The sequence below is a fragment of the Thalassotalea euphylliae genome (assembly GCF_003390375.1).
GTDB lineage: Bacteria > Pseudomonadota > Gammaproteobacteria > Enterobacterales > Alteromonadaceae > Thalassotalea_F > Thalassotalea_F euphylliae_A.
On sequence record NZ_QUOT01000001.1, the window covers coordinates 1,441,786 to 1,672,471 of the forward strand.

Sequence of the window (230,686 nt, forward strand, 5' to 3'; positions counted from 1 at the left end):
CGACTAGTCCTTCTGCTTCTAATTGCAACAAAGCTTCGCGCACAGGAATACGGCTAACATTTAGTTCTTCTGCAAGCGCTGCTTGGCGCAAGGGCTGGCCAGCGGTAATTTCACCACTTAGAATTTTTTCTCGAATGGTCTCTACTACAAGTTGCGTCCTTGTCTTGTATACGATTGCCATGTTGAATTTCCTTTCTTATTTATTGTTATTAGTGTGGAAAATAGTGTGAAGTCGTTAATGAGCACGGTGCGATTATGTATCAGTAAACACTTGTACCAGTCATTAATAATGATAATTTGAACAACCTTGAAGCTGACATAGCAGAAATTTAGGCCATAGACTCTTTAAAAACGGCCTTTTCAACGAACTCAACTGGCACTTTAACCTTGAAACAACACCCAGAGTCTACATCTGGGCAAGTTATTGTGCCGCCCAGTTTAGAGTGCACTAAGTTAAACACAATATTTAAGCCTAGCCCCGAACCACCTTGACCGCGCTTAGTAGTAACGAATGGGTCAAAAATAGTTTTCTTTAATTCAGCATCAATACCGTGACCATTGTCTTGATATAGCATGGTGAGATAACCGTTGTTCTCAGAGAATTTAATCGAAATTTCACCCTCGTCACGCCCTTCAAAACCATGAATGTGAGAGTTCATTAAAAAGTTCGTCAGAATTTGGTTCCACGCACTCGGGAAGGTCACAAATTCAAAGTCTTTATCTAAGTCGATATGAATGTTGTACTTCTTGCGCTTAAACATGGTTTTCACTGTGTTCACCACATCATTAACATGTTGCGCTAAATTAATTTTGTGCTCTGGATCTGTATGTTGCTCAACCGCCACCGACTTAAAGCCACGGATCAGTTCAACAGACTTATTCAAACTACGCTCAATAATCTGCTGGTATTCCGTTAAAAGATCTAACGTGTCTGACAATTGCGACTTGGTCAGCTCCTGATCATCAACTGCCTTTTTCAATGCGTCGACTTTTTCTTTCAATGCTGTAATTGAAGTCACACAGATACCGAGCGGTGTATTCACCTCATGCGCTACACCTGCGACCAGTTGACCAAGTGATGCCATTTTTTCTGACTGCACTAATTGGTCTTTGGCCAAGGTTAAATCATCGAGTGACTGCTGAAGCTGGGCGTTACTCTCTTGCAGCTTAGCAGTGCGGTCAAACACCTTAACTTCCAATTCACCATTTAAACTAAGCAAAGCATTTTCTGCTTCTTCAAGTTTAACAATATCTTGTTTGATGCGCAGACGCATGGTGTTGATTGCATCGACTAGAATGTCGAGTTCATCTTTATTTTTGCGGCGACCATCCAGCGTCAAGCTTACGTCTAAATTGTCGGTGGCAAGCTGCTGTGCATAATCAGTTATACGGTAGATATGCCGTGTGACTAACCAATGTGCAACGAGCATAATAACGAAGGTAACAATAAAAATTTTAATGGTTTCAGTGGCGATAATAACACCCGCTTTTTGCCATAAGCGCTGATATATATCTTCATAATTGGCATACACTTCCAAAACACCAATTTCATTCTCACCGTAATTTATTTGGTAGTTGCGATATAACTCTTTAACTATTGTGTCTTCATTCCCTACTTCATAACTACTGCCTAGATCAGTTATCACTTTCACGTAAGAAATATCAGGTAGGTCAGCAATACCTTTGATTTGCTGCTCCATCAACGACTTATTAAAGTCCCACAAACTGGTCGCCATGGATGGGATGTAGCTGGTTTCAATATTATTGAAGCGCTGTTCGAGTCGCTCTAGGGAATCGTTGTAATCGGAGTAAAGCTGAATGGTGGTAGAGACTAGCGACAAAATTACACTGCACAGTAGAATATAGCCGAGTACGCGTCGACTTAATCTATTGTCATAGTAAAACATGTCACTCATTGGCATTCCATACGCTCGAAAAAGGACTCGCAGCTTGCACGTATTTTATTCAATGGCACGGCAAAGCATACAGATTAAACACCTTTTATAGCGAGTTTGAAAAACTTGTCAATAAAATCCCGACTTTTGCTCGATTAATTAACAATTTAGCAACAACTACATAATGAGCTGTGTAACTATTGCCCAGCCTGTTTACATATCGCAACAGGTAAACCAGATTCGAGCTTTGAATCGTGGTAAAAGTTGAACGTTAATGCTGAATAGATGGCCGATTTCCGCCAGTGCTATTTTGTTTTTTTGATACACTGAACGAAACACAAGTTGCAAACTAAATCACTATGCTTTGCTTGGACAATGTTTCTTCACCTGACAACAGCTTAAGCTGCGAATCTGAACTCAACCCTGATGTTTGTCAGCGGGCTAGATTAAGCAAAGATGCCCGATTTGATGGTAAATTTTATACCGCAGTGCTCACTACTGGCATTTTCTGTCGTCCCATTTGCCCTGCACGCGCACCCAAAGAGGAAAATGTTCGTTATTTTCACACCGCAGCACAAGCGCAAAACGCTGGCTACATGCCGTGTAAGCGCTGTTTGCCAGAATTAGCACCTGCGCAAAAGCTCGCCCCAGCAATTCAGAAGCTAGCAGATGCTATTGAAGAAGGATTATCTCTGAGCGAGCTGGCAACACGTTTTACTATTTCAGAGCGCCAAGCAAGGCGCTTATTTTCACAGCATTTTGGTTTGCCACCGAGTAAGTATGCCCAGCATCAAAAGCTACTAAAGGCCCGACAACTGCTCACGGGCACTAACTTACCGATTGCTGATGTCTGCTTTGCTGCTGGCTTTACCAGTATTCGACGATTCAACGAGGCGGTAAAAGCCACTTATCAAGAAACGCCTCAACAAGTGCGTAATCGGCTAAGTAAAAAGCTACAAGGAAACGAGATTTCCGTACTGCTCAGTTACCGCCCTCCTTTTGATTGGCTGGCCATGCTTGAATTTTTCAGGCTTCGTCAACTGCCTGGTGTCGAGGTTGTTGGCGAGCATACCTATCAGCGAAGTGTTTTACTCGGCGAAGTAGCTGGCTGGATAAGCGTAACAGATGTTGCTGATAAGCATGCGTTAAAACTAAACGTCGCGCTTGATGATCTATCCGTGCTCGATCAAGTTATTGCGAAAGTGCGAAAGTTATTTGATTTAGACGCAGATATGGATGTTATCCACCAACACCTAGCTTGTGATCAGCTGTTGGCAAAACAAATTGAGCAAAACCTAGGGATTCGCCTGCCTGGCTGCTGGGACATTTTCGAGTTCTCTATTCGCGCAATTCTCGGTCAACAAATTTCCGTTAAAGCAGCTACTACCTATGCGGGTCGTATTGCTGAAAAATACGGGCAACCACTATCGATAAACCACCCCGAGTTGAATAAGTGCTTCCCATCGGTTAATGATCTTAAAACGGCTGACTTCGGCCAACTTGGATTAACGCAATCTCGCATTGACACACTTATTCGCTGGGTTAAGTTTTATCAACAAAACCAAGCATTATTTACCGATTACCAATCGCTTGATGAGCTGACCAAAACACTGGTGGAGCTCAAAGGTATTGGTCCATGGACAGTAAACTACCTTGCAATGCGCGGTTTAAGTGATCCTAATGCTTTCCCTGCCAGTGACCTTGGAGTCATCAAGGCACTCACAGTTGAAGATAATAAGCCCAACGTAAAGCAGATAATGGCACGCGCTGAGCAATGGCAACCATGGCGAGCATACGCCACGTTATACCTTTGGCTATCGCTCAAAGCGTAACAATCTGTATAACTAAAAAACATAACTAACAAAATGATTAAAACCAATTACTAAAGCAGTTACTAACGCAAGAACAACTAAAATCAGGATTAGCACTATGTACCACAATATTTATCACTCACCGCTAGGTGAGATTGCAATCACCGCCAATGATGACGGCATCACTGCACTCGCCTTTCAGCAAGGTGCTGCGCCGATACAGTTCGCCGAAAACTCAACACAAAGCGATAAACACTTTAGCGAAGTTACGCAACAGTTAACCGAGTACTTTGCAGGGCAAAGAACACAATTTAATTTAACACTCGCCCCACAAGGCACACCGTTTCAACAAACGGTATGGCAAGCACTAACAGAAATTCCTTTTGGCCAAACCGTCAGTTACGGCTGGTTAGCAAAGAGCATTAATAATGAAAAAGCGGTGCGAGCAGTTGGCACAGCAAATGGTGCAAACCCAATTGCGTTGATTATTCCTTGTCATCGCGTGATTGGTGCTAACAAAAAACTAACGGGTTACGCTGGTGGTTTAGCATTAAAGGCGAAACTGTTAATGCATGAACAAGCTGATTTTAAACCTTAGCCTTTAAACTCCGGCCTTTGAACCCTAGCCTTTAAAATAGGGCTCCAAAACCAAGCTCAAAGCATAAAACTGCTAGGCATTTTGCCTAAACTGGTTATTATTTAGCAATCCATAATGATAACAATAACGTAGCTACCTAAATGAAATCTCCCAATACTTCGCCTATCTATTCGCCGCTTGAGCTTAGCAGCGGCATTCAAGTAAAAAATCGTTTGGTAAAAGCCGCGATGGAAGAGAACATGGCGACTGATAATCAACTGCCGAGCACTGAATTAATGCGCCTATATAGTACTTGGGCACAAGGTGGCGTTGGTATGATTATTACGGGTAATGTCATGGTTGATCACCTTGCCATGACTGGACCTGGTGGCGTAGCGTTGGAAGCAGAAACCGACTTAACAGCCTTTCGCACTTGGGCACAAGCGGCAAAACACGGCGATACAAAAGTGGTTATGCAGATAAATCACCCGGGTAGACAAGTCTTCAAAAATCTAGGCGGTAAAGCGATTTCACCATCAGACATCGCAATGGACATGGGTAAGCACAGTCATATGTTCCCCAAACCAACACCAATGAGCGAAGATGATATTCAAGACGTTATCAACCGCTTTGCAATTACCGCCCAGCGTGCGCAACAAGCAGGCTTTGACGGTGTTGAAATTCACGCGGCTCATGGTTACTTGCTCAGCCAATTCTTATCACCATTAACCAACAAGCGAAACGATCGTTGGGGCGGCAGCATTGAAAATCGTGCCCGTATTTTGGTTGAAACCGTTAAACTCATCAAAGCCAATGTAGATGAGCATTTTATTGTGTCGGTAAAACTCAACTCAGCCGATTTCCAACGAGGCGGTTTTGATATTGATGATGCTGAGCAAGTGCTTGAAATGTTGGCTCCCTACAATCTGGACTTTATCGAAGTATCAGGTGGAAGCTATGAAGCTCCTGCAATGCAGGGTCGCAGTGCAGATGAAAGAACACTTGCACGCGAGGCTTACTTCTTGTCATTTGCGAGCCAACTAGCAGCCAAGGCTTCAATGCCGATTATGGTGACAGGTGGCGTTAAACGCCTTGCCATTGCAGAACAAGCACTGGCTGAAAATATTCAGCTAATTGGTATGGCAACCGCATTGGCAATGACGCCACAACTGCCAAATAAGTGGCAAAAGCAACCGGATTACGTCAGCCCATTACCCGTGGTTAACTGGAATGATAAAACCCTAAGCGGCGCAGCCACGATGGCGATTGTTAAACAACAACTTAAACGTTTAGGTCAAGGTAAGAAACCGAACCTATATCCTTCGGCACTGTGCTGCCTTGTTAAAGATCAGCTCAATAAAGCCAAGCTAACCAAACGTTATCGCAAGCAATATCAACAAGAGTTGTCTTAAGGCTCTAGCTGGCCACGCCTTATGTTTTTCGCAATTTACTGCTAGTATGCGCGCTATATTATTTGCAGTGATTGACACAGAGTAGTTGCAGTGGAAATTTTAGCATTAGCCGCAGCCTTATTGCTTATCTGGATGGCTTGGCAACTTTACCGAGCCAAACGCTTTAATCGCTTTAAACGCGAGATCATGACATCGCTAAAGCCAAAAGTATTAGCGCACCTAGAACAAAGGCTAATTGAAGAGCGCAGCGAACTCACGCCCAATAATCAAGCCCATATCGACGCCAGCCAATTTTATTGGGGACAATACCCTAGCCGGGTATTACAAGCAGCGCTTCACTGGCAAATTATTGATGACGATTGGTTGGTGCAAACCGGCAACAAGCGCTACAGTCAGCATCTATTTTTCGTTGAGCAAGACAAGCTCGCAGAGTTTACCGAGCGACTGACCAGTGAAGTAATAGAAGTTAATGAAGAGGAAGAAGCCCGTTAACTCTTGAGGCTTTAGTCAAAATAAACAACTCATAAAAAAAGCAGAGCTAAATTTATAGCTCTGCTTTTTGTTTTAAGTGGTTTGGTATTATTACAGTTTCTTAAATTGAATATCCCAAACGCCATGGCCTAAACGCTGACCACGGTTTTCAAACTTAGTCAGCGGGCGATTATCTGGACGAGGCACATAGTCATTAGTTGCAGACAAGTTTTCATAGCCTGGCGCACTTTGCATATCTTCTAACATACACTCTGCATAGTTTTCCCAGTCAGTTGCCATATGGAAAACGCCACCAACTTTTAGCTTTTGACGAATAGTTTCAACAAACTCAGGTTTTACAATGCGGCGCTTATGGTGCTTTTTCTTGTGCCACGGATCAGGGAAAAACAACTGTACTGTTGTTAGGCTGTTGTCCGGAATACAGTCAGCTAAAATTTCAATCGCGTCGTGCTCGTATACTTTTAGGTTATTGGCTTCTTGTTCTACAGCCAGTCCAACACAGGCACCAACACCTGGGCGATGAACCTCAACACCAATGTAATTTAGTTCTGGTGCGTTCTTAGCCATTTCAACCAATGACTTGCCCATACCAAAGCCAATTTCCAACACGACTGGGTTGTCGTTGCCAAAGACTTGGGCGTAATCGAGCATACCGTCTTGATGATCTAAGCCCATGTCTTGCCAGTGGTTATCCAACGCGTGCGCCTGACCTTTAGTTAAGCGTCCTTCACGTTTAACAAAGCTACGTACCGTACGAATGTACTTACCTTCCTGCTTTGCTTGTTCAATGGTTTTGTGGGTTCTCTCTGTCATCGAAAATCATCTTAACGGTTAAAATGGCGGCGTATTATCTTATGTTAGCAGCTTAAACTCAAGAAAGAGTCGCGAGAAGCCAGAATGTAATACCTACGAGCCTCTACACTAGGGCGTGGGGGTGTGTTGATTTTTCAGAGGGATTTGAAAGGTCAGTAACGCTTGCCAATCGCCATTGACCTTCAAGAACTTAGGCTCAACACTCACAAGCTGACCACCCGCCTTTTCAGCAACACGTATACTCGCTGCATTTTGTTCTAAACACGCAATATTCAAATAGCGAACTTTATGTTTGGCGAGTATATGAGTCATGTAACGGATAACTTGGCTAATAATGCCTCTGCCTTGGCTGTCGCTGCTTAACCAATAGCCCACTTCTGCCAATTGTTTGTCAGCATCGATAAATTTAATCCCAAAAACACCACAGATTTGCTGATTATCAAGAATTTTCAGCCAAGTAGCTGATGGTAGGCCGCTATTCACACGCTCAAGAATATAGCATTCGGTTGATGCAACATCGGTTACATCACTTACCCAATAGAGGTATTTGGTTAGGTTTTCGCGATTTTTCTGGATAAGGTTAAATAGCGGCGAAGCGTCTTCAGCAATTAACGGTAGCAGCGCCAGTTGTTCGGTTATTTGATGAGGAGAAAGTAAAGTTTGTGTCAAATTTAATCTTCCTTGTGCTTTTTACCTTATGCCTTATCTAGTGCCTTTTCCTAGCTCTTTTTCCGGTGGCTTAAACAAAAAGCTTAAACCCATTGTTAGCGTGGTTTGGTGGAGTTATCCCCACCAAACATCGTAAAGCGCAGATACCGAAACAGCTACTGCACCTTTATCTTTTAACCAGCTTTCAACCGCTTGGCGATCTTCTTCAGTACACTTGCCAATATCCATTGTGCAAATTAAACCATGCCACAAAGTATCACCTTCTCCGCCAAAACCTAAACCACGAGGCTCAATCACCTGAACGATAAAGTCATCGACAAATGTATCAACCTGCTCTTCGCTGGCATCTGCAGCTAATTGCCATGCGACATCAAATCCTAGCTCTTGGAATTCATCAACACGTAATTTTTTTCTTAATCGGCGGCTGCGATTTTTTGCTTCAGCTTTCATTTCTGTATGTCCATTAAAGTAAGTGCAAATAAAATTTCTGGCATGAGCATAGAGTGAATAGGTATCATCCGACAAGGTTTAGTACCAACTTTTTACTGATCTTTTCTATGCTTTGCTTTGTAAGCCTTTGTTAACCTTTTTTATCAGCTTTTTTCCAGTGTCAGTTTTCGCTACACTGTCGCCGCTATGACAGATCAAATCACTATATCCGCCCAGTCAGCCAAAGCATTTGGTAACGACATTCTTACTTGGTATCACAAAGAAGGTAGAAAGCATCTACCTTGGCAGCAGAATAAAACGCCGTATCGCGTTTGGATTTCCGAGATCATGCTGCAACAAACCCAAGTCACCACTGTTATCCCTTATTACGAACGGTTTATGGCGAGCTTTCCAGATGTGAAAGCACTAGCGCAAGCTGATGAAGACAATGTGCTGCATCACTGGACGGGGCTTGGCTACTACGCGCGTGCGCGAAATTTGCACAAAGCGGCCAAGCAAATTGTCGCTGAACACGGCGGCGAGTTTCCAACCGAGATTGAACAGGTGATCGCCCTACCCGGTATAGGTCGCTCAACTGCGGGGGCAATACTAAGCTTGTCGCTTGGTCAGCATCACCCAATTTTAGACGGCAACGTGAAACGTGTATTAGCCCGCTGCTATTTAGTAGAAGGCCACAACGCACAAGCCAAGTACGAAAAAGCCCTGTGGCCTATTGCCGAAAAGCTCACGCCAGCTGATGGCGTGCAGTTTTTTAATCAAGCTATGATGGATATGGGCGCTACCATTTGTACACGCAGCAAACCTAAATGTGACATTTGCCCGATCGAACAAGTTTGCCTAGCCAATGCCACTGGCGAGCAAGCGAACTTTCCGCAAAAAAAACCAAAGAAAGAAACACCAGTAAAACAATGCGTTATGATTATTCCCAAAGTCGGCGAGCAAGTGCTACTGGAAAAAAGACCACCGTCAGGCATATGGGGCGGCCTCTGGTGCTTTTTAGAAACCGACTGCCAAAGCCAAATTCCAGCAACGCTCGATAAACTTGGCTTAACGAGCATTAAAACAACAAAGCTGACTGAGTTTAGGCACACCTTTAGTCACTTTCATTTAGATATAACGCCCGTACTCGTCGACTGTAAACACGAACAAAGCAACACCGTAAACGAGCCAAGTACACACACTTGGCTAACTATTTCGCAAGAAACAGCACTTGGTTTTGCTGCTTCAACCGTAAAAATATTGGGTGAAATTAAAGACCTAGAGGCGATTTAACATTAGCTAACGCTAATAGATAGCTGAAATATAAATGTATTTTTGCACTAAGCATTTTTGCGCTAAGCACTTTTATCCAAAATGACCACTACATTTCATTGATGGAGCCGTAATGGAAGCACTATCTCAACAACTCGATTTCATTTTAGAGTTAGATAAATTAAAAGCGGTTTATCGCCGCGCCCTGATCAAAACCGATAACAACCGCTTTGAAAACAGTGCTGAGCACAGTTGGCATATCGCCCTAACGGCACACGTATTTGCACCCTATGCTGAAGATAAAGTAGACATATCACGCGTAACACTGATGTTGCTATTACACGATATTGTAGAAATTGATGCTGGCGATACCTTTGCCTTTGATGAAAAAGCAATACTCGCCGAGCAATCGGATAAAGAAATTGCCGCTGCCAATCGTATTTTTGGCTTATTGCCTGACACGCAAAAAGAATACTTTACTGCGCTGTGGCATGAGTTTGAGCAAGCTGAAACACCTGACGCTAGTTTTGCTAAAGCAATGGATCGTATTTTACCGCTTATTCAGAACATGAAGAATGATGGTGGCAGTTGGGCACAGAACACGGTTTACAAACAACAAGTTATCAATCGCAATAAGCATTTAGCAACTTCAGTCCCTAAACTTTGGACTTATGTTCTAGAGCAGATAGATATCGCCACTGCCAACGGCTGGTTGCTCGAAGAGTGATTGAATTAAAGCATCCTTGAACTAATGCACCCTTGATCTAAATAATCACGACAATGAATTGTTGGACCATTTTCTAGCTGGCTACTTATACGTATAATCAGAACCAATTTTTTAAGACGAGAACAATCATGAGCAGAACAGTATTTTGCCAAAAACTACAAAAAGAAGCCGAAGGTTTAGACTTTCAACTATACCCTGGTGAAATTGGTAAGCGTATTTTCGACAACATCAGCAAAGAAGCTTGGGGTAACTGGCAGAAAAAACAAACCATGCTAATCAACGAGAAAAAGATGAACATGATGAACCCTGATGATCGCGCTTTTCTAGAACAAGCTATGGTGGGTTACTTATTCGAAGGCAAAGAACCTGAAATTGAAGGTTACGTACCGGTCAACAAGTCTTAGTCACTAACTAAAGAATGTTAACCAAGTAATGGACAGTTTTTTTAGTATCGACTGGCGCGTATTTTTTACAATATTCGCTTCCGTGTTTATTGCAGAGTTGGGTGATAAAACCCAGCTCGCCACTATGTTGTTTGCAGCAGATAAAGAAATCAGTAAATGGATGGTTTTTGCCGCCGCGTCAGCCGCCTTAATTGTGGCTTCCGCCGTTGGCGTAATCGCAGGCACTTTTTTATCTGCTTATATAAGTGAAAAAGTATTAGCTTACATTGCAGGTGTTGGCTTTATAACTATCGGAATTTGGACTATTTACAGCGCTTAATTCCGATATTTGTACACTAAATAGCGACAACGTGTAAAAAACCAGCAAACAAATAATTATTTAAAAAAAGTAGTTGACCTGAATTAGTAAAAGAAGTTTAATAGCGCCCATCTTCAAGGCACGGCCAAAAAGACGATAGTTAGATAACTTAATCGGTAGAGTTACTTACTAAACTTTATTACCGAAGCCCAGATAGCTCAGTCGGTAGAGCAGGGGATTGAAAATCCCCGTGTCGGTGGTTCGATTCCGCCTCTGGGCACCATATTTTGAAATAGCGAATTTTTATGAACATAGGTTTCGATATTTCGGTGCCAAGATAAACTCTTGTTTATCGCACACAGTTTTGTGTGCCGACTTAGCTCAGTTGGTAGAGCAACTGACTTGTAATCAGTAGGTCGCCAGTTCGACTCCGGCAGTCGGCACCATTCTTTCTAGCTAATGTATTGCATTTGCTACGTCTAAGTAAATTAGACATTATTCGGATAACTTTTCGAATATATTGCCCAGATAGCTCAGTCGGTAGAGCAGGGGATTGAAAATCCCCGTGTCGGTGGTTCGATTCCGCCTCTGGGCACCACTCTTTTAAATAGTGGATATTTATTAATGTAAATATTGATTATTCGGTGCCAAGGTAAACTCTTGTTTATCGCACACAGTTTCGTGTGCCGACTTAGCTCAGTTGGTAGAGCAACTGACTTGTAATCAGTAGGTCGCCAGTTCGACTCCGGCAGTCGGCACCATTTATCAGATAAGCCCAGCACTAGCTGGGCTTTTTTGATTCTGCATCTTATCTCAATAGTTAATCAATCGAACAACTCCCCCTAGAATATTAATAAAGATAGCGCGACTAAAAAGTTGATAGAAGCACTTAAAGGCACTGCCAACAACTCAACTTTAAAAAGGTCTACTTAACATGACAGCTAGCTTTTGAAATATAAAATTGGCATATAGAATTGATATAGAGAGTTAGTATTCAATACGAACTTCTGGATTAGTTACTCATAGTGAACTTTCTCACCAAAATACCGCCTGACAATCCACATCGGGCTCAACCAGTGCTTGACTAAAAAACAGCCAAAGCGTTAACATTATATCAACTTATCTTTTGGAGTTTACGCCATCATGAACAACTAAGTCTGTTATCCATATTTCATTTTATTTTTGGACTTACAGGGTTGGTCGGCGTAGCTTACTTACCAATACTCGCGGCACGCATTACTTCTAGGCTCATTCAGCCTAAACATACAAATCAGCAAAGCTAATACAAAAAAGTTTGCACTTAGTTTTAGTGCTAAGTTTCAGAGCTAATTTTTTGCGCTTAACTTTTTGCACATAGTTTGTGCGTTTAGTTTTCAAGTAATTTACCGCTGTGACTATCTGCATAAGTTTTTTTCATAAATCGCTATGCAATAAAAGCTGTTCGCTAAACCGTCGGCCCTATTGATTTCAACTGATATCATTTAGGAGGCAGGTTATGCCCACATTACAGGCTTACAATATCTCGTATCAATTTGATAACGGCGATACTCTTTTTGAAAATTTATCTTGCTCGTTAACCCAGCGACGAGTTGGTTTGGTTGGTAGAAATGGCGTTGGCAAATCACTATTCGCATCAATCATCAGCGGTGAGCAATTGCCATCAACAGGCACAGTAACTCCGCCAAATTCATATGCGGTTTACCGGCAACAAGCTAGCGAGTTACTTGGCAGTGAACTCTCGATTGCCCAGTACTTTGGAGTTAGCGAAATACTCACCGCTATTAAAAACATTGAATCAGGCGATTGTGATGGTAGGTGGTTTGAAATAGCTGGCGAGCAATGGCATTTACCCGCCCTACTTCACGAACAACTTGCAACTTTGGGCTTACCAAAAGACCTTAATTTTCCCTGTGCAAAACTTAGTGGTGGTCAGCTAGCGCGCTTGCAACTATGGCAGTTATTTAAAAGCGATGTGCAATTACTGATACTTGATGAACCTTCAAATCACCTTGATGAAGGCGCGAAGCAATGGCTGATAAATGCCATTGAAAACTTCACTGGCACCATTTTACTGATCAGCCACGATCGCTCGCTGCTGCGTGAAATGAATGAAATTTGGGAGCTTTCAAGCACAGGGTTAAGTGGTTATGGCGGCAACTATGATTTTTATGCAAAGCAAAAGCAAACTGAACAGCTAGCCATAGAAAGACAGTTAGCACAGCTAAACAAGGTACAGCAAAAGCTAGCGAGACAAGCGCAATTAAACCGTGAAAAAGCAGAGCAGCGAGCAGCCCAAGGAAACCGCCTGCGAAAAGGTGGCAGCCAATCAAAAATACTGCTCGACTTCAAAAAGGGTAAGGCAAGTGCAAGTAACGCTAGTCGCAATAAAAGCGCACAAGCTCGACAACAGCAATTACAATCCCAAACGCAGGAGCTATGCCAAAAGCACGAAAACATCAGCACACAAAAGCTCTATATTGCAACGCAGCAAAGTAGCTCGCACAAAGCTATTTCAGTGCTTAATGGCGTATTGCCCTTTGGCAAAAAACGCCCTATTTCATTGCAGGCTTTTGCCAACAACAAGCTTCACCTTAAAGGCAATAACGGCTCAGGTAAGTCGACATTATTAAAAGGTATTTTAGGAGAAATAGTGCTAAGCCAAGGAGAGCTATTGGTAAATACGCCAGTGTGCTATCTAGACCAACACTTTGGCGTTATCCAAGAGGATGAATCTATGCTAGCGAATATGATGACACTGTGCGAAGGTATGACAGAAACCTATGCTAGAACCTTACTTGCTGGCCTTGGCTTTCGTCGTGATGCGGTCTATCGCATTGGTAAACAACTTAGCGGCGGTGAAAAAATGAAGCTTGCAGTGCTAGTGATTAGCCATCAAGCCCATCAGCCATTTTTACTGCTCGATGAGCCAGATAACCATCTCGATTTAGCGTCAAAGCAGTTGTTAGCAAAAGCCCTTCTCGAATACCGTGGCGGCTTTATCTTGATCAGTCACGACCTTGATTTTGCACAAGAATCTGGGGTTAACTGTGAATATCAATTGTGAACTCCATTTGTAAGCTTTGCAGCGTGAGGCTGACTGTGCTTTTAACAACAAAGTGCCTTCCATCTCAAAATACTTTTCGGCAATAAGAAAAATACTAACTCTCAATATTGCCAAAATAATGTTTTAGTGCTGCCAGTGCCGCTTGCATTTTATAGGTATATTTTTTATCACGAGTAAGAGCGTAAACACTGTGTTTTTCGATTTGCCAATCAGGTAGTAACGGCACAAGCTCGCCGTTATCAAGCAAATGCTGAATTTCTAAGGTAGGCAATTGAGCAATACCTAGCCCTTCCTGTACATGGCTGATAAGCGCATTAAGATCATTAAACACATAACGTAAGGCTGGTTTAAAGCTCGCTGGAGCCGATTTAGCATGGTGTAAAACCACCTGGTTTAACACCCCTTTCGCTTCTATTTCGCCTAGTCCTAACCAAGTGTGATCGCCCAGCTCTCGCGGGGTGACTGGATTACCGTGCTGTTGCAGGTATTTAGGGCTAGCGCAAATAACTTTAGTCGCTTTACCAAGTTGGTGATAAATATAGCTAGAGTCTTTCGCCTCTCCGCAATCAATCACAATATCAATACGTTCATCAATCAGATCAACCGTTTCGTCGCTGGCGATCAACGATAGCTTTAACTCCTTGTGCTCTTTAAACAAGGGAGCGAGTGCTCGTGCTGCGGGTTTGGCCGCCAAGCCTACGGGTAAGGCGATGCGAAGCTCACCACTAATCGCGCTTCGACTCTGATGAATCACTTCTTCTGCCTGCTCTGCTGCGGCAAGCATTTTCTTGCTTTGTAGGTAAAACTTTTCACCAGCTTCTGACACATTGATACGGCGAGTAGAGCGATACAGCAAAGTTACGTCTAGCTCACTTTCTAGCTGATTGATAAATTGGCTTACCGCCGGAGGACTAATACCCAGCTTAGCTGCTGCTTCACGCATCGAGCCAGCTTCCACTACATGGCAAAAAACACCCATCAATTTCAGACGATTAAGTAATTGAGAATTCATATCATTTGTAATTACAATTAAGCTTAGCTTAACAATGATATAAGGAATCACCGTCTATTTAAAGCTTAAGCTTACTTCTATAATGCCCGCGATTTTTCCTACCTCGCATCACAAAAGCTTTTTAGCTAAGTGAAATAAGCCAAGCAGAAGCTATTTAGCTTCTTTTTTGTAATCAACTAACCAAATGGTTAAATGATTATTCAAAACTTAATTTGGTAGATACGAATCATTAGCACCTACATTTTTACAAGCAATTGTGTTTTGTTAAAAAGCACCCTGCCGTTTGTAAGTGAGAGGAAGGTACTAGCGCAAAGTCTCCTTCAAATGTTTGTTTAAGCCGCCTTAATAAGTGCTCGCAACACGTTAAGTAGATGTGAAAAACACTAAAAATATTAAAAACAAGATTGAACTCTTTATTAGAAATTCAGTTGAACTCTCTATTCAAGACATGGGAAAACACATGAACCGTTTTAAGTTATCGCCGTTAGTAATCGCGATGATGGCATTAGGCACAAACGCCAATGCCGAAGCACCAGCCGAAAAAAACATTGAGCGCATTAGCGTATATGGTCAGCACAATGAGCTTATCCTAAACTCTGGTACCGCGACTAAGTCAGATATGGATTTAATCGAAATTCCAGCGGCCATTGTGGTGGTAAGCAAAGAGCTTATCGACCAGCAAGGCGCAACTGGCCTGCAAGAGATACTAAACAATATCAGTGGTTTAAACCAAGCTGGTAACAACTATGGTATTGGTGATAACTTAGTGATTCGCGGTTTAGGTGTTAGCTACACTTACGACGGCATGTACGCAGGTGGTGGTTTAGGCAATAGCTACAACCCTACTCGCTCAATGACAAACGTAGAAAGTATCGAGGTATTAAAAGGCCCTGCAACTGGGCTTTACGGTATTGGCGCTGCCGGCGGTATAATCAACCTAGTTGAGAAAAAGCCACAGCGTGAAGCCACATACCACCTGCGCGCTAGTGCTGGCAGCTGGGACAGCCAACAAGTAATGTTTGACGCAACTGGCCCAGTGACTGATCAATTAGCCTACCGTTTAGTCGGTAACTACGAAAAAAGTGACGGCTACCGCGGCTTAAGCGATGAGCGCACCGAACTGTATTCAACTTTCTTATTAGACAACATCGACAATCACGCACTAACGTTATCAGCCGCGTATATTGATGACAGCGTACAAATTGATTCAATTGGCCATCCAGTTAGAATTTTAAACCACGACAGCATCAATGGTAGTCCAAACGATTGGACGGCATTAGTTAACGACAGCGATGCCGATGGCGACGGTGTACTTGGTATTCAGTTAACTGACGCTCAGCGCCAACAATTGGCTGATTCAATTGTCGCAACCGACGGTTTCCAGCCTTTCGATTTAGGCAACGGTGCGTTAATTTCGCCATTATCGTCACCAAACAAAGGTGAAGAGCTGCGCGTTAAATTAAAGTCTGAGTGGCAAATTAACGACGAAACTCGTTTAATCCAACAACTACAATATCGTGATTACGAGTCACAATTTGTTCGTCAAACCGGTGCATTTAACTATGTTTACTGGAATCGCAATGGTGAAATCAATGCCAACCCACGTGCTCCGCTGGTGATTGACGATGTGCTTTACCCATATGCTGCGCGCCGCCAAGAGTACCGCCGCCAGTACTCAGACGAGCAATCACTACAATACTTCGCTGACTTACAAATCAAGTGGCAGTGGTTAGGCATGGACGGTGAGCACTTAATCAGTGCTAACTATGAAGACCGCGATATGAGCGTGAAATCATGGTCAATTTACGATGCTGATGGCACTTCTGCCGAAAACGCTGTGCCTTACATTTTAGATATCAGAAACCCTAACTGGCCGACAGACTCGTTTGATGACTACGCGCCATCTTTACGCTCAAACTACGACAAGAACGTAAAAGCTGCGGGCATTAGCATTCAGGAAGTTATCTACTTTACTGACAGCCTAACGGGTCGCTTTGGTGGTGCTTACACCAAACTTGAGCAAACTTACCAACACAAAGGTACAGATCGTTCACCACTGGCAACCGAGGAAGCAGACACAGACGATAAAGGTTTCACTTACAACTTAGGCTTGAACTACCGTATTACACCTGAAATTGCAGTATTTGCTAACGCATCAAAAGGTCGCACGGCGTACAGTATTTTAGGCAGTATTTCGAGCTCTGAAACCGATAACCGCCCTGATTCTGAGTCTGAATCAATTGACTTAGGTGTGCGTTTTACTGCGCTTAACGAAGAGTTAATCGGCTCTGTAGTTTGGTTCGACACGCGTCGTACTAACTTGCGTTACAACAACCCGTTGTTTAACGACAATCCAAACGATGCAGAATTTAACATTGACGTGCCACAGTACTTCTATAACGACGAAGACAAAACCCGTGGTGTTGAGTTCGACTTAAACTTAGCGATCAGCGAAACCTTCTCAATGAATGCTAACGCGACATATCAAGATGCTGAGTTAATTCGCAACAGTAACCGTGGTACAAGTACCCCAGTATCTGGTCCAGTAAAAGGTATTCCTGAAAAGTTTGCCAGTGTTTGGGCTAACTACCGCGATCATTTATTCGGTTTACCGGGCGAGTTAAACGCCAGCCTTGGCTTAACCTATGAAGACGAGCGCAGTGTTAATTCAACTGGCTTTGGCTTGCCAGTATCGGCACTAAGTAGCTACAGCGTTTGGGATGCCGCATTCGGTTACGAACACAAAAACTGGCAAGTAAAAGTTAACCTAAACAACATTTTCGACAAAACCTACTACTCGAAGGCAATGTTCTTAGGTGGTCTGCCAGGTGAAGGTCGCAACGCGAAAGTCACCTTCGACTACAACTTCTAACAGTCGTTTTAGTAGACGTTTATACAAACCATAAAGCCAGTGCTCGCCACTGGCTTTTTTCAGTTTTTTATTATGCCAAATACTCTAACTATTACACTTCGCTTAGTTGCCGCCACACTTGGCGCATACGCATTGGCTGTTGCCAGCAGTTTGGCGATGGTGCCCTTATTTATCAAGCTGCTTGGCAGTTTAGTCACCGATGCCGTTTATGCTGCGACTATGTGGTCATATGTGGTGTTTTTCGCCGTGTTTATTTGCGCTTTTTCGGTGGGCTCACTCAACCGTTTATATTCAGGTTTACTGGTTAGCGGTGTGCTGTGTTTAGCAATTCATTTTGCTTTTGTAAGTCCGGCTACTGATTCAACCCCAAACGCCAAACTAACAAACTCAGTACTTCAAGTGATCAAAACCAAAGCAGGTAAATAAGATGAAAACGACCTTTCGAAAATCAATGATTTGGCTGCACACATACGTTGGCCTGCTAGCTGGTTGGCTACTATTTGTTATCTTCCTCACAGGCACGCTTAGCTATTACAATCATGAAATTACCCACTGGCTGACCAATGGCAAACACTCGCCACATTCACAACAAGTATTACTCGACAATGCCTTAAGTAAACTTCACGCAGAGGCACCCAATACTAAACGATGGCAAATCAGCCTACCGGACGAACGCGGCAGTGGCTATCGCGTATCCTATCGCGAGGTTAATGCCGAGCCGAATGGCAAAAGAGCCAAACGCGTTTCACGCGACATTGACCCTGTTACGTTGGAGTTTGCCGATCGCCAACAAATTCATGGCGGTAACTTTTTTCGCACCTTCCATTACACACTATCGCTCAGGCAATGGGGCGGCCGCTACGTAACAGGTGCTGCCGCAATGGCGATGCTTATTGCACTCTTTACTGGGATTTATACGCATAGACGATTTTTTAAAGACTTTTTCACCATTCGTCGCAACGAGCCGAAAAAATTCACTATCGACTTACACGCAATTCTTGGTGTAGTCACCATTCCGTTTTGCTTTGTTATTTGCGCCAGCGTGATGCTGATATATATCAGCATGTATCAACCGTTTGCCATAGGCCAATACTTCGATAGCTATCGCGCGCTTGACAAGCAGGTTTCTACTAGCCACAAGCCGCTACAGCCAGCCAAACAAATTGCGGATAAGCCAATTGAACTAGAGGCTTATCAATCACAACTGAATGAACTACTCGGCCAGCACTGGGAAACACAGCACACGCTTGAGGGTTTAACTATCAATAACCCAATGGATAACAACGCCCAGCTTGTCTTTGCAAAAGCAAAACATGAGCTGTTATCGAACAAAGCCGAAACTTTCGCATTGACACGCAGTGGTGAGCTACTGCCAGAGATTGAAGCTGAGCGAACACCGCGTATGGTAAGACGCATTTTTTACGGTTTACACGAAGCACACTTTGCGTCGCCTGCACTTAGAGCGACTTTATTTGTCTTGGGGATGATGGCAACTGTGCTCATTGCCACAGGCATGGTGATTTGGCTGCAAAAACGCCAAGCCAAGCAAGGAAAGCAAGCTAATCAAGCCAAAGCAGGTCATACATTCGTAGAAAAAACGAATAACGGTATGTTTTATGGCTTATCGCTTGCTGTTGGCATGTATTTTTTATGCAGTAAATTAATACTTGCTGCTAACTTCACAGCTACTTTTAACTCGCTAGACAGTTTTTCAGGAATTGATATCAACGCTTTTTTTATCACTTGGCTAGTTGCGGTTTTGCTGTCTTGGCTACAGGGCATTAAGCAAGGTAAAAAATGCTTACTGATGCTGAATTTCATTATCTTCTCAATCCTATTGGCGATTGAGTTGGGCTCTTCGAACCTTGTAAATGTCTTTTCAGAGAATGAGGAAACCGTCGTTGCCTATTCCTTTGACACAGCCAAAGCCACCATTAACTTTTGGCTGTTGCTGACTTGTGGTTACTTTTTTACGGCACTAAAAAAGACACTAACCACAGACAAGCTAGCCAAGCCATCAGTTCCATCATCTAAAACACTTACACCATTAACAGAGGCAAGGAGATAAAGCATGGCTAATATTTTAAGTGTTATCGCCCTACTCTTCGCCATTGTTTGCCTATCGTTAGCGATGCAAAAGCATTACAAAGCATGCTTTGACGGGCGCTTAAATGAAAATAAAGAAAGGCGACTTAAAATGAGTGGGTGGTTGTTAATGGTAATTTCAATAGCACTGGTAGAGCCGAAAGGTATTAACTATGTGGTTTGGACTTGCCAACTAGCACTGGTTATTTTTTTACAAGCTTGGCTGCTGAGTGCCATCGCTGAGCGAAAAACTGGTCTGAAACAAGCAAGAAAAGCGAGATAAGGAAAAGTAAGCTTTTGCAACAAACCATTATTAACAAAAATATAAAACAGATTGCATTATGTAACCAATAATAAATTTTAAATAAACATTCTAGTATAGAAACACAGCTTGATTGGCGATAAGTCAACCAAGCTATGCGTTACAAAAGAACCCACTAACTAGAGAATTTATTATGAAATATCAAGGTTTTCAGACATTCACTACAGATCAACAAGATGGCATTTTAACCGTTACCTTTAATTTTGGAACCGTCAATGTGCAAGGGCAAGAAATGCTGGCAGATCTTAACAGCCTAGCCATGCGATTTGAGCTCGACCGCGACACCAAAGTGGTTGTTTTCCAATCCACCAACCCTGAAATTTGGGTTTGTCACTACGATACTGAGCTACTCAAGGATATGTCAGAAGAAGCAGTATCACGAGAAGATGCCCAGCTACTTGACCTGCAATCGGTTTGTGAGCGCATTAGCAAAGTACCACAGGCAACAATTGCCAAGCTTGAAGGCTTCGCCCGTGGTGGCGGTCATGAACTGGCACTGGCACTAGATATGCGTTTTGCCGCACGCGGTAAATTCAAAATTATGCAAATGGAAGTGGGCATGGGCATTTTGCCTTGTGGCGGTGGAGCTTCACGTATGGCACGTCAAGCAGGATTAGGTCGCGCATTAGAAATTATCCTTAGCGCTCGCGATTTTGACGCTGATGAAGCAGAAGCTTACGGCACCATTAACAAAGCCCTAGAGCCAGATGAAATTGGCCCATATGTCGATAAATTAGCGCAGCGCATTGCTAAATTCCCAGCTGAATCCATTAATGCGTGTAAGCAGATGGTGTATGAATCAATCGATAAGCCTATTGATGAGGCGCTTAAAGCGGAAGCTTACTGGCTTTACCAAGCCATCAGTAAAACTCCTGCAATTAAGCGTTTTACCATTGCCGACGAGCAAGGCTTGGAGCATGAGATGGAAAACCAGCGCAATTGGGAAGAGTTAGTGATGAAGGTGCAAGATATTAACTAACAAATATTACTCTGAGTAGTCGCTAAATAGTACTGAGAGTACATGCCAAGTAGTGCAGTGTTATCCCCCTGCACTATTTGGTTAATTGCATTATTTCATTAGTCTAGATTTAAATAACTTAGGCAACTAAAACACACCGTTTTCATTGCGAATATTGCCGCCACTGATTAACGAATAAAATCGCATAAAACCATCCAGCGCTTGAATTGAGTCCCAATGCTCCACAATTCGACCATTCTCTAAACGCCAGGTATCAATAATATTCATGCCTTTTTGATCGTTACCGCGATGTTCTTTTTTCAACGTGGCATGCGAGTGAAATATCACATAGTCACCGTCAACATAGATGTGTTTCACGTCATAGCTATAGTCTGGGTAGTCTTCAACAAATTCTTGTAAAAAGCTTACCAAACCGGTGACTTTATCTGGCAAGTTACGATTGTGCTGTGTATAAGCGCTGTCGTTATAGCGCTGTAAAACATAATCAAAATTGTGATTGTTCATTAAGTTTTGCACAAAATCAGTGATCACTTCCGCATTCTCAAGTTCTTGCGCTGTCCAATTGGCTTTTTGCAAAGATGCCAAGTCAATAATAGGTTGCTTAGCGGCATTAGCCGTTGCCACACTAGTTAATACAACAAATGCTAATAATGTTATTACTTTCCACATAAGTTTTTCCTCATTAGATATTTAAGCTCAATAGTTACTTATGTATACCAACATAAACAAAAGAAACTTAAGAAACAAGAACGCACAAAAGCATGCCCTAGTTACCTTTTAGTGCCTATAGGCATTGAATCAACTGAGGAAAAACATATAAATTTTAAGGCTGAACATTCGAACAACCATACACTAAGAGCTTGATTAATAAGAGGTATGTTAACTAATAAGCGCGATGGATACAGTTTAAAGGAATTGAGTTGTAACGAAAAAGGCAGATAGTCGCCTATCTGCCTTCTTTAGCATTGAGCGTAGTAAACGTATTAAGCCTAGAAGCTCCACTCATAACTTAGCGCCACATTTTCAGAGCCTGGGTTGATATCGCCAAAGCCCGCATTAGAAATATGGCCAAACTCAAATTTAACCGCTTGCTCTGCATTAACGTGATAGCGAGCTATAAAACGGCTGTAAAATTCAATATTGTCGCCAAGCGCTTCAGTATGTTTTAAATACCCAGCAGAAAAGCCAAACCCCGCGGTAACATTGGGCATCACTTGCCAATAACGATTAGCACCAACCGCATAATATTGGTTGCCATCAACATCCGACATAAACATAAATGTTGGTTTTACGTTATATATCGTAGGAAGCGTATGGTAGTCATACTGAACAAAGAACGCTTCCGTTGTAGTAGAGTCGAATATTCCCCAGTTAGACACACCGATACTTGCTGTTTGACCTGTCACAGTATCAGCCATACTGATTGAGCTTGTTAAGCCCAGCGCAACGAACGATGCTGGCACGAGGAAACTTTTAAAGATTTTCATACTTTCACCCCATTGGTTAAAACTGTCTACTGCTCAAATTATCGGCAAGGATAATGCTTCAACCGCTCCATTACCGTTATCAAATGTTAACTATTGGTTATTTATTTTGCCGGCAGCGACAATCGCAATAAAAACCATTAGCGTGCCGCGCCAGCTATATGCGATTCAAACAGCTGGCAACAGCGATTAACCAGCAACTAAAAAGGCGCAAACGAATCCTTAGCTGTTTTTGGCATGGTCCAGCGCTCCTCTGCTGACAAAGCCTCAGCTGGCATAATATTTCTAGGAATTTGCATACGGTCGCCATACAACCAAAACACTAGATTCGAACGCTGACCAGATTTGATCGGCTGCGCCGCATGGGCAACACTGCCGCGATGAATCAAGGCTGTACCCGGCGCAAACGATAGGCGTTTAATGGCACCGGTTTGACGATCATAAAAATCTACCTCAGAGCCCGTAAACTCTTCACCCGGCAAGTTCATATTGATATTTAACGTAGCCGCCGACGCATCAGTATGAAGGCGCAATGAAGTATCAACGCCAGCTTGGTACTGAATCGAAAAGCCGAAGGTTTGCGTATCGTAACCCGTAATATCGGGGAACAACATCCGAGCGATTGGTCGCATATAGCTATTCATCAGCTCCTGATAAAATGCCTGAAAACTGGGAGCAGCTAGATAACCTTCTGAACGTTCATCCAACATAGCGCCAAAACGATTAAGGGCGATACCGTAAGGTGGCCTTAATGGAATACCCGCATCGGCCACTTGGGTAAAATAATCGCGTAATTCGGCTAAGCGCTCAGGATTAAAAAACTGCGTTTGATAAACACCCGGCGCCACTTCTTGCCATAAGTTTTTCACCTCAGATTCAGTAACTGGAGTTTGCCAAGCTTGATTAACCGCTGCGCGCAGCTTGTTATCGAACAAGTCGTCAGTTAATACAGGTAAGGTGCTTTGCTCAGTCTGCTGCCACTCTTGCCATGCGCTGGTAAACAATTCGCGATTATCATCCCAAAATGCTTGTACAGTAGGCGCCCGCGCTAACATGGCATCACGCGAAGGCAATGCTAATGCCCTCGCCTTCGCTAAGCTCGGCGTAGATAAGCTCGATGTAGATAAATTTGTAGAAACTGCTGTGTTATTCATTACTGCCTCCAAATCGATTACCTAAAAGCAAATGCTATTAAGCACTTTCTGTTAGGTAATTGCTGCAACGGCTTTAACATGAGAGAGCCGCAAAAAAATAAGTGAAAAATTGATGGCGGGAAATTTATTACATTAAGATAAATGAATAAACAACCAATAAAATAATACAGTATTTCTTTATTGTTAATAATAAAGATATACGCTATGGAATGAGGCCTTGCTTCACAGCGCTGTTTTGAGATGCCTAGAGCTAGTTAGAGCGACAGAGATAAGCCGACTACTGCTACTGATTGTTCTCACTTTGTCACTAGTGTTATGGTTTAATGCCTATACCTAAACAAACACTGCGGCTAAACACAGTTTTGCTAAGCAAGCTCTAGCTAAACAAAACGCATGCTTGAAACGCATGATTGCAGTCAGCAAGACAGCAGTAGTAATACCAGAAATAGTATCAAGGAGATCACCCAATGCGTTTATGGACGTACAAGCGCGCTTTTCAATACGAAAACAATAATTATGAAGTCAAATTTAGCTTCACTTTCACCACTTACACCTCTCAACTATTTTGCAATAACACCATAATTGACCAAGTTACTGGCACTTTTGTTGAAGGCTTGCCAGTGATCAAACACAAAGTTGAGCCGCCCACTATTCAAGGTGTTGATGGAAGCAGTGAATTAATTAACAGCAGTTTAAAAACAGCGTTCACAGTATCTGTGGGTTATATCAGCCTTTGGAAGGTTGGTATTGAAGTTAACAATAGCATTGATAATGAAGACGGAAACAAACTGATCTACGCCAGCCATCCCGGCAAAGACATCCACTACGGGGTAAAGATGGTCGGCAAACTTAATAGCGCTCATGTTTCACCACAAACGCAAGCAAAAATGGAAGTGCAACGCCAAAAATGGCAACAAAACAAACATTCAATATTTGCCGATATCGGCCTTGGTTTGGCGTTTTTTGTCGTTGCTAAAATCACGGGGGATTTAACGATTGCCGCCTTGACAGGGGTAACCTTAGGGCTAGCACTGGTAGTACTCCAACGTTTTGTAAAAGTAGATCTGCTCGGTGGTTTTGCCGTTTTTGGCACTGTTATGCTGATGATCTCAGGTATTTTTTCGCTGGTGTTTCAAAGTGAATATCTAGTGCAACTCAAAGGTACATTTATGGGGCTAATAAGTGCTTCAGTACTGTTAATTGATGGCTTATTCAGAAAAGGTAGCTACTTTGGCGCACGCTTTGAGCGCTACCTTAACGCTCCTATTGCGCATCAATTTTTTGTCATTGGTCTGGCGGTGATAGGTGTCATAATGGCGGGGGTAAACTACCTAGTCGCCAACTACATGAGTGAAGATTTTTGGCTTAACTACGACACTTTTCTAGAAATGCCTTTGTATTTTGTATTGTTTTTTACCTTAGTTTGGCGGGCAGGTATGACAAATCGAACGGTAAATTAAGCTCAGCAAAAGGAGCTAAGCTCATTAAAGAGAGCTAAGCTCCTTAACTATTCAGTTATTTGACCTTTCAGCTATGTTTCCCAGCTATTTCTCCCAGTATGGCACCTCACCATAGTACTCAATAAAGTAATCGATAAAGGCACGTACTTTTGGTGCCAGTAAACGTGAGCTTGGATAAACCGCCCAAATCGCGGTATCGGTTGTTAATGGGTAGTCTTTTAGCACTTGCACTAGCTCACCTTTAGCTAGCGCTTTATAGGCACACCAAATTGAGGTTATGGTTAATCCTGCACCATCAATACAAGCATCGCGAATCGACTCACCATTATCAATGCGAATAGCTCCCTTAACTTTAATTTTTTCAATGCCATTGGGGGTTTGAAAATCCCAGTGGTCAATACCAATTAGGTTAATACACTCGTGATTGAGCAAGTCGGCAGGCGTGCTAGGTTCGCCATACTTTTCAATATAGTCAGGTGATGCACAAATGATGCGCCTGTCAGCGGCGAGCTTTCTGGCAACTAAGGTTGAATCATTTAAAGCGGCATTGCGAATGGCAATATCAAAGCCCCCTTCCACCATATCAACTATGCTATCACTTTGCCTAAGATCCACTTTCAGCTCAGGATGCGCTGTTACAAACTCTTTTAACGCCGGCACGATATGCATTCGCCCAAACGATGATGGCGCGGTAACACGAATCGTGCCTTGCGGAGTAAAGCTGCCAGCACCAACCGATGCCTTAGCACTATCAACCGCGTTAAGCACTTCTTCCGCATGGGGTAAAAACTCGCGCCCTTCCTCAGTTAACGAGACTTTGCGGGTCGTTCGGTGAATTAACTTCACCCCAAGTGACTCTTCCAACTTGTTAATATGCATACTGGCCACAGGAGGCGACAGGTTTAGTTCGCTACCGGCTTTACTAATATTGTGTAATGCAGCGACACGGACAAAGAGTCTAAGGTGGTCGTTGTTCATAATGAATCACTCGCTATCAACACCAATTATTAAATAAATCTTAAAACAGATTGCATAGCAGAGTCTATTATCAAGCTTTAATTCTGTAAATATACTTTCCTCACTTAATCGAAACAGCCATTTCACGGCTGACAATGTTCACAACAGAAGCACTGACTAGAGGCAATACAAGATGACAACGCAAATGAAGGCAATGATAATTAACGAATTTGGCGGTAGTGATGTATTTACAGCGACAGAGCTCGCTAAACCTGAGGCAACCGCCGGCCACGTTGTAGTAAAGGTTAAAGCAACCAGCGTTAATACCGTTGATACTATGATTCGCCAAATGGGTGAAGATTTAGCGCCATTGTCGCCGACACTACCCGGTGTATTAGGGATGGATTTTGCTGGTGTTATCGACTCTGTGGGTGAAGGAGTTATAGGCTTTGCTGTCGGTGATGAAGTGTATGGTTGTGCTGGCGGTCTAGCCGACTTACAAGGTGCATTAGCTGAGTTTATGCTAGCTGACGCTAAGCTTATCGCTCACAAACCAAAATCACTTTCAATGCGCGAAGCTGCGGCAATTCCACTAGTTGGTATTACCGCTTATGAAGGCTTAGTTCGCGCTGGTGTTAGCCAAGGTCAAAAAGTATTAGTGCATGGCGGCGCAGGTGGTGTTGGTCATATTGCCGTACAGCTTGCTAACTATTTCGGTGGCGATGTCTATGCAACGGGTGGTGAACAATCGCAACAAGCACTGATTGAAGAGCTAGGCGCAACCGCGATCAACTATAAAACTGAAAGCGTTGCAGACTATGTTAGCAAATACACCAACGGCGCTGGCTTTGATCCCGTGTTCGATTCAGTCGGTGCAGGCAATCTGATTAACTCGTTTGAAGCAGCGGCATTAAATGCCAATGTTGCCACTACCGTTTCTATGGTTGAGTTAGACCTTACCTTAGCCCATTTTAAAGGCTTATCACTGCATGTAGTCTTTATGTTAATTCCGATGCTACACAACCACAAACGCGAAGAGCACGGTGAGATTTTAGCGAAATTGGCTGAAATTGCTGATGCAGGCAAGCTAACACCAATTGTAGATAAAGAAGAATTTACCCTTGAACAAGTCGGTAAAGCCCACGATCGCTTAGCCAGTGGTCAAGCAATTGGTAAAGTGGTTGTTTCTGTCTAGCGTCCTAGTCAAACGTAAATAAACCAAAGCACAAAGAGAGCCGATTAGTGGCTCTCTTTCTCCCTTTTTTTAACTCAATATTTGAATCGGTATTACACCTTTTATGTACTAAGGTGCCCATGATTTTGTTTCGCATATCACAACCCTCTCCTCAATTTAACGCCTTGCTGCAACAAACATTGCCTATGCTAGTGGGCTTGCTTGCGATTATGGGTAATCAATTAATTGATAATGCATTTATTGGTCAACTAGGTGAGCAGCCGTTAGCGGTGGTTGGTTATTCATTGCCTGTTTATCAACTCATTATTGGCATACAGGTAGGGATAGGTGTTGCAACAACCGCTTGTGCGTCTGCGGCATTAGGCGCAGGTAAAACAAACTATGCGCGCCAGTTAGGAGCTATTGTTTTGGGGCTAGGCAGTGTATTGGTCACCATCGTATGTACCCTACTTTGGTACTATCAAGAAACAATTGCCAGCATACTTGGTGCTGATAATTCACTTTATCCATTACTACGCAGCTACTGGTTACCTTGGTTATTCAGCTGCTGGCTTGGCGCGTTATTGCATTTAGGCTACTGCATTTGCCGCTCTTTTGGCCAAGCACTGATTCCCGGAAAGGTGATGGTGCTAAGTAGCATTATCAACTTAATACTCGACCCTGTACTTATCTTCTATTTTGATTTGAATTTAGCAGGCGCAGCTTGGGCAACTTGTATCGCGTTTGGCATCGGCCTTATCGTAATTTTCAGAAGTATAATTGCCAGCTATTTCTTAATGTTGCCGGTAAATACTCAAGTAGTTCGAAAAGGTGTAAAAGCCATCACGCAAACAACACTGCCTGCCATGCTAAGCCAATTTTTACCGCCGCTATCAGCAATATTTGTCACTATGATTATTGCTGGCTATGGTAATTCAGCTATCGGCGCTTGGGGGTTAGCGAATCGCTTAGAATATATTCTGATTATTCTGGTTTTAGCGCTAACCATGGCATTGCCGCAAATGGTTGGTCGATTAAAAGGTGAAAAGAACTATCGCGATATCCAATCACTGGTAAAAAACGCACTGCTCTTTGTTGTATCTTTGCAATGTGTATTTGCGGTGGTGATTTGGCTAAGCGCAGATCTATTTGTGCAACTACTCACCCATGAGCAAGGGGTACAAGCTGTTGTTGAACAATACCTAATGATGGTGCCAATTAGCTACGGTTCGCTCGGTGTTTGCATGATCAGCATTTCAGTGTGCAATGCCATTGGACTGCCGCGAACTGGCTTAGTTATTTCCATTGTTCGTTTGTTTATTTGCTACCTGCCATTAGTGTGGCTGGGCGTTGAGCTTTATGGGTTAACTGGCGTCTTTATCGGCGCTTGCTTAGGTAACCTTATCTGCGGCCTTATGGCGTGGCAAGTATTGAGCAAGTACCTGAATAAATTTAACACTAATCTAGAACTAACTTTGCCAGCGGAGCAATCAGCTAAACCAATAGCACAAGCAAACACGCAAAGCTGATAGCCATACTTTTAAGAATATTGCTAACAATACTGTTTATAATATAAGGTCTACAACACTTAATACTACGTCACTTACTACAAGCACAAATGAGCTAGCTAAACTGTGCTAGCTAAAGATAGCAATAAGTGACGTATTTGAGCCTTCAAAATAAACTGGCTTAACAATAGCCGTCGCTTTTAACGAGAATTAGTTGCTGTTACCTCCATCACCATTACTATCACCGCTATTGCCATCACCGTCGGTACTATTTTCACTGCCCTCTTTCTTCTCGCATTTGGTGACTTTAATTGACTCGCTTTCACCATCAGCTTTAGTTTTCTTGTATTCAACGTCTTTGTTGCCCTTATTTAAGCCTGTTTCCACCACTTTCTTAGCTATTTTATCGGCAGCTGACTCCTTGCCCTCATCTTTACTTTGCGTCACATTTTTCGCTGCCGCATTAAAGGATTTAAGCACTTCTTTAATCTGCTCAGTCGCATCGGCATCGTTTAAATAGCCTTCTTTATGCAGCTTTTTGATCTGATCTATTTGTTTTGCTCCATCGCGTTTTTGATTCGCCATCACTGACAAGCTGGCAAAGTCTTTCGAAATAGAAGCCATATCGGTTGCCTGTTTTGCAGTTGTATTGAGTGCGCCTAGCGCATTTTTCTGGGTGCCTTCAAGGCCAGTAATATCGCTAAACACATCCCCTTGGCCGAGCAGTTTATAGGCATCAGCTAAACTGGAGGGCGCAGGTGCCGCGGCAGCCGTTTGAATATTGATCAGATTTTCCGGCAAGTCTTTCGCTTGCAAGTTACCCGGCTCAGCGCGGCGGCTACCGGTATCAAGCGCACCAATTTCAGGTGCATCACCACAGCATGGCACTTCGTCAAAGCGCCAATGACGGCTTTCATCGATAGTTTCACAGCTATTGCATTGCCCCATCACTGATTCGGCATAAACGCCTTTGGTTGGCACACTAATGCGGTATGGGTCGATAGGTGTGGTGGGTTGATAATAAGCCAGTAAATCTTGCACACCGCGAAATACTGGATCGAGTCGTTCACCGGGGATAACTTTCAGCACTAAGTTGTTGCCGACAATGCCCATCACTTTATTTTCCACCACGCTTGCGACACTACGACCACTGCTATTTGGCGCGAGGTAACCATCAAGTAAGCCAAACAGGCGACTGGCATCGATATTACTCCAAATCACTTTATGCGCTAGTTCCATATGTTCATTTAAAAATTGCACTAAGGCACTGGCGGCGTCTTGATCTTCTTTGCGCGGATTAGATAATTCGCGATTATTAAGTGGCGTATAAAGCTGCGCGGCATCTGAGGTTGGCCCCATATTAAGCAGTTCAGCAATATAAGGCGGCACAAATGGCCCAAGCGGCCCTTGGTTACACAAAATATCATTATTAATGCGGTTACTACGGGTGATGTAATCCCGCATATATTTGGTTTGATACCCTAAATGCATAGTGCGCAGAATGATTTTAGATGTTGATTTAACTGACGTACTGGCGGCCACCACCAAATGCTGAATTTGCCGACGAGTTACAGTGCCGGTACCAGCGCTGGCAAAGCCGATGCGCAATGGTACGCCTTTGCGATACGTCGACAGTAAGGTTAAATCTACATTGAGTAATTGCAGAGTGCCCACCTCGCTCACCGCATAAACCGACAGGGTATCAACAAACTGACGGACAATATCTGGCACGTATTGCTCTTCAAAAATCGCATCTTTTTCTTGATCGGTCAGTGGAACTGGGCGCTCCAAACTGATGGTCATTTTCTTATTAAACCAAGGAAAGTCGATGGTTAGATCGTACTCTTCCATTTTTTGCGCGGTATCGATGGCAGGGGTAAACGGCCGTGCTAGCTCAAACGACATGGTCATATAGCCGGAAAACGCTTGAATGACTTCGTCGGCATGGCTGCCTGCTGGCAAGTCGGCATTCACATAGTTAGTTTCAATGCGCTCGATGGCATCAAAACCTTTTAACAGTTTTCTACCATACATAAAGCGCTGCAAGGTGTGTCGCCAGCGTAGCACTTTTTGATGGTCAAAATGGCTCATGGGCATAGGCACGAATAGACATTCCTGTACATCCACCAAGTTCTGCTCAACCGCATAGTGTTTTAGTACTTCGAAATACTCTACGGTCATGGCATGGCAATGATTATTGTTTTTCACAACCTCAGTTTGCGCCCGCACATCTTCTTGCTGGCCAACTGTTTGGACGACAGTATTACGCTGACTTCTCAAGCTTGACGCCGATTGTGAGGTGCTATCTTGCAAGCGATTTAGCGCGCTAGAGGCTAAATTTCGCGATGATGACTGCGAGGCACTTGAACTGGAATTTGCGCCAGAATGGGCAACGCCACCAGCAACACCAAAAACAATGCCTTTAAAAAAGCCGCCAATACCACCGCCAATGCCACCAGAGCTAGACTTAGTGCGGTTAGACGATGAAGCCTGCATATTTTCATTGAGGTTAGCGCTCATAATTTCAGTAATATCACGGTCGCGCTCAATATTGGCGGTTAAGCTTTCGGTGGCAACAGTCGATTCATCGCGTCGCGCTTGCTCTGTTCTGTCCCAATCTAAAATAGAAATGCGTTTTTCCTGACATGGCGCCAGTGGCAAGCTATAAAGTAAATCCCCTAATGAATAGCCATCTGCTTTCCATTGCTGTTTAAAGTGCAGAATATGTCCATGGGCGATGGTGGTGTTTTCATAAATGGTGGGGGTTTCATCCCAGTCAATGCTGGTTTCTACGGTCAATTCCTGACGCCCTGGGTGATTGCGAATATAGGCGCGCTCTAACGCCAATACATAGCGCTGGCTGGTTTGTATTTCACGCATCAAATGCGTCAGCGTGGATTTAATCTCTTCGTAATTTTCATAAAAGTAGCGATCAATTAGCTCCATGCCAAAGCTAACGCCAGAATTATAGAAATAGTAGTACTCATCAAGTAAGCGGACAAAGCCTGCGATACTGTCGACAAACACTTGGTAATATTCTTTAATCTCAAGAATTTCTGGCAGCGATAAAATGCGAGTATTTGCCAATAAGTTTCGAATTTCTTGATACTTTTGCATTAGGCAAATAATGCCCATGGTTTCCCGTACTGGCTTTATCGGGCAAGGTTCAAACGGCAGGTTTTGATTACTGAGGTTATTTGCTAATTCAACCGCCATTCGGCGCAAGTTTGCTAACAAAATTTCTTTACTGTCTGAATCTGTGGCTTGCTTTTCAACCAGTACAATTACTTTGTCTAACTGGGCGGCAACTTGTTTGATTTGCTTGCTATCCACTTGATTGCCATTGGCAAGCGCTTCAATATCCACCAACACTTTATGCAGGTGCCTCATGGTGTCGCCATCCAGCCTGACTTGCTGTACATTTTTCACAAGCTCTGCCAGTAGGGCATTTATTTTGTCACTTTCAATCGCGTTGTGGGCAGCTAACTTTTCACAGAAGGATTGCTCTTCCTGCACGCCGTTTTTACCGCAATAAGCGGCCGCTAATTTCATTTCCAGCTCTTTGAGTTTTTGCTTACGTTTGTTCTGGGCAATGATCAGCTGAATAATATCTTGATAGTCAAAGCGCATATCTGGCGCGGTAATATCTAAACTGTTTAACACCAGCGGAGCGCGTTGGCCGATATCCAAATTAAGTACATAATTGCGGCGCGTGTAGGCTGGAATTTTCGATACCCGCTGGGCCATTTGGTTGGCAATTTCTACTTTAGCGCCGTTGCCCTTGCTGTCGCCTTCAATCTTTACTCCACCGTTATCATTAATTGGCTGAGCAGGTTTAGCCGCACCGCTATCTTCTTGCACGGCAAAGTTAAGTAATGACATTGAACTAAACGAAGATTTAAGCTTTGCAACGACACCAAAGGCAAGATCTGAATGAAGTTCTAACTGCTTTCTGACCTTATCGGTTTCACTAGCGGTAATGGTCAAACCGCGAATTTCTGGCTCTGTGGTTCGCACCGTTTGGTAAAAACTAAATTCTTCCAGTGTACGATTAGGCACTGTAAAGTCGATACACTTGCCACCCACATCTTGTGAAAATGCGCTGGAATTAACAAGATCGGCATTATCCGGCTGACTTTCTACTTCCGTATCACAGCCGCAGCCTTTTTCATCGTCTAAAGTGGAAAGATCGGTAACTAAAATAACATTGGCAGGGATGCGATTATCATCAAGTGGGATAACTATCGGCTCTTGTTCCATACCAGCAATCACCCCGTAGGCACTACTTGCTACTTGATTGGCAACAGAGCAATAAAAATAGCCGCTTTTATCGGTTTTCGCGGCGGCGATAGCGGTGAAAGACTCCAAACTAAACTCGGTTTCACTGCCTTGCGAGGTAAAAATCAGCACTTGCAAACCAACATTTTTGCCAGCGCCCGAAACATCAACCACCCTCCCTTTGACTTTGATAACTTGTTCGGTAACAGGGCTAATATCGCCCACCGAAACGAGTTTAGGGTTCACTTTAATTTCAAATGGCTGGCTGTTGTCGGCGGAAGTCATATTGATATTAGCGGCATTTAAGCTGCCATGGCTCACATAGAGCTTGGCGAGCAGCTCGCCGTTAGGGGCGTAAACTTCAAGGGTGACGGCTTCATCAACCACGAGGTTTGCCGGTGGGACAAAAAACCGAAACTCACCATTGGCACTTACGTCAACCCTATCTTTGCTAAACACTGCTTGTCCAGCAATTTCGCGGCTATAAGAGACTTTGACAAAATGTCCTTGGTAACCTGAGACCAAGTCACTATCGGTTGAGCTTAAAGGGATTAATTGACCGTTGACACTTAACATATCCATAACACGTCCTTTTCATCATTGAAGATAGAAAACTAACGATTGAAAATTTGACAATAAAAATTGGCGTTACCCAGCACTCATGCCGGATTATTTATGGATAGAAAAACTCTGAATGGGCTGCCTTGTGACACTAATTGATAGTCGTAACTAATGCCTGTAATATCCGGCAGACGCTCCCCAACAACTTCAAACAACGAAACGACTCCGTCCAATACTGCTGTTTTAGAAACTGGGTACCTTGCAGCAAACTTGTTTGCTCAGCTTTAGTGTAGGTGCTGTATGGCCTAGGCTCAATGTGACACCGGTAATTACCGCAGGTGTTTAACCTTACTCCTTGATTTTTCACCAGTTAAAAAGCGCTTCCCTGTTAAAATTACCTAGTGTCACCATTTAACTACAGAAACCTTACTTAAATTATGGATAAATTTACCTTAATTAAAGACCAACGCCCCCGAATCTGCAATTTAGGTCTACACTTAGAAAACACTGATATATCTTTTAGTTAATTACCACTCAATTAAGACTTCATCAGAAAAGTTGATGGTAAAAGTGAGTTAATCAGTTCAGTTTTTAGATAAATAATTTCAAGGATTGCGCTTAAGTAAACGGAGGTAACGATGGCAAAGCAAACCCATGATGTGAACGGCCAACAAAAATCACCTGAAATCGCTAATCAATTGGGCCAGCTAGGCCAACTTCGAGACATTTTATTTGGTGAAGATAAACGTGAATTTGAAGCACATTTTTCAAATATAGAACAATCACTTTCAAACCAAATAGAACAGTTGACCTTGTACGTGAATCAAGAGCTTAAATCTCTGCGCGAAGAAATAGAGAAGCAGGTTCAATTACTTAATAATCAGTTACTTGATAGTGACCATGCGCATAATGAGCGCCAAGATCACATTCAAGCTTTTGTCGATACTACCGCAGATCGATTGTCTAACTTTGAGCAACAAACTCAGCAAACAAGCGAGCAAATCAAACAAAATGCGGCCAATGCCACTCATCAGCTCAATGAGCAGTTATCTCAAGAAATTGCCCAATTAGCAGAGCAGTTTAATGACAAGTTAATGTCCATAACAAGCCAACTTGCCCATGACAAAGCTGATCGCTCTGTACTTGCCAACATACTCAACGCGGCAGCTTCACAGCTCAATGCCTTAGATAGCGCACCAATGACAAACGAAAACCCGAACGAAGCTATGCCTAAAAATAAGCCTAAAACTAACCCTAAAACTAACCCTACAGCGAGCGCTAAAGGGAAAGACCGTTAACGAAAATCGAGCAGGACTTTCTCGCCATGGAAGATAAGCGAACAAGCGAAAACGATATTCATAGCGTGCAGAGCCTACTCTTTGGTGAGCACAACGAACACATTACTGCGGCAGTTCGCAAAGAAGCGCGCGCAATTGTTACCGAAGTTATCACAGAAGCCTTAGATGATAGGCAAAAGATTGATGCGAGTTTAGTAACCACCATTGCCCCTTTGATGGAAAAGGCGATCAGCAAGAGCATCGAAAGTAACAAGGCGAGCATTATTGATTCTCTCTACCCCGTTTTAGGGGGGCTGGTTCGAAAATCTGTCGCGGTATTTTTTAATAGTTTTCTGGCCAAACTCAATTACTTGATTGAACATAGCTTAACCATCAAAGGGTTACGATGGCGAATTGAGGCATGGCGACAAGGTGTTGAGTTTAGTGATTATGTACTAAAGCAATCACTCGTTTATCGCGTGGAAAGCGTTATGCTAATTCACCGACCAAGCGGAACTTTGTTATGTGATGCTCAAGTCGAAAATAGCCAGTGTAATGATCCGGTATTGATGTCAGCTATGCTCAGTGCCATCAATGACTTTATGGCAGATTCATTCAATAGTCAGCAAGATGTGGTACTGGAGTCTATCGCCGCTGAAAATATCACACTCATTATCACCTGTACGCCACACGCAATATTAGCAGGAGCAGTCTCTGGTACCGTACCAAAAGAACTAACCTATTTGCTCCAACAAACATTAGAGGCTATTCACGGTACTTTTACCAATGAACTCGCTAGTTTTAAAGGTGATACATCTACGCTTGAGCAGGTAAAACCTGAGCTTGAATCTTGCCTTATTGCTGAATTACAGCCTAAACAAGCCTCCAGCAAAGCCCATTGGCTAGTGGTTATCTTGCTCATCACAACCACCCTAGTTTTCGGTAATAAAGCATTTAATACTTGGCAACAATCTACCCTTGTTACAGCTATCGAAGCACTACCTGTACCTCCGGGTGTTGTAATTCAACAGCTTGAGTGGCACGAAGATAAGCTATATATCAATTACTTGCGAGATCCTACCGCGGTTGAGCTTTCAGATTGGTTAAACAGCCACCTAGCCAGCCAAAATCCGCTCAGTGAAAAGCTACTTAGCAAGCAGTACGATCCGGCGCAATTGATGTTAATTGAAACCCCTTTTATTTCATTAGCACCAGAGCTAATCAATCAAAAGGTTGCTCATCTATTAGCTGATACCCAACTAACCTACGTTACGGAAAATCAAAACCTAAAACTCAACGGCACTGTTGATAGGTTTACCTTTGCCAATTTGATGGAGAGGTTAAGGCTACTTCCAGGATTATCGAATATAGATACAAATGACGTGTTGGTTACTGGCAACGCCTTATCAAACGAGGAAAAGCAGCGATTAATGCTTGATAATATGCTCGCTAATTTAGCGCTTTCACCTATCGATTTTGCTACCAAGTCGGCAGAGTTAACCGCTGAAATGCAGCTAGTGTTATCCGAACTAGCAAAACAACTCACAAGCATAAACACATTGAGTAACTCACTTGGCGTTAAACTGGGCATTATCCTTACTGGTTACAGCGACAGCACTGGCAGTAAAGCGCTTAATCTTGAGCTTAGCCAGCAGCGCGCAAACAATGTTAAAGCCGCCCTGATTTTGCGAAATGTTCCTAGCAATCTTTTATTTGCCGTTGGCATTGGCGAGTTACCACTAACCCAAATATCCAGTGCCAGCAGAAAGGTGCTAGTTTCAAGCATCACCTTGGCAAGCATTGAGGAGTGAAGTATTCATGTATTGTCAAAAAGTCTGCTTAATTGGCGCCTCTGCGGTCGGAAAAACCAGTTTAGTTCGGCACTTTGTAGATGGCATTTTTGCCGATAAATACCTAACGACCATTGGTGTAAAAATTGACAAACATCAAGTGGTGACCAAGCAAGGTGAAGTGCAGTTACTGATTTGGGACATTGAAGGCACTGACCGGTTCTGTGGTTTTAATACTCGCTATTTAAATGGGGCCAACGCTTATATTGTGGTGCTCGACCAAAGCAGGCCTAAGTCGGCAGTTGATGCCCTTACCTTATTATCAATGGCGAAAGACTACTCTGACGCGCCTGCTTATCTCGCCATCAATAAATCCGATTTAAACGGCCAACTATCACAAGATTTACACGCCCAACTAGAGAACGCAGGCTTTGCCCAAGTCATCAACACGAGTGCCAAAACAGGTGAAAATGTAGAACAACTGTTTCGCTCAATTGCCGAACAAGAAGTAGTGAGGTAAAGCCGATGGAACATGACCTAAAACAAGCCCTGACAGTACTCAATTGTGCTGTTTTTAAATACTTGGGCAGTGGACAGTTTGCAAAGGTATTCAACGATCTGCCTTGGATTGCCACACTACTGCCGAATTTGCCTGCAAGTTCAACATCACTGCATATGCTTGGCAACTCGCTTTTTCTTGACGACTTTATTCGCGACGCTAAATCCTTTTGGCACCAACAACAGGAAGCTCAATTAAATTCCGGCATATGGACTGAGCCTCAAGCCGATGGCCAAGCCAAGCACTACGAAGCCCAAGCAATCAACTGTGATGCTGGCCAATACTTAATCATTAAAAACTTAGCCTCAGAATTTGATGAAAAACAGAAAACCCTGCAATTAGCGCGCGAACTTGTGCTTGCCAACGAGAATATTGTTGCAAACCACCAATACGCGCAAGAGCGGCTAGCTGCGCTAGTGGCAGAGCCTGAAAGTGCCCCGCAACTCATTCAATCAGTGTCTAAAGTCGTGCAAATGATCAATACCGCGATCCTGATTTGTGACAACGATATGCAGTGCATATTGGACAACCCGGCAACAAGACAGTTATTTAATCCCAGTAGCTTAACGCAAGGTGAAACGGCGATAAGCACCTTGCTCGCACTCATTGAAAAGCAATACCCTGAGTTCCAATTTAGCCAGCTAAAACAGCAAGCTTGGCAAGGCGAACTATGCTGGATGAGGCCCCCTTTTACCATGAAATGGCTAATGGTATCGGCGATTCCTGTCAGTGATGGCAACTCATCCGCTTGCCAATGGATATTTATTATCAGTGACATTACCCAACTTAAACACCTGCAAGAGCAAAACGAGAAGCTTACGCTAATTGACCATCTGACCGAGCTGCCTAACCGCCAATTTTTCTGGAACGCCTTAGATACAGCGATTGCTCGCAACTATTCGTGTTATGTACTGTTTATTGATATCGAACACTTTCGAGTCGTTAACGATGAATTAGGACATCGTATTGGTGACGAAGTGCTGTTGTTTATTGCAGAGCAGTTACGCTCATCAATTAAAAACAGCGATATCGTTGCCCGTATTGGCGGCGATGAATTTGGCATTCTGCTTTATGGTATAGAGAGTGATGATGATTGCGAGCAAATATTGTCTCGCTTAATTCGCTCAACCCTGCATTTACCCAATCATATTCACGAAAAAATTAACCAAGTCAGCTTAACCTTAAAAATTGGCGCAGCCGCGTATCCACGTGATGGTCAATCGGTTGAACGGCTGATCAAATGTGCCAATATCGCCACGAACCACACTAAGCAGACCAAAGGGTTAGCCTATAGCTTTTACAATGCTGAAATGGAGCTTGATATGCAGCGCATGTTAACGCTCAAAAAGGAAATTGATTTAGCGTTAGAGCACAACCAATTTGAGCTCTACTTTCAGCCAATTTATGCCATGCCAACGAAAACCATCACTAAGGCAGAAGTGCTGATTCGCTGGCATCATCCTGAATTAGGTTTGGTGAGCCCTGCCAGCTTTATTCCGCTAGCAGAAGAAAGCGGCTTAATAATTCATTTGGGCAAGTGGATTTTCGAGCAGGCGTGTCAAGCACTGAGTGAATTGCACCATCAAGGTCATCAAATGACGCTAGCGGTTAATTTATCGCCACGCCAGTTTAGTGACCGTAACTTAGCCACCTTTATTGAAGAAACTATTGCCGCATTTAACATTGCGCCTGAAAACATAGAGCTTGAAGTAACAGAAGGCCTGTTAATTTATAATTTCGACAGTGTGTTAGCGCAATTAACGCAACTGAGAAAAATCGGCGTAAAACTCTCGGTCGACGATTTCGGTACGGGTTACAGCTCTCTTAGCTACCTTAAACGTTTGCCGATCAATACCCTAAAAGTTGATCGCTCTTTTGTTATCGATTTAGCGACAGATAATAGCGACAAAGCGATCGTGTCTGCTGTTATTTCAATGGCGCACGAGCTCAACCTAGCCGTGGTAGCAGAGGGCGTAGAGCAAGAAAGCCAGTTACAATTTTTGCTTGCTCATCATTGCGACTTTATTCAAGGCTTTTTATTTTGCCAACCACTTCCTTTTGACAAACTTTGTCAGCAGCTAGCAAGTCCTTTAACCACTTGATATAAAAAGGTTAACAATTAAGAATTAACTGCTGTATCGCAACACCCTATGGTTTGATGTATTAGCCCCTTTCAGAACGTCTCTAACTAATCCGAAGTCATTTACCACTTTTTAGACTACTATCGACCTCAAACTGGTTAAATACTATACTAAAAAGACTAAATTCATTAAGAGGTGGCCGAATGGAATCTAGGTCAAAAAAGTTGAGCACCGAAGAGCGCAGACATAGCCGAGCAACTGAAGGTGAGTTGCTGAGTAATATGACCATGTCGCAAAAGTTTTCAGTGAATAGCTTAATTCAATATGGTTATCACTTCGCCTTTACCCGCGGCTCAGAGCATGGCACCCTAGCGGTATTACTCTGCGGTAATAGTGTTGCAACGGTAGACGAACAAGGCGAAATTAATACCTCTCCAGGGCTATCATTGCGACCTTATAACTAAGTCGACAAAAAAGTTTTAAACGGGTTATCAGCTCTGAACTGGCGAATAGTTAGCGAATAATTACTAAATAACTAGCAAGTAAATGTGTTGCTTAACAAGCAGTTGTAATTCAAACATTCAAGATATTTATTTTTAAAAGTTATAAGTGAAATAATTTAACCCGTCGAGTGATTTCTTCTCAATTGTCATCCTGCTTTAGTGCATTTATTCTAACAGCGTTTTCGAAATCTCCCCCGATTTCTAAACCATTAGACACTTACTTTATTTGTCAGGGCACTTTTTTAGTGCCCTTTTTTTTGCCCAATTCGCACCAATTTGGTTCGCCTGCATCGCGATAGCGCAGGAAGACTCGCCAAAAAATAGCACACCTACTGCAATCATCTGTTTTTAATAAGAAAAACCTCATGGTCTAGGTATTGCTTAGCTAAAGATGATTTTCTAGCAAGGACTCTATGTAGCTTTATTTTTCATCATGAGCATTCAAACTCCAATTCGAGGTCTCAGATCTTTCTGCATCGCCGCCAAATGTTTAAGCTTTAAGCATGCAGCATCTCAGCTTTTTTTAACCCCTTCTGCGGTTAGTCACCAAATTAAGCAACTTGAAGATCAACTCGGTACTCAACTATTTAAGCGCCAAACGCGCTCAATCGAACTGACCAGTGCAGGTAAGCAATTTTATAACTCAGTTTATCCAATAATCACCAATTTAGAGCAAACCATTGCTGACTTTACTAATAGCCAGCAAAACAAGACGATAACGATCAGCCTGCCAGAATTTTTCGCTAGCGAGCTATTTGTCCCAAAGTTAAGTGAGTGGGCGGAGCTTAATCCAGACATTAATTTACAGTTGGAGACAGTGAAGTCTGCAAGCCAAACCCCAGCGACAGCGGATTTGTCGATTGTATTAGCCAACGGCAAACCTAATGGCAGTGTGGTACACGAATTATTTCCTATCCGATATGTGCCAGCTTGCAACAAAAAGCTATACCGAAAGTGGGCTGCACATGGCGAAGATGCGTTAAGCTCAGTTCCATTGATTTTGCACCAAGCGCGCCCGTGGTCATGGCACCAATGGGCTGATAAAAATGATGTTCCGAACTTTGATCCGAAACAAATTATCCAATTTGATAGCATGTTCGGCGTTGCTCGTGCTGCCCAACAAGGCATGGGGATAGCGCTAGTGCCAATGCCGATCAGTAAAGCATGGTTTAGTGAGCAGTTGTTAGTAAAACTATTTGATCGCGAATTAGTGACCAATGATAAGTATTTTCTTATCCAGCATGAACATATCGAAAGTGCCGATGAGCTAACAACTTTTGCCAACTGGGTGAAAGATAATTTTGCTGACTAGCTGCTAACAGGTCGTCATTGTAGACCATGGTTTTAGTCAGGTGGCATATGTTCATTAATGCTCAAGCGTTAATTCTAACGTTTCCCATATACTCGATATAACTGAGCACACATCGTATTTTAGCCGCTCAAAAAAAAATATTTGATGTAAAACATCGACAGGCGAAATTAATTCACTTAACAGGTGCGTTTTTATCGTTTGTCAGACTACGGCTCTTCTTTCTAAAGTTAGAACGTCACCGCGTGGTGACGAATTTACAACTCTAAACCAAACTTTAGATAAGGAGAGCACCATGAAATCACGAATGGGTAAAATGTCCATGTTTGCCTTGCTGCTTGGCACAACTGCCAGCGCGGTCGCGGTAGCAGCGAAAAGTGTCGCAACAGAAGCAAAACTTAACGGACTCAAATTGGCAGTCGTCAAGAATGCTATCGGCTCTAACGAGATTGTCGAAGGCAAGTATCAACTAGGGTTATCTAAGCTGAGCTCAGCGCCCAAAGACCTTGCCTCTAGCTACAATCAAGAAATGGGCATGTGCGTTGCGAACATTAAGCTTAACAAGTTATCACTAGCTGATAGCGCTTGTAGCAATGCCATTAGGCAAATTGACAAAGTTAATGGCCCTACTCACCAAAAGCAGTATTTAAAGTCTTTAGCCTACAGCAATCGCGGTATTGTTCGCTATTTAGCTGATGACAGCTTAGGCGCTTATGAAGATTTTACGAGTGCCTTGCTGGTTGATAATAACACCATAGTTAAAGGTAATTTATTGACCTTTAAACAAATGGCTTTTACCACTAACCACCAAAGTACGGCACGCAATAATGCCATCTATCAAGTGAAGCACTACAAAACTCAAACAACAGCGAGCCTGAGCGAGTGATAACGGCACTTGTTAAGCCATTAAAACTTACGATAACAAACCGTAGTAACAAATATGAAGTAATGGAGGTTCATAATGAATAAATTACTGGTGGGTAAAACAACCGCCCCTAAAATGCCGCTAATCGATGTATGTTGTGGTTTTACTATCAGCACTACTCAAATGGATCATCACCGACAGCGACAGCTAGTTTTACAATAACGCCAACACTAAGGTAAGCTGTACTAGTTCAGACTTGATCTGACAGTTACCCGTTTTTCAATCGGTGACTGTCAGTTTAGATTTGAGCTAAATTCTTCTCAGCCCAAATCGATTTTCCATCAAGTAATGTTTCAAGTGGCGTTCTGCCACAGCACATTTTGCCCTGATGAGTTCGATCATTATTGTAATAAACCATCCATTCGTCCAGATCCTTTTGTAATTCCTCTAACGAGCCATAGAGCCTCTTACGGAACGTAACCTGATAAAACTCCTGCAATATTGTTTTGTGGAAACGTTCACAGATACCATTTGTCTGCGGTGACATCGCTTTCGTTTTTGTATGATCGATATCATTTATTGCTAGATAAAGCTGGTAATCATGATGTTCAACCTTGCCACAATACTCAGTGCCTCGGTCTGTGAGAATGCGTAACATTGGTAGCTCGTGCTGCTCGAAGTAAGGCAAAACCTTGTCGTTGAGTATGTCAGCAGCAGTGATTGGCGTTTTCGTTGTGTAGAGCTTGGCAAATGCAACCTTGCTGTAAGTATCAACGAACGTCTGCTGGTAGATACGGCCAACACCTTTTAGATTACCCACATAAAACGTGTCCTGTGAGCCTAGGTAGCCCGGATGAGCCGTTTCTATCTCGCCACAAGCTTCATCATCGTTCTTTTTCTTCTCAAGTGCAGCAACTTGAGCATCGGTGAGAATGATGCCGTCGTTAGCGACTTTCTCTTCAAGCGCTTTCAGCCGTTTTTTGAAGTTTTCTAAGTCATGGCGCAACCAGATTGAACGCACGCCACTGGCAGATACAAATACGCCTTGCTTACGAAGTTCATTGCTGGTTCTGACTTGGCCGTGCGCGGGGTATTCAATGGCATAATCCATTACTGCTTTTTCGGTTTTTTCATCAACACGATTTTTTATATTTGGTTTTCGGCGGGACTTATCAATAAGCGCATCAATGCCGCCATCTTCAGCCAGCTCTTGATAACGATAAAATGTATCTCGTGATACGCCCATCACTTTGCAAGCTCTGGATACATTACCAAGTTCTTCAGCTAGGTTGAGCAAACCTGCTTTGTGTTTAATGATTGGATTGTTAGTATGAAGCATGAGAGTTACCTCTTTGTTTGTTTTGATTAAAGATTCAGCACCTTTATCAAAACGGGTAACTCTCTACTTTTCAAGAAGATGTGTCAGATCTTGTCTGAACTAATTCAGGTAAGCCTATGCAGTTTATCCAATAAACCGTGGTTACTCGAATTTGGTAGCCACTTAATTTCTTCCCGTTTTATATTATCGCTGGCCAAATATCACTATATGGCTTGCTGAAGCATTCCCGTTAACTTAAATCATTGATAGATTGCCATCTGCCCCTAGCAAAAACCCTGCACTCGCTGTTAAAATCTAGCCATTGGATCATTGTAAATAAGAAGCAAACATAAGATGGGTAGAGCGTTTCAAAACCGAAAAGAGTCTATGGCGAAAACCGCCGGTCAAAAAACTAAAGTTTATTCAAAATATGGTAAAGCAATTTACGCTGTTGCCAAAAGTGGTGGTGTTGACCCTGACGGCAACTTAGCACTACGTAGCTTAATTGATAAAGCAAAGAAAGATCAGGTACCAACGCACGTTATCGACAAAGCAATTGATAAAGCAAAAGGTACTGGCGGTGAAGACTATTCAGAAGCCCGTTATGAAGGCTTTGGCCCTGGCAACTGCATGGTTATTATCGATTGTTTAACTGACAACGGTAACCGCACCATCAAAGACGTTCGTCAATGCTTTACTAAAACCAATTCAAAAATTGGCTCAACTGGCACAGTGTCTCATATGTTTGATCACCAAGCAGTATTTGCCTTTAAAGGTGAAGACGACGAAACTGTACTAGAAAACCTTATGATGGCTGATATTGACGTTACTGACGTTGAGCTAGAAGACGGCATTATTACCGTTTATGCGCCGCACACAGAATTCTTCAAAATAAAAACTGAGTTTGCCAACAGCATGCCAGAATTCGATTTAGAAGTAGAGGAAATCACTTGGGTTCCGCAAACATACACCGACGTTACTAGCGAAGAAGATATCGCTAACTTCGACAAATTTATTGCTATGCTAGAAGATTGTGAAGATGTACAACACGTCTACCACAATGCTGATGTTAAAAGATAATTAGCACTTAATTGTCATAGTAAAACTGAGATAAAAAATGCCAGCCTCTTTTCAAAGAATTTGGCATTTTATTTACTTAATTCGCTATAAATGACAACCAGTTAGCCGATTAGCTAATTGGGTAGAGTTCACTAATCATTTCGCACATCTTCAAATAAACGATAGCGAATATCAGATAAATAACCTAACGCATAAAGTAAGAGAGCGAAGTTAAGATCACCATTCATTAATGTCTGTGAGATACCAACTTCACTCACACTCAATACAACTATTGTCATAATAGTCGCTATTGACCAAGATAGTTTTAAGCCCCATGAGTAGTCACCAAAAAGCCACTGCTTTATGGTACGTTTTTCGCGCGTAGTCTCCAAAAATAACCTCCTATTAATTCCTGGTAACGTACAAATTTTCATCCTACATTCAATTGCTTGGCTACTCAAGCCAACAGAAAATAGTAATGTAATTTATGGTATTTGGTTGGATTAGTTTGATTGAGCCTGAGCTAGGCGCTCTTCTAAAAGCTCTAAGCGGCGGTTACACATTGCCAAGCGTCTGTGTAAAAAATTGAACGCAACAAGTAATAATACAAAAGTAAAAGTGAGCTCTTCTCTGATTAAGCATGCAACCAAAACAATCACCAAAAAGATACTTTCAGCACTCCAAAGGTACTTACTCTCTTTTTCGATTTGATTATCTAAATATTCATTACTGTATAGGCTCATAGCATCGTCCTTGCGTATGTTATATCACTCATTTTAATCTGTATCATAACAAAGCTAGCACCTTAATAAAAAAGCAATTATTAAAAAAACAATTAGCTAGCAAGCTTTACCAGATAATGAGCCACTAGACATCAATGACTAGTGGCAATTGGAATTTAAAACTGATGCGGTCTTTGGGTTAGTTCATTTATAGGCTCAGTGGTTAATTTATTGAATAGTTATCAATCGCTGACGCTTAGCTGCAAGTTTCTCCGCTGCAAATGGTGCCACCTTTTCCAACACTTCCCTGCTACCTGATTCACTTTTCGCAAAAAGTTTTGCCGACTGAATGACCCAATGGCCATCATAGTTAGCCAGTGTGAACTGATACTCACCGGATATTGACCAGTAGTATGACTTCCCCAGCCAATGGCTGGCGGTAAAATCGACATTCACCTGTGCATTCTTTTGATGCTCACTATTTTGCTGTGCACTCTTTTGATGAGCAGCGATTTCAAGCTGCGAAACACGCATATTGCTTAGCTCATGAAAAGTGGTGTCGAAGCCAGGCAAAAAGCCCGCCCACTGCTGCATTAATGCCTGATTAGTCACAATTTGCACTTCGCCGCCAAAAAGCTCGGTGTAATCCAAAGTCACTTCTGGAGCGAATAGTGCGCCTAAATACTCAAAAGCACTTTGATCAGCCAGTGCCGAAAAGCTGTAAATAGTGCTTCTAATTTTTGCCTCATCTTGGGTTAGCTGTTGCGTTCTATTTTGGCTAATATTTTCCGAGCCTTTACGCTCAGGGCTTTGTGTTGCTTGGTTTGAATGAGCTGTCATCATTACGCTCCATAGTATTAGAATTGCCAATAACTTATTCATCGCAGATCTCTTTCATGAGTTAAGTTTTGCTTGGCCTATGCTTCGTTTAAGGTAATACCAATTGAATTAATTAATTGTTCAATTCAGAGCGCTGTCAGCAGTGGGAGAACAAACCAAATTTTTGTTGATATAGTTATTCTACATCTCATCAATTTGGCGCAGTTATCGCGACGCTGACATGCTCCCAAAGGGCGAGTTTAAAAGGCTCATATGCTGCGTTATTGATTTTGACAAGGGAACCACCATTCTCTGCAATCAATGCCTTGCCTCTGAGCCTTTTAATTCTCGCTGAATGATTAAGTATTTATTTCAATTGGTATAGCTCCTACACAGGCCAGTATTTTTTTAATCAGTTCAAAATTACAAATACTTGCTAAAGTGCTTATCAATTGCACCAACTGCTTTGTTAACGGCATCCGCTTGGTCATAGAAGTCAAATTGGCTAATGCCGTCAAACCATACCGCTTGCACATTATCGCCAGCGTTTTCTAAATACTGCTTAGCACCTGCAGGTAGAGCCATCGCCTCTGACGCAACCATTAATACGGGCTTATCTTGGGCATTTGCTGTGGCAAGCGCATCATAATTAAGCCAGCCTTGCCATGAAGCAACATTAAATAAATTGTCATAAGCAGGAATCAAGCCGCGGTCAGTTTCGGTGTAATATGGCGCTTGATACATCAAGGCACTTTGATTGGTTAAACTAGCCGCCTCAATGGTAACTGGCTGTTCTTTTTGTGCAGCCTGCTTTGCCGCTGCTAACAAGCTAGCAACATTTTCTTCACCGCCATAAATTGCTGTTGCCAGCGCTTTGTCATGCAGCCAAGGCGCTACAACGGCAACGGTTTTAACATTTGAATTTGCTAGCGCGGCATCGAGCATGTAGCCAGACGAAGCACAAATACCTAACCCTGCGATTCGCTCAACATCTAGTTGCGTCAGCTTGCTCTGTTTGCTTGCAAGCGCGCTAATAACGGCCTGAATATCTTCAATTTTACGCTGGGGATCTTCAAGGTACTTAACCTTGTCGCTTGACTGACCCCAACCACGAAAATCAAAGGTCAATGCCGCATACCCTTGTTCTGCCAAAGCTCTGGCATACACAGCTGGCATTTGTTCTTTGACCGTAGTCCAAGCGCCAGTAACCAATACCACTGGTAACTTTTCAGTGCTTTCTTGATGACCACTTGGCAAGTATAGATTTGCAGCAAGCTTGCCAACACTTGTCTCTAATTTAATTTGTTGCATAATATTTTCCTCACTGATAGATGATGACTTAATTGCCGCAGCACTCGCATGTATTGATAACGCTGCTGTCAGACCAAGTAGTATTTGCTTAAACATAACCTTATCTCACTCCTCTGGTTAGGAATTGAGCACTAGTTTATAGGCGAGTGTGTAAGGGATATTGAATATTCGTGCTTAGGGTTTTGTAATTTATTGCAGCTAGATTATTTACAATTAATTACTATTCAGCGTGAAACAACAAACAAGTGATAAATGCGCTAGAAAGATCAATATTAAGAAGCGCTCTGACTCATAAGAGCAATGATTGAGTAAAACAAAGATGAAATCCAAGCTAGAGTTTTTTCAAGCGACTAATGAGCAGCTGTCTGACTGTGGGCAGGTGCTAGATATCGAGCTTTCCAGTGAGGCACTTGGCTGGCAAGGAGTTATTCTTGAAAAAGGCAGCTCTCCGCATTTTTATCCGCAGAATGTATACACACCTTACTTCTACTTTGCCCTAGCATTGGAAGAAGAATTACATTGGCAAGTCGGCGAACAGCACAATGAGATCACGCTTAAAACAACGCCCGGCAATATCTGGATAAACCCGCCCAAAACGCCTTTTACTCACGATATTTCAGAGCCTTGCTACTTTGTTATTCTGGCAGTTGAAGCATCCACTTTTCTCAATAGTTGCCCGCTTAATATTGACTCAAAAAAGCTTAGCTTTCTGAATAATTACAATGTTATCGACGAAACTATCAAAGGTATTATTGAATTGTTTTTGTTGGAGGTTGCTGCTCAAGGACGCAACGGAAAGGTTTATCTCAACCAATTGTTAGCCCTACTGAGCACACATTATATTCAGCACTACTCTAACTATTTTGATTTACAGAATAGCCAGCAGCGTATTTCTAAATTTGAGCAACGACAAGTAGACAAAGTCGCCAGTTATATTCAAACACATATTGGTGAAGCCGTTACCGTGGACGACCTAGCGGAACTACTTAATTGCAGTAAATTCTATTTTCTTCGGGAATTTAAGAAGTTTACGGGATTAACCCCCTATCAATACTTGATGAACGAAAGGTTAAGTAAGGCCAAAGCTATGCTCACTCAACCTAATGCCCGCATCGCTGAAATAGCCAGCGCTTTGGGGTTTAATGATCAAGCGCATTTCACCCGCACGTTTAAAAGCCATTTTGGAGTGACCCCAGGGCAGTTTATTAAAAGCGACTAGGGCTTGATTAAGCATAATCAACCAAGGGTTAACCATAACTAGCTTAGGTTAAGATAGTTATGGTTAAGATAGAGAATGCTTAGAGATAAACTCGCCTTCAAGCGGCTCAGGGGAGCGCCCATTCACTTCGTCGGTCAGCCATTCTAGGTAATCATCAAATGCCATAGGTTTAGCATAGAAGTACCCTTGCCCTATATCACAACCAAACTGCCTCAATAGATTTTCATCTTTTTGGCTATTAATCCCTTCAGCAACCACTTCAAGTCCTAAGCCTTTAGCCATTCGAACCGTCGTTTCCGCAATGGTTCTGCGCTTCTTATCATCGCCAACGTCCTGAACGAATTGGCGATCAACTTTTAGCTCCTTAAATGGTAATTCACTAACGTAGGCCATCGACGCATAACCAGTGCCAAAGTCATCAATACTAATGGTAACACCAAGCTCGGTGAGCAATTCAATGACCTCTAATGCTTGAGCATTATTGGTGATCGTGGCCGATTCTGTTAGCTCAAACACTATCTTATTGGCGGCAATTTCAGCTGCTTCGATTTCAGCGGCAACATATTCGTAAAAACCTTCTGCACAAATATCTTTGCCACTAATATTGATTGATACCATGTGATGCTTGTAACCCTGTGCCAACAATACACTGTGCTGAGCAATGGCCTGCTTAATGACCCAACGAGTGAGCTTGTTAATTAAGCCCATATCTTCGGCAACGGGAATAAACGCTGTTGGTGGAATAAAGCCTTGTTCGCTTAGGTTCTCGCCATCGTAATGCCAACGAATTAAACACTCACTACCGCAAACACGCATGGTTTTTAAATCCACTTGCGGCTGATGATAGAGCTCAAAGCTCCCCTGCTCGATTGCAGCATTAATTTCAGCAGCAAGCTTTAACCGATAGCCGCTGTTATCTGACTGAAACTCTTCATATACTGCCCACTTGCCGGTGCAATTTTCTGCGTCGGGCAATGCCATTTGAGCTTTGTTCAATAAGATAAATGGCAAGTTACCGTGCTCTGGGTAGCTGGCCACACCGATATTCGCTTGTAGCGGTATTTGCAGCGCTTCAATACGGTAAGCTTCTTCGACCAAAGTGTTGATAGAAGAGACAATGGTATCTAATGCTTGCTGGTTTTTCTGTTCGTTAACTACAATTGCCAACATATTACCTGCGACCAAGGCAATCTTCTCACCTCTCATGCCTATTGGCTCAATTGCATCGTTATAAGCAAAAAGTGGCGTGAGCTTTTCGTAGATTCGCTTAAATAAAGCGGTATTCATCGCATCATTAACATAAAGTGCAACACGCTCAATATGCTCAGGTTTAATCACCAACACATGCAAATGCGCATCAGGCGTTTGCATTAACTTATACAAGGAGCGCTCAAAAACATTTTTACGTGGTATTCCAGAGCCTGAGTGGTAGCTCATTTCGGCTATTCGTTCAGCTTCATGACGGCGCATACGCTCGGCAAGCGCAAACGACATTAGAGTGATTTCACACAATACGGCAAGTAAAAAGGCGTTAACTAGTATGAATGAGTAGTCAATATAGCCAAATAAAGTTAGTTGTTGAGCTCCTGCTCCTACCAAAAGTGGAATCCATGAAACAACATAATATCGAGCCCATGAAAACTCACTCTTTAGTTTGAGTATGACGAGACAAATTGAATACGCATAATATATAGGTACTAAGCTAAAAAAAATAATAGCTCTCTCTGTATGCGGTATAAACAACCCAATAGCACTGAGACAAATAAGCAAGTAGACACTTACTTGGCCAATTTTAAACAGCTTGCCGTTGTCTTCATTGAACTTTAAAAAGTACAAGGTAAACAGCACCAAAAAGCTCAGTAAGTAATAATGGAAGAACAGCGAATGTGTATTGAGCAGCTCTTGGGTCTCAGGGCTAAACAGTATGTAGCCGTATCCGTTTACCGTGGCTAAGACTAAAAACGCAGCGAGCAAGTAACCGATATAAATTAAATACACCTTGTCTCGAATGGCGTTAAAAATCACTAAGTTATAAAGACCAATCACAGCAAGCACACCGATAACGACACCAAACAGTACCCTTGTTAGCGCTTGTTTAGTCTTAAACTGTTCAGCTTGATGCCACACTAACGGAATATTCGGTGGGCCACCTGCTTTTAACTTAAGTAGTAACTCAATATTTTGTTTGGCACTAAGGTTAATATTCAAATGTGGGAAGGCTGTGGCGCTTAACGTTCCTTGATTTAACGCAGCTAAAGGCGAGTTTACTACACTTGAATATTGATATGCCGCCAGCTCTGTCAACATTGAATTGTCGATATGCAACACTAAGGCAGCATCATCTAACGTCTGATTAGATAGTGAAAACCTAACCCAATAAGCACTGTCGCCTAGCTCAAAAGGAATATCATTAGGCTCTGAGGAAATAAAACCAGCTTCACGTTCGCGCACTTGGCTAGCTGATAATTGATTGCTGTCGTCAACATAGTAACTCGTTGCCACTTCAATATTGGCTTGTGTTCGCGCTAACTCTCTCGTGTCTAATGTACTTAAATGCTGCGTGGCAGCAAAACCAATCGCAGCAATAACTAAAGTGAGGAGACAAACAAATGAGTAACGTAACCAAATAGATTTAGACAACTTACCGCCAACCATTATCAATTAAACTTTCAGGCATGAACCTAAGATTATAACGATTTACAGCAAAAATTGCTGGCTAGAAATACGATTAGGGACTCAAGGTATAAATTTTGTGATGAATTGCAATAACTTAAGCGCTTCTATAAAAACTTGTTCAACAGTTTATTTAGCAAAAGCACAAACTAGCTAAAACATAAAATCTATACTTAAGTAGCAGTAAACGTTAATATTTTACAATTGATTGTCATTGGGTCCTTAGTTTGAAATCAAAACCTACTTCTTTTGACATAGCTTTTCGTGCAGGTGTCTCGCAGTCAACCGTCTCGCGAGCATTAAGAAATAGCCCACTAGTTAACGAAGAGACGCGCTTGAAAGTGCAGGCAATTGCTCGTGAACTCAATTACAAAGTGGATAAAAACGCCAGTAACCTGCGTTCACAGCAAAGTAGCACCTTAGCGTTATTGCTTTTTGAAGATCCGACTAACGATGATTCATTAATTAACCCTTTTTTCTTGTCAATGTTGGGTAGTATTACCAAAGCATGCTCAGACAAGGGCTACGACCTGCTCGTTTCTTTTCAGCAAATGAATGATGACTGGCATGCCGAGTTTGAAGACTCGAACAAAGCCGACGGCATAATTCTACTTGGCTATGGCGACTTTGTTGATTACGAAGAAAAACTTATCCAATTAATTGAGCAAGATACCCGCTTTGTCCGCTGGGGTGCAGAAGTAGAGTCACTGCCCATTGTCTCGATTGGTTGCGATAACTTTCACGGAGGCTATCAGCTAACCGAACATGTGATCATGAATGGCCGCAAGCACTTTGCTTTTTTAGGCGAAGCATCTAGCCATGCGCCAGAGTTTTTTGATCGCTATAAAGGTCATTGCAAAGCACTTACCGACAACCAGCTTAGTGTCAATCAAGCCTGTCAAATTGACGCGATATCTACCGAAGATTCAGGTTACAAAGCAGCACTAGCACTTATCGAAAGTGGTGAACCATTTGATGCCATCTTTGGGGCGAGTGACTTAATTGCCATTGGTGCAATGCGAGCCTTGCAAGACAATGGCTACCAAGTTCCTGAGCAGGTTGCTGTGATTGGTTTTGATGATATCCCAATGGCAAGCTTTACCTTCCCATCACTTACAACGGCCAAGCAAAATACTAAGCTTGCTGGTGAACTATTGGTTGATAGCTTGATTAAGTTAATTCAAGGTGAACCGGTAAAAACCACTTTGATGCCAACAAACTTAATCGTTAGAAAGTCCTGTGGCAGCTAGCTAATAGAAAAAGTTAGTAGCAAATACTAGCTGCAAAGATTCACCACCACTCCCAGCTTAAGATTCGTTAAGGAACTCCCGCACGCGTACTCACTACTGTTGAGTTATTTAAGCTTATGTCATTGAAAGTTAACCGTTTGTTAATTGAACGTTCAATAAAGCTCAACAGATTTGTCATAAACCACTCGTAGACTGCTGCCTCGTTCATTAAGACCAACGCGTGCAACACATAGCAGCTGGTGCTTTCCAGCTTTTATGTGTTGCACGCCCAATAAATAAAATACTATCGAGGACTCTCATGTCTACGCGCACAAATAATAAGTCATTACTTGCTTCAGCCATTGCTATCGCACTAGCCTCACCGCTCGTTATGGCCGATAACACCGACGAAGAACAAATGATTGAAGAAATCACTGTGGTTGGTAAAAGCGTTTCTTATGCAAACAACGAAACGCCAGAAGAAATGTTCAAACAGCAGTCGGCAATGACCAGCACTTTGGCGGTTATTGATAATTTACCGGGCGTATTAATCAACGAGGGCGACACTTTTGGATCTGACGACTGGTCAACAACCGTTTCAATTCGTGGTTTCCAGTTAAGCCTAGACGAGCAACAAATCGGCATTACCATTGATGGTATTGCAAACGGTAACTCAAACTATGGTGGTGGTGCGAAAGCCAATCGCTACATCGACACTGAAAACCTAGGTGTAGTGCAAGTTTCTCAAGGTACTGCGGACATTGCCTCTCGCTCTCATGAAGCATTAGGTGGATCATTAAACTTCACGACCTCAGATCCTGAGCAAGAAGAAAAAGCGACGGTCAGTTTAACGCTGGCGGATTTTGATGGCCAAAAGTACTTCGCTCGTTACGATACTGGCGAAATATTCAAAGACACTTTCGCTTGGTTTAGCTTATCTAGCACAGAAAGTAGTGACTGGATCCAACAGGCTGCCGAAAACGAGCGCGATCATTACGCTGCGAAAGTCATCAGCGCCGTTAACGGTATTGATTTAACCGCTTACGTTTCTTATGACGATACACATGAAGACAATTACCAACGAGTGAGCCTTGCTGGTTTTGAACAAAACCCAGAGTGGGATGGCCTAACAGAAGACTGGACAGGCATTCCTTACGTTGACCAAACATACCGCCGTGGTTGGTCAACACTGCGCGAAAATATTTTCGGGTATTTAAAAGCCGCTTACGTAACCGATAGTTTTGAAGTGTCGGGCAACGTTTACTTTCACGACAATTCAGGCCGTGGTGATTGGGTTCCACCTTACCTAGTCGACGTAAAAGATGATGGCGATGCTGGCCATTCAGAGCTTGTTTCAGGCAATACGGTATTGGGCGGAGCACCGCTTGGTCGTATCTATTTTGTTGATGCCAACGGTAACAGCTTAGCGCCAACAGCAGGCTGTGTGAGTTCAATTCTTGCACCTTACGGTGGCTCAGGTCCTGAAGCAGATCCTGCCTGTTATGACCGCAGTGCAATTCCTGTCGGATCATACCGACATACTCATTACAACAAAGAGCGTTTTGGCTTTAATGGTGATTTTGCCCTTTACAGCACCTTTGACAATATCAACAACACCTTACGTGGTGGTATTTGGTATGAAGACTATGAGCGTGACGAGTCTCGTGATTGGCATAAAATTATCGACTCCCGTACCAGCTACCAGTTTGATCATAACCCGTACTGGGTGCAATACGACCGCAGCTTCACCGTCGATACCATGATGTTCTACCTAGAAGATGAACTTGATATGGGCTGGGGTAAGGTACGTGTTGGCGCGAAAAAATTCCTCGTTGAATTAGAGGCAGACGACAACTTCAACCGCGGCGCGGCAAAGGTAAAAGTAGACTCAGATTCCGACACCCTACTTTCAGCAGGTGTTGTATTAAATACTGGGGTTGACGGTTTGGAAGTCTTTGCGGGTTACGCTGAGAATTTTGCCGCCATTAAAGATTCTGTGCTTGAGCGTGATGCTTCACAGCTCGACAACATTGAGCCAGAAACAGCTGACAACATCGACTTAGGTATTCGCTACAGCTCAGATTCGATTGAAGCTAGCTTAACTTACTACGACATCAGCTTTGATAACCGCTTGGTATTTATTGCACCTGATTCGCCAGACGGTATCGACTTTTTGATTGGCAACAACGGTTCATATATTAACGTGGGTGGTATTGACTCGACTGGCTTTGAAGCGTCTTTGACTTGGTACATTTCAAACGAATGGACAGCGTATACTTCATATACTTCTAACGATTCAGAATACGTTGAAGGTACCTCGGCTTTCCCAACGGGTAATACCGTATTCGGCTCAGCTGAAGACTTAGCGGTTGTTTCATTTGACTGGTTACGCGACGAGAAATTTGCTGGTGTTTCAACTAAGTGGGTTGGTAAGCGTTGGCTAGATGCTGCTAACACACAGCGTATTGACGACTACATAGTGTCTGACGTTTACGCAGGTGTCACCGTTGACCGTCCAGTTGAGGGGATTCAATCACTGGAAGTTCGTTTAACCATTAACAACATTACCGATGAAAGCTACTTAGGTGGTGTTGCTGGCCAAGCTGCTTGGATTGGTGCACCACGCACAGCGGCATTAAACATCAAAGCAGCATTCTAGTTACCATTAGAACGCACAGAAAGCTAAATCCGGCACGCCCATTAGTGCCGGAATTAGTGCCGGATTTTTTGTTTTTATTTTTGTTTTGGGTTTAGGTTTGGTTTGGTTTATACAAACGAACAAGAAATTTAGCTAATGATTTGCCGCCTCCATTAACTTCATGATAATTATCATAAAGTTAATGAAAAATCAGGCGCACAAATTACCGACGTATCTTGAGCAAATAATTATGAAAAATATCAGCCAACTGATGACTAAAAGTTTAACCACAGCGCTACTAGCAGCGTTTCTATCAGTAAGCGTAAACGCAATTGCACTTGGTGACAGTGCTGATAGAAAGACCGCAGAGATCGACAATAAAATACCAACAGCTAAGCCCCTGTCTAAAATTTATTTCGGCTCTTGTGGCAAGCAATACAAACCCATGCCGATATTCGATGCCATTGTTGCCGATCAACCTGAGCTTTTTGTTTTTCTTGGCGACAATATTTATGGCGATACTGAAGATATGAGTGAGCTTCAGCATAAGTATGACACTTTAGGTGAACATCCCGGCTTTAAAAAGCTGAAAGCCACTACCCCATTAATCGCCATTTGGGATGATCATGACTATGGCGAAAATGACGCTGGCAAAGAGTATCCGCAAAAAGAAGCGTCTAGAAAAATTATGTTGGATTTTTGGCAAGAGCCAAAGGATTCACCGCGCTATCACCGCGATGGTATTTATAGCTCCTATATTTATGGCGAAGATGGGTATGGCGAAAGTGGCAAAACCGTTCATATTATTATGCCAGATTTACGCTGGAACCGAGATGAACTGCACCAAGTAGGCAAGTTTAGTTATGCAACAAAGCGCATGCCAAAAAATTTGGGGCCATACGAGGTTAGCCCTGTTAAAGGAGCCTCCATGCTGGGTGAGCGTCAATGGCAGTGGCTAGAATCGGAATTAAAGAAACCAGCTACCGTTAAGATTATTGCTTCCAGTCTTCAACTTTTACCCGAGTTTACGGGGTGGGAGTCATGGGCAAACTTCCCAAGCGATCGCAATAGGTTACTCAACTTCATTAAACAAGAAAAAATTCCCGGTGTCATAATGATCAGCGGTGATACACACTGGGGCGAAATATCAAAAGTCACCGAACATGGGATGTACCCGCTTTGGGAAGTAACCAGCTCAGGGCTAAGTGAGAAATGGAAAGATGTTAGCCCGAACAAACATCGCCAAGGGCAATACACCCACGATGTCAACTACGGCTTTATCGAAATAGATTGGAATAAAACAGACCCTGAGATTGTCTTCGGCCTTAAACAAGTCGACGGCCAAGTGTTTAGCCAGCACCAAGTAAAGTTATCTCAGTTATCATTTGCCGAATCGCGTTAACCATTTATAGCAGAAAGCATCTTCTAGCAAAAAGCACTGCATAAAAAAGGAGCCTAATGGCTCCTTTTCAGTAACAGTGTTGGGCTCGATTAAGCCTAAGCTTTTGCTTCAGTGTCTTTCACAAAAATAACCGACGCCGCCGCTAAGAACATGGCAATACCTGCTAGCATAATAATGTTAATCGCTTGGTTATCGAATACATGGCTTAAAATCCAACCAGAGGCAATACCTGAAACAATTTGTGGCGCCGCTATAGTGAAGTTAAATATTCCCATATAAACACCAGTTTTATCCGCAGGTAATGCGCCTGCTAGAATCGCATAAGGCATAGCTAAAATTGCCGCCCATGCGATGCCAACACCCGCCATAGACCACACTAAACCTAATGCCCCTTTTGGAATTTCCACTTGGGTGATCAGTAAATCAACATGAGTTAGCGTTGGGTCTTGGAATAATACAAAGCTTAGGTAACCTAAACCGCCTGCGATTAAGCTCAAAGAGTAAGTAAGTTTACGGCCAAATGTGTTGGCAAGCTTAGTCATAACCAAGGCAAATAGCACAGAGAATAAAGCTTGTGCCGCGTACAAAATACCAACCCAGTCACCAGCAGAGCCTTTCGCTTTAGCGATATCGGTTGGCAAACCGCCGGCAGCAGCAATATAGGCTGGGTCAAACCATTCAATGGCAACGCCCCAAGTGTGCTGCGTAATCGCTGCAGGCGTATAAGTCCACATAATAAATAGCGCAAACCAAGAGAAAAACTGCACCAGCGCGAGCTGTTTCATGATCACCGGCATATCTTTGAACAACGCCCAAAAGCCCGCTAGACGCTCGCCTAAGCTACGCTGTGTTTGTTGCTCTTTAGCAACCGCTGCGGCATCCATCTCTTTAAAAGCATAGTATTGCTCTGGCGGATATTCTTTGGTGCGAAATACTGTCCAAAGTACAGAACCCAAAAGCACGGTTGCACCTATATAAAACGACCAAATAACCGATGGCGCCACTTCACCTTGGGCTGACAAATTATCTAAACCAATCACATTGGTTAAAAAGAAAGGCAATATCGAGCCAACAACCGCACCAATATTAATCAGCAAGGTTTGTACTGAATAACCTAAGTTGCGCTGACCATCGGGCACCATATCTGATACCAGCGAGCGAAACGGTTGGAAAGTGACATTAAAGGCGGCGTCTTTAATGGCAAAAATAAACAAACCAAAAATCATAGGTGGAATAAAGGCCACCACCATAGAGGCATTAGGCAGCAAAGCCATTGCCATCGCCGCCACAATGGCACCACCTAAGATAAACGGCAATCGTCGACCTAGGCCGTTCCAGGTTTTGTCGGAAGCCGCGCCGACAATAGGCTGAACAATTAAACCCATAATCGGGGCTGCTAGCCAGAACAGTGAAAGTGAAGAAAGATCGGCACCTAAGTCCGACAATATTCGGCTAACGTTGCCGTTTTGCAAGGCAAAACCAATTTGCACGCCAAGAAAGCCAAAGCTGACATTCCAAATCTGCCAAAAGCTCAGGTTTGGTTTAGTGTTGTTCATTTATCCCCCCCCAGACTGCGTTTTAGCGTTTTATAATTGCAGTGGTGAATAGTATTCATTAGAAGTTATAAAAAAAGCACACTGCCGAGGCAAGTGTGCTCATTGTACTGTTATCCTAACTGCCTTTTCTGATGCTCGGCAATTAACTGCATACGTATTCAGCTTAGTCGATTGCTAACAATGCGATTAATGCAATATTTATCACCTAGCTTTCTTCGCTTGGCATTTGCTCGTCGTCGGCAAGAACTTCAGTTACTGAAGTTTCTACTTCAATGCGATCTACGCGCTGTAGGCCTCGTGGTAGCTTGTTGCCGCGACGACCTCTTTCACCTCGGTAATGCTCAATATCTGTTGCTTTTAACGTTAGTTTACGGCGACCCGCGTGCAAGGTTACCGAATCACTAGGTAAGATAACCGCCATTAGGGTCACAAACTCTTCTCGTGCTTTTGCTCTTGCCGAGGCAATGTTAATGATTTTGTTGCCCTTACCTTTGCTGAGCACTGGTAAGTCTTTTACTGGGAATACCAACATTCGACCTTCGCTGGTGATAGCTAAGCACAAGTTTTCGTCTAGATTCGAAATAGGCAATGGGGTTAACACTTTTGCATTGGCTGGCAAGCTAAGTAGCGCTTTACCATTTTTATTGCGGCTGACCATATCGCCAAACGCACCGACAAAGCCATACCCTGAATCAGAGCTCAGTAAGTACTGGCTGTCATCATCTGCCATCAAGGTTTGCGTAAAATTTTCACCCGCTGAGATATTAAAACGCCCAGTTAGCGGCTCACCTTGGCTGCGCGCCGTTGGCAAGCCATGCGCATCGGTTGCATAAGCTCGCCCTGTGGTATCAATAAAAACGACTGGACGATTACTGCGCCCTTTCGCTGAGCATAAGTAGCTATCCCCCGCTTTATAACTCATTTGTGCGGGCTCAATATCATGCCCTTTCGCGCAACGCGCCCAGCCTTTTTCTGAAACCACAACGGTAACAGGCTCACTCGGCACTAAGTCTTTTTCAGACAAGGCTTTGGCTTCACCACGTTCTACGATCTGCGAGCGACGTTCATCACCATAAAGCTCTGCGGCAGCAAGAATTTCTTTTTTCAATAAGGTATTCATGCGTGCTTTTGAGCCAAGCGTTTTTTCTAACTTTTCACGCTCTTTGTTTAACTCGTCTTGCTCGGCGCGAATTTTAATTTCTTCGAGTTTAGCTAACTGACGAAGTTTAATTTCTAAAATGGCATTGGCTTGAATTTCCGACAGGTTAAAGCGCGACATCAACTCTAGCTTTGGTTCGTCGTAATTGCGGATGATTTCAATCACTTCATCGATGTTAAGGTAAGCAACCAGTAAACCATCAAGAATGTGCAATCGCGCTAATACTTTATCTAAGCGGTACTGCAAACGTTTACGTGTTGTTTCACGACGAAACTCTAACCATTCAGCCAAAATATCGCGCAAGTTTTTCACTGATGGCTTGCCATCCAAGCCAATCATATTCAGGTTTACGCGGTAGTTTTTCTCAAGATCTGTGGTTGCAAACAAGTGTTGCATCAACTGTTCGGTATCAACGCGATTCGAACGTGGCACAACCACTAAGCGGATCGGATTCTCGTGGTCTGACTCGTCACGTAAATCTACCACCATTGGCAGCTTTTTCGCCTGCATTTGGCTAGCAATCTGCTCTAACACTTTCGCGCCAGACGCTTGATGCGGCAATGAGGTAATCACAATCTCACCGTGCTCTACCTCATAAACTGCACGCATTTTGATGCTGCCTCGGCCTGTTTCGTAGAGCTTCTCAATATCCGCTTTTGGCGTGATGATTTCCGCATCTGTGGGATAATCAGGCCCTTGCACATGTTCTAGTACGTCAGCTAACTCGCTTTTAGGCTGTTCGATTAAATGCACACAAGCATTGGCAATTTCACGCACGTTGTGCGGTGGAATATCCGTTGCCATACCAACTGCGATACCCGTGATACCGTTCAATAAAATATGTGGTAGACGAGCAGGTAACGTTTTCGGCTCCTTCATGGTGCCATCAAAGTTAGGTACCCAATCAACGGTACCTTGTCCAAGCTCTGACAGTAACACTTCACTGAACTTAGACAAGCGCGCTTCGGTGTATCGCATCGCCGCGAATGATTTAGGATCGTCTGGTGCCCCCCAGTTGCCCTGACCATCAACTAGCGGATAACGATAAGAAAATGGCTGTGCCATGAGTACCATCGCTTCGTAACAGGCAGAGTCACCATGCGGGTGGAATTTACCCAGTACGTCACCAACGGTACGAGCTGATTTTTTATATTTTGCTACGGCTGATAAGCCAAGCTCTGACATCGCATAAACAATACGTCGTTGCACTGGCTTTAAGCCATCGCCAATATGCGGTAAGGCGCGATCCATAATGACATACATGGAATAGTTGAGGTACGCTTCCTCAGTAAATTTGCGAAGCGGGACTTGTTCGATCCCTTCAAGGCTATATTCGAGCGTGTCAGACATGAATTTTTTTCCTAACTACAGACGATTGTGCGGGCTAAATATCGACCTACAAAAAAGTGTTGGCGAGGGTCATCATTTAACCTAGTGTGCAATTTTTATTGTTGTCATTTCGCGGATCAAACGATCCAAATGATGATGTTTGCTAGCTTAGCGGATTCTCAACATAGAAAAAACTGTTTAGCGTGTGAAAAGTTGGCGAATTGGGAATTATAGTGCATTTATCTGTGCAGTTGGATTAAAACTCGCCACTTGGCCATTACCTGAGCGCTTAGCAAGGTACATGGCATCATCTGCTGCTTTGATTAATGCATCCACATCTCGAATTTGCTCGGTCAAGCTGGCAATACCAATCGACACCGTAACCTCAATAGAATGATTGGCAACAAGTAAAGGTTTAGCTGATATTTTGGCAGCAAAATTATTGGCAATTGCTTGCGCCGAAACATTATCAGCTTCCGGCAGTACAGCAATAAACTCTTCTGCCTCAAGATGAGCAAAAATATCACGTGAGCGCATCACTTCTTGGCCTAAGCGAGCCACCTCTTGAAGCACTGCATCACCAACGCCATAGCCAAATTCATTATTGATGCGTTTAAGTTGATCAACATCAATCACAAGTGCACTCAACGCCTGCTCGTTACTGTGCGCTCGTTCAACCAACTGATGAGCAATTTTGAATAAATGATCGCGATTACTTAAGCCTGTTAAGGTATCTGTTTTGGCAAGCCATTTTAGTTTCTTGCGAATTTGTAATTGACGAAAAATCATCAACAAGAAAACAATACAAATGCACATTAGGATAATGGCATAACGTTCTTGTTCTTGTTTTTTGAGTTCTATGCGCGCCACTTCCGCTTGCTTTAGCTTACTTTGCTCAGCGAGCAACAAATTGACCTGTTCACGCTGCTTGATTTGATATCGCTCTTCCAGCTGTGCTAACTGTAGCTGCTCAGTATGTTCAAATTCTTCCGCAAACTTAATGAGATAGGTACGGCGATAATGATAACCCTGCTGATAGTTCCCCAAGCCAACATAGGCATCTGATAGTGCTTGATAATAGTGATAAAATGGTGCGCTAGCTTGTAACTGTTCAGGTAACTTTGCCAGCAAGTTATTAGCTTTTTCTAGCGCGTCAACACTGTTATCAAACTGTTTATTTTGGAGCGCCACTAACCCACGACAATAATGAAGGAGTATGCGTTCAGCATCATTATTTGCCGTAATGTTAGCGGCCTGTAAGTTGAAGTCTGTCGAATTTTTAACGCGCTTTGCTTCAACTGCCCCTACCAAAGACAACACTTGCTCAGAAACCGGCATTTCCAGCACCTGCTCTTGCGGAATTGGCAAGGCATACGCTACTGCAAAATAAATAGGTGCAACGAAAATAGTCAATGCTAAAGGCAAGCACAGCAAACTGGCGTTCTTAATCATTCTCGATAAACTTTTATCAGGTGCGGAGACCGCCAAAATTAAAAAACGCCAAAAGACGTTGGTGCCTTGTATAAAGCCAAGAAGCTGCCTGCTCATTAACTGCATATCCGCTCCCGACCTTGGTGCTTAGTGTGATGCAGCGAATTATCCACATAATCAAATAAATCACGCAGTTTGTATGAGCTCACAGCCTCGGTCGTTGAGATCCCAATACTCACCGTTAACTCAGTCTCTACACTAAGCTTTGGATTCGCATCAACAACCGCTTGGCGAAACCTTTCTGCTAGCTCTTTAGCCGCAGTTAAGCTGGCACTGGGTAACAAAACAACAAACTCTTCGCCACCGTAGCGGGCAAAAATATTGGGACGTTCAAACACGGTCTGCCCTATTTGGCCAATCAGTATCAATGCTTCATCGCCAACTCGGTGACCATATTGCGCATTAATGGTTTTAAAAAAGTCACAATCGATCAGCATGAAGGCGACAGGTTCACGTCGTTTTTTTGCGCGTTTCAAACCTTTTAGCGCCAACTCAATAAACCGACTTCTGTTCAGCACTTTAGTTAATACATCGGTACGCGATGCATTCACTAATTGCTTCTGCCCTTTCATTAAGTTGTTAAGTAAAATCGCAAAAACAATTGCTAATAGCGCCGCGACATAAATGTAAAGCTGTTTGTAATACGCTGTTTCTTTCACATCTTCCAACGCTAGTGATTCAAGTCGATGACGACTTTCGAGCAAGCTTTTCTCTATGTCGACACGCTGGCTTTCATACTGTAAGCGCAATTCAGCTTCTGCTTGTGCGGTACTGCTTTCAAGGTTCGCCATATTAAGCTCATACACTCTATGATAAGTGTTATAAGCTTTTTGATATTCACCCATTAAACGATAGGTTTCTGAACGAAGTACTAACAGTACAGCCTCATCCATTGGCGAAGCGTTTATGTTGTCACTGTAAAACAGCTTAAACGCTTCATCAATAGTGCTTAGAGCCTGCTCGTACTGCCCCATTTCCTTGAGAATGTTGGATTTATTGATAAGGAACTGAAATGGTAAGTAATGATGCTCAACATCGGCCAGTAATAACTCCGTAATTGCTAAATGCTCTAGTGCGAGGTCATACTGCTTAAGCTCTTTATTAACGTAAATATTTGCTAAGCCAACATGACCACTAAATAACATCTCTGTGTTGTTGAGTGGTGCTAACTCGTTGAGTAAACGCTGATAGGTTTTAATTGCTTGGTCTGTGTCACCACTTGCCGAATAACTAACCGCGATATTGCGTAAATTATTGATGGCAAGTAACGGTTTTTCTGCTTGCATGTAGTAGCGGTAGGAAGATTGATAATACTCGCGAGATTGTTCGCCTTTCTTTAAGTTGCCGTACAAAATCCCCAGTTCACTATAGACCAAGCCTTTGAGCTCCAAATCCGACAGACGTTCAGCAATCGTGGCGGCATCATTTATAGCAATAATAGCTTCTGAGAGTTTGTCGGTTTGATAATAAATAGCGCCAATATTGATTAAGCCCTTGGCGATTTCTTTTTGATCATCTAATGATTCAGCAACTTCTAAGCCCGCTAAATATTGCTCCATCGCTTGCTCTGGCTTCCCCAACGTTTCAAGCGCATAGCCCAGATCATAAGCTAGCTGGGCGATAATAATGCGTGGTGAGATTAAGCTCGATGCTAAAATTAAGCCCTGCTCAGCTGTTGCTCGGGCAAGTCGGTGCTGCCCTTGTAGTGAGTAGACCTCAGCCAGCACGTGGTAATATTCTAGCTGCTCACTTAATGGGTACTGGGTTAACGAAGGCTTTAAAAGCTGCAGTTGATGAACCGCTTTTGTTTGCTCGGTATCAGACAGACGCCTAATTGGCGCAAGTTGTTCAAGTAACGAGGTATTGGCGTTTGATGCTTGCTCAAAAGCATCAGCTGTTTGTGCATTCCACGGAGCAAAAGCAAGACTTAGTGTTAAAGCAAAGCTTGATGTTGATATAGATGCCAATGCCAATCCACTAGCAAAGGCCAATACGCTAAACCAATTAGAGTATATTTTAGCGAAAGATGAAAACGGCTGTTTTCTAATCGCCAGCCAACTGTTGAAGTGTTGGTTATAGAAGTGGAATAAATAATTTTTTTGCACTTACCTGTGGCGCCTATTGGTGTTGTTCTATGCTTTAGTTCTATGCTTTAGTTCTTTACAGCAGATGCATCTTTTGTGCACGTTTAAAATAAACGCTAACCGCAGTATAACGACAAATAATCACCAATCAAAGCAAAAATCACACAGTATTCAACGCCCCGAAAATCAGATATCACAAGATAAAACAGTAAGTTATAAACACCCTAGTTAGCTTGATGAATAATTAAAATCCCAAAAGCTAGCTTCGATTTTATTACCCTCAGGGTCAATCACAAAACAGCCATAATACGGTTCGCCATAATCAGGGCGTGGACCAGGTTTGCCATTGCACTTAGCACCCAACGCTAAAGCTTGTTGGTAGAAGTTCTCAACCTGCTGATGAGATTTTGCAACAAAGCCAAAGTGCACACCATTGCCGCTGCTCATTGGCTGTTTATCAAATGGAATTTGCACCCAAAACTCTGGGTAACCTTTACCAAAAGCAAGTGCGTGTTCGTATTCACTAACTAAGTCAATATCCAATGTTGCCAATACAGGCTGATAAAATGCTTTGGCTTTGACGAGGTCATTCGTGCCAATTGACGCATGACAAATTGTGCGACTTTTATTGCGTTCGACATTCGCGCTAGTGCTCATAATGATAACGACTCCGGTCTATGTAAATTGTTTAAATACGCTTTTTGTTTTTGGCGTTTTGTTTTTGACGCTTTATTTGTGAAAGTACGCTCGCGAAGCTTAGTGCGTCTTTCTTTTGGCATCCAGTTAAAACAGTGATGATTAAGCTGTTACAGCTTCATCCGTCACTTTGACTTGTGTTACCAATAAAGCAGCTAGTCCCGCCAGTACACTTGAGGCAACCAAACACGCCATTAAACCATATTGTTGATACATCAATCCCGAAAATATTGTGCCGAGTAATCGCCCCATCGCGTTAGCCATGTAGTAAAAACCCACATCAATGGAAACGCCATCCTCTTTCGCTAACGCGACAATCGCATAGCTATGCACGGCAGAATTTATCGCAAATACGGCGCCAAAGAATAACAAACCAATCACCAACACCCAAGTCACTGATATCTCACTATTTAAGGCAATCATTAGCGCGATAACCGACAGAGTCAGCATGCCGCCCCACTGACTTGCAACCGCATGCACAGGTTTAGTTGAGAGGTTCACTAGCTTTGGTGATAACGCTTGTACTATGCCATAACCAATAACCCACAGCGCCATAAACAACCCCACATGGTGATGCTGCCAAGCTAATTCGCTGACAAAAAAGACAGGTATTGCGACCACAAACCAAACGTCGCGAGCGGCAAATAAACAAAGCCGTGCGGCTGATAAGTAATTTAATGACGCAGACTTAGAGAAGATATCGTTAAACTTAGGTTTATTTTTTGCCTTACCAAGATCTTTTTTCAATAACAACTGGCTAGCAATTACCACCAAAAACAAGGCACTGGCCATCGCCAGCATGGCTGATTGAAATCCAAGTAGCGTCAGTAATGCGCCACCGAGAAAAAAGCCAATACCTTTTAAGGTATTTTTTGAGCCAGTAAGCAGGGCTACCCATCTAAACAATTTGCCTTCAAACGATGTTCCCTGCTGCTCGTTTTGCCCTGAATCTTTGGGAATAAGGGCTTTAATACTGCTCTTCGCACTCATTTTATTGAGATCTTTTGCAATACCTGAAAGCGCTTGCGCGGCCATCACCAAGACAACCGTTAGGTACTGATCTGGCACTGACAACATCGCCAATGCGGCAACTTGCAGTACCAAGCCAATTTGCATCGTGCGATTAAGGCCAATACGTGCCCCTAGCCAGCCACCAACAAGATTCGTCACCACGCCAAAGAACTCATAAAACAAGAAGAGCATAGCAATCGCTAAAGGCGAGTAACCCAGCTGGTGGAAATACAAAACCACCAGCATGCGCAAAGCGCCATCAGTTAACGTGAAAGCCCAGTAATTAGCAGTGATCACTAAATACTGTTTTACTTCACTTGATAGCGTTTGGAGTTTATTTAACACTTAAACCTACCATTTTTGCTAGCTCAGCAGTACGGTTTGCGTAGCCCCACTCATTATCGTACCAAAGGTACATTTTTAAATGGGTGTCATTCACCACCATAGTTGATAACGCATCGACGATAGTTGAACGCGGATCGGTTTTGTAATCCACTGACACTAAAGGTTTTTCTTCATAACCTAAAATACCATTTAGCTCTTGCTCGGCAGCACTTGCCATTAACTGATTAATTTCTTCAACGGTTACCGGGCGCTCCATTTCAAACGCACAATCGGTAATTGAAGCATTCGCCAGCGGCACGCGCACCGCATGACCATTTAAGCGGCCTTTGAGCTCAGGGAAGATATGAGTAATTGCCGTTGCCGAGCCTGTTGTTGTTGGGATCAAGCTTTGCCCGCAAGCACGAGCGCGGCGCAAGTCTTTGTGTGGCGCATCTAAAATGGTTTGGGTGTTCGTAATATCGTGAATGGTTGTCATGCTGCCGTGTTTGATACCAATGTTTTCTTGCAGCACTTTTACTACAGGTGCTAAACAGTTGGTCGTACAAGAAGCTGCTGTCACGATCGGGTGCTCATCAACATTGTATAAGTTGTCATTTACGCCCATGACAATATTGAGTACGCCCTCTTCTTTAACGGGCGCAGTCACAACAACACGCTTTACCCCTTGGTCTAAGTAGGCTTGCAACTTCTCTTTGGTTTTCATTTTACCCGAAGCTTCAATCACAATATCGCAGTCTGACCAATCAGTTTCAGCAATCGCCAGGTTATGCGTAATAGCGATTTGCTGATCATCAATAATCATCTTATCGCCTTCAGCGCTTGCTTGATGCTGCCAAGTACCATGAACAGAATCGTAATTCACCAAATGCGCCAAGGTCGCGGCATCACCGGCGGGATCGTTAATTTGTACGAAGTTGAGTTCCGGCCACTGCCATGCAGCACGCATCACTAATCTACCCATGCGGCCAAAGCCGTTAATACCTACTTTAATTGCCATGACTAATCTCTCTATACAGTTCTCTATTCAGCTCTCTAGCTGATGCTTTATTCAGTTTCTCACTTAAGAAACATACGATATTTTACATATTCGAATTTTCACATATTAAAATAACGAGTGCAACCGATAAGTTGTTTTCATCTAACTTTTCGTGGCTCAAGTTTCTAGGATCGTACTGATTTTCAAGCCTGTAATTCGAAGAATTGACCCAAGCCAAGAGTAAATAGCCACACGCCCCATAAACTATGCTCTAAAGCAACCAGTAAGGTTGAGCGTGATACCGCATAAGTCTTGCTAAAACAATAACCTGCAAGGGTAGACAGCAGCACAGCAACCCAATTGCCATAAATAATATGAGCAAAACCAAAGCTCGTAGAACTTAGCCAAATTCGATGGCGCTTACGCGGCAATATGGTTTTATAACGGTGAAAGAGAAAGGTACGAAAGATAACTTCCTGCGGCAAAGCAGAAAACAGTGGGTAGAGGAAGAGTAACAACAACCACGTTTTCGGACCTTCAATCGGTAGTTTAAATAAAGATTCCGGCGCGATTAGCGCAAAAATGAATGTGCTGCCAAGCATAACGGCGAAGAACAACCAAAGTGTGTTAGCAATACGTTTGTAAAACCCTAATTTATTTGTGAGTCGAAAGCGCTTAAAACGCTCATCAGAGATCAATAACCACAAACAAATGGCACCAATCACAGTTAATATCGGCAGCACCCAGTACGTTATCAAATGATTAAACTGCCACAGGAACGTTGGTAAAAATAAGAATAACAACGTAAGTTCAAGCCAAGATTTAAAAGATGAATGACGGGTTAAGCTAGATGGTTTCACTGGCGCTATCTCAGCAATATTCGTTAGAATGAGCGATTATTTAACTTTAGTTCAAGCCATGCCTTGAGGCTATTTACTGTTGCTAATCCTATTTAAACAGATTTAATAGATTACTAACCGGTTTGATAGCGGCTAAATCTGATATGGAAAACAAGCACTAAGGTTATGACGTTATCTAGATATGAAAGTATAAAATGAAGTTTGCCAAGTTAAATCGTACGATTCACAAGTGGGCTAGTCTGTTAATTGCCCTACCTTTATTACTTGTCATAGTGACAGGAATTCTACTATTAGTGAGAAAAGAGTTTGCTGTCTTACAGCCACCAACTCAGCATGGTATCAGCTCTATACCCACTCTTGATTTTTCCACCATACTGGCACAAACCAAGACGGTTGAGCAGGCAAACGTCACAACTTGGCAAGACATAGATCGGTTAGATATTCGCCCAAGTAAAGGCGTTGTTAAAGTGCGAACAAAAAGTTCATGGGAAGTCCAGCTAGACAGCCAAACAGGTAAAGTGCTGCAAGTGGCTTACCGCAATTCAGAATTTATTGAGGGCTTACACGACGGTACTTTCTTTCAAAAACAAGCCAATTTATGGCTTATGCTGCCCGTTGCCATGGTGTTGCTATTACTCTGGCTAACTGGCTTGTATTTGTTCTGCATACCTTACGTTAAAAAATGGCGTAGAAGGGACTAAAAAATGCCTTGCAGCTGCCAATGTGCAAGGCATTCAATTCGGCTTTCTAAGATAAATTAGCGACTTAACACCGCTAATAACTCTTTAGCCTCTGATGATAACGCAGATTCAGGCGTTAATACTGCGCTTGCCAACGCGCTTCGACAACCACATGACTCATCCGCCTGATGAGTTTTAATAAACGACTCCAATACCGATTTCGCTTTTGCTAAACTTTCGCCATAACGACTGATCACTTGCTCCACACTCACATGTTGGCTTGGGTCATCTTGCCAACAATCGTAATCTGTCGCGATGCCAATGGTGCAGTAGCAAATTTGTGCTTCGCGCGCCAAAAATGCTTCTGGTACATTTGTCATGCCCACTAAATCGCAAGCAGCGGCATTTTTTAAAAACAGACTTTCCGCTTTACTACCAAGACGAGGCCCATCAACACAAGCATAAGTCTTGTTGTCGTGGATGGTTACCTCAAGGTTATTAGCGGCCGCCACGATACCTTGTGCTAAGTGTTTGCAGCTGGGCTCGGCGGTTGATACGTGAGCAACCAAGCCGTTACCAAAAAAGCTCTTGGCACGGCTGCCTTTAATAAAATCAAAATACTGCCCACAAATGGCTAAGTCGCCGGGCGCAATTTCCTGCTGCAAACTACCAACAGCTGAAAAACCCACTATTTGAGTAACACCAAGCGACTTAAGCGCCCAAATATTTGCTTGATAATTGACTTCACTAGGCAACAGTTGATGACTATTGCCATGTCTTGGCAGAAAAAAAACTGTTTGCCCCAGATAACTGCCCTGCTTGATGGCGGCAGATGGTTTACCAAATGGCGTATCGATCTCATGCTCTTGCTCTACTGCTAAGCCGTCGATTTGATAAATACCTGTGCCACCAATAATTGCTAACATTTAATAATTCTCCCAACTAAATTCCGAAAAAAATAAGGTTATTCACTGCAACTGGCGCCATGGGCAAAACAGCTATAGCACCTATGATGTTTCATACTAATACGAGCGCTCATGCTATCGCTGAGCGTATTGGCTAAGTGATAATCCTCGTCATCATCAACTAAGGTGCAAGCGTATACCTGCATTTGATCATTTTTCTTGATGATCATTTTTGAATTGCTACACATGTAATTTTTGCGCTGTTGCTCGGTTTGATACTGCACCATGCAATGGCTGCTAATGTGTGGCACATCAGCAATGCTGCCCGGTGGTAAGAAGTCTGGGAAAGCAACAATATTAAGATCTTCAGGCAAGCCATTTAAGGCAAATAAATCCTGAAATTGCTTAGTGACTTGATCACTATTTTCGTCAGCCGACATATGTCGCGCCACAGACACTTTAAAGCCTGCTCGATGTAGTTTTTTTAAGCCACTAATCGCTAACGCAAAATTGCCCTTGCCTCGCCCAGCATCATGGCTTTGGCTTTCGGCTGAGTCTAAGCTGATACGCAGCGAAATGGGATGTTTACATTCGCTACTTGCCGCCAAGGCTTGTAATGCGGGTAAGCGTTTAATCAGTGGCGTAGTGCCGTTAGTGAGCACTAGACAAGGTCGAAACTGGCTAGCATAAGCTAAGATGTCAATCATATCTTTAAGCAAAAACGGCTCGCCACCGGTAAAAGAAAACTGCTTAACCCCTAACGTAAGCGCCTCATCAATAAAAGGTTTTACCTCGCTCAGTTTTGGCCCTTGTAGACGTTTACTGCTTGGGCTTGAGCCTTCTAAGCAAAAACTGCATTCGAGATTACAGCGAGTGCCAGTATGAAACCAAAGCTCATCAAGCGCATGCGGAATAATATAACCTCGCGCTTCACCTGTGGGCGTTTTATACCAGCTCTCGCTATGTTGCTTGTTCATTAACAGCAGCCCAAAGTGGTTGTACTCGTTTTTGCTTTAGGCTGATTAGTGGCACATGAAGGTGAGCGCGTAAATGCCCCCAAATGTTGGCCAAAGTCACCGACAAATTCAAAGTGTGACTTGAACCGACTGTGCTGTAGCATTTGCCAAGTATTGCCGCTTACCTTAACTTTTTCGCCTTTAGCAAAAAAGTTGTCTTGATCTAGCTGTAATGCGTCTGGGTGACTCGTGACAGTGCCTTGATAAACCACGGTAAGGCCATAGTCCTCTTGATTAGCTTCTAACTCAGGCGCTTTAAACAAACGATAAGTATTAGAGTGAAATTTAATACCTTGCACGCGCTCAATGATTTCAGGGTTATCTATGGTGATTTCTCGGCGCTCGACTAACCGAGGATCGGTAAAGCCAACCTGTTTCGCCAATTCGATAAAGTCTCCTTGATATAAAGCGCCACTGAGGCACTCGCCATAAAGCAGTGGATCGTTTTTCAGGTGCTCAGGAATACGGCGATCGGCATAAACATCGGCAAAATACATTTCACCGCCATTTTTTAGCAGGGCATAAGCTTGTTTAAGCACAGCTTCTTTGTTTGGCGATAAATTGATCACACAATTAGAAACGATCACATCAATGCTACTCTCAGCCAGACCAAGCTGGTCGAGTTTTTCAATATAACCTAGCTTAAACTCAGTATTTGCTTGTTGATAACCGAATTTTTGCTGATGATAAGCTAAGTGTTTGTTGGCCACTGCTAGCTGCTCTTCAGTCATATCAACGCCTGTGACAAAACCGTGCTCCCCCACCATTTGCGCCAAAGCATAACAGTCGCGGCCCGCGCCACAGCCAAGATCGAGAATATGACAATCGGTTAGGCTTTCTGGCGTCACTAAGCCACAGCCATAGTATTTTGCCAGCACTTCATCGTGAATGTTCGCCAATATGGTTTTCACATCGGTCGTTAAATTGCTGTCTGTACAGCATGCATTCGTTTGTAAATCCTCGCTCGATTGTAGGGTTTTACCGTAATATTCTTTTACTGCGTCGTGCATGAGTCACTCTCTTCTAACGTTAATATGGTCGCTATGTATTGCAATAGTTTTTGTCGTGCAGGTCGCTGTTCGCCCGCTAAGTCGCGATACAAGGTGATAAGGTCGCATTTTTCATCAATGTCATAACCTGGGGTGTGATAACCAACCGACAAGCCCCAGCTATGGCAACAAGCCGCCAGTGATGCGCCTAAATAAGACGAACTCCATGGCAGATTAGTTAAATCAGGCCAAGGCTGTGCATTTGACATAATGACAACACCGCCATCGGCCGCCATGTTGAGCACAACATCGTCTTTCGCTAGCATATCGGCTAACCCGACATAGTGCGCCTGCCTTAGCATCGGCGCATCGGTACCAATAAAGACCAACTTTTGATGGCCTTGGCTTCGCAAGTGTTTGTCGATGTGGTTAAGTCGTTGGCCTAAGTTACCACCGCCTTGATAAATCACCTGAGCTTGCGGCTCTTTCGCTTGGCCAAGTAAAGCCTGCCCCCACGCTAAATCTTCTTGATGAGCAACCGCTAACACGACATTGCCTGACCAAGCTTGAGCGTCTTCAATAGCGCAAGCTAACAACAACTGGGCAATGTCAAATGCCGCATAAGCACCTATGGTTTGTGCCAAGCGTTGCTTGCCCTGATGTAGCTTTGGGCGCTTACACATAATCACTAGGCTTGGATTAGTTGTTGTCATCTTGGGTCTCTATTGTGGTTTTATCTAGGTTTTGCATTGCTGTATTCAAAGCTGCGTCAATCGGTTGATTAAGTTGCCAGTTATATTGATAGTTAATATCGCCATTAAATTTCGTTAGTGCACTGGCAAGTTCAGGTTCGGCATAGCGGATAAGGTGAGCAAGCAGTGCATTCTGGTCTTCGCCAAAGTCAGTACCGAACCAGTTATAAATACTTGATAAGGTAAGCTGCCCTTGCACCAAGTTAACCGCTCTAGGGTGATTAACAAAAGCCATTGCTGCTGTGTTTAGTTGCTGCTCCAAATCGTTTGCCGTGATCGCTTGCAAAGGTAAATTGGGGCAGCCACGACTAGCGCAATTAATCACGTAATGTACTCTTGGTTCTTGCCAAATACTGCGCAATATACCGTGTTCAATTTGATTCAAACTCAATGCTTGCCCAGCCACCTGAGCGACTTTGATGTCCCAAGGGCCAATAATTTCTCCTAGGCTATCAAACGGTAGTTGGTGAATTTCGCGAATACTGGCGATCGGGTAGTGATCGAGCACAAGCTTTACCGTCAATGCATTATATAAATTGATCCAATAGGCAAATTGCTCACGATGATTAAATGTTCGCGGGTCGATATCTTGTAAAGCCTGAAGATAAGCGCTCAACTGTTGTTTATCTTGCTCGCTAACTGCTAGGTAATCGAATACTGTCGCTGATAACGGTTCAGAGTAACTAGCATACCTCTCAAGTAACTGCTGCCAAGACTGATGCGCAATGGTTTTCGTATTGTCTGCAGCGAAAGCTTCTTGATTTAGCTGCCAGTAACCAATCGGCTTGGCGGTGCGCGCTTGATACAAATCGTAGCCCAAAGTAGCTAGTAGCAGCGAGCAAGCGACTAACAAGCCGAAAATGACTTCAAAAAGCGCAGACCGATCAAGCTTGTTTTGATCAGGCATAGTCTGGCTTGGCTTTTTGGGGCTGGGGTTAGCGGCATTGAGCACTGACATTACTGAGTATTCTCTTTTGTTGGCGTCAGCTCTGGGCCACTAAAACCAAATAAACGCAACCTCGCGATCATACTTAAAATGCCAATACCCGCGAGCACAGTACCTTTAACCGTGCCACTGATTTTTGATTGCCCTATTCTGACTTTAGAATCAACTGGATACTCACTAGTTTTAAGTTGCAGCATGGCCGCTTTGACTTGCATTTCAACAGTCCAACCAAAGGTTTGATCGGCCATGGCTAATTGTTTCAATGCGCTTTGACGAATAGCGCGAAAAGGCCCTAAATCGGTGACTGGCTGACGCCAGAACAGCCGAATTAACCGCGATGATAACCAGTTACCAAACAGCTGGGGCGGCGTTAACGCCCCTTGTTCAATCGTCCCAAGTGTACGAGAGCCAATCGCCATATCATCACCACTGGCAATACCAGCCAATAGTCGCTCTGCTTGCTCAATAAAACAGGAGTCATCACCATCGACAAACAGGATAATGTCGTACGCTTGCTGTTTCTTGTTTTGCAGGTTCTTGAGTTGCTGTTGTTCCAGCCATTCGAGCGCCGTTAGGCAGGCAATACCATAACCTGGCTGGTCTTGCCTAACGACATGAGCACCAGCCGACTGAGCATTAGCTGCGGTTGCATCAGTAGAGCCATTATCACAAACCACTACTTGATCAATCACCGCAGTCGCTTGCCCTTTGTCATTGTTGGAGGTCAACTGCACAAGCTCACTAACCACTTTACCGATGGCCTGTTCTTCGTTTAGCGCTGGAATTACCGCAGCAACGCGAAACCCTTTATACATTTTTAACCTCAATGATTTCAGCCATTTGTACTCGGCTAGCAGCAAGCTTGCCGGTTTTGACAACTTGTGAGGTAGCACGGTCAATTTCAGCAAAGCTCAATGTGCCAGTTGGACAAACTTGCACACATGCCGAGCAGCGAACACATTGCGGATCAACCATCGGCTTACCCTTTTGCGCAAACGCCATCACATCAATACCTTGATGACATTGACTGGTACATTGGTTACAGCTAATACACTTAGATTTGTCTGCAGCAATGGCAAACTTACTGAATCGCGCGTAGATGTGCATTAACGCGGCAAGCGGACAGGCAAAACGACACCAAGTACGGCCAGAATATTTAAAGTACAAACCAAACCCTAAGACCCCAGCCATAAAGGTATCCACGACCCATTTCCAGCTAAAGGCATTGACCAGTTCATAATTTTGGTTCTCGCCTTTTAATAGCAAGTTGAACATTGAATTCATCCAGCTTTCAGGGTAAATCCAGCCCATGATACGAATAAATAGCATGACAAAGGCCGCTAGCAAGATAACTTGGCCAAGCATATTCAGCTTGTTCCAGTTTTTGCCGTGCGGCATTTTATGACGCTGCTGATCGCCCATGGTTTCAGCCATTGCACCACAAGAGCAAATCCAGCTGCAGTACGCGCCTTTGCCCCACTTGTAAACAATCAATGGAATGATCACGAATGTTTGCACCACGGCTATCGCCAACCAAGCCACCTGAGGTTGGTCGGTAAAGACAGTGTATACACCAAGTGGCCACGCAAAGATAAAACTGTAGGCATGCCAGTAAGCTCGTGGGTGCCCCCAGTCAGGCCACACGTGATTAGCTAAGTCTTGCGCTGAAATATATGAAGGGAATAAAGCATCGCCTACTGCTTTGCCCCAACCCGCGTCAAAGCCGCCGTTGTAACCAATCCAAGGGAGAATAATTTCCGGTAGTAAAAACAGTGGAAACAGTTGAATGGTAAACAGCACACTAGTTTGTACCGTGACATACGGAGTTTTACTGCGCTGGATTCGCTGCCATCCAAATATGGCGATTAAAGTGGTATACAAAAAAGTGTAATAGAACGAGCGGCTTTTTAACGACATGGCGATAGTGCCGATCAGGGTAGACCTATCTTCAACTTGGCTAGACCACCAACTGCCAAGGCCACTGATCACCTCAGGCATGTTATTTGGGAAGGTAAAGGTTGACCAAAATGCGTTCACAAAGCCATAGCCTTTCCAGTCATACAGGGCAAACATCGCCAGCATAAACAAAGCAAAGGCTAACCAACCCGAAAAGCTGCTTTCACCACTAATTTGGATTTTACTGCGGCGGAAAAATTCGAGTGGAGCCTCGCGCCCTGTCGCCAATAACACTTCATCATTGGCTAGTGTTTGTTGCTCGCCCTTTTTGTTGGTCAGGTTAACAACATCCTCGGTAATTTCGGTTACCTGAGTTGACATTTTTAAGTCAAGTTGGCCTGACTCAACCAACTGGTTCACTTGCTCAACATTTTCCGGTTTTGGGCGCGAAAACTCTGCTTGACGATGGCACAGCGTTACTTGTGCATCATAATTAGCGCAGCTGATTGCCGCTTCTAGGGCGCTATCACCACCGCCAACCACAAGTAGTTTTTTCCCTTGATATTGGCTCGGGTCAATTAAACGATTACTGACTTTTTCTAGTGTTTCGCCAGGTACATTGAGCTTGCGGTAATTACCTGAGCGACCAATAGCGACAATAATGCGATGTGCCGAGATACGTTCGCCACTGTCAAGCACTGCATGCAAGTGCCCGCCTTTGCGCTCAATATGGGTAACATTAGCAATTTCAGGATTGATATCATGGCGCTTAGCATCCGCTTGCAAGCTCGTTAACAAGCTTTCTTTGTCAACAACCTCTTGACCAAATTGGAGCTTGCCACTTGGTGTCATCTCAGTGGGATAAGTATAAATCGGCTTACCGTGAGGAAAGTTATTGACGGTTGAGAACGGTGCGTTAGCTTCAATCAGCTTAAAGTTTAACCCAGCTTCTTTGGCGGAAATTGCCGCCGAGTAACCACTAACACCACCACCAATAATAACGATATCAGCAACCTCAGCTGTATGTTTGCGATTACTGAAGCTGGTATCGGCCAGTATGTCTTGAACAGCTTTTGCACCAGTGTCGGCAGAAAACTTTAACAATGGCACGCCAGTTAAGTCACCAACAATATAGGTACCGGGAATATTAGTTGTGCCATTAGCTTGGCTTACCGGCAGTTTTTCTACTTTGGCGTCAGGCCATTGACCATGTAACCAATGATGATATTTACTTACTATAGCTAACATGAAAACCTCTTTTGGGGCGACGAAAGTTCGCCCTCGGTAATAGTTTGTTTCTTCCACCTTGTGACGCCGGCATAAATTAAACTCAGCAATGCAAAGAGATAGGCACCAGCCAATAAATTGACAGGCCATTGCGCAGGTTGCCAAATTTGGCAACAAACAAACTGATCCAGTACTTCATAGGTAAATGGCATAACGCCAAGAATGAGTAATAACGCAAGATTGGGTTTTAACGCGACGAGTGCCGCCAATGGCATTAAGTACCAAGGAAATAGCACTGGACTAATAAATAATGGAATAAAGAGCGCAAGCTGACAGGCGCTAACTAAGTCGTTAGAAAGCTGAGTTTGCTCATTATTTGCGACGGACTTTTGAGCATTCGCTTGCTGACGGCTAGCCAAGTAACCCACAATGGCAATTAAGCTCAAGGTAACGCCTGCTAGCGCAGCAATAAACGCTTGAGTGCCTAGCGAGGTTAACAGGGAAAACAGCGGTGCGGCAAAGCGCCATTTCTCAAAAAACACACCGATACTGCCAACAGGGTATAGCCCTAATGCCAAGGTAATAGCGTAGCCGAGGCTAATTGTCACAATCGCACTAGCAACTAAGGTTATTGCTCGGCGCAACGAAAAGTTAGCAAACACAAGTGGCATTAATAATACCAGCGGCAATATTTTAGTGAGTACGCCAAGTCCGATACAAATCCCCGTTAAAACGAGTTTATTGCGCTGCCAGCAATAAAGCGCAGCAACTATCGCCAACGTAGAAAAGGCATCGACATGCAGGGCTGCCCCCGTTTCGATAATGACTATCGGTGACAATGCAATCAGCGGTAAATGTACCAGCTTGTTATGCGCTTTAAGCAATAAAAACATTAGCCATAGCGAGGCAATGCTGGCGCAGGTTAGCATGAACTGCCACAGCCATTGGGCGTGGTCGATCCCCACACTGGCAGCAATGCTAAATAATGCCAACGACAACGGTGGATAAAGTGTTGGATAGGCCGCGTGCTCAGCTGGTGGCTGCCATATTGCTCTAAGCTCAACAAGCGCAGGATCATCATGGCTGATTTGATAAGGATCTAAACCAGTCAGTGCGATACGACCGTCAAATAGGTAGCGGTCAACATCGTTTGAGGTGTATGGTTCAACACCAAGTAAAACAATGCGCGCTAAGATTCCCGCTGCCAAGATCAGCCAGCTAGCGCGAGTAATACTCGCGGCAAAGGAAGCATTTTGCTGAGTTTTTTGCTGACCTTTTTGCTGATATGCGTGCACAGAATACCAAGCCACCAGCATGCATAAGCACATCAAGGTAAATTGGACGATAACTAAATTGCCCATCCCCCACTGTTCCAGGCTCCAAGTTGCTAGATCCAAATTTGCTAGGTTCCTGCCATCAGCGCCACGCTCAATAGCAGTTGACGTGATAGCTGCCTGTGATAATTGGCTGTGCACCGCACTTAGCCAATGACTCATTGATGCCACTAAGACCGTGCCAACCAAGCTTGCATAAAGTAGCCAAGACCATCGACTGTGAACAGTAGTCGCGTGGTGACCTGAACAGGCCACTTTAATTAAAGTGTCAGAGGCTACGGTATTAGTGGCTATCGAGCGAATCACGGCAGTTACTCTTGCTGATGGTTTTGATAGCTGCGCATACTGTGAATTGAGGTCGTTAAAAACCCAAGTAACAGTAGCAACAAAAACGGCGCCATAAACCAATGATCATTGGCAATTGCCCAAATCAAGACAAAGCCATAGACAACAGCAACAGCAAATTCAAATAGTGCACCACGCGGCGCTACTGCTCGATAAAGCTTGGCTGAAAGTATATTGGATTTAGCGGCCTTGGTTTCTGGTGTTGGCGTGTGACTTAGTTGTTGCTCATCGCCTTCCACCAATTCACCACTTTTAGGAGTTCGAACAAACTCACTTCGCTCACCTCGCAACGCTTCGTAACCAGCTTTCGCATTATTGGTTGCTAGCTGAATACCAAGCAACATTAATCTTGGTAGGCGCAATGCAGCGCGCAACTTAGAGTGACCAAGGGCGACTTGACCGTAGAACAAATAGATCAAATGGCTAGCCGAAGCTAAGAATAGTAATGGTAAATCCAGCCATAACACATCGTAAAGGTCGTAAGCTTGCCTTATCCACAAGGTAGGGATTAAGAACACTAAGGTGTCTATCAACATAATGAGATAAGCGAGATTGTTTGACAGGTGAAAACTCGCTTCTACTTTCGTTTTTAGCGGTAATGATGAGCACCAAACCTTAGGCAGCATCTTCAGCATCACCTCTACACCACCTTTAGCCCAACGGTGTTGCTGACTCTTGAACGCATTGATATCGGCAGGAATTTCACCCGCACAGCCAACATCATTTAAATACAGCATGCGCCAGCCTTTAAGTTGAGCGCGATAGCTTAAATCTAAATCTTCAGTTAGCGTATCCGCGCTCCAATGGCCGGAATCGACAATCGCCTTAGTTCGCCAAATACCGGCGGTGCCATTAAAGTTGAATAGCTTGTTACTGGCGCTACGCACTTGCTGCTCAAGACTGAAGTGTGCGTCGAGCATAATTGCCTGAGTTTGGGTCAGCTCGCTGCTCGCTTTGTTTAAGTGCTCCCACCTAAACTGCACCATAGCAATATCATCCTCATAGAAATAATGGATATTGTTTTTCAGCAAGTCTGGCTCAGGTAAAAAGTCGGCGTCGAAAATAGCAATAAATTCGCCAGTTGCGGTTTCCATGGCATCTTTTAATGCGCCAGCTTTATAGCCGTGACGATTAGTTCGTTGCACATGATCTATATTGATACCGCGCTGTTGATGATAACCAACGCGCTCGGCGATAACATCGCTGGTACTGTCGTTAGAGTCATCGACAATTTGGATTTGCAATTTATCTTGCGGGTAGTCAAAGTCGGCAACGGCATCAACGATGCGCTTAGCAACCAAGCGCTCATTGTACAGAGGGATCTGCACAGTGATGCTAGGTAAAGTGTCAAACTTTTGGGTTATTTGGGGCTTTTTATCACGATATTTATGACGACGAAAAACCATAGAAAGGCGGTGCAAACCAAATAGCGATAGCACCAGCAGTAAAATAAAGTGCCCGACTAGGACACATATTGCTATTAACGACATATGCTTAGAACACTCGTGTTAATCCAAGTTGAATGCTGTCACCTTCCAAGGTATTTTTGCCATAGATATCTTGGGTGTAGGTAAGTTCAAGGCCCCATTTATTTTTTGAGCTTGAATCAAACGTCCAGCCAGCGGTCAATTCCCACTTACCAGAATCAAATTCCGGTACTACCAATAAGTTGGCATTGGTATCACTAGCGTTGCTATCAGCATTCTCAGCACTTAGCACGCCATCAAGCTTAGTTCGCAAGTAGAGGTTGTTGTTAACGCTAAAACCATATTCCAACAAGTAACGATATTCATCCGACGGCGCACCGCTGCGATAACGGTAGCCAAATTCTGCGCCTAAATAACCATATTGGTTTAAGCTCTTACCTAATAAGACTCTTAGCTCATAGTCTTCTTGACCATTACCTAAGGCGAGATCATCATCTTCATCGTATAAATAAGGTAGCTTTGCGAGGAAAGAGGTTGATAGGACAAAAGGATCTGCCTGCCATTGATAACGAATACCAATTTCAGCATCACCAAAGCCATTATTGGTTTGCTTAACATTATTGGCGTCTGTTTGTTCAAGCGATTGATAAAGTAATTGACCGTAAACGGCAAAATTGTTGCCTAAGCCATATTCACCATAAAAAGAAGTATTTTCACCAATAAACTCAGAGAAGTTATCGTTATCGCCTCTAAATTCATCCGCTTCGTAATAAGCGTAGGCAAGCTTGTTGTACCCTTCCCCTTGTTTAGGAACCCATGCACCCGCATTAGCTAGGCCTGAAGATAAAATAGCTGCAGCAGATGCACCGATAACAGCTAGTGTCGGCTTTGAACGTTGAGATATTAAAAGCTTGCGCAAATTAAACATGTTAACCCTCCTATTTTTTATATAAACGGCCCTGTTAAAAACTAAGTAACCAACAAGGTATTGGTCGTACCTTTTAACTTAGGCAGCCAATAAGAGGACGTAAAAACAAATAAAGTTTCACTATTTTTTACAAGTTATAAAATCACTACAAAGCTGTGATAGTTTCGTTACAAACGTGATACTAATACAACAAAATCAAGGGATTCAGCTCAATTAGCAACCATAATTTAAACACCGAAGTAGCGCGGTAATCTAACTGAATAAAAGACACGTACTAATCGCCAACTATCCGCTTTTTCTCCAATCAGATTTTGATACCAGCTTGTGTTGAATATTTGGTGGCGAAAGTTTGGCGGCGATAATTTGGTGAACAAGCGTTTATTGGTAAAGTACCAAACTTCCGTTGTTCGCTTGTTTGGAGACCTGTCAGGTAATCAAGCGCTTTGGACGCTTAGATTAGATGGAAAGTCACATTTATGAGCAATGAAACACAACTGAGCAATGTGCAAACTGATATCGCCGTAGTTTGGTTAAAGCGAGATCTTCGACTAAACGATCATCTTCCTCTGGCGCTTGCTGCTCAAACTCGACTGCCTGTTTTGCTTCTGTATATTGTTGAGGATATTATGCTTGCCGATGAGCATATGTCATTGCGGCATTGGCGGTTTATTTTCCAATCTTGGCAAAGCATTAATCAGTCACTTGCGCGGCTAAATATTGACACTCGCTTACTGGTGCTTAAAGGCAACGCCATTGAGTGCTTAACACAACTAACCCAGCTATTTAATCTTAGGTATATATTTAGCCATCAAGAAACGGGGCTAGATCACACCTTTACCCGTGACAAACAAGTTAAAAATTGGTGTCAGACCAACCAAGTTGTATGGCAAGAATGTCAAGCGGGCGCTGTTGTTCGCGGCCTAAACCATCGGCTTGATTGGGATAAGCGTTGGCAACACTATATGCGAGCACCGCTAGTGAATGTAGATTTGCTTAGCGTCAATTGGTTAACCATGTCTAATGTCCATCTACATCAGCTCGATACCTTTGAAGTGCCTGACAGCTGGCAACAAATTGATGATAACTTTCAACACGGTGGTGAACAGCAGGCGCTGGTGACACTTGCGTCATTCTTTATTGAACGCGGCCAGCGTTACCATTACTCAATATCAAGCCCGAGTGCTAGCCGCGAGGCTTGCTCTCGGCTCTCACCTTACCTGGCATGGGGCAATATAAGTCTGCGCCATGCTTACCAAGCCTTGTTAAGTCATTGGCAACGACCAGGCTGGCGCAGAGCACTTTCGGCACTTTCATCACGGCTTCATTGGCATTGCCATTTTATTCAAAAATTTGAAGCCGAGCCTGAACTAGAGTTTGAGCACTTAAATCCCGGCTATAACGATTTTCCTTACCACAACGGAGCAACGGCAAAACAACGATTAACGGCTTGGCAAGACGGTAAAACTGGCTATCCACTCGTTGATGCTTGCATGCGTTGTTTGGCACAAACTGGTTATATCAACTTTCGTATGCGCGCTATGCTGGTTAGCTTTTTATGTCATCAATTACTGCTTGATTGGCGCTTCGGCGTAAAACACCTTGCCCGTTATTTTCTCGACTACGAACCAGGAATTCACTACACGCAATTTCAAATGCAGGCGGGCGTTACGGGGATCAATACCATCCGTGTCTATAACCCAGTCAAACAGTCAGAAGAGCAAGACCCTGACGGAACTTTTATCAAGCAATGGCTACCTGAGCTAGCTGAAATTCCTGCACCATTCATTCACAAGCCATGGGAGTTAACTCCTATGGAGCAACAAATGTATGATGTTCAGCTTGGTCAAGACTACCCAGAACGTATTGTTGATATCACCACCACAGGTAAGCAATCCAGAGATTTATTGTGGCGCTGGCGAAAACAGCCTGGAGTGATAGTGCATATTAATGCCATTCTGGCTAAGCATGTTCGCCCCAGCCAATAGCGCCTTTTAACTCAAATAAATGAGAGCGAGAAATCACACTGCCAACACCTTTTGAATGGACTACATCTTGTTACAGGCCTGTCATTGATGAATAAGCGAGCTATCTGCTACGCTCACATTCTAGGGAAGAATTGTCGTAACACCTGAGCTGTAGAAAGGAAAAAATAATGGAATCATACTCATATCGTCGTTTTCGTGGTTTCACATTAATAGAACTTGTTGCCGTTATTCTGATACTTGGAATTTTAGCCACAGTTGCACTTCCAAGATTCATCAACCTGCAAACCGATGCCCGTAACAGCACGTTAATGGCGGTAAAAGGGCAAATTGAGTCTCAAGCGAATTTAGTTTTTTCACAGTTAGCAGTGGTAGGTCTAGCTGACCGAAACCCTGCTAGAACTGACCCAGTGACTGGTGGCGGTTACTTCGGTAATGAACCAGCTAACAACCCTTTCAATAATATTTGTGGGCAAGATTGCTACTTTATTTACGGCACACCTTCAGCATCAGCGACAACGATTCCTTCACTAATTGAGAACATAGGCCAAGACCAAGAATTAGTCTTTGCGGGTTACCATAGTAACGATTGGGTGGCGCAAGGGGTGACAGGTACAAATGTTGTGGCAACTTTTTCTTTTAGAGACAATGTGAATATTGCTGCTCAGCCAGGCCAAAATAGCCTTAAATCTGATAATTGCTATATCTGGTACTCAGGTGCAAGGGCTGATCGCAGTTACAGAGCAGGGGTTGTTCCTTGTGAGTAAAAACTGACAGCAATCCAGCACCTCATATTTTTCTGTTTCACTTTTTACATATTTTTGTATAAATGCCAAATCTTTGTGATGTTTGGCAACTCAAGAAATTTAGCGTGCCTGTAACTAGATAGCAGTATTCTACCTAACGACAAAATGAGAACTTCAATTCAATTGAATTTGACAGTGTGAAAGTTTCGACTAACTTGCTATATAGGGAATAATAATAACCTTAATGCGCTTATTCGTTCGTCACTCTCCTTTTCACGCCTTTTCATGACAAGAATGCGTATCACTAGGTATAAAACTCAACCTTTGTTTTAGGGAAGCTAAGTGGTTAATAAATTCTTGCTTGTAACAGCATTAGTACTTTTTTGTTGCAGTGCGACTGCTCATGAAAAGCTAGTGCTTCGCAGCGCGGTATCACCGGACTTTATTGACGGCCTGCATGCAAAGTATCTCAATTATATTGCCGAAAACTTAATGATGAAAATCGACATTAAACCGTTGTCGTTTTCACGTCGATTACGCGCTTTGCAAAACGGTGAACTGGATATATTAGTCGGTTTGCAGGACTCTGCTGAACAGCAAGAAAACCTTATTTATATCGACCCACCCTACCAAATATTAGCCTCAACATTTTTTGTTCGCGCCCCAGAAAAATCTGCCCTGACAAATTACCAGGACCTAACTTCTAAACGTATTGCCATCACCGCTCAAGTTGCCTATTTCGATGAATTTGATAACGATGAATCACTAGCTAAAGTAGAGGTAGACTCTTTGGAGCAAAAGATAAAATTGCTGATCAATCATCGCGTTGACACTTTTATTCACAATTACGACAGCACCTTAGTTAATTTAAAAATATTAGCGCTTAGCGACCAGGTAAAACCAGCCATTTACCAACCTACAGATAAGCGAAAATACTATTTTGCGATAAGTCGACGTTCACAATTAATGCCTCACTTGGATCAACTTATGCGCGTGATAGAGAAAGGCGTTGCCAATGGCGCATTTATTGAAATTCGCGAGCAACATTACCGAGATTTGGCACTTCAAGCTAAGCCAACAGATTCATTAGCCATTGTTTTTAAGTAGCGACGTTAAGTTACTAACTTAGATTTCAAGGAGAGCGGCATACTTTGGCTTTGTTTTTGATTGTCTTGCCACACTTTGCTCAGCGACAACTTATCGAAGTAAGAGAGAGCGTTTGAAAAACGAGAATGATGAAAGATGAATGAGTGAAAAGTAGGTAATGAAAAATGGAAACTAGCCACAACAATAACTAGTTTCCATTATTGGATATCGCCTTTAGCTAAAAGACGATGGTAATAACTGAATGCTTAACTAGCATTCTGATCGAGCATATCTGATAGGTTGGCCATCAACCAAGTAGCACCAGACTGACTCCAACCACCATCAACAGGTAAAATAGCACCTGAAATGTAGCCCGCTTGGTCACTGCCTAACATACCTGCCGCATTGGCAATATCATCAGGCGTTCCTTGACAACCAAGCGGAACCGATTTATCACACATTGCTTTTAACTCGGGCGTTGGTGTTAAGCGTTCCATCCCTTCTGTCCCAGCGATTGGCCCAGGCACAATTGAGTTAATACGGATGCCATCTTGCCCCCACTCCATTGCTAAGCTGCGTGTCACCATATCCACACCAGCTTTTGCTGAACACACATGGGTTTGATGCATCATTGGCAGAAAAGCTTGCGGGGCAGAAATATTGATTACGCTAGCGCCTGGCTTACGCAAATATTGATGGCTTGCTTTCATCACATGAAAGGTGCCCATGAGATCGATTTCAACCACAGAGCGGACCGCATTCACTGACATGTCGTTAACACGTGCCGGGAAGTTACCTGCGGCACCAGAAACCAAGACATCGATGTCGCCGCCAAAGAAATCAACCACTTGAGCAAAGCCTGCACTTACATCATCAGCATTGCGTACATCAAAAGTCACCCCAAAAGCGTCTGCGCCTAAGGTTTTTAGTTGCTCCACCGCCGCGTCTACTTTTTCTTGCTTGCGTGAGGCTACCGCGATTTTCGCTCCCCAGCGCGCAAAAGCAAGGGCAACCCCTAAATTAATGCCACTGGTACCACCAACAACAAAAACGTTTTTACCTTGATAGTTAAATTCGATACTCATTTTATTATCCTTTTTAAAAGCTGGTGCTAAACCATCAACTGTAGGTTATCAATCAATGGTTTATTTTCTTCGTCAATGACCGCAATAATCTCTTTGTGCAAACGCTTTTTATGCTCGCCAAATATTGCGCGTTTTTTATCAAATCCTTGCGCGAACGCTAGTACTTTAGCTTGTAGATCTTCATTGTCATCACAGGCTTGCTCAATCACATGGTCGCTAGCCAATTCTGGTGCACCGACGCGGCGACCAGTCAGTTTCATCTCATTAAAGCGATAGTAAGGCATGGCTTTTTTCACAAATGCGATCATGCCGGGTAAAAACGGTATTGATAGATCAACTTCTGGAAAGCAGAAAAATCCACGATCGGAACGCATAAATCTAAAGTCACAAGCACATGATAAAATTGCGCCATTGCCAAATGCATGACCATTGATGGCGGCGATAACAGGGATTGGAAACAGCAAGAGTGTTTTAAATACTTCATCCATATCGTACATAAACGTTTGGATTTGCGCATATTGCTTTTGCTGCATTGCTGGCATTAGCCAGTCAGTATCAATGCCTAAACTCCAGCTCTTTTCATCGCTTGAGCTAATGATCAGTGCTTTGTGGTTTTCATTTGCTAGCACAGCACTTAGTTGTGCCTTCATTTCTGCTGCGAACTCTGGGTTATGGCGATTCTCACCGTTATTCATGGTAAGAATCGCAACGCTACCATTGGTTTCTAGTGTTGTTAAACTCATTAGGCTCACTCTGTTATACGTTTTTAAATAATCATTCTAACGAGTTAAACAAGCGACGCAAACATTGAAAAATAGCACTAACAAGCTATTTGCCCCCACTGTATTTCTCAGTCACTGATATCGGCAAATGCACAGATATATTCAAGGTAGTAATAATTTATAGGGTTAGAGAAGTTAAAGGTCCTGATACACCTAGAGTAGTGAGCAAACAATCACATCAGGGGAGAGCGATAACTTTCCCCAGTTAACATAGGCACTGTTGACCTTAATTACTGATTAACTATGGTATTGCGTTGAGTACCTAAATCAATTTTGCCATCGTCACTGACAATACGTGCTTCAATATAATCGCCCGCTTTAAGGTACTCAGGGTTTTTAGCTTGTTTGCCAACAAAGGCTTTCCATTTAACGGCTTCAGGCAATAAGCCAAGCAGTTTAACAATCGCTTTAGGTGGCACAGAGAGCGCACATCCGCCAGGTGAGCCGGTAAAAATCATATCCCCAGGTGCTAAGTCTTCTATTTGAGAGAGCTCAGTTAGGGTTTCATGAGGCTTGTAAATCATATTACTGCTATGATCTTGCTGTTTAAGCTCGCCATTGACCGTTAACGTCAAATTCAGTTGCTCAAGGTATTTCGTTTCATCATCGCTAAGCAGACATAAATAAGGTCCAGTTGGACAAAACGTTCGATAGCTCTTGCCTTTATAAAACTGTACTTGTGGAATTTGAATATCACGTGCAGTAACGTCGTGCACCATGACCACACCGGCAACATACTGGTGAATATTGTCGCGCGTCACCGTTACTGACTCTTTGATATCAGCACCTATAACAACAGCTAACTCTACTTCGTAATCAAGCAATTTGACGTGGCTTGGCTTGATAATATCTGACGCTGGGCCGGTAATGCTGGCATCTGATTTGTGAAATAGTGTGTTGTAGTCTTTAGCGTGGGGGTTCATCCCAGTTTCAACACGAGCAGCGGGATAATTTGAGCCTTGGCATAAAATGCGACACGGTTTTGTAATTGGCGACAGAATTTCTATTTCTGTTTCATCGAGCAATTTATCTTGGTATTCGGTTAAATTACTTTGCATTTTAAAGGCAAGCTCTCGACCATCACGCAAAAAAGATTGGGTATCAGGACTGTCTACATCAATATCGTATAGGCCATTGTCCCAAACGGCCCAACCGAATTTTCCTGATGTTGTATTTTTGTATCTAGCAATATGACAGGGCATAGTGTTTCTCTTTTATTTTAGTATTTATACCAATTTCAATAAATACTTGATCATTTTGGCTGGTTAAAACGCCCATAAACTGCGTTGTTATTTTTGAAATTAGAACAACTAGTTAACAAAAAATAACGCCTTGTTTATGAACCTTTTTCCTACGCCATAATCGTTCAAATAATTAATTCAATTGGTATTATTGATATTTGTAGTTGTTGCTTGTAACGGTTACCAATATGTAAAGTGCTTAATGGTGTTTACTACTGGCTAGTGTTGAACTTCGCTATCTTTTACTAACGGCTGAGTTTGTGCCGCTCTCATCTGCGCTGGCGATACTCCCCACCACTTTTTAAAGGCTCTTAAAAAGCTCGCAGACTCAGAATAATCAAGCCTAGTTGCGACTACTTTGACTGGCAACGAAGCCGCGAGTAGTAACTCCTTTGCCAGCGTCATCTTGGTATCCATCACCACCGCCTTGAAGTTATGGTTTTCCTCCTGTAACCGTCTTTTTAATGTGCGGTCACTGATAAACAAGGAATGAGCGACGTCAGTTAACTTAGGCGAAAAATTCTTTTCTTGTAGAATGTAATTGCGAACTTTTTGTGCGAAACCACCAAATTTATTGGTTTCATTAAGAATGCGCTGACACTCACTGAGAAAATGACTATGGGCAATGGGATCGGTATTAGTAACGGGTAAATCAAGTAGTTCTTTAGAGGCGATTAACGCATAAAACGGTTGCTTGCCCCTGACTTTCAAACCAGAAATTGCAGTCAACTCTTGCTCATAATGAGGGTCTGAAAACGGCAACTGTAGTTCAAAATCAGACATGTCATAATCAGGACTCATCTCGCGCAGAAAACGCAGCGTCATATAAAAGTATCGCTCAAAGGTAAATCGGTGAATCGCCGCAGGCAAATGTTCCATATCAAGTATAAATGCAACACGGCCGAGGCTTTCTCGAAAACTCACCCGAGAGAGTAGAATAGACACCTCAGAAAAGCTCGCCATCGCCTCTAAAGCGGAGCGCACGGTTGGGCTTGTTAATATTGCTAACCCCAAAACCCCAAAGTTGGTGACATCTAATGCCTGTGCAGCTTTTACGCCATAACCCGCCTGTTTAGGCAGCACTTCAACCGCTCTTGCAATAACTTCAATTTCAGTTTGATTAGGGATATCAACATCTGTATTTAGCATTTGATTGATGTCTATCGCTGTATCACCAAAACACTGTGCTAAGTCTATGCCATTCGTTTCTAAAATATTGGCAATTGCTTGAATAGTCAGATTGGCTCGTCTGTTATCTTTCCACGACATAGCGGTTCTGTTTACCTCAGTGTTTAGTCAGGTTGGTCAGCAGTTTAAGCTGAAATATTAATGCATTGAAGCCAATCAACCTTAAGCGTTTGGCATAACGAGGGAAGTAAGTGTTATTTGATGAATATTTACTATAGACATCAAGTATTGCTGATTAAACAAAGAACGTTTGTTACCAACGAATATTAAGGTTTGAGCCCGTTTACAAAAGCACTAAACAAAACCGTAACGTGCTTTTCTAAACTTGCTCAAACCTTAAATTGATAGCGCAAAGCAAACGGCGCTAAATGCGCCGTATATCAATTAAAATAGGCCTTGAACGCTAACAGCAACCGATGTATCGCCTTCAACTTCAACATCGCCTTCCATTACCGCGCTCATCGCATCGGTTTCACCAGCCATGATCTCTTTCATGGTATCAAGTGACATGGTGATTGTGCACGACGCATCTTTGTCTTCGGCAACTACTTCTTTGTTGTGAACATGAATAACACCCGCATCACCAATTTTAAATTTAACCGATGAAGGGAAGCCACCAAACTTGTCAACAGCTGGGATTAGAGCGTCAATTAATTCTTGTGTAGTCATTGTTGTAACCTTAATTCTTCTTTCTAATTGATATTATGATAACGAGAATGGACGACCGTCTTTCTCTGAGATTGTTGTGCGATGCAATTCGCGGCGGTAGCCTTCGTAACCACCAGTCGCTTTATGTAAAACACTGCGGTTATCCCACATCACCAACATGTCCTTTTCCCATTTATGAGCATAAACGAATTGCTCTTGAACTTGCCAGCGCTGTAGCTCCATAATCAAGCTCATTGCTTCTTTTTGCGGCATATCTGATACACCAATAATGTAGGCGATTGCTGAGCCGTATATTGATTCTTTGCCACTTACTGGGTGTTTAAGGATAAATGGATGTGTTTCTTGCTCTAATGCTTCATCAGATGCAACCACTTCCATACTCTTGCTCTTGTACTTATCGCCGTAAGAACCTTTTTTCGAGTACCCCATTTTCGCGGAATGAATCGCTAACTGCCCTTCTAAACGACTGCGCAGTTCTTCCGGCATTTCCTCTAATGCCAACACTTGGTTAGCAAATAAAGTATCACCGCCGACTGGTGGTATTTCGATGCTGTACAAGCAAGTTGCAAATGGAGGGTTCGATTTAAACGTCCAGTCTGCATGCCAAATCTCTGCAAAGATTGCTGCGGTTTCGTCAGCTTCACGCTGAATCGCGATCATATGTTCACGACCTGGCAGCGACTTAACAAAAGGATCTATCGCCAGATCACCAAATGACGCGGATACACGCTCTAAGTCATCATCTGATAACTGTTGATCACGGAAAATAATAACGTGGTGTTCGCCCCAAGCTTGGCGAATTTCTTCAATCTGCTCATCACTCAAAGGCTGAGTTAAATCGACGCCCCCGATGTATGCGCCACAAGCTTCACCCGTGGGGGTAACTGTAATGCCCATAATGCACTCCTGTTGTTCACTTTTTATAATAGTTGCTTAATTACCATAATAGAAAGTTAATTCACGAGACATGACACATTAGGCCACACAATTGATACATTAGGCCAACCAGTACAGAAAAAAAACAAAAATAGCAGGGAATTTTGGCTTATTGTGTGGATAAAAATGCTATTAAGTATATGAATAGCGAATAGATATTATGCTGTGAATAAAGATGAGAATAAATATTGGCAATAAAAAACCCGAGCTGTGCTCGGGTTTTTTCTGGGGTATAAAAGTAATACTTTTAGAGTAAAAGTTACTTCTTCGCCAACTTCTCTTTGATACGCGCAGAACGACCAGAGCGCTCGCGTAAGTAGTAAAGTTTAGATTGACGAACATCACCGCGGCGTTTAACTGCAATAGAGTCAACTAATGGGCTATGTGTCTGGAATACACGCTCAACGCCTACACCGTTCGAAATCTTGCGAACAGTGAAAGCTGAATGTAAACCACGGTTTTTAATCGCGATAACAACACCTTCAAATGCTTGAAGACGCTCTTTATCACCTTCTTTAACTTTTACTTGTACAACAACTGTGTCACCTTGCGCGAACGCAGGTAAGTCAGTTTTCATTTGCTCTTGTTCAAGAGCTTTAATAATGTTACTCATAATTACCTCTTCCTAGGATTCACGGTCAGTTGCTTCACGCTTAATTTGCTTCAGCATTTCAGTCTGTTCTGCCGTCAGAGCTAGGTCAGTTAAAAGTTCTGGTCGCCTGTGCCAAGTTCTTTCCAGTGACTGAAACTGTCGCCATTGTCGGATATGTTCGTGATTACCACTTAACAACACCTTAGGTACCGCTTTCTCATTTTCAGAGCCAGCATCTAATACTTCTGGTCTTGTATAGTGTGGGCAATCAAGTAAACCATCAGAAAACGAGTCTTGCTCGGCTGATAGTTCATGCCCTAGCACGCCGGGAACAAATCTTGCGACCGCGTCAATTACATTCATCGCTGGTAGTTCACCGCCACTTAAAATGTAATCGCCCACTGACCACTCTTCGTCAATATCTGACTCGATGATCCGCTCGTCAATTCCTTCGTAACGTCCTGCCACAAAAATCAGGCAGTCGTCTTGTGCTAATTCACTCACGCCAACTTGGTCTAGTTTCCGGCCTTGCGGTGATAAGTAAATCACCTTAGCGTTGCGTCCCTCTGCTTTTGCTTTCGCTTTGGCAGCATGTATCGCATCGCGCAGCGGTTGCACCATCATTAACATGCCCGGTCCGCCGCCATAAGGTCGGTCGTCCACAGTGCGATGTTTATCATGGGTAAAGTCTCTTGGATTCCACGAATGAAATTCAATTAAGCCTTTACGAATCGCTCGGCCTGTCACCCCATACTGTGTAATGGCATCAAACATTTCTGGAAAAAGGCTAATCACCCCAATCCACATTTTGCTGCTTGTCACAGTTTAAAAACCTGGGTCCCAGTCAACACAAATTTGTTTCGTTTCATTGCTTACCGAGACAATTACTTGGTCAAAAATATACGGGATTAACCGCTCTTTTTTCCCGAAGCCGTCGTTGCGGTTCGCTTTAACAACCAGTACGTCGTTAGCGCCAGTTTCCATAATATCGGTGACTTCGCCTAGGTTATAACCTTTGTCGGTCACGACACTCATACCAATTAAATCACGCCAGTAAAACTCACCTTCCGGTAACTCTGGTAATAGTGATTCATCAACAAATATTTCAGAATGTACTAAGCTTTGAGCTTGGTCGCGATCTTCCACATCTGCTAGTTTGGCAATTAAGCCGTTATTATGTTTGCGCCAATCAACAATTTCTGCTGATTGTTCTTTACCACCTAATTTTAATGACCAAGGTGAATAGTCAAAAATAGCTTGAGGATCTTCAGTAAAGCTGTGAACTTTTACCCAGCCCTTGATACCGTAAACTGCGCCTACTTTACCCAGGAGGATTTTTTCACTCATATCACTCACCAATACATCCTAAAACTTACTAACTTAATTAAGCAGCTGCTTGAGCGTCTTTAACTAACTTAGCCACACGATCAGATAGACCAGCACCTTGACCAACCCAGTGGTTGATACGATCTAGGTCTAAGCGTAATTTTTCAGCTTGACCTTGTGCTGTTGGGTTGAAGAAACCTACTTTCTCGATGAAACGACCATCGCGAGAGTTACGGCTATCTGCAACAACAACCTGATAGAATGGACGCTTCTTCGCGCCACCACGAGCTAAACGAATGGTAACCATACCGTCCTCTATATATTTAATGTTAAACGAATTTTCCAGACACTTTCTGTACAACCAATATTTCAGGCAGACAGAAAAGCTCGCGTATTCTACGCTTTTCTGGTGATATTGCAAGTGAATGCTGGCTTTGGCAGTGTTATTAGTTGTTAACCAAGTATTTGATGGTTATTCCAGTTTTCGATGAAAGCTATTTCATGAACAAAAACTTCATGAACAAAAAAGCTGAATCAACAAAAGTTTGTCGCAGTTATTGGCTATCAGACTCTTTTTTTAGTTTGATCAGTAAATCAATGTGAGGGATTAATTCTTCTATCTCTCTAATTTGCTCCCGCAGTGCCTGCCACTGCTCAAGCTCTAACTTACCTGAATCAAGAATAGCGTGCTTGATTTCACTGATCAGTGAATTATCTTTTTCCTGCTCAATAAAGTGATTGATATGAAGCAGCTTATCGAGCTCTGCCTGACTAATGATTTCTTTTTCTACCATTTGCTTATTGCTCTAGATGTTGATGAAAGTGCCGTAACGTACTGATTGAAGGTGGTAATAGTTGCACGCTTTTCTGATAGCACGCGATTTCTTTTTAAGCTCTTCTTTTTAGCTGTTCAGCTTAACTATCACTTTAAAATATAGCTCGCAAAGCAGTTAGCCAAAAGGAAAGACGTAAAAATTGTGAAGCCCAAAACAAAAAGCCTAATTGCAATAACAATTAGGCTTTCATTTCCGCAAGTGTAGTGCCTTGAGAATTAACGACCAAACATACCGCCGCCGAAGCCGCCACCGCCCATACCCGGTGGCATCATACCTTTCATTCCGCGCATCATTTTCTGCATGCCGCCTTTACCCGACATCTTCTTCATCATTTTCTGCATTTGGGTAAATTGTTTTAGTAGCTTATTAACGTCTTGAATTTGCGTGCCTGAGCCGGCAGCAATACGGCGCTTACGGGAGCCTTTAATAATATCAGGGCGAGCGCGCTCTGCTGGCGTCATCGAGTTAATAATGGCTTCCATTTGCACGGTAATTTTGTCATCCATCTGGCCTTTTACTTGCTCAGATAAATTCCCCATGCCCGGCAGCTTGTCCATCAAGCCCATCATGCCGCCCATGTTTTTCATTTGTACCAACTGTTCGCGGAAGTCTTCTAAATCAAAGCCTTTGCCTGATTTAACTTTCTTGGCTAGCTTCTCGGCTTTTTTCTTATCGACTTTTTGCTCTACTTCTTCGATAAGTGACAATACGTCACCCATACCCAAAATACGTGAGGCAATACGATCTGGGTGGAAAGGCTCTAATGCATCGGTTTTCTCACCAACACCAATAAATTTAATTGGCTTGCCAGTAATGTGGCGAATTGATAGCGCCGCACCACCACGCGCATCACCATCGGTTTTGGTTAATACCACACCGGTTAGTGGCAAAGCATCGTTAAATGCTTTAGCGGTATTTGCCGCATCTTGACCTGTCATCGCATCGACAGTGAATAAAGTTTCAACTGGCTTGATAGCGGCGTGTAATTCCTGAATTTCACCCATCATGTCTTCATCAACATGCAAGCGACCCGCGGTATCGACAATCAGTACATCAAAAAACTGGCGTTTAGCATGATCAATCGCTGCATTGGCAATATCAATCGGCTTTTGTTTAATATCACTCGGGAAGAATTCAACGCCAACTTCGCTAGCAAGTGTTTCAAGCTGCTTAATTGCCGCTGGGCGATAGACGTCAGCACTAACAACAAGTACTTTTTTCTTTTCACGCTCTTTTAAGAACTTTGACAGCTTAGCAACTGAGGTGGTTTTACCGGCACCTTGCAAACCTGCCATTAAAACCACTGCTGGTGGCGCCGCTTTTAAATCAAGCGCTTCGTTCACTTCACCCATCGCAGCTTCGAGCTCTGTGCGAACAATCTTAACGAAGACCTGACCCGGCGTTAAACTTTTTGATACTTCCTGACCAACCGCACGTTCTTTCACTTTTTTAATGAAATCACGGATAACAGGTAAAGCAACATCAGCTTCTAGTAGCGCCATGCGCACTTCGCGCAAGGTGTCTTTAATATTATCTTCGGTCAGGCGACCGCGACCACTGATGTTTTTAAGCGTTTTGGTTAAACGATCGGAAAGATTCTCAAACATGGAAGTCTCAACAAGTGAATTAGGTGAAAAAATCTGCCGCCATTATACGCGTTAAACAGGCAATTAAAATAATTCCCTACTTGTTTTGCGGAAAATAGCTTACTTGAAAGTGTTTATGATACGCTTTCAAGCGATAGCAACAATATTGGGGCGAAAGTGGAAACCGCAAGCTTACTCGTATCAAATTTTATTGCCTTAACCCTAGATACCAGCCCTTGGCTGCTTTTGGGCTTATTAATTGCTGGCTTAATGAAAGCTTGGCTACCAAGCCAATTATTGTCCAAACATTTAGGACAAGGCAATCGCGCGATTGTCAAAGCTGCGCTAGTGGGCGCCCCTCTGCCATTATGTTCATGCGGTGTTATACCCGTTGCTACTGAATTAAAACGCAGCGGTGCTTCTTCACCTGCCACTTCATCCTTTTTAGTCGCTACCCCTGAAACTGGCGTTGATTCTATAACCGTTTCCTATGCCATGTTAGGACCCTTTTTCGCCGTATTTAGGCCCGTTTCTGCAATTGTCTCTGCAATTGCAACAGGCTTTTTGGTTAAAACAGCAAAGCCGCTAACGAAGTCTCAAAGCAATTCAGTACAAGCTGAAGGCGGTTGCTGCCAAAGCAAAACACAAGTAGAAGAGGCGCATACTACTGAAACAGTAACTAGCTGCTGTGCATCAACACACGACAAGGCCACAGAAAAAAGTGCCGGCCAGAAAACGCTACAAGGCGTTAAGTACGCATTAACTCAGCTAATTGACGATATTATCAAGTGGCTGCTCGTTGGCCTTATCTTCGCCACTTTAGTAAAAACCTTTATCCCAACTGAACTCTTAACAGCCTATGGCAGCGGCATTCCTGCGATGTTGTTAATGATCTTAATTTCAATTCCTATGTATATTTGCGCAACAGCATCTACGCCTATTGCCGCAGGGTTTATCATGGCGGGCATTTCACCTGGCACCGCTTTAGTGTTTATGATGGCAGGCCCTGCCACCAATATTTCCACCTTAGGTGTCATTAAAAATGAAATGGGCGCTTCCGTATTATCACGCTACCTACTAGGCATTTCGGTATCAGCCATCGCCTTTGGCTTATTGCTTGATGAATTAGTGACTTACCTAGGCATTGATGTTAATCAACAGATGCAACACAGCCACGAATTGTTACCTTTTTGGGTAAGTGCTGGCTGTGCGCTACTTCTGTTTGTTTCAGCAATAAAGCCACTGCGCCGCAAAATTATCGATTAATTAAAGACAAACATGGCGTTAGGTCATCAATCTGATAAACTGACGCTGATTTTTTAGTAGACAACTCATTGTCATTCAACACCAACACACTAGGATGAGTAGTGGACTTTATTGACATTAGCACTTTAATTGCGGCGTTCTGTTATTTACTCGCCACGGCTTCCATTTTATCTAAGTTATTTGACAGCAAAGGACCAAACCACTTAGTCGTGCTATTGCTTGCATGTATTGCGATTGTGCCTCATACCTTGTTAACGACTAATGCTTTGTTTGTTGAAGGGGCAATTAACTTCAATTTGCCTAACGTAGTAACGCTCGTCAGCGTGGTCATCACTATGTTAATCACCGCCACTGCAGTAAAATATCAGTTAAATCTGCTACAACCTGCCGCCTATGGTTTTGCCAGTATTTGGCTGTTTATCAGCTTTTTCTTACCAGATGTAGCACACATCCCCTTGGCAGTAACCCAAGCGACTGTACTTAGCCATATCACATTGTCACTTATTGCCTACTGCGTATTGATAATCGCTTGCTTGTACGGCTTTCAAGTTGCCTATATCAATATGAAGCTGAAATCTAAAAATTTGGCGGCAGTGAACCACTTACCACCACTTATGTTGGTAGAGCGTCAGTTATTTACCATTCTAGCGGTCGGTACGATAGCGCTAGCAGCAACAAACTTAACGGGTTTTATCTTCTTAGACGGTTTATTTAACACCGATAATGCACACAAAACCGTGTTGTCGTTACTCGCCTTATTGATATATAGCATTATACTTTGGGGGCACTTTAAAAACGGGTGGCGTGGCCACCGCGTACTAACGCTCACACTAGTGGCAACAGCATTACTTACCTTGTCATACTTTGGCAGCCGCTTTGTGAAAGAATTCCTGTTAAGTTAGTTTTTATTACACAAGTGAAGATATCTGTTTTTTCGCCATAAATTTTAAGGTATAACGGATATCTGATTTTAGTTTTCGCGCTAAAATCAATCTGTTTGGCAACATAGGATCCCCCTTTTTGGACAACATTTCGACTAGTACACTGTTTATTATTTTAGGTGTGCTCATATTTATCTCTGCCTATTTTTCTGGCTCAGAAACAGGCATGATGTCACTCAATAGGTACCGTCTTAGGCACCTTGAAAAACAAAAACACAAAGGTGCGAAAAGAGTAAGTAAACTGCTCGAAAAACCGGATCGATTGATCGGGCTTATTCTAATCGGCAACAATTTAGTTAATGTATTTGCATCGCTGGTTTCAGGGGTTATTTTTGCTCGATTTTTTGGCGACGCAGGTATTTTTTACGCAGGTTTAGCTTTGACCTTAGTTATTCTGGTTTTTGCCGAAGTAACGCCGAAAACGCTAGCTGCCCTGTACCCCGAAAAGGTGGCATTCCCAAGCTCAGTTATTCTTACTTTATTGTTAAAAGTACTGTTCCCTTTTGTTATCGCGGTCAATTGGATAACGAACGGCTTTTTGGCATTGCTGAGAATCAGCTCAGAGCAACGAGAACAGCACAGCTTGAGCACCGAAGAATTAAAAACCGTCGTTAACGAGTCAAGTGCTTTGCTACCAGAGCGCGATCAAAACATGCTCGTGAGCATTCTTGACCTAGAAAAGGTCACAGTTGAAGATATTATGATTCCGCGCAACGAATTAGTGGGTATTGATATCAACGAAGACTGGAAGAAAATTCAAAAGCAGTTAACGCAATCAAACCACACCCGTGTACTCTTGTATCGTGACAATATCGATGATGTTGTTGGCTACGTACATATGCGTGATGCGCTGCGTTTATTATCAAAAAACCAATTTACCAAAGCGACACTGCTGCGCGCTGTACGTGAATTGTATTTTATCCCTGAGGGTACCCCGCTCAATGTTCAACTACTTAAGTTCCAACACGCGAAAGAACGTTTGGGCTTAGTTGTTGACGAGTACGGCGACATTCAAGGTTTAGTCACGCTTGAGGACATCCTAGAAGAGATTGTTGGCGACTTTACAACAACAGCTGCTCCTGCACCATCAGAAGAAGTTCATCACCAGCCTGATGGCTCCTACTTAATTGATGGAAGTGCCTCTATTCGAGACATTAATAAGGAAATGTCATGGCATTTACCCACAGACGGACCGAAAACGCTTAATGGCTTAATTATTGAGTATTTGGAAGATATTCCACAAGCTAAACTAAGTGTTAGGATCGCCGGCTATCCGGTAGAGATCGTTGACGTAAGCGACAACATGATCAAAACCGTACGTATAATGCCCGAACACTTTTCAGGCGAAACCCCAGAAGAATAAAGGGCTAGGAGCAATAGTACAAAAAACGTCACTATTGCTCAAATTAACCACTACGCAGCACTTCCTCATAAAGATCCAAAATTCCATCAATTTGATTCTTTGATCGCCACCATACTGATCATTTTTACATGCTTTGTTTGCTAGTCTTGAAATTACCTATCGTAGCGAATGTTAGTAACAAACTTATCCACAGATAATAAGGTTATTCAACTTTCCACATTTTCTGTGGATAACAAAGGAGACCCCCGAAAAATATTGGCCTCTGCTTTTGCAATGTTTTTTTCATAAAAACATCATATTTTTTTACTCTTTTTTTTTGCCTAAATTAACGTCACTGGTAGACCAGATTTTATGCCTAAAGGTTAAACACACACCGAATAAATACTCTTCACAGCAGGTGCTTTGCTAAACACTTCTCGCTTGCACGTTTTACTCACGCTTTTCGAGCAAATAAGAGGAACAATACCTAGAAGCTGAATTACATCTAGCCACAAATCACCGCAGGATAAGAGCAAGCAATTTAACATTCACCCCTTTCCATTTCATGTTTAGTTTATATCGTTCGCTTTTCTCGCCCCAATCGATGAACCTTTAAGAACAAAAAAACGTCACTTTGTGAAAAGCACAAAGAAAGCTTCGTTATCTATCGATAAAGGAGAGCAAAAAGCGCTGCCATGCACTTTAACTGTCAATCTTATTTAGAACGGATCACTAAGACTAACTAAGCACAGCACTATGTGCAGGGACAAAAGAAAGCTCAGCTTTCTTGGGGTAGTGGAGAGCAAGAAGCGCAGCTACGCACTTTAACTGTCAATCTTGTCTAGGAAGGGTCACTAAGACTAACTAAGCCCCACACTATGTGCAGGGCCAAAAGAAAGCTCAGCTTGCTGGAGATAGAGGAGAGCAAAAAGCTCTACCTTGCTATTTCCCGTTCTTTAACTGTCGACAAGTTTCTGAGAATAAAAAAAGCCCCACACTATGTGCAGGGCCAAAAGAAAGCTCATTTTGGGGGAGAGCTTAAAATAGCAATTGTGTTCTAGCAGTGCCGTTGATTAGCTCTTGTGCTTACGAACAAAGCGACTAATGATTTCGCCATTACAGTAGATAGCATCAATGTTCTTGTATTGAGCTTGTGCTGCATCTAAGCCATTAACCACAGCATCACGGCAAATTTTTGAAGCTAGCTCATCATCAGCAGCAACAAACTTAAATACCACATCTTTAACTGATAAAAGCGCTTGTTGGTCATACTTAGCGGCGAAGCGGCTTAACGATGTTTCGTTACAATAAGTTTTACGCTTAACTTGGGTGTATTTCATACCAAGCGAACGTGCAACAGCTTTTGCTTCGGCGATACCACCTTGTGCTGCTGCCATACAAAGTTGTGTTTCAGCAGTTTGATCTAACGCTCTAAATTCAACTTGATTAACTTTTGCCGACGCCGTGAAAGAAACAGCTAAAGTTAACGCAGCAACAAATAATGATCTCATGGCACACCTCATATAACGCTTTTAATGATTAATGAGTATCTCTACTCAACTGCTGGCTAGTATATAGTCTCTTTACTCTAATGCAAATTTATTTTGTAATTTAATTTCATTTATAACTATCTTTGACATAAAAAACCTCGATATCTCGTATTATACTTTCAAAAAGCTTCTTGAAAATCTTTATAACCATTTTTTTCAATAACTTAAAGTAAGTAAATAAATTTCATCCATATACATCAAAGTGCTTACAGTCAATAATATCGATATGTTTTCGTAGAATATATCCACAAAATTTTACTTTTGTGAGATTTTTTAAAAGAAAATTACATAAAGTAGCCTTTTAGCAACCAAAGTAACAAACACTAATTTGGCAAGCAGACAAAGGCGACTGAAGACTCAAAAAGAGCATCTTCGTAGGTTTAAACCAAAAGCTAATCAAACAGAGAGTAAGCTAGCTATTTAGTTAGCCGTTTTGGTGGGTAGATGATTGAGAAGTGCTAGGTGTTTAAGTGCTGAAGTCTAACTCCTTAAATGTACTAGTTCAGACTTGATCTGACAGTTACCCGTTTTTCAATCGGTGACTGTCAGTTTAGATTTGAGCTAAATTCTTCTCAGCCCAAATCGATTTTCCATCAAGTAATGTTTCAAGTGGCGTTCTGCCACAGCACATTTTGCCCTGATGAGTTCGATCATTATTGTAATAAACCATCCATTCGTCCAGATCCTTTTGTAATTCCTCTAACGAGCCATAGAGCCTCTTACGGAACGTAACCTGATAAAACTCCTGCAATATTGTTTTGTGGAAACGTTCACAGATACCATTTGTCTGCGGTGACATCGCTTTCGTTTTTGTATGATCGATATCATTTATTGCTAGATAAAGCTGGTAATCATGATGTTCAACCTTGCCACAATACTCAGTGCCTCGGTCTGTGAGAATGCGTAACATTGGTAGCTCGTGCTGCTCGAAGTAAGGCAAAACCTTGTCGTTGAGTATGTCAGCAGCAGTGATTGGCGTTTTCGTTGTGTAGAGCTTGGCAAATGCAACCTTGCTGTAAGTATCAACGAACGTCTGCTGGTAGATACGGCCAACACCTTTTAGATTACCCACATAAAACGTGTCCTGTGAGCCTAGGTAGCCCGGATGAGCCGTTTCTATCTCGCCACAAGCTTCATCATCGTTCTTTTTCTTCTCAAGTGCAGCAACTTGAGCATCGGTGAGAATGATGCCGTCGTTAGCGACTTTCTCTTCAAGCGCTTTCAGCCGTTTTTTGAAGTTTTCTAAGTCATGGCGCAACCAGATTGAACGCACGCCACTGGCAGATACAAATACGCCTTGCTTACGAAGTTCATTGCTGGTTCTGACTTGGCCGTGCGCGGGGTATTCAATGGCATAATCCATTACTGCTTTTTCGGTTTTTTCATCAACACGATTTTTTATATTTGGTTTTCGGCGGGACTTATCAATAAGCGCATCAATGCCGCCATCTTCAGCCAGCTCTTGATAACGATAAAATGTATCTCGTGATACGCCCATCACTTTGCAAGCTCTGGATACATTACCAAGTTCTTCAGCTAGGTTGAGCAAACCTGCTTTGTGTTTAATGATTGGATTGTTAGTATGAAGCATGAGAGTTACCTCTTTGTTTGTTTTGATTAAAGATTCAGCACCTTTATCAAAACGGGTAACTCTCTACTTTTCAAGAAGATGTGTCAGATCTTGTCTGAACTAATTCACCTTAAATATGTGCTTCTAATTGAGAAGTATCGAACTCTCGAAACTTTCTATAAGTTCTCTTGGGTATAGCGTGCCCCCTTTTAACTTAAATAAGGCTGCTCTAAACCACTTACATTTAAATTTGAAATGTCATATATATTAAAAAAGCCGCAAGTGCGGCTTTTGTTTTATCTTTGAGTAGTTAGCCCCTTAATTTAACTTAGTAAGGCCATACTCATTGAGTGTGTCTGGCTACATTTCACTAGATAATGAAACTAGTTCATTGCCAAGCGTTGTTGATAATCACGCTCTTTTTCAACGTACTTAGTCCACTGCTTAGCGGTTTTGGCAACGTCTTTAAAGGCTTGAGCATCGGCAAAAGCAGCGATTGCTTCGTCAAAATTGCCTAAGTTAAAATTCGCCATGCCAAGCGCTAAGTGCATATTGCCTTCGTTATCCAAATCACCACGTTTAAGCGCGACTTTGGCGGAATCAATCGACTGTTGCCATTTTTCCGTGTTTAAGTAGGCTTGTGCTAGTTGCTCGTCGAACTTGCCGTTTTCAGCAATTTCAGCGCCTTTGATCAAGGCCGGAATTGCTTTGTCATCTTCCTTGGCCATCACATAGGCTTGTGCCATTAGCTGAATGCGTTTTTCATCGGCAATGACAATACCTTTAGCAATCGAGTCATCCAACAGTTTTGCCGCTTTATACGGTAGCTGGTTAAACAAGTACAGCTGAGCGAGCATGATAATATCGCTTGATTTGCTGATATAACCTGCCTGCCATGCAGTTTCCATCGCCCCAAGTTGCTTCTTCTCTTCGCCAATTTCGCCGTACATGCCCGCTAATTGGATCCAGTACTGTGGCTTTTGGTATAAGCGCACGAGCTCTTCCATCACTTCAGTGACCTTTTCAGGTTGCTTAAGCTCGTAATAAGCCGCACGTTGCAGAATTAACCAGTTTTCTTTTGGCGTTTCATTTTTCGCTTTAACCAACTCAATAGCAGCATTGATATGCGTCAGCGCGTCTGCATACTTTTTGTCTTGGTAATAAACCTGAGCGAACAAAATATGCTGGCCAGATTGCATTTCTTTATCAGTATTGGCGCGCCACTGCTGTAAGAAGCCAAGTGCCTTACCATAGTCTTGCTGTTGCATTGCTAGTTGGGCAAGCGAGTAGACGGTTGACAGGTAAAGCGACTCAGGGATGGCTTCTTCAGCGATAACATTTTCGAAACTGCTAATCGCATTGGCGATATCCTCGTTACCGTAATGCATAAAGCCATAGAAATTCCACATCATGGCCTTTTCATAGCTGTTAAGCTGGTTAATGCGCTCTTTTACATCTTCCAATACACCAAAACCAGCCGCTTTATCACCACCGTCAGCCAATTGCTGAGCACGGGCTAGTTGGGTGTATACGCGATTTCGCATCGCTGGTACTTTCTTAGAAGCGCGCTTGGCAGGTGATGCCTTTTGTTCAGCGGTATTAGCCGCCTTAGCAACTCCTCCCAACAAGTTGTCGCTTACCACTGGTGCACCGTAAAGCACACCAACTGCTACTAAGGACATGATTAGCTTTGATTTGTTCATGAGCTGCTCCTATCCGTCAATTTGGAATGTAATTTTGTTTTGTACGCCAGCCACTTCTACTGCACTGCCGTCAACAACACGAGGTTTGTACTTAAATTTCAAGGCTGCGTCGACTGCCGCGCGGTTGAAGATATCTGCTGGCTGCGCTTCAACGACTTTCGGGTCGCGTACCGAACCATTCGTGGTTACTGTAAATTCAACAATCACGTAACCTTCAATACCACGAGATTGCGCACGGCGAGGGTAAATTGGCGCCACTTTTACAATTGGTAAGTAATCGCCATCACCACTGTCTAGGCTCAAACCACCTGCGAGGCCAGTATCAGCGCTAACATCTGCGGTAAACGCTGTGCTTATCGCATCTGCGTTCGGGTTCGCCTGCTGCATTTGCGGTTGCTGCATTGGTGGCGGAGGTGTTTGTGGCTTAGGCGGCTTTTGTGGTTTACGCTCTTTCTTTTGTACCGTTTCTTCTTTCTTTAAACGGATAAAGTCGAGCACATTGCCGCGCGGTGGCTCAGTTAAAGCATCCTTACCACCAGTAATCAAGGTTTGCATACCCCAAAGCAACACAAAGGTCACGCTAACAGCAAGCGCTAATGCGATGCCGTAACGTGGCAAAGCGCTTGGTGCTAATGAGTATGTAGCGCTGCTATTTGACGTTACACTAGTGCTCATCGATTATGCCTCTTGAGCAGCAATTGACACATCAAACACACCAGCGGCGCGAGCAGAGTCCATTACTTTGATTAAGACATCCGTGGTCGCTTTTTTATCGGCTTGAATGACCACTGTTCCTTGCGGGTTTTCTGCTTTTAAGCGTTCAATGTTCGCTTGTACGGCACGCACATCAACACGACGTTTGTTGATCCAAATTTCGCCCTTGTCACTAATCGCAACAAGAATGTTAGCGCGCTCTTTTTTCACTGCTGTCGCAGCTTCTGGACGGTTAACTTCAATACCCGCTTCTTTGACGAATGAGGCGGTAACGATGAAGAAAATGAGTAGAATAAATACAACGTCAAGCATCGGCGTCATATTAATTTCTTCTTGTTCTTCCTGCTCTTGTAAAACTTTTGCTAATTGAGAACGCATAGTTCTAACCCTTATTTTGGCTCCAGCTTAATGCTGAAGCACAAGTGAATCTTCTAATTGCTCGGTTCTGCGTTTGGTTTTGCGTTGTAACCAAGTGACCACAAAAACACCCGATAATGAACCGACCATACCAGCCATGGTTGGAATAGTGGCGCGAGATACCCCAGACGCCATTGAGCGCGCATTGCCGCTACCAGAAATTGCCATTACGTCGAATACTTGAATCATACCGGTCACGGTTCCCAGTAGACCTAGCAGTGGACATAGCACGACCAAACTCTGAATCAAGGCTACATTCTGATTAAGCATTTCCGTTAAGCGCGATACTTGCGCAACACGAATTTGCTCAGCATTCCAAGAGCTTTTATCAGCTCTTGCTTGCCAGTTGGCAATAACTGATTTTTTAATGCCGTTGTACGTTTTTAAGAAAAAGAACAAACGTTCGAAAATCAGTAACCACATAAGGCAGATAACGCCGGCGATCACGGTCAATACCTGACCACCGGTATCAAGAAACGCGCTGATACTATTCATCATTTCGATGAATATAATCATGTTTACGCTCCTTTCTCTGCACGCTCTGCAACAATGCCAGCGCTTTGCTGCTGAAGAATATTGATAATGCCACGGCTACGTGTGGTTAAAATGGTAGAGATAAACACCATAGGAATCGCCACAACTAAGCCAAGTACTGTGGTAACAAGCGCTTGTGAGATACCGCCAGCCATTAATTTCGGGTCACCTGTACCAAACAAGGTAATTGCTTGGAAGGTATTGATCATACCGGTTACTGTACCTAGTAGACCGATAAGCGGTGCGACCACTGAGATGATCTTTATCATGGTTAAGCGTGACGTAAGCTGAGGCACTTCTTTTAAAATACGCTCAGAAAGTTTTAGCTCTAAGGTTTCAACATCAACATCTTTGTACTCTTCTTTCGCCATTAATACGCGGCCTAACGGGTTATCGTTAGAAGGTGTTGCCGTTTTAAGCTGGCGGTTTACTTTGTTACCCACTAGGAATAATGCGATGAAACGTTCAAGCGCAATAAGTAAACCAATCGCACCAATCGCCAAAATCACGTAACCGACAGGGCCACCTTGGTCAACACGTTCTTGCGTATCAGGTGCTTGTACTAACAAGCTTAAAATTGAACCACCTGTTGGGTCTAATGCAAATGCGACTTGTTGCGTGCCTTGTGAAGGGTTAGCTGCAGTCATATCAGCCGCAGTACCTAAGTAACGACCAGAAGGCTGACGAATTAGCTCAGCAACACTGCCTGTCTCACTGATAAATTCTAGGTACTTGTTGTTAGCGACTAAGTTGAAGTTACCAATACGCGTCACAGTTGCTGTTTGTTTTGAGCCATCAGCTAACACTACTTCGCGATCGAAACGCACTACTTTCGCACTTTCCGTCATTTCACGTTGTAATTCGAACCAGATTTTTTCAATTTCTTCAATTGACGCAAGCTTTGACGAAGAGCCCATTGATTGAGCAAACTCATCTAAGAAAGCTTCACGGCCAGGGATCTGTGCTGAAATAACTGAGTTTTGGAACTTGCTTTTGGTATCACCAGCCACTTGCTGAAGCACACCAAATAGCTCTTTTAACTCACCTAAACGCTTATTTAACGCGTCTTGACGGTTGGCTAATTCAATTTCATTATTTTGAAAGTTAGCTTCTAACTCAGTACTTAGCTTGATTTGGTTGTCACGCTCGTTAGTCGCATTTGCTAGTAACTGGTCTTGCTCAGACTTACGCGCCATAAAGTCAGCTTCACGCTGTTTGTTTTGCTGAGTTTGAGCAACTTTACCTTGCGCTAATTGTTCAAGTAACTGATCTAAGCTAGTAGCTTCTTGAGCGTTAGCAGCAAAAGCAGCAGAAGTTAGGGTTACTGCTGCCAAGAAAGTTGAAACGTGCTGTTTAACACGGTTTAAAGATTTCATGTTTACGGTAACTCCACTTATCTTAAGGTAGATGGTTCTGAAACGTTAACCGGAACAACTACTAGGTCCGGTGCTAATTGTTTACGAGCGATACGTAAGGCCTTGTTGATATCAGTGCGGTAGCCTGCGTCTAAATCATCCCAGCTTTTACTGTCTGTATTCCAAGCGCCCATGCGTGAACCGTCGCGTGTTTGGTAGACGTAAGCAACACGGCCAATGCGTAGGAAGTCAACGTCCATTTCTTTACCGTCTAGTTCAAGTAAATCGCTATACGCTTCAATAGTGCGACCGTAATCAACTTCAACTTGGTAAGCTTCCATCACTCGGCGGAATTTTTCAGAAGCAGAAATATCAGCGCGCTCCATCATCGCCTTAAGGTTGGCAACACGTTTACTGCGCTCCTCAGATAAGAAAGGTACGTCTAATGAAATAAAGGCTTCGAGGGTGTCGATCATGCGTGCCATTAGTGGCGAGATTTGACGCTCAATAATGCTTACTTGCTCCATTGAACTCGCTAAGTCTGTTAATTCCGTTAGCTGGTTATCAATTTGCTTTTGCATTTGACCGTTATAAACGTTCAAACCATCAATTTCTTTGTTAACCGCTTTAAACTGTTGAAGCTTGCTTTGAATTTGATCGGCAATTTTATCGATTTTTTGTTGTGACTTGCCGGCAGATTGGTTGATTTCTTGGCCAGCTTTCACTGCTTGATCTAGCTGCTCAGATTGAGCAGCAAGCGCAGATGAAGCCATACTTGCCATGCCTACAAACAACCCAGCTTGCGCCAGTTTTGACAATTTCATAAGAGTAAACCTTAGAGTGTTTAGTAAAATGCGTTAGTTGCGAGGTAAAGCACACGACTAACGAATAAAGCTATAAAAATAGATGCTAAGAATTTTAAGTTTGAAATGTGACGGTTGTGTTTCGCTAATGTTTCAGCTTTATTAAATTACAGTAAGGTGACGTTTTTCTTACCGTTTTCAAAATATCGTCACAAAAGTGTACAGCAAGCTATAACAACTTAAGCAAGCCTAAATTAGGCGCGTCGGGGAACTTAAAGTGCTGATGTAGGTCGGAAGAAGTGTTCAAAATACATTCACTTCTCCTCTTTAGTTGAGGTTTAGTTTTAGTTTTAAAAAAGGAATGAAGTTACTAGCAATGGATATGAGCAAATCGTTACTTAAAGGCTTGTTGGTTTGTTGCTTACTGGCAAACTTATTCGCATGCTCATCGATGTCTTTTGTTGGCATGTACAGAATGAGTCAAATGGATCCAATGACGATGGATCCAGCGCAAATTAGCGTCGCGATAAAAACCGATCAGGCAGTTGAAATAAAAAAAGGGGCTGCGACTATTACCTTCCGATACCAAAGTGAAGATCAGAGCAAAGACCAATCAATCGATATCGACAAGGTATTTGAAGTGGTAGTTGATAACCAAAATAAAGCGGCGTATGAACTGTTTGGCAAGTTAAAGCCGACAGAGGTTGTTACTTCATTGTCACTCACCGCCGAAGATGCGCAATTATTTCGAGGCTTTCAACAACAAATCGCAGCTCACAAAGCTAACGGTGGTAAAGGTACAGGGTCGTTTGGTTTAGGGTTAACCGACTTTTGCTTACCTGAGCCCATGCCTAAACGAGATCTTATGGTCGATGTCTACCTGCAAACCGATCAACAAGATGGCTTTTTTAAATTCCTAAGTGATGTAGACATTAAAGAGCAGGCAAAAGCACTGAAAGAAAAAGGTAACTCATTGAAGTGTCGCTCATAACCGTTTAACGCGCCTTTGGCTATTTTAGCGAGCGCCACCAGCGCTCAGGTGATACCGAATTGTTTAGCGCAAAAAACTCTCCAAAAACAGGAGTTGAAAGCTCAACATTGTTTTCTTCCGCCAGTTTAGTTATGCGCTCTAATGGCTCATCCCAGTCGTGTAGCGCTAAATCAAAGGTGGCATTGTGAATTGGCATCATAACTTTGCCTTTTAGATCCAAATGCGTTTGCAGGCTTTCCTCAGGGATCATATGTACCCCTTGCCACGCTTCGTTATAAGCGCCGGTTTCAACAAAGGTTAAATCAAACGGGCCATACTTTTCGCCAATTTCTTTAAAGCCTGAGAAGTAACCGCTATCGCCACTAAAAAAGACGTTAGTTTGTGGCGTGCGAATGACAAAGCTTGCCCACAGCGACTGATCGCGATCAAATAAACTTCGACCTGAAAAGTGTTGCGTTGGCGCGGCAACAAATTCAATGCCTTTAGCACTGACCGACTGCCACCAATCAAGCTCAACAATTTTGCTTGCTTCTACGCCCCACTTTATCAGTTGATCACCAACTTTTAGCGTAGTAATAAATTGTTCAGTTTTATCTTTTAGTTGAGCAATGGAGCCTTTATCGAGATGGTCGTAATGATTATGGCTGATCAGTACGATATCAACGTACGGTATGTCAGCTAATTCAATTGGCGACTCATGAAAGCGCTTCGGCCCTGCCCATTGCACAGGTGACGCTCGCTCACTGAACACAGGGTCAACCAAGATCACTTGCCCGTTAACTTTCAGTAACATCGATGAATGACCAAGCTTAACGCCAGTGTTATTTGGTGCATCGAGCACATCATCAAAAGAGAACTTAGTGACAGGCAAAGTAACAGATGGCATGGCCGCACTTCGTTTACCACCAAAGTGCTTTTTCAAAAAGGTTGCAATGGTTTTTGAGTCAACAATGTACTCAAACTCGGTATTTTCAAACTTTGCCATTAATTTGCTATGCCTGCGTTATCTCGTTACAAACCTATTCTTAACTTTTTCACCGCCAACTCATAGTTGGGCGAGCTATTCTAGCATTGGCTACGACTAAGTCAGTAAAGCTAAGTAGAATAATTTGTACTGACTTATCTTACAGTGAAGAGCTTTACGGTAAAGAGCCTTATGGTGAAGAGCTTTATGGTGACTAGCGTTGTGCTAAATAGTGTTGTAAATAACTAATCAGCTACAACTCTCGCCACCATCGATGGTTTGCCTGTGGATTAGCTAAATCAAAAAACTCACCAAAAATAGGCGTTGCCAGTGTTACCTGATTCGACTTTGACAATTGGGTAACCCGCTCAAGTGGCTCATCCCAATCATGCAGTGCCAAGTCAAAGGTGGCATTGTGAATCGGCATCATCACCTTACCTTTAAGATCAATATGCGCCTGCATACTCTCTTCTGGCAGCATATGAATTTCCGACCAAAGTTTATTGTAGGCACCGGTTTCAACAAAAGTTAAATCAAATGGCCCATATTTCTCGCCAATTTCAGCAAAGCCACTAAAGTAACCACTATCACCGCTAAAGTAGACATTAATATCTGACGTTCTGATCACCCAACTTGCCCAAAGCGTCAAATCACGGTCCATTAAACCACGACCTGAAAAGTGCTGTGTTGGGGTCGCAATATATTCTACGCCATTAACCTGCGTTTTCTGCCACCATTCAAGTTCGGTAATTTTCTCTTCTGCTACGCCCCATTCACGCAAATAGTCACCCACGCGTAGTGGCACAACAAACTGACCTACTTTTTCTTTAAGCTGCTTTATCGCGCCTTTATCTAAATGATCATAATGATCATGGCTAATGACCACGACATCAACCTGCTCAATATCAGCCAGTTTGATTGGTGGCTGGTGAAAGCGCTTTGGCCCAGCCCACTGCACTGGCGAAACACGTTCACTAAAGACAGGATCGAGCAAAATAACCTGCTCGTTTACTTTCATTAGCACTGAAGAGTGCCCTAACTTAACTGCACTGTTATCGCGCACAGCGCGAATTTCTTCAAATGTTAGCGGTTTAATCGGTAAAGTTGATGGTGGCACAGGCGCAGCACGCTTAGTGGTGACATACGACTTGATGATTTCCCAAAATACACCGAAATGCGTTTCATATTGCGTTTCGGTATTGTGAAATTTTTGCTTTGACGTTTCAGTTTGGCTAAACCAAGAGAAAATCGACAATGCCATCACTAGACCTCCAATCCAAACTAATTTTGATTTCACTAACTTTGACTCTTTAGCGGCGCTCACAGAACAACCCTTTAAGTAAACTATTCGGTGTAGTTTAATTATCACTCAACCAAAAGTAAACTAAAGAGTGTAAAAAATAATTGAATTAGTTGTTATAACTAAGAAGTGAAATGACATACACCATTCCCTCAACGCGAAACAAAATAAAAGATTTCATGAGCCCTATATACTCAAACTAATGCCTGGGTAACGCACTTCAAGCGTTTATTCGCGTCACTTTTGTTACATATGAAAAGGTTACATATGAAAAGTTTAGTAAATCGAAAGTCTAGCCTCAAAAAGCGAGTTATTTACTCGGTAAAGTTAAATTAGGGGAGCTAATTAACTGCTGTACAGCTTGATAGGCATTGTCTTTAAAGTCTCGGTTGTCAATATCCGAGAATAGCCTGCCTTGCTCACCAATAACTCCTGTTAACCCGCGTAAACTTGCATAAAACCCACCGCTTCGGAACTCGCTATTGAATAAGCCATCGACATAGCGCTTAGCGCCAGTTTCGATACCATGCACCTTGCCCAATAACAGCATAAATCGCATCATGGTTTTCATCACTAGCTGCTTAACTAAAGGTAAGGTATTAAAACCGTCAGTCCCAACAGTTGCCCCTGGACTCATGGTAATAAATCTAAGGTTTGGGTGCTGACGTGCCATTGCTGACATCCACATGGCGGCCATATATTTGATTGAACCATAGTGATCTGTAGCATCTTTGTTACCTTTAAACTGGCTGCCCTCAAATAAACTACCATTGGCAATCGCGGCAAATTCATCAACCGATGAAGTTGTCAAATTTGGCCGTTTCATGCCCATTTCTTCAACCCCACGAGCGGCCTCAGAGCCTGCATATAAGGCTGCATATTTAAGCTTTCCTGCTTCAATAAGCTGCTCAGTTAGCAGCGCATGGCCAAGTAAATTCACCGCGAAAATATTAGTCACACCGTCGCTGGTTAGTTGATCGTATTGACGACCACCAGTGCCTCCGGCATTCATAACCAAGGCATCAATACTTTCTGGTAGTCGCTTAACTGCCTGACGAACAGAGTTAAGATCGCTGACATCGATAAGTAAAATTTCGAAAATATTCCTGCCAGTTGACGCCGCTAACTCGGTTTGCGCGGCCTTTGCTTTTTCTTTATTTCGACAGCCTAGATAAATTTTTTCAATGTCTGGCTTGGCAGCGAGTTGTTTCGCTGCTTCTTTACCTAAGCCGGCATTTGCACCAGTTATAAGTACACTTTTAATCATGTTGAATCTCCAAAGCTTTATCTAAATATAAAAACTAAAAAGCGAGGTGCTTTAATGGCAATAAGATTAATCAATCGTCGATTGTGTTTTTTGATATTTCTTGCGGTCTTTAAATTTGCCTTGATAAAACGACCACAAAATTTAAGTGCAACTGAGCGATTAGGTTGGCTTAATACGAGAAGACGAGATACTGAGATGAAGGTCAGAGGCTTAAGTTAAGAGGCGTAAACCTAGTGACGAAAACGATTATTTCAGGTCAGCCACTAGGGATAGCTTTTAGGTTTCACCATTAGGCTTTGGGCACAATGGGAATATTTAAATAAATTTTATTGTTAGGATCTGCATCATTAAAGCTCGCGGGCAATAATTCAAAGTCTGGTTTTTCTGCATACTCATAGTCACTTTTTGGTAACCAGCTTCCCCAAATATACCTCAGGGTATCCTCAAGCTTAGCCAGTGGCCCGATATGAGTGAATCTTGCGTATCGCTGCGCGCTCAATTCACGGGTGATCATGCCCTCTGGCACTTCGCCAAAATTAGCCACTTGCGCCGCGCAAATATAGACAAACGTCGTGTTATCTTCAGTTTCTTCATAGGCTTCGTAAATGCCAAAAAAATCAGTACCGACCCGGTTAGGAATGCTGTTGCGATAAGGGGCAAATGCCGACCAAAGTTTAGGTAAACTCAAGGCGCCATCATCATACTGGCTAGCAATGCCGACAATTTTCATCGCCGGCTGGTCAATAATTTCCGGCGCCATAGTGAGGTTGTTTTGCAGATAATCTAATTCGCTTTCACTAAACGGCTGCTTGTACAAAAGACGAAACGGCTCATTGATTTTGCGATACTGGGCTGGCGTGATGTTAAATTGTGCTTTAAAGGCGCGTGTAAATGCTTCTTGTGAGTCAAACTGACAATCTAACGCTAACTCCAATATGCCAACTTCTTCGGTGAGTAATCGGCGCGCCGCCATTGTTAATCTGCGCTTGCGCAAATACTCTTTCGGTGTGTCTCCAACCAATGCTTTAAATACCCTGCTGTAATGATAGGTGGAATAGTGCGCAGCAGCAGCGATCTGATGAACACTGATTTTCTCATCTAAGTGCTGCTCGATATAGTCGATACTGTTAAAAAATCGCTGCATAACCTTGTCCTGTTGTTCGTGTTAAACCAAAAGCGCGTCATTGTCGGCTAACTCATTTTCGGCGTAATCTTTTAGACCCGCCAGTAGTTTGCCAAAAGCGACAGGAAAGATCAGTCTTAGCAGCGGATAAAACGGGTAAGCCAATATTTTAAGTTGTGGCGATGCTGTCCAAATTACTTGGCAACTAGTGCTGTTAACTGCACGCACTGACATTTGCACATGGTTTTGTTTAAGCGGCACAATTGCAGGGTTGTTTACCGGTAACACGTCAAATGAAATGGTTTTGTTTTGCTCACTAAACTGGGTAATCACCTCTTTCACTTTGGCACCATTTGGGTTCTTACTCAGATCACACATTCGCCCTTGCATTGGTGCGCCTAGCTCACTGTCGCCCGCCCCAATAGCGGCTGAATGAGGAATTGGTCCCATCCATAAGTGTGCTTTATCAAACTGATGGGCAACCAAGTGCCACACTTGTTCAGCCGACTTGTTGATGGTAACTGATTTGGTAATCTTCATAGTAACTCCTTACGCGTTAAATAAAATCTAACTAGCCTTAGCTAATAGCGTTACTGTAAAGATTCTTCGGACTTAATTTTTGATATTTCTTGCGGTATTGATATGAGCAGACAATTTGCATTATTTACAACACATAAAAAAGGCGACCTATGGTCGCCTTTAGAAAATGGATTGGGTTGAGAAGGCTAATCGAATTCCCACTTAAATTGAACATCAAAACCAATACCACGAGTTTCGCTGCGCAATAAGGTGTTATCAAATTCAATTTCTTTTTCTTCATCAAGCAGGTTTTGCACTTTAAATTTCAACTGCGTTGAGAACGTTGGGTAGAAAGTGTAAACCAAGTCTAACGAGTGGAATGGTTGCTCATATGAGTCATCTTTATCATCAATACCAGGGATGATAATACGCTCACCAAACACGTTGTACGCTAAGTTAACTGTGTGGTTACCATTTGGATGATCGTAACCAAGATTAAGGTTAACCACGTATTCAGAATGACCCGTCATACGGCGTGTTGGGTTGGTAATTGATGTCGAAACACCGGTTTGCTCAACCACTTTTTGTGTATCGATTTGAATCTCTGAATCAGATAGCGTTACGTTACCTGACAAGAAAATATCGTTACCAATACCGCCCATAAAGTCGCCCCACAAATTGTGAATGAAGGCAAAGTCTTTCATGAACTCAACCTCAACACCATATACTTCCCCCTCTTCCGCATTGGCGATACGAATAAGCGGAGGACCATCTTGCGCTGGTGATTGCACAGACTCAATCGGGTCAGTCATATCTTTGTAGAATAAACCTACCGATAGGTTTTCACCTGTGTCTAAGTACCATTCCCAGCGTAAATCGTAGTTTTTCACCTTTGTGCTGCGTACCGAAGGTGTACCACCGATAGGGAACTCTGTTAGCGGGTCAATATAGGTTGCTGGTGCGACTTCACGAATATCAGGGCGAATAGTTGTTTCACCGTAAGATGCGCGGAATTGCATGGTTTCATCCAGAATATAGGTTAACGCGAGTGCGCCAAACACATCATCTTCTTGGAAAGCCAATGCTGCTAAATCTTCTACCGTAGGCTCAGCTGGTAAATCAAACTGCCCCGTTGCAGGGTCAAGTGGTGCAACCACTTGGCGGAAGTCTTCCCAACGCACACCACCACTCAAACGCCATGTGTTGTCAAAGAATACATCTGCTTCAAAGTAGTAAGCATCAATCTTCTGCGCTGATAAGTAATCATCACCCGCCACCGAGGTGTCACGAATAATTTGCTCCGTACCATTTAACGGCTGATTTAAAACAACATCGTCAGTTAAGATCTCGTTCATCTCAAAACCGGATAAATCAAGGCCGTTAAACGCTAGTGTATTGACATCAATACGACGGGCAAATGCTTGACGCGTTTTCTCGATGTAATTGGCACCGGCCTTTAATTCAACCTCAGTTGTGTCAAACGTTAGCGGTAGCGACACGTTAACGAATACGTTTTCAGCATCATCATCTAGGTTTTGGAAAGTATAACGAGAAGCCGTTGTCGCATTACGCAATGAACTTTCGTTTTCCAAATCGAAGACACCATCTTCATTTTCGTCCGCCAAAATATAGCGAGTTGAAATATTGCCCGGTGCATAACGATTTGAGCGTGAATCTGAATACATCCAGTCAATGCCCAAAAAGTTCAGCTCTGGGAAAGTATGGGTACCACGTAGCTGGTTAACAATCAGTTCTCGCTCTTCGTACGTTACTTCAGCGTCACGCACGCGCAAGCCGTCAGATAACAACACGTTGTTGGTGTTACCTAGCTTGTCTTTAATTTGGTCTTTGGTGTCGTGCAAGATGATCGAGCTAAAATCTAACTTGTGATCACGCAAGTATTCAATACCGAAGTTGAACATGCCTGACCATTTAACAGAATGCTCAGTTGATACCACATCGTCAAAGCCGCGCACTAAATCAAATGAGCCGTCAGGGCGCAGCACGAAATCTTGACCTTCGTATTCTTCCGATACTTGCCACTCATTGTCGTAAGATAGTGCTGTTAAGAAACCGTAGCGGAAATCACCCGCGTCGAAACGGTTACCTAAGGTCAAATCTAGGCCAACATCGGGATCGGGATCTTCTGATTGCGGGTCATAGTCTTTATACAAATCCGCGGCAATCGCGCGATTATCAGCTTGTGATAACTCGCCTAGCGCATCAAAGTTACTCCATAATTGGCGCAGTGCTGCTGGTGCTTCACGAGTACCATCGTCAATACCGTACCAATCGTCGCCACCGCCCTCGTAGGTTAAACCATTTGAACTGTTATCTGTATTGCCACCAATGTTGCCAGCAATATTGAAAACCAATTGCGAAGGAATCGACTTTAAGCGGATATCAACGTTACCACCACCGAAATGCGCTTGCATTGATGGTGAGTAAGATTTTTGCACCGATAATGATTCGATAATTGATGACGGGAATAAATCCAGCGGAATAACAGTACGTGTTGGATCCGGCGATGGTACAGAAGCACCGTTTAAGGTAGTGCTTGAGTAACGTTCACCTAAACCGCGAACATAGATGAATTTGCCATCGACTAGCGTTAAGCCAGTAACGCGTCGAAGTGCTGCGGCAGCGTCGCTGTCACCTGTTCGTGAAATTTGCTCGGCACCTAAAATGTCGGCGACGAATGCTTGGTTTTTACGCTCTTCAATTACCGCACTGGCGGTACCTTTTAAACGACTGACTTTGACAACAACTTCCTCTATTGCCGCCGCTTCATCAGCTTCTTGTGCCGTCGCTTGAACACCAGCTAAGCCAGACAATACCGCCACAGCTAAACTTGATAATCCAAAGCGCTTAATATTCGTGTTCATTTCAAACCTCTTTAGAATGGCTGACCTGCTAATGCTTGTTGGTCAGTTGCTAAATGGATACTGAGAGTAGAGAGTTCAGGCTAAGATAAAATGCCGCCAACTTAGCGCTGGCGGCAATCATTTATCTCATCAAATCGTTATTCATTGATGGGGCTCAGATTACTCTAGACCAACAGTCCATCCTGCAGTCCAATCGTTGTCTTCTGATACCGCGCCGATGTGGTTAGCGTTGTCGAAGAACGGGTGTGAACCGAAGCTGTATGGCGTGGTTGTGTCGATAGTGTAGATACCGTTAACAACGTCTGCTACGCCTGCTTCTGTGCTGTTATCAGCGTTAACATTTAGTACCCAATCCATTAGGTCAAATGCACCTGATGAGCTGTCTTGGCTCTTGAAGTTTTCGCTACAAGCAAATACTGAGTTAGTAATTACTGTGTCGCCAGCGATTGCTTGGTCAACCGTTGTACCTGCTTCTAGCTCTAAACACTCACCTGCTGCGTTAGTGACAACAAAGTTGTGAAGTTGAGCGCGAGTACCTTCACGTAAGTAAATACCTTCAGAATCTTTGTCGGCTGTGTCGAAGCTGTTACCAATAATGGTCATGTTAGCAATCGTTGGGTTTGACTGAGGTTGCTTGCTTGGATTTGAACCGTCGTTATCCGCTTCGATTGCACGGTTCGCTTCACCGCCGTTTTCGTCATGCTTAACTAGTACGTATTGCATGTTGCCGCGGAAACCGTTGTCCCAGTCAACTGAGTCATCTTTATTTGAAGTCAGTACTACGTATTTCGCGTTAACCGCACCACCGAAGAACTCAACACCGTCATCTGCGTTTTCATGTACTTGGATGTATTCAACCGTTGTACCTGAACCAACACCGCCGAAAGTGATACCGTTTAACTCGTTATCTGGTGCGATTTCAAAACCAGCGTGCTTAACTACAACGTAGCGTAAGGTACCTGAGTTATCTTCCCAGTTCTCAGCAGTATCAGCACCACCGAATACAGCACCTTCTTCGACACCTTCCACTTGTAGTGCACAGTCTGAACCGTCAGATGGGCATTTGTTTGAAGGCGCGTTACCTAAGATAACCATACCGCCCCATTGGCCAGAACCAGTCGCTTCACCATTAACGTCTTGGCTAGAAGTAAAGGTAATTGGATTTGCTGCTGAGCCTAGCGCTTCAATTTTTGAATCACGGCTTACCACAATGTAGTCACCACCAGAGCGACCGAAGATAGTGGTACCAGCTTCAATTGTTAAGGTTGCAGAATCAGCTTTATCGTTACCTACGAATACCGGGCCGTCTAATGCGTATAGGTTGCCAGACGTTAGCGTTAAGTCAGAAGTAATGGTGCCTGAAATTTCACAAGTTGTGTTACCCGCAACTGGTGCTATTGCTGTGGTACCTGTTGGACAGCCTTCTTGCTCAGCTGGTGCCGTAATTTCACCGCCGCCAAAACCGAATGCCCAACCTTGACGCCAGTCATTTGTACCATCAAATGCGCCTTGGTAATCCGTTGAATCGAACCAAGTGTCGATTGCAGCAGGATCTTGACCGGCACCTAACAGTGGCGACTGCGCACTAGGTACACCGTTTTCATCAACTAAAATTGATGAACTTACAGCGTTTGAAGGCTCCGCAGTAAACCAAGCAGCTAGATCAAAATCACCTGCGTTTTTGAAGTTTTCGCCGTTAGTACATGCCATGGTGCTGTTTTGCATGACAATGGCACCAGACTCGGCATTAGTCACAGTTTGACCTGCTTCAAATTCTAAACACTCACCCATCTCAGACGGGCCAGTTACTACTGCGTTGTAAATTTTTGCTGAAGTACCTTCGCGTAAGTAGATACCTTCAGAATCTTTATCAGCCGTGTCGAAGTTGTTACCCATAATTGTCATGTTAGCAATAGTTGGGTTAGACATTGGCTCTTTGTCTGGCGTTGAACCGTCGTTATCTGCTTCGATTGCGCGGTTAGCTTCGCCGGCATTCGCTGCGTGCTGTACGAAAATGTGCTGCATGCGACCACGGAAACCGTTATCCCAGTCGATGCTGTCGTCGCGGTTACCGGTTAACACTAAGTGTTTAACATCTACCGCACCACCGAAGAACTCAACACCGTCATCTGCATTCGCGTGAACTTGTAAGAAATCAACGGTAGTACCTGAACCAACACCACCGAATGTCACACCATTTAGCTCGTTATCAGGTGCAATTTCAAAACCAGCGAACTTAACAACAACGTACTTAAGTACACCTGAATTATCTTCCCAGTCAGTACCACCAAATACTGCACCCTCAGCAACGCCTTCAACTTGCAGAGCACAGTCAGAACCGTCTGAAGGACACTTGTTAGATGGCGCATTACCTAGAATAACAATACCGCCCCATTGGCCAGCAGTAGCTTCTTCACCTTTAACATCTTGTAAAGAAGTGAAGATAATCGGTTCTTGGCGCGTACCTTCTGCCATGATTTGTGCATCACGATGAACAACAACGTAATCGTTACCTGATTGACCAAATAATACTGTACCTTCTTCAATCGTTAAGGTTGCGCCTGCTTCAACTTCTAATGCACCACTAATGGCGTAAAATACTGGCTTACTGCCGTCTGATTTAGCTAGTGTCGTATTTTCAGACACTTGACCATCAATCACTTGTACTTGAACGTCAAAACCTACCGCGGCACTAACTTCAGCTGATAATGAAGAAGAAGGGATACCCGGTAAATCAGCACCTGTATCAGGGTTAGTTGGTGCCGGGTTGGTGATGTTAGTATCACCTACTGAGTTATCAACGTTTGAAGAAAGTTCAATATCACCGCCACAACCGGCTAGTACCAAGGCAGCTGAAACTGCACTTATCTTAAAAAACTTAGTTTTAAATAGGTTTGTTGATTGCATTTTGTTACCTGCTCCGCAGAAATTAGTGTGTACATCATGTATTTAGAATTGCGGCTAATCGTACGAGGCAAAAATGACAGAAATGTTTTGGAAATATGTACTTTTTATTGACAAAAAGTTACAGAGAAATGACAAAAAGCTAAGAAAACCATTGAAATAGCAGCCTGCAAGCAGGTTCACTAGAATTGCAAATTAGTCGTGCTTACTCGTTTATGACAGTAGTAAAGCCATTTAATGTCACTATTAATACACTTCTATGACATTTTTTGTAGTAGGTAAACTGACATTTAATTGCTTACAAAGCATCGTGTTTTTAGTATCTTACCAGCTAATCAAAGCTTTCTAATCATTTCGTAATTAAAATATCTAATAATATAAAGGGCTTACTATGAAAAAAATGATCGTTCCTGTTGTATTGTCAGCACTTGCTTTTTCCACTCCAAGCTATGCCAGCCACCCAATGTGTGGAAAAACAGAATTAGCTGACTTAATGGGTGATATGAAAGGCAGCATGAAAGCAGTAAAAAAAGCGGTGAAATCTGGTGATATTGAAAAAGTTTCAATGATCGCTAATGAGTTGATGACCGCTGTAAATCAGTCAACCGACCTTGTGCCATTGGCAATTAGTGACCAAAAGACACTGACCGCTAAACAACAAGCTGATTTTAAAAAGTACCAAAAAGGCATGGAATATTTGAAGTCTGCCGTATCAGAGTTAGCTCAAGCAAAAGACTTGCCTGCGATTAAATCAGCGTTAGGTAAAATTGGTAAGGCAAGCAAAAAAGGCCATAAAGCCTTCAAAATGGATTGTGACGATTAGTTGCGCTACCAATTCGTAAAATTATTTAATTGCAGTAATGACGAAATTTAAAGTTTGGGACAATTTCACTCGCATCTATCATGTGAGCCAACTGATTTTGTTGGCTTTGCTTTGGTATTCAGGTGAGCAAGGTGATTTTGATCTCCATTTTATCTGCGGTTATACCATGCTGGCTTTATGGATAAGTCGTCTATTCTGGGGAGTCTTCGGCAGTCAAACCTCGCGGTTTAGCTATTTTCTTGCATCCCCAGTAAACGCCTTACGCTGGTTAGCCAAACCTCACCAAGCTTTCCCAGGCCATAATCCATTGGCTGCCTATATGATAATTGCATTACTGCTTAGCCTTGGTATGCAGCTTATCTCTGGTTTGTTCGCTACAGATGATGTACTGGAAGAAGGGCCACTTATCTATAGTGTGAGTGACTCACTAGCAGAAACGCTGGATAGTTTGCATAATAGTAACTTTGATGTTCTGCTTGGTTTAATTGCAATACATATAATCGCTGCATTAGTGCATAGTTGGCGCGGCGATAACGTTATTAAGACGATTATTACTGGCTACACTCATCACAGTCACTCAGTTCAACTAAGATTCCGCTCAAGTTGGATTCCAATCGCACTTTGGTTAAGCTTATTTTTATTGTTTGGTTATTTGTGGCTTGGTGATGATGGTTTTTAGTATTAACTATTTAACCGCAATATAGATAGTACTATACGTATAGACTCAGTTAAGCACCTAGAGCTACTAATCGCTCGAGTGACAGCCTTAGCAACGAAAAAAGCCAACTTGAATTAAGTTGGCTTTTTATTACTTTCTTCTTACTACTTTCTTTTTTCTTTATACTACTTTGTGTTCGTATTCTGGGAACGAAACGCTGAACAAACTTGTTATCACCTACTAATCTTGAAAGATTGCTTCAATTGATAAGTTTTGCTGGCTCAGAATATCACGCAGGCGTTTAAGCGCTTCTACTTGAATTTGGCGAACGCGTTCACGAGTCAATCCAATTTCTGTACCAACATCTTCTAAGGTTGCCGCTTCATAGCCCATAAGGCCGAAACGCCGCGCAAGTACCTCGCGCTGTTTGCTGTTAAGCTCACCTAACCATTCGATAATGTTGTTGTTGAGATCGTTACTTTGCAAATCACGCTCTGGCCCTGCACCTTTCTCGTCTGGGATAACATCGAGCAAGGCTTTATCAGAGTCGCCACCAAACGGTGTATCTACCGAGGTAATGCGCTCATTTAAGCGGAGCATTTTGCTCACGTCAGCAACTGGCTTATCGAGCTCTTTAGCAATATCTTCTGCCGTAGGTTCATGATCTAGTTTTTGCACTAACTCACGGGCAGCACGCAAGTAGATGTTGAGCTCTTTAACGACATGAATGGGTAAACGGATGGTTCTGGTTTGGTTCATGATGGCACGTTCAATGGTTTGACGTATCCACCAAGTAGCATAAGTTGAAAATCTAAAGCCGCGCTCTGGATCAAATTTCTCAACTGCGCGAATTAAACCTAAATTGCCTTCTTCTATCAGATCTAACAATGGTAGGCCGCGATTGTTATATCGCCGAGCTATCTTAACTACTAATCGAAGGTTACTTTCTATCATACGCTTTCGTGCCTTCTCGTCGCCTTTTAGCGATAAACGCGAAAAGTAGACTTCTTCTTCGGCAGAGAGCAAAGGTGAAAAACCAATCTCACTCAAGTATAACTGCGTTGCATCTAGGCTTGCAGAGACCTCTTCCTGAGTTTTAACTGAAGGTTCCGTATCAACTGTGCTTTGTTCAACATTTATTGCGTCGATTTCTTTTTCTAAGCCCATATTACTTCTCCCATCAACTAGCAAAGTTAAGTATTAATTATTCAAGTTATCTCCATTTTTATTCTTTTTATAACGCTATCGTTTAGGTAAGTACTTCATAGGATTCACTGATTTTCCACGAAAGCGAACTTCAAAATGAAGCATGACTCTTTGCGCGTCTGTGTCACCCATCTTAGCTATTACATCACCAGCTTTGACTGATTGCTGTTCTTTTACCAACAGCTCGTCATTATGTGCATAAGCACTCAAGTAGTCGTCGTTGTGTTTAACAATGATGAGCTTACCGTAGCCTCTTAATGCACTACCCGCATAAACCACCTTACCATCAGCTGCTGCTGTGATTCGATCGCCACGCTTGCCAGCAATATCAATCCCTTTGTTTCCTTGCGCTGCGGTTGAAAAAGTCGCGATGACTTTTCCTTTAGCAGGCCATAACCAACGCCGGATTTTCTGCGAAAAGTTACTAGCCGTTGTAGCAGGCTTTTTGCTTATTTTTTGCCCACTTGCAGCTTTACCATACTCCTGCTTTTTGGTCGTTGCAATAGCTTTTTTAGGCGCTTTATTGGTGGTAGTACCAGAGCTTTTAGTCGAATTATTTGCCGAGCTCTTATTCCTACTGGGCTTGCTTGAATTTCCACTAATTTTAAGTTTTTGACCAGGAAATATACGATAAGGAGGTAACAAACGGTTTAGTTTAGCGATGGTTCTAACGTCGCTATTCGCACGCCAAGCAATGGAGTAAAGGGTTTCACCTTTTCTTACGGTATAGGATGAACTTTTAATGCTCGCGGGTGTTTGTGTTTGCACAGAAACAGTAGAGCGCGACTCGACTACTGGCGCAGGCGTGTTTCTAGTGCTACAGGCAGAAAGCACCAGAAGGCTAACAATAATTAGAAAAAGGTGACGGCTAAACATCCTGTAATTTTACGTACAAATCAAATAAAACTGAGTCTAAAGGTGCATATTTATGCTACGTATACTACATAGGCTATCGCAATAATTGCAACAACGCTCCAGCCAATCACATCAACCCACTGGCGAAGCTTTTGTTCCATTTTTTCACCGCCCCACTGGATCAAGCCCGCAACTAAGAAAAAGCGCATACCTCGACCAATAAATGAGGCAATTAAAAACGGTAAAAAGAGCATCTGTAAAACACCGGCGCTTAAGGTAAACACTTTATAAGGAATAGGTGTAAAACCGGCAAGAAAGACAACCCAAACGCCCCATTGCTCGAACCAAGCCATGGCGTGGTCCATTTTATCTTGATAGCCTACCTCAGTAATAATCGGCTGAATCCATGCATCAAACATAAAATAGCCCAGTAGGTACCCCACAACGCCACCCACAACAGAAGCAGTTGTGGTTAAAGTTGCATAAACCCATGCTTTTTTCGGCTTAGCGAGTACCATAGGCGCCAGTAATACATCGGGAGGAATGGGAAAAAACACTGATTCAGCAAAAGTGAGTATGGCAAGTACTCTAGGCGCTAACTTGTGCTCGGCCCATTTAAGTGTCCATTCATATAACGCAGAAAATATCTTCACAGTAAATCTCCTGGCACAAGCGGTACAAAACGCACCATTTCAATTTGCTGCTCATGGAAATTATCCCCATCGCGGGTAATCAATTTAAGCACTTGCGATTGTTCGCCAACGGGAATTACAAGTCGTCCACCGTCCGATAACTGCGCTAACAGGGCCTCTGGAACGCTGCTTGGCGCCGCGGTAACAATAATCGCTTGAAAAGGGCCTTTGCTTTGCCAACCCTGCCAACCATCACCATGCTTCATCGAAACATTGTGTAAATCCATGGCTCTTAGTCGACGTTTGGCCTGCCATTGCAATGCTTTAATTCGTTCAACAGAAAAGACCTTTGTAACTAATTGCGCAAGAATGGAAGTTTGATAACCTGAGCCAGTACCTATTTCCAAAACATTTTCAGGTATACCATCGGCCAAAATTAATTCTGACATTTTCGCGACAATATAGGGCTGAGAAATGGTTTGTCCTTGCCCAATCGGCAAAGCGGTATTGTCATATGCCTTGTGCGCTAAAATCTCTGGTACGAATATGTGCCGGGGCGATTGTGCAATAGCACGTAATACTCGTTGATCACTGATGCCTTCATTGGCAAGCTTTTGCGCCAATATTTCCCCACTGCGACTCGACTTCCCGCCAATACTGCGACCTACATTGACATTCATATTGTTACTTCACTCATCCACTCAGTCATTTGTTCCATGCTTTTATAAGCCGTCATATCAACAGTCAAAGGTGTGATAGATGCATAATTATTGGCTACCGCATTAAAGTCTGTTCCTGCGCCAGCGTCAAGCTCTTTACCCAGTGAGCCATACCAATAAATAGTGCGCCCCCAAGGGTCAGCCATGCCCTTCATGGTTTCTGCTTTATGTCTATGGCCAAGACGTGTCACTTTAATTCCAGCGATTTCCTCAAGTGGAATATCTGGTACGTTAACATTTAGAATTTGATCGGAAGGTAATGGGTGTGCCTTTAATCGCTTGATTATGTTTGCCGCGATAACCGCAGCAGTTTGGTAGTGATTTTCACCTTTACCGACTAAGGAGACTGCAACTGCAGGTAAGCCCATATGACGACCTTCGGTTGCTGCAGCCACGGTACCTGAGTACAAGGTATCGTCACCTAAATTTGCGCCATTATTAATGCCTGCGACCACTAAGTCAGGTAACGGGTCCATTAGCTGGCTTATCGCTAAATGAACGGAATCAGTAGGCGTGCCGTTTACCGAGATAAAGCCGTTATCTAAGGTTTGAGCACGTAAAGGGTTAAGCAAAGTTAATGAGTTACTTGCACCACTGCAATTGCGATCAGGGGCAACTAAAGTGACGTCAGCGAATTTAGACAGTTCTTCATACAAGACTTTGATGCCTGGTGCATGCACGCCATCATCATTGCTCAGTAGTATTCTCATTTGACTTCCTTCATTCCTTTTTAATTTTTATCGTTGCGGTTTACTAATTTAAGCCAGCATTACAATGTTCGTGTTATTACTGCTTAGCTTTGGCTTTGAAAAGCTTGCTCTGCCATATCGGTGTAGTGAGTTAGCTCTCTTAAAATTGCCGTGGCATAGCTTCCCGCTGGTAACATAAATGACAAGCGAATGGTACGCTCATCAATCACCTCAACTTTGGGATTAAGCATGGTCAACCGCGCTCTTCTGCGCTCTTGTTTTAAACCAAGGGTGCACAAGCCGTCAGCAAGTTTAGGATTAGCCGCTACAATATCTGCCTCTAGCTGATGGGCTTGGTGCTGCGTTAATAGCTCGCCCTTACCCCACATACTGGCTGTCATATCAATATCGTGTGCATCTAAACGCGCTTGGAGGTCAGTGTCTTGCTCGGTTGCTTTAAAAATTGATTGGCTGCCAGCAAGCATAAACACATCACCTTGCATCGGCGTTACAAAGTGGTTTTGTACAATTCGCTCACTCAACATTTGATTGAACAAGTAACTTCGAGCAGCAGACAAATACATACTGCGCTTTTTCTTGTCTTTGACTTTTTGACCATTAAACAATGACAATGCTTTTTGTAAGTTACCACCATTAAAGCCGAAACGTTGCTCACCAAAGTAATTTGGGACACCTGTTTTAGTCACTTGTTCAAACCGATGTTGAATTGACGCAATATCACTAACTTCGCGCAAGGTTAATTCAAAGCGGTTACCAATTAGCGCGCCCGTTTTTAATTTTTTGTTGTGACGCTGATAACTCAGCACCTTCACACCTGCAATATCAAGGTTTGATAAATCATCGATTGCCTTACCCGGCAAGTGTACGCCAAACCATTGCTGAGTAACTGCATGGCGATCTTTTAAACCGGCATACGTGACCTGCATATCTTTAACGCCAAAATGTTTCGCTAATTGGCGAGCAACAAACGTAGTGTTCTCGCCTGTTTTCTCAATGTGCAGTAACAAGTGCTCACCATCACCGCTCGGCACGAAAGGTAGCAATTCAAATACTTTGAAATCTGCGTGTTCAGTACGCAATTGTGCTGTCGATACTGGCTTGCCATGTAAATAAGCCAGCTCATCATAAGAAATAAAATCTTGCTTCACTTGTCTGCTAACTCACTTACTTTCACTCGACATTCGCTCAAGCAGCACCACTGCATGGGTAGATATCCCTTCCTTTCGACCAACATAGCCCAGTTTTTCGGTCGTGGTTGCTTTGACATTGACTTGATCAATATCGGCTTGTAAATCACTGCTTAATATTTCGCGCATTGCCAATAGATGCGGAGCAATCTTGGGGGCTTGCGCAACAATTGTGATGTCGGCGTTGCCTAGGCGATAGCCTTTATCATTCATAAGGCCAACAACGTGGCGCAACAAAATACGTGAGTCGATATTTTCAAACTCGGCATCGGTATCAGGAAAGTGATTACCTATATCGGCTAAACAAAGTGCCCCTAAAATCGCGTCACATAACGCGTGAATGGCGACATCGCCATCTGAATGGGCAACAAAGCCATGCTCAAACGGAATTTTTACGCCCGCTAGTACAATTGGCCCTTCACCACCAAATTTGTGGACATCAAAACCATGACCTATTCTCATCACGTTTCCTGTTTCTCTTGTCGTTGTTCGTTCATTAATAAAAATTCTGCCAGTACTAGATCTTCTGGCTGAGTGATTTTTAAATTATTTGGGCTGCCGTTGACTAGCATACTTGGTAACCCCGCAGCTTCTATGGCGGAGGATTCATCGGTTATATTGACCTTGTTAGCAAGCCCTTGTTCTATCGCTTGAATCAGCTCGGTTGTGCGGTACATTTGTGGTGTTAATGCATGCCAAAGTTGCTCTCGTGCCACTGTTGTTTGCACGCGCTGTTCGGTATCGCCGCGCTTCATAGTATCTTTGACTGGTGCAGCCAATAGCCCACCACAATGTTGTGTAAGGCAGGTTTCGACAAGACGATCAATTTCTTCAGTGCTAACGCAAGGCCTTGCCGCATCGTGAATAAGAGACCAAGCGTCAGCTTGCGGGGCAAATTGCTCGCTTGCTTTAAGCGCAGCTAGTACGGAATCAACACGTTCTTGGCCACCAACAACTGTTATAACACTGGGGTTTTGGGCAATTTCAAGATCATAAAAATAACCATCTTCGGCTCCCAATGCGACAACCACTCGTTCAACATAATTACTTGCCAATAACTTGGCTAAGGTATGTTCAATAACAGTTTTGCCCGCAAGACTTAAATATTGCTTAGGGTGCTGACTTTGCATGCGTTTGCCAACGCCAGCAGCGGGAACAATCGCTGTTACAGCAACCATAGGTTTATTCATTAACAACTTCCTGAGCTAATTTCTTCGTTGCTGAGATTTATTGGCTGGAATAATACGAAAGAATGTTTCGCCGCTTTTAATCATTCCTAATTCGTTTCGAGCACGCTCTTCAACCGCTTCAACACCTGATTTTAAATCGTCAGTGTCAACATAAAGCAGTTTATTTCGCTGCCTTAATTTATCGTTATCAGCCTGCTGGCGCGTGACTTCTTCTTTTAATGCAACATAATCAGAAATACTGTTTTTGCCAAACCATAAACGGTATTGCAAAAAAACAATAAAAATCAGCAATAGTGCGGTAATGATGCGCATGAAAGCTCGACGCCTGATTATTATGAGTTAGAAAGGTATGGCGGATATTATACCCAAGCAGAGTAAAGATGCGATAGCCCGTTATACCAGTTGAATTAATTAGTTGATCAATTATGGCGCAGGAAAAAGGTTCATAAACAAGGCGTTATTTTTTGTTAACTAGTTGTTCTAATTTCAAAAATAACAACGCAGTTAATGAGCATTTTAACCAGCAAGAATGATCAAGTATTTATTGAAATTGGTATTAGTTGCATTGCTGCGATTAATGATTATCGACCGATGGTGGTTTCTTTAAATTTTTCCAATTGATTGAGCAAGACAACAAGAGTTCCCGTAAAGTTGGAATAATCGGTCGGCATGGTTTGTTGTTTTGCCAAACATGGCCAGCACAGCTTGCCATCATGATTTTTTTGGTCGGCTTTAACAATTTAGCCTTGTTGTGAAGATTGGCGTGCTGATGCTCTTGTTGCTTTTGCTTACCCTGCTGTTCCTGCTTGAGCGCAAACCAACCGTGACCATTCGTTCGCACTCGCCCCTGCACTTTATCTAATCGATCAATGCAATCGAGTACCAAGCGCTCCCCCACTTCAACTGGAACGACTAACCCTAACGGCAGTTCTTGATTTAAATACCAGTGTGCAATGGCATCTAGCTCTTGCCCTACTTGCGGCAAGTTGCGACTTTGCTTCGATGACCAAGTGGCATTTTGACTATCAAGCGTCATCGGTGTCTGGGCATTGACCATCGCATGAGCAGCCTTTTGCACATAATAAGGAAGGCTTTGTAAACGTCGTTGCAAGGTTTCTATTTGAGCGACCTCGACACGCGCCAGCAAGGTAACCTCACGCTCATATAGCGCGCTACAAAGTTCAGCAAATTCATTACTTTGTTGTGACTCTTGCCACAATAACGACTGTGTCATTCCGATTGGTAAACGGCCAATTCTTGTGTATTTATCAAGCATACTAGATAACCAGTAAAAGATAAATTATCCCCAAAACGCTCATTACTCTAATTTCATCAAGTCTATTTTTTAAACTTTTTTTAAACATTATTTAACGCACGTTACTTGAAAAACAAAAAAACCACTTGTACCATTACTACAGGTGGTACACTAAAGAATATTTAAACTTTTGTCAGTTTTGAACAAGGCATTATTGAATAGATATGGAAATAGAAATTGATCTTGACGATCCAACGCCAGTTTTTACTCAGCTAATTGAGCAGATTAAGTCAGCTGTTGCTGTTGATTTATTAGCGCCTGGCACACCGCTTCCTTCGATCAGGCAATTAGCGAATGAGTTAGAAATCAACAGTAAAACGGTTGCTAAAGCTTATAAGCTACTTGAACGGGACAAAATTGTGCATAGCAAGGGCTATCGAGGCAGCTTTATTCGAGAAGATGCAAAAAACTATTGTCACCTTGATCTTAAAAAATGGACTCAAGAAAAACTCGAAACTTGTATCAATGAACTGCGAAACAATGGGGTGACCGACTCAGAAATTCGCGTTGTTTTTGGCAACTTAATGAATAGCAAACTTTAGGGAGAAAGGCATGTTAATTAGCGTGATTTTTTATTTTGTCGTAGGTTTTCAACTTTGGCTTGTGTCACACCATTATGCCAAACGTGCCTGTCATGGGCTAACGGCTTTGCAACATACCTCAACGCCGCAGGAAAGCACTGTTGAACAACAAAAACCGGTTGATTTTGCAAAGTTCATCTCGCTATTTAAACGAGCAAACCAAGTTATTTTTTCACTTGGGCTTAGTAGCTTAGTTTTACTTTTGTATTGGGAATTAGAGCAAAATTTTCAGCCGCCAAGCATGTTTGCAGTTGTGCTATTTATGATACAGCTAACCCCTTTTGCACTTATTGACGTTACTGAAAAACGCCACTTTCAATGGCTCAAACAAGTTATTCATCAGCCCAAACGTTCAGGCTCAATAGTAAAACGCACGCTTTTAACCTTTGTGCCACTTAAATTAATGCTCGTCGCTTTGGCTTGCATACTGTTAACGATAGTGTTTGATCTTAGCGTACATGCTAATCAGCAACCTTTGTGGCAGGGTTTTAATGAACAGGCGTTACATCGCAGTATAACGTTGATCATAACTAATGGCTTACTGTTCGCTTTGGTTTTCAACACTATTTACAGCCAGAAAAAAGATCCTCAGCAAGCACAAGCTAACCATTTAGATCGCGTTAAATTCACGGTTCAATCGCTTTTTTATTTGAGCATTGCAATGAGCTGTTATTTCACACTACAGAGTTTACTTGTCGCACTTGCTGCAGAACATTGGTCAGCTAGTGCAACTGCAGTTTATGCCGTGGTAGTTGCTTACGCCTCTGTTGGCAATCGCGTGCGCTGCATGAATAACACCACGATTTGATTCTTAAATCATTTTTCACATCAAGGAGAAACAGATGAATATGCAACAATTAAAAAACAAGGTTTGTACAAACGACAAAGCACAAATTGCCATCGCACTTGTATTTGCGAGTTTAATGATTGCCATATCGTTACTTACACAAGGCAGTGAAAATAACTTTGCGATTACGCTATTGCTTATTGCTGGCTATTTCAGTTGCAGCCAAGCGGCGAAGCAGCGCAACATTAAAGACCAAGGATAATACCAATTTCAATAAATACTTAATCATTCTGGCTGGTTAAAATGCTCATTAACTGCGTTGTTATTTTTGAAATTAGAGCAACTAGTTAACAAAAAATAACGCCTTGTTTATGAACCTTTTTCCTACGCCATAATTGATCACCTAATTAATTCAATTGGTATAACACCAACAAAAAACGCCGTGATGATTATTGTTTATCAATAAAGCATCACGGCGTTTTCTATTTAAAGCTTTTTTATAAGGAAGTTATTGTAAGCTAATTATTCCCATTCAATTGTTGCCGGTGGCTTACCAGAAATATCGTAAACTACACGAGAAATACCATCGATTTCATTAATAATACGGTTTGATACTAAACCTAAGAAATCATATGGTAAGTGTGCCCAATGAGCAGTCATAAAGTCGATGGTTTCAACTGCGCGTAAACTCACTACCCAGTCATATTTACGACCATCACCCATCACACCAACTGAGCGTACCGGTAAGAATACCGTGAATGCTTGGCTCACTTTGTTGTACAGGTCATGCTTGTGTAACTCTTCAATGAAAATAGCATCAGCACGGCGTAATAGGTCAGCGTACTCTTTTTGCACTTCACCTAAGATACGAACGCCTAGACCAGGACCTGGGAATGGATGGCGATAAAGCATATCGTATGGTAAGCCTAACTCTAAGCCGATTTTACGTACTTCATCTTTAAACAGTTCGCGTAGTGGCTCAACTAAGCCCATCTCCATATCTTCTGGTAGACCGCCGACATTATGGTGCGACTTTATGACATGCGCTTTGCCCGTTTTAGAAGCAGCTGATTCAATAACATCAGGGTAGATGGTACCTTGTGCTAACCATTTCGCATTTTGGCGCTTGCCCGCTTCTTCATCGAACACTTCAACAAAAACATTACCGATGATCTTACGCTTAGCTTCTGGATCGGCTTCACCTTTTAAACGATCTAGGAAGCGTTGTTCAGCATTTACATGCACAATGTTAAGGCCGAAGTGATCACCAAACATGTCCATTACTTGCTGACCTTCGTTTAAGCGCAGTAAACCGTTGTCAACGAATACACACGTTAGCTTATCGCCAATCGCGCGGTGCACTAGCATGGCAACCACAGATGAATCAACACCACCTGACAAGCCTAGGATAACTTCATCGTCACCCACTTGCGCTTTAATCTTGGCAATCGCATCATCAATAATTGAACTTGGTGTCCACAGCTTTTCACACTGACAAATATCGACCACAAAATGCTCAAGAATACGTATACCTTGCTTAGTGTGAGTTACTTCTGGGTGGAATTGAACACCGTAGAAATGCTTGTCTTCATTAGCCATCGCTGCGTAGGCACAGCTTGGTGTTTGCGCAACCGTGACAAAGCCTTCAGGGATTGCCGATACTTTATCGCCGTGGCTCATCCATACGTCTAACAACGCATTGCCGTTATTGCTAACGGAATCTTCGATGTTTTTGAATAGCGCTGACTGGTTAATCACTTCAACCGCCGCGTAACCAAATTCTTTGTGCTCAGAGCTTTGAACGCCACCACCTAGCTGCTCAGCCATGGTTTGCATACCATAGCAAATACCTAACACAGGCACGCCAGCGTTAAACACATATTCTGGTGCGCGCGGAGAGCCAGCTTCAGTCACTGACTCAGGCCCGCCCGCTAAGATAATACCAGTTGGGTTGAACTCTTTGATTTGCTCTTCGGTTACATCCCAAGCCCAAAGTTCACAGTAAACACCAATTTCACGCACACGACGTGCAATCAGTTGAGTATATTGAGAGCCGAAGTCTAGAATTAGAACGCGCGATGAGTGGATATCTTTGGTCATATCAAAACCTTATATAAATTTTAAAAATAACAGGCTGACTTCCATTGATGATGGCTGTCAGCCCGTTTCAATTCTTTAAAACGAGGTATAAAAATTGATTATACCTTTGTTGCAAATTGTTGACTGTCATTTGGCGTAAGTTCAAGGCGGAGACGCGGAGCATAGTTTACTATGTGAGCATCGACAACGCAGAAATTACGTCCAAATTACTTCAACAATTAGCCCATACGGTAATTTGGTGCTTCTTTAGTGATGGTCACATCGTGGACATGAGACTCACCCATACCCGCCGCCGTAATCTTCATAAATTCAGGCTTAGTACGCATCTCTTCAATTGTTGCTGAGCCCGTTAAGCCCATTGATGAGCGTAAGCCACCCATTTGTTGGTGAACAATTGCAGCGACTGGGCCTTTGTAGGCAACACGGCCTTCAATACCTTCCGGTACTAGCTTGTCAGCTTCACCGTCAGTTTTTTGGAAGTAACGATCAGATGAACCTTCTTTTTGTGCCATCGCACCTAATGAGCCCATACCTCGGTACGACTTGTAGTAACGACCTTGGTAAAGTTCAACTTCACCTGGCGATTCTTCCGTACCCGCTAGCATTGAGCCAACCATTACGCAGTGCGCACCTGCTACTAGAGCTTTGGCGATATCGCCTGAGAAACGAATACCACCGTCAGCAATGACAGGAATGCCAGTACCTTTTAGCGCATCAACGGCGTTTGAGATAGCTGTTAACTGTGGCACACCAACACCAGTTACAATACGCGTTGTACAAATTGAACCCGGACCAATACCCACTTTAACCGCATCAACACCAGCATCAGCTAGCGCTTTAGCACCTGCAGCAGTAGCAACATTACCAGCAACAATTTGTAAATCTGGGTATTTAGCACGTGTTTCAGCAACACGGTCAATAACCCCTTGCGAGTGGCCATGTGAAGTGTCTATCAGAAGTACGTCAACGCCAGCAGCAACCAATGCGTCAATACGCTCGTCTGTGCCTGCACCAACACCAACAGCGGCACCCACGCGAAGACGACCGAACTCATCTTTACAAGCGTTAGGCTTGCGCTCTGCTTTTTTGAAATCTTTTACTGTGATCAAACCTTTCAACTTAAAGGCATTGTCAACCATTAGGATTTTTTCAATGCGATGTTCGTGCATCAAGTGCAAAATTTCTTCACGCTCAGCGCTTTCGTTAACCGTAACTAAGTCTTCCTTCTTAGTCATTAACTCAGCCACTGTTTTGTTCAGATCTGTTTCAAAGCGTAAATCACGGCCAGTAACAATACCGACTAGGTTGTTTTCAGTGTCAACTACAGGGAAACCAGAAAAGCCAAGTTCGTCAGAAAGTTTCGTAACTTTAGCAATAGAGATATTAGGTGCAACAGTAACAGGGTCAGAAACAATCCCGCTTTCGTATTTCTTTACTTTAGAAACATTGCGCGCCTGTTCTTCAATGGTCATATTTTTGTGAATAAAACCAATACCACCTTCCTGCGCAAGAGTGATCGCTAAACGCGCTTCAGTTACCGTATCCATAGAGGCAGATACCATAGGCACATTTAATGAAATTTTGCGAGTAAGTTTGGTGGTTAGGTCGGCAGTATGAGGCAGTACCGTAGAGTGGGCTGGTACTAATAGAACGTCATCAAAGGTTAACGCTTCTTGGGCTATACGTAGCATTGCAATATCTCACAAGGTTGAATAGGTGGAAGAAATATTGCGGCAGAATTTTAACCGTTTTGGCCTGCAAGGTAAACTTAATTTTTCGTAAATTTAAATTTATTCATCCCAAGCCGTCAAATGCGCGATATAATGACTAAACACTAGCTTAACTTCCAAGAAATAGCCCTTAAATGACCAATAAACAACATATTTTACAAGTCAGCGAACTGACCCGAAAAGTCCGCTTTATGCTGGAAAGCGAAATAAATGTCGTTTGGTTAAGTGGTGAAATCTCCAACTTTATCGCCGCGGGCTCGGGTCATTGGTATTTATCGTTAAAAGATAGCCAATCTCAGGTGAAATGTGCAATGTTTAAAGGCAATAACCGATACGTTCGCATTAAACCTAAGAATGGTCAGCAAGTATTGGTAAAAGCTAAGGTTTCTTTGTATGAACCGCGTGGCGACTTCCAATTAATTATCGAGCAGATGGAAGATGCAGGTGAAGGATTATTGCGCCAGCAATACGAAGCGCTCAAAGCTAAGCTTGATGGCGAAGGGTTATTTGCCGCAAGTAACAAGCAAGCAATTGCCTCTCACTACAATAAAGTAGGTGTTGTTACCTCACCAACAGGCGCCGCTATTAAAGATATTATTAGTGTCATGGCACGGCGCAGCCCAACGACTGAGTTAGTCATTTACCCAGCGCTTGTGCAAGGAGAATTAGCCGCAGCTGATATCGTCGCGAGTATTGAAGTTGCCAACCTGCGCCAAGAAGTCGATATCTTAGTCGTTGGCCGTGGCGGTGGTTCGCTAGAAGATCTATGGTGCTTTAATGACGAGCGCGTCGTGCGCGCAATTAGCAATAGCAAGCTACCGGTGATCAGTGCTGTTGGTCATGAAATTGATACGACATTGTCCGACTTTGCTGCTGATGTCAGAGCGCCTACCCCCTCTGCGGCGGCAGAGCTTATCTCTGGTGATCAGCAAGAGCAGCTTGCTAAAATCACACAACTAACACGGCGCTGTCAGCAAGCAATCAGTCAAAGACTTCACCTGCAATCACAGCGCAGCGCACATCTGGCACAGCGCTTACAGCAAAATGATCCGCAACGACAATTACAAGTGGCAAGCCAACAGGCTGATGAACTACAACAGCGCTTAACCAAAGCAATGAGCCAATTGCTAGTCAACAAAGGCCAGCGCCCCACATTACTTGCACAGCGATTAGAGCATCAATCACCAGAACGAGCCATTAGTCAATATCAACTTCAGTTGAGCCAGTTAGATAAGCGACTTAAGCAAAGCTTTAAGCAAAGGTTGAGTCAACAACAGCAAAGCTTTGCAGCCCTTGCTGAGCAATTACATTTGGTAAGCCCACTAGCCACCTTAGCACGTGGTTATAGCATCACCCGAAATGAAACTGGTGACATCGTAAAGTCTATCGAGAAAGTTAAACAAGGTGAGGAGATTTCAGTGCAACTAGGTGACGGTAAACTCAAGGCGAAGGTTTCGGGTAAACAAGCTGAATAGTTAATTATTCATCTTGTTTTAACGCTTCTATTACAAGAAAGCTCATTTACGGATATTAGGTGTGGATGTTAGTCGCGGTTTTAAACGCATCTAGTGATGAAACTATGCAGAGCATTGGCGCAGAGAGTTTCGTATTGCTTAAAGCTCAACCGTCAATGCTGCATTGAGTAATTCAATCACTTGATTACTGCCCTGCTCTTTAAACTGCACACCAACGGCAATACCATCAACTTGGGTTTTGACATTGCAAATCACCGCTTCCAGCTTAATATTGCTTTTCTCCTGAAAGTCTTCGATAACAATCAAAATATCTTGCTCTTTACTCAATAGAAGTGAATCGCCATTGTGCAGTGAAAGCTGACATCCTTTAGACGACATATCTTGTACTTTCGCCTGCCAGTAATCATTATTGACTTTTACTTTAGCCTTAATGTCCGTTTCAATACGCATTGACGAGCGAAGATTTTGTAGGCTTAGTGTTTTTGGAAACTCTAATACCATTAGGCGAGAGGGAATTTGCAAGGTTTGGCGCACAGGTGAAACAAAAGCAACGATAGAGCCTTCATGCCCTTCGATGACACCACGCACCGTAATATTAGTGCCTTGTGTAATGTATTGAGCAAAACCGCCTAACTTGTTACTTTCAGGATATTGAATAAGCACGTATTGTTTTGGTAAATAGCCAAGAAAAGTCGTCCGAAATTTACCGCGCTTCCCGGCAGGTGACACAATATCTATTGTTACTTGAGAGCCAGCATTAAATAACCCAAGATTGCGATTTAAACGCTTAGCAACATCAATTTTGATTGGCTCTGCCATGTTTGGTGTAGCACCTTAATTTTTCTTTCATTACAGCTAGCCGTCACCCTAGCCAAAAGCGCGAATAAATGCAATTTCAGTAAGGGTAATGCCAACTAAAATAATCGATAGAAAAAGCCGTTACTTGAAAATTTTCAATTAACGGCTACCAAAAACTTGGGAAACTAAAGAGACTAGTCTTTTTTATAACCTTGCGTCGCGCGCGCTAGTTTTTTCTGCTCGGTGTAAGTTAGTTTTTTCTTGCCGGCAAATGGGTTAGAGGTTTCTCTAAACTCAATTTTGATTGGCGTCCCCATGATCTTTAATGACTTACGGTAGTAATTCATCAAGTAGCGCTTGTAAGACGGCGGTAAATGCTTAGTTTGGTTACCGTGAATCACCACAATTGGCGGGTTGTAGCCACCAGCATGAGCGTATTTAAGCTTAATTCGGCGACCGTTATGCATTGGTGGCTGATGGTCAAATACCGCCATATCCAATATTTTCGTTACCATAGAGGTCGAAATACGCTTAGTCGCTGAAACAAATGCTTCCTCTACCGATTCGAATAAATGGCCAACACCTGTGCCGTGCAACGCTGAGATAAAGTGCACACGGGCAAAATCAATAAAGCCTAGGCGGCGGTCTAACTCTTTATGGATGTTGTCTTTAACTTCTTGGTCAATACCATCCCATTTATTCACTGCCAGTACCAACGAGCGGCCTGCTTCAAGAATAAAGCCTAACAAGCTTAAGTCTTGATCGGTAATTCCCTCACGCGCGTCAATAATCAATAAACACACGTTGGCGTCTTCAATTGCACGCAACGTTTTGATCACTGAATATTTCTCGACCACATCGTTGACATTCTTGCGACGGCGAATACCTGCCGTATCAATCAGGGTATATTCACGTTCATTGCGCTCCATTGGAATATACACACTGTCTCGTGTGGTACCTGGCATGTCGTAAACCACCACGCGCTCTTCACCGAGAATACGGTTAGTTAGTGTTGACTTACCCACATTAGGTTTACCGATAATGGCTAGCTTAATTTTATCATCTTGCTCAGGCGCTTCAATTTCAACTTCTTCGCCTTCTTCAAAGACAAGTTCGTCATCAAACTCGCCCTCTTCAGCTTCAAGCTTTTCTTGACCAAGCTCTTCAATATGTGGCGACAATGCCAATGTTAATAGCTGCGTAACACCACGACCATGCGCCGCTGCAATTTGATGAACCGTATCGCCTAAGCCAAGGCTGAAGAATTCAGCAATCGCCGAGTCAGCATCAATACCATCAATTTTGTTCGCAACTAAGAATACTTTCTTATCTTGCTTACGCAGATAATCTGCAATTGCTTCATCAGCCGATGTTAAGCCTGCGCGAGCGTCTACCAAGAAAAGCACCGCATCAGCCTCTTCAACCGCCATCAACGATTGTTCAGCCATTAATGCGTCAATACCCTCTTCATTACCATGAATACCACCAGTATCAATAACAATGAATGGGTGCTCCTCAACCGACGCTTGGCCATACTGGCGATCACGCGTCAGGCCCGGGTAGTCAGCTACCAGCGCATCACGGGTGCGAGTTAGGCGGTTAAATAAGGTCGATTTGCCCACATTAGGACGACCGACTAAAGCAACAACTGGTAGCATGTTTACCTCAAATTCTAAACTGACCGCAAGCAAAGGCGGTCAAGTGGTGTATCTCCATAAATTGGTGATACTAATAAAAAAACAAAGGCCCCAAATGCATCAGCATGGAGCCATTAAACATTTCTATAACTATAGCTCAGTGTTTAACAACATAAGCTATAGCCATAACAATTAGGGGAGCTTAACTGCTTGCAGTGAACCATCGCGCGCTTGCACATAGATAGTGCCTTCCGCAACCGTTGGCGTTGCATAAATGCCACTGCCATCTACCTTGTGACGGGCAACGAACTCACCGGTTTCTTGGTCAAGGAAATGCAAATAACCTTCAAAATCACCAACCGCTAAGTAGTCACCGACGACAACAGGGCCTGTCACACTGCGATTAGTTAACGCTAAGTTACTCCAGCGCTCTAAACCATTCACGCGGTCAACTGCGTAAACATGACCTTTTAAGTTGGTTAAAAACAAGGTGTTACCCTTGATGGCTAACTGGCGATATGAAGAATACTGACGCTTCCACAAAATTCGACCATTGCGAATATCGATAGCCACTAAGTTACCGCGCGATGAAATTGCATAAACCTTATCACCAAATACCAGTGGTTGACTGTCAACGTCAATAACACGTTCAAGCTCAGTTGAACCGGTTGCTTCACCTACAGGTACAGTCCAACCTTGTTGGCCTTTTTCCAGCATAAATACCGACAATTCACCTGCTGATGTACCCACTAATACACCGCCTGCAGCGGCCGTTGGGGCACTAATACCACGTAATGTTAATGGCGGTACATCAAGGTCTACCTGCCATAGGTCTTCACCGGTATTGGCATTAAACGCTTTTAACACCCCCGATGCAGTATTGACCACGAGAATACCAGAGTCTAATGCTGGGCGAGCAATTACTTCGCCTTTTACTTTGCCTTGCCAAGCTAATTCACCCGTTTCAGCGTCAAGTGCAAATATTTGACCGTTCTCACTACCAATAAAGACTTTATTAACGCCCGTTACTGGTCCACCGGCTAGTAGTGCTGGTTCACGACTGTCGAAAAAGCCGCGTTCTTTGTTCACATCGCTTAGATCAATATGCCAAACTTGATCGCCACTGTTGGCGTCAATCGCGTAAGCATCACCCTCTCGGCTGATGCTAAATACTTTGTTGTAGCCGTAAGCAGGTTTAATACGTGAGAAGTAGTCGTCAACGCCATCGCCAATGCCCTTTTCCCAAGCAACATCCACTTCAAATTGCTCATTGATATCAGTCAATTCAGCAATTTTTATTGCTTCGTCTTCATCGTCAGTTGATGAACACGATGCTAGTGTTGTTGCCAGCGCAATGGCTGATAATAATCGTACGTTTACTATTTTTTTTATCATTTTTTTCACAAAGTAGCTCGCTATTTAGTTAGGCAATTGAGTTAGGTTAGTTGCCTGTGCTAAATCATCAATTTTCAGCTGTAAGCTTGGATTAGTCGCTAAACCATCGGCATCAATTGCTGCTTGGTAAGCGTTGCGCGCAAGCTCAACTTTACCTTGTTTAAGGTAAGCATCACCTTTGATTTCTTCAATCGCAGCCTTAAATGCTTCTGATTGTTCGCCACCAACAGTCGCTAACGCTTTGTCGAATTGTTCAAGCTGAATTTGTACACGTGCCAAACGCACTGTCGCAATTGACTTGATGCCAGCATTGCTCGCTTTATCAATCGCTTGTTGTAAATGTGTCGCTGCTTTTTCCCAGTCTTGATGCTCGGCCGCATCTTTAGCTAGGCTCAGCGCTGTGAGCGACGCATAACTTGAGTCTGCATTGTTTTGAATAAATTGCTCTGCGTTTGCTTTAAACGCTTCGTGATCCGCTGTTTGGCTGTCAATAACGGCTTGATACTTAGAAGCAACAGCCATTTCGCCTTCTAGCTTGCTGTCTTTATAGAAGTTAAAACCAACAAATCCTGATAAACCAACAACTAAGCCGCCAATAAGGTAGTTGCCGTATTCGTGCCAAAACTTTTTGATCGCTTCGACTTGTTGTTCTTCTGTTTCAAATGTTTCCACAATACTTCCTTACATAATACTTGCTAACAGACCTGCGACTTGCGCTAAGTCGATTTGTTGTTGTTCGTGTTGACCTCGCAGATACTTGACCGTTACCTGCCCGTTGGCAATTTCATCTTCACCTAAAATAAGCGCAATATGCGCACCTGATTTATCCGCGCGTTTCATTTGTTTCTTCATATTGCCACCGCCACAGTGGTTTTGAATACGAATACCCGACACTTCATCACGCCACTGCTCAGCAAGCTGCATCGCAGTTAAGTCGGCACCTTCACCCAATGCAATCACATAGGCTTCTACTTGTGGGCGAATGTTATTTAGTTTTTCTAAGCTGGTCAGCATTAACACTAAACGCTCAATACCAAGCGCAAAACCAACACCCGGAGTACCTTTTCCGCCAAGCTGCTCAACCAAACCATCATAACGACCGCCAGCACAAACAGTACCTTGTGCGCCAAGGCTAGAAGTTACCCACTCAAATACCGTACGGTTGTAGTAATCTAAGCCACGAACTAAACGTTCGTTAAGTTCATACTTGATACCCGCGTTATCTAAATAGGCGGTTAGTTGAGCAAAGTGCGCTTGAGTTTCTTCACCGAAGTAATCGCTTAACTTTGGCGCGTCTGCTAAAGCCGCTTGCACATCTGGGTTTTTGCTATCAAGCACGCGCAGTGGATTAGAGTGCATACGACGCTTGCTGTCTTCATCGAGCTTGTCTTCACGCTTGGTTAAGTACTCGACCAGTGCATCGCGATAAGCGGCACGCTCTTCGTTTGAACCTAATGAGTTAAGCTCTAGCGTAACGTGTTCAGCAATACCTAGTTCTTTCCAAAGGCGCGCAGAAAGCATTATAATTTCGGCGTCAATGTCCGGTGTTGCAATACCAAATGCTTCAATACCAAACTGGTGGAATTGACGATAGCGCCCTTTTTGTGGACGTTCATGGCGGAACATTGGCCCCATGTACCATAGGCGTTGTTCTTGGTTGTACAATAAACCGTGTTGATTACCAGCTCGCACACAGCTTGCTGTGCCCTCTGGACGAAGTGTTAAGCTGTCACCATTGCGATCGTCGAATGTGTACATTTCTTTTTCGACAATATCGGTTACTTCACCGATAGAACGCTTGAACAAAGCGGTAGATTCAACGATCGGCATACGAATTTCGGCAAAACCATAATTGCCAGCTACCCTGCGCAGGGTGTCTTCTACCATTTGCCACACTTTAGTTTCTGACGGCAAACAGTCATTCATACCACGAATTGCTTGAATCGCTTTACTCACTTAATCAGCTCTCTTCTTTTAACTTAAAAACAATAGTAAAAATCAACGGCGCATTATAGGCGCTAGCGGTTTAAACGTAAACAGCACGCTAGCAGACGAACCATACCAAATTATTCGTCTTCTAATTGCTTAACGGCGATCTTGCTGTTTTCGTCCATCAACTTCGCTTTTGCACGGATCTTTTGCTCAAGTTGATCAACAATATCGTTGTTGTCGATGCGTTCTTTTTGGCGGGTACCATCTAAGTAGAAACCACTTTTGCGGCTACTGCCGGTCAAACCTAAGTCAGAAACAGTTGCTTCACCTGGGCCATTAACAATACAGCCGATAATAGAAACATCCATTGGTGTTACTATGTCTTCTAAACGCTCTTCCAGCGCATTGACTGTACCAATTACATCAAATTCCTGGCGTGAGCAGCTCGGGCAAGCAATAAAGTTAATGCCACGACTACGAATTTTTAGGGATTTTAAAATATCGAAGCCGACTTTAATTTCTTCAACCGGATCGGCCGCAAGCGAAACTCGTAACGTATCACCAATGCCTTCACTGAGCAGCATGCCTAAACCAATAGCAGATTTAACTGACCCCGAGCGGAAGCCACCTGCTTCGGTAATACCAAGGTGTAATGGATTGTCAATTTGCGCCGCTAACAATCGGTATGCCCCAACGGCTAAAAATACATCTGATGCTTTCACACTAACTTTAAAGTCATGGAAGTTCATGCGATCAAGAATATCTACATGACGCATCGCCGACTCTAATAACGCTTCTGGTGTTGGCTCACCGTATTTTTCTTGCAAGTCTTTTTCTAATGAACCGCCATTAACGCCAATGCGAATCGGAATACCTTTATCACGCGCAGACTCAACTACCGCTTTAATGCGATCTTCTTTGCCAATATTACCTGGGTTAATACGCAAACAATCGGCGCCATACTCAGCAACTTTCAGGGCAATACGGTAATCAAAGTGAATGTCGGTGACTAACGGCACTGACACTTGCTTTTTAATTTCTTTAAACGCTTCGGCGGCATCCATGGTCGGGACACTAACGCGGACAATATCAGCACCAACCGCTTCAAGCGATTTGATTTGTGCGACGGTAGCAGCAACATCAGTGGTTAAGGTGTTCGTCATCGACTGCACGCTAATGGGTGCATCACCACCTACTGGGACATTGCCCACCATAATTTGGCGCGATTTGCGTCTGACTATCGGAGATTCATTAAACATAGACATAAACTAAGAAAACTCAGGCTAAGAAGATTCGGGTAAGGTAAATTTTGCAATATTGCCGACATTATACTTGCTCATGTCGATAGACTCACCATTAAAATCAATAGCAACTAATTCAGGTTTACCAACGGTTACTTTGAAAGGGGTAAGACCGTTAAGTTCCATGACATAACCCGCTTTTTTAATGCCCCATGCAATACGCTCACCTGCACCGTCATAAATGTTAACCCAGCAGTCACCTGCAAACGAGAAAACTACCTTAACAGGCTCTGCTATCGGCGCTTGTGCGAGGTCAGCGTTAGCTTGCGCTAGCTCAATAGGCTTTGATTGCACTGTTGGTTGAGCGGCTGCTTGCGATGAGGTTAATGAGGGTTCTGACGCAAGCTCTTCATTTACTGGCTCTGCAATATTTGACGCTACCTGCTTGTTCGAAGCTGCTGGTTCTGATGTTGTTGATTCAAGGTTTTGATTGTCGGCAGTTAAACTTGCAGCTTGATTAGTGTTTTGAGCACTTAATGACTCACCATTGTTAGGTTGCGGCTCTATAGTAAGCGCATTGTTACTGGCATCTTGTAAATAATACAGCACGGTAGAAGCGATTAATGCCGCCAAAATAAGGTAGCTAATCCACATTAATCGGCTGTGTTGTGCTTCTTTCTCGGTAATTTTGGAAAAGCTTTGTAACTCAGTGCGCTGCTTGGCTGCAACACCTAGCATCTCGTAACTTGCCAGCACATCTTGCTCGTCTACACCCACTAATTTAGCGTAGTTTTTCAAATACCCACGGTTAAAGGTATCCGGCAGTTTACTGTCAAAGATTTCTTGCTCTATTTCGTTTACCAATGCAGGGCGGAAATTAAGCTGTTCCGCCACTTGTTGCTGGCTCAGGCCCATTGCAACTCTAGCCTCTGCTAGCATCTGACCAGGGCCAATTACTTCAATATCTTCTGATAATTCAGTTGATGTATTACTCATTTAAATTTATTGCTCTTGTTCGGCTTGCACACTTTCAGGATCAGCCAAATAAATAATGTCGCCGATCTTTATCAGCGAATCTTCGTCTAGTTTGTTCCATCTGCGTAAAGCGCTTAAATAAATGTTATAGCGCTTCGAAATAGTGAATAAATTCTCACCTTTCATTATTTTATGTTGAGGTAAATCAGCAAGCGTTAAATAAACTGGCTCTGTTAAAGGCTCAGCTACCTCCTCAACTGCTTGTTCTGCATCCTGTTCCAATACTTGCTTTCTATCTTCTATTTCTGCAACGACATCTGTATCAGCAGTGATCTCTTCGTCTGCGATTTCCTGTATATCGGTTGCTGTGCTTTCTGAGACTTTATGCTCAGCTAGCTCTGTTAACTCAGTTTGCGTTAGTACTGTTTTTTTGGGTGCAATTTTTTCGGGTTCACTTACCAATGTTTCGCTGGCTGTAATCGCTAGCTCGATACTGTCATCTTGCGGCACTGGTTGTTCAACTGACTGATTCTTATCATTAATGACCTCAGCTGACGCAGATAGTTCCTTTGCTTGCACAGATGCATCAGATGGCACTTTGGACTTTGCTTCAGGCTTTGGCGCTTTTAATACGATGGTTTTTTTAGGCTTATTCGTATTTGTCGCAACGAAATTTACTGTAGCGGAAGTTGCAGTTGTGGCACTAGCTACTGTACCTGTATTTTCCACCACAGCTGTCTTGCTTCGTTTTATTGCAACAGGCGGCTTATTGTTAGGTTTTAATACTTTAACTTTCTTCACGACAGTTTTTGCAGGGTCAGGGGAAGCGTTGTCTGGCAAACCACCGGACAATAAACTGTTTGTCTTATTGCTAGTTGACGACGTATTGCCAGCTAATGCCAACAATCTGTATTGCTCGGCCAATTCATCTGCTTCTATCTGATCTAGCTCGTTGAGCAAATATTGCCGTGCATGCCATGACTCGGGAAACATTTTAACCAGCATAGTGCCGTAATTTTTCGCGATTCGCTGATTGCCGAGCGCTTCATAAATCTTATAGCTCAGTGACAATGAATCTGGCGTAAAACGTCGAGTGGCTTTTTCATATCGTTTGGCATAAGCCAAGGCTTGATGGTACTGCCCTTTCGCATATTGCAGCCGCATCATTTGGTATAAAATTGAAGCATTGGCAGGGTTATGGTCAATCGCTTTATTCAGATAAGTTTCTGCTTTTTCAAAATTTAGTGCTTTTAGCTGACATAACGCCAAGTTTTCATAGCTTTTTGATACCAGCAAATAGCTCGGTACTGCAATTGCTTTTAAAAACTGTTGCTCTGCTTCTGCCAAGCGCTCCTTGCGGCAAAGAAAAACGCCGTAGTTGTTGAGCGTATCGGCATCATCGGGTTTTAGCGATAAGGCTTTTTCATATGAAGCATTGGTCAACTCGTCTTCGCCGACAGTTTCGTAATAGTGGGCGAATGCGGTATAAACCTGTACTAGGTTTGGTGAAAATCGTTTTGCTTTTTCAAGATTTAACTTAGCTTGTGTCGTGTTACCCATTTTTAAGTAACCTAAGCCAAGTGAGATGCGAGTCATCGCAATTTCCGTATTGCTCGATTCATTCTGAACAACAGGCGTTTTGGAGTTTTCATAGTTTTGCGTGACACAGCCAGATAAAAAACTAAGGGCTGCGCTCAGGGCAAGAAGTTTAAACGCTTTATCCATATTTTGCATAGCATGCTTGATCGTTATTGTTATCTTGGAATTACTGGCAAGGTACTTAGCCAGCATCAAATGAACAATACTATACCAGCCTAGCACTAGCAGCCAAACACTAAATATTTTTGACCAACTATAAATAAAACCAGCAAGGGGCTTAAGCGCTTGCTGGTTGCTCACTGATGTCTCATTAGTGAGTGCCTTTAATAACCCCTGAACGAGAAACTTGCCAGGGAAATTTGAAGGGCTAGTTAAACGACTTTAACCTCAATTTCACTTGCTGAGTCACCACGCTTTGCAGCGATTGCCGCGGTACGTTTAGTGCGGTCAAGCACGTCACCAGCTAATTGGCCACAAGCCGCATCAATATCATCACCACGGGTACGACGCGTGATCACAGTAAAGCCATACGATTGCAGTACTTTGTCGAAGCGGTCAATACGTGAATTGCTTGAACGCTTGTAAGGAGAGCCAGGGTAAGGATTAAACGGAATAAGGTTAATTTTACTCGGCGTATCTTTTAATGCGTGCGCCAGTTCATGGGCTTGCTCAGTGCTGTCGTTGACGTGATCTATCATCACATACTCAACCGTCACCGCCTTTTGCGCTTTTGAACCATCGATATAACGACGTGATGCCGCCAAGAAATCTTCTAACGGATATTTTTTGTTGATTGGCACTAGCTCATCACGCAGCTGATTGGTTGGCGCGTGCACAGAAATCGCCAACGCGCAGTCAATTTTTTCTTTCAACATATCAAGCGCAGGCACCACACCTGAAGTACTGACCGTAACACGACGCTTTGATAAGCCATAACCTAAATCATTCAACATAGTATCTAATGCCGGAATTAGGTTTTTCATGTTAAGCAGCGGCTCACCCATACCCATCATCACAATGTTAGTGATCGGACGTGTGCCTGCAATACGCGTTGCGCCAATATCGTTAGCCACACGCCAAACCTGACCAATAATTTCTGCCATCGATAAGTTACGGTTAAAACCTTGTTGCGCGGTTGAACAGAAGCTACATTCCAGTGCGCAACCCACTTGTGACGAAACACATAAAGTTGCACGGTTGTTCTCAGGGATCCAAACCGTTTCCACTTCTTGGCCACTTTCCAGCTTTAACGCGTACTTAATCGTGCCGTCGTTAGACACTTGCTTTTGCGAAATTTCAGGTGCAATAATTTCGCAGTTACGCGCTAATTTATCACGTAACTTCTTGTTCAAGTTGGTCATTTTTTCGAAATCATCATAACCAAAGTGATACATCCACTTCATGATTTGATCAGCGCGAAACGGCTTTTCACCGATTGACTCAAAGTATTGGCGTAAACCTTGATGATCAAAATTTAGTAGATTGACTTTTGAGACTGTTTGCTCAGCCACTTGTACCACTTCAGACATAAATCAATTTCTCTAGAAGACAAAATTTAAAGGCGCAAAATTGTACACTTTTTCACCACCACAAACAATTGTAAAGTGGTGTCGGTAAGGTTATGCGATAAGTAATCGTAAACATTTTCAGCGTTTGATTTTAAAAATGCTTACGATTAGCAGCGCTTGACTAGGTAAGTTATTTACATAAAACAACAATCGTAAATAACGCAAAAGGATTTTACCGATAACTCAGTAAAATCCTTTTTGTAATTCTCTTTTCAAGCTAAGTGTAGCGTTTTCGTTCTAGGAGGAAACCCACAGCGTATAAATATTACGTGAGCCCTTTCTGCCGAGTAATCACGACAACGAACGGGAGCGCTACACGACGCTTAAAATAGAATTAGCGAGTGCGTGGGCAAATTTCTTCGTCGGTGAAGAAGTAAGCAATTTCACGAGCTGCTGATTCTAAAGCGTCTGAACCGTGAACTGCGTTCTCGTCGATAGAGTTTGCGTAGTCAGCACGTAATGTACCCGCTAATGCTTCAGCTGGGTTAGTTGCACCCATGATTTCACGGTTTTTAAGTACTGCACCTTCGCCTTCTAAAACTTGAACCATTACTGGGCCAGAAGTCATGAATTCAACTAAAGCACCGAAGAAAGGACGCTCGCTGTGCTCAGCGTAGAAACCTTCAGCTTGTTCTTTAGATAAGTGAACCATTTTTGAAGCGATGATAGTTAAACCAGCAGTTTCGAAACGGTTGTAGATTTGACCGATAACGTTTTTAGCAACTGCATCTGGTTTAACGATAGAAAAAGTACGTTCGATAGCCATGATAAAGCCTCTTTTAAGTAATTGAATAATTGGTTCACTTTGCAAGGAATTGGGAAAACTGCCCACCAAACGAAATGAACGCTAAAAATTTTGGCGCGATTATAGACTAAGTGATGCTAAAAAACTAATGATATTGTTGTGACGCTTGCAGGTCTTGGCTGGCGTATGCTCTAGCGTTAGTTATTACCTTTAGCTAGCAGCGTTAACCTATAAAGTGTTAATTGAGGGTAAGTTGACTACGGTATGCTTTCAAATATTGAAGAAACACAAAAACAAAAACAGCTCGCATTGCACCTCGTATTGTACTTTAAAGGGCAAGGCGAGCCGTTTTGCATTAGCAAATTAACTAGTAGCTATACTAGCAACTTAGTGCTCCGTTTCAGCTATTCATTAAGCATTAATTTCTTATACCGAGCTTAAACACTATGTTTAAATACTGTGCTTAGATACTTTTCTTAAATGCTGGTACGGCGATATTGGCGATATTCTGGCTGCCAGAAATTCGCTTCAATTTTTGCACTTAATTGTTCGTCAGAAAGCGCTAACGCTAAGTCTTGCGCATAGGCGACTTTCGCGACAGCAACGGCAATACGCTTACTTAATGCTGAAATTTCCGTAATTGGCGGCAATAGTTCCCCTTGTCCAGTATTAGCCAGTGGCGACGCTTGTGCCAATGTTTCACTCGCAACCATCAACATTTCATCAGTAATGCGGCTGATTTTGGCGGCGACAACTGCCAAGCCCAACCCCGGGAAAATGTAGCTGTTATTACATTGGGCAATTGGGAACAATTCACCTTGATATTCAACCGGTTTAAATGGGCTACCGGTTGCGACAATCGCTTGGCCTTGTGTCCAAGTGATCACTTGCTCTGGTGTTGCCTCTACTTGGCGTGAAGGATTACTTAATGGGAAAATGATTGGCTGAGGGCAATGGCTGTGCATAGCTTTGATCACTTCTTCAGTAAACAATCCTGCTTGCCCAGAAACACCAATTAATACATCTGGCTTTGCGCCTTCCATCACTTCTAGCAAACTGGCGTATTCGCCCGCCACTTGCCAATCACTTAGTACACCTGTTGACTGCACTAGCTTTTGCTGGAAGTCTCGCAGGCCAGTCATGCCTTCCGTTAATAAGCCAAAGCGATCGACCATAAAGATCTGTGAACGAGCTTGCTCAGCTGATGCACCCTCACTGACCATTTGGCTAATTATTTGCTCAGCAATACCACAACCCGCAGAGCCCGCGCCAACAAAGACAACCTTTTGATCAGCAAGCTTAACCCCTTTGGTACGACAGGCCGCTAATAATGTGCCAACCGTTACCGATGCCGTGCCTTGAATATCATCATTAAAGCAGCAAATTTCGTCTTTGTATTTTTCTAATAGCGGCATTGCATTAGGCTGTGCAAAATCTTCAAACTGCAACATCACATTTGGCCAGCGGCGCTTCACCGCTTGAATAAACATATCAACAAATTCGTTGTACTCATCTTGGCTAATACGAGGATGTCGTGAGCCCATATACATAGGATCGTTTAACAGCTTTTCATTATTGGTACCAACATCGAGCGTAATTGGCAGACAGTACGCTGGGCTAATGCCACCACAAGCGGTATATAGCGCTAACTTACCAATTGGAATACCCATACCACCAATACCTTGGTCGCCTAAGCCTAAAATGCGCTCACCGTCAGTAACAACAATCACTTTGACTTTATTTTTAGTGGCATTACGTAAAATATCATCAAGTTGGTCACGCTCTTCATAAGCGATGAATAAACCACGGTTACTGCGATAAATATCAGAAAAACGCTCACATGCATCACCTACCGTTGGCGTATAGATGATTGGCATCATTTCCTCTAAATTTTCTTCCACAAGTCGGTAATACAAGGTTTCATTTTTGTCTTGAATATTACGTAAGTAGATATGCTTATTTAGGTTTGTTTGAAAGCTACTAAATTGCTGGTAGCAGCGCTCAACCTGCTCTTCAATCGTTTCGTAACTTGGTGGAATTAATCCGGTTAAATTAAACATCGCACGCTCTTCTTTGCTAAACGCACTACCTTTGTTCAGTAGCGGAGTTTCAAGCAAGTGCGGGCCAGCATAAGGAAGATACAATGGGCGTTTTTTGGCTTCTGTCATAATAGTTTTGATTAGAATATTGTGTTGGGGCGGAAATTTGTTAGCGATGTAATCGTATTAATGATCCTGCCGCTAAATTTGGCCGACAGTATAGTTGATGAACCGTGAACTAAAAAGCCGACCATAGGGTCAAGTTCAAATTTTTATGGTATTCAAAATACTAACGATCAAAAAAACGTGAACTTAACTTAACGCAAAGTCAGTCAGCTTCATCAATCCAAGCTTGTTGAATAGCTTCGAGGATACGCTCTCCACAACGGTTTGGGTCATCATCGAACTCTTCTAAAGCAATCACCCACTGCATTAATTCAGGAAAATGCAGTTGCGCTGGATCAACCTCTGGATGTTCGTCAATTAAGGCTAAGGCAATATCAAGTGAGTCTACCCATTTCAGTGCCATCAAGACTCTCCTCTCTTGTTTTCGTATCAGTTCATCACTTAAGCAACCGATAAAAACTAGCAAGGCTGCTAAAAAATTAATTTAAAAACAAAGTAATCCGCTAATAGCATGAGTATAAGCCATAACAGGAAATAGCGCGTTTTTCGGCAAAATTGACAGTCGGTGTGCCATAGCTTCTTAAGGTAGTCGAGCATAGTTTAGGCTTGAATAAAATTTTCACCTTAGTATAAAGAGTTACTCCATAGTCGAACAACTCTTAGCATGATGAAATCCTTATCAAAACAACAAAAAAATGATTTAACCCAAAAACTTACCAACTACTTAAACGACGAGCTAGCCATTGATATTGGCGGCTTTGATGCAGAGTTTTTATGTGACTTTATTGTCGAGCAGTTTTCACCACATTTTTACAATCAGGGTGTTGCCGATGCCCAGATAAAAAATGCAGCAACAAGTCGATTTAATTAGTGACGCAATTGATGAGTTGGTGCTGCCTGTTGATTAATTAAGCCAATTAAACAGCAATTCTCCCTGCGTTACTGATCGCCTGTGCATCGCACTGCGTAACTCCCCACACAGACAACAGTGCATTGCACAGGCAATAAAGGCGTGAAAACAAAAGGTGTGAAAGCAATGGCAAATATAATCAATTGGCGAACACTGGGTTACCTAGGGTTAATTCCATTTATTGCCGCAGCATGGGCAGCAACCACTAATACCTCATTATTGTCGCTCTCGCCATACCAAGTTTTTGTCGCCTACAGCGCCTGCATATTGAGTTTCCTTGCAGGTACCCTGTGGCTAAAGCAAACAGCGCAAATAGCAACTATCATTTCCAACCTGTTTACTTTAGTTGCCTTCGCCTGCTTATTACTGCCAGCACAACTGGCTTTACCTGTGTTAGCTAGTGGCTTTGTGTTGCTGCTCGCAAGTGAATTTAAAATGGGGTTATTCACTGACAAGCCACTTGGCTACCAATTGTTGCGAATAGTACTAACCAGCATAGTCGTACTTTGTCATATCTTGATTTTTAGCGCTCTTTAGCAACCTATCGTTAGCAGCAGACTTATATTTAATAGGAAATAAACATGGCAGAGCTTACCCTATTCTTTGATGGCAACTGCTCGTTATGCGTTGCTGAAATCAATGCCTTAGCCAAGCGAAATACCAAACAACTCATCCAATTTGAGGACTTGCATCAAGCTAATTTCGCTGTTCATTTCCCTGATATTGATAGCCAAGAGGCCATGAAAATCATACACGGTAAACTCGGGAGCAAAGTGATCACGGGTATCGATGTGAATTACCATGCATGGCGACTAGTCGGTAAAGAGTTTTGGGTTAAGCCCTTAGCCTGGCCATTGACTCGACCCTTGGCAAAGCTCGGCTATCGGTTATTTGCAGCTAATCGCCACAGCATTTCTAAGCTCTACGCCAAGCTAACCAAGCAAGAAACGCCAGACAAACAAGATTGTGGGTGCGCAGTTCCAACGACCTATCAACAGTCTAGCCACACAAATAAAGTTAGTGACGAAGTACCTCACACCGAGCGCAACATTGATTCAGAAAGGAAAATACGGCAATGAGAACGAGTCTAGTAATAGGGGCTAGCAGTACCATTGCCCAAGCAGTGATTGCGCAGCTTCTAAACGACAACCTAAACAAAAATAAAGCAAAAGCTGAACTTAACAAGGTTATCGCCGTATCTCGACAAGCTATGCCGCAATCACTGGCGCCTTTTTTGGCCAATGGGAAATTAACTTGGCGACAAAGTGATTATCAGCAAGCAAGTATACAAGCCTTGTTAACTGAGCACTTTGCAACTCTATCTGTGACTCACTCTAAAGTTCAAAGACAACTAGGCGAAATTATTATTTGCAATGGTATCTTACACAGCGAAGACTTTATGCCAGAGAAAAAAATCGAAGCGTTTGAGCCAAGCGCTTTCGATCAAGTTTTTTCAGCCAATACGTTAACACCACTGCGCTGGTTACAATCCTTAATGCCTTATTTAGAACATTATCAAGCACCTTGTTTTGTTACTGTGATGAGTGCTCGCATCGGCAGTATTAGCGATAATCAATTGGGCGGTTGGTACAGTTATCGAATGTCAAAGGCAGCATTAAATATGGCAGTAAAATGTTTGGCGATAGAGGCGAGTCGCAGAGCTAAGCAGGTCAAATTTATTTTATTTCACCCCGGAACAACGGACACGCCGTTATCTAAACCGTTTCAGCGCAATGTGCGCAAAGATAAGCTGTTTACACCCGCATTTGTTGCAACGCAATTATTGTCAGCCAAGCACCATGTTGAGTTGGATGGACAGGCTAGTTACCTTGATTGGCAGCATAAAGTGATTCCTTGGTAAAGTGATTGCTTGGTAAAGTGATTGCTTGGTAAAGTGATTGCTTGGTAAAAGCATTCCTGTGTAGCTGATAACCAGCAAAGTAAACTGTTATAAACTGTCTGCCAAACTTTTAATTTTCTTTAAAAATTGTTGCCAAGCCTCTTCATTAGGCTTGCTAATATCATACTTACCGTGAAACAGCAAAGTCACCACCACCTGATTAAACTGTAAATAGCAGGTATAGCCATCAAAATCAGCCCACGCAGACAGCCCTTGCCAATGGCGTTTACCCTCTAACACTTCACCGTCACTAAGCACCTTATTAAACACCGACAGACAATATTTTACGTCTAGCTCGTTGTGCATGCTTCCTCCTTACTTCATCGCTGCGGCTTACGAGCTAACCCTGCGCTATAACTTTAACGCCTAAAAATACAAACTAGGTTACGAAATTACCCATAAACTGGCTCAATCGGGAAAAATGAACCATGGTTAATATAACTGCGTAATCAAATAGGTAGACTACCCTAGATTATGAAGCAGTATCCGCAAGAACGACAACGAACGAGGGATATGATATGCCGACCACTCAGACGTCAACACAGGCACAAGCAAACCGTCAAACACGAGACAAAAAAGCGTTTGCCAGAACGATTGAAAGTAATCAAGTCAGTACATTTGCCTGTTTTCACTGGTTAAGTTTAGCCATTAAAGATTTTACTAAAGCCCCATTAATCAGTTTAATTTACGGCATTATCTTTAGTGTCGTACCTGTGGCAATTTTCTACTTGGTGGCAAACACAGAAAATCATTTGATCATCTTACCCGCCACAATTGCCTTTGCTTTGATTGGTCCGGCATTTGCCACCGGTTTATACGATGTCGCCTGGGAGCTAGAAAAGGGTCACAAGCCGACCATGTCACATAGCCTAAAATCCATGTTTAGAAACCCCGTTGGCGAATGGGGCTTTGCCATTTTACTGATGATTTGCATGATTGCGTGGACTCGCCTAGCCGCCTTGATCCATGCACTTTATCCTAATACCGTAAATCCAACCTTTGAGGAACTTACGTTCTTTTTAGGTTTCGGTACGCTAGTGGGAGCAGCCATGGCTGCTGTGGTGTTCACCATCAGCGCCTTTACGCCACAAATTATGGTTGAACGCCGCGTTGATATTATGACCGCGGTGATAAGCTCAGCAAAAGCGGTTAACAAGAATGTCGTCGCCATGTTTGCATGGGCCTTAGTCATTTTAGGCTTTGTACTTGTGGGGTTCTTAACCCAAGGGTTCGGATTTATTTTAATTATGCCAGTGCTGAGCTATGCGAGCTGGCATGCATATATTGCCGTGATAAAAACGAAACGTGAACGTCACTACGAGTAGATAATTATAAATATATTTTGTTTATTACCGACTACTTACTAGCGACTACCAAGCGAGTCGGTAATAAACAACTTCTGCGTCACCTAGTGGATCAGTATGCTGATAGGTAGAGGCATATTGGAGGCCAAGCTTTTTCATCACACCAATAGAGGCGGAATTATCTGGCAAGGCAATCGCGCCAATACCGCGAGCAATACCCAGTGATTTAATCGCCGACATCACATGTTGTGCAGATTCGGTTGCATAGCCTTTGCCCCAGGTGTTACGTTTAAAGCGCCAGCCTATCTCTAATTCATCCCAGTTGGGTTTATCCGTAAAAAAGCCCATTGGTCTTATCAAAACCCAGCCGATAAAGTGCTCACGGTCATGCTCTGCTTGAGATGCTGCTTGAGTTACATCTGTGGTTTGTTGCGCTTCCACACCTTGTGTAAAAACGCCCCACATCCCCCAGCCTTGCGAAGGGTTAACAAATTTTTGCAATCTTGGCATGAACACTTGCTCGATATCGTCAAGCGTATTAACTCGCCCACCGTTAATGTATTTCATTACCTCAGGGTCTTGATCAAGATCTGCCAATAACTGTGCATCGTCAGCTTTTAGTAAACGGTAAAACAAACGTTCAGATGGGGTGATTTTCATCAGTATATTCCTTGTTGGCGTGATAATTTGATTGTGCAATATAGATAAAAATAATAAAGCCCGCAAATGCGGGCTTTAGCGTATTGAGCTTCTAGTTCAGCTAGTTAGTAGCTGATAACTTATTTTAAAAGTTACTATTTGGTCACCGGAAAACCGCGGTCACGCATTAGCGCATCAACCACAGCGTCACGGCCACGGAACGCTCGATAAGCTTCGGCAGGATCTACCGCGTTACGCACGCTGAACAAGTGCTCTACTAGTTTCGCTGCAACAGCAGGATCGTAGTAACCACCTGGTGCTTCTTCAAACGCTTCTGACGCATCAGACGTCAGCACTTCTGCCCACATGTAGCCGTAGTATGCAGCTGAGTAGCCTTCACCACTAAACACATGACCAAAATGCGGCGTGCGATGACGCATAACAATTTGCGATGGCATATTTAATTTGCCTAATTCTTCACGCTCAAATTTATCTGGGTCAATACCAGCAGGATCTGTCGTGTGTAGCTTCATATCGATAATCGCAGACGCTAAGTACTCAGTCGTTTTAAAGCCTTCATTAAAAGTTGCTGCTTGCTTGATTTTAGCGACTAAATCTTTTGGCATTGGCTCGCCAGTTTTGTAGTGCACTAAGTAAGTGTTAATCACTTCATCTGTCGTTAACCAACGCTCTAATAGCTGTGATTGGAATTCAGTGTAATCACGCACACCACCATTTAGCGTTGGATAATCAACATTAGATGACAAGAAGTGCAATGCATGACCAAATTCGTGGAAGAAGGTTTCTGCATCATCCCAAGAAATTAATACTGGCTCGCCTTCTTTACCTTTGATGAAGTTCGAGTTGTTTGAGGATAATACGTTAGTTTTACCATCAATCGTGGTATGACTGCGGTAGGTTGTCGCCCATGCGCCGCTGCGCTTACCTTTGCGGGCAAACGGGTCTAAGTAGAATAAACCAATATGCTCGCCAGAGGTTTTATCTTTTACGTCCCATACGCGCACATCCTCATGGAATACAGGTACTGAGCCATCGGTAATTTCACTGAAGCTGTAGTTGAATAAACGACCCGCAACATAGAACATTGCATCTTGCAGCTTTTCAACTTGTAGGTACTTCTTCACTTCGCTTGAATCAAGTGCGTATTTATCCATACGTACTTTTTCAGCGTAGTAACGGTAATCCCATGGTTTGATCATTTTCACGCCGTCTGCTTTGGCGATGTTAAGCATGTCTGCTACTTCTTCATCAACACGGGCAATTGCTGCTGGCCAAACTTTCTCCATTAACGCGATCGCATTTTCTGGCTTTTTCGCCATACGATCTTCTAAACGCCACGATGCATAATTATCGTAACCTAATAAACCAACGCGCTCGTGACGAAGCGTTAAGATCTCTTTGATAATCTCGTTGTTATCAAATTCGTCACCATTGTCACCACGGTTGTAGTAGGTTTCCCAAACTTGCTTACGCAATTCACGCTCAGTTGAATAGGTTAAGAACGGATCCATTGAAGAACGAGTATTGGTAAAGGCGTATTTACCTTCTTGTCCGCGCTCTTTTGCCGCTTTCGCTGCTGCCGCAATAATAGAATCAGTTAAACCACCTAGCTGGCTTTCATCAAGAAATAGTACGTAGTTCTCTTCATCAGCTAAAACGTTGTTAGCGAATTTTGTATGTAACTGAGCTAAACGTTGGTTAATTTCAGCGTAACGTGCTTTTTGTTCGCCCTGCAAGGTTGCGCCATTGCGAGCAAAACCGTTGTACACCAACCACACTAAGCGTTGCTGCTCTTTTGATAAGCTTTTGACTTCTTCGCCGTTGTAAACAGCTGAAACACGTTGGAAAAGTTTATCGTTTTGATTAATTTTTGAGAAAAACGCTGACAGCTTAGGTGCCATTTCACTTTGAATTTCTCTAAATTCAGCTGAAGAACGGTTAGCACTCCAAATACCGTAATATCTGAAAATGCGATTGAGTACTTTGCCTGCACGTTCCATTTCAACAATGGTGTTTTCGAAGTTTGCTGGTGCTGGATTGTTAGCAATCGCCTCGATTTCAGCCAAATTCAACGCCATCGCTTTTTCTAGCGCAGGCTTTAAGCCAATGAGTGATACTTTATCAAACGCTGGTACACCTTGGTATGGGCCAGTCCATTCTGACATTAACAGCTCAGTTGCAGCTAGAACTTCTGCACTATTTGCAGCCACAGTATTAACCTCGGCTTCTGGTGATTGGCTAACGGCTTGGCTAGTATCTGTAGAGTTACATCCCCAAAGTACGCCAGAAATCGCCATTGCGGCGAATAATTTGTTTAATTTCATGGTTTACTATCTCTAGTTATTGTTCTTAGGCTTTGCGGGCACTATGCCCTTACCTTCACCAGCGTTACTATAAGTGCTGTGAGTTAATAACGCCATTACAACTATCGTAAAAACCATGTGAATCGCCGTACTTGAGGCCTATTGCCTTTCTCGTTAAGCTTGCGCCATTCCCCTGAGCCACGCTAAGCGGCAATAAAATGATGACAACAGTATTTCTTGATTACGGCACCTTTAATTCTGGCCTTGATGTTAATTCAATTCGCCAAGTAACAGAAAAGCTCACCTTACATGAGTTTACTCAGCCAGCAGAAGTGATTAGCCGCGCCCAGCATGCCGAAATAATTATCACCAATAAAGTGGTATTAGATGCCGAAACACTGGCCAAGCTACCTAAGCTAAAACTGATTTGTGTTGCCGCAACTGGTACGAACAACATTGATTTAGACGCTGCTAAACAGCGCCAAATTGAGGTTTGTCATGCAAAAAACTATGCAGGGCCAGCAATCGCTCAATATGTTTTTTCACAGCTATTTAAGCGTTTTCAAAATATTGAACAGCATAATTACAATGTTGCCAGCGGCAAATGGAGCACAAGCCAAGCATTCTGTTTGCACGATCAACCAATTAATGAATTAGCGGGAAAAACACTCGGTATTTTAGGCTATGGTCATATTGGTCAAGCGGTTGCTAAAGCGGCACGTGCATTTGATATGAAAGTACTAATTGCAGAGCGACCTGACAGCCAGACAGTTCGCGAAGGCCGCGTCAGTTTTGACGATATGCTAGCTTATGCCGATATTGTTAGTTTGCATTGTTCTTCAACGCCCGCAACTCAAGGGTTAATCAATAGTGATCGCTTAGCTCAAATGAAACCCTCATCGATATTGATTAATACTGCCCGTGGCGACTTAATTGACAATAACGCACTAGCCAATGCATTGAGAACACAGCAGCTTAGTTACGCCATTTTAGATGTGCTTGATCAAGAACCCCCACCAAGCTCACACCCATTAGTTGCAGGAATGGTTAGCGGTGATATTCCCAATCTTGCTATCACGGGTCATATTGCTTGGGCAAGCCAACAAGCACAGCAACGCATTTTAAATATAGTTACGGCAAATATCGTAGGCTTTAATACTGGCAAGTTGATAAACAAGGTGAATTAGGCTAATGGATGCGCTGCCCAAGCAGTTTGATTACGCGAATAGCCAAACTCACTATTTAAAATTGCCAGCAATCTAACAAAGTAAAATCTGATTAAGAACACAAAATAGCCCAGAAAATTCATAGACTTTTTACCGACAGAAATTTATTCTTGCTGTAGTTTTACGTCCATCCTTTTCAACAGGTATTCCGAATGAAAAAGTACTTCACGGCACTGCTTTTTGCGAGCCTTAGCCTTTTAGTTGGTTGTAATGGCAGCTCAGGAGACAATCCCACCACCAATGAAAGCCAAACAGTCAATTCAATTACCCTAGCCATTTTGAATGCGTCCGGGCAAAGTCAACAAAGCTTTCAAGCAAATGATGAAGTACAGCTATTAGCAACCGTACTAGATAGCAATGGGCAAATCATCGCAGGCCGCAGTGTCAGCTTTGAAACCACCATCGGAAGCCTAGCCGTTAGCTCGCGCCTCACCAATGAACAAGGCCAAGCAAGTGTTACGGTCACTAATGTTGAGCTTGCTGCTGGCGCAGGTACAGCCACAGCGACGATTGGTGAACTGACGGCATCAGACGATTTCGAGTTTTTACAAGCAACAGCCGTGCAAGCACCTAGTCTTGCTAGCCAACTATTAGTCGATGGCCAAGTCACGAGCCAGTTTAAAGCGGATCAACAAGCGCAAATTATTGCCCGCTTAACGACTAATGCTAATCAACCTATTGTTAATGAAATTGTGACTTTTACAGCCGATATTGGCACCTTGAACACAACTACGGCACTAACGAATAGCCAAGGTGAAGCTAAGGTTACGCTGCTAAGCGACGGTCAAATAGGCGCTGGCGTTGTGGTTGCGTCACTTGGTGAAGACAGTGAAGTAACACCTAGTCAATTTAACTACGAAATCATTGCTGCTGACGCTGTTATTGTCGATGAAGGTATTCGCATTGGTCATATTGATGCTAGCGGAACCTTTAACGAAGGTGAGGTTCTATTAGGCTCAGACACCATCAGTGCAGGCGGGACATTAGGTTTAACCGTAGATTTAGTGGATAGCGAAGGTAACCGTATTAATACACCAACACCAGTAAGCTTTTCTTCGAACTGTGTGCAAAGTGGTGATGCGACTGTTGATGAATCAGTCTTTACCATCAAAGGAACTGCCAATGCGACCTTTGAAGATTTAAGCTGTGCAGGCAGCTCAGGTATTGATGATGCGATCGTTGCATCAATCACCGTTAACGGCGTTACTAGCATTGCTTCAAGCACAGTGAGTATCGCTGGCGAACAGCTTGGCTCAATTGAATTTACCTCTGCTGAGCCGACCTCTATTGTCTTAAAAGGTACGGGTGGCCAAGGCCAACAAGAAACCTCTACCTTAACCTTTACTGTGCGCAGTGCCTTAGGTAACCCACTAGCGCAACAAGCTGTAGACTTTACTTTAAGTACTCAAGTAGGTGGCATGACGCTAAGTCCAACATCTGGTCTTACTAACAGCCAAGGTATTGTCACTGTTAAAGTTACGGCAGGCACAGTGCCAACAGCCGTTCGTGTTTCGGCTAAGTCGACGATGAATGTCGGCAATGAAACTATTGAGGTACAAACCCAGTCAGATTTATTGTCAGTAAATACCGGCCTACCTGAGCAACGTTCAGTCACCTTATCAACTGATATTCGCAACCCAGAGGCTGACAATATCAGCGGTGTTGAAGCGCAAATTACTGCCCGCTTAGCTGACAACTTTAATAACCCAGTACCAGACGGTACAACAGTCAACTTTACCACCGAAGGCGGTGCCATTGAGCCAAGCTGTATTACAACTAACGGCGCTTGTTCAGTTACTTGGACTAGTACAGAGCCACGTGTACCTGATCACCGTATTACCATTTTAGCGACGGCGCTTGGCCACGAAACCTTCTTTGACACTAACGGTAATAATACCTTTGACGACAATGACGGTACTGCCATTGTTAACTCGACTGTATCTTCAGGTCGTGGCCGTCAGGTGGCTCAAGCCTCTGGCTTTGTTGATATGAGTGAAGCATGGCGTGATGATGATGAAGATAATCAATATGATGCGGGTGAAGTATTCTTAGATTTTAATAACGATAATAGCTTTACAACACAAGACGGTTTGTTTAACGGTCCGCAATGCCAGGGCGTGCGTTGTGCAGCTGAAGATAATCAAGCCATTCATGTGCGTAAAGCAATTGTCATGGTAATGGCGAGTTCAAGCGCATCATTTACCTTAAGCGATGGCGCTGGCGATACCTTCAGATCTAACATTACCAACATTCGCCAGAATGTACCTAGTATTAGTGATGGCAGCTCACAGCGCTTTGAGCTGTTTGTTTCTGATACAGCGCTGCAAGCAATGCCTCGTGATACACAGGTTACAGTGACATCAACTGCAGGTGAGCTATTCGGTCAAACTGAATTTACTTTTGATGACAGGTTGTCGGCCGTTACATTAGAATTCTTGATTAGTAACCCTGCCGGTGGTGAGCCTCAAACCGGTGTATTGGAAGTCACCATTACCGCGCCGTCAGGAACGACGACCAGCATGTCGCCATTAACTATTAACCTTAACTAAGCAAGCTAGTTAATCCCATAAAAAAACCACGATTTAGCGTGGTTTTTTTACATCTGCAACAAATGATTTTATCTAAAAGTTACTATGTTAAGTTGCTAAAAATACCTATCTTTGATTTTGCCGTATTGAAAATAGCCCCATTGCCCAACTCGTCTTAGTGGGGCAAACGGAAACTTAGGTAAGTGACGATTAAATATCGGTAAATTAGGAAGCTGTTTTTCTGCGACACTTTCCGCTAAGCGCTTACCTGCCTGTGCCGAAAATGACAGCCCTGCCCCGCAATAGCCCATGGCATAGAAAACCTGTTGCTGGTCATCGTGATAAATATGCGGGATATCGTCGAATGACATGCAAATCCAGCCGGCCCATGCATAGTCATAGTTAATGCGTTTAAGTGCAGGAAAACTCTGCTTTAATACCGAAAGCAAGCGTTTCGGGTAATAATCATCTTCTGCGCCCTTACCAGTAATAGCGCCGCGCCCACCAAATAAGATACGATTATCTGGCAGCTTTCGGTAATAGTATTTTAACGCACGAGTGTCCATCACCACATTATTCGTTTGCCAGTTACATGCTGCAATTTGCTGCTCGGTCAGCGGCTCAGTGACAATAATTTGAGACAGTACAGGCAAGAATCGGTTATTAACCCAAGGATGAAAGCCTTTGGGTGTATAGCCATTGGTTGCTAGCACTACTTTTTTCGCTCGTACCTTGGCACTTGGCGTGATTAACTCTTGATATTCGCCTTGTTGATGCCAACTAACCACTGGCGTGCCAGTATAAATTTTAGCACCTGCTTGGCGCGCTAAGCGCTGATAGCCCCAGGCAAGTTTTAAGGGGTTTAAACCAAAACCATCTTGATATCGAATGGCACCATAGGCTTGTTGGTCATCCATGTACTGCTCACGGACTTGCTGCTTTGACAGCACTTCCACTTGATAACCAAATTGCTGGCGTTGAACATCAGCGAGGGCAATTAATTCCTTGAGCTTATTAGGCTTATGAGCAACTTTTAAATAGCCGGGTGCTTGGCGATCACAGTCTATGCCTTGTGCAATTAAACTATTGACGGTATCAACGCCCGCCGCCATTTCTTGATAGATGCCGCGCATTACTTCATTGCCCCAATCGTTCGCCATTTCAGTAAACGATTTTCGACCAGAGCTCTTTAAGACAAATCCTGCATTACGACCACTGCAGCCCCAAGCGGTCTGGTTTGCTTCTAACACAACCGCTTTGATACCTCGTTCGGCGGCAAGATGATAAGCGCAGGATAAGCCAGTAAAGCCACCGCCAATGATGGCGACATCAACATCGAGATCACTTTGCAGCTGGCCATCATTGTCTGAGCTTTCGCCAGAAACATCAGCCCAATAGCTGTTGGGATAGTCAAGGTTAATACCAGGGATGGAATCGTGAAGCGGATCATACATAGGTTAATTGGGCGAGCGTTAATGCAACTAAATCAAAACAGTGGCAAACTATGCCATTATTTTAATTGGCGTGACAAGCAGTAATGACGACCATTGACTATCGGGCGTTGACCCCAAATGACTTTGCTAAAGTGATCCAGCTAGCCAACCATGTGCACGGTGATGGCTATATGAACGAGAACAATATTCAAGACTGGTATCAAAAAGGTTTTAAAGAGGAGATTAATGCTGGCTTTGTTGCCTATGACGGCGACAAGCTCGTTGGTTTTCGCATTACCTATGCCGCCGAGCAATGGCATATCGACAAATGGTGTTCCCCACAAAAATGGCAGGCAGATACGGCTCAAGTTTGCTATTTCAAATGTAATACCGTTGATGAAAACTACCGAGGCTATGGTATTGGCAGTGAATTACTTAAGCTGTCGATTGCTGCCGCCAAACAGCAAGGTGCAATCGCTGGCGTTAGCCATTTATGGAAGCAAAGTCCAGGCAATAGCGCAGTGAAATACTTTACCAAATGTGGTGGCGAGTTAGTGCAATCGCACCCTGATAAGTGGCGTGAAGACGCATTAAATGGCTACGATTGCATTCTTTGTGGCTTTGACTGCCACTGTGAAGCGGCAGAAATGATCATTTATTTTGATTAAGAAGGCTTAACTCCAAAGGCTTTAGTTAAAAAGCTTGAATTAAAAGACTAAAGCTAAAAGCCTTTTCTTAATGAGCTTACTTCAACAAGTAAGCTCTTAAACCAGCAAAATCAGCATTCATATCCACCGATAAAATCTTTTCACCAGCGCAATCGGCTAATTCTTTTGGCAGTGCAATTGGTTGCCCCAACGTACTTTCCACTACATCTTTAAACTTAGCGGGATGCGCAGTACCTAAGAACACACCAAACTCATTGTCTTCACAGTGACCAAGCGCTTTGTAAGCAACTGCCGCGTGCGGCTCGCTGATATAGCCTAATTTATTCAGTTGCAACATAGTTGATTGGGTTTGCTCTTCATCGACCGAAATGGAGCTCACACATTCGTCTACTATGCCCGCTTTTAGCATATGCTCAACACGCGGCCAGTTATTCGGGTTACTAACATCCATCGCATTAGAAATAGTCGCTACCGTGGCTTTCGGTGCCCACTCGCCCGTTGCTAAATAACGTGGCACAGTATCGTTGGCATTAGTTGCGGCAACAAAGCGTTTAATTGGCAAGCCCATCGCTTTAGCAAATAAGCCCGCCGTTAAGTTACCGAAGTTACCACTTGGCACAGAAAAGACGATATCGTCTAACTGGCTATTTTGACGTTTTAACTGAGCCACCGCCTCAAAGTAGTAACAGACTTGCGCAAGTAAGCGACTGATATTAATTGAATTAGCTGAATTTAGGCCAATGGCTTGTGCTAATTCTTTATCGTCAAATGACTGCTTAACAAGTGCCTGACAATCATCAAAGCTGCCTTCAATGGCAATGGTTTCAATATTGCCGCCAAGCGTTGTGAACATTTTCTCTTGCAGTAAGCTGATCTTACCTTTCGGGTATAAGATCACCACACGGATATTCTCTAAGCCATGAAATGCATGAGCAACGGCTGCGCCCGTATCGCCAGAAGTTGCCGTTAAAATGGTGATCTTTTGGCCATTAGTGAATTTTTGTAGACACTGCGCCATAAAGCGTGCACCAAAGTCTTTAAAGGCTAGCGTTGGACCATGGAATAACTCCAATACTGAACGTTGCTCGCTGATCGGCTGAATTTGCGCAGGAAAATTAAAGGCATTGGTGACAATTTCAGCTAGTTCATCTTTGGTTAAATCACCCGCGACAAAAGGGGCTAATACATGCACGCTGCGCTCAACCAAAGACATAGCCAATAGCTCATCAACATTGTCGAGCGCCGGAATATCTTCAGGAAAGAATAAGCCCTGATTTTTGCCTAAGCCTTGTTTAACTGCTTGAGCAAAACTGACTTGCTCTTCATTTTCTTTTAAATTATAAAACTTCACGTTAACTTCCTTCCATTTACAGGCAGCGAGCGCCCTGTGTATCGGCTTTGCAGACATGCACAAAACCTAATTCTGTTGATAAGTAATTTTTTTGTAGCCAAGTAGCTGCGTTGTCAGCCAGTGTTTTGTCATCGGTCACAGCAAATAATGTCGGCCCTGAGCCAGAAATGCCAACCGCTAAACAACCTGCCGATTGCAAATGAGCTTTCGCTTCAACAAAGCCCGGCAATAAACTTTCACGATAAGGCTCAGCTAGTACGTCTTTAAAATGACCGAAAGCTTGTTGTTTGTCTTGTCGGTAACAAGCGTCAACAAAGCCTGATAAGGTTTGCCCAAAGGCAATGGCATCAGCTTTTGAGTACTCATTAGGCAGAACTTCACGTGCAGCTTTAGTCGAGACTTCAATACCCGGATACGCCATCACAAAATAGCAATCATCAAAGCTTGGTAAAGTGCGAGTGATAATGGCGGGATCGGCAATCATTAACTGCAATCCACCAAAATAACATGGCGCAACATTATCGTAGTGCAGGCTGCCACTAATTTGCGCTTCCATTTGCCCCATCATGGCTAACATCTGCTCAGGCGAAAATGGCTTGTCATAAAACGCATTAAGCGCTTCAAGAGCTGCGACAACTGAGCACGCGCTTGACCCTAAACCGCTACCGACTGGCATTTTTTTATCGAGCGTTAACCTAACAAGCTGAATGGCATGACCTTGCTCAGCCAAAGCTTGATTAAACAGCTGCAAACAGTGCCAAACGATATTATCGCTTGGCTCGCTCGGTAATTTATTAGCGAAGTTGCCAATGACATCAAGACGATCGCTATCACTGGCTTCGACACTAACCACATCGCCTAACAAGCTGCCATCAACCGGTTGCACTGCCAGACCTAAGACATCAAAGCCAACCGTGACATTGCCGATTGAAGCAGGGGCAAAAACTGAAACTGCCATTAGTGTTGTTGCTCCCATGCTAGCGTGCGCAATAAGTCACCGAAAACACCAGCTGCGGTAACTGCAGCACCTGCGCCATAGCCACGTAGCACAAATGGCAGTGGTTGATAGTAGCGAGAGTGAATCGCGAGCGCATTTTCGCCGTCTTTAATTACATAAAGCGGATGGTCAGCTGCGACGGCTTGAATCGCAACACGGCATTTACCTTCGTTAATGGTGCCGATATAGCGTAGCACTTTCCCTTCTGCTTGGGCTTTCGCCACTTGCTCGGCAACTTCACCGTCAAGTGCGTTTAAGTTATTCATAAATTCGCTGACATCGCCACTAGCATCGAAGTTATTCGGCAATACAGAATCTACTTGGATATCTTTTAGCTCTAAAGGCATACCCGCTTCACGCGCCATGATCAGTAGTTTTCGTGCGACATCCATACCGCTTAAATCATCACGCGGATCAGGCTCAGTAAAGCCATTTTCTTTGGCTATCGCTGTCGCCTCAGACAGCGACATGCCCTCTTCTAGCTTACCGAAAATGTAAGATAGTGAGCCAGATAAAATCCCTTCAAAACGCACTAATTCATCACCGGCTTTAATTAAGTTTTGTAAGGTATCAATCACAGGTAAGCCAGCACCGACTGTTGTTTCGTATAAGAACCGGCGATTAGTGCTTTGCGCCGCTTCGCGTAGCTTGCCGTAGTACTGCCAGGAATCTGTATTGGCTTTTTTGTTTGGTGTGACGACATGGAAGCCTTCTGCCAAATAATCGGCGTATTGCAACGCTAGCGCTTCATTCGAGGTGACATCCACTAATACAGGATTGATTAAGTGGTTATCACGGGCAAAGGCTTTTAAGTTATCAACCGACAGCGGCTCTCGTTGCTGCTCATAGGCATCGGCTAGTGTTTGCTGCCAATTAGCTAAGTCGATACCACCTTCATTAAATAGCATACCTTTTGAATTCGCTAGGCCATATACTTTTAGCTCAATTTGCTGCGCTTTAAGGCTTGCTTGCTGCTTAGCAATTTGACCTAGCAGTTCACTACCTACAACGCCACAACCAACGACAAAAGCATCAATAGTCAAACGGTGTGAGAAGAAGTTTTGGTGACACACTTTAAGTGCATCAGTACATTTACGCTGTTCTATCACCACTGAGATACTGCGCTCAGAAGAGTCTTGTGCAATCGCCACAACATTCACGCGTGCTTGTGCTAATGATGAGAATAATTTAGCCGCTACACCACGTTGATGGTGCATACCATCACCTACAAGTGAAACAATAGACAAATTGCTTTGTAGTTCGATTGGTTCTAATAAACCGTTTAATAGCTCCAGCTCAAACTCTTGTTTTAAACTTTGTTCGGCACGGAACGTGTCAGCAGTATGAATACAGAAACTGATACAGTATTCACTTGATGACTGACTGATCATCACCATAGAAATTTGTTCGCGGCTAATCGCTGCAAATACACGGCTAGCCATACCTACCATGCCTTTCATGCCTGGACCAGACACGTTAACCATGGTCAGGTTGTCTAAGTTAGATATCGCTTTAACCTGTTGCTTGTCGTCAGTTTCATTAGCAATGCGAGTACCTGGCGCTGACGGGTTGCCAGTGTTTTTGATCAAACAAGGAATATGGAATTGCGCAATTGGGCCTATAGTTTTTGGGTGTAGCACTTTCGCGCCAAAATAGGAAAGCTCCATCGCTTCTTGGTACGAGAGGTAATCCAACAGTTTTGCGTCTTTAATAATGCGCGGGTCAGCATTATAAACACCGTCTACATCCGTCCAAATTTCACAGCACTCTGCTTGCGCACAAACGGCTAATACCGCGGCAGAGTAGTCTGAGCCATTGCGACCAAGCGTTGTCACTTCACCTTTGCTATTAACGCCGATAAAGCCCGGCATAATGCTAATGCCCGATAATGAAGGATAAGCAAGGCTAAACTTCTCTTTACATAACACGAGATCGGCAACCGCATTAAGCGATACATCATTGGTTGCTAAGAATTGTTCAGGTGCTAAGGCTACAGCCTCTTTTCCATGTGCGGCGATCACTGACGATAAAATAGCGACGCTTAATCGCTCACCCGTTGAAATGATGCGGGCACGGACATGATCCGGACAAAACTCAAGTAAATGTGCACCTTGCATCAAGCGTGTTAATTGATGCTCCCAATCAGTTAACGCTTGCTCAGCATGGTGCTTATCAAAAGAAGGAATGCTAGCACTTAAGTCGGTGATGATTGTTTCAATGGCTTGCTTGAAATGCGATAAATCTTGCTGCATTTTGGCTTCATCGCCAATATTTTCAGCCATAGCAACCAAGTGGTTTGTAACACCTTGTGGTGCAGATACCACAACGGCAACGCTACACTCTTTTTCTTTGGCAAGAATGATATCGGCAACCGATTTGAATCGTTCCGCTGATGCCAATGATGACCCACCAAACTTTAATACCCGCATTTTTTCTTCCTCTAAAAACAAAAAAGCCCGTGACCTTGTTGGGTCACGGGCTTCGTAAAAATCTATTTTATTTACACGTCAGCCAATGACCACCAACCCTCGAGGGTGGTAGTGGTAATAATGGTAATGATGTGGTTTTGAATTTTAAGCATGGGCTTAACATGCCACTGTCATTTTAGAATGTCAACTCTAAAACACTGAATAAAACCCATTAATTATGAATAAACCAATAGCTTTTGTGCATAACTAGGCAAAACAGTTCAATTTAAACTTCTGCAGCTATTTTGTGATGGTTTAACGTTTTTGGTATTAAGAACACTTATAAAGTGTTGGAGAGAGGCAGATTTTATTTCGCCCTGACGATTTCGCCCGATATAAAGCGGCATCAGCTTCAGCAATTAGCGTCTCATGGCTGGTTTGCTCAGAGTTAAATGAAGCAATGCCAATGCTCGCAGAAAAATAAATCTCTTTGCCATTAAATACTACAGGAGTTGCAGTGAGCGATTTCTTAATTCGCTCGGCGACTTCAACCGCACCGAACTGTGCTGTTTCCGTTAAAATAACAGCGAACTCTTCGCCACCATAGCGCCCCAAAATATCAGCATCGCGTAATAGCGAGTTAACTCGCTGCGCAGCTTCGACAAGGACAAGATCACCACATTGATGACCATAGTTATCATTAATGGACTTGAAATGATCAAGGTCAAACATCAACAAACTCATGTCACAAGCATAACGCTTGGCACGCAAAAACTCATGAGTAAGTGACTCTTCCCAGAACTTGCGATTGTAAACCTTAGTGAGACCATCAATTCGAGTCGCTAGTTCAAGCTCCTGCATCGTGGCTTTGAGCATTGACTGGTAATGGCATACATCGGTGACATCTTCAATTAAGATATAAACCCCTGCCAACTGCTGCTGCTCAAGGTAGGGCAAGAACGTACAGTTTTGTGCCATAAACTCGCTGTCTGTTGATATTGGCCGAGTGTGCGGTAATTCAAATAAGTGGTGTCGTTGCTCCCAACCGCAAAAGCTTGGTGTGCCTAGTTGAATAACACTATTTAGCTTGCGCTCTAACCAACGTCTAGGTAACTCTGGAAAGACATCAAATATTGATTGCCCAACAACGTCATTAAAAGACTTATTAACATGAACAGCGAGGAAGCGGTTCCAATGGACGAGTTTATAGTTCAGATCGACCAGTAAAACACCAGAATTTAATTGATCAATTATTTGGCTGTCCATCATACTCTCAGTCATTAAAAGTCTGCCAAGATCCTATCAATAACGGTTTTAATGTTATCGATCGCAGCTTCTGGAATTAACAAAATCATTTCACAATTGAACGAGTAGTCGGTCACCTGATAATTAATATTTACCGTCAATGCCGTATCCCAATCAAACGAAAGCTGAGTTAAATGAGCCGATAAGGTACCTTTACTATCTGCTAGTAATTTTGGTGCACTGTATGACAGCTGGTTTTCTATTTGGCTAGCAAATACATTCAAAAAAGTGGTTGTTAAAATTGAGCTAATATCGATTAACTGCTCTTCAACCGACAATTCATCGGGCTCGTAGCCGAGCAAATCTCCGATACGATCCGAATCTTTGTGTTGATAGACCAGCAAGGCTTCACCACGAATCCCCTCATAACCAAAAAAACCTTGGCTCACAACAGCCATAGATGCTTCATTAGCAACAAGGTCATTACTCAACTTTTGACCATTGACTAAGGCGATATTGGGTACGGTTAAGTAGACGAAAGAATCTAAATAGCGAGCGAGCTGATCGCTCGCCTGACCCATGGCAACATTGATCAACTCTTGCAAGCAGTCTTGTTGATCTTCAGTTAATTCATACGCCATTACAGAATTCCAAAATCTTGCAAAGTCGAGGCTAAGGTATCGGCATTAATAGGCTTACGCAAAAAAGCCTTTGCGCCTAGCTCTAACACTTTATTTTGCATTTCAGGTTGAATATCTGCAGAAATAACAAATACAGGCAGGCTTATATTTTCTTGCTGAAGTGCTTCAAGCACACCGACACCGTCTAATTCCGGCATGGTTAAATCAAGAAACATGACATCAATATTGGCAGTGCGCAACACAGACAATGCTTCAAGACCATTCTTGGCGAGTTGAACATCTACATCCCATTGCGAGGGCAAACTTCTTAATACTTGTTTTCTCGCGAGATTCGAGTCATCACAAATAAGAACCGACGAACTCATAAAGAGGTACTTCCTTTCGTTATTATTATTTTAATAATCTAATCTAACGCATATTTTTCAAATTGTTAATGAATATCAGCAATATTTGTAAGATTTTTAGACACATGGCAAAAGATAGGTAAATTAGGCGAAAAATACAGAGATAAGTAAAGACCTTGCACCAAACCAGTTGGTACAAAAAAATAATTCTGTGGCAAAAAAGCCTTTAAAATGGCAACAGTAGCTTAATTAACAAGAGCGAAATTATCGCTGATATACAATATATCAATACCATTTTGACAACGTTCATTGCTAATTTCATGACCTTTCCTCATAAACCCAACCTTACTACTTGTGCATTCTTACCTCTGATTTACTGCTTATGCATTGTTTGATCCAAAAATTTGAAAATAGTTCGTTAAATTTAACGCTCAATTAACAAATAATTTTCATATATAACCGCTGTAGTCGTATAAAAATTACGCATTCAAGAAAAAATACGAAAATATTCGCAGGGGCAAATTATGTGCAAAGAAAAGGCTTATATAGAAAGATATAAAAACAGTTGAAAAAATAAAGCGCTAGGTAACTTAAGCAATTATTACAAAGCACAGGAAGTCTGATTAGCTGAGTAGCTTAAACTTAATTGCATGTGGAAAAAGCAGCCTAAACAAATGTTCAAGCGCTAGCTATTTATAGAATGCTACTGAAATTAAAAATAGAACTCTCGCTGGTTTTGTTTAAGCCAATATTTAGCTTGTTCCATATCAGGGCAGTGCCTGTCTACAAGCTGCCAGAATTTTGCGGAATGATTAAGGTGAACTAAGTGGCAAAGCTCGTGAATAATAACATAGTCAACAACTTCGACAGGGCACAACATTAGCCGGCTATTTAAGCTGACAACGCCTCGACTCGTGCAACTTCCCCAACGGGATTTGTACTTCCTAATCAATACCTCTTGCGGAAGTAAGTTGGTTATTGATGACCAATATCTGACCCGCTCAGGCAGGTATTTTAACGCCTGTTCTTTGAGCCATTGATCAAGCTGTTTTTCCAATTGAAGTGTTAACTTGCTAGGTGTGCCTTTACTATTTATTTCATCTTCACTTGAAGCAAAATAGCTGCTTGGCAGTTTAAAAGAGAAAGCCTCATCACCAAGGTCAATACTGCTTCTGCGACCCGTTTGTACTGTAATATCGAACTCTTTGCCCATAAATAGCATACGACCACCATCCATAAGCCGATAGCGTGGTAAGCGGTTTTCTGTATTGTGCTGTTGAGAAACTTTTGCCCTAAGCCAGCTTGCTTTACTGGCCACAAATCGCTCAACAAAAGTCTTATCAACAAAGGAGGGAGCACGAACTGTAATAAGCCCGTGCTTAACTTGTAGACCTATTGTTTTGCGTTTATCACTATAAATCAATCGATATGACAAGCTACCCGAAGATCCGGTTTGTAAGTTTGCAGTCACTAACTTGCTTCTGGAAGCTGTTCTTCGTCACTACTATCAGCTTTACTAGTGTTAGTCGCTTTATCTTTTTTACTTACTTTACTTGATGCTTGCTCTTTGTTGCTTGCAGACTGCGCTTCAGTTTTTGGTGTTGGCTTTGGCTTTTTCGCTTGCAGCGCAATGAGCACTTCTTCGCGTCGCTCCGCTAAAAAGATACTGAGGTCTTCAGTTACTTGCTCTGACAATTCGATTGGTGCATCGGTGAGCATCGCAGACAAGTTATCTGCCATATCCAACATTTTGTCGTATTCATCAGCGGCCTTCTTATCCATAAACGTCTGCACCTCCACGCCATCTCTAATTACCACAAACCGACTTTCAACTGCCATGCGTTTCCCTCATTTACCGAACACTGCACTTAATATAACGCAGCAAAACATTAGACAATAAACTGTATAGATCAACAGTAACACAATTCCAATTTTTCACCAAATTTTTGTCGCCGTTTATCGGCTATAGACTCATGTTACCGCTATAGAATGTAACTTTATTTTTCAAAAATCATTATTCACATTTTCCACAAAAGACCATTTATTAGTAACTTAGCGACGAACAACCTGTTTTCTGCGGTAAAGATATTTACAGCCAGTCTCGACTCATTAACAACTTTTCGATGAAAAAACACCACTATTAACTTGTGCTTGGCAATACACCTACAACAGCACTTTAAACAAGCGTGCTAATTGACTCTCAGTAACACTTTGCACGCCATCTAAATTAAGGAGATTAACAATGAATAGCCCAATCAAAACAACTAAGGTTAAAACTGTCATCACTGGCGTTGTCGCAGGTTTATCGTTGGCGCTGGTAAGCGGCAATAGCATGGCAATGGACAAACAAGTAGAGCGCGCATTGATCAAAGTATGTAAATCAGCGGCTAGCAACAAGCCCATTCGAATGAAAGTGGCTATGGAGGATTACAATCTATCAACACATGACGTTGCGTTGAAAGTTATGTGTAATGGCGACGATATTATTACTTTTGCGGAAACCCGCGGTGCTTATAAAACCGCCTCTCGACTACAAAACAGTATTGGTGGTGTTGAAATTATCGACGTAGCCAAAGCGGATAAAATTTATGTTAACTTTATTGAATAAGTGACTATCTCATGCCTCAGTTCAGAAAACGGTGTGCTCATTACAATCATTCATAAATGAGCACATCATTTCTTAAAACTAATCCTTAAGTCACTGCTAGTAACACCTGAGCCGCTCTAGAAATTACTGTTCAGGAAAGTAGCTAATTATGAGATTAACTCGTCAAACAACTCTATCATCACGGTTCCGCCCTGCTCCACTCGACCTTGATCTTGTGGTAACAAAATGAAGCAGTTAGCTTTGGCAATACTGGTTAAGATGCCAGAGCCTTGTGAGCCTGTACTTGTCACTTCAAGTTGGCCTTCGCTATTTAACTGCCAAACCGCCCGTTGAAAATCCATTCGCCCCGGTGCTTTTCTTAGTGCTGAGGTTGTTACTGCCGGCAGTTTAACGCGCGGTGGCATTTTGGCAGCCATCATTTGGTAAAGCGCAGGCACCACTAGCTGGTAAAAAGTTACCAATGCTGATACGGGATTTCCCGGCAGACCAAAGAAGGTGCTGTTCGCTAGTTTACCAAAAGCAAAGGGTTTGCCTGGCTTCATGGCAATTTTCCAAAAGCCCACTTGACCTAATTCTTCCAAAATCAGCTTAGTGTAGTCAGCCTCCCCCACGGAAACGCCGCCACTTGAGATGACTACGTCGGCTTGCTGGTTAGCTTGATTAAACGCTGCTCGCAGTTGCTCTTTATCATCAGCGATAACGCCAAAATCAATCACCTTAACTGGTAGTTTGGTCAACATAGCCGACAAAAAGAAGCGATTACTCTCAAAAATATCCCCTTCCGTTAACACTTCACCAGGCTGTTTTAACTCATCTCCTGTCGCAATCAACGCAATAGTCAGCGGTTTCACAACGGCGACGGAGGCAATTCCAATAGAAGCCAAGGTACCTATATCAGCACTCGTCAACTGATGACCTTTGTTCATCAATACTTGTTGTTGCTGAATATCTTCACCTGTCGCTCTAACGTGCTGACCGTGCTTCGTTGCTTGTTGCAGCACAAGCTGATCGTCTTGAGCCTCAACATTTTCTTGCATTTCAACCGTGTCACAGCCTAAAGGCAATTTAGCACCGGTCATAATTCGAACACATTCACCAGCACCGACTTGGCCTTTAAAGGGTGCACCTGCAAACGCTTTGCCTACCAACCTTAGCCTACTGGTATGCTCAACACTTGCCTGAGCAAAGGCATAGCCGTCCATCGCTGAATTATCATGAGGCGGTACATTAACGGGGCTTAGCATTTGGCTGGCTAGAACTCTACCAATTGCCTGTTCAATTGGAATTTCTTCGCTGTCGTTGTGGGTTGGAACATTTTCTAATATGAGGGTTTTCGCTTGCTCAAATGGCAGCAAACCCGATTGACTAAAACAATCAGCCATGACAAAACCTTATAATAATTTGCGCCTGCTCAATATACTGGGTTTTATGCAAGTTTGAAATCCAGCTGTGAATTGTTATGCTTAAGGAACAATTTGGTTCGCCGAGCTTTTCAGCGCTAAGTATTTGTTGCATCAAGCGACAAAGATAAGTCTGATAAGCCGTGGTTAACGAGTGGCAACGCAATACAGCGACCACTAGTCAAACCACCAGGGTTAGCAAGGAAACGCGCTAGCCTCCCGCATTTGGAAAGGTGAGATGTTACAAGACGCTTTCGGTCGCAGATTTTATTATCTGCGCCTTTCAATTACTGATGTATGCAACTTTCGTTGCCAATATTGCTTGCCTGATGGTTATCAGTGCGATCACGATCGCAACTTTCTTACCCTGCCCGAAATCAAAACACTGGCGGCAACGTTCGCTCGTTTAGGCACCGAGAAAATTCGTATTACTGGCGGTGAGCCGTCTTTACGAAAAGATTTACCTGAAATTATCAGTGCCTGCAAAAATACCTCAGGTATTAAAAAAGTTGCCATCACCACTAATGGCTATAAATTACCTGAGCATTTGCCAAGTTGGTTAGATGCTGGCTTAGACGCCATCAATATCAGTATTGATAGTTTAGATGCCAAACAGTTTCAGCTAATTACCGGCCACAACAAGTTAGCCACTATTCTTGAAGGCATTGACCAAGCACTTGCAGCGCCGCAATTAACAGTGAAAGTAAATACTGTATTAATGCGCGGTTTTAATTTAGATGAACTGTCACGCTTTTTAGCTTGGGTAAAAGACAAGCCGGTTTCACTGCGATTTATCGAGTTGATGCAAACTGGTGACAACACAACCTTCTTCGATCAACAGCATGTTGGTGGCGACACCATTAAGTGTCACTTGCTACAAAATGGTTGGCTACCAGCTTTAAAAGATAAAGCCGCAGGCCCAGCGCAAGAGTTTTACCACCCAGACTATGCTGGCAAAATTGGCCTTATCATGCCGTACAGCAAGGACTTCTGTGCGAGTTGTAACCGCCTGAGAATTAGCTCGCTAGGCAAACTTCACCTTTGCTTGTTTGCCGAGCAAGGGCACGAATTGCGTCACTTGTTAACCCCAAACACGCAAAGCGATACTCAAAGCAATGACGAAAAGATTGAACGCATAGCAGCAGAAATTACCTCCTTATTGGGCGACAAAAAGGTTAGTCACTTTTTACAAGACCGGCTGACCGGTGCCACTAAACATTTGTCAATGTTAGGAGGCTAAACTTGAATAACCATCAAAATGGCTGCATTGGCATAGTGCTCGCGGGTGGTTTGTCACGCCGCATGGGGAAAAATAAGTCGCAGCTAATGCGCGCGCAGCAAGCCGGTTCGCAAACCATGTTGTCATTTAGCCAAGAACTACTTGCTGATGCGGGTGTTGATCGCGTAGTGATTAGCACTTCATCAGAAAACTTAACCACAGATTCGCCTTTAAACAAGACCGAAAACAAGGCCAATATCGTACCTGATCTAATGCCACAACTTGGGCCACTGGGCGGTATTTACAGTGTATTTTCACAAGTACCTTGTCAGGCAGCATTAATTATTCCTGTTGACCTGCCCTTGATGAACGCCCAAGTATTAACTCAGTTAAAACAGGCTGGGCAACTGCTAAAGCAGGCGGTACGTTTTGAACAGCACTCACTACCGCTTTATTTGCCAAACAATGCCTATACTGAATTGTTTTTTAATCAGCACTTAGTTCAACTAAGTCAAAGTGCGAAAGGGCCTTCGATTAAGGCGCTATTGGCACAAATGCCACATCAGTCAATTAGGTGCTTAACGCCCAGTACATTAACCAATACCAATACCCCTGACGACTGGCAACAAGCTCAGTCGCAACTGTTGACGCCACTAAGGAGTTATTAATGGCCAAAGCAAGTTTACCTGAATTTATTCCATTGAATATCGCTGTACTTACCGTTTCAGATACCCGCAGTGAAGAAACTGATACCTCAGGCGCAGCACTGGTTGAGCGTTTAACTCGAGCAGGCCATACACTGGCTAAAAAGGCGATAGTGAAAGACGATGTTTATCAATTACGTGCCATTGTCTCGAAATGGATTGCCAGTGACGATGTGCAAGTGGTTATTTCAACTGGCGGCACCGGTTTTACTGCCCGTGACAACACGCCTGAAGCCTTAATGCCATTATTTGACAAACAGATTGAAGGTTTCGGCGAAACCTTCCGCCATATTTCATTAGGTGAAATTGGCACTTCTACGGTGCAATCTCGTGCCCTTGCTGGCATGGCGAATGGTACCGCAGTATTTTGTGTACCCGGCTCAACTAACGCCTGTAAAACCGCATGGGATAAGTTATTGGCAGAGCAGCTTGATGCCAGCCACAAGCCGTGTAACTTTGCACCACACCTGAAAAATATTGATGTTAACTGCCATACCCGAGGTTAATTGATGAGTGATTCACTAACTCATTTGAATGCACAAGGTGAAGCCAACATGGTTGATGTTACTGACAAAGCGGTCACGCAGCGTCAGGCGACAGCACAAGGCTATATCAAGATGTCGGCAGACACTTTAGCCATGATAACCGAAGGCAAACATAAAAAAGGAGACGTGTTCGCCGTAGCGCGCATCGCCGGTATTCAGGCGGCGAAAAAGTGTGGCGATTTAATTCCGCTTTGCCACCCTTTGATGCTGACAAAAGTTCAAGTTGATTTTACCCCCGAGCCTGAGCACAACCGAGTTAAAGTCACTAGCCTATGCAAGCTTTCAGGCCAAACCGGTGTTGAAATGGAAGCACTAACGGCGGTGTCAGTTGCCTGTTTAACCTTGTTTGACATGTGTAAAGCCGTTGACCCTAACATGGTGATTGAAGGGATCGCGGTAACTACTAAATCAGGTGGTAAAAGCGGACACTGGGAGCGCACACAATCATGCTAACCATATTATTTTTTGCTCGATTGCGTGAGCAGCTTGGTCAAACTTCGGTTCAACTCACAATTACCGAAAACACCACTGTAGAACAAGTGCTGACGCAACTGATTGAAGAGCACCCTAGTTGGCAATCTCCTCTAAGTAGCAACAATATTTTAGCCGCACTTAATCAACAAATGGTGAGTAAAGATACGGTGGTAAGTGCTGGTGATGAGCTCGCATTTTTCCCACCTGTTACCGGAGGCTAAGCGTTGACTGTAACTGACCTTAATAGCGCCGACTCAATCGACACCAAAGTACGAGTGAGCGAAGCTGATTTTAATGCTGGTGATGAAATCGCATTACTGCAAGCTAACAACCAAGCAGATGGCGCAGTTGTGACGTTTACGGGCCGCGTGCGTAAGCAAAATGAAGGTCAGCAAGTAACGGGCTTGTTTCTAGAGCACTACCCTGCAATGACAGCACTGTCACTTAACCGCATAGTTGATAGCGCCAGAGCTAAGTGGGTGATCAATAAAGTCGTGGTTATTCACCGCGTTGGCCAGCTGAACCTTGGCGATAATATCGTTTTTGTTGGCGTTACTAGTGCACATCGTGGTGATGCATTTGCCGCTGCCGAATTTATTATGGACTACCTCAAAATTGAAGCGCCATTTTGGAAAAAAGAAACACGAACCGATGGCGAAGTTTGGATAGACGCCAGACAAAGTGATCAAGACAAAGCAATTACTTGGTGATGCAGCAGTTTTTAACACCGACTAATAAGTTCATTAAAACCTTTCTCAACAAGGTCGATTTGCGCTCGCGCTGCTGTCACTTGCCTGCTTCTTTCGTTCATAAACTTAACCTTAAACAGCTTCGCTCTATATTATTTAACGTATTTGGCTTATTTAGCTTTTTTTCGTTTAATTTTTTTAACTTACTTGCCCTGTTTAGCTTGGCAGCATTGAGCGCCAGTGCTTACGCCCAGTCAGAGGTCGTGCTTAGAGCAGCCGTTGCCAGTAATTTTGCGGCCAGTGCAAAACAATTATCCACTCCTTTTGAAAAGCAATATAACCTAAAAATCCATTGGATAAGCGGTGCTAGCGGTGCGCTTTACCAGCAAATTCGACATGGCGCCCCATTTGATTTATTTTTTTCTGCTGATCGCCAGCATCCGCAGCGATTAGCCGATAACGGCTTTATCAAGCAAACAACGCTTGCTCCGTATGCCATAGGCCAACTCGCCATTTATGCGGCGAAAAATCCGGCTCTAACGCCACAAGCTATTATCAACAAAGACTTTGTTGCTAAACGTATTGCCATTGCCAATCCAATCACCGCCCCTTATGGCAAAGCGGCACAAGCGTGGTTAACCGAGCATGAACTTTGGCAGCAATATCGCAAAAGTGCAATTGTCGGCAATAATGTCAATCAAACCTTTCAGCAAACTCATTCTGGCGCCGTCGATTGGGGCTTAGTTGCGGTTAGTCAGCTAGTCGCCCATCAGTTGCCTGTGCATCAAGTTACCCTTACAAGCCCTGAGATGCTCACCCAATACGCAGGTGTACTTTCTGCCAGTAAACACCCTGCACTATCGAGTAAGCTGGTTGCGTTTTTTACGCATGTTGAACAACAAGAAAAGATCGCTTCACTCGGCTATTTGCCCATTAATGCATTGAGTACCCCTGCGCAGTTGTCTCAAGATATACCAAGTGCCACTCGCCATGACTGAATTTGATCTATTAGCCACCTTCACAACACTTAAACTGGCAAGTGTCACAACCCTGATTTTACTATTGCTGGGCACACCGCTGGCATGGTGGTTAAGCCAGTTACAATCAAAATGGCGAGTGGTGATTGAGGCTGTGGTTGCTTTGCCATTGGTTCTACCGCCAACCGTGTTAGGTTTTTACTTACTTATTGCCTTTGCGCCAGATGCCCTGCCCGGCCAATTATGGCAGTCGCTTACCGGCCAGCAACTAGCGTTTAGCTTTTCGGCAATTGTTATCGGCTCAGTGTTTTATTCACTGCCCTTTGTTGTTCAGCCACTACAAAAAGCGTTCGAACAAATTGATCCACATGTTTTGGCCAAAGCACGCATGTTAGGTGCAACCAAGCTCGACTTATTTTTCCACGTTATTTTACCACTGACCAAAGCCAGCTTTGTCACCGCGGCAACCTTAGGTTTTGCTCATACCGTGGGCGAGTTTGGTGTGGTACTAATGATCGGCGGCAATATTCCTGATGAAACTCGAGTGTTATCTATCGCATTATTCGACCATGTTGAAGCGTTTGATTATCAACAAGCACATTTACTGGCTTCGATACTGCTAATCGGCTCATTAGTTACGCTAGCGCTGATCTATTTACTCAATTTTTACCATGACCAACGAAGTTCATACGAGAGTGCAAATGAGAGTTCGCGTAGGCTAAGGCAAGACTAATGAGTTATTTAGACGTTAACATCAAGGCACAGCTGGCCAATTTTTCCTTAGCAATTGAAGAGCGCATACCGCTAACGGGTATTGTTGGCTTATTCGGTCATTCAGGTGCGGGGAAGTCTACGCTATTAAAAACCATTGCTGGCCTAAAAACGCCTGCAGTTGGTGATATCACTCTGGCTGGCACTAAGCTATTGGCAACTAAAGAGCGCCTAAATGTCGCGAGCAAGCACCGGCGCATCGTCGGTGTATTTCAACAAGACAGCTTGTTTCCTCACTTAAACGTGAGAGACAATTTGCTCTTTGGCCGCAAACGCTTGCCGTCGCCAACACTCGATGCCGACAAGATTATCGAGCAAGCTGGGTTAACCTTGCTACTTGATCGCAAAGTCACGTACCTCTCAGGTGGTGAACGACAAAAAGTTGCATTAGTACAGGCAATATTGGCAGAACCTAAGTTGCTAATATTAGATGAGCCGGTTACCGCGCTCGATAGACAAAATAAACTAGCCATTTTACAACTGATTAAGTCGCTGTATCTCACCACCCAAATGCCTATGCTATTTGTCAGTCACAATATGAGTGAACATGAGTTTTTATGCGAACAGCTTTATGTGATGGAAAATGGTCAAATTATTCAGCGTGGCGAAATCTCAGGCGTGGTTGGTCAGCTCACCCAAGAGCAACGTATCGTACCGCAAACGGTATTAAAAATAGAACAAACTGACTTGCCAGAGCAAAAAGGCTTAGCAGGGCAAAACGGTCTAGCGGGGCAAAACGGTCTAGTACAACTACGCACGCCAAATGGCCTAGAGCTATATACCTTAAGCGACCGCATTATCTTTAACCAAGGCAGCAGTGTATGTAGTATTCTTGCCAGCGATATTAGTGTTTGCACCTCACCGCCAGATCATAGCTCTATCGTTAACCAGCTGTCCGGTATTATTACGCATATATCAGTTCATCAACATCAAGCCTTGTTAACGGTGAACTGCAGCGGTCAGGAATTTTTTTCAGCTATTACCAGTTATTCATTGTCGCAACTGGCATTAGCGGTTAATCAACCGATTTATCTACAATTTAAGGCAAGTGCCTTGCAACAACTGGCTTATCAAGGAGATTAAGGTGTTAACAGCACAAGAGCATATCCGCTACGGACGTCAAATAATGCTAAGCCAAATTGGCGTACAAGGACAACTTGCCCTACAGCGCGCCAAGGTGCTAATTGTTGGCATGGGTGGCTTGGGTTGCCCAGTGAGCCTTTATCTGGCCAGTGCTGGGGTTGGTAACTTAGTGCTCTGTGATGGCGATGAAATTGAAGCATCAAATTTACAGCGGCAAGTGCTCTACACCCCAGATGACATTGGAGAAAACAAGGCCGAGGTCGCAGCTCAAAAGCTTGCGCAGCAAAACCCATTGATAGAGATCGAAGCGGTTGATGAGATGTTTGACTCAGAGCTCGCCGAAAGTTACTTACCTGAAGTTGATTTAGTGATTGATTGCACCGATAGCCTTAGTGCCCGTTACCTACTTAATCAAGCTTGCTATGACTTTAACGTACCGCTTGTAATCGGCGCAGCAACAGGCTTTGATGGCCAAACCATGATGATAGATCCACGACAATCAAGCGCTTGCTACCAGTGCTTATTCCCTGCATCTTCTTCAAGCAACACAGCAGATAACAATCAAAACTGCCAAACACTAGGGATACTTGGGCCAGTATTGGCGATAGTTGCGGGTATGCAAAGCCTAACGGCAATAAAATACCTCGCTAACCTTCCGGTGAACGTCAATCAGCTACAGTTGTTTGATGGCCTAAGCCAGCAATGGCAGCAATTTACTCTCGCCCCACAGGCGAGCTGCCCTGTTTGCCAAAAACAATAGTCCTGAAGAAAGATCTAATACCAATTGAATTAATGAGTTGATCAATTATGGTGTAGGAAAAAGGCTCAGAAACAAGGCGTTATTTTTTGGTAACTAGTTGTTATAATTTCAAAAATAACAACGCAATTAATGAGCATTTTAACCAGCCAGAATGCTCAAGCATTTATTGAAATTGGTATAAATGACTAGACAAGAAAAAAGCCGCATTAAGCGGCTTTTTTCGGAATCCTTACTGTCATGATCACGCTAGCAAATAGCATGATGTGGAAATTTTTGTTATCTGTACTTATGTTTCCGTACGTGTGCTATCTAAATAGCTTTTGTTGTCTAAGTAGATTATTAACTTAAGGCAAGACTTATTTAAATAAGCCCATATTACGGTCATTCATTGCCGCTCGCCAACCGCCGAGCCATTCAGATTTGGCTTCGATACTTTGGTAAGGACAATTGTCTCGGGATTTGCCACTAAGGCCGGCTTGGTAACCATTTGCATGCGCTCTATCCAAACGATCTCGTTTTTGTCTTCTCATAGATCAGTCTCCGTAACTTGTTAAAAGTATTGTGGTTTTATTGACTATAAATTGATTAAGCGGTCAACCTTGAACAACAGTTGACAATTTATTTAAGAACAAATTGATTCCGAATGCAATAACAAAAAATTCATAAAAATGTCATTTGATGTAACTAGTAGGAACAAGTAAAAAAATCACTCATTAGCTAAATTCGAAAAGCTATTTGAAAACATATGGTTAATATTTAACAAGTAGGAAAACGACGCAATACGCCAGGTGTTCGCGCACTAAACAAGAGAGGTTAATACATCCACAATTAAACACAAATGATAAAAAATTCATAAAAATGCCATTGCCAATTATCAAATCTTGCGATAAAAAACGCTCGTAATCTTTATTTTTATTTTTTGAGTCTTGTTATGAACGCAACTAGCATTCCAAAAGATAGCTTTAAGGCTAACCGCAAATTTTACGATGATAGAAACTACCCACGCGGTATGGGTAGAAGTGGCGATTTTACGCTAGCTGAAGTGCAAATTTTAGAAAACCACGGCGTTGCCTTAAAAGCATTAGCTGATGGCTCTCAAACTCCAGAAACCGAGTTGGAGCAACGGTTTGTCGAAGTTTGCCAAGGCAAGCTTGACCCTGAAAATAAAATCGAAAAAACTTGGCTTAAATACCAAAACAAAGTGTTATCACCAAAGCAGTTTCATACACTATTTGGCCGTACTAAAGTCGAAGCCAGTGATGAAGAAACGACACCCGAATCAATCGATATTGACGCTGACTAGGCAATAACGCAGCAAGCTAGCAGTTTGTTTAATTATTAAACTATCTGAGTCTCGATTAACTCAGCCTCAACTAACTGAGGCTCAATCAGCTTTGGTTGATTCACAACGCTACTGCTCGACAATTAGCTTAGCTAGTCGGCTTGTAACAGCGGTTGTAACATGGCTTCTAAACCATTGAGTTTGATTTCATATACTAACGCTAGCTGCTCCCCTAATTTCCCTTCTGGGAAGCCTTTGCTATTAAACCAAACCAAGTAAGGCTCGGGTAACTGCAATAACTTACGACCAGCATATTTGCCAAATGGCATTACTTGATTAACGGCAGCAACCAGTGCTTGTTGATCTGCTAACATAAGGTTAATAATCCATTTGGTTAATTGTTATGGGTTGGTTTAAATACCATGAGTTCGTTTGTCAGAACATTTTCGCACTTTCTTACGCTGAGTAATACATCTACTCAATAACGAAGTTTGATCAGCATTTTGTCATCAAAAATTCACACCTGCTCGCTACCCCCTATATTGACGATAACGCACAGCGATAAACGCTAAAGCAACTGGTTAACCATGCAATAAAAGTGTCATCTGCACTCCCTATACTCGGCTCGAATTCACGAATTAACATGTTAAGGGACTATAGATGTCTATTATTCGTAAACGAACTGCACCGCAAAAAGCCTACATTCCAGTTAACGCCAGAGATAACCATTATTTACTTGCCGAGTTTCCCTTAACGGATCGCTTGATTAAAGCGTTGCAAACACAACCTAGCAAGGTTGAGGAAGAGTATGAACCGGTTTATCAAACGCTTAGTGCCAAGCTTTTTGAATTGAGTCAGCATTACGAAATCACTAATGCCCTATTTATTGCAAATGATAAACTAGCACGAGTCCGTTACTCTCAAGAAATGCATCAGTGGCAAACTAATCAGCAGGTTTTGTTTTACTACAACCCTAGCTATCATCAATTGCAAAAGTCGTTTTACGATGCCAGCTATCGCGCAGAAAAAATCACCTTGCTGTTTTTAGCAACTGGCAGCGACATTCGAATTAATGCTGCTAGCTTTCATGCCAAAGTCAGCCAACTGCTACTGGAATTTGAATCAGCATTAAACTTGGGCAGCTTGAACTTTAGATTAAGAGACCACCAGCACCTTACCTACGATTTATTCGAAAAACAAAAATCGGGTGCCGACTCGAAAGCTCATAAGCTGAGAACCATTAACATTCGTTATGCGAGCCAAAGTGTCGAGCTGCCAGCGTCACAGCGCCAAATGACTTATGCAACCATTAACATTCCCGTTAAATCTGACTTAGTGAATTTGGCTGATATCGACCCGTCTTCTGACGATCCGTATAACCCATTTTATACGCTAATTACTGACGCCTTTTCCAATGCTGCGCAGCGTTTTAATCTCAACAATGGTGCTCTTATCGCTAATGGCTTAATTCCTATTGTTCGTTGCAACGAGCATGAAACCGTGTCACGCGTTGGTGAATTGCAAATGCTCGGCTATAACCCTGAATTATCACCCTGCGGTTTAATGAGTAAGTGGGATGCTCGCCACTTAGTTGATCATATCCAGCTCGTGTTTGTCGCGACCAAAGACAATCAAACTGATTCAGCCCATGCAAAGTTTCTCAATCAAATCGAAATGGCGGTTAAGCAAATGGCACAAACGCTGGCGTTTGACCCTAAACATGATGAGGTCACGGTGCGCTTTCATCAGCATATTGCCTATAACTTGAGCGCAAAAAGCGATTAATAGCCATAACCAATAAAACATCTAGACGTCTAAACATCTATGTTGTATCTTTAACATCATCATTAGGTGTTTAGGACGTTTATCGTGACTACAAACTTTCAACAAACCACATTAGCTGGTGGTTGCTTCTGGTGTATTGAAGCAGCTTTCAATCAACTGGTTGGCATAGAGCAAGCATTGTCTGGCTATATGGGCGGCACGGAAGCAACAGCCGATTACAAAACCGTCTGCGAAGGTAATACTGAACACGCAGAAGTGGTGCAACTGACCTTTAACCCTGAACTTATTAGCTATCGCGAGATTTTAGAGATCTTCTTCGCGCTGCACGATCCTACGCAGTTAAATCGTCAAGGTAATGATATTGGTCGCCAATACCGCTCAGCGATTTTCTACCACGATGACGCGCAAAAGCAGGCGGCAAAAGCCATTATTGATGAAATTAATCAAGACGCTATTTGGCCTGATCCTGTTGTTACTGAAGTGAACGAGCAAATGCCATTTTACAGCGGCGAGGAGTACCACCAAGGTTACTTTAACGCGAACCCAGAAAACCAATACTGCCAAGCCGTGGTTTCACCGAAATTAGCGAAGTTTAAAAAAACTTTTGCCAGTAAGTTGAAATAAACCAGATCAACTAGCGATACAGTAACTAAAAAGCCCCAAGCAATCATTATTGCTTGGGGCTTTTTGTTTAGCTTTTCTATTTAACTTTACGCTTTTTACTTTACTTTCTAGCTTAGCTGTTAATTTATCGCAAGATAATGCGCTATGAGTTTTCTTTTGGCACAGGCTCACCGATAATATCTTGAGTGCGCAATTCAAAATCACTGGCGTCGTGGCGCTCATGTAATTGCTCGTTTGGTTCACCCCACGCACGGTTTACCATGCGACCACGCTGTACAGCAGGCCGTTCAGCCACTTGGTTTGCCCAACGAACAACGTTGCGATAAGCGTTCACGTCCAAAAACTCAGCTGCTTCGTATAAACCACCTTGCACAAGTACACCGTACCAAGGCCAAATCGCCATATCGGCAATCGTGTATTCTTCACCACAAATGTAAGTATTATCGGCAAGGCGCTTATCCAACACATCAAGCTGACGCTTCACTTCCATAGTAAAACGATTAATTGGGTACTCAAATTTTTCTGGTGCATAGGCATAGAAGTGACCAAAGCCACCACCTAAATAAGGCGCACTACCCATTTGCCACATTAGCCAAGAAAAACATTCGGCTCTTGTCGCTGGCTCGGTTGGAATGAAAGCGCCAAACTTTTCAGCTAAATAAACTAATATTGCGCCAGATTCAAACACAGGAACAGGTGTCTCACCTGAGTTGTCATAAAGCGCGGGGATCTTAGAGTTAGGGTTGATCTCAACAAAACCTGAGCCAAATTGATCGCCTTCCATAATGTTTACCATATAAGCATCGTATTCGGCTTCTTTAACACCAGCAGCAAGTAACTCTTCCAGCATAATCGTCACTTTCACACCATTAGGTGTTGCCAGTGAATGTAATTGCAGTGGGTGCTTACCAACAGGCAGTGCTTTTTCAAATGTAGCACCTGAAATTGGGCGATTAATGTTAGCAAATTTACCGCCACTTTCACTGTCCCAAGTCCAAACCTTAGGGGGTTCGTAAGGCTTTTCTGACATTATCTAACTCCTAATAAATTTGATTATTAAATCATACGCTTAGTTGACCTAATGTAAATCACTTATCTTTCATCCGTATTTGTCCAATTAGACTAATAACAGACCTTATTGCGACCCGAGCGTTTGGCTTGATAAAGGCAAATATCTGCACGGCCAATAAAATGCGAGACTTGCTCATGCCCTCGTGCTTCGGCAACCCCGGCACTGACGGTACGATTTTTAACACATGCAATAGGCGCTGACTCAATCGCCTTTCTGATTTTCTCAGCAACTTGTATTGCACCATCCAAATCCGTTTCTGGGCAAATAACTAAAAACTCTTCACCACCCCAGCGACCAGCAATATCCGCTGCTCGTATATGCGATGCAATAATTTTAGCCATGGCTTGTAATACTTTATCGCCTTCTTGGTGACCCAGTTCATCATTAATATCTTTAAAATGATCAACGTCAATAATAATAACGCTGCTGCTTTTGCGATATCGCCGAACGCGGCCCAGTTCACTATCCATGGTTTCATTTAACTTAAATCGATTGTAAAGCCCTGTTAGCGGGTCAGTAATGGCTCTTTGTTCTTGCTGCATGCGCTTGCGAATTTCGGCTTGCACTTGCTGCTCTAACTGAAACCTTAACTTTGAAAGTTCAGTCACATCTGTCGAGAAACCGATATATCGATTTATCTCGTTGTCGCTATCAAATAAGGGGAGCTTAGTAGACCAGTAATATTTGTCTTCGCCTCTATCATCAACAAAATGCTCTTCACCCACCTGCTTTTTACCAGTAGCGAACAATTGATCATCCATTCGATTGAAATTACTAATGCTCTCAGGGGGCACTATGTCATCAAGCCTTTGTCCTAACAATTCGTCAATGCTTTTATCAAATAACTCCAATGTTTTAGCATTAGCATAAACAAAGCGATAATTGCGATCTTTCATGTACACGAAGGCATCAATATTGGAGAGTATGGTGTCGAGCAGGTGATTGTTTTGTTTGATCTCGAGCTCCATCCGTTTACGCTCGGTAATATCAGTTGCCACACCAAACATGCCAATAATGTTACCTGTTGAATCAAGCAATGGCTTTTTAACGGCGAGGCAAAAACAAACTTCACCCGTTTCAGCAATAATATTTCTTTCTTCTGCAGATATGGTTTTACCATACTTAAGCACTTGTTCATCGTTTTTACTGATGTCATCCGACTTGTCTAGTGAAAACAAATGATGGTCATCATAGCCGATGATCTCTTCCTTTGGCCTGTTGAACATTTCACACACCAGCTGATTTACATAGGTGTAACAGCCATTAGTGTCTTTGATAAAAACACAGGCGCCGATATTGTCTAACACCAACTTCAACACATCGAGCTGAACCAATGCTCGCTGTGCGTTGGAATCTACTTTGCTGTCCATAACAACCAATACCTTTATTATCGCAGCCTTGCGCTGCACTATTATTATCAAGTTAGGTAAAACTGAGCAGTTAATTCGCTACCACTCTTAATTAGCACTTTAGCAAGCGTTTAGATTAAACAGGCTCCAGAGTTCTAAACGCTTTTACCACTATTAAATACTAACTATAGGTGAGAATTTAAAATTTCAGTAGTACACGCTAAGTAACGTGAATACTAGGTGTCGAGCGTAAGTCGTTAATAACCAAAGGTCTGTTTAACTGGTGGCTGGTAAACTGGCTGTTTGTAAACTGGCAATGCATAAACTAAGAGTCGCTCCGACGCTGGTTCAACACTAGCTAACGGACTATCGCTCGTTAAACTAGTTAAGTTAGTTAAGTTACTAAAGGGGTAACAAGTCACCAATACCAGCCCGCCCTGACTTGGCGCTATACTTAGCATCGCTGATTGTTCGACAATTTCACTGCCATAAATTTGATAATACCGCTCTTGACCATCAGCGGTGGTGAGTTTAATTTCGTCCCCGACTTTGATATTGGCGAGCAATCGAAAATGCGTATCTTGATGGCCAGCAATGGCAATAGTTGACTCACCATCTACGCGATTGAAGGGCGCTATCATCCCAGCTGAAAATGCTAGCGAGGTTGCATCGGCATTACTTAGCACAACAATATCTTCTTCGAGTCGCAAAAAACTTAACTGTGCAGCCGCTGTTGTATCTGCCCAAGGCCAAGGCTTCAACGGTTGGCCCGTTTCGCGATAATGTTGCCAGCTAATGCCAATCAGCTCATGAGCTAGCCAAGCCTTGGTTGGCAGCCACAATGCATGCATCGCTATCACTGCGCCTAACACTGATAAGCTGCTACTTCCTACCATCAAAACCCTTTGCCACAGCTTCATAGGCTTTGCGCTTTGCTCGGCCTTTGATAATTGCTCTGCTTAACCATTGCCTTTCGCTTTCCCCCGCTAAACCAATAAACAACAGACGCTGAAATCATCAGTAACGATGCTAACATCAGCTGCGACAGCCAACCAAGCGATGTTTGTGGCATCATCAATTGCAAGCTTTCTTGCACCGCCAACCGACTATTGACCAGCTTTTCACTGATATCATGGCGCTTGGCCCGCGCTATTTTTACAGCAGCCTCAGGGGGGGCGACTGGCTTTTCTATCGCCAGCAAACTCGTGTATGGCGATAATATTTGATAGGCAAGCGATGTTGTTGTGACTTCACTTTTTATTTGTTGTTTCGGCGCGCCAGTGACTAAGCCATCCAGTAAGTCGGCAATTTTTCTGCGCGCCCAAAGCTTGGCCACACCTTTTTCATCTGCTTCTTTAGCGCTCTTCCCCCTGTCATCAATGATTTTCGCGAATTTAGTGTCAGCGAGTTTGCTTTCATCAATCACCACTGAACGGTACCAATCGCCTTGTGGCGTTTGCCCTGTGACTTCGAAACTGGTCAATGGGAGTGATGATTTTATCGCTACCTGTAAAGGCTGACCCGCATGTAAGTCTTTCAATCGCCTAGGGTATACATCAAGCGCTGCGTGAATAGCATTATCAAAAGACAGCTCAAGGTTAGTGACCTGCGGCTTGCTAATGATGTCTAAAAGCTCGGTCATTTTATCTAGCACGTCTTGCTGACGTTGAATAAACACATAGTGACCCCGACCAAACTGAGCGGCTTTTTTCATAAAGTAGCCGTTAGGTGCTACGCCAATACCAACGGTATACAAACGATAATTTTGCGTACTATGCGAGAGCAGTTGCATCAGCTCTAATTCATTGGTTACAGCGCCGTCAGTAATAAACACAATCTGGCGAAGTACATTTTCTCGCTTTTCATCTGCTGCTTTGCTTCGCCCCATCACTAGTCCTTGGCTCAGTGGCTGATACATTTCGGTGCCACCGTCAGCACGTAGGCCACTGACAAAGTGTTTAGCTCGGGAAATATTTTCGCTAGTTGCCATTTGCGTTTGGCTAAACAAGCGCGACACGATGCTATCAAAGGCCAAGATATTAAAGCTGTCAGCAGGGTTAAGCTGTTGTATCGCGTATTGCAGGCTCGCTTTAGCTTGTGCAATTGAGGCTCCTTGCATTGAACCTGATGTGTCGATAATAAAAATCATATCGCGTGCAAGCTGATTCACTTCGGTACTTACCTCGGATGCTTGAGGATCCGATAGCGGATTTTTTATAGAGGCGTTAAGAGAGCTGTTAGGCGGGTAAAGGGTCAATAAGGTAAAGTGTTCCTCTCCTATTTGTTCATGATAGGTGGCCACTTGAACAGCGTCTGAGCTCGCTAGTTGCCAGCTTATTTCAAAGCTGCGTTCGGCGGATACCTCGCCGCTAGCTAGTTGAATGTTATATCGACCATAGTCAGAGGCGACTACTGCTATTTGGTGACTGACACTGCTAATTTTAGAGAGTTCAGCACCTGAATTTAACTGCACATTAATCGCAAGTTTACTATCTACCTTATTGTCGCCATGAATTTTATCATTCGAATTGCGACCTAAGGCCACTTCTAAGCTCTCGGAGTCCACAGCCCCACCTCGAGGATAGCCACGAACATAGTTGCGACCTCCTAAAGTTTGCTCCGCAGCGACTTTTGTCCGTATTGGTTGATATCGCTGCGTTATTGCGCTGGGTAAACACAACGAATACTGATCGTTATGTATTGATACCGGCATCATTAAGCGAATGGTAATTTCAACTTCGCTGCCTGCGGGAATATTCGCTAGCTCATTAGTAAACAAATTCGGGCGATGCTGATTCACTAAGCTCGCCTTTTTCCCCGCTGCTTTAGCTTGATTAAAAAGCCGCCTAGCTTGTGGCTTAGGCATAACAGTGCCCTCAATTTCACGCTCGCCAACACGCATATGTAAATAGTGAATGGCACTATCTTCCGGCAATGGAAATTGATACTGACCATCAAGTGCAATGCCATGCGGATTAACAAAGACTTGCTTAAACTCAGCAATCGCGATTAAGCCATTTATTTCGACATCAATACTCGTATCAACCGCACTGGCGAATCGCAACTTAGGATCAGGATGATTAAACACCAACATTGGGCTAAGTAAATAAGGATTAGTTGCCCTATCAATACGTTGAACCTGAGATGCCATGGATTGACGTGTATAGAGTATGAGCAGCAATACCAAACAGCCCATCACAGCAATTGTCAGAAATCGTCTAATTCGTAGATACCTGCGTTTTCGCCTCGCCTGTGCAAAGAAAAATGATTGCTGTGGTTGTAAATAATCTCTTGTTTTATTGGTGAACACTGCCTTGTTGCTCCATTAGGGAAAGCTTAAGTGCAAGTTCAACAAAAGATCCTAGGCATGAACTAACTAAAATATGGCAATGTGGCGATAAACTATGACCAAAATATGGCCATCAAAATTTGCCTAGCAAAAATAGTCATTTACAGCCCAAATTTCTTCACTTTACCTTGACGCAACTTTGCGAGTATTTTGATAGATTCAGGTGTAAAACTAACGGTAACTAGATGACAACGATTAGGAATTTAAGCCAAGCAGATGCGCTAGATGCAAAAGCTATCTGTGATATTTACAATCACTTTATTGAAACCTCAACGGCAACTTTTGAAGAAATACCTATTTCTACAGAAGAAATTAGCCATCGAATCGATAAGGTATTAGCAGCCAAGCTGCCTTGGCTAGTAATCGAAAACGAACAGCAGCAATTAATTGGCTACGCCTATGCTAGCAAGTGGCGCGAGCGCAGTGCTTACCGTTTTGCTGTTGAAGTGTCAGTTTATTTGTCGCCTCAACACCTTGGACAAGGGCTAGGCTTAAAACTATATCGAGTTTTGTTCGAGCAGCTAAAAGCGCTTGGCATACGCCATGCAATTGGCGGCATTACTTTACCTAACCCCGCTAGTGTGCGCCTGCATGAAAAGTTGGGAATGGTCCAAGCGGCCCAATTTAACAAGGTTGGGTTGAAATTTGGGCAATGGTTAGATGTTGGTTATTGGCAACTAGATTTTCACGCCGAACCACCTCAAGAGGAAGGTTAACAAGTAACTAAACTCTTAGCAGTTAGCCGATAGCTTAATAAAGCGAGTCAGCTATAATGCCGCTTAATTATTCCTAGCAAACTTGAAAACATGAGCAAACCAATACGACAAGACATTGCCACCATAGCCCTAGTTGTGGCTGATTATGACGATGCCATTGAGTTTTACACCCAAAAGCTTTCCTTTACTTTGATTGAAGATACCGCAATGGGTGACGGCAAACGCTGGGTTTTGGTCAAGCCACAAAACACAACAGGCACGCACTTATTGCTTGCCAAAGCCAAGAACGATGAGCAGCTCGCCGCAGTTGGTAATCAAGCGGGTGGACGGGTTATGCTATTTCTTAACACTAACGACTTTTGGCGAGACTACGAACAAATGAAAGCGAACGGTGTTAATTTCCTCGAACAACCTCGTAAAGAAAACTACGCTACCGTGGCGGTGTTTGAAGATCTTTATGGCAATAAGTGGGATCTGCTAGAGCGCTTTTAATCACTGACGACTAGTGTCATTCGACATACCAGAGTCATTCGACATACCAGAGTCATACGCTATGCAAAAGTCATTCACGATGAAAAGTCAGAATGCAGGCGTTATTGCTTTGGCCAAGTCAATATAAAGCTCGCGCCGCCAAGCGGCGCTTGATCGACTTCAACGCGCCCCTTATGTAACTCCACGTAGCGTTTTACGATGGCTAGCCCTAAGCCGATACCGCCAGATTTATGATCACGCGTCTCTTCCAGCCTAACAAAGGGCTCAAATAAAGATTGCCTATCTGCCTCTGGAATACCGGGACCATCGTCTTGTACCGCAAGTTTTACTTGTGGCGCTGCTGTCTTTTCAAAGTGCAGACTCCCCTCTTGGCTGCCGCTCTTTCTGGCTTGTTGACCATCATTTGTTACAGCAATATTAATGGTGGTTTTAGCATAACGCACGGCATTGCGAACTAAGTTATCGACCACGCGATTCATCGCTTCCTTGTCTGCCAAGCATGTCACTTCACTTAGCTCATTTACATCTTGATAGTTAATGCCATTTATTTGAAAAGTTAGCTCAGGTTCCGTTAACGCAAATCGATGGCATATGTCGTAGGCTAAATTGACCAAGTTATTAGATTTAAGCTCAAGCTGCGGTTCTTCACGGTCAAAACGCGCGTAAACCAATAGCTCATCAACCAAGGCATCCAATTCTTCAATCGATTTATCCATGGTATCTATGTATTGATTAACCATGGCTTTATCGTCTTCATCGCGAATAATTTCCATGGCAAAACGAATGCGGGCAATTGGCGTTCTAAGCTCATGAGAAACAGCATGCGATAGTTCTTGGTGCGATTTAATTAAACGCTGGATACGCGCCGCCATCGAATTAAAACGCAAAACAAGTTGTTCTAATGGTTTCGCCACCTTAGTGCTGGCTCGGACACTAAAATCGCCTTGCCCGAAGATTGTTGCGGCTTTGGTAAGTGACATCAGGCCGCGAGAGATTGGCCACACCCAAATAAAAACCACCAATGCTAGGCCAATAAAAAATATCAAAGTATAAACAGCGTCGGTTTGCCCTGCGCTTTCTGTCAATATTGGCCCTAAGGCAATAATATTGGCTTGCTCTGAGGCCCCGACCTGTATCGCTTCAGGGCTAGTGCGAGGGTTTACTTGAGTCGGCGTTAAGGTTTTAAAAAACCAGCTTTCACCTGCGATATCATCGTATAGCGTAACAATGCCACCAAGACCTAAATAGTCCAATTGTGCTTGACTAAGAGGAGTTTGAACACGTTCAGCAATCGATGTTAGCTCAGCTAAATGAAGCAAAGAGACGGGATAACCAAATGAGGTAGTGATTGCCGTTAAATGTTGCTCGCGAGTTGGCGCAGGTTGGCGCTTAAGTTCAGTCTCCAGTAAGAAAAATGTTCCTTTGTGCAGCTCAAGGTCTGACGTTAATTGGCGCTCAGCTACCACGGCCTTATTTAAGGTTGCGTTGTATAGTAGATCAATACTCCAACCGAGCCCGACTAAGGTTAAAATAAGAAACAGATAGAGCCGAATAAAAAGGTTTTTCATTACTGATGCTAAGTAAGCGCCTTTAAGTGAGAAATGTTACATGTCTGCTGCTAAATGAGTGCTTTTTATAAACGAATAGGTGCCATTTATTGCCATGCATCAGCAACCAATAAGTAGCCTTTCTTCCACACCGTTTTAATCTTGCTCGGCTTGGTGGAGTTGTCGCCTAATTTTTTTCGGAGACGCGATACCAACATATCAACAGTGCGATCTAAGCCGTCGTAACCAAAGCCACGTAGGGTGTTAAGTAAATCGTCACGCGACAATATTTGATCAGCATTCGCCACAAATTGGTAAAGCAGCTCTAACTCGTTTGTGGTTAGTTCAATTGCCTCGTTGGCAAGAAATACTTCCTGCTTATTCTTGTTAACGGTTAAGGTGCCGCATTTAATAATGCCCGGTGCGATGGTTTGTGTCGCAACGGGAGCTGCAGCTTCCTCAATGGCTGCTTGATTAGCGATTTTGGCACCGCGGCGCAATGTTGCATTTACCTTTGCCAGTAGCAACCTCGGCTTAACGGGCTTGCAGATGTAATCATCAGCGCCAACTTCCAAGCCAACAATTTGATCGATATCATCTGTTCGCGCAGTTAACATTAGGATCGGTGTATCAAGTTGTGGTCGTAGCTCTCGACATATATCTAGCCCATTTTTGCCAGGCAGCATTAAATCAAGAATGATCAGATCCGGTTTGGCGGCAAGAATTCGCTCAACCGCTTTATCACCTTGCCCTTCGACAGACACTTGGTAACCTTGACGCTGAAAGTAATCTTGAACCAAGTCCGCTAAACTGGCGTCATCCTCAACCAAAAAGACATGCCCTTGATTAATTTCCATGCTTTCCTTCCATTTGCTTGGCTTTCATCTGCTTACCTTTAATAAATGTACCTTCTATAAACTTCATTTTCATATTAGGCAGCTAACTCCCTTTTAACCTGTAACTCAACATAATATTCAACGCTATAAAATCAATTTGCGCGCTAAAAAGCGAATTCATCACCTTGGCTGCAATGAATTACCAAAACAAATGAACTCGCTCACTATCATACCGCTAAAAACGATAGGTGTAATACACGCCAGCGGTTTTTTCATAAATATCATCGGCTTTATAGCCATTGGTTTGTGCGTCAAAATTCGAGTAGGTCACAAGCACCCCAATATCAGACTGCTTTGATAAGGTGTAATTTAAGCCAAGTGAGCCTGCGTGTGAATCATCTTCAACGAAGTCGTGCAAATCGCTATAGGTATATTGACCAAAGGCACTCAACTGACCATAAAGGCGCTGTTCAAATCCAACTGACAACGCAACTTCACCGCGATTATCGCGTTTGTCTTCTTGCCAATGAATATATTCAATGCCAAAAGTCAGTGCGGTATCTGAGCTAAATACATACTTACCCGCCAAATCAAGACCAACCCCATAAGAATCGTCAGCGCCGATAACTTCTCGCCCGCCAGTTAAGCCTATACCTAGCGTCATCTCCAGCCCCGTTTTGTCTTGCCAACGTTCCATAAATTGATAGCGAATACCGCCAAAGCCAACAGTAACATTATCAGTAACGCCGTAGCCAAACACAGGCAATGCGCGCCATTTATTATCACCGTCAGTTTGTTCGCCAAAGAGCAATACTCCACCGACGGCAATTTCACCATCAGCTAAGACCAATGGCCGTTCAATTAGATTACTTGGGCTTAATTGCTGAGCGCTAACCGCCGCAGAGCTAAGTGCGAATACAAAACTAGATAAGACTACTGGTGTTGAGATTAACTTTTTCATCATCATTTCCCTTTGCTATTAAATGCATATTGTTTAGTTCAATTGGTTTGCGGGAAATCTTAAAGTTGATACCTGTATGTTTCTTTAATTGAGATGTCGAGAAATGTCGCTCATTTGTATAAATCAATGTGAGTTGTCAAAAAGTGTATGACTCTAGAGTTAGCAAGTGATTTTTTACGCTAAGTTACTACTGAGATGTAGCTAGAATATCCGTAAGAAACGACGGCGACGTTTGGCACGAATACGCTGTTCCAACGTACCTATGACATTGATATTTGCTTGCACTATAGCATCACCTAGCAAGTTAGCAGATTGATAGCTACGCAAGATATACGTAACAGGCTTATCTGATTCGAACATCATGACATGGCTGCCTGACCATTGGTTTTGCCAGCACTGCAACGGTTCTAATTCTTCTTGCTCGTATAAACAATAGTGGCCAGTATGTGGCATTTCCCATATCAATGCAGCTTTCATAGAGCACAGATATGTACCCGAAGCAAGCTCACAAACATTGGGACTCGCAATCAACATCGGCGACTTAGCGTGGCCAGCTAGATTGGCTTGATTCGCTTGACTAGCTTGATTGCCTAGCTTACTTGATTGCTGGCTCAACGGTTCTGCTAGTGCAGAGTTGTTTTGCGCCTGAGCCTGCACCTGACTAATCACAAGCATAGGCAATATCAAACCAATTGTTGCGGCCAACTTCGCTAACAGTTGTCGATGCGGCCTAACCATCAGAAAGTCCATAGCATGCCTACACTCAAGCTATAAACCGTATCTCGGCCACTCACCAGTGGACTGTCATTAATATTGTCGCTAAACAGCGATACACTAGCCGCTGCTATAATTGACCAGTCATCATCCATTGGCCGTTCAACGTAGAGCCTTGCTCGACCAACCCATGCCGCACCTGGTCGATATTCAGGTCGAAAACTTGTCGCCTCTTCGGCACTTACCCCGTAGTAATAGTCGGTGGCATTATCATCATAAACAGCAACACTGATACCCGGTAAGAACATTGCGTGACGGGTAAAGTAAGGCCTTGATACATCAACACTGGCAACTGTACCGTGATGCCTTGATAGTGCGTCATGTACAACGGCCATCCGCACATCAAATTTTCTAAAAATGCCAAAGTATTCAAAGCCGACTTCCGTTGAAGCTTTTCGTGTTTCAATACCATCGAGTAAATTACCGCGCTCTTGGTCATCTTCTGACAATTCAAAAAATAACGACTCGGCTATAACACTTACCTGCCGCGTTTCGCTTTGATACAGAATATGCCCGATAGTAAACGGACGCCCTGATAAGGGAGCAACTTCAGCAAAAAAGTTATCTTTGTAGTAGCCACCAGAAATAACTGCATCAAGTTCAATGGTATTGTGAAACTCATCGATACTATCGATTAAAGTATTGCGATAGGTGGTGACTAAACCAAGATCTAGCTCCCAATGTGACTCTGATGAGCTGGCTTCTTGCACAGAAGTTTCATTTACTGTCGATATTTGTACCGCTTGTTGCTCAACTGCAAAAGCTTGATTAGTTTGAGCAGCGACAAGGTGAGGATAAGAAGCAACAAAAGCTAACAAAACCAACACTAGGTTATATAAATTTTTTTTCATTATTTTTCTGTTTTAAAGCCTGTGCCGATTTCAAAGGCGCTCGCTATATTGATGGCCAGCAAAGTAGTTACCATTACATAAGTGCGCGCTAAGTCTTTTATTTTGTTATTTTATAGACAAATCCAAGTGTACGATGTCATTACTTGGCATGCTAGCGATTTATTAGTGCATTAATAGTAACAAGGCTACCTTGAGCCCTAAATAAGTGATAAGTGATAACTGAGCAGGCACAACTCGCTAAACCAATTCACTTCACGCTAGCAAAGGCCCTAGTTATTGGCGTGCTGGCAGAACACTCAGAATTGATTACACTTAATTTTAGGGCAGACAATCGAGCAAATAGCGATGGAGCAAAGCTTCACCTCCAGTTTTTATATCGCAGCCAAACCAGCAAGTATATACACTGCACTCACCTTGGATGTGTGTAAGTGGTGGACTGAAAATGCCACTTGTGCCAGTAGAATTGGCGACTTGCTAAGTGTGTATTTTGAAAACAATACACATTGGGTGATGACAGTCGCAGAAGCCACGCCATGCCATTCTCTCGTCTGGCATGTTACTGAAGCTTTTCACGACTTACCCTCGCTTGAACAAAAAGATGAATGGCTAGGTACCAATATTATTTGGCATTTAGAAGAGCAAAAACATGGGACGAATGTCAGCCTAACACATAACGGTTTAGTACCATCACTTAATTGCTATCGGGTTTGCCAATCGGGTTGGCAGCAATACTTATCAAGCCTGCAGGCTTATTTAGAATCGGGCCGAGGTAACCCTTATCACTAGAGCGTGTAGCTTTATGTATGGCCTAGTGAATTTTAGACAGTACATTCCAACTAATTGTTTTTTCTATTTAGTGTTAGCGACTCTATTATCATTTTTAACCTTATACTGGTTTAGTCTGTCACTCTTACTCTCTTCCTGTTGCCATTGCCATTGCCATTGCCATTGCCAGCAGTGCAATTGAAGTTTACACAGCCGCTTACAATTGCACCAAAATATTTTATTTTCAAATCTGACTAAAATTCATAGAGTACTGATAAACAGAACAATTCAAGGACGTTAACATTGAACCTAAATCAAGTAACACTGCCAGCCGTTGATATGGCTCAATCCACCGCTTTTTATCGCGCAATGGGATTTACACAAATCGTAGACACAAATCACTACGCAAGATTTGAATGCCCAGACGGTGATGCCACCTTCTCACTATCACTTACCGAAAAACTTTATTCAAACGAAAGCGTTATCTACTTTGAGTGCGACGAGCTTGATAACATAGTGGATAGCTTAATCAAGCAGGGTTTTACATTTGAACAATTGCCAACAGATCAACGATATTTATGGCGCGAAGCGATACTGAAAGACCCTAGCAACAACAAAATAAAGCTATATTGGGCTGGCGACAATCGAAAAAATCCACCTTGGCGGGTAGAGCTAAAATAGCGCAATACAAGGGTTAAGAGCTTATGCCAAAGCACACACAACAAATACTATCAGCTGCTGCGGCGCTAGCGAGCCTTGATGTAATGGCCGACGCTAAAATTGCCGAACACTCCAAACGCTTTTTTAAAACAGGTCCTGGGCAATATGGCGAAGGTGATAAGTTTATTGGTATTCGTGTACCACAAATCCGAAAAATAGTGAGCCAATTCAAAAGCCTCCCCCTGAGTGAAGTTAATGTATTATTGTACAGTGAATATCACGAAGCCCGCTTGTGTGCATTACTGATACTCGTGAGCCGATTTAAACAAAAGCGCTCAAACGAGCATCAAGCGATATTCCATTTTTACTTAGAAAATTTAGATCAAGTTAACAATTGGGATTTAGTTGATAGCTCTGCCCACCCAATTGTTGGTGGCTATTTATATAGTAAAACGTCGAGTAAAGACCGCTCATTACTATATCAACTTGCTGATTCTGAAAACCTTTGGCATCGACGCGTCGCCATTATCGCTACCTACCATTTTATTAAACGTAGCGACTTCGCAGACGCACTAGCATTAAGCGAAATACTATTAACGGATAAACAAGACCTTATTCACAAAGCGGTTGGCTGGATGCTCAGAGAAATAGGCAACAAAGATTATGACACTGAGTACAAATTTTTAGTCAAACACCATGTAAATATGCCAAGAACAATGCTGCGCTATGCGATTGAAAAATTTTCACCTGTCGTTAGAAAACAGTTTTTATCAGGCCAGTTAAGCACATAACAAAGGAATTAATTTCAGGGGGCTTTGCAACTAAGTTGCAATGTTGTCACATTCACATTAGGTTTAATAAAGGCGTCAAGGACAGACAGTGAGTGAGCGAACCAAATTGACTACCAGACATTTGTACAGCAGTTGCCTGTAAATCGTTAAGGAAGTAACACTTGCCACAATTTATTCATAAAATTATCGGCTGTTGTTTGCTTTTGTTGGCTGCGTATGGAGCACAGGCCAAAACACTGAATTATTGCGTTGACCCCAATTGGACTCCTTATGAGTATCTAGAACAAGGTCAGCATGCTGGGCTATCGGCTTTCTACTTTGAGAAAATAGCCAAGTTTGCCAACCTTGAGATAAAGCTCGTTCAAACTGAATCTTGGCAAGCGACAATTGAGGCCCTTACTAAAGATGAGTGCGATCTGACCCCATTTTTAAATTACTCCGACGCGAGAGCCGAGTATTTAATTTTCTCAGTCCCCTATTTCCAAGCCCCTAACGTGATATTTGCTCATTATCAACAAAAGCTGATTGGCGGCTTGGCACAAGTTACCAATGAGCGTATTGGCGTTGTTAAAAGCTACCGCCTAGAAAGCTACCTCAACCGCTACTACCCCAATATTGAACAAGTGCCAGTGGCAAGTGAACTTGAAGGATTAAGAAAAGTTAATAACAAAGAAATCGATTTGTTTGTCAGCTCTTATTACGGCGCTAATTTTTTGATCCACCAGCATAATTTAGCCAATATTCGTATTATCGGTTTAGCCGATTTAAAAGATCAGTTACGTATTGGCTTACGGCATGAGCATAGCGACTTAATGCCAAAAATAAATCAAGCCATACTTAAGCTCAGTGAAGAAGACCACCGTCACGCATTTAGCTTACTTGAACCCGTTAAAGTAATCTCGCAAACCAATTACACCTTGGCTTGGCAAATCGGTGCCATCGGTGCACTTCTGGTGATGATGATGGGGCTCAGGTATTACTATTCGCTGCAACAAAAACACGCATTGGCGCAAAAGAACCAAGCACTTGAGCGCTTGCATCAAGCACTAGAAAAGAAAAACACCCAGCTAGAAGCGCTGGCCGTGACCGATCATTTAACGAAATTACATAACCGCAGTTACCTTAGTGACAAAATCGCGGAATGCATCAATCGTAAAAAACGTTACCAATCAGAATGCTGTTTGATTATGTGTGATGTCGATAACTTTAAAGCCTTTAATGACAATTTTGGTCATCAAGTGGGCGATGAGGTGCTGGTTGTGCTCGCTAATACCATACGTGGCTGTGCCCGTGAGACTGATTTTACTGCCCGCTGGGGCGGCGAAGAATTTGTTATAATTTGCCCAGAAACCAACTTAAATGATGGCTTAAGCTTGGCCAATCGTATTCGTCAGCAATTAACAATAGAAAGCGCCAAATTACCTTGTCCTGTCACTTGCAGTATCGGCATTGCGCAGCTTGGTAGCTTCGATACCCAAGAATCTTGGTTTGCCAGTGCCGATCAAGCACTTTACCTTGCTAAAGAAGCAGGTAAAGACAAAATAGAGGTAGCGATAAACTAGTACGCTAGAACGTATAGCATATTAATCAAAGTTGCGAGCGCAGAAATGAGCGCTTCCGTCATAAAAAAACGCTGCATCAAGCAGCGTTTTTTATTGTCAGCTAATAAAGGCTATCAGCGCCTAAAGGTTACTGACCTTTAACTTCTGACAATCCGTTGAATACAGCTTTATCGCCTAAGAACTCTTCAATGCGAAGCAATTGGTTGTACTTAGCAACGCGGTCAGAGCGACATAAAGAGCCAGTTTTAATTTGGCCAGCTGCTGTACCAACAGCTAGATCAGCGATAGTCGCGTCTTCAGTTTCACCTGAGCGATGTGAAATAACCGCGGTAAAACCAGCATCTTTCGCCATTTTAATCGCCGCTAATGTTTCGGTTAATGAACCGATTTGATTGAATTTGATCAAGATAGAGTTACCAATACCTTGCTCAATACCACGCGCTAAAATCTTAGTATTGGTTACAAATAAATCGTCACCAACGATTTGCACTTTATCACCGAGTAAATCTGTTTGATATTTAAAGCCATCCCAATCCGACTCATCTAAGCCGTCTTCAATCGAAATTATTGGGTACTCAGCGCACAAAGCCGCTAAGAAGTCAGAAAATTCGTTAGCAGTGTATTGCTTACCTTCGCCTGATAAGTCGTAAATGCCTTCTTCTTTGTTATAAAATTCAGAAGCAGCACAATCTAGCGCTAACGTTACATCTTTACCTAATTCGTAACCCGCCGCCTCTGTCGCTTCTTTGATTACCGCCAGGGCATCAGCGTTAGATTCTAGGTTAGGTGCAAAACCACCTTCGTCACCGACCGCCGTATTCATGCCTTTTGCAGATAATACTTTTTTCAATGCGTGGAAAATCTCAGCGCCCATGCGCAATGCTTCTTTAAAGCTAGGCGCACCAACAGGCTGTACCATAAATTCTTGAATATCGACGTTGTTGTCAGCGTGCTCACCACCGTTAAGAATGTTCATCATAGGTAGTGGCAATGAGTATTGACCTGGAGTGCCATTCAAATCAGCAATATGTTCGAATAATTGCACACCTTTTGCCATGGCTGCCGCTTTAGCCGTTGCTAGCGATACCGCTAAAATGGCATTGGCACCAAAGTTTTCTTTGTTTTCGGTGCCATCTAAGTCAATCATGATTTGATCAACATTTGCTTGCTCAAGCGCTGATTTACCAATTAGTGCAGGGGCAATTTTGTCATTCACTGCAGCAACGGCGTTTAATACACCTTTACCTAAATAACGTGATTTATCACCATCACGCAGTTCAAGAGCCTCACGCGAACCCGTTGATGCACCTGATGGTGCACAAGCGCGACCCCATGCGCCAGATTCTAAATAAACGTCGGCTTCAACCGTTGGGTTACCGCGAGAGTCCATCACTTCGCGTGCAATAATTTTTGCAATGTTTGACATGTTTGTTCCTCTACAGCTTTTGCTATGTTGAGCTTTGATAATTGTTAAACTTTGATAATTCGATAATGATAATTAATGCGTGCTATCAACACGCATTTTATGCCGCTAATTTACCGCGAACGTTAACGACTTGCACGTCACGAAAATAAATAGCGGCAATAAAAAAACCGTAGCTAGGCTACGGTTTTAGAAAATTAAGCGTCTTGCTTGTGAAAGCTAAATGCTGCTGCAATAAAGCCTTCAAACAGTGGGTGTCCATCACGCGGTGTTGAATTAAATTCAGGATGGAACTGGCCCGCAATAAACCATGGGTGATCTTTGTTTTCTATCACCTCAACTAATTTCTTATCCGCAGATAAACCCGAGAAGACTAAGCCAGCTTTGCTTAGTTGGTCACGGTAGTTATTATTTACCTCATAACGGTGGCGGTGTCTCTCATAAATTGTTTCACTGCCATATACGTCACAGACTTGGGTACCTTTCACTAAGTGACACAGTTGTGAGCCTAAGCGCATAGTACCGCCTAAATCGGACGCTTCACTGCGTGTTTCAACTTGGCCGTCTTCATCTAGCCACTCGTTAATTAAACCAACCACAGGGTAAGGTGTTTCAGGGTTAAACTCGGTTGAGTGTGCATCTGCTAAGCCAGCAACGTTGCGGGCAAACTCAATCAAGGCCACTTGCATACCTAAACAAATCCCTAAGTAAGGCACTTTGTTTTCTCGGGCGTATTGCGCAGCAAGAATTTTACCTTCAACACCACGCTCACCAAAACCACCTGGTACCAAAATAGCATCTAAATGCTCAAGTAACTCGGTACCTTTAACTTCAAGATCTTGTGAGTCAATGTACTCAATCTTGATTTTTACTTGGTTTTTCAAGCCGGCGTGTTTAAGGGCTTCGTTCACGGACTTGTAGGCATCAGCCAGTTCGATGTACTTACCAACCATACCAATGGTTAATTCATCAACTGGGTTAGCTTCTTGGTAAAGCACTTGTTCCCACTCAGATAAATCCGCTTCTGGCACATCTAAGCCAAAGCGTTGGCAAACTAATTCATCAGCACCTTGCGATTTAAGCAATGCAGGGATTTTGTAGATGCTGTCAACATCACGCATCGAAATAACCGCACGCTCTTCAACATTACAGAATAACGCAATTTTCGCGCGCTCATTCGCAGGAATAACGTCTTCACTACGACAAACCAGTAGATCAGGGAAAATACCAATTGAACGCAGCTCTTTTACCGAGTGTTGAGTTGGCTTAGTTTTGATCTCACCTGAAGCTGCTAAGTAAGGTACTAACGTTAAATGCATAAACATGGCGCGCTCACGGCCAAGCTCAGTACCTAATTGACGAATTGCTTCGAGGAAAGGTTGTGATTCAATATCACCGACCGTACCGCCAATTTCAACCATAGCGACATCGTAACCTTCCGCACCTTCAATAACGCGGCGCTTGATGTCGTTGGTAATGTGAGGGATAACCTGAATAGTGGCACCAAGGAATTCACCTTTACGCTCACGCGCTAAAATATCTTGATAGATTCGACCGGTGGTGAAGTTGTTGCGCTTGGTCATTTTGGTGCGAATAAAACGCTCGTAGTGACCTAAGTCTAAATCTGTTTCGGCGCCATCTTCAGTCACGAATACTTCACCGTGCTGAATTGGGCTCATCGTCCCTGGGTCAACATTAATATAAGGGTCAAGCTTTAACATGGTCACTTTCAAACCACGTGCTTCCAGAATCGCAGCGAGTGAGGCTGCAGCAATTCCTTTACCTAACGACGACACAACACCGCCCGTTACAAAAATATATCTTGTAGTCATGTTTAACCCAGAAAATAAGGAAGTTTGGAAATTGGCCAAACTTGGATCTTCGATGCAAGATGCAAGTATAGCAGGACGGGGCGGCATTATACCCAAAGCCCCTATGAACAACAAGCAAGCAGCCAATAAAATTAGTGATTTAACACAGACAGTTGGCAACGCTAAAAAACTGAGTATGATGGTGCCACTTAGAACGGAAAAAGAACACTATGAGCGCAGCACTTAACCTTGTCCTTGACGCGATCGATGCAATCAACCAGCAAGATCCCAATGTTGAACACATTGATGGTCAACCACAACCGAAAGAGCTAATTTACGGTCAACGTATGTCACAATGCTTACATAGCTTTTGGCCAGACAGCAGCGAGCACTTACAAATTGCGGTACGCGCTCAACATGTCAAACGTTGGGCAATTGCACGTAGCGAATATCCCGAAGGTAAAGCGGGTTACCTAAAATGGCGCAAAGCGCTCGGCCAACTTCATGCCGAAACGGCTAGTGAGCTAATGTTAGCCAACGGCTATGAACCAGTTGATGCAGACCGAACAGCCGCAATTATTCGCAAGGAAAAGTTAAAATCTAACCCTGAAAGTCAAACGCTTGAAGATGTCGCCTGCTTAGTGTTTCTCAGCTACTATTTTGCGCCGTTTGCAGCAAAACATAGTGACGAAAAAATTATCAGTATTTTGCAAAAAACTTGGAAAAAAATGTCGGCAACTGCCCAGCAAATTGCGCTTAAAGCAGATCTACCCGCGCATTTAGCTGCGTTAGTTGAACAAGCATTAGCTGAAATTTAGTCGCCTTTTGATCAATTAATCACTGAATTTTTGCTGAGTTCGCTCTGCACATTTGTTATTATTTTGTGAACACGCTGACGGTGGCCATTTCAATGCATTCTTTTTATTCTTGAATCTGGCCTGTAAGACACAACATCGACAAGCGCAGCTCATAACCCAACAAGTTACTAATTTTAGGATTTACGTAAGCCTTCAACGCCATGAGTAGTCAAGATTTACAAGCACTCAAGCGCACTAACACGGAATTAAAGCGAGCTATTAGACATTTTCTCGAGGCCGCTCCGAACTCTGGTCCGTTAGCTGTGCAAGTTAATAATATTAAAGAAGCAATTAAGTCTAATGAAGCGATGTTTACTTTCGCTTCGTTGGTAGAACAATACGCAAAAATGAAAAAGAATTTTGATAACGTAGATTATCAAAATCAGAAAAAAGATCTCGCCAAGTTCAAAGCGATTGTTAAGAAAACAGGCACTCGTAATTTATCATCTAATCAGCTGGAAAAAGTTGAAACCCTGTTAGCAGAACTTAATACCGCACAACCCGCGCATACGGTGTTAATGAGCGCAGGCCAAACGATTGATTACTTTGCCACAGACCTGAGTAACTTAAGAGAATCTTCTAGCGTTGTTGTTAAAGCGGAAGACGTAGCAACAGATGAAACGGGCGTTGTTGCCGCTGATGTTCACCTAGCCAGTAAAAAGCTGCTCAAAGATGTGGTTGTCGTTTCAAAACAATTAACCAAAACATACCCAAATGACGAGTTTATTAGTGGAATTTTGCGCGAGGCTTCGAGTGTTAAAGAAGGTAAAGGCACCTTTTTCACTGCCATAAACTTATTAGAGCGTACCACCACTTATTTAACCCTGCTTATTCAGCAAGAGCGCTGTGCTACTGAAGAAATGCTTAATGACATTCATGCCAATTTAATGAATGCCATTAGCCAAACTTGTGTGGTTAAAAAACTGGTTGATTCTTCACAAGATAGCTGTGACAAAGTGAGTCAGTCGATGGCCAACGAGTTACAGAATATGGAAGTTAAAGCTAAGAGTATTGATACACTCAGCGGCATGCAGCAACATATCAAAGACAGTGTCAGTTTGATCGCTAAGCTAATGAATAGCTACTCCGATGAACAAAAACAAATTCACCGCACCAACGAAGCAACCATCCAAGAACTGACCAGCCAAATTGAAAGCACCTCGAACTTTGTTGATCAACTTGAAAAACAGCTTAATGTTGCTGAAGAAACCAGCTTGATCGACGAACTAACCACTATCGGCAACCGAAAAGGTTATGTGCTGCGCATTAATGATGAACGCAAACATTGGCAAATCACTAAGCAGCCGCTGACCTTAATGGTGATTGATGTTGATAACTTCAAAAGCATCAATGACACTTACGGTCATAGTATTGGCGATCAGGTCCTAAAATGCTTAGGCCAAACCTTGAAAAAGCACATTCGCAACTCTGATTATGTAGCTCGTTTTGGTGGTGAAGAATTTGTAATTATTTTACCGGCAACCGAAATTGATCGCGCCGTTCAGATAGGACAAAAAATTCAGGGTGTGATCAACAACCTCAAGTTTGAACTACGTAAAAAGAACAAAGTACTTAAAATGACGTGTTCATTTGGCATCGCAGGCTTTAGTCAAAAATGCAGTAATAGTACCGATGTTTTTAACTTGGCAGATAAAGCTTTGTATAAAGCAAAAGAGAATGGCCGAGATTGTATCGTGGTTGCCAAAGACGACAAGCTGGTCAAAGTTGAAGCTGAAAAGGCAATGACCTAACAAGTTAACATGATATAACGAGAAAACGAGCAATATGCTCGTTTTTTTATATCTGTAAACGTTAATAGCAATTGAATTAATCGCTAAATAAGGTACTTGGGTGTTTATCGGCCTTCTGGTGGCTTTTGTTCACTAATTGGCAAGCGCCAAACAAAAATAAATGGCCCTGTGATCAACGCGATAACTAACGCCCCCCAAAGATAACTTTGCAAGACATAGCATGACCAAGCACATGCCAATACCATTGAGACTAAAGCAATACGTTTAGCTCGCAGTGGAATACTTCGGTGTGCTTGCCAATCGCGGATCATTGGTCCAAATATTCGGTTATCAAGCAGCATTTGATGGAGCATAGGCGAAGACTTTGCAAAACAGGCGGCCGCAACAATCAAAAACGGAGTTGTTGGCAACACAGGCAAAACCACCCCAAGGATTCCCAAGCCCACAAAGAGTAAACCGACAATAACCAAGGCAATTCTACTTAAACGCATTGAATAAATAACAACCTAAGGCTTAGAAGAAGTTTGCTTTGTTTGAGCTGCCTGCAACTCAGTTTGACCCTGCTGGGGTTGCTCGTAACCGTTTTTTTCTACCTGCTTAGCACTTTGCCAAAACTGCTCTAGCGTCGTTAAGTCATGTTCAGCCATAGTTTTACCGGAGCTTGTCGCTTGCTGTTCAACATGCTTGAATCGTTTACTGAATTTATCATTTGCGGCTCGCAGTAGCGCTTCAGGGTCTTGTTTAGCATGACGACAAACATTAACCACAGCAAAGAGTAAATCCCCCAGCTCTTCCCCTAGCCTTGCTTGTTGTGCGCTATTGGTTAAATCACTGGTCAACTCTGCTTTAACTTCGGCAACTTCTTCTTCGACTTTCTCAAAGCATTGCGAAATATTATCCCAGTCAAAGCCAACGTGCGCACAACGCTTTTGAATCTTATTAGCTCGTGATAATGCCGGTAACGCCTGCGGTATATCGGCCAAAATACTTAAATTCTCTTGCTGATTTTTTTGCTTTCGCTCATTCGCTTTTTCATTTTCCCAATTCGCTTTAATATCAGCGTCCGTCGTTAGCGTTTTATCACCAAAGACATGGGGGTGGCGACGGATCAACTTTTCACAAATTGCCGCCACAACCGAATCAAAATCAAACCGCTTTTGCTCTGCTCCCAACTGGCTGTAGAACACCACTTGAAACAATAAGTCGCCAAGCTCTTTTTCTAACTCAGAAAAGTCTTGCTGGTTAATGGCCTCAGCCACTTCATAGGCTTCTTCAATAGTGTGTGGAACAATTGATGCGAAGTCTTGCTTGAGATCCCATGGGCAGCCCGTTTCAGGATCGCGTAGCTGCGCCATAATCCAGCGCAGCTTTGCCATTGATGCCGGTGCATCTTTCATATCGATATTTATCATGAGTTAATGTGATAGCCGTTTAACGTCAATAATATCATCAAGTTGACGAAGCTTAGTGACGATGCGATTGAGCATACTGCTGTTGGCAATTTCTACCGTAAAGCTCATTCGGGTGGTTTGCTTAAACTTGTCAGAATGACTTGCCATCCCCGTGATAAGCACTCGCTCGTTGGCAATAATGGTCGAAATGTCTCTTAATAAGCCGTGGCGATCACTTGCGGTCACTTGTAAGGTTGCTTGGTAGCTTTTTTGCTGTTCATGCCCCCATTGCACTTCTATTTCACGCTCTGGATTTTGTTCAAGCGAGTTCGCTAATTGCTCACAATCACTGCGATGCACGGAAATGCCGCGACCTTGCGTAATAAAGCCGAGAATGTCATCACCCGGCACAGGTAAGCAACACTTCGCCATGTGTGTCATCAAATTACCAACGCCAGAGACAATCACACCATCATTGCGCGCAGGCTTTTTATTAGCCGCTTGCTGGCTGACGAGTGATTGCGGGTCGATTTCAGGCTCAGGCTGATCTTTTGCAACTTGTTGCTGCAAGTAATTTACAACTTGCTGCAAACGCGCATTACCTGAGCCAATAGCAGCATAGAGATCTTCAACACTGCCAACGTTAAAACGTTTGGCAGCATCGAGTAAATCCACCTCTGCTATTTGACTTTTCGTTAGTTCATTTTCCAGCGTTTGCTTGCCCAGCTCGATATATTTATCGCGATCAAGCAATTTAAAAAAGTGCTGAACCTTGGCGCGCGCGCGCGCTGAGTGAATATAGCCCAAGTTTGGGTTTAGCCAATCGCGACTTGGATTAGGCTGCTTGCTGGTGAGAATTTCAACCTGGTCACCGGTTTGTAATTGATAAGTAAAAGGCACAATTCGCCCAAATACCTTAGCACCAATACAACAGTGACCAACATTGGAGTGAATATAGTACGCGAAATCGAGTGGCGTTGCGCCAACAGGTAAATCAATCACGTCGCCATTGGGCGTAAAGGCATAAATTCGGTCTTCAAATACTTGGCTGCGCAGTTCATCAAGCATTTCACCGCTTTCTGAGACATCCTCTTGCCATTGCAAAATCTTGCGTAGCCACTCAATTTTTTCATCAAAGCCTGAGGTTTTACCGCTAGCACTGCCTTCTTTATAACGCCAGTGCGCTGCCACGCCGAGCTCAGCATCTTGGTGCATTTGCTCGGTACGTATTTGAATTTCAACCGACTTGCCTTCAGGCCCCAGCACCACAGTGTGAATCGATTGATAGCCATTTGGCTTAGGGGTAGCAACATAGTCGTCAAACTCACTCGGCAAGTGCTTCCAATTGGTGTGCACTACCCCCAATGCGGCGTAACAGTCTTGCAGTTCTTCGGCGATAATTCGCACCGCTCGTACATCAAACAGCTGCTCAAAATCTAACGACTTGTTTTGCATTTTCTTCCAAATGCTGTAAATGTGCTTAGGACGGCCATACACTTGCCCTTTCACCTTTACCGCCTCTAATTGCTGCTGCAAGCTATCAACAAAATCGACCATGTATTGCTCGCGCGCCAAGCGTTTTTCATCAAGCCATTTCGCGATTTTTTTGTAGGTTTCTGGGTGTAGGTAGCGAAAAGCAATATCTTCTAGCTCCCACTTTAGTTGACCAATACCTAGTCGGTTGGCTAGCGGCGCATAAATATTTGCCGTTTCTTTTGCGGCGAGTACGCGAATGTCTTCCTCGCTGTTTTTCACCAAACGTAAATAACACAAACGCTCAGCGAGCTTGATAACCACAGCGCGAACATCCTCCACCATCGCCAGCAACATTTTGCGGATGTTATCTACTTGGTTTGCTGCCACTTTATTGGTTTGGGTTTGTTGCAGGGTTTTAATTGCCTGCATTTGCTGCACGCCTTTACACAACATATAAACTTGCTGACCGTATTGCTCTTGCACTTCAAGCGTGTCATAAACCTGCTCGTCAATCAGTGGCGTTAAGATAGCCGCAATTAATGAATCTTTGTCTAGGTTCAGCTCGGCTAATATTTCCACCATTTCTTTGGCTTTGGCGAGCGCAATATCATGATCGGTAAACTTGCTTTGCACTTGCAGCCATAATGCCTGCAAAGATTGGGCTTTTGTGTCACTTAGTTGAAGCTCTGCTAACCAGTGCTCAAAACTAGTCGCTGAGATTTGATGAGACTTGCGTACCGATACCATAAATACTCCCTTGGCGAACAATTAGAAAAGAATAGCTGTACAGAAAATGAAGGCCGCGCTAGCTGTGTTTAGATGAATATTTCATCAACTCCATAAAGCGCGTTCTAATTTGTTGCAATACGCTCAAACAATACCATAGTTTCAACATGCTTTGTGTGGTTGAACATGTCGATTAAACCAATTTTTTTCACCTGATAACTCTGTTCGCTGAGCACTTTAGCATCACGCGCTAAGGTTTGTGGATCACAACTGACATACAAAATGCACTTCGCCTCTATCGTGGCCAGTTGCTCACAAGCTTCCAGCGCGCCAGCACGTGCTGGATCGAGTAAGACTTTATTAAATTGATGCGCTTGCCATGCTTGATCTTGCCAATCACTATTAAGGTCAAGCTGATAAAATGCTGCATTCGTGATTTGGTTGCGACCGGCATTTGCCGCAGCGCTATCCACCATAGCTTGCACACCTTCAACTCCAACTACCTTTGCGACTTGTTTTGCCATTGGCAAAGAAAAGTTACCTAAGCCACAAAACAAATCTAACACCACATCGTCAGCTGCTAGTTCAAGCCAGTTGAGCGCCTGCTTGACCATAAGTTGGTTCACCTCATCATTGACTTGAATAAAGTCATTGGGTGCAAACTTAATAGTAATGCTTTTGTTATCTGAATTTTGATCTGAGCCCTTATCTGGGCTACCAAGTGAGCCGTCGATTGAACTGTCTATTGAACGGTCGATCAAACAATCAAGTTCATAGCTCAGCGGTTGGTTTTCCGTCTCTTCTAACGCGGATAAATCACTGTCCTCATCGCCATAGTCAAAGCTCACTTGCCAGTGATGCTGTTTCGCGGCTTGTTGCCAAACGGTTTTAGCATGTGCAGAAAGCTTGCGTAATTGTCTGATAACTAACCTTGTCTGTTTAGCTTGAATAACTTCAATATGACCGATACTTTTAGGCTCAGCTAACTCTTCCAGCACATTAGCGAGTGCTGTGTTAATCGACGCCAAGGGTTTTGATAGTACATGGCAATATTTAATCGGCACTAAGGTGTTACTTTCTTTTTGTCTAAATCCGAGCGTTGCCTCACCTAGCTTGTTGTACTGCACACCAATACGAGCCTTACGACGGTAGTGCCAATCGCGTCCGGTAACCGCAGGTTGCCACGGCAAGGCTGTAAGCCCTTGACGAGCAAAAAGCTCTGTCACTTTTTGCTGCTTAAAGGTGAGCTGTCCTTGATGAGATAAGTGCTGAAGATCGCAGCCACCACAAACGTAATAGTGCTCACATACAGGATTTTGGCGCTGGTTATTCAGGTGAGCAACTTTAACGACTTTCGCTTTAATAAACTTACTGTTAGTTTCAATGACCTTGGCTTGCACATGTTCACCCACTAAGGTGTTTGCGACAAATACGGGCTTTTTTTGATAACGGCCAACACCGATGCCATTAACGTCAAGGCGATCGATAGTGAGTTTAATAACCTGCCCCAACAACTTTTGATTGCGAGCAGATGATTTAGGTGCTTGAAATATTTTTGCCATGAATAAATAAGGTCTTAAGGTTTAATACCAATCCCCACAATAATATGCTCAACTCAGAGCTATTTCAGCGGTTCAAGTACAAGAAATATTTTGAACCGGAATTAGGCCGCTGAAAGCTCCCAAAGGGCTTGGCTAAAACACTTTACTGCGGTGTTACATGCTTTTGAAATAGACTAACTATGACTGGCAAACATGTGCCTTGCATTAAAGCGTTTTATCTCAAGCTGAGTTAACATTTATTTATGCGGATTGGTATAAGCTACAAATTTACTTGTCGATATGACATGATACCGACAATAGATATGTGATTTTACCCTAACTTCCGCCTCAACATGCACAAAATAAGTCTTAAAGACTGGGTTGTTTTGCTTACCATAGTGCCAACGACACTGATTGGCCTTGGCATTGGTGGCTACTTTTCTTACAACCGATATGTTGAATTAGACGAATACCTAACGCTTCGTGCTAAAAGTATCGCCGAGCCTATTGCGATTGTCGGTGTTGAACCCATTATTGAGAAAAATCGTGATATCTTGCGCCGCTTGATTGGTACCGCGCATCGTAACCACTCTGATATTGTTAAAAATATTACGATTTTTACCGCTGATAATCAGATTTTTGTAACGAGTGCTTATCATGGCGACACTGGCTTGTTGCGACTTAAACCTGAACAACTGATTCCACAGCAAACCATGGTTGAAGTGGTGCCAAACTACTTGATATTCCGCACGCCAATATACGATGACATTCGACAGCAATCGCCAAACCTAGTGTATGAAAATGCGCTTGGCTATATCGCCATTCAAATTGATCGCAACAAAGTGCAATTTCGTCAGCAAAGTCAGATTGTTATTGCCTTGGGCATCGTGGTTTTTGGCTCACTGATCAGTGCAATTTTTGCCTTTAGATTAATTAAAAACGTAACCCGCCCAGTAACTTCAATGGTGCAAGCGGTTGATCGTATTCGTGAAGGCAAGCTTGAAAGCCGTGTTAGTGGTCAACTGGTCGGCGAACTCAACTTTCTTAAAAACGGTATTAACGCAATGGCGCAGAGCCTTGGTGACTACCATGACGAGATGCAACGCAGTGTTGACCAAGCAACCGTTGATTTACGCGAAAGTTTAGAGCAATTTGAAATTCAAAACGTTGAGTTAGATATTGCTAAGCGCAAGGCACAAGAAGCAAACAAGGTTAAATCTGAGTTCTTAGCCAACATGAGTCACGAGCTAAGAACGCCGCTGAATGGCGTTATCGGCTTTACTCGCCAAGTACTTAAAACACCGCTAGGCGATACCCAACGAGATTACCTACAAACCATTGAACGTTCTGCCAATAACTTGTTAGCCATTATCAACGACATTCTCGATTTCTCGAAACTCGATGCTGGCAAAATGGTCATAGAAAGTATTCCATTTACATTGCGTGAATCCTTAGAAGAATCGTTAACCTTATTGGCGCCAAGTGCTCACAAAAAGAATATTGAATTGTCACTGCGAATCGCGCCACAAGTACCGGATTCGTTAATTGGCGATGCGATGCGAATTAAGCAGATTCTGATCAACCTTGCCAACAATGCGATAAAATTTACCGATAAAGGTGCTGTCTGTATTGATGTTGATATCGAACATCAGCAAGACAATAAAGCGAGCTTTAAAGTTACGGTTACCGATACCGGTATTGGCATGAACAGTGAGCAACAAAAAACAATTTTCGAAGCCTTTGGTCAAGCGGATAAAAGTGTTACCCGCCTTTATGGTGGCACTGGGCTTGGCTTAGTTATCTCACAGCGACTCGCCCAAGAGATGCAAGGTGATATTGGCTTTATCAGTGAAGAGCGAGAAGGTTCAACGTTCTGGTTCACCTTTAAGTGCGAGATTAACCCGGTTATTTTGGCTCACGCATTGCCAGTTGAAGCATTAGCCAGTAAAAGCATTCTATATTTTGAACCGCACACGCATAGCAGAATTGCCACCAGTGACATTTTAACAAGCTGGCACATGCAGGTAATGCCAATTGGTACCTTGGACGAGTTGACCACTGAACTAGAACAAAATCAGCATTATGACTTTGCTCTTATCAGCCATGATGTCACGCCAGCAGCATTACCAGAGCTAAAAGCGCTCATTGCGCTACTTCAAAAACGTACCAACACCATTCACTTGGCCGTGAACAGTAATTCACCGAGCTTACATGAAGTATTAATAGGTAATGGCGCGACAAGTTGCCTAAGCAAACCTATCACGCCTTCTCGACTGGCTAAATCGTTAATGCCGCAGCATCACGAGAATACTACGCAAGTGCCTATTGTTGGCGAGCAAAAACTACCGATTAAGGTACTCGCCGTAGACGACAATGATGCTAATTTAAAATTAATTCATGCACTGCTAGCTGAACAAGTGCAAGAAATACATACCGCTTGCAACGGTCAAGAAGCGGTCAATTTATGCCAAAGTGAAAAATTCGCCTTAATCTTTATGGACATTCAAATGCCTGTAATGGATGGCATTACTGCCCTTAAAACCATCAAAGCGCAGACGTTTAATGATGAAACACCGATTATTGCGGTTACCGCCCATGCACTTAGTGGCGAGAAAGAAAAGTTAATGGTGGAAGGCTTTAGTTCTTACATGACTAAGCCCATTGATGAGTCAATGTTAAAGCACACCATATACGAATACTGTGATTTAACCTTACTAAGTCCAAAAACCGAGACAACTGCGCACGCCGAGATAAAATCCCCCACAGTGATTGATGCCGCGAGTTTTACACTCCCTATTCAAACGAACGCGATAGACTGGCAGCTTGCTTTAACTCGAACAGGTAATAAAGTCGATTTAGCAAAAGATATGCTTTCAGGTCTAGTCAACAGTTTGCCGGAAACGAAATCACTGATTAACGAAGCCATTGTTTGCCAAGATATCGAACAAGTTAACACGCTTATTCACAAGCTTAACGGTGCTTGTTGCTATACAGGAGTTCCAGCACTTGGCAAGATCACCCACCAAATCGAAACTATGCTCAAACAAGGGCAGTTATTAGATCAACTTGAGCCTGAGTTTTTTGAGTTCTTCGAACATATAGATAATGTCCTCGATGAAGCACCTAAAGTGCTGGAAGAAGTCGAAGAATTAAGTAGTCAAAGCTAATTGTCTTTCCTGCATAAAAAACATAACTAGAAATAAACTACAGGTTTGTAAATAAACAGATCTACCAAAGCGCTCAAAAGGCAGGTTAGATCAATTATGTGCTTCGATTAAATGCTGGTTTATGGCTGCTTGAGTTTATGTAGAGCCTTTGAGTGGCTCTAAGGCTGGAGTACTAGCTAGATATGCTGGCTAGCGTATTTGAATGCTTGGGGATGTGTCTATCTCACCATCGTCACTAACGGTGGCAATACCATTGTTGCATGTCAGCACAGCTAGACTGCCGTGGTCACCAGAGCGAACAAACTGTAGCTCATAACCAAACTTACCAAGACTACTGGCAGAAAATTTTTGTGCTAATGTAAGTTTATCCCACCACACGGAATGTTCTGGCTGGACACCACGGCGTTCAACCAAGGGCTTTTTTTCAGATTGCATGGTTAATTTCAAAGGCCTTTGTTACTGCTTAACCATACTGAGTATAGCTAAACAATCGCGCTTTTCTATAACGGTTAACAATTTATTAACAAAAAAATTGTAACCGAGATAGATAATTACTTTCATTACCAGTAATACCAATTGAAATAAAGAATTAGTCATTCAGCGAGAATTAAAAGGCTTAGAGGCAAGGCATTGATTGCAGAGAATGGTTATTCCCTTGTCAAAATCAATAACACAGCGTATGAGCCTTTTAAACTAGCCCTTTGGGAGCGTGTCAGCGCCGCGATAATTGCGCCAAATTTATTGGATGTAGAATAGCTATATCGGCACAAATTTGGCTTATTCTCCCACCGCTGACAACGCTCTGAATTGATCAATTGCTTAATTCAATTGGTATAATTACTAGCTCGACAAGACAACAAAAGCGAGTGCGTAATGCTTCTCATCAGATATAGAAATGTGCCAATGACTTGCACCAAGCTCGTTAGCAAGCGCTAAGGCGCGATCAGATAAAGTTAATACTGGTGCACCTGAGGGTAGGTTTTCAATGACAAAGTGCTGAAACGAAACGCCATCGGCGATTCCTGTACCTAATGATTTCGCCGCCGCTTCTTTAGCTGCCCAGCGTTTGGCAAGAAAGCTGTCTGCTTGTGGCTGGTGGTGCGCTGCATAAATCGCAAGTTCGCTTGCGGTCAGCACTCGCTCTGCTAAGCGTTGTTTCACCGCATCATTCATTTGCGCGATACGGCTTACTTCGACAATATCAGTACCAACACCAACCACAGACATTACAGACGTGCCTCAAGCATTAGTCGCTTCATATCACGAGTAGCTTTTTCTAGGCCATCAATTGCTGCACGGGCAATAATCGCATGCCCTATGTTCAATTCAATGATCTGCTCTATTGCAGCGATCGGTTTAACATTATGATAGTTAAGGCCATGACCAGCGTTGACTTTTAGTCCAATGCTATCAGCATATTCAATACCTTGGCGAAGCCTTGCTAGCTCAGCAAGCTGTGCTTCCTCACTTGTAGCATCGGCGTAATGACCTGTATGAATTTCGATAAAAGGTGCATTAGTGGCTTTAGCAGCGTCAATTTGCGCTTTATCGGCGTCAATAAATAGGCTAACTAAAATACCAGCATCCGCTAATCGTTCAACAGCATCGGTTACTTTAGCTAACTGACCGGCCACGTCTAAGCCACCTTCAGTGGTTAACTCTTCACGTTTTTCCGGCACTAAGCAAACAAAGGTTGGCTTAACATCGCAGGCAATGGCGATCATTTCTTCGGTTACAGCCATTTCTAGGTTCATACGTGTTTGCAAAGTTTCTTTCATCACATGTACATCACGATCTTGAATATGACGACGGTCTTCACGTAAGTGAATGGTAATACCATCAGCACCAGCATGTTCAGCAACACTCGCCGCGTGCACAGGATCTGGGTAAGTCGTGCCACGTGCTTGGCGCAGTGTGGCGATATGGTCAACATTGACCCCTAATAAAATGTCCTTCATAAATGAGTCTCTTTTCTCAAATTATCTTATTTTTTATCAAACAGGCTTCGGCTGTTAAGTGGTTTGTTACCCAGCAATTGATTGATGATATTACGCATTAAGGTTTTTGCTGTATACAGGTTTGCCTTATCGTTAAACTCCCCTGAGGCAATAGCAAGCAATGCTGTTTTTGAATACGTAGGTAAGCTCGAAAGCGGCTCAGTAAAGCCAGAGTCAAGATTAAAGCTAACGGTATCTGTTTGAATGCTTTGCAGTGCAAAAAAATCTAGCCCTATGCCTAACTCTTCTAGCAAGGCTAACTCAAACTGTCGCAGTGCTTGTTGATCAACACCTTGCTCGGCTAGGCACAATAAGGTTTGTTGGTAGCGTTCAAATAACCAAGGGCAAGGCACTTGTTCAGGTAGCAACCTCACCAGTAATTCATTGACATAAAAGCTGCAATACAACGGCTCACCGCTGAGTAGCAGGGACTTACCATTGGCCTCGATGGTTTGCAGCGACTTAAGCTGACTTTTACCTTTAAGCGTGACCGTCAAAGGCAGGAATGGCTGAAGTAAGGCTTTTTTATTCGATTTAGCACTTTTGCCAGCATAAATCACAGCAGCAACCTTCCCGTCTTCTGCCGTTAATAACTCAACCAAAAGTTTGTGCTCTTGGTAAGGCCGACTATGGAGTAAGAATGCGGCTTGTGGCTGTGGCTGTCGCTGTAGAGTGTGCAAGTGCTAAATCACCTCTTGCGCGTTTAATCAGAGGATTTATTGCTAAACAAGCTAACCAGAGTAGTCGTCACCATAACCAAGGCTGCGTAACGCTCGTTCATCATCTGCCCAACCGGTTTTCACTTTTACCCAAGTTTCTAAAAACACTTGTTGACCAAACAGTGCCTGCATATCACGACGGGCTTCTTGACCCATGGTTTTCAGCTTTTCACCTTTATTGCCGATGATCATCCGTTTTTGGCTATTGCGCTCAACCAAGACTAAGGCATTAATATGTAAAATACCTTTCTCGTCTTGCTTAAACTGCTCAATTTCTACTGTCGTTGAGTATGGCAGCTCATCACCAGTAAAACGCATTAACTTTTCACGTAAAATCTCAGACGCCATAAAGCGACTAGAGCGATCGGTAATATAATCTTCTGGGAACCAGAAACCGCCTTCTGGCAAGGCATCAAAACAAAGCTGTTTGATCTTCTCAACATTATCTCCTTTCGTTGCAGAAATTGGCATAATGTCTTTAAAGTCATGCATTTCACCTAGCTTTTGTAGGTGCGGTAGTAATTCTTCTTTATCTTGTACATTATCGATTTTGTTGATCGCCAAAATACAAGGCACGCCACTTTGCTTAACCTTGTTGAGCACAAGCTCATCATCACCTGTCCAATGCGTCCCTTCAACTAAGAAGACAATCAATTCAACTTCGGAAATTGAGCTACTCGCAGCGCGGTTCATTAACCGGTTAATGGCACGCTTTTCTTCCGAGTGTAAACCTGGAGTGTCAACCAGCACAGCTTGGTATTCGTCTTCGGTTAAAATCCCTAAAATGCGATGGCGCGTAGTTTGTGGCTTACGTGAGGTAATACTGATCTTTTGGCCAAGTAGAGCATTGAGTAAGGTTGATTTACCGACATTTGGACGACCGACAATGGCAACCAAACCACACTTTTGAGTATCAGCTGTCATTTTCTATCATCTCCAACACTTGCTGAGCGGCAGCTTGCTCTGCCTTACGACGGCTACTGCCCTTGGTAATAATAGCCTGTTGATTAATATCGGTCGTACATTTGACCGTAAATTCTTGGTTGTGTGACTGCCCTTTGATATCAATCACTTCGTAATGCGGCAAAGCAATTTTGCGTGCCTGTAGGTATTCCTGTAAACGAGTTTTCGGGTCTTTCTGGGTAATGCCTGGTTGAATTTCAGCAAGGCGCGGCGCAAACCATTTCAAAACTAAGTCTTTACAGGTTTCGATATCAGCGTCTAAATAGATAGCACCGATAATGGCTTCCACGGCATCCTCTAAAATCGAGTCGCGGCGATGACCACCACTTTTCTTCTCACCAGGCCCTAAAATTAAATGCTCACCCAACTTAAAGTCGCGTGCCATTTGCGCCAATGTCACACCGCGCACTAAGCTTGAACGCATGCGAGTGAGTTCGCCTTCACTTTCCTTCGGAAATTGCTGATATAACTGCTCTGCAATAATAAAACCCAAAATTGAGTCACCAAGAAACTCTAAGCGCTCATTATGCAAACCTTTGGCACTGCGATGCGTTAAGGCTTGTAACAGTAATTTTTGCTCTGTGAAGCGATAGCCTAAGCGCTTACTTAGTCTAGCCAATGCTTCTGGTGTATTCCTAATCACTACTCAATACCACCAATACGAGAAAAACGCACCGATGATGGGAACCAACTCGGCATCCAATCTGGCACCAAGCTATCTTCGCCACGTTCAAAGCCAAAACTCATCCAAATAGCAACCGCTTCACCGACCATATTGGCTTCAGGAACAAAGCCCCAGAAACGTCCATCTAAGCTGTTGTCGCGGTTATCACCCATAACAAAATACTGACCTGTTGGCACAACGAATTCATCGCGTTGTGTGCCTGCTTGGTTAAAGTAGTGTGCAGTGCGCGGTAACGTATTATTGTTCACTAAAATCTCATGGGTTTTGTTAGGCATATTTGACGTGTAACGGGTTAGCTCAAAGCCGTTATCAACGTATTCACCTTTTGACTCAAAATCTTGCACTACTTGTTCAAACTCAGGGCAAACGTCATCCGTTGGCTGGCACGCAGGTTTGATATATAACGACTTATTACGATAAATCACGCGGTCACCTGGTAAGCCAATAACACGTTTGATGTAATCAATTCTTGGATCAACTGGGTACTTAAATACCACAATATCACCACGCTCTGGCAAGCCGTTTTCCCAAAACTTATTACGTGCAACCGGATCTTTTAAACCGTAGTTGAACTTGTTTACCAAGATAAAGTCGCCGTCAAGCAAGGTTGGCATCATAGAGCCAGAGGGAATTTGGAATGGCTCATACAAAAACGAACGTAAAATTAAGACAAAAGCAATCACAGGGAATACCTGCACCGCTGTATCTGTCAGCGCATTAGGTTCGCTGATTTTTGCCTTCGCTTCGTCGCTTAGCGCATCACCGCGTTCTGCAATGGCATCTGCCAACTTTAAACGACGCTGTGGCGCCAAATAAAACTTATCAGCAACCCAAACCACACCGGTGACGACAGTTGCTAATACTAAAAACAGAGAGAAATATACGGCCATAATTGTCCTATCTTGTCCTCTTCGGGGTTTTCCTCTTCGGATTTATTCTCTTATGCCCCGCTTTCGGCTTAGTTAGTAGATAATTAAACCAAGCTAAGCCTAGGCGGAAGTCGAGATTAATTATCGAGTTTCAATACGGCTAAAAACGCTTCTTGTGGTACTTCAACATTACCCAACTGCTTCATGCGCTTTTTACCTTCCTTTTGCTTCTGCAATAGTTTCTTCTTACGACTGACGTCACCACCGTAACATTTAGCCGTTACATTCTTACGCATTTGTTTGATGGTACTACGGGCAATAATGTTGTTACCAATCGCAGCTTGAATGGCAATATCAAACATTTGGCGATGAATAAGCTCACGCAATTTTTCAACCAAGTCACGACCACGAGGTACTGAGTTTGAACGGTGCGTAATCATTGCCAGTGCATCTACGCGATCACCATTGATCATTACGTCTACACGCACCATGTCAGCTGGTTGGAAGCGAACAAAATGGTAATCTAATGACGCATAGCCACGACTCGTTGATTTCAATTTATCGAAGAAGTCCATCACCACTTCGGCCATTGGCAACTCGTAAGTTACCGCTACTTGATTGCCGTGGTAAACTAAGTCTTTTTGCACGCCGCGCTTTTCAATACACAAGGTAATCACGTTACCTAAGTGCTCTTGCGGTACAAGAATATTCGCTTGTACGATTGGCTCGCGAATCTCGGCAATTTCGTTAATCGGTGGTAAATCTGTTGGATTATCAATCTGCAGCACTTCACCACGGGTAGTTTCTACTTCGTAGTTTACCGTTGGTGCCGTAGTAATCAGATCTAGGTCGTATTCACGCGCTAAACGCTCTTGAATAATTTCCATGTGCAACATGCCAAGGAAACCAACGCGGAAACCAAAACCTAGTGCAGATGAGTTCTCTGGCTCGAAGAATAACGAAGCGTCATTTAAGCTCAGCTTATTCAACGCATCACGGAAGTTTTCGTAATCGTCAGAGCTGATTGGGAAAATACCCGCGTATACTTGCGGCTGTACTTTTTTAAAGCCCGGCAACGGTGCGTCTGCTTCTTTTTTCGCAATAGTGATGGTATCACCTACTGGCGCACCGTGAATTTCTTTAATACCCGCAATAATAAAGCCAACTTCACCAGTTTTTAACACACCTGTTTCAGTTTGTTTTGGGGTAAAAATACCAACTTTATCAATAATGTGAGTTTGGCCCGTCGACATCACTACCATCTTGTCACCCGCGCGAACTTCACCGTTCATCACTCGTACAAGTGAAACAACACCTTGGTAGTTATCAAACCAAGAGTCGATAATTAACGCTTGCAGGTTATCGTCTGGATTGCCTTCTGGCGCAGGAATGTTTTCAACAATGCACTCTAAAACGTCTTCAATACCGATACCGGTTTTTGCTGAACAAGATACAGCGCCTGTCGCATCAATACCGATAATATCTTCAATTTCTTCACAAACGCGCTCAGGGTCAGCTTGTGGTAAATCGATTTTGTTGAGAATCGGCAGTACTTCCATATCAAAATCAATTGCGGTGTAACAGTTAGCTACCGTTTGTGCTTCAACACCTTGGCCGGCGTCAACAACTAACAGCGCACCTTCACATGACGCTAACGAGCGTGATACTTCGTATGAGAAGTCAACGTGGCCTGGCGTGTCGATAAAGTTCAGCTGATAAGTTTCACCGTCGCGTGCTTTGTAGTCTAGCGTCACACTTTGTGCTTTGATGGTGATACCGCGCTCGCGTTCAAGATCCATTGAATCCAAAACTTGTGCTTCCATTTCACGATCAGACAAACCGCCACAATGTTGAATTAGACGATCTGATAAGGTCGATTTACCGTGATCAATATGGGCAATAATGGAGAAATTTCGGATATGTTTCATAAACTGGAATGTATAAAAAAAGCTGCAAAATCTAGAATGGCGAGATTTTAGCTAATTTACTGCGCTGGGGCTATAGCTGGGCTGAGATAGTTGTCCAATAGCACTGAAAAAGATGTTAAAAAACGTAGCAATTGAACCGAAGAACTAGCCAGTTCACTTTTTATTTGCATCAGCAGGTAAGGGCTAACTATGAAATTGGTGTGGCTAAAGTAGGAATTAAACGTTGTTTAATCGTTGGCACTAGCGCTTGTTGTTTCGGGTTGTTATCCAATCTGGCTTTTGCCCATTTAAACCCCGCATAACCGCCAACAAACCCCATCATAATGGTTGGCAATTCATGGCTTAGTATGCCGTTAAGTAACAATACTTGGCCTAGGCCAGCGCCGAGCATTAAACCGATAACAGGCCATAAATAAACTTGCCAAGCAACCGCTAGCATGGCTTGCTCAGGGATGCTGATAATCACTTGCTCACCAACGGTGAACTGTTCTTGCGTAACAATTTCCACGCGCAGTTTTTGTTGCGGTAAAGCTTTAGCGACAAGCCCGCTGCCACAGTTGTCCACCTGTTGGCACTGGTTGCAGGTGGACTTAACTTGGCTTTCAACCACCACACTGTGGTTGCTAACTTCAACAATGGTCGCTTTTTCATCCATTATTCGTTGTCCACTCTTATTGTCTCTTAACCTTTGAATTGACTTTTTTGCTACTGAGCACCTGCATCTGTTTGATTTGAGCCATTCAGTGTAACAGAATCAGCAATTGCTTTAGCCGTTGCCGATGGTATTTTACCAACAACACTGACCTCAATACCATTCGTTATCTGGTTTAAGATGACAGTTGCACCATTCATGACAAACTCAACAGCTCGTTGCTTTTCCTGACTTGGGTTCACGTAAACAGAAATATCCACTAATCCGTCATTAAATAGCATAAATTCAACTGGCTGTTTTGTGTTAGCGATGCGATGGCGATTAGCACTGACTCGCTCAAAGCCAGCAGGCAACCAGTTTACTTGCCAAGCAAATGCTTGAGTTTGGCTATCGGGTAATGCCAGCACTTGCGGTAACTCTGCGCTTTCTAGCTGTTTTAAGCTTTCTGAGGGCTGTTCTGTGATTTCAAGATGAGTAAATTGAATTTGCTCTAACAATTGGCCCTTGCGAGTAATCAATGCCATTTTTAGTGGCAAGCCAGTGTCCATATCTAGCCACAGCCAGTGCCCTAATCTATGACCATCTCTGGCAACTATTCGAATAAGTTGAGCAGGCTTACCCAAAACACGGCTACGTCCAACAGAAATAAACTCATAGTTGTCTTCAAGGCGAGACACATCTTGGCTAAAAATCGCTGGAATAGGCCCACTAATATGACTTGCAGCAACCGAATACGGAGGGAGTTCTGGCTCGATGTAGCTAACAATATCTCCGCGGCGAAGCACGTCACGACGAGGACCATTAAGCAGTGATAATATTTCTAATTGCTTGTCATCACCGCTAATACCGTGAAACCAGTGGTAAGGCTCAGCTTGGTTATTTTTAACGACAACAAATGACGTGGTGAAATTGAGGTTGTTCAGTGAATCGGAAAGTCGCTTTAACCAAGACTGTGCCTGTTCACTTTCCATTGCCACTGCTGAAAAGCTAACGCTTAACAGCAGTGCCATACTACTAATTAATTTCATTGAGGAGTATTTTCAGCCTTATTCTCTGACGTAATATCTGCCGCATTGTCACTTTCTAATTCAGTTGCTTTAACTGCTGTGCCTTTAGTGACGGCACTAAGCTTAACTTGCTGCTGGTGATCTGCTAAAAGTGCTTGGAAACGGCGCTGTTGTTCCAAATATGCTTGTTTTTGTGCAGCGCGATCTGGGGTTTGGTAGTTCAAACTAACAGGGTCAGCAACCCCCACAAACGGTGTTGTTTGAATCACTTGCTGGGCAGGTGTAATCACTTCATTGTCAGCCACGTTTGTTTGCTGAACACCTAAAATCATTAAACCCGCAGCAGACGCCGCAATCGCTACTTGCCCAAATGGCTTACCAAATTGAACCACTTTCGCTTTTGCTGCACTAATAAAGGTACGACGTTTAGGTGCTAATACTGTTGGCTCGCCGGCAATCGCTGCCGCGATTTGTGCAGATAAATCAAACGGCACGGATTTTGGTGTTTCATCTCTTAACACATCACCGATCAGATGATAGTTTTCCCAGCGCTTAGCCGCTTCGCTATCGGCCAATACACTATCAAGTTTTTCAACGTCTTGCTGGTAACTGTCGATAATACCTGAGACGGTTTCAAACTTATTATCACTCATAAAAACACCTTTTGGTTAGCGCACCTATATTTTACGCTTAATGGTTCTTGCTGAATATCTTTTACTAATTAGCTATTAGGTTGCTGATTTGCAGCTACCTTTTAAGTTTCTACTTTTGGCCTTCTACCGCTTAAGCAGGGGGCTAATCTTTTTATCTATTGCATCACGCGCTCGGAAAATTCTTGACCTTACAGTACCCACAGGGCATTCCATAATGGTCGCAATTTCTTCATAGCTTAGCCCTTCAATCTCACGAAAGTTAATGGCTAAACGTAAATCTTCCGGTAGCTGCTCCATGGTTTCAAACACAACTCGTTTGATCTCATCAGTTAACAGCATACGCTCAGGTGAAGCATTTTCTCTTAATGCATCGCCGCCTTCATAAAACTCGGCGTCTTCCACCTCAACATCAGAGCTAGGTGGTTTGCGACTACCCGCAACCAAATGGTTTTTTGAGCAGTTGACAGCGATTCGGTATAACCAGGTATAAAACGCACTTTCCCCACGAAAGTTAGGTAGTGCCCGATACGCTTTGATAAACGCTTCTTGTACAATATCTGGCACATCAGCCTGATTTTTGACATGACGTCCAACCAAGCTAGAGACTTTTGATTGATACTTAGTAACCAGTAAATTAAAAGCCCCTTTGTCTCCACGTTGTACTCTCTCGACCAATTCCTGATCGATTAACTGTTCGCTCATATGAGCCATATCTCCTACAAAACTACTTAACTCAACATCTGGCTCATGACAAACGCAACTGTTATGACTATACGCATCTCATAAAGTTCGAAAAAATCGAAAAAAATTGTTAATTGAGCGAATAACCATCAGCTATGACTATTCGATTAGCAAGTTACACGCTAAAATCCGTTGCAATTAGATTAACGTAATATTGTGATTTTTACACCTTTAACGGCCTGTCTAGGCAGTAAAAAAGCAATCAAATAGAGAGCATTATGAGCAAACAGCACAATTGTGACGTGTTAATTATTGGCAGCGGTGCAGCAGGTTTAACCTTAGCCCTGCATTTAGCGAAAAACGCCGATGTTATTGTATTAAGTAAAGGGCCAATTAATGAGGGCTCAACTTATTACGCACAAGGCGGTATCGCTGCTGTTTTTGATGAAAACGATAGTATTGACTCTCATGTGCAAGACACACTGATTGCCGGTGCTGGCATTTGTGAAGAAGATGTTGTGCGCTTTACCGCAGAAAATGCCAAAGCCTGTTTGGAATGGCTGATTGAACAAGGGGTAGAGTTTGACCAAGAAGAAAGTGAAAGTGGCGACGCGAAATATCACTTAACCCGCGAAGGCGGCCACAGTCACCGCCGCATTCTGCATTCTGCTGACGCAACCGGTCAAGCGGTGCAAGAAACCTTGTCAACGCGCATTAAACAACACAATCGTATTCGCGTGTTTGAACGTTACAACGCAATTGATTTAATTAATAACTCAGACGAAGGTGCTGAAAAAGCCTGTATTGGTGCCTATATTTGGAACCGCAATAGTGAAAAGGTAGAAACTATTCACGCTCGTAAAACCATCTTAGCAACAGGCGGCGCCAGCAAGGTATACCAATATACCTCAAACCCTGATGTCGCCAGCGGTGACGGTGTTGCGATGGCATGGCGCGCGGGCTGTCGCGTGGCCAATATGGAGTTTAATCAGTTCCACCCAACCTGCTTGTATCACCCTGATGCTGGCACTTTCTTGCTAACTGAGGCATTACGCGGTGAAGGTGCAATTTTGCGTCGCCCCAACGGCAGTCGCTTTATGCCAGAGTTTGATGAACGTGCAGAATTAGCCCCACGCGATATTGTTGCTCGTGCTATTGATTACGAGATGAAGCGTCTAGGCGCCGATTGCATGTTCCTTGATATTAGCCACAAGCCAGCAGAGTTTATCAAGCAGCATTTCCCAACGATTTATCAAAAAACCATGTCGCTTGGTATTGATATGACCAAACAACCTATTCCTGTCGTACCAGCCGCACACTATACCTGTGGTGGTGTGATGATTGACAAGAATGGCCGAACTGATGTTGAGAACTTGTATGCCATCGGTGAAGTGGCTTATACCGGTTTACATGGCGCTAATCGTATGGCGAGTAATTCACTCTTAGAGTGTTTAGTATTCGCTCGTGCGGCAGCAAGCGATATTGCTAACCATTTAAGAACCCCGCAAAAGTACCTAAAACTGCCAAAGTGGGATGAAAGCCGTGTTACGGATTCAGACGAAGAAGTGGTAATTCAGCATAACTGGCACGAACTGCGTTTATTTATGTGGGACTATGTGGGCATTGTGCGCACGACGAAACGTTTAGAGCGTGCATTGCATCGCGTTGAGCTGCTGCAACGTGAAATTGACGAGTACTATCAAAACTTCCGTGTCAGCAACAACTTGTTAGAGCTCAGAAACTTAGTGCAAGTTGCTGAACTAATTATTAAAAGCGCATTGCTTCGCAAAGAAAGTCGTGGTTTGCACTACACGCTCGACTTCCCTGACTTAGCGCCGTCTTCTGGCAATACAATATTGTCACCGAATCAATTAAGCGAAGTTTAAAGCCAGTTAAGCTAGCGATGCTTTTGTGCCGCTTTAATTAAATAGCTTAAATAGCACACTTGTTGATAATTTAGCTGGGAACGATAGATAAACAGCTCGTACTGAGCAGTCTTTCGTATTCTGGCTATTGTATTTTTGCGTGCCTGTCCCATTGACTGCTTGTCTGGCACGTCGGTTTTATCTGACAACACCAACCAAAAGCCTAAAAAGCTCAATCGACTGGCACTGTCTGCCACATAAGAACCTTGCCGCCAATTTATCTCATGCTCAGGCAGCACTATGGTCAGCTGTTCAGGCTGGGATTCAAAAAAGTAACGCTTGGTTAAATAAAGTAGTGCAGCACTAGAAGCGAAGAGTAATAGCAACACATGCCATAACCACTGCGCGGTTTGCGCATTGATTTGCGTAAAATAAAAAACAAGATAACAAGCTGTCAGCAAAGAGCAGCCAACAGCAAGCAGCCAATTAACTTTTAGTGGGGCGTAGCAAATATCACACTTTGATGCGGTTAAGAATAATTTGCACGATTTCCTTAAGTGCTGGGTCTTCACATTCCTCGTGTCCCATAAACCAAGCAAATAGCTCAGGGTCGTCGCATTCTAGCAAACGCTCAAACTCTCGCTTGTGTTCTTCAGTTAAGTCGTCATAAGCGTTTTCGACAAATGGCATAAACAGTACGTCAAGCTCTAACATACCACGACGACATGCCCATTTCAGGCGCGCTTTATTTTTAGCTAACGACATTTCTTTTCCTCATAATCAAAACTAGCTGCATTCTACCAATTTCACAAATAATACCAATTGAATTAATTAGTTGATCATTTATGGTGCAGGAAAAACACTCAGAAACAAGGCGTTATTTTTATGTAACTAGTTGTTCTAATTTCAAAAATAACAACGCAGTTGGTGGGTGTTTTAACCAGCCAGAATGAGCAAGTCATTATTGAAATTGGTATCACACCAATTGAAATAAAGTCATGGTATTCGCTTGTTTTTTTTGAATCTGCCTATACTTGTATTTCAAACCTAATTTTCTGCATTAATCACCAAATGAGCTCAGCACTACCGAACCTTTCGACACTGCACCCAAATTTTATGATGCCACTGCCGCAATTGTCTGCGATCAAACTTGCCGGTGAAGAGCAGCAAAAGTACTTACAAGGGCAAGTCACTTGTGACGTTAATGAACAACATGTTCACAGCTTGCAGCACGGTGCCCATTGCGATGCCAAAGGTAAAGTGTTGTCAGTATTTAGGCTAATGACACACCAAGGTGCTTTGTTACTTGTTCAGCCTGAAAACTCAGTCAAAAGTTCACTTGCAGAATTACAAAAATTTGGTGTATTTGCCAAAGTAGAGATTAGCCAAGCAACAGAACTCACCTTTACTTGCCTGGTTGGCGAAGATGTGAGCCAACAACTAGCCAACAAAATTGGCAGCTTACCTGACGCCCTAACTCCGGTTGTTACGCATCAGGGCGCCAGTATCGTTTACTTGGCTGGCAAAATTACTCGTTATTTAGTTGTTGCTAGCGCTGAAGAGGGCGAACAACTGCTAGGCACAATTCAGGCAAAACAGATTGATTACCGTGCATGGCAGCTATTGGAGATTAACGAAGGGTTTCCACAACTTAATGAGAGCACAGTAGCTAAGTACGTTCCACAAATGCTAAACCTAGATAAACTCGACGGCATTAGCTTTACAAAAGGCTGCTACTTAGGCCAAGAAACTGTCGCCCGCATGCAGTATTTAGGCAAAAACAAAAAAATGATGGCACTGTTAACAGGCCACAGCGAAACGACGCTCGCGTCAGCGATTGGCTTCGAAAAACAAATGGCTGAAAACTGGCGTACTGGCGGAGATGTACTTGCTAGCTACCAAGCCGATACTGGTGAGCTTTATATTCAGGCCGTTGTTGCCAATGAACTATCTGACAGCGACGTGCTTAGGGTCAAAGATAACGACAGTGTTAAACTTGTTTTAACCGCACTACCATACGACAACACACAGAATGCAGATGAATAACGCCAAGTGAAAAAGCTTAGTTTTATTTATTCACCCTATTATTTAACTTAACGAGCGCTTTAATTTTATGAAAATTTCAAACAATGCAGTTGTTAAACTTCACTACGCAGTATCAGACAGTGAAGGTACACTAATCGACAGCTCTTACGACCACGAACCACTTAATATTATCCAAGGCACTGGCTACTTAATTCCCGGTCTTGAGCAGGCACTTGATGGCCGCGAAGCTGGTGACACATTTGAAGTAGATGTGGCAGCAGATCTTGCTTACGGTGAGCGTTTTGACGAATACGTACAAACTGTACCCAAAGCCGTGATGGAAGGTGTGGATGACTTACAAGTTGGCATGCAACTGCGCGCAACTACGGATGAAGGTGAGCAAACGGTTATCGTGGTAGAGGTTACTGACGAAGAAATTACCGTTGATGGTAACCACCCGCTAGCAGGCATTGATTTACACTTCGACGTAGAAATTCTAGAAGTACGTGAAGCGACTGCACAAGAGCTAGAACACGGCCATGTACATAGCGAGAAAAGCGAAGAAGACGGCTGTGGTGACAGTTGCGGATGTGATAACTAAACGAATCCAGCCCTACTAATTGGGCGTTTGTATCACAAACACCTTTATCGGATACTAAAAAGCCTCAGTTTTACAGAAATTAAGTGAACAAAATTGAGGCTTTTTCTTTTATCGCTTGAACTTAAGAAGCTATAGCCTAGAAAATTGAGCGGAAGCCTGAACGTCCACTGCGTCGTGAGCTGCGGCGATTACGCATACGGCTATGCAACTCTCTGCGTTTTGAGTCTAGCCAATCTTCTGTGGTAATTTCTTTATCGCCGGCACGGCCTTGCTCTCGTTCGCGGTATGCACAAAACTCTTCAAATGCTTCGATATCGTCTTGTAAATCTTCTACAACTAACTCAATCATAATCGCATCATCTAAAAAGCCTAGTGCTGGAATATGATCCGGTACTAAATCTTCTGGATCGCTAAAATAAGCTAGTGCACTTAGCACATTCGCTCGCTCTTCCCCGTCTAATTTCCATTGGGCATCTTCCACCATGGTGACTAAAACTTCGAGCTTACGTAAACGGTCGGCGACGAACTCTGGCACATCTGCTTGCACGCTCGCACTAAGTTCTTTGGCCTTCGCCAGAATATCTTCTTCACTTAAGTGCGATGCACCGTCAATCGCTTTTTTCATTACTTCGCGAAAATGCGCTAAATCTGAATCTTTTAATTCAAACTTTACCTCAAATGCCATTTCGTTATTCCTTTTTGTTTTCGGTTAGCGAACATACTCTAACACAGCCTAGCAGGTTAAAAAGTAGTGCCTGTTAAAAAATTAAGCGCCAGTCACTTTGAAAACTACCGATGGGTTCAGCGCTGCTGACTAGCAAGTAAATGCAAATAAATGATTACAGTCGATCTATTTCACGTTTTAATTGCTCAGCAGGGTCAGTAATAATCCGCTCTAAGGTCGCTACTCGCGCTTTAAGTGACTCTACTTCTTGAGATTTTTCTTCTATTTGACGCTTTAATTCCGATTCTGTTAGCGCGTCTTTATCCTCTAATGAAACACCTAGGCTCATTCCTCTAGATAAACCTAAAGCGAAACGCTTATCGAGCCAAGCAAGTCCGGCAATTGAGGCCACAATGGTGAAGATTAAAACAGTTTTTTCAATAATTTCCATATTCAGCTCCCAAACGATTAAACGAAGTAAAATCAGTGATGAATAAGCACTCCCCTCAATAGTCATCATGAGCTTATTTTTATTACAACTTTTTTGATGTTTTTTTGTGCACCAAAATAATAGAGACAAAATCCCTTAGCCTTATTCCCCTGAATTATTAACCCTGTAATCTTGGCTTTTCTGCCATCGCACTTTTTAGCTGCTTAGCTGTATTGCTTGGATTTAGTTCAACTAATTTGAAGCTCGCTTTGTTATCACCATAAACAAGGACATTACAGCCTTGCCAGCTCTGCGGAATTTTCCAAATAGATTGCTCATTAACAGTGTAAACGTGGCGTTTATTACGACAACGAATGTCCAATTTGTGCAGCTCCCCTGAGACATCGGCAAGTTGGAACTCATTGCGAATTAAGGTGTGCTGCCAAAAGTCTCTTTTCCCGATAAAACCTTGGGTAACTATTGGCGTATCACTGGCAATAAAATCAATAAGCGTTTGTTTTTGCTGTTGGTATGCCGGCCAGTTAGGTTTGGCAGAGGACAGTAACAAAAGCTTATCAACGGTATCTAACGCATCGCCGACACGGCCAAAGTCGAGTTCTAATAAAAGCTTGTCATGTAACACTGGAAATAATGCTGCATCAAGAAACTTATAGTGTCGTTGCGTGCTCGCTGAAATAGCTTCGTCTGCAGATTCACCCTGTTTCACTTTGACGCCAACAGCATAGACAGTATCACTTTGTACTGCGCGTTTATGGTCAAAGAAGCCGCCAACGCCAGAGAATTGAAATGTTTTGTTAAGGTAATTAAGCTCTTTTCGCTTATTTTGCTGGTGCTTTGCATAGCGTGTCATTAACTGATATTTATAAAATGACTCGCGTAGCGTTTTTACCTCATAGCTTTCAAGCTTATCAATTAGCTCAGTGATATCTTCCTGAATATTTTTATTAAAGGCTTTTTCAAGCTTACGATATAAGCTGAGAAAACGTCTTGAAACGCCTTCTTGCTCACGGGCCATTTTAAAGTCAATTTGAACACTATTTTTACACTGTTGGATCGGCTTACCACCTTCCATTGCAGGCTCATATTGCCATTGTTTAAGTGCTTTTAACGCTTCTCGTTCAAAACTCTTACGCCCTGTAGATTCCAAAATAACAACATTACTAGTTGAACCGTCAGGCTCGACAATAAAGCTCAGTCTTACCCAACCATCTATCCCCTTTTTAGCCTCACTAATTGGAAACTTTGGCGGCACGCGAAGCTTAGCTTTAGCATCAATAATCTGCGTTATTTCAGTAGATAAAATTTGCTTAGTTCTGGTAGCTTCATGACTAGACTGTTCTTGTAGCGACGTTTCAGGTGGCAGCTTAGCAATAGCTCCAGAACTAAAAGGAAAGTGGGCGAGAATTAAAAATATAAATGAGTAACGCTTGTTCATAAGCAGCTCCTTTGCAAACTAGAAATATTATAGCAACTCCATTTATGTAGGCAAAGGGTAAGCGCCATGGCCAATATCATCTAATAAAAAGTAACGAGAGAACCTCAGCCTTTCATAACTAAT

At 43.2% G+C, this 230,686-nt stretch carries 211 protein-coding genes, 4 tRNA genes and 1 riboswitch (1 of these 216 cut by a window edge); of the genes, 83 read left to right on the forward strand and 132 right to left on the reverse strand.

The features are described 5' to 3' along the window. Together DXX94_RS06405 and DXX94_RS06410 are read right to left on the reverse strand one after the other, a co-directional pair. Nucleotides 1-181, reverse strand: the 5' portion of a protein-coding gene (locus DXX94_RS06405) for a GntR family transcriptional regulator (protein WP_116014640.1). The gene continues 488 nt to the left of window position 1, outside the view; the window shows 181 of its 669 coding nt (coding positions 1-181); the start codon lies at nucleotides 179-181; the stop codon falls past the left edge of the window. 148 nt (nucleotides 182-329) lie between these two features. Further along, a complete protein-coding gene (locus DXX94_RS06410; protein WP_181901495.1) occupies nucleotides 330-1,916 on the reverse strand; it encodes an ATP-binding protein in 1,587 nt (528 codons plus the stop codon). Nucleotides 1,917-2,254: 338 nt separating this feature from the next. Here DXX94_RS06410 and DXX94_RS06415 point away from each other — a divergent pair, with 338 nt between their 5' ends. The 4 genes from DXX94_RS06415 to DXX94_RS06430 all read left to right on the forward strand — a co-directional run bounded on the left by DXX94_RS06415 (nucleotide 2,255) and on the right by DXX94_RS06430 (nucleotide 6,187). Further along, nucleotides 2,255-3,727: a DNA-3-methyladenine glycosylase 2 family protein gene (locus DXX94_RS06415; protein ID WP_116014644.1), complete on the forward strand. Its 1,473-nt coding sequence runs from the start codon at nucleotides 2,255-2,257 to the stop codon at nucleotides 3,725-3,727. Nucleotides 3,728-3,824: 97 nt separating this feature from the next. Further along, nucleotides 3,825-4,304, forward strand: coding sequence for a methylated-DNA--[protein]-cysteine S-methyltransferase (locus DXX94_RS06420; protein ID WP_116014645.1), 480 nt, complete (start codon nucleotides 3,825-3,827; stop codon nucleotides 4,302-4,304). A gap of 140 nt (nucleotides 4,305-4,444) precedes the next feature. Beyond that, nucleotides 4,445-5,695, forward strand: a complete 1,251-nt coding sequence (locus DXX94_RS06425) for an NADH:flavin oxidoreductase/NADH oxidase family protein (RefSeq protein WP_116014647.1) — start codon at nucleotides 4,445-4,447, stop codon at nucleotides 5,693-5,695. Nucleotides 5,696-5,785: 90 nt separating this feature from the next. After that, nucleotides 5,786-6,187 carry a hypothetical protein gene (locus DXX94_RS06430; RefSeq protein ID WP_181901496.1) on the forward strand — a complete coding sequence of 134 codons (402 nt, stop codon included), beginning with the start codon at nucleotides 5,786-5,788 and terminating at the stop codon, nucleotides 6,185-6,187. A 90-nt stretch (nucleotides 6,188-6,277) separates the two neighbouring features. Here DXX94_RS06430 and trmB read toward each other — a convergent pair whose 3' ends face one another. From trmB to DXX94_RS06445, 3 genes are all read right to left on the reverse strand, one after another. Further along, nucleotides 6,278-7,000 carry a tRNA (guanosine(46)-N7)-methyltransferase TrmB gene (trmB, locus tag DXX94_RS06435; protein WP_116014648.1) on the reverse strand — a complete coding sequence of 241 codons (723 nt, stop codon included), beginning with the start codon at nucleotides 6,998-7,000 and terminating at the stop codon, nucleotides 6,278-6,280. Between the two features lie 108 nt (nucleotides 7,001-7,108). Beyond that, the gene (locus DXX94_RS06440; RefSeq protein WP_116014650.1) at nucleotides 7,109-7,669 is read right to left on the reverse strand and encodes a GNAT family N-acetyltransferase; all 561 of its coding nucleotides are present in this window, start codon (nucleotides 7,667-7,669) and stop codon (nucleotides 7,109-7,111) included. A 114-nt stretch (nucleotides 7,670-7,783) separates the two neighbouring features. Next, nucleotides 7,784-8,119 (reverse strand): 50S ribosome-binding protein YggL, encoded by a 336-nt coding sequence (locus DXX94_RS06445; RefSeq protein WP_116014651.1) that lies wholly within the window; start codon nucleotides 8,117-8,119, stop codon nucleotides 7,784-7,786. Nucleotides 8,120-8,305: 186 nt separating this feature from the next. Here DXX94_RS06445 and mutY point away from each other — a divergent pair, with 186 nt between their 5' ends. The 9 genes from mutY (at nucleotide 8,306) to DXX94_RS06490 (ending at nucleotide 13,863) form a co-directional block, all read left to right on the forward strand. Continuing rightward, a complete protein-coding gene (gene mutY, locus DXX94_RS06450; RefSeq protein WP_116014653.1) occupies nucleotides 8,306-9,391 on the forward strand; it encodes an A/G-specific adenine glycosylase in 1,086 nt (361 codons plus the stop codon). A 112-nt stretch (nucleotides 9,392-9,503) separates the two neighbouring features. After that, entirely contained in the window at nucleotides 9,504-10,097 is a 594-nt protein-coding gene (locus DXX94_RS06455; RefSeq protein WP_116014654.1) for an HD domain-containing protein, read from the forward strand. Between the two features lie 128 nt (nucleotides 10,098-10,225). Next, complete coding sequence (locus DXX94_RS06460) at nucleotides 10,226-10,501, forward strand: oxidative damage protection protein (protein ID WP_116014656.1); 276 nt, start codon at nucleotides 10,226-10,228, stop codon at nucleotides 10,499-10,501. A gap of 28 nt (nucleotides 10,502-10,529) precedes the next feature. Then, entirely contained in the window at nucleotides 10,530-10,820 is a 291-nt protein-coding gene (locus DXX94_RS06465; protein WP_220347625.1) for a TMEM165/GDT1 family protein, read from the forward strand. A 186-nt stretch (nucleotides 10,821-11,006) separates the two neighbouring features. Continuing rightward, nucleotides 11,007-11,082: transfer RNA gene (locus tag DXX94_RS06470), tRNA-Phe, on the forward strand. Between the two features lie 87 nt (nucleotides 11,083-11,169). After that, nucleotides 11,170-11,245: transfer RNA gene (locus tag DXX94_RS06475), tRNA-Thr, on the forward strand. 76 nt (nucleotides 11,246-11,321) lie between these two features. Further along, nucleotides 11,322-11,397 (forward strand) — tRNA-Phe (locus DXX94_RS06480). A gap of 87 nt (nucleotides 11,398-11,484) precedes the next feature. After that, nucleotides 11,485-11,560, forward strand: a tRNA-Thr gene (locus DXX94_RS06485). 734 nt (nucleotides 11,561-12,294) lie between these two features. Then, the gene (locus DXX94_RS06490; protein ID WP_116014657.1) at nucleotides 12,295-13,863 is read left to right on the forward strand and encodes an ATP-binding cassette domain-containing protein; all 1,569 of its coding nucleotides are present in this window, start codon (nucleotides 12,295-12,297) and stop codon (nucleotides 13,861-13,863) included. A 94-nt stretch (nucleotides 13,864-13,957) separates the two neighbouring features. Here DXX94_RS06490 and DXX94_RS06495 read toward each other — a convergent pair whose 3' ends face one another. Further along, entirely contained in the window at nucleotides 13,958-14,875 is a 918-nt protein-coding gene (locus DXX94_RS06495; RefSeq protein ID WP_116018343.1) for a LysR substrate-binding domain-containing protein, read from the reverse strand. A gap of 460 nt (nucleotides 14,876-15,335) precedes the next feature. Between DXX94_RS06495 and DXX94_RS06500 the strand changes: the two genes are divergently transcribed. The 5 genes from DXX94_RS06500 to DXX94_RS06520 all read left to right on the forward strand — a co-directional run bounded on the left by DXX94_RS06500 (nucleotide 15,336) and on the right by DXX94_RS06520 (nucleotide 21,133). After that, nucleotides 15,336-17,747 carry a TonB-dependent receptor gene (locus tag DXX94_RS06500; RefSeq protein WP_116014659.1) on the forward strand — a complete coding sequence of 804 codons (2,412 nt, stop codon included), beginning with the start codon at nucleotides 15,336-15,338 and terminating at the stop codon, nucleotides 17,745-17,747. Between the two features lie 72 nt (nucleotides 17,748-17,819). After that, complete coding sequence (locus tag DXX94_RS06505; RefSeq protein ID WP_147302246.1) at nucleotides 17,820-18,173, forward strand: hypothetical protein; 354 nt, start codon at nucleotides 17,820-17,822, stop codon at nucleotides 18,171-18,173. Nucleotide 18,174: 1 nt separating this feature from the next. Next, complete coding sequence (locus DXX94_RS06510; RefSeq protein ID WP_116014662.1) at nucleotides 18,175-19,815, forward strand: PepSY-associated TM helix domain-containing protein; 1,641 nt, start codon at nucleotides 18,175-18,177, stop codon at nucleotides 19,813-19,815. Nucleotides 19,816-19,818: 3 nt separating this feature from the next. Then, nucleotides 19,819-20,115 (forward strand): DUF3325 domain-containing protein, encoded by a 297-nt coding sequence (locus DXX94_RS06515; RefSeq protein ID WP_116014663.1) that lies wholly within the window; start codon nucleotides 19,819-19,821, stop codon nucleotides 20,113-20,115. 172 nt (nucleotides 20,116-20,287) lie between these two features. Beyond that, nucleotides 20,288-21,133, forward strand: coding sequence for an enoyl-CoA hydratase/isomerase family protein (locus tag DXX94_RS06520; protein ID WP_116018345.1), 846 nt, complete (start codon nucleotides 20,288-20,290; stop codon nucleotides 21,131-21,133). A gap of 126 nt (nucleotides 21,134-21,259) precedes the next feature. Here DXX94_RS06520 and DXX94_RS06525 read toward each other — a convergent pair whose 3' ends face one another. From DXX94_RS06525 to DXX94_RS06535, 3 genes are all read right to left on the reverse strand, one after another. Then, nucleotides 21,260-21,802: a nuclear transport factor 2 family protein gene (locus DXX94_RS06525; RefSeq protein WP_116014665.1), complete on the reverse strand. Its 543-nt coding sequence runs from the start codon at nucleotides 21,800-21,802 to the stop codon at nucleotides 21,260-21,262. Nucleotides 21,803-22,122: 320 nt separating this feature from the next. Further along, nucleotides 22,123-22,620, reverse strand: a complete 498-nt coding sequence (locus DXX94_RS06530) for an acyloxyacyl hydrolase (RefSeq protein WP_116014666.1) — start codon at nucleotides 22,618-22,620, stop codon at nucleotides 22,123-22,125. Between the two features lie 197 nt (nucleotides 22,621-22,817). Beyond that, nucleotides 22,818-23,771, reverse strand: a complete 954-nt coding sequence (locus tag DXX94_RS06535) for a 2OG-Fe(II) oxygenase (RefSeq protein WP_116014668.1) — start codon at nucleotides 23,769-23,771, stop codon at nucleotides 22,818-22,820. A 467-nt stretch (nucleotides 23,772-24,238) separates the two neighbouring features. Here DXX94_RS06535 and DXX94_RS06540 point away from each other — a divergent pair, with 467 nt between their 5' ends. After that, entirely contained in the window at nucleotides 24,239-25,231 is a 993-nt protein-coding gene (locus DXX94_RS06540; RefSeq protein WP_116014670.1) for a septation protein IspZ, read from the forward strand. Between the two features lie 84 nt (nucleotides 25,232-25,315). Here the strand turns inward: DXX94_RS06540 and DXX94_RS06545 are convergent, their stop codons facing one another. Continuing rightward, nucleotides 25,316-26,209: a LysR family transcriptional regulator gene (locus DXX94_RS06545; protein WP_116014672.1), complete on the reverse strand. Its 894-nt coding sequence runs from the start codon at nucleotides 26,207-26,209 to the stop codon at nucleotides 25,316-25,318. 184 nt (nucleotides 26,210-26,393) lie between these two features. Here DXX94_RS06545 and DXX94_RS06550 point away from each other — a divergent pair, with 184 nt between their 5' ends. Both DXX94_RS06550 and DXX94_RS06555 read left to right on the forward strand, forming a co-directional pair. Further along, nucleotides 26,394-27,383 (forward strand): zinc-dependent alcohol dehydrogenase family protein, encoded by a 990-nt coding sequence (locus DXX94_RS06550; RefSeq protein WP_116018347.1) that lies wholly within the window; start codon nucleotides 26,394-26,396, stop codon nucleotides 27,381-27,383. A 125-nt stretch (nucleotides 27,384-27,508) separates the two neighbouring features. Next, on the forward strand, nucleotides 27,509-28,891 hold the full coding sequence (locus DXX94_RS06555) for an MATE family efflux transporter (protein ID WP_258872112.1): 1,383 nt from the start codon (nucleotides 27,509-27,511) through the stop codon (nucleotides 28,889-28,891). 189 nt (nucleotides 28,892-29,080) lie between these two features. On the opposite strand, the gene DXX94_RS06560 is transcribed toward DXX94_RS06555, so the two are convergent. After that, a complete protein-coding gene (locus DXX94_RS06560; RefSeq protein WP_116014675.1) occupies nucleotides 29,081-33,730 on the reverse strand; it encodes a hypothetical protein in 4,650 nt (1,549 codons plus the stop codon). A gap of 617 nt (nucleotides 33,731-34,347) precedes the next feature. Here DXX94_RS06560 and DXX94_RS06565 point away from each other — a divergent pair. The 8 genes from DXX94_RS06565 to DXX94_RS19500 all read left to right on the forward strand — a co-directional run bounded on the left by DXX94_RS06565 (nucleotide 34,348) and on the right by DXX94_RS19500 (nucleotide 42,315). Further along, nucleotides 34,348-35,007, forward strand: a complete 660-nt coding sequence (locus DXX94_RS06565; RefSeq protein ID WP_116014677.1) for a hypothetical protein — start codon at nucleotides 34,348-34,350, stop codon at nucleotides 35,005-35,007. A gap of 26 nt (nucleotides 35,008-35,033) precedes the next feature. Continuing rightward, a complete protein-coding gene (locus DXX94_RS06570) occupies nucleotides 35,034-36,797 on the forward strand; it encodes an OmpA family protein (RefSeq protein ID WP_116014678.1) in 1,764 nt (587 codons plus the stop codon). 7 nt (nucleotides 36,798-36,804) lie between these two features. Further along, nucleotides 36,805-37,296 carry a Rab family GTPase gene (locus DXX94_RS06575; protein ID WP_116014680.1) on the forward strand — a complete coding sequence of 164 codons (492 nt, stop codon included), beginning with the start codon at nucleotides 36,805-36,807 and terminating at the stop codon, nucleotides 37,294-37,296. Between the two features lie 5 nt (nucleotides 37,297-37,301). Next, nucleotides 37,302-39,437, forward strand: coding sequence for a putative bifunctional diguanylate cyclase/phosphodiesterase (locus DXX94_RS06580; protein ID WP_116014681.1), 2,136 nt, complete (start codon nucleotides 37,302-37,304; stop codon nucleotides 39,435-39,437). A 182-nt stretch (nucleotides 39,438-39,619) separates the two neighbouring features. Beyond that, a complete protein-coding gene (locus tag DXX94_RS06585) occupies nucleotides 39,620-39,880 on the forward strand; it encodes a hypothetical protein (protein ID WP_115999340.1) in 261 nt (86 codons plus the stop codon). Between the two features lie 478 nt (nucleotides 39,881-40,358). Next, a complete protein-coding gene (locus tag DXX94_RS06590; protein ID WP_116002293.1) occupies nucleotides 40,359-41,231 on the forward strand; it encodes a LysR family transcriptional regulator in 873 nt (290 codons plus the stop codon). Between the two features lie 292 nt (nucleotides 41,232-41,523). Next, the gene (locus DXX94_RS06595) at nucleotides 41,524-42,114 is read left to right on the forward strand and encodes a hypothetical protein (protein WP_116014683.1); all 591 of its coding nucleotides are present in this window, start codon (nucleotides 41,524-41,526) and stop codon (nucleotides 42,112-42,114) included. A 75-nt stretch (nucleotides 42,115-42,189) separates the two neighbouring features. Then, nucleotides 42,190-42,315: a hypothetical protein gene (locus tag DXX94_RS19500; protein WP_258872113.1), complete on the forward strand. Its 126-nt coding sequence runs from the start codon at nucleotides 42,190-42,192 to the stop codon at nucleotides 42,313-42,315. A gap of 76 nt (nucleotides 42,316-42,391) precedes the next feature. On the opposite strand, the gene DXX94_RS06600 is transcribed toward DXX94_RS19500, so the two are convergent. Next, nucleotides 42,392-43,432, reverse strand: a complete 1,041-nt coding sequence (locus tag DXX94_RS06600; protein WP_116013192.1) for an IS481 family transposase — start codon at nucleotides 43,430-43,432, stop codon at nucleotides 42,392-42,394. A 333-nt stretch (nucleotides 43,433-43,765) separates the two neighbouring features. Here DXX94_RS06600 and DXX94_RS06605 point away from each other — a divergent pair, with 333 nt between their 5' ends. Next, entirely contained in the window at nucleotides 43,766-44,491 is a 726-nt protein-coding gene (locus DXX94_RS06605; RefSeq protein WP_115999338.1) for a YebC/PmpR family DNA-binding transcriptional regulator, read from the forward strand. 131 nt (nucleotides 44,492-44,622) lie between these two features. Here the strand turns inward: DXX94_RS06605 and DXX94_RS06610 are convergent, their stop codons facing one another. From DXX94_RS06610 to DXX94_RS06625, 3 genes are all read right to left on the reverse strand, one after another. Further along, a complete protein-coding gene (locus DXX94_RS06610) occupies nucleotides 44,623-44,862 on the reverse strand; it encodes a hypothetical protein (RefSeq protein ID WP_116014685.1) in 240 nt (79 codons plus the stop codon). Nucleotides 44,863-45,420: 558 nt separating this feature from the next. Next, nucleotides 45,421-46,035: a nuclear transport factor 2 family protein gene (locus DXX94_RS06620; RefSeq protein WP_220348056.1), complete on the reverse strand. Its 615-nt coding sequence runs from the start codon at nucleotides 46,033-46,035 to the stop codon at nucleotides 45,421-45,423. 399 nt (nucleotides 46,036-46,434) lie between these two features. After that, nucleotides 46,435-47,418: an alpha/beta hydrolase gene (locus DXX94_RS06625; protein WP_116014686.1), complete on the reverse strand. Its 984-nt coding sequence runs from the start codon at nucleotides 47,416-47,418 to the stop codon at nucleotides 46,435-46,437. A 223-nt stretch (nucleotides 47,419-47,641) separates the two neighbouring features. Between DXX94_RS06625 and DXX94_RS06630 the strand changes: the two genes are divergently transcribed. Beyond that, nucleotides 47,642-48,541: a helix-turn-helix transcriptional regulator gene (locus DXX94_RS06630; RefSeq protein WP_116014688.1), complete on the forward strand. Its 900-nt coding sequence runs from the start codon at nucleotides 47,642-47,644 to the stop codon at nucleotides 48,539-48,541. Nucleotides 48,542-48,604: 63 nt separating this feature from the next. Here the strand turns inward: DXX94_RS06630 and DXX94_RS06635 are convergent, their stop codons facing one another. Next, nucleotides 48,605-51,181, reverse strand: coding sequence for an EAL domain-containing protein (locus DXX94_RS06635; protein WP_181901497.1), 2,577 nt, complete (start codon nucleotides 51,179-51,181; stop codon nucleotides 48,605-48,607). Between the two features lie 260 nt (nucleotides 51,182-51,441). On the opposite strand from DXX94_RS06635, the gene DXX94_RS06640 reads away from it, so the two are divergent. From DXX94_RS06640 to DXX94_RS06650, 3 genes are all read left to right on the forward strand, one after another. Further along, nucleotides 51,442-52,464: a LacI family DNA-binding transcriptional regulator gene (locus DXX94_RS06640; RefSeq protein WP_116014691.1), complete on the forward strand. Its 1,023-nt coding sequence runs from the start codon at nucleotides 51,442-51,444 to the stop codon at nucleotides 52,462-52,464. Between the two features lie 298 nt (nucleotides 52,465-52,762). After that, nucleotides 52,763-55,102: a TonB-dependent receptor domain-containing protein gene (locus DXX94_RS06645; protein ID WP_116014693.1), complete on the forward strand. Its 2,340-nt coding sequence runs from the start codon at nucleotides 52,763-52,765 to the stop codon at nucleotides 55,100-55,102. Between the two features lie 229 nt (nucleotides 55,103-55,331). Continuing rightward, nucleotides 55,332-56,483 carry an alkaline phosphatase D family protein gene (locus DXX94_RS06650; RefSeq protein WP_116014694.1) on the forward strand — a complete coding sequence of 384 codons (1,152 nt, stop codon included), beginning with the start codon at nucleotides 55,332-55,334 and terminating at the stop codon, nucleotides 56,481-56,483. A 95-nt stretch (nucleotides 56,484-56,578) separates the two neighbouring features. On the opposite strand, the gene DXX94_RS06655 is transcribed toward DXX94_RS06650, so the two are convergent. The 8 genes from DXX94_RS06655 to DXX94_RS06690 all read right to left on the reverse strand — a co-directional run bounded on the left by DXX94_RS06655 (nucleotide 56,579) and on the right by DXX94_RS06690 (nucleotide 67,990). Beyond that, on the reverse strand, nucleotides 56,579-58,039 hold the full coding sequence (locus DXX94_RS06655; protein WP_116014696.1) for an MFS transporter: 1,461 nt from the start codon (nucleotides 58,037-58,039) through the stop codon (nucleotides 56,579-56,581). A 205-nt stretch (nucleotides 58,040-58,244) separates the two neighbouring features. Continuing rightward, nucleotides 58,245-60,548: a DNA topoisomerase IV subunit A gene (gene parC, locus DXX94_RS06660; RefSeq protein WP_116014697.1), complete on the reverse strand. Its 2,304-nt coding sequence runs from the start codon at nucleotides 60,546-60,548 to the stop codon at nucleotides 58,245-58,247. A 207-nt stretch (nucleotides 60,549-60,755) separates the two neighbouring features. Then, nucleotides 60,756-61,979: a GGDEF domain-containing protein gene (locus DXX94_RS06665; protein ID WP_181901498.1), complete on the reverse strand. Its 1,224-nt coding sequence runs from the start codon at nucleotides 61,977-61,979 to the stop codon at nucleotides 60,756-60,758. 95 nt (nucleotides 61,980-62,074) lie between these two features. Beyond that, nucleotides 62,075-63,985, reverse strand: coding sequence for a tetratricopeptide repeat-containing diguanylate cyclase (locus DXX94_RS06670; protein WP_181901499.1), 1,911 nt, complete (start codon nucleotides 63,983-63,985; stop codon nucleotides 62,075-62,077). Nucleotides 63,986-64,330: 345 nt separating this feature from the next. Continuing rightward, complete coding sequence (locus DXX94_RS06675; RefSeq protein WP_116014702.1) at nucleotides 64,331-64,759, reverse strand: VOC family protein; 429 nt, start codon at nucleotides 64,757-64,759, stop codon at nucleotides 64,331-64,333. Between the two features lie 141 nt (nucleotides 64,760-64,900). After that, a complete protein-coding gene (gene arsJ / locus DXX94_RS06680) occupies nucleotides 64,901-66,154 on the reverse strand; it encodes an organoarsenical effux MFS transporter ArsJ (RefSeq protein ID WP_116014703.1) in 1,254 nt (417 codons plus the stop codon). Beyond that, nucleotides 66,144-67,151 (reverse strand): ArsJ-associated glyceraldehyde-3-phosphate dehydrogenase, encoded by a 1,008-nt coding sequence (locus DXX94_RS06685; RefSeq protein ID WP_116014705.1) that lies wholly within the window; start codon nucleotides 67,149-67,151, stop codon nucleotides 66,144-66,146. The genes arsJ and DXX94_RS06685 overlap by 11 nt, the downstream gene beginning before the upstream one ends. Nucleotides 67,152-67,333: 182 nt before the next feature. Continuing rightward, on the reverse strand, nucleotides 67,334-67,990 hold the full coding sequence (locus DXX94_RS06690) for a CPBP family intramembrane glutamic endopeptidase (RefSeq protein ID WP_258872114.1): 657 nt from the start codon (nucleotides 67,988-67,990) through the stop codon (nucleotides 67,334-67,336). Between the two features lie 194 nt (nucleotides 67,991-68,184). Between DXX94_RS06690 and DXX94_RS06695 the strand changes: the two genes are divergently transcribed. Further along, nucleotides 68,185-68,691 carry a PepSY domain-containing protein gene (locus DXX94_RS06695; RefSeq protein ID WP_116014707.1) on the forward strand — a complete coding sequence of 169 codons (507 nt, stop codon included), beginning with the start codon at nucleotides 68,185-68,187 and terminating at the stop codon, nucleotides 68,689-68,691. A gap of 56 nt (nucleotides 68,692-68,747) precedes the next feature. Here DXX94_RS06695 and mtnP read toward each other — a convergent pair whose 3' ends face one another. From mtnP to DXX94_RS06745, 10 genes are read right to left on the reverse strand one after another with little or no spacing between them, the layout of a single operon-like run. Further along, nucleotides 68,748-69,596, reverse strand: coding sequence for an S-methyl-5'-thioadenosine phosphorylase (gene mtnP, locus DXX94_RS06700; RefSeq protein WP_116014709.1), 849 nt, complete (start codon nucleotides 69,594-69,596; stop codon nucleotides 68,748-68,750). A 38-nt stretch (nucleotides 69,597-69,634) separates the two neighbouring features. Further along, on the reverse strand, nucleotides 69,635-70,552 hold the full coding sequence (locus tag DXX94_RS06705) for a radical SAM protein (protein WP_116014711.1): 918 nt from the start codon (nucleotides 70,550-70,552) through the stop codon (nucleotides 69,635-69,637). Further along, nucleotides 70,552-71,601 (reverse strand): methyltransferase domain-containing protein, encoded by a 1,050-nt coding sequence (locus tag DXX94_RS06710; protein ID WP_116014712.1) that lies wholly within the window; start codon nucleotides 71,599-71,601, stop codon nucleotides 70,552-70,554. The genes DXX94_RS06705 and DXX94_RS06710 overlap by 1 nt, the downstream gene beginning before the upstream one ends. Next, a complete protein-coding gene (locus tag DXX94_RS06715; RefSeq protein WP_116014714.1) occupies nucleotides 71,586-72,293 on the reverse strand; it encodes a TIGR04282 family arsenosugar biosynthesis glycosyltransferase in 708 nt (235 codons plus the stop codon). The genes DXX94_RS06710 and DXX94_RS06715 overlap by 16 nt, the downstream gene beginning before the upstream one ends. Continuing rightward, the gene (locus DXX94_RS06720) at nucleotides 72,280-73,290 is read right to left on the reverse strand and encodes a DUF547 domain-containing protein (protein WP_220348060.1); all 1,011 of its coding nucleotides are present in this window, start codon (nucleotides 73,288-73,290) and stop codon (nucleotides 72,280-72,282) included. The genes DXX94_RS06715 and DXX94_RS06720 overlap by 14 nt, the downstream gene beginning before the upstream one ends. Beyond that, nucleotides 73,290-74,093 carry a glycosyltransferase family 2 protein gene (locus DXX94_RS06725; protein WP_116014716.1) on the reverse strand — a complete coding sequence of 268 codons (804 nt, stop codon included), beginning with the start codon at nucleotides 74,091-74,093 and terminating at the stop codon, nucleotides 73,290-73,292. The genes DXX94_RS06720 and DXX94_RS06725 overlap by 1 nt, the downstream gene beginning before the upstream one ends. After that, nucleotides 74,086-76,422, reverse strand: coding sequence for an NAD(P)-binding domain-containing protein (locus DXX94_RS06730; RefSeq protein ID WP_116014717.1), 2,337 nt, complete (start codon nucleotides 76,420-76,422; stop codon nucleotides 74,086-74,088). Before DXX94_RS06730 ends, DXX94_RS06725 begins: the two co-directional genes overlap by 8 nt. Further along, nucleotides 76,416-78,041 carry a glycosyltransferase 87 family protein gene (locus DXX94_RS06735; protein ID WP_116014719.1) on the reverse strand — a complete coding sequence of 542 codons (1,626 nt, stop codon included), beginning with the start codon at nucleotides 78,039-78,041 and terminating at the stop codon, nucleotides 76,416-76,418. The genes DXX94_RS06730 and DXX94_RS06735 overlap by 7 nt, the downstream gene beginning before the upstream one ends. Before the next feature lie 5 nt (nucleotides 78,042-78,046). Beyond that, the gene (locus tag DXX94_RS06740) at nucleotides 78,047-79,570 is read right to left on the reverse strand and encodes a glycosyltransferase (RefSeq protein WP_116014720.1); all 1,524 of its coding nucleotides are present in this window, start codon (nucleotides 79,568-79,570) and stop codon (nucleotides 78,047-78,049) included. Between the two features lie 4 nt (nucleotides 79,571-79,574). Continuing rightward, entirely contained in the window at nucleotides 79,575-80,435 is an 861-nt protein-coding gene (locus tag DXX94_RS06745; protein ID WP_116014722.1) for a hypothetical protein, read from the reverse strand. A 476-nt stretch (nucleotides 80,436-80,911) separates the two neighbouring features. Between DXX94_RS06745 and DXX94_RS06750 the strand changes: the two genes are divergently transcribed. The 3 genes from DXX94_RS06750 to DXX94_RS06760 all read left to right on the forward strand — a co-directional run bounded on the left by DXX94_RS06750 (nucleotide 80,912) and on the right by DXX94_RS06760 (nucleotide 84,270). Next, nucleotides 80,912-82,420 carry a cryptochrome/deoxyribodipyrimidine photo-lyase family protein gene (locus DXX94_RS06750; RefSeq protein WP_116014723.1) on the forward strand — a complete coding sequence of 503 codons (1,509 nt, stop codon included), beginning with the start codon at nucleotides 80,912-80,914 and terminating at the stop codon, nucleotides 82,418-82,420. A gap of 167 nt (nucleotides 82,421-82,587) precedes the next feature. Continuing rightward, the gene (locus tag DXX94_RS19645; RefSeq protein ID WP_116014725.1) at nucleotides 82,588-83,184 is read left to right on the forward strand and encodes a type II secretion system protein; all 597 of its coding nucleotides are present in this window, start codon (nucleotides 82,588-82,590) and stop codon (nucleotides 83,182-83,184) included. Nucleotides 83,185-83,505: 321 nt separating this feature from the next. Next, the gene (locus tag DXX94_RS06760; RefSeq protein WP_116014726.1) at nucleotides 83,506-84,270 is read left to right on the forward strand and encodes a substrate-binding periplasmic protein; all 765 of its coding nucleotides are present in this window, start codon (nucleotides 83,506-83,508) and stop codon (nucleotides 84,268-84,270) included. A gap of 245 nt (nucleotides 84,271-84,515) precedes the next feature. Here the strand turns inward: DXX94_RS06760 and DXX94_RS06765 are convergent, their stop codons facing one another. From DXX94_RS06765 to ffh, 12 genes are all read right to left on the reverse strand, one after another. Continuing rightward, entirely contained in the window at nucleotides 84,516-85,334 is an 819-nt protein-coding gene (locus tag DXX94_RS06765; RefSeq protein WP_116014728.1) for an SDR family oxidoreductase, read from the reverse strand. Nucleotides 85,335-85,360: 26 nt separating this feature from the next. Continuing rightward, nucleotides 85,361-86,077, reverse strand: a complete 717-nt coding sequence (locus DXX94_RS06770) for an enoyl-CoA hydratase/isomerase family protein (RefSeq protein ID WP_116014729.1) — start codon at nucleotides 86,075-86,077, stop codon at nucleotides 85,361-85,363. Between the two features lie 269 nt (nucleotides 86,078-86,346). Then, complete coding sequence (locus DXX94_RS06775; protein ID WP_116014731.1) at nucleotides 86,347-87,318, reverse strand: fumarylacetoacetate hydrolase family protein; 972 nt, start codon at nucleotides 87,316-87,318, stop codon at nucleotides 86,347-86,349. Nucleotides 87,319-87,576: 258 nt separating this feature from the next. Continuing rightward, nucleotides 87,577-88,626, reverse strand: a complete 1,050-nt coding sequence (locus DXX94_RS06780; RefSeq protein WP_116014733.1) for an AraC family transcriptional regulator — start codon at nucleotides 88,624-88,626, stop codon at nucleotides 87,577-87,579. 303 nt (nucleotides 88,627-88,929) lie between these two features. Then, entirely contained in the window at nucleotides 88,930-89,214 is a 285-nt protein-coding gene (locus DXX94_RS06785) for an SCP2 sterol-binding domain-containing protein (RefSeq protein WP_116014735.1), read from the reverse strand. Nucleotides 89,215-89,247: 33 nt separating this feature from the next. Further along, nucleotides 89,248-90,111, reverse strand: a complete 864-nt coding sequence (locus tag DXX94_RS06790) for a TauD/TfdA dioxygenase family protein (protein WP_116014736.1) — start codon at nucleotides 90,109-90,111, stop codon at nucleotides 89,248-89,250. Nucleotides 90,112-90,409: 298 nt separating this feature from the next. Continuing rightward, nucleotides 90,410-90,763 carry a 50S ribosomal protein L19 gene (rplS, locus tag DXX94_RS06795; protein ID WP_115999303.1) on the reverse strand — a complete coding sequence of 118 codons (354 nt, stop codon included), beginning with the start codon at nucleotides 90,761-90,763 and terminating at the stop codon, nucleotides 90,410-90,412. A gap of 12 nt (nucleotides 90,764-90,775) precedes the next feature. Then, the gene (gene trmD, locus DXX94_RS06800) at nucleotides 90,776-91,549 is read right to left on the reverse strand and encodes a tRNA (guanosine(37)-N1)-methyltransferase TrmD (protein ID WP_116014738.1); all 774 of its coding nucleotides are present in this window, start codon (nucleotides 91,547-91,549) and stop codon (nucleotides 90,776-90,778) included. 18 nt (nucleotides 91,550-91,567) lie between these two features. Further along, nucleotides 91,568-92,089: a ribosome maturation factor RimM gene (gene rimM, locus DXX94_RS06805; protein WP_116002289.1), complete on the reverse strand. Its 522-nt coding sequence runs from the start codon at nucleotides 92,087-92,089 to the stop codon at nucleotides 91,568-91,570. A 37-nt stretch (nucleotides 92,090-92,126) separates the two neighbouring features. Beyond that, complete coding sequence (rpsP, locus tag DXX94_RS06810; RefSeq protein WP_044835858.1) at nucleotides 92,127-92,375, reverse strand: 30S ribosomal protein S16; 249 nt, start codon at nucleotides 92,373-92,375, stop codon at nucleotides 92,127-92,129. 247 nt (nucleotides 92,376-92,622) lie between these two features. After that, nucleotides 92,623-92,862, reverse strand: a complete 240-nt coding sequence (locus DXX94_RS06815) for a hypothetical protein (RefSeq protein ID WP_115999301.1) — start codon at nucleotides 92,860-92,862, stop codon at nucleotides 92,623-92,625. Nucleotides 92,863-93,119: 257 nt separating this feature from the next. Continuing rightward, nucleotides 93,120-94,511, reverse strand: coding sequence for a signal recognition particle protein (ffh, locus tag DXX94_RS06820; protein ID WP_115999300.1), 1,392 nt, complete (start codon nucleotides 94,509-94,511; stop codon nucleotides 93,120-93,122). 156 nt (nucleotides 94,512-94,667) lie between these two features. On the opposite strand from ffh, the gene DXX94_RS06825 reads away from it, so the two are divergent. The 3 genes from DXX94_RS06825 to DXX94_RS06835 all read left to right on the forward strand — a co-directional run bounded on the left by DXX94_RS06825 (nucleotide 94,668) and on the right by DXX94_RS06835 (nucleotide 98,060). Further along, entirely contained in the window at nucleotides 94,668-95,756 is a 1,089-nt protein-coding gene (locus tag DXX94_RS06825) for an SO_0444 family Cu/Zn efflux transporter (protein ID WP_116014739.1), read from the forward strand. Between the two features lie 101 nt (nucleotides 95,757-95,857). Then, nucleotides 95,858-96,658, forward strand: coding sequence for a cytochrome C assembly family protein (locus DXX94_RS06830; protein ID WP_116014741.1), 801 nt, complete (start codon nucleotides 95,858-95,860; stop codon nucleotides 96,656-96,658). A 118-nt stretch (nucleotides 96,659-96,776) separates the two neighbouring features. Beyond that, complete coding sequence (locus DXX94_RS06835) at nucleotides 96,777-98,060, forward strand: HlyC/CorC family transporter (protein ID WP_115999297.1); 1,284 nt, start codon at nucleotides 96,777-96,779, stop codon at nucleotides 98,058-98,060. A gap of 1,052 nt (nucleotides 98,061-99,112) precedes the next feature. Here DXX94_RS06835 and DXX94_RS06845 read toward each other — a convergent pair. The 8 genes from DXX94_RS06845 to DXX94_RS06880 form a co-directional block, all read right to left on the reverse strand. After that, nucleotides 99,113-99,550, reverse strand: a complete 438-nt coding sequence (locus tag DXX94_RS06845) for a hypothetical protein (protein WP_116014744.1) — start codon at nucleotides 99,548-99,550, stop codon at nucleotides 99,113-99,115. 589 nt (nucleotides 99,551-100,139) lie between these two features. Next, a complete protein-coding gene (locus DXX94_RS06850) occupies nucleotides 100,140-101,180 on the reverse strand; it encodes an IS481 family transposase (RefSeq protein ID WP_116013192.1) in 1,041 nt (346 codons plus the stop codon). Nucleotides 101,181-101,542: 362 nt separating this feature from the next. Next, nucleotides 101,543-102,862, reverse strand: a complete 1,320-nt coding sequence (locus DXX94_RS06855; RefSeq protein ID WP_116014746.1) for a tetratricopeptide repeat protein — start codon at nucleotides 102,860-102,862, stop codon at nucleotides 101,543-101,545. Nucleotides 102,863-102,871: 9 nt separating this feature from the next. Beyond that, nucleotides 102,872-103,480: an energy transducer TonB gene (locus tag DXX94_RS06860; protein ID WP_116018355.1), complete on the reverse strand. Its 609-nt coding sequence runs from the start codon at nucleotides 103,478-103,480 to the stop codon at nucleotides 102,872-102,874. 60 nt (nucleotides 103,481-103,540) lie between these two features. Then, nucleotides 103,541-103,954, reverse strand: a complete 414-nt coding sequence (locus DXX94_RS06865; RefSeq protein ID WP_115999293.1) for an ExbD/TolR family protein — start codon at nucleotides 103,952-103,954, stop codon at nucleotides 103,541-103,543. A 27-nt stretch (nucleotides 103,955-103,981) separates the two neighbouring features. Further along, nucleotides 103,982-104,509, reverse strand: a complete 528-nt coding sequence (locus DXX94_RS06870; RefSeq protein WP_116014747.1) for a MotA/TolQ/ExbB proton channel family protein — start codon at nucleotides 104,507-104,509, stop codon at nucleotides 103,982-103,984. Between the two features lie 2 nt (nucleotides 104,510-104,511). After that, nucleotides 104,512-105,903 carry a MotA/TolQ/ExbB proton channel family protein gene (locus DXX94_RS06875; protein WP_116014749.1) on the reverse strand — a complete coding sequence of 464 codons (1,392 nt, stop codon included), beginning with the start codon at nucleotides 105,901-105,903 and terminating at the stop codon, nucleotides 104,512-104,514. Nucleotides 105,904-105,920: 17 nt separating this feature from the next. Further along, a complete protein-coding gene (locus tag DXX94_RS06880; RefSeq protein ID WP_116014750.1) occupies nucleotides 105,921-106,706 on the reverse strand; it encodes a DUF3450 domain-containing protein in 786 nt (261 codons plus the stop codon). Between the two features lie 361 nt (nucleotides 106,707-107,067). On the opposite strand from DXX94_RS06880, the gene DXX94_RS06885 reads away from it, so the two are divergent. Then, on the forward strand, nucleotides 107,068-107,676 hold the full coding sequence (locus DXX94_RS06885; protein WP_116014752.1) for a hypothetical protein: 609 nt from the start codon (nucleotides 107,068-107,070) through the stop codon (nucleotides 107,674-107,676). A gap of 19 nt (nucleotides 107,677-107,695) precedes the next feature. On the opposite strand, the gene DXX94_RS06890 is transcribed toward DXX94_RS06885, so the two are convergent. The 7 genes from DXX94_RS06890 to DXX94_RS06920 all read right to left on the reverse strand — a co-directional run bounded on the left by DXX94_RS06890 (nucleotide 107,696) and on the right by DXX94_RS06920 (nucleotide 118,641). Further along, nucleotides 107,696-108,661 carry an MBL fold metallo-hydrolase gene (locus DXX94_RS06890; protein ID WP_116014754.1) on the reverse strand — a complete coding sequence of 322 codons (966 nt, stop codon included), beginning with the start codon at nucleotides 108,659-108,661 and terminating at the stop codon, nucleotides 107,696-107,698. 232 nt (nucleotides 108,662-108,893) lie between these two features. Continuing rightward, a complete protein-coding gene (locus DXX94_RS06895; RefSeq protein ID WP_181901501.1) occupies nucleotides 108,894-109,937 on the reverse strand; it encodes an MBL fold metallo-hydrolase in 1,044 nt (347 codons plus the stop codon). 313 nt (nucleotides 109,938-110,250) lie between these two features. Beyond that, entirely contained in the window at nucleotides 110,251-111,207 is a 957-nt protein-coding gene (locus DXX94_RS06900) for an SDR family NAD(P)-dependent oxidoreductase (protein ID WP_116014755.1), read from the reverse strand. A 289-nt stretch (nucleotides 111,208-111,496) separates the two neighbouring features. Further along, nucleotides 111,497-112,351 carry an AraC family transcriptional regulator gene (locus tag DXX94_RS06905; protein ID WP_116006983.1) on the reverse strand — a complete coding sequence of 285 codons (855 nt, stop codon included), beginning with the start codon at nucleotides 112,349-112,351 and terminating at the stop codon, nucleotides 111,497-111,499. A gap of 21 nt (nucleotides 112,352-112,372) precedes the next feature. After that, on the reverse strand, nucleotides 112,373-112,870 hold the full coding sequence (locus DXX94_RS06910; RefSeq protein ID WP_116006982.1) for an SRPBCC family protein: 498 nt from the start codon (nucleotides 112,868-112,870) through the stop codon (nucleotides 112,373-112,375). A 185-nt stretch (nucleotides 112,871-113,055) separates the two neighbouring features. Beyond that, nucleotides 113,056-115,734 carry a TonB-dependent receptor domain-containing protein gene (locus tag DXX94_RS06915; protein ID WP_116014757.1) on the reverse strand — a complete coding sequence of 893 codons (2,679 nt, stop codon included), beginning with the start codon at nucleotides 115,732-115,734 and terminating at the stop codon, nucleotides 113,056-113,058. 159 nt (nucleotides 115,735-115,893) lie between these two features. Further along, nucleotides 115,894-118,641, reverse strand: a complete 2,748-nt coding sequence (locus tag DXX94_RS06920; RefSeq protein WP_116014758.1) for a hypothetical protein — start codon at nucleotides 118,639-118,641, stop codon at nucleotides 115,894-115,896. Nucleotides 118,642-119,029: 388 nt separating this feature from the next. Here DXX94_RS06920 and DXX94_RS06925 point away from each other — a divergent pair, with 388 nt between their 5' ends. Both DXX94_RS06925 and DXX94_RS06930 read left to right on the forward strand, forming a co-directional pair. Beyond that, nucleotides 119,030-119,461 (forward strand): cytochrome b562, encoded by a 432-nt coding sequence (locus DXX94_RS06925; RefSeq protein ID WP_116014760.1) that lies wholly within the window; start codon nucleotides 119,030-119,032, stop codon nucleotides 119,459-119,461. 37 nt (nucleotides 119,462-119,498) lie between these two features. Further along, nucleotides 119,499-120,140, forward strand: a complete 642-nt coding sequence (locus DXX94_RS06930) for a cytochrome b/b6 domain-containing protein (protein ID WP_116014761.1) — start codon at nucleotides 119,499-119,501, stop codon at nucleotides 120,138-120,140. 219 nt (nucleotides 120,141-120,359) lie between these two features. Here DXX94_RS06930 and rpoS read toward each other — a convergent pair whose 3' ends face one another. From rpoS to DXX94_RS06980, 10 genes are all read right to left on the reverse strand, one after another. Then, a complete protein-coding gene (gene rpoS, locus DXX94_RS06935) occupies nucleotides 120,360-121,286 on the reverse strand; it encodes an RNA polymerase sigma factor RpoS (RefSeq protein ID WP_115999283.1) in 927 nt (308 codons plus the stop codon). 75 nt (nucleotides 121,287-121,361) lie between these two features. Further along, nucleotides 121,362-122,201, reverse strand: coding sequence for a peptidoglycan DD-metalloendopeptidase family protein (locus tag DXX94_RS06940; protein ID WP_116014763.1), 840 nt, complete (start codon nucleotides 122,199-122,201; stop codon nucleotides 121,362-121,364). 50 nt (nucleotides 122,202-122,251) lie between these two features. Continuing rightward, the gene (locus DXX94_RS06945; protein WP_116014764.1) at nucleotides 122,252-122,833 is read right to left on the reverse strand and encodes a YqaA family protein; all 582 of its coding nucleotides are present in this window, start codon (nucleotides 122,831-122,833) and stop codon (nucleotides 122,252-122,254) included. Then, nucleotides 122,830-123,492, reverse strand: a complete 663-nt coding sequence (locus DXX94_RS06950) for a protein-L-isoaspartate(D-aspartate) O-methyltransferase (protein WP_116014766.1) — start codon at nucleotides 123,490-123,492, stop codon at nucleotides 122,830-122,832. Before DXX94_RS06950 ends, DXX94_RS06945 begins: the two co-directional genes overlap by 4 nt. After that, on the reverse strand, nucleotides 123,489-124,241 hold the full coding sequence (gene surE, locus DXX94_RS06955) for a 5'/3'-nucleotidase SurE (RefSeq protein ID WP_116014767.1): 753 nt from the start codon (nucleotides 124,239-124,241) through the stop codon (nucleotides 123,489-123,491). The genes DXX94_RS06950 and surE overlap by 4 nt, the downstream gene beginning before the upstream one ends. An 83-nt stretch (nucleotides 124,242-124,324) precedes the next feature. Beyond that, entirely contained in the window at nucleotides 124,325-125,389 is a 1,065-nt protein-coding gene (gene truD / locus DXX94_RS06960) for a tRNA pseudouridine(13) synthase TruD (protein WP_258872115.1), read from the reverse strand. 12 nt (nucleotides 125,390-125,401) lie between these two features. After that, on the reverse strand, nucleotides 125,402-125,890 hold the full coding sequence (gene ispF / locus DXX94_RS06965) for a 2-C-methyl-D-erythritol 2,4-cyclodiphosphate synthase (protein WP_116014769.1): 489 nt from the start codon (nucleotides 125,888-125,890) through the stop codon (nucleotides 125,402-125,404). After that, nucleotides 125,890-126,618: a 2-C-methyl-D-erythritol 4-phosphate cytidylyltransferase gene (gene ispD / locus DXX94_RS06970; RefSeq protein ID WP_220348063.1), complete on the reverse strand. Its 729-nt coding sequence runs from the start codon at nucleotides 126,616-126,618 to the stop codon at nucleotides 125,890-125,892. Before ispD ends, ispF begins: the two co-directional genes overlap by 1 nt. A gap of 15 nt (nucleotides 126,619-126,633) precedes the next feature. Then, nucleotides 126,634-126,930, reverse strand: coding sequence for a cell division protein FtsB (gene ftsB / locus DXX94_RS06975; RefSeq protein ID WP_115999277.1), 297 nt, complete (start codon nucleotides 126,928-126,930; stop codon nucleotides 126,634-126,636). A 262-nt stretch (nucleotides 126,931-127,192) separates the two neighbouring features. Continuing rightward, the gene (locus DXX94_RS06980; RefSeq protein ID WP_258872116.1) at nucleotides 127,193-127,894 is read right to left on the reverse strand and encodes a hypothetical protein; all 702 of its coding nucleotides are present in this window, start codon (nucleotides 127,892-127,894) and stop codon (nucleotides 127,193-127,195) included. 203 nt (nucleotides 127,895-128,097) lie between these two features. Between DXX94_RS06980 and DXX94_RS06985 the strand changes: the two genes are divergently transcribed. Genes DXX94_RS06985 through DXX94_RS06995 form a run of 3 tightly spaced genes read left to right on the forward strand, consistent with a single transcriptional unit; the run spans nucleotide 128,098 to nucleotide 129,563 of the window. After that, the gene (locus DXX94_RS06985; RefSeq protein ID WP_116014770.1) at nucleotides 128,098-128,475 is read left to right on the forward strand and encodes a GntR family transcriptional regulator; all 378 of its coding nucleotides are present in this window, start codon (nucleotides 128,098-128,100) and stop codon (nucleotides 128,473-128,475) included. Between the two features lie 10 nt (nucleotides 128,476-128,485). Continuing rightward, nucleotides 128,486-129,322: a hypothetical protein gene (locus DXX94_RS06990; protein ID WP_116014772.1), complete on the forward strand. Its 837-nt coding sequence runs from the start codon at nucleotides 128,486-128,488 to the stop codon at nucleotides 129,320-129,322. 34 nt (nucleotides 129,323-129,356) lie between these two features. Beyond that, on the forward strand, nucleotides 129,357-129,563 hold the full coding sequence (locus DXX94_RS06995; protein ID WP_116014773.1) for a hypothetical protein: 207 nt from the start codon (nucleotides 129,357-129,359) through the stop codon (nucleotides 129,561-129,563). A 260-nt stretch (nucleotides 129,564-129,823) separates the two neighbouring features. On the opposite strand, the gene guaA is transcribed toward DXX94_RS06995, so the two are convergent. Together guaA and guaB are read right to left on the reverse strand one after the other, a co-directional pair. Beyond that, on the reverse strand, nucleotides 129,824-131,401 hold the full coding sequence (gene guaA, locus DXX94_RS07000; RefSeq protein ID WP_116014775.1) for a glutamine-hydrolyzing GMP synthase: 1,578 nt from the start codon (nucleotides 131,399-131,401) through the stop codon (nucleotides 129,824-129,826). Nucleotides 131,402-131,619: 218 nt separating this feature from the next. Next, nucleotides 131,620-133,092: an IMP dehydrogenase gene (gene guaB, locus DXX94_RS07005; RefSeq protein WP_116014777.1), complete on the reverse strand. Its 1,473-nt coding sequence runs from the start codon at nucleotides 133,090-133,092 to the stop codon at nucleotides 131,620-131,622. Between the two features lie 173 nt (nucleotides 133,093-133,265). Between guaB and xseA the strand changes: the two genes are divergently transcribed. Continuing rightward, nucleotides 133,266-134,606, forward strand: coding sequence for an exodeoxyribonuclease VII large subunit (xseA, locus tag DXX94_RS07010; protein WP_116014778.1), 1,341 nt, complete (start codon nucleotides 133,266-133,268; stop codon nucleotides 134,604-134,606). 138 nt (nucleotides 134,607-134,744) lie between these two features. On the opposite strand, the gene DXX94_RS07015 is transcribed toward xseA, so the two are convergent. The 12 genes from DXX94_RS07015 to iscX all read right to left on the reverse strand — a co-directional run bounded on the left by DXX94_RS07015 (nucleotide 134,745) and on the right by iscX (nucleotide 149,064). Further along, the gene (locus DXX94_RS07015) at nucleotides 134,745-135,425 is read right to left on the reverse strand and encodes a PilZ domain-containing protein (protein ID WP_116014780.1); all 681 of its coding nucleotides are present in this window, start codon (nucleotides 135,423-135,425) and stop codon (nucleotides 134,745-134,747) included. Between the two features lie 173 nt (nucleotides 135,426-135,598). Further along, nucleotides 135,599-137,062, reverse strand: a complete 1,464-nt coding sequence (gene der / locus DXX94_RS07020) for a ribosome biogenesis GTPase Der (protein ID WP_116014782.1) — start codon at nucleotides 137,060-137,062, stop codon at nucleotides 135,599-135,601. 171 nt (nucleotides 137,063-137,233) lie between these two features. Beyond that, a complete protein-coding gene (gene bamB, locus DXX94_RS07025; RefSeq protein WP_116018365.1) occupies nucleotides 137,234-138,436 on the reverse strand; it encodes an outer membrane protein assembly factor BamB in 1,203 nt (400 codons plus the stop codon). A 24-nt stretch (nucleotides 138,437-138,460) separates the two neighbouring features. Next, nucleotides 138,461-139,108, reverse strand: a complete 648-nt coding sequence (locus DXX94_RS07030; RefSeq protein ID WP_116014783.1) for a YfgM family protein — start codon at nucleotides 139,106-139,108, stop codon at nucleotides 138,461-138,463. 9 nt (nucleotides 139,109-139,117) lie between these two features. Further along, a complete protein-coding gene (gene hisS, locus DXX94_RS07035; RefSeq protein WP_116014785.1) occupies nucleotides 139,118-140,392 on the reverse strand; it encodes a histidine--tRNA ligase in 1,275 nt (424 codons plus the stop codon). Between the two features lie 110 nt (nucleotides 140,393-140,502). After that, nucleotides 140,503-141,627: a flavodoxin-dependent (E)-4-hydroxy-3-methylbut-2-enyl-diphosphate synthase gene (gene ispG, locus DXX94_RS07040; protein ID WP_181901502.1), complete on the reverse strand. Its 1,125-nt coding sequence runs from the start codon at nucleotides 141,625-141,627 to the stop codon at nucleotides 140,503-140,505. 24 nt (nucleotides 141,628-141,651) lie between these two features. After that, nucleotides 141,652-142,605, reverse strand: coding sequence for a RodZ domain-containing protein (locus DXX94_RS07045; RefSeq protein ID WP_116014787.1), 954 nt, complete (start codon nucleotides 142,603-142,605; stop codon nucleotides 141,652-141,654). 6 nt (nucleotides 142,606-142,611) lie between these two features. After that, the gene (gene pilW / locus DXX94_RS07050) at nucleotides 142,612-144,483 is read right to left on the reverse strand and encodes a type IV pilus biogenesis/stability protein PilW (protein WP_116014788.1); all 1,872 of its coding nucleotides are present in this window, start codon (nucleotides 144,481-144,483) and stop codon (nucleotides 142,612-142,614) included. 71 nt (nucleotides 144,484-144,554) lie between these two features. Continuing rightward, on the reverse strand, nucleotides 144,555-145,712 hold the full coding sequence (locus tag DXX94_RS07055) for a bifunctional tRNA (adenosine(37)-C2)-methyltransferase TrmG/ribosomal RNA large subunit methyltransferase RlmN (RefSeq protein WP_116014790.1): 1,158 nt from the start codon (nucleotides 145,710-145,712) through the stop codon (nucleotides 144,555-144,557). 373 nt (nucleotides 145,713-146,085) lie between these two features. After that, nucleotides 146,086-146,517 carry a nucleoside-diphosphate kinase gene (ndk, locus tag DXX94_RS07060; RefSeq protein ID WP_116018367.1) on the reverse strand — a complete coding sequence of 144 codons (432 nt, stop codon included), beginning with the start codon at nucleotides 146,515-146,517 and terminating at the stop codon, nucleotides 146,086-146,088. Between the two features lie 455 nt (nucleotides 146,518-146,972). Then, nucleotides 146,973-148,664 (reverse strand): NAD-dependent malic enzyme, encoded by a 1,692-nt coding sequence (locus tag DXX94_RS07065; protein ID WP_116014791.1) that lies wholly within the window; start codon nucleotides 148,662-148,664, stop codon nucleotides 146,973-146,975. Nucleotides 148,665-148,863: 199 nt separating this feature from the next. Next, on the reverse strand, nucleotides 148,864-149,064 hold the full coding sequence (gene iscX / locus DXX94_RS07070; RefSeq protein WP_116014793.1) for a Fe-S cluster assembly protein IscX: 201 nt from the start codon (nucleotides 149,062-149,064) through the stop codon (nucleotides 148,864-148,866). 261 nt (nucleotides 149,065-149,325) lie between these two features. Between iscX and DXX94_RS07075 the strand changes: the two genes are divergently transcribed. From DXX94_RS07075 to DXX94_RS07090, 4 genes are all read left to right on the forward strand, one after another. After that, nucleotides 149,326-149,532: a DUF2164 domain-containing protein gene (locus tag DXX94_RS07075; protein ID WP_116014794.1), complete on the forward strand. Its 207-nt coding sequence runs from the start codon at nucleotides 149,326-149,328 to the stop codon at nucleotides 149,530-149,532. A 165-nt stretch (nucleotides 149,533-149,697) separates the two neighbouring features. Further along, nucleotides 149,698-150,108 carry a DUF3429 domain-containing protein gene (locus DXX94_RS07080; protein WP_147302247.1) on the forward strand — a complete coding sequence of 137 codons (411 nt, stop codon included), beginning with the start codon at nucleotides 149,698-149,700 and terminating at the stop codon, nucleotides 150,106-150,108. Between the two features lie 44 nt (nucleotides 150,109-150,152). After that, entirely contained in the window at nucleotides 150,153-150,650 is a 498-nt protein-coding gene (locus DXX94_RS07085; protein WP_116014797.1) for a thiol-disulfide oxidoreductase DCC family protein, read from the forward strand. Beyond that, nucleotides 150,647-151,432, forward strand: a complete 786-nt coding sequence (locus tag DXX94_RS07090) for an SDR family NAD(P)-dependent oxidoreductase (protein WP_116014799.1) — start codon at nucleotides 150,647-150,649, stop codon at nucleotides 151,430-151,432. Before DXX94_RS07085 ends, DXX94_RS07090 begins: the two co-directional genes overlap by 4 nt. An 87-nt stretch (nucleotides 151,433-151,519) precedes the next feature. Here the strand turns inward: DXX94_RS07090 and DXX94_RS07095 are convergent, their stop codons facing one another. Next, complete coding sequence (locus tag DXX94_RS07095; protein ID WP_116014800.1) at nucleotides 151,520-151,777, reverse strand: DUF3081 family protein; 258 nt, start codon at nucleotides 151,775-151,777, stop codon at nucleotides 151,520-151,522. 212 nt (nucleotides 151,778-151,989) lie between these two features. Here DXX94_RS07095 and DXX94_RS07100 point away from each other — a divergent pair, with 212 nt between their 5' ends. Beyond that, nucleotides 151,990-152,796 carry a DUF2189 domain-containing protein gene (locus tag DXX94_RS07100; protein ID WP_116014802.1) on the forward strand — a complete coding sequence of 269 codons (807 nt, stop codon included), beginning with the start codon at nucleotides 151,990-151,992 and terminating at the stop codon, nucleotides 152,794-152,796. A 45-nt stretch (nucleotides 152,797-152,841) separates the two neighbouring features. Here DXX94_RS07100 and DXX94_RS07105 read toward each other — a convergent pair whose 3' ends face one another. Both DXX94_RS07105 and DXX94_RS07110 read right to left on the reverse strand, forming a co-directional pair. Then, nucleotides 152,842-153,435 (reverse strand): GNAT family N-acetyltransferase, encoded by a 594-nt coding sequence (locus tag DXX94_RS07105; protein WP_116014804.1) that lies wholly within the window; start codon nucleotides 153,433-153,435, stop codon nucleotides 152,842-152,844. A gap of 134 nt (nucleotides 153,436-153,569) precedes the next feature. Continuing rightward, a complete protein-coding gene (locus tag DXX94_RS07110; protein WP_116014805.1) occupies nucleotides 153,570-155,759 on the reverse strand; it encodes a M3 family metallopeptidase in 2,190 nt (729 codons plus the stop codon). Between the two features lie 197 nt (nucleotides 155,760-155,956). Between DXX94_RS07110 and DXX94_RS07115 the strand changes: the two genes are divergently transcribed. Both DXX94_RS07115 and DXX94_RS07120 read left to right on the forward strand, forming a co-directional pair. Continuing rightward, a complete protein-coding gene (locus DXX94_RS07115; protein WP_258872117.1) occupies nucleotides 155,957-156,925 on the forward strand; it encodes a D-2-hydroxyacid dehydrogenase in 969 nt (322 codons plus the stop codon). A 191-nt stretch (nucleotides 156,926-157,116) separates the two neighbouring features. Next, nucleotides 157,117-159,513, forward strand: a complete 2,397-nt coding sequence (locus DXX94_RS07120; protein WP_116014807.1) for an Ig-like domain-containing protein — start codon at nucleotides 157,117-157,119, stop codon at nucleotides 159,511-159,513. Between the two features lie 95 nt (nucleotides 159,514-159,608). Here DXX94_RS07120 and DXX94_RS07125 read toward each other — a convergent pair whose 3' ends face one another. Beyond that, nucleotides 159,609-160,946 (reverse strand): NAD(P)/FAD-dependent oxidoreductase, encoded by a 1,338-nt coding sequence (locus DXX94_RS07125; protein WP_116014808.1) that lies wholly within the window; start codon nucleotides 160,944-160,946, stop codon nucleotides 159,609-159,611. An 83-nt stretch (nucleotides 160,947-161,029) separates the two neighbouring features. On the opposite strand from DXX94_RS07125, the gene DXX94_RS07130 reads away from it, so the two are divergent. Next, nucleotides 161,030-161,593, forward strand: coding sequence for a GNAT family N-acetyltransferase (locus DXX94_RS07130; protein WP_116014810.1), 564 nt, complete (start codon nucleotides 161,030-161,032; stop codon nucleotides 161,591-161,593). Nucleotides 161,594-161,669: 76 nt separating this feature from the next. Here DXX94_RS07130 and thrC read toward each other — a convergent pair whose 3' ends face one another. From thrC to DXX94_RS07170, 8 genes are all read right to left on the reverse strand, one after another. Continuing rightward, on the reverse strand, nucleotides 161,670-162,944 hold the full coding sequence (thrC, locus tag DXX94_RS07135) for a threonine synthase (RefSeq protein WP_116014811.1): 1,275 nt from the start codon (nucleotides 162,942-162,944) through the stop codon (nucleotides 161,670-161,672). A 16-nt stretch (nucleotides 162,945-162,960) separates the two neighbouring features. Next, a complete protein-coding gene (thrB, locus tag DXX94_RS07140) occupies nucleotides 162,961-163,902 on the reverse strand; it encodes a homoserine kinase (protein WP_116014813.1) in 942 nt (313 codons plus the stop codon). Next, complete coding sequence (gene thrA / locus DXX94_RS07145) at nucleotides 163,902-166,370, reverse strand: bifunctional aspartate kinase/homoserine dehydrogenase I (RefSeq protein WP_116014814.1); 2,469 nt, start codon at nucleotides 166,368-166,370, stop codon at nucleotides 163,902-163,904. Before thrA ends, thrB begins: the two co-directional genes overlap by 1 nt. 309 nt (nucleotides 166,371-166,679) lie before the next feature. Continuing rightward, a complete protein-coding gene (locus DXX94_RS07150; protein WP_116014816.1) occupies nucleotides 166,680-167,630 on the reverse strand; it encodes a sensor domain-containing diguanylate cyclase in 951 nt (316 codons plus the stop codon). Further along, a complete protein-coding gene (locus DXX94_RS07155) occupies nucleotides 167,630-168,235 on the reverse strand; it encodes a chemotaxis protein (RefSeq protein WP_116014818.1) in 606 nt (201 codons plus the stop codon). The genes DXX94_RS07150 and DXX94_RS07155 overlap by 1 nt, the downstream gene beginning before the upstream one ends. Further along, a complete protein-coding gene (locus DXX94_RS07160; protein ID WP_116014819.1) occupies nucleotides 168,235-168,600 on the reverse strand; it encodes a response regulator in 366 nt (121 codons plus the stop codon). The genes DXX94_RS07155 and DXX94_RS07160 overlap by 1 nt, the downstream gene beginning before the upstream one ends. Before the next feature lie 691 nt (nucleotides 168,601-169,291). Next, the gene (locus DXX94_RS07165) at nucleotides 169,292-170,050 is read right to left on the reverse strand and encodes a M48 family metallopeptidase (protein WP_116014821.1); all 759 of its coding nucleotides are present in this window, start codon (nucleotides 170,048-170,050) and stop codon (nucleotides 169,292-169,294) included. Further along, nucleotides 170,050-170,418, reverse strand: a complete 369-nt coding sequence (locus DXX94_RS07170; RefSeq protein WP_116014823.1) for a YebG family protein — start codon at nucleotides 170,416-170,418, stop codon at nucleotides 170,050-170,052. The genes DXX94_RS07165 and DXX94_RS07170 overlap by 1 nt, the downstream gene beginning before the upstream one ends. Before the next feature lie 403 nt (nucleotides 170,419-170,821). Here DXX94_RS07170 and DXX94_RS07175 point away from each other — a divergent pair, with 403 nt between their 5' ends. Next, nucleotides 170,822-171,187: a DUF3718 domain-containing protein gene (locus DXX94_RS07175; RefSeq protein ID WP_258872118.1), complete on the forward strand. Its 366-nt coding sequence runs from the start codon at nucleotides 170,822-170,824 to the stop codon at nucleotides 171,185-171,187. Between the two features lie 146 nt (nucleotides 171,188-171,333). Here DXX94_RS07175 and moeA read toward each other — a convergent pair whose 3' ends face one another. Further along, the gene (gene moeA / locus DXX94_RS07180; RefSeq protein ID WP_116014824.1) at nucleotides 171,334-172,569 is read right to left on the reverse strand and encodes a molybdopterin molybdotransferase MoeA; all 1,236 of its coding nucleotides are present in this window, start codon (nucleotides 172,567-172,569) and stop codon (nucleotides 171,334-171,336) included. Nucleotides 172,570-172,656: 87 nt separating this feature from the next. Beyond that, nucleotides 172,657-172,839: riboswitch (molybdenum cofactor riboswitch) on the forward strand. Here moeA and moaA point away from each other — a divergent pair. The 10 genes from moaA (at nucleotide 172,826) to DXX94_RS07230 (ending at nucleotide 179,809) form a co-directional block, all read left to right on the forward strand. Beyond that, entirely contained in the window at nucleotides 172,826-173,827 is a 1,002-nt protein-coding gene (moaA, locus tag DXX94_RS07185; RefSeq protein ID WP_116014826.1) for a GTP 3',8-cyclase MoaA, read from the forward strand. It overlaps the preceding riboswitch by 14 nt. A 2-nt stretch (nucleotides 173,828-173,829) precedes the next feature. Next, nucleotides 173,830-174,474 (forward strand): molybdenum cofactor guanylyltransferase, encoded by a 645-nt coding sequence (locus tag DXX94_RS07190; RefSeq protein WP_258872119.1) that lies wholly within the window; start codon nucleotides 173,830-173,832, stop codon nucleotides 174,472-174,474. Continuing rightward, complete coding sequence (gene moaB / locus DXX94_RS07195; protein ID WP_116014827.1) at nucleotides 174,474-175,016, forward strand: molybdenum cofactor biosynthesis protein B; 543 nt, start codon at nucleotides 174,474-174,476, stop codon at nucleotides 175,014-175,016. The genes DXX94_RS07190 and moaB overlap by 1 nt, the downstream gene beginning before the upstream one ends. Nucleotides 175,017-175,019: 3 nt before the next feature. After that, nucleotides 175,020-175,508 (forward strand): cyclic pyranopterin monophosphate synthase MoaC, encoded by a 489-nt coding sequence (gene moaC, locus DXX94_RS07200; RefSeq protein ID WP_116014829.1) that lies wholly within the window; start codon nucleotides 175,020-175,022, stop codon nucleotides 175,506-175,508. Next, the gene (gene moaD / locus DXX94_RS07205) at nucleotides 175,502-175,750 is read left to right on the forward strand and encodes a molybdopterin converting factor subunit 1 (RefSeq protein WP_116014830.1); all 249 of its coding nucleotides are present in this window, start codon (nucleotides 175,502-175,504) and stop codon (nucleotides 175,748-175,750) included. The genes moaC and moaD overlap by 7 nt, the downstream gene beginning before the upstream one ends. 3 nt (nucleotides 175,751-175,753) lie before the next feature. Then, the gene (gene moaE / locus DXX94_RS07210) at nucleotides 175,754-176,239 is read left to right on the forward strand and encodes a molybdopterin synthase catalytic subunit MoaE (protein WP_374188829.1); all 486 of its coding nucleotides are present in this window, start codon (nucleotides 175,754-175,756) and stop codon (nucleotides 176,237-176,239) included. Continuing rightward, nucleotides 176,239-177,216: a molybdate ABC transporter substrate-binding protein gene (modA, locus tag DXX94_RS07215; protein ID WP_116014832.1), complete on the forward strand. Its 978-nt coding sequence runs from the start codon at nucleotides 176,239-176,241 to the stop codon at nucleotides 177,214-177,216. Before moaE ends, modA begins: the two co-directional genes overlap by 1 nt. Continuing rightward, nucleotides 177,209-177,928 (forward strand): molybdate ABC transporter permease subunit, encoded by a 720-nt coding sequence (gene modB / locus DXX94_RS07220; RefSeq protein ID WP_116014833.1) that lies wholly within the window; start codon nucleotides 177,209-177,211, stop codon nucleotides 177,926-177,928. The genes modA and modB overlap by 8 nt, the downstream gene beginning before the upstream one ends. Further along, a complete protein-coding gene (locus DXX94_RS07225) occupies nucleotides 177,928-179,049 on the forward strand; it encodes an ATP-binding cassette domain-containing protein (protein ID WP_116014835.1) in 1,122 nt (373 codons plus the stop codon). The genes modB and DXX94_RS07225 overlap by 1 nt, the downstream gene beginning before the upstream one ends. Nucleotide 179,050: 1 nt before the next feature. Continuing rightward, complete coding sequence (locus DXX94_RS07230; RefSeq protein ID WP_116014836.1) at nucleotides 179,051-179,809, forward strand: HesA/MoeB/ThiF family protein; 759 nt, start codon at nucleotides 179,051-179,053, stop codon at nucleotides 179,807-179,809. 356 nt (nucleotides 179,810-180,165) lie between these two features. Here the strand turns inward: DXX94_RS07230 and rmf are convergent, their stop codons facing one another. Continuing rightward, on the reverse strand, nucleotides 180,166-180,339 hold the full coding sequence (gene rmf / locus DXX94_RS07235; RefSeq protein WP_115999228.1) for a ribosome modulation factor: 174 nt from the start codon (nucleotides 180,337-180,339) through the stop codon (nucleotides 180,166-180,168). A gap of 401 nt (nucleotides 180,340-180,740) precedes the next feature. On the opposite strand from rmf, the gene maoP reads away from it, so the two are divergent. Further along, nucleotides 180,741-181,112, forward strand: a complete 372-nt coding sequence (gene maoP, locus DXX94_RS07240) for a DUF413 domain-containing protein (protein WP_116014838.1) — start codon at nucleotides 180,741-180,743, stop codon at nucleotides 181,110-181,112. A 131-nt stretch (nucleotides 181,113-181,243) separates the two neighbouring features. Here maoP and DXX94_RS07245 read toward each other — a convergent pair whose 3' ends face one another. Then, complete coding sequence (locus tag DXX94_RS07245) at nucleotides 181,244-181,465, reverse strand: DUF3820 family protein (RefSeq protein ID WP_116014839.1); 222 nt, start codon at nucleotides 181,463-181,465, stop codon at nucleotides 181,244-181,246. 286 nt (nucleotides 181,466-181,751) lie between these two features. Here DXX94_RS07245 and DXX94_RS07250 point away from each other — a divergent pair, with 286 nt between their 5' ends. Beyond that, nucleotides 181,752-182,876 carry a DUF3083 family protein gene (locus DXX94_RS07250; RefSeq protein ID WP_116014841.1) on the forward strand — a complete coding sequence of 375 codons (1,125 nt, stop codon included), beginning with the start codon at nucleotides 181,752-181,754 and terminating at the stop codon, nucleotides 182,874-182,876. An 84-nt stretch (nucleotides 182,877-182,960) separates the two neighbouring features. Continuing rightward, nucleotides 182,961-183,500 carry a peptide-methionine (S)-S-oxide reductase MsrA gene (gene msrA / locus DXX94_RS07255; RefSeq protein WP_116014842.1) on the forward strand — a complete coding sequence of 180 codons (540 nt, stop codon included), beginning with the start codon at nucleotides 182,961-182,963 and terminating at the stop codon, nucleotides 183,498-183,500. Between the two features lie 142 nt (nucleotides 183,501-183,642). On the opposite strand, the gene yghU is transcribed toward msrA, so the two are convergent. From yghU to DXX94_RS07275, 4 genes are all read right to left on the reverse strand, one after another. After that, nucleotides 183,643-184,530, reverse strand: coding sequence for a glutathione-dependent disulfide-bond oxidoreductase (gene yghU, locus DXX94_RS07260; protein WP_116014844.1), 888 nt, complete (start codon nucleotides 184,528-184,530; stop codon nucleotides 183,643-183,645). Between the two features lie 92 nt (nucleotides 184,531-184,622). After that, a complete protein-coding gene (locus DXX94_RS07265) occupies nucleotides 184,623-185,942 on the reverse strand; it encodes a sensor domain-containing diguanylate cyclase (protein ID WP_116014846.1) in 1,320 nt (439 codons plus the stop codon). Between the two features lie 236 nt (nucleotides 185,943-186,178). Further along, the gene (locus DXX94_RS07270; protein ID WP_181901503.1) at nucleotides 186,179-186,817 is read right to left on the reverse strand and encodes a class GN sortase; all 639 of its coding nucleotides are present in this window, start codon (nucleotides 186,815-186,817) and stop codon (nucleotides 186,179-186,181) included. A gap of 20 nt (nucleotides 186,818-186,837) precedes the next feature. After that, entirely contained in the window at nucleotides 186,838-189,072 is a 2,235-nt protein-coding gene (locus tag DXX94_RS07275; RefSeq protein WP_181901504.1) for a marine proteobacterial sortase target protein, read from the reverse strand. 383 nt (nucleotides 189,073-189,455) lie between these two features. On the opposite strand from DXX94_RS07275, the gene DXX94_RS07280 reads away from it, so the two are divergent. Next, nucleotides 189,456-189,986, forward strand: a complete 531-nt coding sequence (locus tag DXX94_RS07280; RefSeq protein ID WP_116014850.1) for a GNAT family N-acetyltransferase — start codon at nucleotides 189,456-189,458, stop codon at nucleotides 189,984-189,986. Nucleotides 189,987-190,076: 90 nt separating this feature from the next. Next, nucleotides 190,077-190,478: a VOC family protein gene (locus DXX94_RS07285; RefSeq protein WP_116014852.1), complete on the forward strand. Its 402-nt coding sequence runs from the start codon at nucleotides 190,077-190,079 to the stop codon at nucleotides 190,476-190,478. Between the two features lie 101 nt (nucleotides 190,479-190,579). Here DXX94_RS07285 and DXX94_RS07290 read toward each other — a convergent pair whose 3' ends face one another. The 5 genes from DXX94_RS07290 to DXX94_RS07310 all read right to left on the reverse strand — a co-directional run bounded on the left by DXX94_RS07290 (nucleotide 190,580) and on the right by DXX94_RS07310 (nucleotide 195,447). Next, nucleotides 190,580-192,046, reverse strand: coding sequence for an ATP-binding protein (locus DXX94_RS07290; RefSeq protein WP_116014853.1), 1,467 nt, complete (start codon nucleotides 192,044-192,046; stop codon nucleotides 190,580-190,582). Nucleotides 192,047-192,132: 86 nt separating this feature from the next. Then, nucleotides 192,133-192,882: a response regulator gene (locus DXX94_RS07295; protein ID WP_116014855.1), complete on the reverse strand. Its 750-nt coding sequence runs from the start codon at nucleotides 192,880-192,882 to the stop codon at nucleotides 192,133-192,135. 214 nt (nucleotides 192,883-193,096) lie between these two features. Further along, the gene (locus tag DXX94_RS07300; RefSeq protein ID WP_147302249.1) at nucleotides 193,097-193,822 is read right to left on the reverse strand and encodes a hypothetical protein; all 726 of its coding nucleotides are present in this window, start codon (nucleotides 193,820-193,822) and stop codon (nucleotides 193,097-193,099) included. A gap of 201 nt (nucleotides 193,823-194,023) precedes the next feature. Beyond that, nucleotides 194,024-194,572, reverse strand: a complete 549-nt coding sequence (locus DXX94_RS07305) for a DUF3019 domain-containing protein (RefSeq protein ID WP_116014858.1) — start codon at nucleotides 194,570-194,572, stop codon at nucleotides 194,024-194,026. Continuing rightward, nucleotides 194,560-195,447 carry a MipA/OmpV family protein gene (locus DXX94_RS07310; protein WP_116014860.1) on the reverse strand — a complete coding sequence of 296 codons (888 nt, stop codon included), beginning with the start codon at nucleotides 195,445-195,447 and terminating at the stop codon, nucleotides 194,560-194,562. The genes DXX94_RS07305 and DXX94_RS07310 overlap by 13 nt, the downstream gene beginning before the upstream one ends. A gap of 345 nt (nucleotides 195,448-195,792) precedes the next feature. Between DXX94_RS07310 and DXX94_RS07315 the strand changes: the two genes are divergently transcribed. The 4 genes from DXX94_RS07315 to DXX94_RS07330 all read left to right on the forward strand — a co-directional run bounded on the left by DXX94_RS07315 (nucleotide 195,793) and on the right by DXX94_RS07330 (nucleotide 199,225). Continuing rightward, entirely contained in the window at nucleotides 195,793-196,233 is a 441-nt protein-coding gene (locus DXX94_RS07315) for an SRPBCC family protein (protein ID WP_116014861.1), read from the forward strand. A gap of 282 nt (nucleotides 196,234-196,515) precedes the next feature. Next, complete coding sequence (locus DXX94_RS07320; protein ID WP_116014863.1) at nucleotides 196,516-196,893, forward strand: VOC family protein; 378 nt, start codon at nucleotides 196,516-196,518, stop codon at nucleotides 196,891-196,893. A 23-nt stretch (nucleotides 196,894-196,916) separates the two neighbouring features. After that, nucleotides 196,917-197,663: a DNA alkylation repair protein gene (locus tag DXX94_RS07325; protein WP_258872120.1), complete on the forward strand. Its 747-nt coding sequence runs from the start codon at nucleotides 196,917-196,919 to the stop codon at nucleotides 197,661-197,663. A gap of 161 nt (nucleotides 197,664-197,824) precedes the next feature. Then, nucleotides 197,825-199,225, forward strand: a complete 1,401-nt coding sequence (locus DXX94_RS07330; protein WP_116014865.1) for a transporter substrate-binding domain-containing diguanylate cyclase — start codon at nucleotides 197,825-197,827, stop codon at nucleotides 199,223-199,225. A 127-nt stretch (nucleotides 199,226-199,352) separates the two neighbouring features. On the opposite strand, the gene eno is transcribed toward DXX94_RS07330, so the two are convergent. Both eno and DXX94_RS07340 read right to left on the reverse strand, forming a co-directional pair. Next, the gene (gene eno, locus DXX94_RS07335) at nucleotides 199,353-200,651 is read right to left on the reverse strand and encodes a phosphopyruvate hydratase (RefSeq protein ID WP_116014866.1); all 1,299 of its coding nucleotides are present in this window, start codon (nucleotides 200,649-200,651) and stop codon (nucleotides 199,353-199,355) included. Between the two features lie 194 nt (nucleotides 200,652-200,845). Then, nucleotides 200,846-202,480, reverse strand: a complete 1,635-nt coding sequence (locus DXX94_RS07340) for a CTP synthase (RefSeq protein WP_116014868.1) — start codon at nucleotides 202,478-202,480, stop codon at nucleotides 200,846-200,848. Between the two features lie 52 nt (nucleotides 202,481-202,532). Between DXX94_RS07340 and DXX94_RS19265 the strand changes: the two genes are divergently transcribed. The 3 genes from DXX94_RS19265 (at nucleotide 202,533) to DXX94_RS07355 (ending at nucleotide 205,067) form a co-directional block, all read left to right on the forward strand. Further along, on the forward strand, nucleotides 202,533-202,706 hold the full coding sequence (locus tag DXX94_RS19265; protein WP_181901505.1) for a hypothetical protein: 174 nt from the start codon (nucleotides 202,533-202,535) through the stop codon (nucleotides 202,704-202,706). Next, entirely contained in the window at nucleotides 202,690-203,277 is a 588-nt protein-coding gene (locus DXX94_RS07350; protein ID WP_116014870.1) for a DUF4202 domain-containing protein, read from the forward strand. Before DXX94_RS19265 ends, DXX94_RS07350 begins: the two co-directional genes overlap by 17 nt. A gap of 200 nt (nucleotides 203,278-203,477) precedes the next feature. Beyond that, complete coding sequence (locus tag DXX94_RS07355; protein WP_116014871.1) at nucleotides 203,478-205,067, forward strand: GGDEF domain-containing protein; 1,590 nt, start codon at nucleotides 203,478-203,480, stop codon at nucleotides 205,065-205,067. A gap of 104 nt (nucleotides 205,068-205,171) precedes the next feature. On the opposite strand, the gene DXX94_RS07360 is transcribed toward DXX94_RS07355, so the two are convergent. The 4 genes from DXX94_RS07360 to rlmD all read right to left on the reverse strand — a co-directional run bounded on the left by DXX94_RS07360 (nucleotide 205,172) and on the right by rlmD (nucleotide 210,222). After that, nucleotides 205,172-205,558 carry a YbaN family protein gene (locus DXX94_RS07360; RefSeq protein WP_116014873.1) on the reverse strand — a complete coding sequence of 129 codons (387 nt, stop codon included), beginning with the start codon at nucleotides 205,556-205,558 and terminating at the stop codon, nucleotides 205,172-205,174. 15 nt (nucleotides 205,559-205,573) lie between these two features. Further along, a complete protein-coding gene (gene mazG / locus DXX94_RS07365) occupies nucleotides 205,574-206,479 on the reverse strand; it encodes a nucleoside triphosphate pyrophosphohydrolase (protein ID WP_258872121.1) in 906 nt (301 codons plus the stop codon). A gap of 3 nt (nucleotides 206,480-206,482) precedes the next feature. Further along, entirely contained in the window at nucleotides 206,483-208,681 is a 2,199-nt protein-coding gene (gene relA / locus DXX94_RS07370) for a GTP diphosphokinase (RefSeq protein ID WP_116014874.1), read from the reverse strand. Nucleotides 208,682-208,785: 104 nt separating this feature from the next. Next, nucleotides 208,786-210,222 (reverse strand): 23S rRNA (uracil(1939)-C(5))-methyltransferase RlmD, encoded by a 1,437-nt coding sequence (gene rlmD, locus DXX94_RS07375; protein WP_116014876.1) that lies wholly within the window; start codon nucleotides 210,220-210,222, stop codon nucleotides 208,786-208,788. Between the two features lie 332 nt (nucleotides 210,223-210,554). On the opposite strand from rlmD, the gene barA reads away from it, so the two are divergent. Beyond that, nucleotides 210,555-213,368: a two-component sensor histidine kinase BarA gene (barA, locus tag DXX94_RS07380; RefSeq protein WP_116014878.1), complete on the forward strand. Its 2,814-nt coding sequence runs from the start codon at nucleotides 210,555-210,557 to the stop codon at nucleotides 213,366-213,368. 189 nt (nucleotides 213,369-213,557) lie between these two features. Here barA and DXX94_RS07385 read toward each other — a convergent pair whose 3' ends face one another. From DXX94_RS07385 to rpoE, 12 genes are all read right to left on the reverse strand, one after another. Next, on the reverse strand, nucleotides 213,558-213,803 hold the full coding sequence (locus DXX94_RS07385) for a hypothetical protein (protein WP_116014879.1): 246 nt from the start codon (nucleotides 213,801-213,803) through the stop codon (nucleotides 213,558-213,560). A 405-nt stretch (nucleotides 213,804-214,208) separates the two neighbouring features. Further along, nucleotides 214,209-214,595 (reverse strand): holo-ACP synthase, encoded by a 387-nt coding sequence (gene acpS, locus DXX94_RS07390; protein WP_116014881.1) that lies wholly within the window; start codon nucleotides 214,593-214,595, stop codon nucleotides 214,209-214,211. Further along, entirely contained in the window at nucleotides 214,595-215,326 is a 732-nt protein-coding gene (gene pdxJ / locus DXX94_RS07395) for a pyridoxine 5'-phosphate synthase (protein WP_116014882.1), read from the reverse strand. Before pdxJ ends, acpS begins: the two co-directional genes overlap by 1 nt. Before the next feature lie 26 nt (nucleotides 215,327-215,352). Beyond that, nucleotides 215,353-216,045, reverse strand: a complete 693-nt coding sequence (recO, locus tag DXX94_RS07400) for a DNA repair protein RecO (RefSeq protein ID WP_116014884.1) — start codon at nucleotides 216,043-216,045, stop codon at nucleotides 215,353-215,355. Between the two features lie 51 nt (nucleotides 216,046-216,096). Next, nucleotides 216,097-217,008: a GTPase Era gene (gene era / locus DXX94_RS07405; RefSeq protein WP_116014885.1), complete on the reverse strand. Its 912-nt coding sequence runs from the start codon at nucleotides 217,006-217,008 to the stop codon at nucleotides 216,097-216,099. Then, entirely contained in the window at nucleotides 216,998-217,687 is a 690-nt protein-coding gene (gene rnc / locus DXX94_RS07410; protein ID WP_220348186.1) for a ribonuclease III, read from the reverse strand. Before rnc ends, era begins: the two co-directional genes overlap by 11 nt. A 2-nt stretch (nucleotides 217,688-217,689) precedes the next feature. Beyond that, on the reverse strand, nucleotides 217,690-218,622 hold the full coding sequence (gene lepB / locus DXX94_RS07415) for a signal peptidase I (RefSeq protein ID WP_116014887.1): 933 nt from the start codon (nucleotides 218,620-218,622) through the stop codon (nucleotides 217,690-217,692). 116 nt (nucleotides 218,623-218,738) lie between these two features. Beyond that, nucleotides 218,739-220,529: a translation elongation factor 4 gene (gene lepA, locus DXX94_RS07420; protein ID WP_116014888.1), complete on the reverse strand. Its 1,791-nt coding sequence runs from the start codon at nucleotides 220,527-220,529 to the stop codon at nucleotides 218,739-218,741. 187 nt (nucleotides 220,530-220,716) lie between these two features. Then, entirely contained in the window at nucleotides 220,717-221,184 is a 468-nt protein-coding gene (locus tag DXX94_RS07425; protein WP_116014890.1) for a SoxR reducing system RseC family protein, read from the reverse strand. Between the two features lie 50 nt (nucleotides 221,185-221,234). Then, nucleotides 221,235-222,209 (reverse strand): MucB/RseB C-terminal domain-containing protein, encoded by a 975-nt coding sequence (locus tag DXX94_RS07430; RefSeq protein ID WP_116014891.1) that lies wholly within the window; start codon nucleotides 222,207-222,209, stop codon nucleotides 221,235-221,237. Further along, nucleotides 222,206-222,841 (reverse strand): sigma-E factor negative regulatory protein, encoded by a 636-nt coding sequence (locus tag DXX94_RS07435; protein WP_116014893.1) that lies wholly within the window; start codon nucleotides 222,839-222,841, stop codon nucleotides 222,206-222,208. The genes DXX94_RS07430 and DXX94_RS07435 overlap by 4 nt, the downstream gene beginning before the upstream one ends. Before the next feature lie 123 nt (nucleotides 222,842-222,964). Next, the gene (gene rpoE / locus DXX94_RS07440) at nucleotides 222,965-223,543 is read right to left on the reverse strand and encodes an RNA polymerase sigma factor RpoE (protein ID WP_115999189.1); all 579 of its coding nucleotides are present in this window, start codon (nucleotides 223,541-223,543) and stop codon (nucleotides 222,965-222,967) included. 257 nt (nucleotides 223,544-223,800) lie between these two features. Between rpoE and nadB the strand changes: the two genes are divergently transcribed. Further along, nucleotides 223,801-225,408, forward strand: coding sequence for an L-aspartate oxidase (gene nadB / locus DXX94_RS07445; RefSeq protein ID WP_116014895.1), 1,608 nt, complete (start codon nucleotides 223,801-223,803; stop codon nucleotides 225,406-225,408). Nucleotides 225,409-225,419: 11 nt separating this feature from the next. On the opposite strand, the gene DXX94_RS07450 is transcribed toward nadB, so the two are convergent. Beyond that, nucleotides 225,420-225,848, reverse strand: coding sequence for a hypothetical protein (locus DXX94_RS07450; protein WP_116014896.1), 429 nt, complete (start codon nucleotides 225,846-225,848; stop codon nucleotides 225,420-225,422). 52 nt (nucleotides 225,849-225,900) lie between these two features. Continuing rightward, a complete protein-coding gene (locus DXX94_RS07455; protein ID WP_115999186.1) occupies nucleotides 225,901-226,152 on the reverse strand; it encodes an FAD assembly factor SdhE in 252 nt (83 codons plus the stop codon). 162 nt (nucleotides 226,153-226,314) lie between these two features. On the opposite strand from DXX94_RS07455, the gene ygfZ reads away from it, so the two are divergent. Both ygfZ and DXX94_RS07465 read left to right on the forward strand, forming a co-directional pair. Next, nucleotides 226,315-227,433, forward strand: a complete 1,119-nt coding sequence (gene ygfZ, locus DXX94_RS07460) for a tRNA-modifying protein YgfZ (protein WP_116014898.1) — start codon at nucleotides 226,315-226,317, stop codon at nucleotides 227,431-227,433. A gap of 67 nt (nucleotides 227,434-227,500) precedes the next feature. Further along, nucleotides 227,501-228,013 carry an FKBP-type peptidyl-prolyl cis-trans isomerase gene (locus DXX94_RS07465; RefSeq protein ID WP_116014899.1) on the forward strand — a complete coding sequence of 171 codons (513 nt, stop codon included), beginning with the start codon at nucleotides 227,501-227,503 and terminating at the stop codon, nucleotides 228,011-228,013. Between the two features lie 136 nt (nucleotides 228,014-228,149). On the opposite strand, the gene DXX94_RS07470 is transcribed toward DXX94_RS07465, so the two are convergent. The 3 genes from DXX94_RS07470 to DXX94_RS07480 form a co-directional block, all read right to left on the reverse strand. Further along, on the reverse strand, nucleotides 228,150-228,698 hold the full coding sequence (locus DXX94_RS07470; protein WP_116014901.1) for a YkvA family protein: 549 nt from the start codon (nucleotides 228,696-228,698) through the stop codon (nucleotides 228,150-228,152). Between the two features lie 154 nt (nucleotides 228,699-228,852). Continuing rightward, entirely contained in the window at nucleotides 228,853-229,128 is a 276-nt protein-coding gene (locus DXX94_RS07475; RefSeq protein WP_147302250.1) for a hypothetical protein, read from the reverse strand. Nucleotides 229,129-229,285: 157 nt separating this feature from the next. Then, nucleotides 229,286-230,563, reverse strand: coding sequence for an energy transducer TonB (locus DXX94_RS07480; protein ID WP_116014904.1), 1,278 nt, complete (start codon nucleotides 230,561-230,563; stop codon nucleotides 229,286-229,288). Nucleotides 230,564-230,686 lie beyond the last annotated feature (123 nt).

Bases quoted from the DNA above. Each gene is read 5' to 3' on its own strand.
- DXX94_RS06410 (WP_181901495.1), bottom strand. From the start codon at position 1,916: ATGAGTGACATGTTTTACTATGACAATAGATTAAGTCGACGCGTACTC.
- DXX94_RS06415 (WP_116014644.1), top strand. From the start codon at position 2,255: ATGCTTTGCTTGGACAATGTTTCTTCACCTGACAACAGCTTAAGCTGC.
- DXX94_RS06420 (WP_116014645.1), top strand. From the start codon at position 3,825: ATGTACCACAATATTTATCACTCACCGCTAGGTGAGATTGCAATCACC.
- DXX94_RS06425 (WP_116014647.1), top strand. From the start codon at position 4,445: ATGAAATCTCCCAATACTTCGCCTATCTATTCGCCGCTTGAGCTTAGC.
- trmB (WP_116014648.1), bottom strand. From the start codon at position 7,000: ATGACAGAGAGAACCCACAAAACCATTGAACAAGCAAAGCAGGAAGGT.
- DXX94_RS06445 (WP_116014651.1), bottom strand. From the start codon at position 8,119: ATGAAAGCTGAAGCAAAAAATCGCAGCCGCCGATTAAGAAAAAAATTA.
- mutY (WP_116014653.1), top strand. From the start codon at position 8,306: ATGACAGATCAAATCACTATATCCGCCCAGTCAGCCAAAGCATTTGGT.
- DXX94_RS06455 (WP_116014654.1), top strand. From the start codon at position 9,504: ATGGAAGCACTATCTCAACAACTCGATTTCATTTTAGAGTTAGATAAA.
- DXX94_RS06460 (WP_116014656.1), top strand. From the start codon at position 10,226: ATGAGCAGAACAGTATTTTGCCAAAAACTACAAAAAGAAGCCGAAGGT.
- DXX94_RS06465 (WP_220347625.1), top strand. From the start codon at position 10,530: ATGGACAGTTTTTTTAGTATCGACTGGCGCGTATTTTTTACAATATTC.
- DXX94_RS06490 (WP_116014657.1), top strand. From the start codon at position 12,295: ATGCCCACATTACAGGCTTACAATATCTCGTATCAATTTGATAACGGC.
- DXX94_RS06495 (WP_116018343.1), bottom strand. From the start codon at position 14,875: ATGAATTCTCAATTACTTAATCGTCTGAAATTGATGGGTGTTTTTTGC.
- DXX94_RS06500 (WP_116014659.1), top strand. From the start codon at position 15,336: ATGAACCGTTTTAAGTTATCGCCGTTAGTAATCGCGATGATGGCATTA.
- DXX94_RS06505 (WP_147302246.1), top strand. From the start codon at position 17,820: ATGCCAAATACTCTAACTATTACACTTCGCTTAGTTGCCGCCACACTT.
- DXX94_RS06510 (WP_116014662.1), top strand. From the start codon at position 18,175: ATGAAAACGACCTTTCGAAAATCAATGATTTGGCTGCACACATACGTT.
- DXX94_RS06515 (WP_116014663.1), top strand. From the start codon at position 19,819: ATGGCTAATATTTTAAGTGTTATCGCCCTACTCTTCGCCATTGTTTGC.
- DXX94_RS06520 (WP_116018345.1), top strand. From the start codon at position 20,288: ATGAAATATCAAGGTTTTCAGACATTCACTACAGATCAACAAGATGGC.
- DXX94_RS06525 (WP_116014665.1), bottom strand. From the start codon at position 21,802: ATGTGGAAAGTAATAACATTATTAGCATTTGTTGTATTAACTAGTGTG.
- DXX94_RS06530 (WP_116014666.1), bottom strand. From the start codon at position 22,620: ATGAAAATCTTTAAAAGTTTCCTCGTGCCAGCATCGTTCGTTGCGCTG.
- DXX94_RS06535 (WP_116014668.1), bottom strand. From the start codon at position 23,771: ATGAATAACACAGCAGTTTCTACAAATTTATCTACATCGAGCTTATCT.
- DXX94_RS06540 (WP_116014670.1), top strand. From the start codon at position 24,239: ATGCGTTTATGGACGTACAAGCGCGCTTTTCAATACGAAAACAATAAT.
- DXX94_RS06545 (WP_116014672.1), bottom strand. From the start codon at position 26,209: ATGAACAACGACCACCTTAGACTCTTTGTCCGTGTCGCTGCATTACAC.
- DXX94_RS06550 (WP_116018347.1), top strand. From the start codon at position 26,394: ATGAAGGCAATGATAATTAACGAATTTGGCGGTAGTGATGTATTTACA.
- DXX94_RS06560 (WP_116014675.1), bottom strand. From the start codon at position 33,730: ATGGATATGTTAAGTGTCAACGGTCAATTAATCCCTTTAAGCTCAACC.
- DXX94_RS06565 (WP_116014677.1), top strand. From the start codon at position 34,348: ATGGCAAAGCAAACCCATGATGTGAACGGCCAACAAAAATCACCTGAA.
- DXX94_RS06570 (WP_116014678.1), top strand. From the start codon at position 35,034: ATGGAAGATAAGCGAACAAGCGAAAACGATATTCATAGCGTGCAGAGC.
- DXX94_RS06575 (WP_116014680.1), top strand. From the start codon at position 36,805: ATGTATTGTCAAAAAGTCTGCTTAATTGGCGCCTCTGCGGTCGGAAAA.
- DXX94_RS06580 (WP_116014681.1), top strand. From the start codon at position 37,302: ATGGAACATGACCTAAAACAAGCCCTGACAGTACTCAATTGTGCTGTT.
- DXX94_RS06585 (WP_115999340.1), top strand. From the start codon at position 39,620: ATGGAATCTAGGTCAAAAAAGTTGAGCACCGAAGAGCGCAGACATAGC.
- DXX94_RS06595 (WP_116014683.1), top strand. From the start codon at position 41,524: ATGAAATCACGAATGGGTAAAATGTCCATGTTTGCCTTGCTGCTTGGC.
- DXX94_RS19500 (WP_258872113.1), top strand. From the start codon at position 42,190: ATGAATAAATTACTGGTGGGTAAAACAACCGCCCCTAAAATGCCGCTA.
- DXX94_RS06600 (WP_116013192.1), bottom strand. From the start codon at position 43,432: ATGCTTCATACTAACAATCCAATCATTAAACACAAAGCAGGTTTGCTC.
- DXX94_RS06605 (WP_115999338.1), top strand. From the start codon at position 43,766: ATGGGTAGAGCGTTTCAAAACCGAAAAGAGTCTATGGCGAAAACCGCC.
- DXX94_RS06620 (WP_220348056.1), bottom strand. From the start codon at position 46,035: ATGATGACAGCTCATTCAAACCAAGCAACACAAAGCCCTGAGCGTAAA.
- DXX94_RS06625 (WP_116014686.1), bottom strand. From the start codon at position 47,418: ATGTTTAAGCAAATACTACTTGGTCTGACAGCAGCGTTATCAATACAT.
- DXX94_RS06630 (WP_116014688.1), top strand. From the start codon at position 47,642: ATGAAATCCAAGCTAGAGTTTTTTCAAGCGACTAATGAGCAGCTGTCT.
- DXX94_RS06645 (WP_116014693.1), top strand. From the start codon at position 52,763: ATGTCTACGCGCACAAATAATAAGTCATTACTTGCTTCAGCCATTGCT.
- DXX94_RS06650 (WP_116014694.1), top strand. From the start codon at position 55,332: ATGAAAAATATCAGCCAACTGATGACTAAAAGTTTAACCACAGCGCTA.
- DXX94_RS06655 (WP_116014696.1), bottom strand. From the start codon at position 58,039: ATGAACAACACTAAACCAAACCTGAGCTTTTGGCAGATTTGGAATGTC.
- parC (WP_116014697.1), bottom strand. From the start codon at position 60,548: ATGTCTGACACGCTCGAATATAGCCTTGAAGGGATCGAACAAGTCCCG.
- DXX94_RS06665 (WP_181901498.1), bottom strand. From the start codon at position 61,979: ATGATTAAGAACGCCAGTTTGCTGTGCTTGCCTTTAGCATTGACTATT.
- DXX94_RS06675 (WP_116014702.1), bottom strand. From the start codon at position 64,759: ATGAGCACTAGCGCGAATGTCGAACGCAATAAAAGTCGCACAATTTGT.
- DXX94_RS06685 (WP_116014705.1), bottom strand. From the start codon at position 67,151: ATGGCAATTAAAGTAGGTATTAACGGCTTTGGCCGCATGGGTAGATTA.
- DXX94_RS06695 (WP_116014707.1), top strand. From the start codon at position 68,185: ATGAAGTTTGCCAAGTTAAATCGTACGATTCACAAGTGGGCTAGTCTG.
- mtnP (WP_116014709.1), bottom strand. From the start codon at position 69,596: ATGTTAGCAATTATTGGTGGCACAGGTATTTATCAAATCGACGGCTTA.
- DXX94_RS06705 (WP_116014711.1), bottom strand. From the start codon at position 70,552: ATGAACAAGCAACATAGCGAGAGCTGGTATAAAACGCCCACAGGTGAA.
- DXX94_RS06710 (WP_116014712.1), bottom strand. From the start codon at position 71,601: ATGCACGACGCAGTAAAAGAATATTACGGTAAAACCCTACAATCGAGC.
- DXX94_RS06715 (WP_116014714.1), bottom strand. From the start codon at position 72,293: ATGACAACAACTAATCCAAGCCTAGTGATTATGTGTAAGCGCCCAAAG.
- DXX94_RS06720 (WP_220348060.1), bottom strand. From the start codon at position 73,290: ATGTCAGTGCTCAATGCCGCTAACCCCAGCCCCAAAAAGCCAAGCCAG.
- DXX94_RS06725 (WP_116014716.1), bottom strand. From the start codon at position 74,093: ATGTATAAAGGGTTTCGCGTTGCTGCGGTAATTCCAGCGCTAAACGAA.
- DXX94_RS06730 (WP_116014717.1), bottom strand. From the start codon at position 76,422: ATGTTAGCTATAGTAAGTAAATATCATCATTGGTTACATGGTCAATGG.
- DXX94_RS06740 (WP_116014720.1), bottom strand. From the start codon at position 79,570: ATGTCGTTAATAGCAATATGTGTCCTAGTCGGGCACTTTATTTTACTG.
- DXX94_RS06745 (WP_116014722.1), bottom strand. From the start codon at position 80,435: ATGTTTAATTTGCGCAAGCTTTTAATATCTCAACGTTCAAAGCCGACA.
- DXX94_RS06750 (WP_116014723.1), top strand. From the start codon at position 80,912: ATGAGCAATGAAACACAACTGAGCAATGTGCAAACTGATATCGCCGTA.
- DXX94_RS19645 (WP_116014725.1), top strand. From the start codon at position 82,588: ATGGAATCATACTCATATCGTCGTTTTCGTGGTTTCACATTAATAGAA.
- DXX94_RS06765 (WP_116014728.1), bottom strand. From the start codon at position 85,334: ATGAGTATCGAATTTAACTATCAAGGTAAAAACGTTTTTGTTGTTGGT.
- DXX94_RS06770 (WP_116014729.1), bottom strand. From the start codon at position 86,077: ATGAGTTTAACAACACTAGAAACCAATGGTAGCGTTGCGATTCTTACC.
- DXX94_RS06775 (WP_116014731.1), bottom strand. From the start codon at position 87,318: ATGCCCTGTCATATTGCTAGATACAAAAATACAACATCAGGAAAATTC.
- DXX94_RS06780 (WP_116014733.1), bottom strand. From the start codon at position 88,626: ATGTCGTGGAAAGATAACAGACGAGCCAATCTGACTATTCAAGCAATT.
- DXX94_RS06785 (WP_116014735.1), bottom strand. From the start codon at position 89,214: ATGACTACACAAGAATTAATTGACGCTCTAATCCCAGCTGTTGACAAG.
- DXX94_RS06790 (WP_116014736.1), bottom strand. From the start codon at position 90,111: ATGGGCATTACAGTTACCCCCACGGGTGAAGCTTGTGGCGCATACATC.
- rplS (WP_115999303.1), bottom strand. From the start codon at position 90,763: ATGAGTAACATTATTAAAGCTCTTGAACAAGAGCAAATGAAAACTGAC.
- trmD (WP_116014738.1), bottom strand. From the start codon at position 91,549: ATGTGGATTGGGGTGATTAGCCTTTTTCCAGAAATGTTTGATGCCATT.
- rimM (WP_116002289.1), bottom strand. From the start codon at position 92,089: ATGAGTGAAAAAATCCTCCTGGGTAAAGTAGGCGCAGTTTACGGTATC.
- rpsP (WP_044835858.1), bottom strand. From the start codon at position 92,375: ATGGTTACCATTCGTTTAGCTCGTGGTGGCGCGAAGAAGCGTCCATTC.
- DXX94_RS06815 (WP_115999301.1), bottom strand. From the start codon at position 92,862: ATGGTAGAAAAAGAAATCATTAGTCAGGCAGAGCTCGATAAGCTGCTT.
- ffh (WP_115999300.1), bottom strand. From the start codon at position 94,511: ATGTTTGAGAATCTTTCCGATCGTTTAACCAAAACGCTTAAAAACATC.
- DXX94_RS06845 (WP_116014744.1), bottom strand. From the start codon at position 99,550: ATGAGATCATTATTTGTTGCTGCGTTAACTTTAGCTGTTTCTTTCACG.
- DXX94_RS06850 (WP_116013192.1), bottom strand. From the start codon at position 101,180: ATGCTTCATACTAACAATCCAATCATTAAACACAAAGCAGGTTTGCTC.
- DXX94_RS06855 (WP_116014746.1), bottom strand. From the start codon at position 102,862: ATGAACAAATCAAAGCTAATCATGTCCTTAGTAGCAGTTGGTGTGCTT.
- DXX94_RS06865 (WP_115999293.1), bottom strand. From the start codon at position 103,954: ATGCGTTCTCAATTAGCAAAAGTTTTACAAGAGCAGGAAGAACAAGAA.
- DXX94_RS06870 (WP_116014747.1), bottom strand. From the start codon at position 104,509: ATGATTATATTCATCGAAATGATGAATAGTATCAGCGCGTTTCTTGAT.
- DXX94_RS06875 (WP_116014749.1), bottom strand. From the start codon at position 105,903: ATGAAATCTTTAAACCGTGTTAAACAGCACGTTTCAACTTTCTTGGCA.
- DXX94_RS06880 (WP_116014750.1), bottom strand. From the start codon at position 106,706: ATGAAATTGTCAAAACTGGCGCAAGCTGGGTTGTTTGTAGGCATGGCA.
- DXX94_RS06885 (WP_116014752.1), top strand. From the start codon at position 107,068: ATGAGCAAATCGTTACTTAAAGGCTTGTTGGTTTGTTGCTTACTGGCA.
- DXX94_RS06890 (WP_116014754.1), bottom strand. From the start codon at position 108,661: ATGGCAAAGTTTGAAAATACCGAGTTTGAGTACATTGTTGACTCAAAA.
- DXX94_RS06900 (WP_116014755.1), bottom strand. From the start codon at position 111,207: ATGATTAAAAGTGTACTTATAACTGGTGCAAATGCCGGCTTAGGTAAA.
- DXX94_RS06905 (WP_116006983.1), bottom strand. From the start codon at position 112,351: ATGCAGCGATTTTTTAACAGTATCGACTATATCGAGCAGCACTTAGAT.
- DXX94_RS06910 (WP_116006982.1), bottom strand. From the start codon at position 112,870: ATGAAGATTACCAAATCAGTTACCATCAACAAGTCGGCTGAACAAGTG.
- DXX94_RS06915 (WP_116014757.1), bottom strand. From the start codon at position 115,734: ATGAACACGAATATTAAGCGCTTTGGATTATCAAGTTTAGCTGTGGCG.
- DXX94_RS06920 (WP_116014758.1), bottom strand. From the start codon at position 118,641: ATGCAATCAACAAACCTATTTAAAACTAAGTTTTTTAAGATAAGTGCA.
- DXX94_RS06925 (WP_116014760.1), top strand. From the start codon at position 119,030: ATGAAAAAAATGATCGTTCCTGTTGTATTGTCAGCACTTGCTTTTTCC.
- DXX94_RS06930 (WP_116014761.1), top strand. From the start codon at position 119,499: ATGACGAAATTTAAAGTTTGGGACAATTTCACTCGCATCTATCATGTG.
- rpoS (WP_115999283.1), bottom strand. From the start codon at position 121,286: ATGGGCTTAGAAAAAGAAATCGACGCAATAAATGTTGAACAAAGCACA.
- DXX94_RS06940 (WP_116014763.1), bottom strand. From the start codon at position 122,201: ATGTTTAGCCGTCACCTTTTTCTAATTATTGTTAGCCTTCTGGTGCTT.
- DXX94_RS06950 (WP_116014766.1), bottom strand. From the start codon at position 123,492: ATGAATGTCAATGTAGGTCGCAGTATTGGCGGGAAGTCGAGTCGCAGT.
- surE (WP_116014767.1), bottom strand. From the start codon at position 124,241: ATGAGAATACTACTGAGCAATGATGATGGCGTGCATGCACCAGGCATC.
- ispF (WP_116014769.1), bottom strand. From the start codon at position 125,890: ATGAGAATAGGTCATGGTTTTGATGTCCACAAATTTGGTGGTGAAGGG.
- ispD (WP_220348063.1), bottom strand. From the start codon at position 126,618: ATGAATAAACCTATGGTTGCTGTAACAGCGATTGTTCCCGCTGCTGGC.
- ftsB (WP_115999277.1), bottom strand. From the start codon at position 126,930: ATGCGCATCATTACCGCACTATTGCTGATTTTTATTGTTTTTTTGCAA.
- DXX94_RS06980 (WP_258872116.1), bottom strand. From the start codon at position 127,894: ATGCTTGATAAATACACAAGAATTGGCCGTTTACCAATCGGAATGACA.
- DXX94_RS06985 (WP_116014770.1), top strand. From the start codon at position 128,098: ATGGAAATAGAAATTGATCTTGACGATCCAACGCCAGTTTTTACTCAG.
- DXX94_RS06990 (WP_116014772.1), top strand. From the start codon at position 128,486: ATGTTAATTAGCGTGATTTTTTATTTTGTCGTAGGTTTTCAACTTTGG.
- DXX94_RS06995 (WP_116014773.1), top strand. From the start codon at position 129,357: ATGAATATGCAACAATTAAAAAACAAGGTTTGTACAAACGACAAAGCA.
- guaA (WP_116014775.1), bottom strand. From the start codon at position 131,401: ATGACCAAAGATATCCACTCATCGCGCGTTCTAATTCTAGACTTCGGC.
- guaB (WP_116014777.1), bottom strand. From the start codon at position 133,092: ATGCTACGTATAGCCCAAGAAGCGTTAACCTTTGATGACGTTCTATTA.
- xseA (WP_116014778.1), top strand. From the start codon at position 133,266: ATGACCAATAAACAACATATTTTACAAGTCAGCGAACTGACCCGAAAA.
- DXX94_RS07015 (WP_116014780.1), bottom strand. From the start codon at position 135,425: ATGGCAGAGCCAATCAAAATTGATGTTGCTAAGCGTTTAAATCGCAAT.
- der (WP_116014782.1), bottom strand. From the start codon at position 137,062: ATGCTACCAGTTGTTGCTTTAGTCGGTCGTCCTAATGTGGGCAAATCG.
- bamB (WP_116018365.1), bottom strand. From the start codon at position 138,436: ATGATAAAAAAAATAGTAAACGTACGATTATTATCAGCCATTGCGCTG.
- ispG (WP_181901502.1), bottom strand. From the start codon at position 141,627: ATGTTTAATGAATCTCCGATAGTCAGACGCAAATCGCGCCAAATTATG.
- DXX94_RS07045 (WP_116014787.1), bottom strand. From the start codon at position 142,605: ATGAGTAATACATCAACTGAATTATCAGAAGATATTGAAGTAATTGGC.
- DXX94_RS07055 (WP_116014790.1), bottom strand. From the start codon at position 145,712: ATGTCTGAAGTGGTACAAGTGGCTGAGCAAACAGTCTCAAAAGTCAAT.
- ndk (WP_116018367.1), bottom strand. From the start codon at position 146,517: ATGGCTATCGAACGTACTTTTTCTATCGTTAAACCAGATGCAGTTGCT.
- DXX94_RS07065 (WP_116014791.1), bottom strand. From the start codon at position 148,664: ATGACAGAAGCCAAAAAACGCCCATTGTATCTTCCTTATGCTGGCCCG.
- iscX (WP_116014793.1), bottom strand. From the start codon at position 149,064: ATGGCACTGAAATGGGTAGACTCACTTGATATTGCCTTAGCCTTAATT.
- DXX94_RS07075 (WP_116014794.1), top strand. From the start codon at position 149,326: ATGATGAAATCCTTATCAAAACAACAAAAAAATGATTTAACCCAAAAA.
- DXX94_RS07080 (WP_147302247.1), top strand. From the start codon at position 149,698: ATGGCAAATATAATCAATTGGCGAACACTGGGTTACCTAGGGTTAATT.
- DXX94_RS07085 (WP_116014797.1), top strand. From the start codon at position 150,153: ATGGCAGAGCTTACCCTATTCTTTGATGGCAACTGCTCGTTATGCGTT.
- DXX94_RS07090 (WP_116014799.1), top strand. From the start codon at position 150,647: ATGAGAACGAGTCTAGTAATAGGGGCTAGCAGTACCATTGCCCAAGCA.
- DXX94_RS07095 (WP_116014800.1), bottom strand. From the start codon at position 151,777: ATGCACAACGAGCTAGACGTAAAATATTGTCTGTCGGTGTTTAATAAG.
- DXX94_RS07100 (WP_116014802.1), top strand. From the start codon at position 151,990: ATGCCGACCACTCAGACGTCAACACAGGCACAAGCAAACCGTCAAACA.
- DXX94_RS07105 (WP_116014804.1), bottom strand. From the start codon at position 153,435: ATGAAAATCACCCCATCTGAACGTTTGTTTTACCGTTTACTAAAAGCT.
- DXX94_RS07110 (WP_116014805.1), bottom strand. From the start codon at position 155,759: ATGAAATTAAACAAATTATTCGCCGCAATGGCGATTTCTGGCGTACTT.
- DXX94_RS07115 (WP_258872117.1), top strand. From the start codon at position 155,957: ATGATGACAACAGTATTTCTTGATTACGGCACCTTTAATTCTGGCCTT.
- DXX94_RS07120 (WP_116014807.1), top strand. From the start codon at position 157,117: ATGAAAAAGTACTTCACGGCACTGCTTTTTGCGAGCCTTAGCCTTTTA.
- DXX94_RS07125 (WP_116014808.1), bottom strand. From the start codon at position 160,946: ATGTATGATCCGCTTCACGATTCCATCCCTGGTATTAACCTTGACTAT.
- DXX94_RS07130 (WP_116014810.1), top strand. From the start codon at position 161,030: ATGACGACCATTGACTATCGGGCGTTGACCCCAAATGACTTTGCTAAA.
- thrB (WP_116014813.1), bottom strand. From the start codon at position 163,902: ATGGCAGTTTCAGTTTTTGCCCCTGCTTCAATCGGCAATGTCACGGTT.
- thrA (WP_116014814.1), bottom strand. From the start codon at position 166,370: ATGCGGGTATTAAAGTTTGGTGGGTCATCATTGGCATCAGCGGAACGA.
- DXX94_RS07150 (WP_116014816.1), bottom strand. From the start codon at position 167,630: ATGACTGAGAGTATGATGGACAGCCAAATAATTGATCAATTAAATTCT.
- DXX94_RS07155 (WP_116014818.1), bottom strand. From the start codon at position 168,235: ATGGCGTATGAATTAACTGAAGATCAACAAGACTGCTTGCAAGAGTTG.
- DXX94_RS07160 (WP_116014819.1), bottom strand. From the start codon at position 168,600: ATGAGTTCGTCGGTTCTTATTTGTGATGACTCGAATCTCGCGAGAAAA.
- DXX94_RS07170 (WP_116014823.1), bottom strand. From the start codon at position 170,418: ATGGCAGTTGAAAGTCGGTTTGTGGTAATTAGAGATGGCGTGGAGGTG.
- DXX94_RS07175 (WP_258872118.1), top strand. From the start codon at position 170,822: ATGAATAGCCCAATCAAAACAACTAAGGTTAAAACTGTCATCACTGGC.
- moeA (WP_116014824.1), bottom strand. From the start codon at position 172,569: ATGGCTGATTGTTTTAGTCAATCGGGTTTGCTGCCATTTGAGCAAGCG.
- moaA (WP_116014826.1), top strand. From the start codon at position 172,826: ATGTTACAAGACGCTTTCGGTCGCAGATTTTATTATCTGCGCCTTTCA.
- moaB (WP_116014827.1), top strand. From the start codon at position 174,474: ATGGCCAAAGCAAGTTTACCTGAATTTATTCCATTGAATATCGCTGTA.
- moaC (WP_116014829.1), top strand. From the start codon at position 175,020: ATGAGTGATTCACTAACTCATTTGAATGCACAAGGTGAAGCCAACATG.
- moaD (WP_116014830.1), top strand. From the start codon at position 175,502: ATGCTAACCATATTATTTTTTGCTCGATTGCGTGAGCAGCTTGGTCAA.
- modA (WP_116014832.1), top strand. From the start codon at position 176,239: ATGCAGCAGTTTTTAACACCGACTAATAAGTTCATTAAAACCTTTCTC.
- modB (WP_116014833.1), top strand. From the start codon at position 177,209: ATGACTGAATTTGATCTATTAGCCACCTTCACAACACTTAAACTGGCA.
- DXX94_RS07225 (WP_116014835.1), top strand. From the start codon at position 177,928: ATGAGTTATTTAGACGTTAACATCAAGGCACAGCTGGCCAATTTTTCC.
- rmf (WP_115999228.1), bottom strand. From the start codon at position 180,339: ATGAGAAGACAAAAACGAGATCGTTTGGATAGAGCGCATGCAAATGGT.
- maoP (WP_116014838.1), top strand. From the start codon at position 180,741: ATGAACGCAACTAGCATTCCAAAAGATAGCTTTAAGGCTAACCGCAAA.
- DXX94_RS07245 (WP_116014839.1), bottom strand. From the start codon at position 181,465: ATGTTAGCAGATCAACAAGCACTGGTTGCTGCCGTTAATCAAGTAATG.
- DXX94_RS07250 (WP_116014841.1), top strand. From the start codon at position 181,752: ATGTCTATTATTCGTAAACGAACTGCACCGCAAAAAGCCTACATTCCA.
- yghU (WP_116014844.1), bottom strand. From the start codon at position 184,530: ATGTCAGAAAAGCCTTACGAACCCCCTAAGGTTTGGACTTGGGACAGT.
- DXX94_RS07265 (WP_116014846.1), bottom strand. From the start codon at position 185,942: ATGGACAGCAAAGTAGATTCCAACGCACAGCGAGCATTGGTTCAGCTC.
- DXX94_RS07270 (WP_181901503.1), bottom strand. From the start codon at position 186,817: ATGGTAGGAAGTAGCAGCTTATCAGTGTTAGGCGCAGTGATAGCGATG.
- DXX94_RS07275 (WP_181901504.1), bottom strand. From the start codon at position 189,072: ATGGCATCTCAGGTTCAACGTATTGATAGGGCAACTAATCCTTATTTA.
- DXX94_RS07280 (WP_116014850.1), top strand. From the start codon at position 189,456: ATGACAACGATTAGGAATTTAAGCCAAGCAGATGCGCTAGATGCAAAA.
- DXX94_RS07285 (WP_116014852.1), top strand. From the start codon at position 190,077: ATGAGCAAACCAATACGACAAGACATTGCCACCATAGCCCTAGTTGTG.
- DXX94_RS07290 (WP_116014853.1), bottom strand. From the start codon at position 192,046: ATGAAAAACCTTTTTATTCGGCTCTATCTGTTTCTTATTTTAACCTTA.
- DXX94_RS07295 (WP_116014855.1), bottom strand. From the start codon at position 192,882: ATGGAAATTAATCAAGGGCATGTCTTTTTGGTTGAGGATGACGCCAGT.
- DXX94_RS07300 (WP_147302249.1), bottom strand. From the start codon at position 193,822: ATGAAAAAGTTAATCTCAACACCAGTAGTCTTATCTAGTTTTGTATTC.
- DXX94_RS07305 (WP_116014858.1), bottom strand. From the start codon at position 194,572: ATGGACTTTCTGATGGTTAGGCCGCATCGACAACTGTTAGCGAAGTTG.
- DXX94_RS07310 (WP_116014860.1), bottom strand. From the start codon at position 195,447: ATGAAAAAAAATTTATATAACCTAGTGTTGGTTTTGTTAGCTTTTGTT.
- DXX94_RS07315 (WP_116014861.1), top strand. From the start codon at position 195,793: ATGGAGCAAAGCTTCACCTCCAGTTTTTATATCGCAGCCAAACCAGCA.
- DXX94_RS07325 (WP_258872120.1), top strand. From the start codon at position 196,917: ATGCCAAAGCACACACAACAAATACTATCAGCTGCTGCGGCGCTAGCG.
- eno (WP_116014866.1), bottom strand. From the start codon at position 200,651: ATGTCAAACATTGCAAAAATTATTGCACGCGAAGTGATGGACTCTCGC.
- DXX94_RS07340 (WP_116014868.1), bottom strand. From the start codon at position 202,480: ATGACTACAAGATATATTTTTGTAACGGGCGGTGTTGTGTCGTCGTTA.
- DXX94_RS19265 (WP_181901505.1), top strand. From the start codon at position 202,533: ATGCAAGATGCAAGTATAGCAGGACGGGGCGGCATTATACCCAAAGCC.
- DXX94_RS07350 (WP_116014870.1), top strand. From the start codon at position 202,690: ATGAGCGCAGCACTTAACCTTGTCCTTGACGCGATCGATGCAATCAAC.
- DXX94_RS07355 (WP_116014871.1), top strand. From the start codon at position 203,478: ATGAGTAGTCAAGATTTACAAGCACTCAAGCGCACTAACACGGAATTA.
- DXX94_RS07360 (WP_116014873.1), bottom strand. From the start codon at position 205,558: ATGCGTTTAAGTAGAATTGCCTTGGTTATTGTCGGTTTACTCTTTGTG.
- mazG (WP_258872121.1), bottom strand. From the start codon at position 206,479: ATGATAAATATCGATATGAAAGATGCACCGGCATCAATGGCAAAGCTG.
- relA (WP_116014874.1), bottom strand. From the start codon at position 208,681: ATGGTATCGGTACGCAAGTCTCATCAAATCTCAGCGACTAGTTTTGAG.
- rlmD (WP_116014876.1), bottom strand. From the start codon at position 210,222: ATGGCAAAAATATTTCAAGCACCTAAATCATCTGCTCGCAATCAAAAG.
- barA (WP_116014878.1), top strand. From the start codon at position 210,555: ATGCACAAAATAAGTCTTAAAGACTGGGTTGTTTTGCTTACCATAGTG.
- DXX94_RS07385 (WP_116014879.1), bottom strand. From the start codon at position 213,803: ATGCAATCTGAAAAAAAGCCCTTGGTTGAACGCCGTGGTGTCCAGCCA.
- acpS (WP_116014881.1), bottom strand. From the start codon at position 214,595: ATGTCTGTGGTTGGTGTTGGTACTGATATTGTCGAAGTAAGCCGTATC.
- pdxJ (WP_116014882.1), bottom strand. From the start codon at position 215,326: ATGAAGGACATTTTATTAGGGGTCAATGTTGACCATATCGCCACACTG.
- era (WP_116014885.1), bottom strand. From the start codon at position 217,008: ATGACAGCTGATACTCAAAAGTGTGGTTTGGTTGCCATTGTCGGTCGT.
- lepB (WP_116014887.1), bottom strand. From the start codon at position 218,622: ATGGCCGTATATTTCTCTCTGTTTTTAGTATTAGCAACTGTCGTCACC.
- lepA (WP_116014888.1), bottom strand. From the start codon at position 220,529: ATGAAACATATCCGAAATTTCTCCATTATTGCCCATATTGATCACGGT.
- DXX94_RS07425 (WP_116014890.1), bottom strand. From the start codon at position 221,184: ATGGATGAAAAAGCGACCATTGTTGAAGTTAGCAACCACAGTGTGGTG.
- DXX94_RS07430 (WP_116014891.1), bottom strand. From the start codon at position 222,209: ATGAAATTAATTAGTAGTATGGCACTGCTGTTAAGCGTTAGCTTTTCA.
- DXX94_RS07435 (WP_116014893.1), bottom strand. From the start codon at position 222,841: ATGAGTGATAATAAGTTTGAAACCGTCTCAGGTATTATCGACAGTTAC.
- rpoE (WP_115999189.1), bottom strand. From the start codon at position 223,543: ATGAGCGAACAGTTAATCGATCAGGAATTGGTCGAGAGAGTACAACGT.
- nadB (WP_116014895.1), top strand. From the start codon at position 223,801: ATGAGCAAACAGCACAATTGTGACGTGTTAATTATTGGCAGCGGTGCA.
- DXX94_RS07455 (WP_115999186.1), bottom strand. From the start codon at position 226,152: ATGTCGTTAGCTAAAAATAAAGCGCGCCTGAAATGGGCATGTCGTCGT.
- DXX94_RS07465 (WP_116014899.1), top strand. From the start codon at position 227,501: ATGAAAATTTCAAACAATGCAGTTGTTAAACTTCACTACGCAGTATCA.
- DXX94_RS07470 (WP_116014901.1), bottom strand. From the start codon at position 228,698: ATGGCATTTGAGGTAAAGTTTGAATTAAAAGATTCAGATTTAGCGCAT.
- DXX94_RS07475 (WP_147302250.1), bottom strand. From the start codon at position 229,128: ATGGAAATTATTGAAAAAACTGTTTTAATCTTCACCATTGTGGCCTCA.
- DXX94_RS07480 (WP_116014904.1), bottom strand. From the start codon at position 230,563: ATGAACAAGCGTTACTCATTTATATTTTTAATTCTCGCCCACTTTCCT.